The 228194-nt window shown below is 71.4% G+C and carries 218 protein-coding genes, 3 tRNA genes and 3 pseudogenes (1 of these 224 cut by a window edge); 109 read left to right on the forward strand and 115 right to left on the reverse strand.

Annotation, left to right across the window (positions count from 1 at the left end):
• Window positions 1–449 precede the first annotated feature (449 nt).
• Complete coding sequence (locus EMA17_RS08120; RefSeq protein WP_126636236.1) at window positions 450–1427, forward strand: SDR family NAD(P)-dependent oxidoreductase; 978 nt, start codon at window positions 450–452, stop codon at window positions 1425–1427.
• Window positions 1428–1466: 39 nt separating this feature from the next.
• On the opposite strand, the gene EMA17_RS08125 is transcribed toward EMA17_RS08120, so the two are convergent.
• On the reverse strand, window positions 1467–2300 hold the full coding sequence (locus tag EMA17_RS08125; protein ID WP_126636237.1) for a helix-turn-helix transcriptional regulator: 834 nt from the start codon (window positions 2298–2300) through the stop codon (window positions 1467–1469).
• Between the two features lie 117 nt (window positions 2301–2417).
• On the opposite strand from EMA17_RS08125, the gene EMA17_RS08130 reads away from it, so the two are divergent.
• On the forward strand, window positions 2418–3473 hold the full coding sequence (locus tag EMA17_RS08130) for an aldo/keto reductase (protein ID WP_126636238.1): 1056 nt from the start codon (window positions 2418–2420) through the stop codon (window positions 3471–3473).
• 102 nt (window positions 3474–3575) lie between these two features.
• Here EMA17_RS08130 and EMA17_RS08135 read toward each other — a convergent pair whose 3' ends face one another.
• Window positions 3576–4025: an ATP-binding protein gene (locus EMA17_RS08135; RefSeq protein ID WP_126636239.1), complete on the reverse strand. Its 450-nt coding sequence runs from the start codon at window positions 4023–4025 to the stop codon at window positions 3576–3578.
• A gap of 214 nt (window positions 4026–4239) precedes the next feature.
• Here EMA17_RS08135 and EMA17_RS08140 point away from each other — a divergent pair, with 214 nt between their 5' ends.
• The 3 genes from EMA17_RS08140 to erm all read left to right on the forward strand — a co-directional run bounded on the left by EMA17_RS08140 (window position 4240) and on the right by erm (window position 6341).
• Window positions 4240–5076 (forward strand): helix-turn-helix domain-containing protein, encoded by an 837-nt coding sequence (locus EMA17_RS08140; RefSeq protein ID WP_126636240.1) that lies wholly within the window; start codon window positions 4240–4242, stop codon window positions 5074–5076.
• The gene (locus EMA17_RS08145; RefSeq protein WP_126636241.1) at window positions 5073–5273 is read left to right on the forward strand and encodes a DUF397 domain-containing protein; all 201 of its coding nucleotides are present in this window, start codon (window positions 5073–5075) and stop codon (window positions 5271–5273) included. The genes EMA17_RS08140 and EMA17_RS08145 overlap by 4 nt, the downstream gene beginning before the upstream one ends.
• A gap of 231 nt (window positions 5274–5504) precedes the next feature.
• Window positions 5505–6341 (forward strand): 23S ribosomal RNA methyltransferase Erm, encoded by an 837-nt coding sequence (gene erm / locus EMA17_RS08150; RefSeq protein ID WP_126636242.1) that lies wholly within the window; start codon window positions 5505–5507, stop codon window positions 6339–6341.
• Between the two features lie 43 nt (window positions 6342–6384).
• Here erm and EMA17_RS08155 read toward each other — a convergent pair whose 3' ends face one another.
• The 5 genes from EMA17_RS08155 to EMA17_RS08175 all read right to left on the reverse strand — a co-directional run bounded on the left by EMA17_RS08155 (window position 6385) and on the right by EMA17_RS08175 (window position 12265).
• Window positions 6385–7215: a MerR family transcriptional regulator gene (locus tag EMA17_RS08155; RefSeq protein ID WP_126636243.1), complete on the reverse strand. Its 831-nt coding sequence runs from the start codon at window positions 7213–7215 to the stop codon at window positions 6385–6387.
• Between the two features lie 61 nt (window positions 7216–7276).
• Window positions 7277–7921, reverse strand: a complete 645-nt coding sequence (locus tag EMA17_RS55730) for a winged helix-turn-helix transcriptional regulator (RefSeq protein ID WP_307721531.1) — start codon at window positions 7919–7921, stop codon at window positions 7277–7279.
• Window positions 7922–8095: 174 nt separating this feature from the next.
• Window positions 8096–10309: an ATP-binding protein gene (locus EMA17_RS08165; protein WP_126636244.1), complete on the reverse strand. Its 2214-nt coding sequence runs from the start codon at window positions 10307–10309 to the stop codon at window positions 8096–8098.
• Between the two features lie 247 nt (window positions 10310–10556).
• Window positions 10557–11945 (reverse strand): HAAS signaling domain-containing protein, encoded by a 1389-nt coding sequence (locus tag EMA17_RS08170; RefSeq protein ID WP_126636245.1) that lies wholly within the window; start codon window positions 11943–11945, stop codon window positions 10557–10559.
• Window positions 11942–12265 carry a PadR family transcriptional regulator gene (locus EMA17_RS08175; protein WP_078975830.1) on the reverse strand — a complete coding sequence of 108 codons (324 nt, stop codon included), beginning with the start codon at window positions 12263–12265 and terminating at the stop codon, window positions 11942–11944. Before EMA17_RS08175 ends, EMA17_RS08170 begins: the two co-directional genes overlap by 4 nt.
• A gap of 150 nt (window positions 12266–12415) precedes the next feature.
• Between EMA17_RS08175 and EMA17_RS08180 the strand changes: the two genes are divergently transcribed.
• Together EMA17_RS08180 and EMA17_RS08185 are read left to right on the forward strand one after the other, a co-directional pair.
• Window positions 12416–12940, forward strand: coding sequence for a SigE family RNA polymerase sigma factor (locus tag EMA17_RS08180; protein ID WP_126636246.1), 525 nt, complete (start codon window positions 12416–12418; stop codon window positions 12938–12940).
• Window positions 12937–14109, forward strand: a complete 1173-nt coding sequence (locus tag EMA17_RS08185; protein ID WP_126636247.1) for a hypothetical protein — start codon at window positions 12937–12939, stop codon at window positions 14107–14109. The genes EMA17_RS08180 and EMA17_RS08185 overlap by 4 nt, the downstream gene beginning before the upstream one ends.
• A gap of 65 nt (window positions 14110–14174) precedes the next feature.
• Here the strand turns inward: EMA17_RS08185 and add are convergent, their stop codons facing one another.
• The 3 genes from add to EMA17_RS08200 all read right to left on the reverse strand — a co-directional run bounded on the left by add (window position 14175) and on the right by EMA17_RS08200 (window position 16117).
• The gene (add, locus tag EMA17_RS08190) at window positions 14175–15188 is read right to left on the reverse strand and encodes an adenosine deaminase (protein WP_218042728.1); all 1014 of its coding nucleotides are present in this window, start codon (window positions 15186–15188) and stop codon (window positions 14175–14177) included.
• 175 nt (window positions 15189–15363) lie between these two features.
• Complete coding sequence (locus tag EMA17_RS08195; RefSeq protein ID WP_126636248.1) at window positions 15364–15648, reverse strand: hypothetical protein; 285 nt, start codon at window positions 15646–15648, stop codon at window positions 15364–15366.
• 163 nt (window positions 15649–15811) lie between these two features.
• Entirely contained in the window at window positions 15812–16117 is a 306-nt protein-coding gene (locus EMA17_RS08200; RefSeq protein ID WP_126636249.1) for a hypothetical protein, read from the reverse strand.
• A 298-nt stretch (window positions 16118–16415) separates the two neighbouring features.
• On the opposite strand from EMA17_RS08200, the gene EMA17_RS08205 reads away from it, so the two are divergent.
• From EMA17_RS08205 to EMA17_RS08215, 3 genes are read left to right on the forward strand one after another with little or no spacing between them, the layout of a single operon-like run.
• Window positions 16416–17213: a helix-turn-helix domain-containing protein gene (locus EMA17_RS08205; protein ID WP_281290468.1), complete on the forward strand. Its 798-nt coding sequence runs from the start codon at window positions 16416–16418 to the stop codon at window positions 17211–17213.
• Window positions 17192–17389 (forward strand): DUF397 domain-containing protein, encoded by a 198-nt coding sequence (locus EMA17_RS08210; protein ID WP_126636251.1) that lies wholly within the window; start codon window positions 17192–17194, stop codon window positions 17387–17389. The genes EMA17_RS08205 and EMA17_RS08210 overlap by 22 nt, the downstream gene beginning before the upstream one ends.
• Window positions 17390–17440: 51 nt before the next feature.
• Window positions 17441–17632 (forward strand): DUF397 domain-containing protein, encoded by a 192-nt coding sequence (locus tag EMA17_RS08215; protein ID WP_126636252.1) that lies wholly within the window; start codon window positions 17441–17443, stop codon window positions 17630–17632.
• Between the two features lie 52 nt (window positions 17633–17684).
• Here the strand turns inward: EMA17_RS08215 and EMA17_RS08220 are convergent, their stop codons facing one another.
• The 4 genes from EMA17_RS08220 to EMA17_RS53870 all read right to left on the reverse strand — a co-directional run bounded on the left by EMA17_RS08220 (window position 17685) and on the right by EMA17_RS53870 (window position 22259).
• A complete protein-coding gene (locus EMA17_RS08220; RefSeq protein WP_126636253.1) occupies window positions 17685–18995 on the reverse strand; it encodes a geranylgeranyl reductase family protein in 1311 nt (436 codons plus the stop codon).
• 95 nt (window positions 18996–19090) lie between these two features.
• Window positions 19091–19792, reverse strand: a complete 702-nt coding sequence (locus tag EMA17_RS08225; protein ID WP_126636254.1) for a demethylmenaquinone methyltransferase — start codon at window positions 19790–19792, stop codon at window positions 19091–19093.
• A gap of 437 nt (window positions 19793–20229) precedes the next feature.
• Window positions 20230–21474, reverse strand: coding sequence for an amidohydrolase family protein (locus EMA17_RS08230; RefSeq protein ID WP_126636255.1), 1245 nt, complete (start codon window positions 21472–21474; stop codon window positions 20230–20232).
• 86 nt (window positions 21475–21560) lie between these two features.
• The gene (locus tag EMA17_RS53870) at window positions 21561–22259 is read right to left on the reverse strand and encodes an LAETG motif-containing sortase-dependent surface protein (RefSeq protein ID WP_246126532.1); all 699 of its coding nucleotides are present in this window, start codon (window positions 22257–22259) and stop codon (window positions 21561–21563) included.
• A gap of 79 nt (window positions 22260–22338) precedes the next feature.
• On the opposite strand from EMA17_RS53870, the gene EMA17_RS08240 reads away from it, so the two are divergent.
• Entirely contained in the window at window positions 22339–22560 is a 222-nt protein-coding gene (locus tag EMA17_RS08240) for a hypothetical protein (protein WP_126636256.1), read from the forward strand.
• Window positions 22561–22686: 126 nt separating this feature from the next.
• On the opposite strand, the gene mqnC is transcribed toward EMA17_RS08240, so the two are convergent.
• Together mqnC and EMA17_RS08250 are read right to left on the reverse strand one after the other, a co-directional pair.
• A complete protein-coding gene (mqnC, locus tag EMA17_RS08245) occupies window positions 22687–23877 on the reverse strand; it encodes a cyclic dehypoxanthinyl futalosine synthase (RefSeq protein ID WP_126636257.1) in 1191 nt (396 codons plus the stop codon).
• A 112-nt stretch (window positions 23878–23989) separates the two neighbouring features.
• Window positions 23990–24874: a menaquinone biosynthetic enzyme MqnA/MqnD family protein gene (locus EMA17_RS08250; RefSeq protein ID WP_126636258.1), complete on the reverse strand. Its 885-nt coding sequence runs from the start codon at window positions 24872–24874 to the stop codon at window positions 23990–23992.
• 176 nt (window positions 24875–25050) lie between these two features.
• Here EMA17_RS08250 and EMA17_RS08255 point away from each other — a divergent pair, with 176 nt between their 5' ends.
• Complete coding sequence (locus EMA17_RS08255) at window positions 25051–26109, forward strand: hypothetical protein (protein WP_126636259.1); 1059 nt, start codon at window positions 25051–25053, stop codon at window positions 26107–26109.
• 90 nt (window positions 26110–26199) lie between these two features.
• Here the strand turns inward: EMA17_RS08255 and EMA17_RS08260 are convergent, their stop codons facing one another.
• A complete protein-coding gene (locus tag EMA17_RS08260; RefSeq protein WP_126636260.1) occupies window positions 26200–26691 on the reverse strand; it encodes an Asp23/Gls24 family envelope stress response protein in 492 nt (163 codons plus the stop codon).
• A gap of 330 nt (window positions 26692–27021) precedes the next feature.
• Here EMA17_RS08260 and EMA17_RS08265 point away from each other — a divergent pair, with 330 nt between their 5' ends.
• Window positions 27022–27792, forward strand: a complete 771-nt coding sequence (locus tag EMA17_RS08265) for an SDR family NAD(P)-dependent oxidoreductase (protein WP_126636261.1) — start codon at window positions 27022–27024, stop codon at window positions 27790–27792.
• A gap of 133 nt (window positions 27793–27925) precedes the next feature.
• Here the strand turns inward: EMA17_RS08265 and EMA17_RS08270 are convergent, their stop codons facing one another.
• The 6 genes from EMA17_RS08270 to EMA17_RS08290 all read right to left on the reverse strand — a co-directional run bounded on the left by EMA17_RS08270 (window position 27926) and on the right by EMA17_RS08290 (window position 31881).
• Window positions 27926–28168: a chaplin gene (locus EMA17_RS08270; protein WP_126636262.1), complete on the reverse strand. Its 243-nt coding sequence runs from the start codon at window positions 28166–28168 to the stop codon at window positions 27926–27928.
• Window positions 28169–28512: 344 nt separating this feature from the next.
• On the reverse strand, window positions 28513–28833 hold the full coding sequence (locus tag EMA17_RS08275; RefSeq protein ID WP_078975846.1) for a hypothetical protein: 321 nt from the start codon (window positions 28831–28833) through the stop codon (window positions 28513–28515).
• A 90-nt stretch (window positions 28834–28923) separates the two neighbouring features.
• Window positions 28924–29046 (reverse strand): hypothetical protein, encoded by a 123-nt coding sequence (locus EMA17_RS55260; RefSeq protein ID WP_268812492.1) that lies wholly within the window; start codon window positions 29044–29046, stop codon window positions 28924–28926.
• Window positions 29047–29056: 10 nt separating this feature from the next.
• Entirely contained in the window at window positions 29057–29701 is a 645-nt protein-coding gene (locus tag EMA17_RS08280; protein WP_246126533.1) for a helix-turn-helix domain-containing protein, read from the reverse strand.
• 80 nt (window positions 29702–29781) lie between these two features.
• The gene (locus EMA17_RS08285; protein ID WP_126636263.1) at window positions 29782–30351 is read right to left on the reverse strand and encodes a GNAT family N-acetyltransferase; all 570 of its coding nucleotides are present in this window, start codon (window positions 30349–30351) and stop codon (window positions 29782–29784) included.
• Window positions 30352–30504: 153 nt separating this feature from the next.
• Window positions 30505–31881: a cystathionine beta-synthase gene (locus EMA17_RS08290; protein WP_126636264.1), complete on the reverse strand. Its 1377-nt coding sequence runs from the start codon at window positions 31879–31881 to the stop codon at window positions 30505–30507.
• Between the two features lie 325 nt (window positions 31882–32206).
• Here EMA17_RS08290 and EMA17_RS08295 point away from each other — a divergent pair, with 325 nt between their 5' ends.
• The 3 genes from EMA17_RS08295 to EMA17_RS08305 all read left to right on the forward strand — a co-directional run bounded on the left by EMA17_RS08295 (window position 32207) and on the right by EMA17_RS08305 (window position 35508).
• Window positions 32207–33328 (forward strand): SGNH/GDSL hydrolase family protein, encoded by a 1122-nt coding sequence (locus tag EMA17_RS08295; RefSeq protein WP_126636265.1) that lies wholly within the window; start codon window positions 32207–32209, stop codon window positions 33326–33328.
• Window positions 33329–33485: 157 nt separating this feature from the next.
• A complete protein-coding gene (locus tag EMA17_RS08300) occupies window positions 33486–34706 on the forward strand; it encodes an acetyl-CoA C-acetyltransferase (protein ID WP_126636266.1) in 1221 nt (406 codons plus the stop codon).
• A 211-nt stretch (window positions 34707–34917) separates the two neighbouring features.
• Window positions 34918–35508 carry a hypothetical protein gene (locus EMA17_RS08305; RefSeq protein WP_218042730.1) on the forward strand — a complete coding sequence of 197 codons (591 nt, stop codon included), beginning with the start codon at window positions 34918–34920 and terminating at the stop codon, window positions 35506–35508.
• 19 nt (window positions 35509–35527) lie between these two features.
• On the opposite strand, the gene EMA17_RS08310 is transcribed toward EMA17_RS08305, so the two are convergent.
• Complete coding sequence (locus EMA17_RS08310) at window positions 35528–35959, reverse strand: hypothetical protein (RefSeq protein ID WP_126636268.1); 432 nt, start codon at window positions 35957–35959, stop codon at window positions 35528–35530.
• Between the two features lie 109 nt (window positions 35960–36068).
• Between EMA17_RS08310 and EMA17_RS08315 the strand changes: the two genes are divergently transcribed.
• Window positions 36069–36302 carry a DUF4287 domain-containing protein gene (locus EMA17_RS08315; RefSeq protein ID WP_078975854.1) on the forward strand — a complete coding sequence of 78 codons (234 nt, stop codon included), beginning with the start codon at window positions 36069–36071 and terminating at the stop codon, window positions 36300–36302.
• A 180-nt stretch (window positions 36303–36482) separates the two neighbouring features.
• Here the strand turns inward: EMA17_RS08315 and EMA17_RS08320 are convergent, their stop codons facing one another.
• The gene (locus tag EMA17_RS08320) at window positions 36483–37337 is read right to left on the reverse strand and encodes a Bax inhibitor-1/YccA family protein (protein WP_126636269.1); all 855 of its coding nucleotides are present in this window, start codon (window positions 37335–37337) and stop codon (window positions 36483–36485) included.
• Window positions 37338–37836: 499 nt separating this feature from the next.
• On the opposite strand from EMA17_RS08320, the gene EMA17_RS08325 reads away from it, so the two are divergent.
• Complete coding sequence (locus EMA17_RS08325; protein ID WP_126636270.1) at window positions 37837–39102, forward strand: tyrosine-type recombinase/integrase; 1266 nt, start codon at window positions 37837–37839, stop codon at window positions 39100–39102.
• Here the strand turns inward: EMA17_RS08325 and EMA17_RS08330 are convergent.
• Together EMA17_RS08330 and EMA17_RS08335 are read right to left on the reverse strand one after the other, a co-directional pair.
• Complete coding sequence (locus EMA17_RS08330) at window positions 39099–39317, reverse strand: hypothetical protein (RefSeq protein ID WP_126636271.1); 219 nt, start codon at window positions 39315–39317, stop codon at window positions 39099–39101. The genes EMA17_RS08325 and EMA17_RS08330 overlap by 4 nt on opposite strands.
• A 145-nt stretch (window positions 39318–39462) precedes the next feature.
• Complete coding sequence (locus EMA17_RS08335) at window positions 39463–39852, reverse strand: helix-turn-helix domain-containing protein (RefSeq protein WP_126636272.1); 390 nt, start codon at window positions 39850–39852, stop codon at window positions 39463–39465.
• 86 nt (window positions 39853–39938) lie between these two features.
• Between EMA17_RS08335 and EMA17_RS55935 the strand changes: the two genes are divergently transcribed.
• The 32 genes from EMA17_RS55935 (at window position 39939) to EMA17_RS08495 (ending at window position 62040) form a co-directional block, all read left to right on the forward strand.
• Entirely contained in the window at window positions 39939–40370 is a 432-nt protein-coding gene (locus EMA17_RS55935; RefSeq protein ID WP_371862985.1) for a helix-turn-helix domain-containing protein, read from the forward strand.
• Window positions 40339–40686: a hypothetical protein gene (locus EMA17_RS08345; RefSeq protein WP_126636274.1), complete on the forward strand. Its 348-nt coding sequence runs from the start codon at window positions 40339–40341 to the stop codon at window positions 40684–40686. The genes EMA17_RS55935 and EMA17_RS08345 overlap by 32 nt, the downstream gene beginning before the upstream one ends.
• A gap of 97 nt (window positions 40687–40783) precedes the next feature.
• Window positions 40784–41683: a hypothetical protein gene (locus EMA17_RS08350; protein ID WP_126636275.1), complete on the forward strand. Its 900-nt coding sequence runs from the start codon at window positions 40784–40786 to the stop codon at window positions 41681–41683.
• The gene (locus EMA17_RS08355; RefSeq protein ID WP_126636276.1) at window positions 41683–41934 is read left to right on the forward strand and encodes a hypothetical protein; all 252 of its coding nucleotides are present in this window, start codon (window positions 41683–41685) and stop codon (window positions 41932–41934) included. The genes EMA17_RS08350 and EMA17_RS08355 overlap by 1 nt, the downstream gene beginning before the upstream one ends.
• Window positions 41931–42110, forward strand: a complete 180-nt coding sequence (locus tag EMA17_RS08360; protein WP_126636277.1) for a hypothetical protein — start codon at window positions 41931–41933, stop codon at window positions 42108–42110. The genes EMA17_RS08355 and EMA17_RS08360 overlap by 4 nt, the downstream gene beginning before the upstream one ends.
• Window positions 42107–42409: a hypothetical protein gene (locus EMA17_RS08365; protein WP_126636278.1), complete on the forward strand. Its 303-nt coding sequence runs from the start codon at window positions 42107–42109 to the stop codon at window positions 42407–42409. Before EMA17_RS08360 ends, EMA17_RS08365 begins: the two co-directional genes overlap by 4 nt.
• Before the next feature lie 5 nt (window positions 42410–42414).
• On the forward strand, window positions 42415–42777 hold the full coding sequence (locus EMA17_RS08370; RefSeq protein ID WP_126636279.1) for a hypothetical protein: 363 nt from the start codon (window positions 42415–42417) through the stop codon (window positions 42775–42777).
• Complete coding sequence (locus tag EMA17_RS08375; protein WP_126636280.1) at window positions 42774–44315, forward strand: ATP-binding protein; 1542 nt, start codon at window positions 42774–42776, stop codon at window positions 44313–44315. The genes EMA17_RS08370 and EMA17_RS08375 overlap by 4 nt, the downstream gene beginning before the upstream one ends.
• The gene (locus EMA17_RS08380; protein WP_126636281.1) at window positions 44312–44524 is read left to right on the forward strand and encodes a hypothetical protein; all 213 of its coding nucleotides are present in this window, start codon (window positions 44312–44314) and stop codon (window positions 44522–44524) included. The genes EMA17_RS08375 and EMA17_RS08380 overlap by 4 nt, the downstream gene beginning before the upstream one ends.
• On the forward strand, window positions 44515–44793 hold the full coding sequence (locus EMA17_RS08385; RefSeq protein ID WP_126636282.1) for a hypothetical protein: 279 nt from the start codon (window positions 44515–44517) through the stop codon (window positions 44791–44793). The genes EMA17_RS08380 and EMA17_RS08385 overlap by 10 nt, the downstream gene beginning before the upstream one ends.
• A complete protein-coding gene (locus EMA17_RS08390) occupies window positions 44784–45047 on the forward strand; it encodes a hypothetical protein (protein WP_126636283.1) in 264 nt (87 codons plus the stop codon). Before EMA17_RS08385 ends, EMA17_RS08390 begins: the two co-directional genes overlap by 10 nt.
• The gene (locus tag EMA17_RS08395) at window positions 45044–46717 is read left to right on the forward strand and encodes a UvrD-helicase domain-containing protein (protein ID WP_307721532.1); all 1674 of its coding nucleotides are present in this window, start codon (window positions 45044–45046) and stop codon (window positions 46715–46717) included. The genes EMA17_RS08390 and EMA17_RS08395 overlap by 4 nt, the downstream gene beginning before the upstream one ends.
• Window positions 46718–46858: 141 nt before the next feature.
• Window positions 46859–47707 (forward strand): phage replication protein O, encoded by an 849-nt coding sequence (locus tag EMA17_RS08400; protein WP_126636284.1) that lies wholly within the window; start codon window positions 46859–46861, stop codon window positions 47705–47707.
• Window positions 47707–49050, forward strand: coding sequence for an ATP-binding protein (locus EMA17_RS08405; protein WP_126636285.1), 1344 nt, complete (start codon window positions 47707–47709; stop codon window positions 49048–49050). Before EMA17_RS08400 ends, EMA17_RS08405 begins: the two co-directional genes overlap by 1 nt.
• The gene (locus EMA17_RS08410; protein WP_126636286.1) at window positions 49047–49400 is read left to right on the forward strand and encodes a hypothetical protein; all 354 of its coding nucleotides are present in this window, start codon (window positions 49047–49049) and stop codon (window positions 49398–49400) included. The genes EMA17_RS08405 and EMA17_RS08410 overlap by 4 nt, the downstream gene beginning before the upstream one ends.
• Before the next feature lie 29 nt (window positions 49401–49429).
• Window positions 49430–49966, forward strand: a complete 537-nt coding sequence (locus EMA17_RS08415) for a single-stranded DNA-binding protein (RefSeq protein WP_126636287.1) — start codon at window positions 49430–49432, stop codon at window positions 49964–49966.
• Window positions 49967–50021: 55 nt separating this feature from the next.
• On the forward strand, window positions 50022–50645 hold the full coding sequence (locus tag EMA17_RS51670; protein WP_160161345.1) for an SLOG family protein: 624 nt from the start codon (window positions 50022–50024) through the stop codon (window positions 50643–50645).
• On the forward strand, window positions 50642–50863 hold the full coding sequence (locus EMA17_RS08425) for a hypothetical protein (RefSeq protein ID WP_126636288.1): 222 nt from the start codon (window positions 50642–50644) through the stop codon (window positions 50861–50863). The genes EMA17_RS51670 and EMA17_RS08425 overlap by 4 nt, the downstream gene beginning before the upstream one ends.
• Window positions 50860–51591, forward strand: a complete 732-nt coding sequence (locus EMA17_RS08430; protein ID WP_126636289.1) for a hypothetical protein — start codon at window positions 50860–50862, stop codon at window positions 51589–51591. Before EMA17_RS08425 ends, EMA17_RS08430 begins: the two co-directional genes overlap by 4 nt.
• Before the next feature lie 200 nt (window positions 51592–51791).
• Entirely contained in the window at window positions 51792–52556 is a 765-nt protein-coding gene (locus EMA17_RS08435) for a hypothetical protein (RefSeq protein ID WP_126636290.1), read from the forward strand.
• 614 nt (window positions 52557–53170) lie between these two features.
• A complete protein-coding gene (locus EMA17_RS08440) occupies window positions 53171–53650 on the forward strand; it encodes a hypothetical protein (protein ID WP_126636291.1) in 480 nt (159 codons plus the stop codon).
• 29 nt (window positions 53651–53679) lie between these two features.
• Complete coding sequence (locus tag EMA17_RS08445; RefSeq protein WP_246126534.1) at window positions 53680–54234, forward strand: helix-turn-helix domain-containing protein; 555 nt, start codon at window positions 53680–53682, stop codon at window positions 54232–54234.
• Window positions 54221–55504 carry a PBSX family phage terminase large subunit gene (locus EMA17_RS08450; protein WP_126636292.1) on the forward strand — a complete coding sequence of 428 codons (1284 nt, stop codon included), beginning with the start codon at window positions 54221–54223 and terminating at the stop codon, window positions 55502–55504. The genes EMA17_RS08445 and EMA17_RS08450 overlap by 14 nt, the downstream gene beginning before the upstream one ends.
• The gene (locus EMA17_RS08455) at window positions 55491–57005 is read left to right on the forward strand and encodes a phage capsid protein (protein ID WP_174861330.1); all 1515 of its coding nucleotides are present in this window, start codon (window positions 55491–55493) and stop codon (window positions 57003–57005) included. The genes EMA17_RS08450 and EMA17_RS08455 overlap by 14 nt, the downstream gene beginning before the upstream one ends.
• Window positions 57006–57019: 14 nt before the next feature.
• Entirely contained in the window at window positions 57020–58531 is a 1512-nt protein-coding gene (locus EMA17_RS08460) for a phage minor capsid protein (protein ID WP_176605549.1), read from the forward strand.
• Between the two features lie 22 nt (window positions 58532–58553).
• Window positions 58554–59279, forward strand: coding sequence for a hypothetical protein (locus EMA17_RS08465; RefSeq protein WP_126636293.1), 726 nt, complete (start codon window positions 58554–58556; stop codon window positions 59277–59279).
• 13 nt (window positions 59280–59292) lie between these two features.
• Window positions 59293–60294, forward strand: a complete 1002-nt coding sequence (locus tag EMA17_RS08470; protein ID WP_126636294.1) for a major capsid protein — start codon at window positions 59293–59295, stop codon at window positions 60292–60294.
• Between the two features lie 7 nt (window positions 60295–60301).
• A complete protein-coding gene (locus EMA17_RS08475; RefSeq protein WP_126636295.1) occupies window positions 60302–60613 on the forward strand; it encodes a hypothetical protein in 312 nt (103 codons plus the stop codon).
• Entirely contained in the window at window positions 60600–60941 is a 342-nt protein-coding gene (locus EMA17_RS08480) for a hypothetical protein (protein WP_126636296.1), read from the forward strand. Before EMA17_RS08475 ends, EMA17_RS08480 begins: the two co-directional genes overlap by 14 nt.
• A 21-nt stretch (window positions 60942–60962) precedes the next feature.
• Window positions 60963–61382 carry a hypothetical protein gene (locus EMA17_RS08485; protein WP_126636297.1) on the forward strand — a complete coding sequence of 140 codons (420 nt, stop codon included), beginning with the start codon at window positions 60963–60965 and terminating at the stop codon, window positions 61380–61382.
• Window positions 61379–61696, forward strand: a complete 318-nt coding sequence (locus EMA17_RS08490) for a hypothetical protein (RefSeq protein WP_126636298.1) — start codon at window positions 61379–61381, stop codon at window positions 61694–61696. Before EMA17_RS08485 ends, EMA17_RS08490 begins: the two co-directional genes overlap by 4 nt.
• The gene (locus EMA17_RS08495) at window positions 61693–62040 is read left to right on the forward strand and encodes a hypothetical protein (RefSeq protein ID WP_126636299.1); all 348 of its coding nucleotides are present in this window, start codon (window positions 61693–61695) and stop codon (window positions 62038–62040) included. The genes EMA17_RS08490 and EMA17_RS08495 overlap by 4 nt, the downstream gene beginning before the upstream one ends.
• Here EMA17_RS08495 and EMA17_RS08500 read toward each other — a convergent pair.
• Window positions 62037–62555, reverse strand: coding sequence for an HNH endonuclease (locus EMA17_RS08500; protein WP_126636300.1), 519 nt, complete (start codon window positions 62553–62555; stop codon window positions 62037–62039). The genes EMA17_RS08495 and EMA17_RS08500 overlap by 4 nt on opposite strands.
• Before the next feature lie 40 nt (window positions 62556–62595).
• Between EMA17_RS08500 and EMA17_RS08505 the strand changes: the two genes are divergently transcribed.
• The 12 genes from EMA17_RS08505 (at window position 62596) to EMA17_RS08560 (ending at window position 72105) form a co-directional block, all read left to right on the forward strand.
• Window positions 62596–63018, forward strand: coding sequence for a minor capsid protein (locus EMA17_RS08505; RefSeq protein ID WP_126636301.1), 423 nt, complete (start codon window positions 62596–62598; stop codon window positions 63016–63018).
• A gap of 10 nt (window positions 63019–63028) precedes the next feature.
• A complete protein-coding gene (locus EMA17_RS08510) occupies window positions 63029–63481 on the forward strand; it encodes a phage tail tube protein (RefSeq protein WP_126636302.1) in 453 nt (150 codons plus the stop codon).
• Complete coding sequence (locus EMA17_RS08515) at window positions 63478–63912, forward strand: hypothetical protein (protein WP_126636303.1); 435 nt, start codon at window positions 63478–63480, stop codon at window positions 63910–63912. Before EMA17_RS08510 ends, EMA17_RS08515 begins: the two co-directional genes overlap by 4 nt.
• Window positions 63913–64144: 232 nt before the next feature.
• Window positions 64145–66853 (forward strand): phage tail tape measure protein, encoded by a 2709-nt coding sequence (locus tag EMA17_RS08520; protein ID WP_126636304.1) that lies wholly within the window; start codon window positions 64145–64147, stop codon window positions 66851–66853.
• Window positions 66854–66857: 4 nt separating this feature from the next.
• The gene (locus EMA17_RS08525; protein WP_126636305.1) at window positions 66858–67724 is read left to right on the forward strand and encodes a phage distal tail protein; all 867 of its coding nucleotides are present in this window, start codon (window positions 66858–66860) and stop codon (window positions 67722–67724) included.
• Between the two features lie 13 nt (window positions 67725–67737).
• Complete coding sequence (locus EMA17_RS08530; RefSeq protein WP_126636306.1) at window positions 67738–68814, forward strand: hypothetical protein; 1077 nt, start codon at window positions 67738–67740, stop codon at window positions 68812–68814.
• Window positions 68811–69911, forward strand: coding sequence for a hypothetical protein (locus EMA17_RS08535; protein ID WP_126636307.1), 1101 nt, complete (start codon window positions 68811–68813; stop codon window positions 69909–69911). Before EMA17_RS08530 ends, EMA17_RS08535 begins: the two co-directional genes overlap by 4 nt.
• Window positions 69911–70636: a hypothetical protein gene (locus tag EMA17_RS08540; protein ID WP_126636308.1), complete on the forward strand. Its 726-nt coding sequence runs from the start codon at window positions 69911–69913 to the stop codon at window positions 70634–70636. The genes EMA17_RS08535 and EMA17_RS08540 overlap by 1 nt, the downstream gene beginning before the upstream one ends.
• The gene (locus EMA17_RS08545; protein ID WP_126636309.1) at window positions 70633–70818 is read left to right on the forward strand and encodes a hypothetical protein; all 186 of its coding nucleotides are present in this window, start codon (window positions 70633–70635) and stop codon (window positions 70816–70818) included. Before EMA17_RS08540 ends, EMA17_RS08545 begins: the two co-directional genes overlap by 4 nt.
• Window positions 70818–71567 carry a peptidoglycan recognition protein family protein gene (locus EMA17_RS08550; RefSeq protein ID WP_126636310.1) on the forward strand — a complete coding sequence of 250 codons (750 nt, stop codon included), beginning with the start codon at window positions 70818–70820 and terminating at the stop codon, window positions 71565–71567. Before EMA17_RS08545 ends, EMA17_RS08550 begins: the two co-directional genes overlap by 1 nt.
• Window positions 71567–71827 carry a hypothetical protein gene (locus tag EMA17_RS08555; RefSeq protein ID WP_307721538.1) on the forward strand — a complete coding sequence of 87 codons (261 nt, stop codon included), beginning with the start codon at window positions 71567–71569 and terminating at the stop codon, window positions 71825–71827. Before EMA17_RS08550 ends, EMA17_RS08555 begins: the two co-directional genes overlap by 1 nt.
• On the forward strand, window positions 71824–72105 hold the full coding sequence (locus tag EMA17_RS08560; protein WP_246126535.1) for a hypothetical protein: 282 nt from the start codon (window positions 71824–71826) through the stop codon (window positions 72103–72105). Before EMA17_RS08555 ends, EMA17_RS08560 begins: the two co-directional genes overlap by 4 nt.
• Window positions 72106–72164: 59 nt before the next feature.
• Here EMA17_RS08560 and EMA17_RS08565 read toward each other — a convergent pair whose 3' ends face one another.
• Both EMA17_RS08565 and EMA17_RS08570 read right to left on the reverse strand, forming a co-directional pair.
• Entirely contained in the window at window positions 72165–72809 is a 645-nt protein-coding gene (locus EMA17_RS08565) for a hypothetical protein (RefSeq protein ID WP_126636311.1), read from the reverse strand.
• Complete coding sequence (locus EMA17_RS08570) at window positions 72806–73399, reverse strand: hypothetical protein (RefSeq protein WP_126636312.1); 594 nt, start codon at window positions 73397–73399, stop codon at window positions 72806–72808. The genes EMA17_RS08565 and EMA17_RS08570 overlap by 4 nt, the downstream gene beginning before the upstream one ends.
• A 267-nt stretch (window positions 73400–73666) precedes the next feature.
• On the opposite strand from EMA17_RS08570, the gene EMA17_RS08575 reads away from it, so the two are divergent.
• On the forward strand, window positions 73667–74512 hold the full coding sequence (locus EMA17_RS08575) for an XRE family transcriptional regulator (protein ID WP_126636313.1): 846 nt from the start codon (window positions 73667–73669) through the stop codon (window positions 74510–74512).
• Window positions 74513–74527: 15 nt separating this feature from the next.
• Window positions 74528–75091 (forward strand): class IV adenylate cyclase, encoded by a 564-nt coding sequence (gene cyaB / locus EMA17_RS08580; protein WP_126636314.1) that lies wholly within the window; start codon window positions 74528–74530, stop codon window positions 75089–75091.
• 192 nt (window positions 75092–75283) lie between these two features.
• Here the strand turns inward: cyaB and EMA17_RS08585 are convergent.
• Window positions 75284–75368, reverse strand: a tRNA-Leu gene (locus tag EMA17_RS08585).
• A 139-nt stretch (window positions 75369–75507) separates the two neighbouring features.
• On the opposite strand from EMA17_RS08585, the gene EMA17_RS51675 reads away from it, so the two are divergent.
• Both EMA17_RS51675 and EMA17_RS08590 read left to right on the forward strand, forming a co-directional pair.
• Window positions 75508–75663 (forward strand): hypothetical protein, encoded by a 156-nt coding sequence (locus tag EMA17_RS51675; protein ID WP_160161346.1) that lies wholly within the window; start codon window positions 75508–75510, stop codon window positions 75661–75663.
• 266 nt (window positions 75664–75929) lie between these two features.
• A complete protein-coding gene (locus EMA17_RS08590) occupies window positions 75930–76706 on the forward strand; it encodes an ABC transporter ATP-binding protein (protein WP_126636315.1) in 777 nt (258 codons plus the stop codon).
• Between the two features lie 55 nt (window positions 76707–76761).
• On the opposite strand, the gene EMA17_RS08595 is transcribed toward EMA17_RS08590, so the two are convergent.
• The 5 genes from EMA17_RS08595 to eno all read right to left on the reverse strand — a co-directional run bounded on the left by EMA17_RS08595 (window position 76762) and on the right by eno (window position 82313).
• Window positions 76762–78111, reverse strand: coding sequence for an NAD(P)/FAD-dependent oxidoreductase (locus EMA17_RS08595; protein WP_126636316.1), 1350 nt, complete (start codon window positions 78109–78111; stop codon window positions 76762–76764).
• 559 nt (window positions 78112–78670) lie between these two features.
• Complete coding sequence (locus tag EMA17_RS08600) at window positions 78671–79618, reverse strand: Ppx/GppA phosphatase family protein (protein ID WP_126636317.1); 948 nt, start codon at window positions 79616–79618, stop codon at window positions 78671–78673.
• A complete protein-coding gene (locus EMA17_RS08605; protein ID WP_126636318.1) occupies window positions 79615–80193 on the reverse strand; it encodes a DUF501 domain-containing protein in 579 nt (192 codons plus the stop codon). The genes EMA17_RS08600 and EMA17_RS08605 overlap by 4 nt, the downstream gene beginning before the upstream one ends.
• A 147-nt stretch (window positions 80194–80340) precedes the next feature.
• Complete coding sequence (locus EMA17_RS08610; RefSeq protein ID WP_126636319.1) at window positions 80341–80976, reverse strand: FtsB family cell division protein; 636 nt, start codon at window positions 80974–80976, stop codon at window positions 80341–80343.
• Between the two features lie 56 nt (window positions 80977–81032).
• Window positions 81033–82313 carry a phosphopyruvate hydratase gene (gene eno, locus EMA17_RS08615; protein WP_126636320.1) on the reverse strand — a complete coding sequence of 427 codons (1281 nt, stop codon included), beginning with the start codon at window positions 82311–82313 and terminating at the stop codon, window positions 81033–81035.
• A 162-nt stretch (window positions 82314–82475) separates the two neighbouring features.
• Here eno and EMA17_RS08620 point away from each other — a divergent pair, with 162 nt between their 5' ends.
• From EMA17_RS08620 to EMA17_RS08645, 6 genes are all read left to right on the forward strand, one after another.
• Entirely contained in the window at window positions 82476–82838 is a 363-nt protein-coding gene (locus EMA17_RS08620; RefSeq protein WP_126636321.1) for an SseB family protein, read from the forward strand.
• Complete coding sequence (locus EMA17_RS08625) at window positions 82831–83178, forward strand: hypothetical protein (protein WP_126636322.1); 348 nt, start codon at window positions 82831–82833, stop codon at window positions 83176–83178. The genes EMA17_RS08620 and EMA17_RS08625 overlap by 8 nt, the downstream gene beginning before the upstream one ends.
• A gap of 13 nt (window positions 83179–83191) precedes the next feature.
• Complete coding sequence (locus EMA17_RS55265; protein WP_126636323.1) at window positions 83192–87625, forward strand: DUF6531 domain-containing protein; 4434 nt, start codon at window positions 83192–83194, stop codon at window positions 87623–87625.
• Entirely contained in the window at window positions 87622–88086 is a 465-nt protein-coding gene (locus tag EMA17_RS08635) for a hypothetical protein (RefSeq protein WP_126636324.1), read from the forward strand. The genes EMA17_RS55265 and EMA17_RS08635 overlap by 4 nt, the downstream gene beginning before the upstream one ends.
• 227 nt (window positions 88087–88313) lie before the next feature.
• Window positions 88314–88718: a hypothetical protein gene (locus EMA17_RS08640; protein ID WP_126636325.1), complete on the forward strand. Its 405-nt coding sequence runs from the start codon at window positions 88314–88316 to the stop codon at window positions 88716–88718.
• Window positions 88719–89131: 413 nt separating this feature from the next.
• Entirely contained in the window at window positions 89132–89851 is a 720-nt protein-coding gene (locus EMA17_RS08645) for a hypothetical protein (protein ID WP_126636326.1), read from the forward strand.
• Here the strand turns inward: EMA17_RS08645 and EMA17_RS08650 are convergent.
• Complete coding sequence (locus EMA17_RS08650) at window positions 89799–91049, reverse strand: hypothetical protein (RefSeq protein WP_126636327.1); 1251 nt, start codon at window positions 91047–91049, stop codon at window positions 89799–89801. The two genes, EMA17_RS08645 and EMA17_RS08650, sit on opposite strands and share 53 nt — an antisense overlap.
• Before the next feature lie 1752 nt (window positions 91050–92801).
• Between EMA17_RS08650 and EMA17_RS53885 the strand changes: the two are divergent.
• From EMA17_RS53885 to EMA17_RS08660, 3 genes and pseudogenes are all read left to right on the forward strand, one after another.
• Window positions 92802–93350, forward strand: a pseudogene (locus EMA17_RS53885) (DUF5753 domain-containing protein); the annotation flags it as partial.
• A 41-nt stretch (window positions 93351–93391) separates the two neighbouring features.
• Complete coding sequence (locus EMA17_RS08655; protein ID WP_126636328.1) at window positions 93392–93574, forward strand: DUF397 domain-containing protein; 183 nt, start codon at window positions 93392–93394, stop codon at window positions 93572–93574.
• Window positions 93575–93947: 373 nt separating this feature from the next.
• Window positions 93948–94682, forward strand: a complete 735-nt coding sequence (locus EMA17_RS08660; RefSeq protein WP_126636329.1) for a DUF4232 domain-containing protein — start codon at window positions 93948–93950, stop codon at window positions 94680–94682.
• A 7-nt stretch (window positions 94683–94689) separates the two neighbouring features.
• Here the strand turns inward: EMA17_RS08660 and EMA17_RS08665 are convergent, their stop codons facing one another.
• Window positions 94690–96015, reverse strand: coding sequence for an ATP-grasp domain-containing protein (locus tag EMA17_RS08665; protein WP_126636330.1), 1326 nt, complete (start codon window positions 96013–96015; stop codon window positions 94690–94692).
• 423 nt (window positions 96016–96438) lie between these two features.
• Here EMA17_RS08665 and EMA17_RS08670 point away from each other — a divergent pair, with 423 nt between their 5' ends.
• Entirely contained in the window at window positions 96439–96768 is a 330-nt protein-coding gene (locus tag EMA17_RS08670) for a hypothetical protein (RefSeq protein WP_126636331.1), read from the forward strand.
• On the opposite strand, the gene EMA17_RS08675 is transcribed toward EMA17_RS08670, so the two are convergent.
• From EMA17_RS08675 to rsmI, 12 genes are all read right to left on the reverse strand, one after another.
• Complete coding sequence (locus EMA17_RS08675) at window positions 96716–97144, reverse strand: pyridoxamine 5'-phosphate oxidase family protein (protein ID WP_078975872.1); 429 nt, start codon at window positions 97142–97144, stop codon at window positions 96716–96718. The genes EMA17_RS08670 and EMA17_RS08675 overlap by 53 nt on opposite strands.
• 102 nt (window positions 97145–97246) lie before the next feature.
• Window positions 97247–98749 carry a polysaccharide biosynthesis protein gene (locus EMA17_RS08680; RefSeq protein WP_246126536.1) on the reverse strand — a complete coding sequence of 501 codons (1503 nt, stop codon included), beginning with the start codon at window positions 98747–98749 and terminating at the stop codon, window positions 97247–97249.
• Window positions 98750–99211: 462 nt separating this feature from the next.
• On the reverse strand, window positions 99212–100669 hold the full coding sequence (locus tag EMA17_RS08685; RefSeq protein ID WP_126636333.1) for a WXG100 family type VII secretion target: 1458 nt from the start codon (window positions 100667–100669) through the stop codon (window positions 99212–99214).
• Window positions 100670–100717: 48 nt separating this feature from the next.
• Window positions 100718–101143: a DUF2563 family protein gene (locus EMA17_RS08690; RefSeq protein ID WP_126636334.1), complete on the reverse strand. Its 426-nt coding sequence runs from the start codon at window positions 101141–101143 to the stop codon at window positions 100718–100720.
• Window positions 101144–101398: 255 nt separating this feature from the next.
• Window positions 101399–103183 (reverse strand): ABC-F family ATP-binding cassette domain-containing protein, encoded by a 1785-nt coding sequence (locus EMA17_RS08695; protein WP_126636335.1) that lies wholly within the window; start codon window positions 103181–103183, stop codon window positions 101399–101401.
• A gap of 52 nt (window positions 103184–103235) precedes the next feature.
• Complete coding sequence (locus EMA17_RS08700; protein ID WP_126636336.1) at window positions 103236–104177, reverse strand: 4-(cytidine 5'-diphospho)-2-C-methyl-D-erythritol kinase; 942 nt, start codon at window positions 104175–104177, stop codon at window positions 103236–103238.
• Window positions 104178–104279: 102 nt separating this feature from the next.
• Entirely contained in the window at window positions 104280–105179 is a 900-nt protein-coding gene (gene rsmA / locus EMA17_RS08705; protein WP_126636337.1) for a 16S rRNA (adenine(1518)-N(6)/adenine(1519)-N(6))-dimethyltransferase RsmA, read from the reverse strand.
• Window positions 105176–106336 (reverse strand): resuscitation-promoting factor, encoded by a 1161-nt coding sequence (locus EMA17_RS08710; protein ID WP_246126537.1) that lies wholly within the window; start codon window positions 106334–106336, stop codon window positions 105176–105178. The genes rsmA and EMA17_RS08710 overlap by 4 nt, the downstream gene beginning before the upstream one ends.
• A gap of 179 nt (window positions 106337–106515) precedes the next feature.
• Window positions 106516–107412 carry a TatD family hydrolase gene (locus EMA17_RS08720; protein WP_126636339.1) on the reverse strand — a complete coding sequence of 299 codons (897 nt, stop codon included), beginning with the start codon at window positions 107410–107412 and terminating at the stop codon, window positions 106516–106518.
• Window positions 107413–109032, reverse strand: coding sequence for a methionine--tRNA ligase (gene metG / locus EMA17_RS08725; protein WP_126636340.1), 1620 nt, complete (start codon window positions 109030–109032; stop codon window positions 107413–107415). It lies immediately after the preceding gene.
• Between the two features lie 87 nt (window positions 109033–109119).
• Complete coding sequence (locus EMA17_RS08730; RefSeq protein WP_126636341.1) at window positions 109120–109506, reverse strand: hypothetical protein; 387 nt, start codon at window positions 109504–109506, stop codon at window positions 109120–109122.
• Window positions 109507–109810: 304 nt separating this feature from the next.
• Entirely contained in the window at window positions 109811–110689 is an 879-nt protein-coding gene (gene rsmI / locus EMA17_RS08735) for a 16S rRNA (cytidine(1402)-2'-O)-methyltransferase (protein ID WP_126636342.1), read from the reverse strand.
• Between the two features lie 58 nt (window positions 110690–110747).
• Here rsmI and EMA17_RS08740 point away from each other — a divergent pair, with 58 nt between their 5' ends.
• Both EMA17_RS08740 and EMA17_RS08745 read left to right on the forward strand, forming a co-directional pair.
• Window positions 110748–112472 carry a dolichyl-phosphate-mannose--protein mannosyltransferase gene (locus EMA17_RS08740; RefSeq protein WP_246126538.1) on the forward strand — a complete coding sequence of 575 codons (1725 nt, stop codon included), beginning with the start codon at window positions 110748–110750 and terminating at the stop codon, window positions 112470–112472.
• A 39-nt stretch (window positions 112473–112511) separates the two neighbouring features.
• Window positions 112512–113093, forward strand: a complete 582-nt coding sequence (locus EMA17_RS08745) for a TetR/AcrR family transcriptional regulator (RefSeq protein WP_160161347.1) — start codon at window positions 112512–112514, stop codon at window positions 113091–113093.
• Window positions 113094–113527: 434 nt separating this feature from the next.
• Here EMA17_RS08745 and EMA17_RS08750 read toward each other — a convergent pair whose 3' ends face one another.
• The 9 genes from EMA17_RS08750 to EMA17_RS08790 form a co-directional block, all read right to left on the reverse strand.
• Complete coding sequence (locus EMA17_RS08750) at window positions 113528–114355, reverse strand: SGNH/GDSL hydrolase family protein (protein WP_126636344.1); 828 nt, start codon at window positions 114353–114355, stop codon at window positions 113528–113530.
• 204 nt (window positions 114356–114559) lie between these two features.
• A tRNA-Ala gene (locus EMA17_RS08755) sits at window positions 114560–114633 on the reverse strand.
• 49 nt (window positions 114634–114682) lie between these two features.
• The gene (gene sepX / locus EMA17_RS08760) at window positions 114683–115927 is read right to left on the reverse strand and encodes a divisome protein SepX/GlpR (RefSeq protein WP_126636345.1); all 1245 of its coding nucleotides are present in this window, start codon (window positions 115925–115927) and stop codon (window positions 114683–114685) included.
• 355 nt (window positions 115928–116282) lie between these two features.
• A complete protein-coding gene (locus EMA17_RS08765) occupies window positions 116283–116912 on the reverse strand; it encodes a GNAT family N-acetyltransferase (RefSeq protein WP_126636346.1) in 630 nt (209 codons plus the stop codon).
• Complete coding sequence (locus EMA17_RS08770; RefSeq protein WP_246126539.1) at window positions 116897–117571, reverse strand: MogA/MoaB family molybdenum cofactor biosynthesis protein; 675 nt, start codon at window positions 117569–117571, stop codon at window positions 116897–116899. The genes EMA17_RS08765 and EMA17_RS08770 overlap by 16 nt, the downstream gene beginning before the upstream one ends.
• A gap of 8 nt (window positions 117572–117579) precedes the next feature.
• A complete protein-coding gene (moaC, locus tag EMA17_RS08775) occupies window positions 117580–118047 on the reverse strand; it encodes a cyclic pyranopterin monophosphate synthase MoaC (RefSeq protein ID WP_246126575.1) in 468 nt (155 codons plus the stop codon).
• A 238-nt stretch (window positions 118048–118285) separates the two neighbouring features.
• The gene (gene glp / locus EMA17_RS08780; RefSeq protein WP_126636349.1) at window positions 118286–119506 is read right to left on the reverse strand and encodes a molybdotransferase-like divisome protein Glp; all 1221 of its coding nucleotides are present in this window, start codon (window positions 119504–119506) and stop codon (window positions 118286–118288) included.
• Window positions 119503–120429: a UTP--glucose-1-phosphate uridylyltransferase gene (locus EMA17_RS08785; RefSeq protein ID WP_126636350.1), complete on the reverse strand. Its 927-nt coding sequence runs from the start codon at window positions 120427–120429 to the stop codon at window positions 119503–119505. Before EMA17_RS08785 ends, glp begins: the two co-directional genes overlap by 4 nt.
• Before the next feature lie 9 nt (window positions 120430–120438).
• Entirely contained in the window at window positions 120439–121182 is a 744-nt protein-coding gene (locus EMA17_RS08790; RefSeq protein WP_126636351.1) for a GGDEF domain-containing protein, read from the reverse strand.
• 91 nt (window positions 121183–121273) lie between these two features.
• Between EMA17_RS08790 and EMA17_RS08795 the strand changes: the two genes are divergently transcribed.
• Window positions 121274–121861: a 5-formyltetrahydrofolate cyclo-ligase gene (locus tag EMA17_RS08795; protein ID WP_126636352.1), complete on the forward strand. Its 588-nt coding sequence runs from the start codon at window positions 121274–121276 to the stop codon at window positions 121859–121861.
• A gap of 18 nt (window positions 121862–121879) precedes the next feature.
• Here EMA17_RS08795 and EMA17_RS08800 read toward each other — a convergent pair whose 3' ends face one another.
• Window positions 121880–125149, reverse strand: a complete 3270-nt coding sequence (locus tag EMA17_RS08800) for a penicillin acylase family protein (protein ID WP_246126540.1) — start codon at window positions 125147–125149, stop codon at window positions 121880–121882.
• Between the two features lie 239 nt (window positions 125150–125388).
• Here EMA17_RS08800 and EMA17_RS08805 point away from each other — a divergent pair, with 239 nt between their 5' ends.
• The 6 genes from EMA17_RS08805 (at window position 125389) to mscL (ending at window position 131480) form a co-directional block, all read left to right on the forward strand.
• A complete protein-coding gene (locus EMA17_RS08805) occupies window positions 125389–126948 on the forward strand; it encodes a potassium/proton antiporter (RefSeq protein WP_281290460.1) in 1560 nt (519 codons plus the stop codon).
• Window positions 126949–127290: 342 nt separating this feature from the next.
• Window positions 127291–128562, forward strand: coding sequence for an MFS transporter (locus EMA17_RS08810; RefSeq protein ID WP_126636354.1), 1272 nt, complete (start codon window positions 127291–127293; stop codon window positions 128560–128562).
• Window positions 128563–128608: 46 nt separating this feature from the next.
• Complete coding sequence (locus tag EMA17_RS08815) at window positions 128609–128953, forward strand: FmdB family zinc ribbon protein (RefSeq protein WP_126636355.1); 345 nt, start codon at window positions 128609–128611, stop codon at window positions 128951–128953.
• A 3-nt stretch (window positions 128954–128956) separates the two neighbouring features.
• Window positions 128957–129796 (forward strand): S-methyl-5'-thioadenosine phosphorylase, encoded by an 840-nt coding sequence (locus tag EMA17_RS08820; RefSeq protein ID WP_126636356.1) that lies wholly within the window; start codon window positions 128957–128959, stop codon window positions 129794–129796.
• 323 nt (window positions 129797–130119) lie between these two features.
• On the forward strand, window positions 130120–130827 hold the full coding sequence (locus EMA17_RS08825) for an SAF domain-containing protein (RefSeq protein ID WP_160161348.1): 708 nt from the start codon (window positions 130120–130122) through the stop codon (window positions 130825–130827).
• 164 nt (window positions 130828–130991) lie between these two features.
• Entirely contained in the window at window positions 130992–131480 is a 489-nt protein-coding gene (gene mscL / locus EMA17_RS08830; RefSeq protein ID WP_281290461.1) for a large conductance mechanosensitive channel protein MscL, read from the forward strand.
• A gap of 102 nt (window positions 131481–131582) precedes the next feature.
• On the opposite strand, the gene EMA17_RS08835 is transcribed toward mscL, so the two are convergent.
• The 4 genes from EMA17_RS08835 to EMA17_RS08850 form a co-directional block, all read right to left on the reverse strand.
• On the reverse strand, window positions 131583–131774 hold the full coding sequence (locus EMA17_RS08835; RefSeq protein ID WP_126636359.1) for a hypothetical protein: 192 nt from the start codon (window positions 131772–131774) through the stop codon (window positions 131583–131585).
• A gap of 35 nt (window positions 131775–131809) precedes the next feature.
• Window positions 131810–132787: a sigma-70 family RNA polymerase sigma factor gene (locus EMA17_RS08840; protein ID WP_126636360.1), complete on the reverse strand. Its 978-nt coding sequence runs from the start codon at window positions 132785–132787 to the stop codon at window positions 131810–131812.
• 384 nt (window positions 132788–133171) lie between these two features.
• Window positions 133172–134701: an MFS transporter gene (locus EMA17_RS08845; RefSeq protein ID WP_126636361.1), complete on the reverse strand. Its 1530-nt coding sequence runs from the start codon at window positions 134699–134701 to the stop codon at window positions 133172–133174.
• Between the two features lie 54 nt (window positions 134702–134755).
• Window positions 134756–135508 carry a GNAT family N-acetyltransferase gene (locus EMA17_RS08850; protein WP_160161349.1) on the reverse strand — a complete coding sequence of 251 codons (753 nt, stop codon included), beginning with the start codon at window positions 135506–135508 and terminating at the stop codon, window positions 134756–134758.
• A gap of 148 nt (window positions 135509–135656) precedes the next feature.
• Here EMA17_RS08850 and EMA17_RS08855 point away from each other — a divergent pair, with 148 nt between their 5' ends.
• Window positions 135657–136010, forward strand: a complete 354-nt coding sequence (locus EMA17_RS08855; RefSeq protein WP_126636363.1) for a cupin domain-containing protein — start codon at window positions 135657–135659, stop codon at window positions 136008–136010.
• Here the strand turns inward: EMA17_RS08855 and EMA17_RS52500 are convergent.
• A complete protein-coding gene (locus tag EMA17_RS52500) occupies window positions 136007–137020 on the reverse strand; it encodes a transcriptional regulator (RefSeq protein ID WP_170222132.1) in 1014 nt (337 codons plus the stop codon). The genes EMA17_RS08855 and EMA17_RS52500 overlap by 4 nt on opposite strands.
• A 549-nt stretch (window positions 137021–137569) precedes the next feature.
• Window positions 137570–137830, reverse strand: a pseudogene (locus EMA17_RS08860) (helix-turn-helix domain-containing protein); the annotation flags it as partial.
• Between the two features lie 135 nt (window positions 137831–137965).
• On the opposite strand from EMA17_RS08860, the gene EMA17_RS08865 reads away from it, so the two are divergent.
• Together EMA17_RS08865 and EMA17_RS08870 are read left to right on the forward strand one after the other, a co-directional pair.
• Complete coding sequence (locus tag EMA17_RS08865) at window positions 137966–138676, forward strand: DUF4232 domain-containing protein (protein WP_126636364.1); 711 nt, start codon at window positions 137966–137968, stop codon at window positions 138674–138676.
• Between the two features lie 130 nt (window positions 138677–138806).
• A tRNA-Arg gene (locus tag EMA17_RS08870) sits at window positions 138807–138882 on the forward strand.
• Between the two features lie 44 nt (window positions 138883–138926).
• Here EMA17_RS08870 and EMA17_RS08875 read toward each other — a convergent pair.
• The 15 genes from EMA17_RS08875 to sbnA all read right to left on the reverse strand — a co-directional run bounded on the left by EMA17_RS08875 (window position 138927) and on the right by sbnA (window position 166558).
• Window positions 138927–139571, reverse strand: coding sequence for a LuxR C-terminal-related transcriptional regulator (locus EMA17_RS08875; protein WP_126636365.1), 645 nt, complete (start codon window positions 139569–139571; stop codon window positions 138927–138929).
• Window positions 139523–140854: a sensor histidine kinase gene (locus tag EMA17_RS08880; RefSeq protein ID WP_126636366.1), complete on the reverse strand. Its 1332-nt coding sequence runs from the start codon at window positions 140852–140854 to the stop codon at window positions 139523–139525. The genes EMA17_RS08875 and EMA17_RS08880 overlap by 49 nt, the downstream gene beginning before the upstream one ends.
• A gap of 134 nt (window positions 140855–140988) precedes the next feature.
• Window positions 140989–141474, reverse strand: a complete 486-nt coding sequence (locus tag EMA17_RS08885) for a MaoC family dehydratase (RefSeq protein WP_281290469.1) — start codon at window positions 141472–141474, stop codon at window positions 140989–140991.
• Window positions 141475–141609: 135 nt separating this feature from the next.
• The gene (gene sbnB, locus EMA17_RS08890; protein WP_126636368.1) at window positions 141610–142641 is read right to left on the reverse strand and encodes a 2,3-diaminopropionate biosynthesis protein SbnB; all 1032 of its coding nucleotides are present in this window, start codon (window positions 142639–142641) and stop codon (window positions 141610–141612) included.
• Window positions 142642–142716: 75 nt separating this feature from the next.
• Window positions 142717–144429: a phytoene desaturase family protein gene (locus tag EMA17_RS08895; protein WP_126636369.1), complete on the reverse strand. Its 1713-nt coding sequence runs from the start codon at window positions 144427–144429 to the stop codon at window positions 142717–142719.
• On the reverse strand, window positions 144429–145157 hold the full coding sequence (fabG, locus tag EMA17_RS08900) for a 3-oxoacyl-[acyl-carrier-protein] reductase (protein WP_126636370.1): 729 nt from the start codon (window positions 145155–145157) through the stop codon (window positions 144429–144431). The genes EMA17_RS08895 and fabG overlap by 1 nt, the downstream gene beginning before the upstream one ends.
• The gene (locus EMA17_RS08905) at window positions 145154–146281 is read right to left on the reverse strand and encodes a beta-ketoacyl synthase N-terminal-like domain-containing protein (RefSeq protein WP_126636371.1); all 1128 of its coding nucleotides are present in this window, start codon (window positions 146279–146281) and stop codon (window positions 145154–145156) included. The genes fabG and EMA17_RS08905 overlap by 4 nt, the downstream gene beginning before the upstream one ends.
• 8 nt (window positions 146282–146289) lie before the next feature.
• Window positions 146290–147552 (reverse strand): beta-ketoacyl-[acyl-carrier-protein] synthase family protein, encoded by a 1263-nt coding sequence (locus EMA17_RS08910; RefSeq protein WP_126636372.1) that lies wholly within the window; start codon window positions 147550–147552, stop codon window positions 146290–146292.
• Between the two features lie 60 nt (window positions 147553–147612).
• A complete protein-coding gene (locus EMA17_RS08915) occupies window positions 147613–147861 on the reverse strand; it encodes an acyl carrier protein (RefSeq protein ID WP_126636373.1) in 249 nt (82 codons plus the stop codon).
• A 112-nt stretch (window positions 147862–147973) separates the two neighbouring features.
• Complete coding sequence (locus EMA17_RS08920) at window positions 147974–148885, reverse strand: ABC transporter permease (RefSeq protein ID WP_126636374.1); 912 nt, start codon at window positions 148883–148885, stop codon at window positions 147974–147976.
• On the reverse strand, window positions 148882–149859 hold the full coding sequence (locus EMA17_RS08925; protein WP_126636375.1) for an ATP-binding cassette domain-containing protein: 978 nt from the start codon (window positions 149857–149859) through the stop codon (window positions 148882–148884). The genes EMA17_RS08920 and EMA17_RS08925 overlap by 4 nt, the downstream gene beginning before the upstream one ends.
• A complete protein-coding gene (locus EMA17_RS08930) occupies window positions 149856–150062 on the reverse strand; it encodes an MbtH family protein (protein WP_126636376.1) in 207 nt (68 codons plus the stop codon). The genes EMA17_RS08925 and EMA17_RS08930 overlap by 4 nt, the downstream gene beginning before the upstream one ends.
• Before the next feature lie 68 nt (window positions 150063–150130).
• Window positions 150131–157462 (reverse strand): non-ribosomal peptide synthetase, encoded by a 7332-nt coding sequence (locus tag EMA17_RS08935; RefSeq protein WP_126636377.1) that lies wholly within the window; start codon window positions 157460–157462, stop codon window positions 150131–150133.
• Window positions 157459–165447, reverse strand: coding sequence for a non-ribosomal peptide synthetase (locus EMA17_RS08940; protein WP_126636378.1), 7989 nt, complete (start codon window positions 165445–165447; stop codon window positions 157459–157461). Before EMA17_RS08940 ends, EMA17_RS08935 begins: the two co-directional genes overlap by 4 nt.
• Before the next feature lie 73 nt (window positions 165448–165520).
• Window positions 165521–166558, reverse strand: a complete 1038-nt coding sequence (sbnA, locus tag EMA17_RS08945; protein ID WP_126636379.1) for a 2,3-diaminopropionate biosynthesis protein SbnA — start codon at window positions 166556–166558, stop codon at window positions 165521–165523.
• Between the two features lie 221 nt (window positions 166559–166779).
• Here sbnA and EMA17_RS08950 point away from each other — a divergent pair, with 221 nt between their 5' ends.
• Entirely contained in the window at window positions 166780–174009 is a 7230-nt protein-coding gene (locus EMA17_RS08950; RefSeq protein WP_126636380.1) for a non-ribosomal peptide synthetase, read from the forward strand.
• A gap of 66 nt (window positions 174010–174075) precedes the next feature.
• Here the strand turns inward: EMA17_RS08950 and EMA17_RS08955 are convergent, their stop codons facing one another.
• From EMA17_RS08955 to EMA17_RS08975, 5 genes are all read right to left on the reverse strand, one after another.
• Window positions 174076–174753, reverse strand: a complete 678-nt coding sequence (locus EMA17_RS08955) for an AfsR/SARP family transcriptional regulator (RefSeq protein WP_126636660.1) — start codon at window positions 174751–174753, stop codon at window positions 174076–174078.
• 216 nt (window positions 174754–174969) lie between these two features.
• Entirely contained in the window at window positions 174970–175260 is a 291-nt protein-coding gene (locus EMA17_RS08960; RefSeq protein ID WP_126636381.1) for a helix-turn-helix domain-containing protein, read from the reverse strand.
• A 263-nt stretch (window positions 175261–175523) separates the two neighbouring features.
• Window positions 175524–177719, reverse strand: a complete 2196-nt coding sequence (locus EMA17_RS08965) for an MMPL family transporter (RefSeq protein ID WP_126636382.1) — start codon at window positions 177717–177719, stop codon at window positions 175524–175526.
• 161 nt (window positions 177720–177880) lie between these two features.
• The gene (locus tag EMA17_RS08970; RefSeq protein WP_126636383.1) at window positions 177881–178651 is read right to left on the reverse strand and encodes a 4'-phosphopantetheinyl transferase family protein; all 771 of its coding nucleotides are present in this window, start codon (window positions 178649–178651) and stop codon (window positions 177881–177883) included.
• Window positions 178652–179074: 423 nt separating this feature from the next.
• Window positions 179075–180055, reverse strand: coding sequence for a trypsin-like serine peptidase (locus EMA17_RS08975; protein ID WP_246126542.1), 981 nt, complete (start codon window positions 180053–180055; stop codon window positions 179075–179077).
• Between the two features lie 447 nt (window positions 180056–180502).
• Between EMA17_RS08975 and EMA17_RS08980 the strand changes: the two genes are divergently transcribed.
• The 3 genes from EMA17_RS08980 to EMA17_RS08990 all read left to right on the forward strand — a co-directional run bounded on the left by EMA17_RS08980 (window position 180503) and on the right by EMA17_RS08990 (window position 183191).
• Entirely contained in the window at window positions 180503–182095 is a 1593-nt protein-coding gene (locus EMA17_RS08980; protein ID WP_126636384.1) for a sensor histidine kinase, read from the forward strand.
• On the forward strand, window positions 182028–182501 hold the full coding sequence (locus EMA17_RS08985) for a Rieske (2Fe-2S) protein (protein ID WP_126636385.1): 474 nt from the start codon (window positions 182028–182030) through the stop codon (window positions 182499–182501). The genes EMA17_RS08980 and EMA17_RS08985 overlap by 68 nt, the downstream gene beginning before the upstream one ends.
• Before the next feature lie 114 nt (window positions 182502–182615).
• A complete protein-coding gene (locus EMA17_RS08990; protein ID WP_126636386.1) occupies window positions 182616–183191 on the forward strand; it encodes a DUF4383 domain-containing protein in 576 nt (191 codons plus the stop codon).
• Between the two features lie 97 nt (window positions 183192–183288).
• Here the strand turns inward: EMA17_RS08990 and EMA17_RS08995 are convergent, their stop codons facing one another.
• Entirely contained in the window at window positions 183289–184806 is a 1518-nt protein-coding gene (locus EMA17_RS08995; RefSeq protein WP_126636387.1) for an MFS transporter, read from the reverse strand.
• 177 nt (window positions 184807–184983) lie between these two features.
• Between EMA17_RS08995 and EMA17_RS09000 the strand changes: the two genes are divergently transcribed.
• The 4 genes from EMA17_RS09000 to EMA17_RS09015 all read left to right on the forward strand — a co-directional run bounded on the left by EMA17_RS09000 (window position 184984) and on the right by EMA17_RS09015 (window position 189223).
• A complete protein-coding gene (locus EMA17_RS09000) occupies window positions 184984–185706 on the forward strand; it encodes a TetR/AcrR family transcriptional regulator (protein WP_126636388.1) in 723 nt (240 codons plus the stop codon).
• Window positions 185707–185803: 97 nt separating this feature from the next.
• Window positions 185804–186901, forward strand: coding sequence for a P1 family peptidase (locus tag EMA17_RS09005; protein ID WP_126636389.1), 1098 nt, complete (start codon window positions 185804–185806; stop codon window positions 186899–186901).
• Window positions 186902–187024: 123 nt separating this feature from the next.
• Window positions 187025–187903: an MHYT domain-containing protein gene (locus EMA17_RS09010; protein ID WP_126636390.1), complete on the forward strand. Its 879-nt coding sequence runs from the start codon at window positions 187025–187027 to the stop codon at window positions 187901–187903.
• A gap of 189 nt (window positions 187904–188092) precedes the next feature.
• Window positions 188093–189223, forward strand: coding sequence for an Rv3169 family protein (locus tag EMA17_RS09015; protein ID WP_126636391.1), 1131 nt, complete (start codon window positions 188093–188095; stop codon window positions 189221–189223).
• Window positions 189224–189439: 216 nt separating this feature from the next.
• On the opposite strand, the gene EMA17_RS09020 is transcribed toward EMA17_RS09015, so the two are convergent.
• From EMA17_RS09020 to EMA17_RS09035, 4 genes are all read right to left on the reverse strand, one after another.
• Window positions 189440–190564, reverse strand: coding sequence for an NAD(P)H-dependent flavin oxidoreductase (locus EMA17_RS09020; protein WP_126636392.1), 1125 nt, complete (start codon window positions 190562–190564; stop codon window positions 189440–189442).
• Window positions 190565–190670: 106 nt separating this feature from the next.
• Entirely contained in the window at window positions 190671–191828 is a 1158-nt protein-coding gene (locus EMA17_RS09025; protein ID WP_126636393.1) for a thiolase family protein, read from the reverse strand.
• A complete protein-coding gene (locus EMA17_RS09030; RefSeq protein ID WP_126636394.1) occupies window positions 191825–192934 on the reverse strand; it encodes a thiolase family protein in 1110 nt (369 codons plus the stop codon). The genes EMA17_RS09025 and EMA17_RS09030 overlap by 4 nt, the downstream gene beginning before the upstream one ends.
• Window positions 192934–193929: a Zn-ribbon domain-containing OB-fold protein gene (locus EMA17_RS09035; RefSeq protein WP_126636395.1), complete on the reverse strand. Its 996-nt coding sequence runs from the start codon at window positions 193927–193929 to the stop codon at window positions 192934–192936. Before EMA17_RS09035 ends, EMA17_RS09030 begins: the two co-directional genes overlap by 1 nt.
• Before the next feature lie 176 nt (window positions 193930–194105).
• Between EMA17_RS09035 and EMA17_RS09040 the strand changes: the two genes are divergently transcribed.
• On the forward strand, window positions 194106–194516 hold the full coding sequence (locus tag EMA17_RS09040) for a VOC family protein (RefSeq protein ID WP_126636396.1): 411 nt from the start codon (window positions 194106–194108) through the stop codon (window positions 194514–194516).
• 44 nt (window positions 194517–194560) lie between these two features.
• On the opposite strand, the gene EMA17_RS09045 is transcribed toward EMA17_RS09040, so the two are convergent.
• The 4 genes from EMA17_RS09045 to EMA17_RS09060 all read right to left on the reverse strand — a co-directional run bounded on the left by EMA17_RS09045 (window position 194561) and on the right by EMA17_RS09060 (window position 197150).
• Entirely contained in the window at window positions 194561–194953 is a 393-nt protein-coding gene (locus EMA17_RS09045; protein WP_174861331.1) for a helix-turn-helix domain-containing protein, read from the reverse strand.
• 119 nt (window positions 194954–195072) lie between these two features.
• Window positions 195073–195837: an SDR family oxidoreductase gene (locus tag EMA17_RS09050; RefSeq protein ID WP_126636397.1), complete on the reverse strand. Its 765-nt coding sequence runs from the start codon at window positions 195835–195837 to the stop codon at window positions 195073–195075.
• A gap of 237 nt (window positions 195838–196074) precedes the next feature.
• Window positions 196075–196779: a phosphotransferase gene (locus tag EMA17_RS09055; RefSeq protein ID WP_246126543.1), complete on the reverse strand. Its 705-nt coding sequence runs from the start codon at window positions 196777–196779 to the stop codon at window positions 196075–196077.
• A 68-nt stretch (window positions 196780–196847) separates the two neighbouring features.
• A complete protein-coding gene (locus EMA17_RS09060; protein ID WP_126636399.1) occupies window positions 196848–197150 on the reverse strand; it encodes a hypothetical protein in 303 nt (100 codons plus the stop codon).
• Between the two features lie 293 nt (window positions 197151–197443).
• Between EMA17_RS09060 and EMA17_RS09065 the strand changes: the two genes are divergently transcribed.
• The gene (locus EMA17_RS09065) at window positions 197444–198289 is read left to right on the forward strand and encodes a helix-turn-helix domain-containing protein (protein ID WP_126636400.1); all 846 of its coding nucleotides are present in this window, start codon (window positions 197444–197446) and stop codon (window positions 198287–198289) included.
• Window positions 198286–198468, forward strand: a complete 183-nt coding sequence (locus tag EMA17_RS55940; RefSeq protein WP_126636401.1) for a DUF397 domain-containing protein — start codon at window positions 198286–198288, stop codon at window positions 198466–198468. The genes EMA17_RS09065 and EMA17_RS55940 overlap by 4 nt, the downstream gene beginning before the upstream one ends.
• A 279-nt stretch (window positions 198469–198747) precedes the next feature.
• On the opposite strand, the gene EMA17_RS09075 is transcribed toward EMA17_RS55940, so the two are convergent.
• A complete protein-coding gene (locus EMA17_RS09075) occupies window positions 198748–199323 on the reverse strand; it encodes a TerD family protein (RefSeq protein ID WP_126636402.1) in 576 nt (191 codons plus the stop codon).
• A gap of 253 nt (window positions 199324–199576) precedes the next feature.
• Between EMA17_RS09075 and EMA17_RS09080 the strand changes: the two genes are divergently transcribed.
• Window positions 199577–200077, forward strand: a complete 501-nt coding sequence (locus EMA17_RS09080) for a flavin reductase family protein (RefSeq protein WP_246126544.1) — start codon at window positions 199577–199579, stop codon at window positions 200075–200077.
• Between the two features lie 14 nt (window positions 200078–200091).
• Here the strand turns inward: EMA17_RS09080 and EMA17_RS09085 are convergent, their stop codons facing one another.
• The 5 genes from EMA17_RS09085 to EMA17_RS09105 all read right to left on the reverse strand — a co-directional run bounded on the left by EMA17_RS09085 (window position 200092) and on the right by EMA17_RS09105 (window position 205280).
• Window positions 200092–200724, reverse strand: coding sequence for a response regulator transcription factor (locus EMA17_RS09085; protein ID WP_126636403.1), 633 nt, complete (start codon window positions 200722–200724; stop codon window positions 200092–200094).
• Window positions 200721–201935, reverse strand: a complete 1215-nt coding sequence (locus EMA17_RS09090; RefSeq protein WP_160161350.1) for a sensor histidine kinase — start codon at window positions 201933–201935, stop codon at window positions 200721–200723. Before EMA17_RS09090 ends, EMA17_RS09085 begins: the two co-directional genes overlap by 4 nt.
• Window positions 201914–202708 (reverse strand): ABC transporter permease, encoded by a 795-nt coding sequence (locus tag EMA17_RS09095; RefSeq protein ID WP_126636664.1) that lies wholly within the window; start codon window positions 202706–202708, stop codon window positions 201914–201916. The genes EMA17_RS09090 and EMA17_RS09095 overlap by 22 nt, the downstream gene beginning before the upstream one ends.
• The gene (locus tag EMA17_RS09100; protein WP_126636405.1) at window positions 202708–203592 is read right to left on the reverse strand and encodes an ABC transporter ATP-binding protein; all 885 of its coding nucleotides are present in this window, start codon (window positions 203590–203592) and stop codon (window positions 202708–202710) included. Before EMA17_RS09100 ends, EMA17_RS09095 begins: the two co-directional genes overlap by 1 nt.
• Before the next feature lie 113 nt (window positions 203593–203705).
• The gene (locus EMA17_RS09105) at window positions 203706–205280 is read right to left on the reverse strand and encodes an MFS transporter (protein ID WP_246126545.1); all 1575 of its coding nucleotides are present in this window, start codon (window positions 205278–205280) and stop codon (window positions 203706–203708) included.
• 78 nt (window positions 205281–205358) lie between these two features.
• Here EMA17_RS09105 and EMA17_RS09110 point away from each other — a divergent pair, with 78 nt between their 5' ends.
• From EMA17_RS09110 to EMA17_RS09120, 3 genes are all read left to right on the forward strand, one after another.
• Window positions 205359–206006: a TetR/AcrR family transcriptional regulator gene (locus tag EMA17_RS09110; RefSeq protein WP_126636406.1), complete on the forward strand. Its 648-nt coding sequence runs from the start codon at window positions 205359–205361 to the stop codon at window positions 206004–206006.
• A 108-nt stretch (window positions 206007–206114) separates the two neighbouring features.
• Window positions 206115–207170 (forward strand): cupin domain-containing protein, encoded by a 1056-nt coding sequence (locus EMA17_RS09115; protein WP_218042735.1) that lies wholly within the window; start codon window positions 206115–206117, stop codon window positions 207168–207170.
• A 258-nt stretch (window positions 207171–207428) separates the two neighbouring features.
• Window positions 207429–208247 (forward strand): AfsR/SARP family transcriptional regulator, encoded by an 819-nt coding sequence (locus EMA17_RS09120; RefSeq protein ID WP_160161351.1) that lies wholly within the window; start codon window positions 207429–207431, stop codon window positions 208245–208247.
• A gap of 79 nt (window positions 208248–208326) precedes the next feature.
• Here EMA17_RS09120 and EMA17_RS09125 read toward each other — a convergent pair whose 3' ends face one another.
• The 3 genes from EMA17_RS09125 to EMA17_RS09135 all read right to left on the reverse strand — a co-directional run bounded on the left by EMA17_RS09125 (window position 208327) and on the right by EMA17_RS09135 (window position 211019).
• A complete protein-coding gene (locus EMA17_RS09125; protein WP_126636408.1) occupies window positions 208327–208569 on the reverse strand; it encodes a hypothetical protein in 243 nt (80 codons plus the stop codon).
• A gap of 364 nt (window positions 208570–208933) precedes the next feature.
• Window positions 208934–209626 carry an L-2-amino-thiazoline-4-carboxylic acid hydrolase gene (locus tag EMA17_RS09130; protein ID WP_126636409.1) on the reverse strand — a complete coding sequence of 231 codons (693 nt, stop codon included), beginning with the start codon at window positions 209624–209626 and terminating at the stop codon, window positions 208934–208936.
• Window positions 209627–209843: 217 nt separating this feature from the next.
• A complete protein-coding gene (locus EMA17_RS09135; RefSeq protein ID WP_126636410.1) occupies window positions 209844–211019 on the reverse strand; it encodes a 4-hydroxybenzoate 3-monooxygenase in 1176 nt (391 codons plus the stop codon).
• A gap of 233 nt (window positions 211020–211252) precedes the next feature.
• On the opposite strand from EMA17_RS09135, the gene EMA17_RS09140 reads away from it, so the two are divergent.
• Both EMA17_RS09140 and EMA17_RS09145 read left to right on the forward strand, forming a co-directional pair.
• Window positions 211253–211939, forward strand: coding sequence for a hypothetical protein (locus EMA17_RS09140; RefSeq protein WP_307721533.1), 687 nt, complete (start codon window positions 211253–211255; stop codon window positions 211937–211939).
• Window positions 211940–212077: 138 nt separating this feature from the next.
• A complete protein-coding gene (locus tag EMA17_RS09145; RefSeq protein WP_126636411.1) occupies window positions 212078–212689 on the forward strand; it encodes a hypothetical protein in 612 nt (203 codons plus the stop codon).
• Window positions 212690–212741: 52 nt separating this feature from the next.
• Here the strand turns inward: EMA17_RS09145 and EMA17_RS09150 are convergent, their stop codons facing one another.
• The 6 genes and pseudogenes from EMA17_RS09150 to EMA17_RS09180 form a co-directional block, all read right to left on the reverse strand.
• Entirely contained in the window at window positions 212742–213551 is an 810-nt protein-coding gene (locus tag EMA17_RS09150) for an IclR family transcriptional regulator (RefSeq protein WP_126636412.1), read from the reverse strand.
• Window positions 213552–213564: 13 nt separating this feature from the next.
• Window positions 213565–214709 (reverse strand): annotated as a pseudogene (gene pcaDC / locus EMA17_RS09160) (bifunctional 3-oxoadipate enol-lactonase/4-carboxymuconolactone decarboxylase PcaDC).
• Entirely contained in the window at window positions 214706–216094 is a 1389-nt protein-coding gene (pcaB, locus tag EMA17_RS09165; RefSeq protein ID WP_126636415.1) for a 3-carboxy-cis,cis-muconate cycloisomerase, read from the reverse strand. The pseudogene pcaDC and the gene pcaB overlap by 4 nt, the downstream one beginning before the upstream one ends.
• Window positions 216095–216104: 10 nt before the next feature.
• Complete coding sequence (gene pcaG / locus EMA17_RS09170; RefSeq protein ID WP_246126546.1) at window positions 216105–216719, reverse strand: protocatechuate 3,4-dioxygenase subunit alpha; 615 nt, start codon at window positions 216717–216719, stop codon at window positions 216105–216107.
• Window positions 216716–217483, reverse strand: coding sequence for a protocatechuate 3,4-dioxygenase subunit beta (pcaH, locus tag EMA17_RS09175; RefSeq protein ID WP_126636416.1), 768 nt, complete (start codon window positions 217481–217483; stop codon window positions 216716–216718). Before pcaH ends, pcaG begins: the two co-directional genes overlap by 4 nt.
• A gap of 13 nt (window positions 217484–217496) precedes the next feature.
• Window positions 217497–218684: a thiolase family protein gene (locus EMA17_RS09180; protein WP_126636417.1), complete on the reverse strand. Its 1188-nt coding sequence runs from the start codon at window positions 218682–218684 to the stop codon at window positions 217497–217499.
• 207 nt (window positions 218685–218891) lie between these two features.
• Between EMA17_RS09180 and EMA17_RS09185 the strand changes: the two genes are divergently transcribed.
• Entirely contained in the window at window positions 218892–219581 is a 690-nt protein-coding gene (locus EMA17_RS09185) for a hypothetical protein (RefSeq protein ID WP_126636418.1), read from the forward strand.
• A gap of 76 nt (window positions 219582–219657) precedes the next feature.
• On the opposite strand, the gene EMA17_RS09190 is transcribed toward EMA17_RS09185, so the two are convergent.
• On the reverse strand, window positions 219658–220644 hold the full coding sequence (locus EMA17_RS09190) for a quinone oxidoreductase family protein (protein WP_126636419.1): 987 nt from the start codon (window positions 220642–220644) through the stop codon (window positions 219658–219660).
• Window positions 220645–220785: 141 nt separating this feature from the next.
• Between EMA17_RS09190 and EMA17_RS09195 the strand changes: the two genes are divergently transcribed.
• Entirely contained in the window at window positions 220786–221130 is a 345-nt protein-coding gene (locus EMA17_RS09195; protein ID WP_246126547.1) for an ArsR/SmtB family transcription factor, read from the forward strand.
• A 69-nt stretch (window positions 221131–221199) separates the two neighbouring features.
• Here EMA17_RS09195 and EMA17_RS09200 read toward each other — a convergent pair whose 3' ends face one another.
• The 3 genes from EMA17_RS09200 to EMA17_RS09210 form a co-directional block, all read right to left on the reverse strand.
• A complete protein-coding gene (locus EMA17_RS09200) occupies window positions 221200–221778 on the reverse strand; it encodes a pyridoxamine 5'-phosphate oxidase family protein (RefSeq protein WP_126636420.1) in 579 nt (192 codons plus the stop codon).
• 144 nt (window positions 221779–221922) lie between these two features.
• A complete protein-coding gene (locus EMA17_RS09205) occupies window positions 221923–223452 on the reverse strand; it encodes a putative PEP-binding protein (RefSeq protein WP_126636421.1) in 1530 nt (509 codons plus the stop codon).
• A 269-nt stretch (window positions 223453–223721) separates the two neighbouring features.
• A complete protein-coding gene (locus EMA17_RS09210; RefSeq protein ID WP_246126548.1) occupies window positions 223722–224225 on the reverse strand; it encodes a MarR family winged helix-turn-helix transcriptional regulator in 504 nt (167 codons plus the stop codon).
• A 212-nt stretch (window positions 224226–224437) separates the two neighbouring features.
• Between EMA17_RS09210 and EMA17_RS09215 the strand changes: the two genes are divergently transcribed.
• Together EMA17_RS09215 and EMA17_RS09220 are read left to right on the forward strand one after the other, a co-directional pair.
• Window positions 224438–225199, forward strand: coding sequence for an SDR family NAD(P)-dependent oxidoreductase (locus tag EMA17_RS09215; RefSeq protein ID WP_126636422.1), 762 nt, complete (start codon window positions 224438–224440; stop codon window positions 225197–225199).
• A gap of 113 nt (window positions 225200–225312) precedes the next feature.
• Entirely contained in the window at window positions 225313–226614 is a 1302-nt protein-coding gene (locus EMA17_RS09220; protein ID WP_126636423.1) for a cytochrome P450, read from the forward strand.
• A gap of 463 nt (window positions 226615–227077) precedes the next feature.
• Here EMA17_RS09220 and EMA17_RS09225 read toward each other — a convergent pair whose 3' ends face one another.
• Window positions 227078–228194, reverse strand: partial view of a YidB family protein gene (locus tag EMA17_RS09225; protein WP_160161352.1) — the 3' portion only. It continues 83 nt past the right edge of the window; 1117 of the gene's 1200 nt are visible here — the last part of the coding sequence; its start codon lies off the right edge, out of view; the stop codon is at window positions 227078–227080.

Below are 228194 nucleotides of genomic sequence, written 5' to 3' on the forward strand. Positions count from 1 at the left end.
CCCCGACCAACGCACCCGTCTCGTCGGGAGCTTCGAGTCTCGGAGCCCCGCACGCCGGCGGCGGTCCACCCCACGGGCCGGACAGGCCCCGCGCCGGCCACTCGCAACCCAAGGCGCAACGCGCGCCGAAGAGACCCGGCCCCTCAGGGGCGCACACCCGGCGCACCCAACCCCAACCCTCCCCAGTGCCCAAGGCGATGTGGCAACCGCCGTGTCGTCTACCGAAGATGGGGTGCCGGCATGTCAGCCGAGTGTGCCGGTGCTACCCGTGCGCACGGCGGCCCGCGGCGGCCCATGCCGCGCCGGGCCACCCGGAGCGCCGCCTGCCGCCCGGCGTGCGTGGGATCGGGGCGACCAGAAGGCTCTCGTGCTCGTGGAAGCGCAGGGCGTGCACGTGGCTCGCTCTCGGACTTGATCTGGACCTCGCTCCAGATCGTAGCGTCGGCGACATGACGAACACCGCTCGGCAACAGCAACCCCTCGGTTCGCCCTTCTCCGCCGCCACCCACGCCGCCGACATCGTGGCCGACCGCGACCTGTCCGGCATGACCGCCGTGGTGACCGGGGGCTACTCCGGCCTCGGCCTGGAGACCACCCGGACGCTGGCGGCGGCACGGGCCAGGGTCATCGTTCCGGCCCGTCGCCCCGATGTGGCCCGGGCCGCGCTCCGGGGGATACCGGGCTGCGAGGTCGTCGCCATGGACCTGACCGACCCGGACAGCATCCGGTGCGCCGCCGCGCGGATCCGCGAATCCGTCGACCGGCTCGACCTGCTGATGGCCGCCGCCGGAGTCATGGCCACCCCGGAACGACGCGTCGGGCCCGGCTGGGAAGGCCAGTTCGCGGCCAACCACCTCGGGCACTTCGCCCTCGCGTGCGAGCTGTATCCCCTCCTGGTCGCCGCGGCCGGCGCTCGTGTCGTGGTCAACAGCTCCGCCGGACACACCCTGACCGGCATCCGCCGGCACGACCCGCACTTCCGCACCGGCTACGACAAGTGGTTGGCCTACGGCCAGTCCAAGACCGCCAACGCCCTGTTCGCCGTGCACCTCGACGCGCTCGGGCGCGACGACGGTGTCCGAGCGTTCGCGCTGCATCCGGGCAAGATCATCACCGGCCTGCAGCGCGAGATGACGCAGCGGGAGCAGATCGACCGCGGCTGGGTGGACGCGCACGGCAACGTGATCGGAGCCGGCTTCAAGACCGCCTCCCAGGGCGCCGCCACCGGTGTGTGGGCCGCCACCTCCGCGCTCCTCGACGGCCGGGGCGGGCTCTATCTCGAAGACTGCGACGTCGCCCGCGTCTCCGGTCCCGACGAGCCCATGGACGACGGCGGCGTGCGCGCGTACGCCATCGACCCCGACGAGGCCGCGCGACTCTGGGACCTCTCCCTCGCCGCGACCGGAGCCCCGCCCATCACCCGATGACATCACCCGCACCGACGACGAGGGAGCGCCGCCCGGGGCTCACGCGCACAACCGGTCCAACGCCGCCCTGCTCTCGTCGTCCGCGGCCCGAAATACCAACAGGCGTTGATTCGGGTCCTGGAGCGGCACCAGCACCTCGAAGTGCATGGTGAGCAGGCCGGCCTCGGGGTGGCGCAACACCTTGTGCCCTCGGCCGTTGATCCCGATGTCCCGCTCGGCCCACAAACGCGCGAACTCCGCCTCCCCCGCGTGCAGTTCCGCGATGAGGTCGGTCAGCGCACGATCCTCCGGATGCGCGGCCCACGCCGCGCGCAGGTGGGCGACCCCCTCGCGCACCACCCGCTCCCGATCGACGTAGAGCTCCCGGATCACCGGATGCATCAGGCACAGCCACATCGCGTTGCGCCGCGCCGGCGGGAGCGCGTCGAAATCGAGCAGCAGCCTGGTCGATTCCCGATTCCAGGCCAGGACGTCGTAGCGGTGGTTCATCAGCATGGCCGGCAGCGGCGACAGATCGGCGACCAGCCCGGCCAACAGCGGCGCGGCGCCGGTCGCGGGCTCGTCGGCGGTGTGGGGGCGCCGGCGGGCCAGGTCGAAGAGGTAGGCCCGTTCGACCGGGGCCAGGCGCAACGCCCTCGCCAGCGCCTCCACCACGTCGGCCGAGGGCCGCACCCCGCGACCCTGTTCCAACCGTACGACGTAGTCCACGCTGACCCCCGCCAGTTCGGCGACCTCCTCGCGACGCAGCCCGGGGGTCCGCCGGGGCTGCCGACGCGGCGGCAGGCCGAGGTCGCGCGGGTCCAACCGTTCCCGCGTGGCGCGCAGGAACGCGGCCAACTCCTGTGTCGTGTCCACGGTGTGGGTGGTCGTCATGTCCGTGCCAACAGCCGGGGTGGGATCGGCGTTCCCAGGATGTTCCCTCCCTTACCCCCTGTTCGCGACGGTCACAGGCTGGTACCCGGCAACGGATCACGCGCACAGGAGGACACGATGACACTCACCCTCGACACCTACCGGCTGATGGGCCGCTCCGGGCTGCGGGTCTCACCCCTGGCACTGGGCGCGGCGACCTTCGGTACCGAGTGGGGCTGGGGATCCGAGCGGGACGAGGCGCGCCGGCTGTTCGACACCTACGTCGAGCGCGGCGGCAACTTCATCGACACCGCCGACACCTACACCGACGGCAGTTCCCACCGCATGCTGGGCGAATTCATGCGCGACCGGCGGGAAAGCCTGGTTCTGGCGACGAAGTACTCGACGCTGCGCCGCCCCGGCGACCCGAACTCCGGCGGCGGACACCGCAAGAACCTGTTCGCGTCGGTGGAGGCCGGTCTGCGACAGCTGAACACGGACTACATCGATCTGCTCTACCTGCACGTGTGGGACTTCCGTACGCCGATCGACGAGATCCTGCGCGGCCTGGACGATCTGGTCCGCCAGGGCAAGGTCCACTACGTGGGCATCTCCAACGCCCCGGCCTGGCAGGTCTCGCGCATGCAGGCGATCGCCGACCTGCGCGGCTGGTCGCCGCTGGTCGCGCTGCAGATCGAGTTCAACCTGATCGAGCGCACGGGGGAACGTGACCTGATCCCCATGGCCCGCGAGCTGGGCCTGGGGGTGGTCCCGTACTCACCACTGGCCGGCGGGGTGCTCACCGGCAAGTACGACCGCGACGACCTGACCGCGCCGGCCGCGACCGGCGACGGCACCCGCCGCAACCTCGCCCTGGGCACGCTCACCGAACGCGACCTCGCCATCGCCGACGTCGTGAAGGAGGTCGCCGCGGAGCTGGACCGCGCACCCGCCCAGGTCGCCCTGGCCTGGGCCCTGCGCCATCCGCACGTGACCGCACCGATCATCGGCGCCCGCACGGCCGCCCAGCTGACGGACAACCTGGGCGCCCTGGAGGTCGAGCTCACCGCCGCGCACCTGGCCCGCCTCGACGAGGTGAGCACGATCGCACTCGGCTTCCCGCACGACATCCTCGCCGGCGACCACATCCGCACTGTGACCACCGGCGACCTGAGGATCGAAACCCGCCACTGACCCCCCACGAGCCCCGAGGGCGGCCCGAACCCCGCGCGCCGTCCTCGGGGTGGTCCCGGTCGGCCGGCCCGCGCGAGCGTGGTCATCCGACGCGTGGCTCCGTCAGCTCATCGCCAACGCGAACCACACCCGCTTGCCGCCGGGAAGCGGCGTCACCCCGCATTCGTTGGCCAGGCTCGTCATCAGCGGGATGCCCCGCCCCGACTCGGCGTCCCAGGACGGGCGCCGTCTCCGCGGGGCCGCCGGGATGGCGGCCCCGCCGTCCTCGACGCCGACCACCAACTGCCCGCAGGGCACGTCGTGCAGCAGTTCGACCCGGACCACGGTGCCATCGGGCGTGTGCCGGACCGCGTTGGACACCAACTCGCTCGCCAGCAGCTTCGTGGTCTGCGCCGTGTCGGCGGAGGCGCCCGCCCCGATCGCGCACTCGTGGACGAAGTTGCGTACGTGTCTCACGAGTTCGGCCGTACCGACGCAGCGAAGTTCGGCGACGGGGGCCAACATGTGGTGTCCGGCCCGGTCGGCCGGCGCGTGAATCCGGGTGGCAGGCATGTCTTCTCCCCAATCCGATGTGGACCGCCGCTGGGACACCCGTACTCACCGGGAGGAAAGAAGAAGCGGCCCACATCGAGCATCGCCGCGACGCATAAATGCAACCAAGTACTTCGACATAAATAACTCTTTCGGGTGACACCGACCAAACTCGGTCGCGTTGCAATCAGACCCGGAGCACAATCCCGGACGAAGCCACCCCGGGAGGACCCAGATGCGCAGCCACGCACGACGCCGATTGGGTACGGAATTGCGGCTGCTCCGCACGGCGTCGGGTCTGTCCGGCGAGGAGGTGGCCGAGTCCTGTGGCTGGGATCAATCCAAGATCAGCCGTATCGAGACCGCGAAGGTCGCGGTGTCCCGACACGATCTGCATCGCCTCTGCGGCATATACGGGGTCTGCGCGACCGACGTCGAACGCCTCGAAGCGCTCCTGATCGAGACGCGCGGCCCGCGCTGGTGGGTCGCCTACTCGGACGTGCTCGACGCCGCCTACGAGGAGTTGATCGCGCTGGAGTCGCAGGCCACGGAGATCCGGGCCGCCAACGCCGGGATGATCCTCGGCCTGCTCCAGACCCGCGACTACGCGGCGGCGGTGATCGGCTCCGGGCCGATGATCCCCGACCCCGAACGGGCCGACGCGCTCGTGGAGATCCGAATGCGGCGACAGCGCGTGCTCACCGGGCAGAATCCGGCCAGGTTCCGCTCCGTGCTCGCGGACGGTGCCCTGCAATGCGAGATCGGCGGTCGCGGCGTACTCACCCGACAACTCGCCCATCTCCTCGAACTCGGTGAATTGCCCAACATCGACATCCACGTGATACCGACGAGTTCCACCGCGAACGCCTACAACGGCGGACTGACCATGTTCGATTTCTCCGGCCCGCACGCGCCCAGCGTGCTGTTCGTCGAATACCACGGCGGCATGCTGGTCAAGGAGGACGATCGCGACCTGCGCCGCTATCGCCGCCACCTCGACTACCTGGTCGCCAACGCCCTCTCCACCGACGAGTCCAGAACCCTCATCTCGGCAAGGATGCGATCCCTGTGAACAACGCCCCGAAAGCCCCCGTCGCACCCGACGCCTGGCGCAGGTCCACCCACTCGGGACACCAGGGCGACTGCGTGGAAGTGTCCCCGCGCGCCGCCCACCTCGCGCTCCGGGACAGCAAGCGCCCGACGCAGGCGCACCTGCGCCTCCCCCGCCACGCCTGGCCCGAATTCCTCGCCTCGCTGCGACACGGGTGACCCGCCCCGCGGCCCACGACGATCGGCGCCGGCCCGCGCCGAAAATCGGGATGATCGAGCCGACCCGGCCCGGCTAGGGTGGTCGGCATGTTCGCCGCCGCATTCACGAGGACTCGCCGCCACTAGCGGCGGGCCGAGGCTTCCTCTCTTCCGGTTCCGCCGCACTTCGGGTCCCTGCCGGTGCGGCCGTTTCGCGCTGCCCGGCTCCGAACTGCCTTGCGGAGCCTTCTCGTGCCCTACCCCACTCATGGCGGACGCCATGAGCTCGGTCAGAACTTCCTCGTCGATCCCGCGGTGATCGGCCTCTTCACGGACCTGGTCGGGCGTACGTCCGGGCCGGTCGTGGAGATCGGGCCCGGTGACGGTGCCCTCACCCTGCCGCTGAGCCGAAGCGGTCGGCCGCTCACCGCGGTCGAGCTCGATCCGCGGCGCGCCCGGCGGCTGGCCCGCCGCGTGCCCGGGCACGTCCGGGTCGTGGCGGCCGATGTGTTGCGGTTCCGGTTTCCCGATCGACCCTTCACCGTCGTGGGCAACCTGCCGTTCCATCTGACGACTTCGGTGTTGCGGCGGCTTCTCGACACCGGACACTGGCAGTCCGCGGTGTTGTTGGTGCAGTGGGAGGTGGCCCGGCGCCGGGCGGGTGTGGGTGGGGCCTCGATGCTGACGGCGGCCTGGTGGCCGTGGTTCGACTTCGAGGTGCACGCGCGCGTGCCGGCTCGGGCGTTTCGGCCGATGCCGTCGGTGGACGGCGGGCTGTTGTCGATGACGCGCCGGAGCACGCCGCTGGTGGTCGGGGCGCGGGAGCCGTACCAGGAGTTCGTCCGCCACGTGTTCACCGGCCCGGGCCGCGGGCTGCGCGAAATCCTGGAGCGGACGGGCCGGTTGCCCGGTGCCGCGGTGCGCGACCGGCTCGTCGCCGCCCGGATCTCCCCCCTCGCGCTGCCCAAGGATGTGACGGCGGATCAGTGGGCCTCGCTGTGGCGGGCGGTCGAGCGGGGAGGGCGCGCGGACCACGGGGATGCCCGCGCCGGCCGACCGGGATCCGGGCGGTCTCGGTCCCGGCGGTGACCCGCGCGGCGGCCCGTGCTCAGGCCCGTGCTCAGGCCCGCGCTCAGGCCCGTGCGATCGGCTCCTGGAGTTCGGTCACCCACTGCTTCGGGTCCGGTGGGCACTCCAGGTTGACCTCGCGCGGGTAGCCGAGGGACCGGAAGCCGCTGGCGTCGATCCAGTGGGCCAGGGCCTGTACGCCGGTCATCACGTCGTCCATCGAGCCCCGATGCACGAAGGTGGCGGCGTGCTCGATCGGCGGCAGGTCCACGATCGCGAAGTCGTGTTCGGGGCGCGGGTCGGCCGCGACCGTGATGCCGGCGTTGATGACGATCGTGTCGTCCCGGTCGGGCGAGACCTCGTAATAGGCGATGCCCGGCCCGGTCGGCGCGACCCCGGCGGCGGCCATCCGGCGGCACAGTTCGTCGTACAGCGGCCCGATGATCGGCCCGATGTCGCGCGGCCCGTCGGCGTCGACCGTGGTGGTCGCGGTCAGTACGGCCACCCGGACCCCGGGGATGCGCTTGAGCACGACGTCGTCGTCGGCCATCCGGCCCTCCGCCTCGATGGTACGGAGCCTCGCCTCGACCTGGGTCAACCGTCGGGCGTCCGCGGCCACCGCCGCGGCGAGTTCGGCCCGGCGCAGCCGCAACATGCCGCGCAACTCGCCGGCGCTCACCTGCTCGTCCAGGATGCTCCGGACCTGCTGGAGGGTGAAGCCGAGTTCCTTCAGCGCGATCACCCGGTTGAGCCGGGCGAGTTGCCCGGCCCGATAGAACCGGTAGCCGCTGACCGGGTCGACCCGGTCGGGGCGCAGCAGGCCGATGGCGTCGTAGTGCCGCAACATGCGGACGGACACGTTGCCGTGCCGGGCGAAGTCTCCGATGGTGAACATGACGCCTCCCAGTGCACGGCCTCACACGGTGTCAGGGTCAAGCCCCCCCGGAACCGCGCCCTCAGTCCACCGGCCCCGCCAGGTCCCATCCCGGCACCCGCACGTGGACGTGCATGCTGCCCGGCAGCACCTCCTCGCCGCAGCCGCGACACATCAGCGCGGGGTCGAGCGCGTGGTCCCCGTGCCGGAAGTCCACCGGCGGCTCGTCGGTCAGCCACCGGTCGCCCCAGGCCGCGAGGGTCTGCAGCACCGGCCCGAGGTCGCGGCCCCGGGCGGTCAGGTGGTACTCGAAGCGCGGCGGCCGGTCCTGGTAGCGCCGCCGCTCCAGGACCCCGGCCGCCTCCAGGGCACGCAGCCGGGTGGTCAGGATGTCCCGGGGCGCGCCCGTGTTGCGCGCGATCGTGTCGAAGCGGTGATTGCCGAATCCCATTTCCCGGATGGCCAACAGCGCCCACTTCTCGCCGACCACACCGAGCGTCGAGGCGACCGAGCATGGCCGACCGACCGGCGCCCGGGCGGCGCGGGAGCGCGCGGGAGCGTCCGCCGCCGCCCTCTCGGGCACCCGACCGGAGTCGGCGCCGGAGTCGACGGACGAGGCATTCGAAACGTTCGAGACGTTCGACGCGCGCGAGGAATCGGAGGAGCCGGAGGAATCGGAGGACCCGGACAACCCGGAGGAGTCGGAGGAATCAGCGTTGACGACCACGCCCACAAGGTTGCCATCCCCAACTCACTGACGCTATGCCGAGGGCACGGTGAGTAGGCTTTTCCAACTCAAGCGGTCGAAAGGCGACTGCCACGAATGGCGAGGCATGCCTCGTCGACGCCATCCGAACTCCCGTGCACAGGCGCGCCAGGACCTCGGGGCCGCTGGCGCCGGTCAGTCGTGGCCGTGGTCGCCGGACTGGGCGAGGGAGCGGGTCACGCCCGCCTGCAGCTCGGCGCGGGCGGTCTCGTCGGCGGCGCCGGAGCGGTCGAAGGCCGCCAGCGCGCCGCGCCACAGTTCGGCGGCCTCCCGGTAGGCGAAGTGGATCTCCGCGTCCAGGGCGGCGAGGCGGGCGTAGTGGGCGGCCTTCGCGGCCGTCGCGCGCGAGGCCGAGGCCAGGTAGTGGTGCGCCAGCGCGGAGACGTCCCGGGGCCGCACCGCCTCGATCGCCTCGGCCGTGCGCGCGTGCATCCGGGCCCGGCGCAGCTGGGACAGGTCCTCGTACAGGGTGTCCCGCACCAGCGCGTGGGTGAACCGCAGCTGGCCCGCGTCGGGCTCCACGAGCAGACCGGTCAGCAGCGCCGACTCGACCGCGTCGAGCACCGTGTCCTCGTCCGTGCCGCTCTGCGCGAGCAGGACGTCGACGTCGATGTCCCGGCCGAGCACACACGCCTGCTTGAGCACCTCCTGCGCGGCCTTGGGCAACCCGGCGACATGCCGGCGGATCACGTCCCGCACCCCGACCGGCACCTCGGACACCGCCGCGTGCGCCCCCTCCGCGGCAAGCACCCGGGCCGTCTCCAGGACGTAGAACGGGTTGCCCGCGGTGCGGTCCACGATGGCCCGTACGGTGTCCTCGTCGATCGCCGCCGAGACCGCGCCGCGGACCAGGTCGCCCACCGCCTCCGGGGCCAGGCCGGTGAGCTCGACGCGTTCCGGACCGCACCGCGCCAGCCGGGCCAGCGCGTCGGCGAGCAGGTCGCCCACCTCGTTGTGCCGATAGGTGACCACGAGCAGCACCCGACCGGTCGCGTCCCGGTCGGTGGCCAGGTGGCACAGCAGCGCCAGCGTCTCCTCGTCGGCGCGGTGCACGTCGTCCAGGACCAGCAACCACGGCGTCTCCGCGGTGGCCCGGGCCAGATAGCGCACCACCGCCTGATGCAACATCAGCTTGGCCGCGGCCTGATCGCCCACCGGGCTGTACGAGTCGGCGAGCAGCGGCGCCAACACCCGCGCGGTGTCCTCGTCCGGCGGGCTCACCGCGGCCAGCGTGCGCAACATCTGGGTCCACGGCCACCCGGCGGGCGCACCGCCCGATTCGGGGCAGCGCCCCCACGCCGCCCGCCACCCCTCGGCGGCCAGCAACTCCCGTACATGCTCGGTCAACGCGGTCTTGCCCTCGCCCGGATCGCCGCTGACCAGCGCCACCGCGAGCCGCCCGTCGGCCCGCTTCGCCGCGTTCAGCAGGTCGGTCGTCTCGTCGGCCCTACCGATCAACGTGGTCGTGCGCGCCACGATCCCGTCCTCCCCCAGCTCGTCGGAAACCCGTACCGGCTCCGCGACTTCCCGATGCGCGGCGGGCGCCTCGGGCGCGGCGGCCGGCGTCGGCACCGCCTCCGGCGCGTCCAACTCGGCGGAATGGGCCAGGATGTCCGCCTCCAGGCGCTGCAACCGCGACCCGGGCTCGACCCCCAACTCGTCGCGCAGCGCCGCCCGTACCCGGCGCAACACCGCGAGCGCGTCGCCCTGGCGGGCACACCGGTACAGCGCCAGCGCCAACAACCGCCAACTCTCCTCCCGCAGCGGGTGCGCCGCCGCGTGTGCCTCCAGGCCGGGCACGATCCCGGACGCCTGCCCGATGGCCAGACCGGCCTCGGCCCGACGCTCCACCGCGACCAGGCGCAACTCCTCCAGCCGGGCCGCCTCGGGCCGCGCCCACGGCTCGTCGGCGAACTGGGCGTACGCGGGCCCGCGCCACAGGTCGAGCGCCGCGGTCAACTCGCGTAGCGCGTCCTGCGCCGCTCCCGCCGCGAGGAGGCCGCCGGCCCGGTGCACCAGGGCCTCGAACCGCCACGCGTCGACCTCGTCCGTACCGACCCGGAACGCGTACCCCGGCGGCGCGGTGACCAGCACCGTCGAGGGGGTGCGCGGCGCGCGGTCGGGTTCGAGCGCACGGCGCAGGTGCGATACGAAGGTCTGCACGGACCCGAGCGCGCGGTGCGGCGACTCGCCGTGCCACAGGTCCTCGATCAGCCGGTCGACCGGTACGACGTGCCCCCGCGCCAGGACGAGCCGAGCGAGAACGGCCCGATGACGTGGGCCGCGCAGGTCGGCCCGCCGGTCACCGTCCCACGCTTCGAGCGCTCCCAGAACACGAAACGTCAGCATGGATAAGAGACCTTACTGATGCGTCACGAGCAGCCGAGCGGCGGCCGGGGCTGAAGTCGTCCGGCTGTTGTCCCACACCCGGATCAACACCGACTCGACGCCCGGTGAACACGCTTGCCGGGCTCATGTCGGCGGCATGCCGGGCGCATGTCGCGCCGGTGCCGACTCCCCGTCGCGCTCGCCGTTCGTCGGACACCGGGCGGGTCCCGGGGTCCGACGAACGGGCTTCGATCGACCACCCGGGCCCTCAACTCCCGGACTCTCCCGGCTGGTTGCCCGGTGTCTGCGCCTCGCCCTCGGGACGCGTCGAGGGTGCGCCCGCAGACGCGGCCGGGGGTTGCTGCCGCGTGGTCCCGGGAGCCGCACCCGGCGCAGTGCCCGGCGCGCTGCCCGGCGCGCTGCCCGGCGGCGTACTCGGCACCGTCGCGGGCGGGTTGCCGGGCACCCCCGCCGACGGCGGCGTGCTCGACTGCGGCGCCTGCCCCGGCCGGACCGGGATCGCGATCGTGAACGGGGCCGTGCCCTCCACGATCCGGCACCCCGGCGCGCCCTGGTTCGGCTCAACCCGGGGCTGCGGGAAGGGCAGGCTCTCCCGGTTGGGCACCGCCGGCCGGCCGTCGCGCGTACATCCGTAGTTCGAGAACCCGCTGTACAAACCGAGTTGCCTACCATTCTGGTCGAACAGCAGAACATCCTTGAGCGGGCGTCCCTGCGCGTCGAACGGGTAGATGTTCTGCAGCGGATTGCCGTCCAACGTACCCATCAGCGTGCTGCTGTCCAGCGGGTGCCCATCCCAACTGTTGAAGTACGAGGGGTGGTTCGATCCCATGGGCTCCATCCGCACGACTTCGCCCGGCTCGAACTGCCCCGCGCTCACCATGCCGATCCCGAGCCCGACCACCATCGCGTTGAGCGGTACCGCCAGCCACACCAGTCGGCGGTCGTGTCTCGAGCGCGAGCCCAGCCACAACGACGCGACCAGAGCCAGGAGTCCGACCGCCACCGGCCACCACACCCCACCCGTGATCACCCAGGCGAGCAGGGACACGACCAGCGCCCGCGCCACCCACCAGGCGGACTGCAGGCTCGTCAGGAATCGCACCGGCTCGGCGAAGCGCCCGGTGCGCAAGGACGCCCCGAGGGCCCTCGCGCGACGGCTGACCGACAGCGCGGCGACCTCCGGCAGGCCGCGCTCGCGCCCGCGCAGCCACAGCGCGTTCACCGCCTCCACAGCCAGTGCGAGCACACACGGAAAGATCCACCAGCGCTCCTGCGAATCCTGCTGCGAGCCCAGGGCGACGCCGGTCACGAACGCCGCGCCGAGCGCCACAAGCAGTCCCAGCATCAGGAGTTCGACCTTGCCGACGCCGCGCAACCGACCGCCGTCGCCGGCAGGCGTCAGCGGCGGATACCCGGCCGCCGCGCGCAGTTCGGCGGCGTACTCGTGCGGCGTGCCGAGCCGGGCGCGCAGCGCGTCGGAGGTCACCGCGCCGTCGAGTTCGGCGACCACCTCGCTCAGGTTGACCTCGACGTCGTCCAGGATCTCCTCCGCCTCGACGGCGGGCAGATCGGCCAGAATGCGGGCCACCTCGACGCGGTAGTCAGCGGCGACGGGGTGCAGTGCGGTGTCCTTCATCGGGTCTCCCCCACCAGTTCCGACATCGTCCGGGCGAACGAGTTCCACGTGTCGGTGGACTCCCGGAACCGCTGCCGGCCGGGCTCGTTCAGGGCGTAGTACTTGCGGTTCGGGCCTTCGTCGCTCGCCACCACGTAGGACGTGAGGAGTCCGGCGTTGTACAGCCGCCGCAGCGTGCCGTAGACCGACGCGTCGCCGACGTCGTCGAGGCCGGCCTTGCGCAGCCGGCGCAGCACGTCGTAGCCGTAGCCGTCCTCCTCACGCAGCACGGCGAGTACGGCGAGGTCCAGCACTCCCTTGAGCAACTGACTCGGATCCATGACGCCTCCAGCTCTTGTGCGTTGCACGGTACCACGCAATGCACAGTAGTGGACGGGATCGATCGCGCCCGCCGCACAGCAGATCGGCTCGACTTCGCGTTTGTAGGGACAGAGGCTTCCGAGCGGGATCCGACCGAGGAGACGTGCACCATGCGGTTCGAGGACTTCGCGGCGGCGCGACTGCCGGCCCTGCTGCGCTACGCCGCGTTGTTGTGCGGGGACCGGGAGTTGGCCCGGGACCTCGTGCAGGAGGCGCTGATCAAGGCACTCGTGCGCTGGAAACGCATCGGCACGCTCGATCGACCCGACGCCTACGTCCGCACCATCGTCACCAATGAGTTCCTGTCCTTCCGCCGCCGCAAGGCGATACGCATGGTGGCGCTGACCCACGACGCGCTGGACGGCCCGGCGGCGCCCACCGTGCCGGATCCCGCCGCCGATGTCGGGTCCGGCGAGGAGTTGTGGCGCCGGCTGAGCGAACTGCCCCGCCGACAACGGGCCGTGCTGGTCCTGCGCTACTACGAGGGACTCACCGACGACGAGATCGCCGAGACCCTGAGCTGCCGACCCGGCACCGTCCGGGGCTACGCGTCCCGCGCCCTGGCGACGCTGCGCGTGGAGATGACCGTGACACCTACCCGAATCCCCCCGATTCCACAGGGAGAACCGGCATGACCGACATCCGCGAACTGGAGGCGGCGCTCGTCCGCCACGAGCATCTGGCACCCGACGGTGAGGGCCTGGTCGAAGCCGCGTACGCGGGGGCCCGACGCGTGCGCCGACGGCGCCTCGCCGTCACCGGCCTCGGCGTCGCCGCCGTGGTCGCGCTCGGCGCCGTAACCCCCCAGGTCCTCGATCACCTCGGTGACGACGGGGTACGTCGGGCGGCGGGTCCCGCCGCGAGCAAGGCTCCTGGCGTCTCCGTGACCAGTCCCCCGGCCGTGGTCGTGGACGTCGACCGCACGGAAGGGTTCTTCCCCCTGGAGCAGGGCTTCTCGGGGACCACCTCGCTGGCGAGCGTGCGCTCGAACGACCAATCCAGGACCGGCTGGGGCGGCAACGTCGGCGCCTACGCGCCGGCCGACGTCGACATGACGGCGATCGAGGCCGGCGAGGCGATCACCGTGCAGGGGCACCCGGCCCGTTATGCCGAGAACTACCTGATCGATCCGGCCGCCTATCACGAGGGTCCGCAAAACTCCTGGGCTCCCAAACCGGTGCGCTTCGACGCCGACGGAAAGCCCGGCCGCGGCACGTGGCAGGACAGGCGGGCGCCGGTCGTCGCGTGGCGCGACTCGTCCGGGTCCTGGGTCGTGGTCTCCGGCACCGACCGGCGGACGGACCTGCTGCGATTGGCCGAGGCGGTCCGACTCCGGTCGACCGACGCCCGCACCCCCTACCGGCTCGGCTTCGTCCCCGACACGCTCCGGCTCGACTTCGGCGGCTCGAACACGCACATCCCGGCCCAGTCCAACTCCGTGCTGGTCTTCGGCGCCGCGGCCCATCCCGTGTTGAAGCGGAGCGAGCTGGGAGGCATGACGGAGTACGGGGCCCTGCGCATCCAGGTCTCGGCGTCGGACAGCGGGCGCACGGACATCGTCGCCCGAACCGGCCCGCCGACGGTGATCGCGGGACACGACACCTGGTACTTCACCTCCCCCGGCGGTGGCCTGCTGCCACCGCAGCAAGGCGCGATCCTGGTCACCAAGGTGAACGGCTGCGAAGTCCAGATCACGACCACCGACAACAACCTGGTGCCCAGGGACACCCTGCACCGCATCCTCGCGTCGGCGACCTTCGGCAACTGCGCGGCCCCGGAGACCTGGACCCCTCCGCTGTCCTGATCACCCGCGCCTACTGGTAACCCGAACTCCCGTGACCATCACGGGAGTTCGGCCCCTTTCCCGACTCAGCCCGCCGCCACCCAGGCATCCACCTCGGCGATGTACGCGTCCTTCACGTCCTCCGGCAGCCAGGCGATGGCGAACGCGTTGTATTCGAACCGGGCCACCTCCGCCTCGGTCAGGCCGAGGTCCGCCTGGGTGCGCTCCAGGTTCTCCTGTACGTACGCGTCCATGTAGGCGGGGTCGTCGGAGTTGATCGTGACCAGGATGCCCTCGTCCAGCATCCGCCGGATCTCCGCGCCCTTGATCCCGTCCACCACGAAGGAGTTCGACACCGGACACACCGTCAGTCCGAGGCCGCGCTCCTTGATCGCGGCGACCAGTTTCGGGTCCTCCAACGCGTTGGAGCCGTGGTCGATACGGTCCACACCGATGTCCTCGATGGCCTGCCGGATGTGCTCGACGCTGTTCTCCTGGTCGACGTCGCAGTGCATGGTCAACCGGTAGCCCTCGGCCCGTGCGCGCGCGTAGACGGCGGCGAACTTGGCCGGCGGATTGCCCCGCTCGTCCGAATCCAGCCCGATCCCCACGATCCACTCGCGGTACGCCAGCGACTGCACGAGCGTGGCCATCGCGTACTCGGCCTGGAAGTCGCGCAGGAAGCACATGATCAACTGGGCCCGAATGCCCAGTTCGCGTCGCGCGTCCCCGATCGCCCGGGTGAGCCCGCGCACCACCACGTCGAACGGCACGCCCCGGCCGGTGTGCGCCTGGGGGTCGAAGAACATCTCCACGTAGCGCACGTTCTGCGAGGCGGCCTTGCGCAGGTAGGCCATCGCCAGGTCGTAGAAGTCCGGCTCGTGCAGCAGGACCCGCATGCCGTCGTAGTAGACGGTCAGGAAGGAGGCGAGACTGTCGAACCGGTACGTCGCCCGCATCTCCTCGACCGAGGCGTACGGCAATTCGATCCCGTTGCGCTCGGCGAGCGCGAACTTCAACTCGGGCTCCAACGTCCCCTCGATGTGCAGATGCAACTCGCACTTCGGCAGCCCACCGATGAAGTCCCGCATGTCCCGCATGAACCGACCCTCCCGACTCGAACATCCACCCGACGAATGCCAACCGTATGCCCCGGACCCGCCCGAGCCCCGCACCCCGCCCCGCCGCGCCGCGTCGCCGGAACCCGATCCCCGCCACGCGCGAGGCGGCCCGGGACTCGCGACAGGCGAGGGAGTCGGGACCACGTCGCCGGGGTCAGCGGCGGTAGCAGCCGTAGACGCGTGGGGCTCGGGCGCCGGGAGGGATCGGGAACGGGGCGGATTTGGCGGGTGGAGCTCCGTCGGTCGGGTACCAGATGGCGTCGTCCGGCTCCACGGCCGCGAGGTCGGCGGTCCAGGCGGGGCGGGCCGGGTCGAAGGGCTGGACGCGCACCCGGGTGGTGGTCGCGTCGATGTGCTCGATCACGCCGGGCGGGTGGGTCGGTCGCAGACGGGCGTCCCGGTGCTTGACCTTTTGGCCGATCTCGGCGAGTTCGGGCATGGCGGGGTGTGCCTTTCGTGGGCGGGGGATGGGGAACGCGTCGCTTCGTGGCCGACCGGCGCGGGGAGCGCTCCGCGCCGGTCGGCTTCGCCCGGACGCCTCGGGAGGCGTCCGGGCGGCGGGGCCACACCGCCGGCCAGGCCAGTGGGGGCGGTGCGGCCGATCAGGGGGTGGGCGGTCGGCTGGGACGCGCGTCGTCGGGCGGCATTCGCCACGTGATCGACTCGTCGCGGAACAGGTGTTGCGCCTTGGTTCGGCGCGGCTCGTCCACGAGGGGTTGGGCCGCCATGATCCGGCCGGGCCGAGGCGCCTCCGGCTTCGCCGGTTCGGGCCCGGTGGTTTCCGGCCGGCACTGCCCGGCGGGCGCGGACGGGGCGGCCTCGTCGTCCACCACTTCGAGGTGCGCGAGCGGAATGGTGTAGGTCGCCTGGCAGTTGGCGGTGAGCGCCACGACGTAGCCGCCGGCCACGCGGTAAAGCGTCCCCACATACCGACTCCGGGCATCCCGCACCCGAACCTCACCCCCCGCCAAGCGCAGCCGCAAGTCGGCCTCATTGGGAGGTTGTTGTCGCGGCACGGTCATGGGCATGCCTCTTGCCTCTCATTGCCGTCGGTTGGTTTTCGGCCACTCCCTGACAGCTTCGACCTGCGCGCCTAACCTTTGGAGTGACCGCCCGTTGCAAGCTCAAATGAAACGAATCAGGGGCACAGGCGTGCGATTTCGGGAGCGGCCGAGCAACCCGACCAAGGGGTCGCCACGGCAGCGCATGGCAGCGCAAATCAGAGAGCACCGATCACGAGCCGGGCTGTCCGTGACGGAATTGGCCGACGTCGTGGGCTACAGCAAAGCGTCGATGTCGAGGTTCGAGACTGGCGACAGCCGTGTCCCCGAAGAACTGTGCCCCAAGCTCGACGCGGTGTTCGGCACGAGCGGCCTGTTCGCCACTCTGTTCGAGATGTTGCGGAACGTGCCGTTCCCTGATCGCTATAGCGAATACATGGCGTTGGAGCGCGAGGCCATTGCGCTCAGCGAGTGGACCGGGTTCCACATTTCGGGCCTTCTTCAGACCCCGGGCTACATGCGGGCACTGTTCCGCGATGGCAATCCCGGCGCATCCGACGCCCGGGTTGCCACGCTGATCGAGCGGCGCATGAACCGTCGCGTGATTTTCGACAAGAAGCCACCCCCGTATCTCAAGGTGCTCCTTGACGAGTCCGTGTTGCGTCGAACGATGGGTTCTCCGGAGGTCATGATCGAACAACTCGAAGCGCTACTGGGGACCATGGATCACGAGTACGGTAACACCAGGGTTTTGCCGTTGAAGCACGGTGGATTCGGGCTCAACGAGGCCACACAGATCTACATCGAGTTGCCGGATGGCACGTCGTTGGCCTACCTCGAAGGCAATGCGACTTCGCGCATGATCGAAGAACCCGGCATGGTCACCGAACGCAAACGAGACTACGAGCGGGCTGCTGCCTACGCCTTGTCCCCAGCGGAATCGGCAGCCATGATCCGCACGGTAATCAAGGAGTACGAAGAATGCCCAAAACCGCCCAACTGACGACTGCCGCCTGGCGTAAGTCCACCTATACCAACCCTGATGGGGGTGCGTGTGTGGAAGTCGGCGGCAACTTCCCGGGCATCGTTCCCGTCCGTGACAGCAGGGCCCTTGCCGTTGGTCACCTCATGATCGACGCGGCCTCGTGGGCGGCCCTCACCGCTTCGTTGCGCATCTGACCACCACGCGATGCCTCAGCAGCCCGGCACAGGAATGAAGGGATACGAGAAATGCCGAATCCGGAACCGATCGCCACTTGGCGCAAGTCGAGCCACAGCTCCGAGAACGGCGGGAACTGTGTCGAAGTGGTGGACGGCTTCCCGGGCGTCGTTCCCGTCCGTGACTCCAAGGACCCCGGCGTCGGCCACCTCGTGATCGGCGCGGCCTCGTGGGCGGCGCTCACCGCCTCGTTGCGCGTCTGAGCGCAACGCCGGCCCCGCCCGCCCACGGTCGGGCCGGCGGGGCCTCGCGCGACTACGCGGCCGGGGCGATCCTGGCCATGCCGTTGATGATGCGGTCCATCGCGTCGCCGCCCCTGGGGTCCGTGAGGTTGGCCAGCATCTTGAGCACGAACTTCATCAGCATCGGGTGGGGCAGGCCGTGCTTGGTGGCGAAGTTCATCACCCTCGGGTCGCCGATCAGCTTCACGAAGACCCGGCCGAGCGTGTAGTAGCCGCCATACGTCTGCTTGAGGATGCGCGGGTAGTCGTACAGCGCCCGCTCGCGGCCCTCCGGGGTCAGGCGGGCCACCGCCTGGGTGATCACCTGGGCCGCGATCTCGCCCGACTCCATCGCGTAGGCGATGCCCTCGCCGTTGAACGGGTTGACCATCCCGCCCGCGTCGCCGACCAGCAACAGGCCCTTGGTGTAGTGCGGTTGGCGGTTGAAGCCCATCGGCAGCGCCGCGCCGCGGATCGGGCCCTGCTGGTTCTCGTCGGTGTAGCCCCAGTCCTCGGGCATGCCCGCGACCCAACCCTTGAGCAGGTCGCGGTAGTCGATGTCCTTGAACGCCGCCGAGGTGTTGAGCAGACCCAGGCCCACGTTCGAGGTGCCGTCGCCCATGCCGAACACCCAGCCGTAGCCGGGCAGCAGCTTCTCCTGGCCGTCGCGGCGGTCCCACAGCTCCAGCCACGACTCCAGGTAGTCGTCATCGCTGCGCGGGGAGGTGAAGTAGGTGCGGACCGCGACGCCCATCGGCCGGTCCTCGCGCCGGTGCAGGCCCATCGCGAGGGAGAGCCGGGTCGAGTTGCCGTCGGCGGCGACCACGATCGGCGCGCGGAAGACGGTCTCCTCCTTCGAGCCGTTCATCCGCGCGTTGACGCCGACGATACGGCCGGTGCGCTCGTCCAGGATCGGGCCGGTGACGTTGGCGCGCTCGTACAGCTTCGCGCCCGCGGCCGCCGCCTGGCGGGCCAGGATCTCGTCGAAGTCGGCCCGCTTGCGGACCAGTCCGTGTGCCGGGAAGCTGGCCAGATCCGGCCAGTCGAGTTCGAGCCGCATGCCGCCGCCGAGGATGCGCAACCCCTTGTTGGGCAGCCAGCCGGCCTCGACCGAGGTGTCCACGCCCATCGCGATCAACTGCTTGACCGCGCGCGGGGTGAGCCCGTCGCCGCAGACCTTCTCCCGGGGGAACGCGGTCTTCTCCAGCAGGATCACGCTCACGCCGGACTTGGCCAGGTGATACGCCGTGGTCGATCCGGCCGGACCGGCCCCGACCACGATGACGTCGGCCTCATGCGTCGAGTCGGCGCGCTTGGTGGTTGTGACGGGCGCTGCGTCGGTCACGGACGACTCCCCTGGAAGTCTCTGCGGCAGTGCCGAAACCGGGACGGTTCCGGCCGGACAAGTCTATGAGCAGCGGGCCGGGAACCGGCCCGTGGTCACCCGGTGGTCGGTCGGAAGCCCCGGTGCAGCGCGACCACGCCGCCGGTGAGGTTGCGCCAGGCCGCCCGCTCCCAGCCCGCCCGACGCACGATCGCGGCCAGTCCGGCCTGGTCGGGCCAGGCGCGGATCGACTCGGCCAGATAGACGTACGCGTCCGGGTTGCTGCTCACCGCGGTGGCCACCGACGGCAGCGCGCGCATCAGGTACTCCACGTAGACCGTCTCGAACGGAGCCCACGTGGGCCGGCTGAACTCGCAGACCACCAGGCGCCCGCCCGGGCGGGTCACCCGCAACATCTCGCGCAGCGCGCCCTCGGTGTCGTTGACGTTGCGCAGCCCGAAGGAGATGGTCACCGCGTCGAAGGTGGCGTCCCGGAACGGAAGCCGGGTCGCGTCGCCCGCGGTGAACGCCAACTCGGGGTGCCGGCGCTTGCCCTCGCGGAGCATGCCCACGGAGAAGTCGCACGGGACCACGTCCGCGCCCGCGTCCCGGAAGGGCAGCGAGGAGGTGCCGGTGCCGGCCGCCAGGTCGAGCACACGCTCGCCCGGGCGCGCGTCCACGGCCCGCGCGACGGCTTTGCGCCAGGACCGGTCCTGGCCCATCGACAGCACGGTGTTGGTCAGGTCGTAGCGCGCCGCGACCGCGTCGAACATCGACGCGACTTCACGCGGTTGTTTGTCCAGGGAGGCTCGGGTCACCCGGCCATCATCTCGCGGCCGGGACCGTGCCCGGGTCCTGGGGGCGGGCGACGCACCGGGCGGGTCGCGTGGTGCGTGCGACCCGCCCGGTGATCTCGTGTCGGCGTCCGACGCTCAGCGACGCCCGGCACGGCCGCCGGCGCGGCGCCGGCCGACACCGACGCCGCCGCCGATCCGGCCGATGCGCACGCCGACACCGACGCCGCCGCCACGACCGCGACCGGTGCGGCGGCGCCTGCGGTGCGGGGTCACGGCATGGACGAGGGAACGGATTCGAGTACCAACGGACATGGTGTGCCTCCTCGTTCCGCACGGGCGGTGCCCGCGTCGGAAGTGGTCGGGAAACCCTGTCTTGTCGACCGGGCGCCTGCCCCCGGTTCGGCCGGCCATGCCTGATCGGACCCCGTCCGATCCCGCGCCGGCGCCCTCGGGCGCCGTCAGCGCCGGTGCACGAGCCGGCCGCCGAGCACGGTGGCCACGCACGAGCCGGTGCCGTGGGCGAGCAGGGCCGCGTACGGGTCGCCCTCGGTCGGTACGTCGAACACCGCGAGGTCGGCGAGGCCGCCCGGACGCAGCGTGCCCGCCCCGTCCAGACCGCCCATCGCCGCCGCGGCGCCGACCGTGACCGCCTCGACCAGGCGCCGATCCAGGTCGTCGGCGCGGTATCCCTGCCGCACCGCGACCTCGCGGGCCGCCGCCGCCTCCTCCCACATGTCCAGGGACGGCGAGGAGGCCAGCGAGTCGGTGCCCAGGGCCAGCGGCGAGCCCTCGGTCAGGTAGTCCGCCACCGGCGCCTCGCCCGCCGCCAGGATCGCGTTGGAGCGCACGCACAGGGCGACGGCCGTGCCGTACCCGCGCAGCAGCGCCCGGTCCTCCGCCCCCAGGTGCACGCCGTGCGCGACGTGCACGTCCGGGCCGAGCCCGGCGAAGCCGTCCAGGTAGGTCGCGGGGCTGCCGCCGCTGCCGCCGTCGAGCAGTTCCAGGGCCAGCCCCGTCGCGCGGTTCGCCTCGGCGAACCGGCCGGTGCCGTGCCGGACGAACTCCACCTCGTGCGTGGTCTCCGCCAGGTGCGGATGCAGCCGCAGTCCGCGCTCGCGGGCGATCTTCACGCACTCGGCGAACACGGCCGTCCCGACCGTGAAGGGGGTGTGCGGCGACACGCCCAACTCGCGCCCGCCGCTCGCCCCGCGCAGCGTGTCCAGGAACGCCTCGCGGCGCCCGCCCGCCCACATCGCGTCGTCCGCGATCACCTCGACGTAGCTGATTCCGCGCAGCCCCGACCGGCCCACCGGAACCAGTACGCACGGGTCGGAGACCACATCCGCCGCCGCCGTGGTCCCCGAGCGCAACATGTGGTGCACCCCGCGGCGGGCACTCTCCTGCCACATCACCTCGGAGAAGTCGGCCCGCCGCTCGATCAGCACCCGAATCCAGTCCGGGAACGCCAGCCCGGACAACGCGAGATCGCCGAAGTCGGTGTACTGGAGGTGCGCGTGCGCGTTCACCAGGCCCGGCGTGAGCACCCCGCGCCAGACCCGCTCCCGCGCCCCCTCCGCGGCCAACTCGGCCCGCGGTCCCACCGCGACGACGCGCTCGTCCTCCACGAGCACGGCACCGTCACGAATGGGCTCCGCGTCGACCATCGACAGGACAACGGGTGCGACATGCAACGTCAACGACATGCGTCCATCCTGCCAAGCCCCGCCCGAACGCACGGAACCGCCGTCGGGTGAGGTCCCGACGGCGGTCCGTGTCGCACGAATCGCGGCTAAGCCTGGTGCGTCCCACGGCGCTTGCGCGCGAACAGCACACCACCGGCCCCGACCACCACGAGAGCGGCGGCGGCCCCGCCGATCACCATGGTGTTGTCGTCGTCCGCGCCGGTCTCGGCCAACTCGGGGCGCTTGGTCGGCTTGTTCACCTCAGGTCGGGGCGTCGCGGGCTTGCCCGTCGGCTTGACCTCGGTGGGCTTGGTGTTCGGCACGGTCGGGTCGACCCGGTACGAGTACACCGTGCGGTCGACGTTGTTCTTCGGTTCGCTGTCGGGCAGCGGGCCGGTGATCCGGCTTTCGAGGATCTGCTCGTTGCCGGAGATCGTGCCCTTGAAGCCGGTCAGCCAGCTCGGCATGCCGCCTGCCACGCCGGTCTTGGCGCAGGTGACCACCAATCCCGCGCCGTCCAGACGGCAGCCTTCGGGCGCCTGGGAGAACTTGATCCCCTTGACCGCGGTCACCGTGATGTTGGCGTCGGCCTTCTTGTTGTGCCCGTCCCAGTACTCGATGGCGAAGTCCTTGCCCAACTCGCCACCCGGGTTGAGGTACGTGAACGACCTGGGGTTCTCGATGTGGAGATCAGCCTCGTCGACCGGCTTTCCATAGGTCAGCACGGCAGTGGCCTTGGCGTCACCCTTGACCGCCTGGGCGATGAAGGTGACCTTCTCGCCTTCCTTCCCCTCCTCCGTGCCCACCGGAACGACGATCTTTCCGTCGGCTCCGGGTGCGCACGTTTCCTTGCGGGTGCTCTCGACCCACTCGCACTGCCCATACATGGACCAGCCGAAGGAACCCGCCCCGGTACCCGTGAAGCTCAACTCGACCGGCACCGAAGTCGTGATGACGAGATCGAGGTTCTTCCCGCCCGGCGCGATCGTCGCCGTGGATGGCGTGATCGTGATTACATCCGCCGCCGAAGCCGTTCCGGTCAGGCCCATCGAACCGGCCACAAGGGCTCCGCCCGCAATCCCGAACGCGGCGATCTTCTTCACGTGAAAACGTGACATGCAGTGATTCCCCACCCCTGCGAGAAACGGAAAACCCGCTCGTTCGAAGGAACGGCGGGTCATCCAATGGCAAGGGAAGGTTTACACAGGGTCCAACTGCTCCGTCAACCCTCGATTAACGCGCGTCGACGACCTTGAGTTCGGGGTGGGCGGTGCCGCCGGCCAGGGCCGTGGAGGACAGGTGGGAGACCACCTTGTCGTCCACCGGGTCGTTCGCCGGGTCGTCGTGCACGATCAGGTGGTTGTACGTGGTGTCGCGCTGCGCGGGGACGCGGCCGGCCGCGCGGATCAGGTGCAGCAGTTCCATCCGGTTCGAGCGGTGCTTGGCGCCCGCGGAGGAGACCACGTTCTCCTCCAGCATGACCGAGCCCAGGTCGTCCGCGCCGTAGTGCAGGGTCAACTGGCCGGCCTCCTTGCCCGTGGTCAGCCACGAGCCCTGGATGTGCGCGACGTTGTGCAGGAACAGCCGGGCGACCGCGATCAGGCGCAGGTATTCGAGCAGGGTGGCCTGGGTGCGTCCCTTCAGGTGGTTGTTCTCCGGCTGGTAGGTGTACGGGATGAAGGCCCGGAAGCCGCCGGTGCGGTCCTGCACGTCGCGGATCATCCGCAGGTGCTCGATCCGCTCGGCGTTGGTCTCGCCGGTGCCCATCAGCATCGTCGAGGTGGACTCGACGCCCAGGCCGTGCGCGGTCTCCATGATCTCCAGCCAGCGCTCGCCCGACTCCTTGAGCGGGGCGATCGCGGTGCGCGGGCGCTCCGGGAGCAGTTCGGCGCCGGCGCCCGCGAACGAGTCCAGGCCCGCGGCGTGGATCCGCGAGATGGCCTCCTCGATGCCCACCCCGGACACCTTGGCCATGTGCGCGACCTCGGACGCGCCGAGCGAGTGGATCACCAGCTGCGGGAACTCGGCCTTGATCGCGGCGAACGAGCGCTCGTAGTACTCGACGCCGAAGTCGGGGTGGTGCCCGCCCTGGAACATGATCTGGGTGCCGCCGAGTTCGACCGTCTCCGCGCAGCGGCGCAGGATGTCGTCGATCTCCCGGACCCAGCCCTTCTCGCTCTTGGGCGGGGCGTAGAAGGCACAGAACTTGCACGCGGTGACGCACACGTTCGTGTAGTTGATGTTGCGCTCGATGATGTACGTCGCGATGTCGACGGTGTCCGCGTAGCGCTTGCGGCGGGCCGCGTCGGCGGCTCGACCCAGCGCGTGCAGCGGCGCGTGGACGTACAGCGCGAGTGCCTCTTCGGGCGTGATCCGCCCACCGTCGGCGGCCCGGTCCAGGACCGGCTGGAGATCGCTGATCACGGGGAAGCCTCCGCATGGAACGAATACGAGTGGAACGACTGCGTGTGGAACCGAGGCCGGTGTACCGACCCCGAGCCGAACAAAAGCTCGCGAACGAGCCTATCCGGCGCGCTCACGAAGCCTGCGCGGCGTCGAGCAGCCGCACCCGGACGTCGGCCGGATACCCGGTGTCGTGCGAGGTACGGCGGGCGAACTCGGCGATCCCGGCCAGGTGGCGCGCGCCCAGCGAGTAGTCGAGCGCCTCGGTGTAGTAGCGCTCCAGCGTGGCCGCGTCGAACGCCTCCCACCGGGCCACGTGCTCGCAGACCTTGTCCACCTCGCGCATGCACAGGTCGCGCGACTCCAGGAAGGCCCGGTGCACCTCGCGCACCTCGGCGGGATGCGCGGCCAGGAAATCGCGGCGCGCCGCCCACACCGCGAACACGAACGGCAGCCCGGTCCACCGCTTCCACTCCTCGGCCAGGTCGTAGACCTTCAGGCCCAGGCGCGGCGCGTCGTAGAGCGTCGCGCGCAACGCGACGTCGCCGATCACCACGGCGGCGTCCGCCTCCTGCATCATCAGACCCAGGTCGGGCGCCGAGGTGAAGAACTTCGGCCGTACGCCGTACTTCTCCTCGAGGAGCAGCCGGGCCAGCCGGACCCCCGTGCGACTCTGCGAGCCCAGCGCGACCCGGGAGCCGTCCAGCTCCTCGATCGGCACCTGGCTGATCAGCATGACCGACATCACCGGCCCGTCGGCGGCCACCGCGATGTCCGGGAGCACCACGAGGTCGTCCGCGTGCCGCAGGTATTCGACGACGCTGATCGGCGCGATGTCGAGGTCGCCGCGCACCAGGGCGTCGTTGAGGTTGTCCGGCGTGTCCTTGGTGAGCTCCAGATCCACCAGCGTGCCCGTGCGGGCCAGGCCCCAATAGATGGGCAGGCAGTTGAGGTACTGGATATGGCCCACCCGGGGTCGCCGGCGGCCGGCTTGCGGTGCGTTGTCCACACTGTCCATCCCCGCAGGCTATGCCCGGCCCCGCGGATCACCCGTATCGACCCGGTCGGTATCCGCGGTGTCACCGAACAGGCACAACACCGGGCATGCGGCAGTGGCAGCGGAAAGCGGGTGAGACCCTTCCGGAACCGGGCCGAACCGCACGACGGTCCGCCGACTACGACGGAGGAAGCGCGATGCACTCGTCCCCGGGCTCGTATCCGGGCCAGGGTGGCGGCTACCCGCCCCCGCCCCCGCCCTACGCGGCCACACCGGCCCCACCGCCGTACGACCCGGGTGGCGCGTACCACCCCGGCGGCCCGGGCGCGCCCGCCGGCGGTCACGGCGCGCCGCCGCGACCGGGGCCCGCCCGACCCGCGTTCGGCGCGTTGCGCGGCACCGTGGCCGGGATCAGCCTGGTGCTGGCCGTGCTGTTGTCGATCCCCGCCCTGTCCGCGCTGTGGTTGCGTTGGGAGGTGGTCTCCGACCAGGGGTTCACGGACAACGCGGTCGAGTTGATCGACGAGTCGGCGATCCGCAGCGAGGTCGCGCGGCTGATGACCGACGAGGTGATGCGGCAACTGCCGCCCGGGGTCCGGAGTCAGGTGCCGCGCCAGGTGGTGCAGACGGCGGTGACCGAGGAGATCGCCAAGCCGACGTTCAAGGCGGTCTGGAAGGACGGCGTCTCCACCGCGCACGACGTGGTGTTGTCCTCGCTGCTCGGCCGGGACGGCAAGAACGTGCAGACCGACGGCGACAACGTCGTGGTCAACCTGAAGAGCCCGATCGACGCGATCGTGGGGCAGTTGAACAGGGCCGGGATCCCGGTCTCCAAGGCGGGCCTGCCGACCAGCATCCCGATCGACCTCGCGCAACTGCCGCACGCCTCCGACGCGAAGCAGGGTCGGGACGCGCTCCAAGCGGTGGACGACGCGGGTCGGTGGTTGCCGATCCTGGCCCTGGTACTCCTGGTGATCGGCCTGGCGGTCGCGGTCAACCGGTTCCGCGCGCTGGTGATGACCGGCGTCGGGCTGTTCGTCACCAGCGGCCTGCTGCTGATCCTGGTCAACGCCGCGAGCGGTCCGGTCGCCGACGAGTTGGCCGCTCGCAACACGCTGAACCGGGACGGCATCGAGGCCGTCTACGGCGTGTTCACCGACTCGCTGGACACGATGTCCTGGTCGGTGTTCGCGGCCTCGATCGTGATGATCGTGGTGGGCGCCGTCGGGCTGGGCATGCGCGGTCGGCGGCGCTGACCGCCGCGCGCGGGTCCGCCGAGCGATCCGCGTCGGCGAGCGAGGGCGGGACGGGGACGATCCCCGACCCGCCCTCGCGGCGTTCCCGGGTCAGGCCAGGTTGCGGGTGGAGCCCTCGTCGTCGTCCTGTTCGATGTGGATGTCGTCCACGGAGATGTCCACCTCGACCACCTCCAGGCCGGTCATCCGCTCGATCGACTCGATCACGTGGTCGCGTACCGCCGCGGCGACCTCGGCGATCGGCGCGCCGTATTCGACGACCAGGCTCAGGTCGACCGCGCACTGCTTCTCGCCGACCTCGACGCTGACCCCGCGCGCGACGTCGGGGCGACCGCCCGGGACCGCCTTGCGCATCGCGGCGAAGGCCCGCGAGACGCCGCTGCCCAGCGCGTACACCCCCGGGATCTCGCGGGCCGCGAGCCCGGCGACCTTGGCCACCACGCCGTCCGCGATCGAGGTGCGGCCGCGGTCGGTGGCCAGCGCGGTCACCTCCGTGAGGTGCGCGGCTCCGGTCGACAGGCGCTCGACGCGCTCCGGGCTCGTGGTGCTCCCGGTCGCCGGGCGGGTGGGTGCGTCTGCCATGACTGGAACCTCGTCTTTCGCCGCGTTCGTGAGAGGTGGGGGCTCCCCTCACACAGGTGTGACCCCTTCCCGGTCGGTTCCTCACGCAATCCGGGCGAATTAATCCGATCGGCCGCGACCGGGCCGCGCGCGAGCCCGGATCGACGGCCCGGCGGCGGTCCCGCGATCGTCCGGCCGCGCTCCGGCGGCTGCCTATCGGCGGTCCGGCGGTCCTGTCGAGCGACGGGAACATGTTTCATTTCACTCCCGGCCAACCGTTCAGGAGGCTTGCTCCCGCATGGGGAACCGCCTGTGATGGGACCCCTGCACCCCGGCCAAGGAGGAAACACTGTGGAGCGATTCCAGGATCGGCGCGTCATCGTCACCGGCGGCGGCTCGGGCATCGGCCAGGCCACGGTGCTGCGGCTGCTGAGCGAGGCGGGTTCGGTACACGCGGTCGACGTCAACGCCGACGGGCTGGACAAGACCCGCGCGATGGCGGCGGAGAAGGGCCTCGACGCCCGGCTGACCACCGGCGTGCTGGACGTGTCGGACGAGGCCGCGGTCGGCGCCGGCGTGGCCGAGGCCGTCGAGCGGTTCGGCGGTCTGGACGTGCTGGTCAACGCCGCGGGCATCCTGCGGGCGGGGCACACCCACACCTTCCCGCTGGACAAGTGGAACCAGATCATCACGATCAACCTGACCGGCACGTTCCTGATGACCCGCGCCGCGCTGCCCGCGCTGCTCGAAACCGGCAACGGCGTGGTGATCAACTTCAGCTCGACCTCGGCGAGCTTCGCGCACCCCTACATGGCGGCCTACGCGGCCAGCAAGGGCGCGATCGACGCGTTCACCCACGCGATCGCCCTGGAGTACAGCCGCCAGGGGCTGCGCGCGGTCAACGTCGCGCCCGGCAGCATCTCCAGCGGCATCGTCGACGACACCCCGAACCAGGTTCCGGAGGACGCCGACTGGGAGCTGTTCGGCAAGCTGATGCCGATCATCGGCGACGGCATGGCGCACCCGGACGTGATCGCGGGCATGATCGCCGCGCTCGCCTCCGACGACGGCAAGTTCGTCACCGGCACGTCGCTGCGCATCGACGGCGGCACGCACGCCTGAGCGGGACTTCGGTCCCGGGTGCCGGGCGGGTCGCCTCGACCCGCCCGGCACCCGGGACCGGCCCGAAAACGCCAGAGGGCGCCGTCCCGGGACCGGTTGTCCCGTACAGCGCCCACCGCGATGGTGCGAAGCCTCAGCCGCCGTTGATGCAGGTGTTGCCGAACGCCGGGTTCACCAGGCCGACGATGTTGATGCTGTTGCCGCACAGGTTGACCGGGATGTGCACCGGGACCTGGATGTTGTTGCCCGAGGCGACACCCGGGGAGTTGACGGCGGCGCCGTCCGCGTCGGAGCTGGCGCTGGCCCCACCGATGCCCGCGGCGAGGATGCCACCGGCGGCGACGGTGATGAAGGCCGCCTTCTTGACCGTGTTCATTCTTCCTCCATGTCACAGTGCCGCACGAACGGATGCGGCACGTGGGACAACGAAGCCCACGCCGATGGGCAACGCCCCACCGCCCGGTTCGCGGCCGATTCACCCCTACGGGGACCCCCGCTTGGGCCGTACGCCGGCGCCGGGCGCCGGCGCACCACCCACCCGACGGGGCGCGCGCCCGACGGTCGGCGCACCACGCGGTCGGGCGGCAACGGACCGCGCCCCGCGAAGCCGGGGCTCTGCGGGGCGCGGGGACGGACGGACTCGGTGCGCGGGTCGGGGTGCGTGGGAATCGGAGGCCGGGCCGAGGCGACCGGGACGGAACGGGTGCGTCCCCGGGCGCGTCAGGCGTCCTCGTCGTCCTCGTCGTCGTCCTCGGGCAGGTATTCGGCGCCCTCGGACTGCCAGCCGGCCTCGCTCAGTTCGGTGCCGGCGATCTCCTCGACCAGGCTGAAGGGGTCGATCAGGTACGAGACGGACTCGGCCAGGTCGCTCTCGATCGCGGCCATGGCGTCGGCCCGGTCGCCGGAGGACAGTTCTTCGTCGGCCTTGACGCTGTCCAACGCGGCGGCGCGCAGCGCGTCCGCGTCGGTGACCTCGAGCACGATCTCGAGGTTCAGCCGGATGTAGCGGGTCGTGGACTCGGAGGAAGTCGGGTTTTCCATGGGCGCGAGCCTACGGGCCCACGACCGACCCCCGACGCGCTGACGCGCCGCGCGCGGCCGCGCCGACGCGCCGTGGCGACGCTCGTGCGCTCAGCGGTGGCCGTACGTCACCGCAGTGAACATCAGCGCCCCGAAAACCACGGAGAATCCGAGGATGTAGATCGCGATCCGGATCCACATCCCGGTCGCCCGGCTCTTCTCGCTCTCCATCACGGCGAACTCCTCATATGTGGGCGGGAAGGCACGGCGAGAACGCGACCAGCGCGGGCGCCGCGTGGACCATCAGGAACTCGACGGGCAGATACGCGTCGGCCGATTCCATGCGGTGCGCGAGGCCCGAGTCGAAGTGCGCCACGTCGCCGGGCGCGAGCAGGTGGGTCGCCCCGTCCAGGGTCAGCCGCAGTTGCCCGCTCTGGACGTACAGCCACTCCTCGCCCGGATGCACCCGGCCGGGCCCGTCCGCCCGCCCCGCCGGCACCCGCACCCGCAGCGCCTGCATGCCGCGTCGCGGGCTGCCCACGCGCCAGTAGGTCCAGCCGTGCGCCTCGACCGGCTCGGCCGCACGGGCGCGGACCACGGGCTCGGTCGCCGCGGCGTCCTCGCCGAGGAGTTCGGAGACGGTGGTGTTGTACACCCGGGCCAGGGTGAGCAGCGCGGGCAACGAGGGTTGCCGGCGCTCGTGTTCGAGCCGGGAGAGGTAGGCGACGGAGAGCCTGGTCAGCCGGGCGGCCTCGTCGAGCTTGAAGCCGTTCGCCAGCCGGGCCGCGCGCAGTCGGTCACCGAGCCCGGTCGGCACCGCCTCGGCGGGTTCCGGGTCGGTGGGTTCCGGGTCGGGATCGCCGATGTCGTAACTTGGAGGAGCGACCATGCCTCGAGACTAGGCAGGTGCCGACCGGAGAGGCAATTAACTTGCCTCAGAGGCAAACTCGCCATCCGGCCCCTCACGCGTCAGGCGCACCGCCCCGCCGAGAGCGCCCCCAGCGGCAGCTCCGCCTCGACCAGCACCACCCCGTCCTCGTAACCGCACCTGCCGGCCAGCCCGGCCCGCTCGAACAACGCGAGCATCCGTCGGTTCCACGGCAGTACGTGCGCCCGCAGCCCGGTCGCCCCGCGCGCCGCCGCGTGCTCCGCCAGCGAGCGCAGCAGCGCCGTACCGAGGCCGTGCCGCTGCCACCCGTCCTCGACCATGAGCGCCACCTCCCCCACCCGCTCCCCCGCGGGGTGGAACAGCGTGGCCAGCGCGCCGATCGCCCCGTCGGGGCCGACCCCCACCAGGCTCAGCCCGTCGGCCGGCACGAGCAGCCGACCGAGGGCGCTCTCCGGCAATCGCGGCGCCGAGGTGAAGTAGCGCAATCGCCGGGTCTCCGGCGAGCACCGCTCGTGCATCGCGCGGACCTCGGCGGCGTCCTCGATCCGGGCCGTACGCACCCGCACCCGCGCGGGCCACTCGCCCACGCCGGACCCACCCACCATGGTGAGCCTGGCCCGACCCCGAATCGCCGCAGTCGTCGTCTCCATCACCGCACCGCCTTTCGCCACCGGAGCGGTCCTCGCGATCCGTCCCCGTCGAACCCCCACGGTGTCGAGACGGTGTTACGCGTCGACTACGTGGACGTGTCCTCGGTGAACCGATCCGATGACGTCGTGCCCCGGTGGCGAAACGCGGGCGACTCAGCCCGCCAGGTGGCCGAGCAGGTCCTGCCGGGTGACCACGCCCTGCGGCTTGCCGTGCACGAGCACCAGCGCCGCGTCGGCCTGCTCCAGCACCCGCGCCAGCCGTGCGATCGGCTCACCGGAGCCGATCACCGGCATCGGCGGCGACATGAACTTCTCCAGCGGGTCGCCCGCCGACGCCCGGCCGGCCACCAGCGCGTCCAGCAGGTCGCGCTCGGCGATCGAGCCGACCACCTCGGCGGCCATCACGTCGGGGTGCCCGGCACCGGGCTTGACCACCGGCATCTGGCTGACCCCGAACTCGCGCAGGACCGCGATCGAGTCGCCGACCGTTTCCTCCGGGTGCACGTGCACCAGCGCCGGCAGGTCGCCCTGCTTGCGGGTGAGGATGTCGGCCACCGTGGCCTCGCCCTGGTCCGCGTCCAGGAAGCCGTAGTCGGCCATCCACTCGTCGTTGAAGATCTTGCTCAGGTAGCCGCGCCCGGAGTCCGGCAGCAGCACCACGACCACATCGTCGGGACCCAGCCGCTCGGCCGCGCGCAGCGCCGCGACCACGGCCATCCCGCACGAGCCGCCGACGAGCAGGCCCTCCTCGCGGGCGAGCCGACGGGTCATCAGGAACGAGTCCCGGTCGGACACCGCGATGATCTCGTCCGGCACCGCGCTGTCGTACGCGGTCGGCCAGAAGTCCTCGCCGACGCCCTCGACCAGGTACGGCCGACCGCTGCCGCCGGAGTACACCGAGCCCTCGGGGTCGGCGCCGACCACCCGCACGCCGCCGTTGGAGACCTCCTTGAGGAACCGCCCCGTCCCGGAGATGGTGCCGCCGGTGCCGACGCCCGCCACGAAGCAGGTGATCCGGCCGTCGGTCTGCTCCCACAGCTCGGGGCCGGTGGAGAGGTAGTGCGACTGCGGGTTCTCCGGGTTGGAGTACTGGTCGGGCTTCCACGCGCCGGGCGTCTCGCGCACCAGCCGGTCCGAGACGTTGTAGTACGAGTCGGGGTGCTCGGGGTCGACGGCGGTCGGGCAGACCACCACCTCGGCTCCGTACGCCCGCATCACGTTGATCTTGTCCATGCTGACCTTGTCCGGGCAGACGAACACACACTTGTATCCGCGCCGCTGCGCGACCATGGCGAGCCCGACGCCGGTGTTGCCGGAGGTGGGCTCGACGATCACGCCGCCGGGACGCAGCGCGCCCGACTGCTCGGCCGCGTCGATCATCCGCACGGCGATACGGTCCTTCACCGAACCGCCGGGGTTGAAGTATTCGACCTTCGCCAGCACCGTCGCCGACAACCCCGAGGTGACGGAGTTGAGCTTGACGAGGGGGGTGTCCCCGATCAGGTCGAGCATGGATTCGTGGTACCGCACGGAACCTCCGCCATGAGTGCGCATCAGCCGGGGCCGGATGGCCCGAAATCCTCACATTGCGCGAACTTCTCCCAGCCTAGTGGCCCCTTTCGATCTCCAGGGCGGATGGCCGTGCCGGCCGCTCGCCCGCCTCGCGGCGGGTGTCCGCGCGGGCACCCGTGCCGTTCGGCGGCGCAAGGCCGCGCGGACCCGGGCCAACGCGCCCGCGCCGGCGCGCCGCTCGGTACCCGCCGACGAACCTGACGGTCGGTTAGGGTCGGCGTGGAGTCCGTGACGGGGAGGAGACCGAGGCCTTGGACACGACGGCAGGCCGCGGAGCACGGCGATGATGCGCACCCGGATGGCCCGCCGGGTCGCCGCCGCCGCCGCGTTCGGCGGTGGCGGTGTGGGCGTGCTGACCGGGGCGATGTTCGCGGTGTTGTACACCGAGGCGAAGATGGCCCGCCGCACGGTGGGCGAGCCGGACGGCGAACCGCCGACCGCCGACGGTGTATACGGCGAGTACGGCGACCAGCCCGGCGAGCCGATCGTCTTCGCCGTGATCGGCGACTCCACCGCCGCCGGCCTCGGCGTCGAGGATCCGATGCAGACCCCCGGCGCGCTGCTCGCCTCCGGCCTGGCCGCGGTCGCCGAACAGCCGGTGCGGCTGGTCAACGTCGCGCTGTCCGGCGCCCAGTCCTCGGACCTGGAGCGCCAGGTCACGCTCGCCCTGCGGCACGAGCTCGACGTGGCGATGATCATGATCGGCGCCAACGACGTCACCCACCGGATGCGCCCGGCCGAGTCGGTGCGCCACCTCGAACAGGCCACCCGCCGCCTGATCGCCTCCGGCGTCGAGGTGGTCGTGGCCACCTGCCCCGACCTGGGCACGATCGAGCCGATCGCGCAGCCGCTGCGCTACCTGGCCCGGCAGTGGAGCCGCAATCTGGCCGCCGCGCAGACCATCGCGGTGGTCGAGGCGGGCGGGCGTACCGTCTCGCTCGGCGCGCTGCTCGGGCCGGAGTTCCTGGCCCGTCCCAAGGCGATGTTCGGCCCGGACCGCTTCCACCCCTCGATCGAGGGCTACGCCACCGCCGCGATGGCCTCGCTGCCGTCGTTGTGCGCCGCGCTCGACCTGTGGCCGCTGGACGAGGTGCGCCCGGACAGCTTCCGCGGCGAGGGGGTGCTGCCCATCGCGCAGGCCGCGATCGAGGCCGCGGCCGAGGGCGGCACCGAGGTGGCCGGCACCGACGTGGGCGGTCGCGAACGCGGCCCGCGCGGGCGCTGGGCGCTGCTTCGACACCGTCGGCGGCAGCAGATCCCGACGCCCGCCACGGTGGACCCGGAGAGCCCTTCCGAGGCCGCCGAGGGGTCCGGAACGCACGGCGGGAGGCCCGGGGCGGACGGCGGTTCGGGTCTGTCGAGCCCATTCGAGGACGTCCGGGGTAATGTGGCGGAGGAAATCTGACTGGCCGTCAGTTCGGGCGTGGGACAGGTCGCACGATCCACCCCTCCCGTTTTCGGCTACCAGGCAGTAACTTCAAGCGTCAGTTGCGCATCCGTACCGACGAGAGTCCTCGCGGGGTCCTCGTACCGACGGCCGCGAAGACCACATAGGAGTCCCGATGCCCGAAGCAGTCATCGTCGCCACCGCCCGTTCCCCGATCGGCCGCGCCTTCAAGGGTTCGCTGAAGGACCTGCGGGCGGACGACCTGACCGCCCTGATGGTCCGCGCCGCGCTGGACAAGGTCCCGGCGCTCGACCCGAAGGACATCGACGACCTGATGCTGGGCTGCGGCCTGCCGGGCGGCGAGCAGGGCTTCAACATGGGCCGCAACGTCTCGGTCCTGCTCGGCTACGACCACCTGCCCGGAACCACGATCACCCGCTACTGTTCCTCCTCGCTGCAGACCACCCGGATGGCGATGCACGCGATCCGCGCGGGCGAGGGCGACGCGTACATCTCCGCCGGCGTCGAGATGGTCACCAGCACCCGGGGCAAGGGCAGCAGCGACTCGATCCCGGACACCAAGAACCCGCTCTTCGCCGAGGGCGCGGCCCGCACCGCCGCGGCCGTCGAGCAGGGCACGACCTGGACCGACCCGCGCGAGGCCGGACTGCTCCCCGACGTCTACATCGGGATGGGCTTCACCGCGGAGAACCTGGCCCAGCACAAGGGCGTCTCGCGCGCCGAGCAGGACGAGTTCGCGGTGCGCTCGCAAAACCGCACCGAGAAGGCGATCGCCGACGGCTTCTGGGCCGAGGACATCACCCCGGTCACCCTGGCCGACGGCACCGTGGTGAGCAAGGACGACGGCCCGCGCGCGGGCACCACGCTCGAGGGCGTCTCCGGCCTCAAGCCGGTCTTCCGCCCGGACGGCACGATCACCGCCGGCAACGCGTGCCCGCTCAACGACGGCGCCGCCGCGGTGATCGTGATGTCCGACACCAAGGCCCGCGAGCTGGGCCTGACCCCGCTCGCCCGGATCGTCTCCACCGCGGTGTCCGGCCTGTCGCCCGAGATCATGGGCTACGGCCCGGTCGAGGCCTCGCGGATCGCGATGGCCCGCGCCGGCCTGACCTCGGCCGACATCGATCTGGTCGAGATCAACGAGGCGTTCGCCGCCCAGGTCATCCCGTCCTACCGGGACCTCGGCTTCGACCTGGACAAGGTGAACGTCAACGGCGGCGCGATCGCGATCGGCCACCCGTTCGGCATGACCGGCGCGCGGATCACCAGCACGCTGATCAACTCGCTGCGGTGGCACGACAAGCAGTGGGGCCTGGAGACCATGTGCGTCGGCGGCGGCATGGGCATGGCCATGGTGCTGGAGCGCATGAGCTGACCCGCACGAACCGCCTCGGTCGAACCGACGCCCCGCGCGGCCGGTCCGGGTCACCCCGGGCCGGCCGCGCGGGGCGATTCGCTCGCCGCACCCGCCCCGCCACGCGGGTCCGAGATCCCGTCCCGTCGGGACGTCGCGCCCTGGCGGCAAGGCGGCGACGGCGCGACCCTGGAGGGGAAGGGTTCTCCGGGTCGGCCGAGGGTTGCGGATCATGCCGAACGTGTACATCGTCCCCGTCCTGCTCACCGCGGCGTGCGCCGTCGCGGTGACCACCGTCGTGCGGCGGTTGGCTCGACGCCGCCGGGCCCGCGCCGGCGCCGAGGTCTGGGACCAGGCGTTCGTCGACCACCTCTTCCGCAGCCGCGAGCCGGAGCGACCGCCGCTGACCGTGCCGGGGCACGCGCGCGACGACCTCCCGGACGACCGCCCCGAGCCGGACGAGGACGGCGCCCGCCGCCCACACCCCTCGGAGAACCTGACCCCGCTGCTGCCCACCCACCTGACCGCCGGCTACCTCACCGGCCTGGTGGCCGGCGGCACCCCGGTCACGCGCGTGCGCACCGGTTCGCCCGCCGGCGCCGGCGGCCTGGACGTGCTGGACTTCGCCGACGGCAGTTCGCTGGTGGTGATGCCCGGCGACCCGGAGGCCACCACGCTGATCGAGATCGCGCTGTCCCTGGGTCGCCCGGTCCGACTGCTCGGCACCTCGGAGATCGGCGGCGGCTGGACGCTGACCTTCGGCCTGGACGAGGACACCACCTACGCCCTCGCCGACCGCCTGTACGTACGCCCCCCGGCATAGCCGGCGCCGCGGCCGGGCGTCAGATCGCCGCGGCCAGCTCCCGGACCATCTCCCGCGCCCGGCGCACCACATCACCCGCCGTCGCCGGCTCGCCGTCGTCCAGGCCCAGCGGGTGCTCCTCGGCCAACGGCTCCAGCGCCGCGGCCAGATCCCCCGAGGTCACCGCGATCTGGTCGCCGACCACGAACACCCCCAGGTCCGGCACCTCGCGCCGAGGTTCGCCCTCCACCGCGGCGGCCAGGTCGGCCAGGCACTGGGCCAGCGCGAGCGCCGCGCCCGCCCGGCTCGGCACGCCCTCCTGACGGGCGGTCAGCGGGGCCTTGAGCCGGGCCTCGGACAGGTGGCGGAGCCGGTCGGCGACCGCGCCGGACTCCTTGACGAACGGGCCCAGATCGACCGTGAGGGAAGCGGACGGTTTCCCGACCGGCGGGATGGGGATGCGGGACGACATAACCGGAGCGTACCCAGCGCGCGCACCGCGCGTGGGCCGGCTTCGACCGCTTGCCAACCGTTCGCCCGTCATGCACGCTCGGGTAACGGAACGCTCACCGGAGGCGCTTATGTCCTTGCACTTCTCCGAAGAGACCCACCGCAACCTCGTGGCCCGGGTGCCCGCCTGCACCGGCCGCGAACTCCCCGAATGGTTCCGCGAGATCGAGGCCGGTCCGGCCTTCTCCCGGTTCGAGGACCGGGTCTCCTGGCTCCAGGGCGAGCACAACCTCGGACACGGCCACGCCCTCGCCATCGTCCGCGAACACGAGCGCCGCCGGCACGCGCCGGGCGGAGTCAGCTGATCCGCCGACCCGCGGCCGATCCGCTGTCGGCCCCCCGTCGAAGACCCCCGTCACGCTGATCGCACGCAGACACCACATCCGCCGCATCCTCCGCCGATCCCGCGAACGCGAAAACGGCGGTGCCCCCCGAGTGGGAGCACCGCCGTTTTCGCGTTGTCGGGCCGCGGCCCGTCACCCGCGTCAGTCCCGCAGGATCGACAGCAGGCGCAGGACCTCCATGTAGATCCACACGAGCGTCACGGTCAGAGCGAACGCCGACCGCCACGCCTCCTTCTCCGGGACGCCCTGGGCGGCCAGTTGCTCGATCTCGTTGAAGTCGAGGGACAGGAAGAACGCACCGATGAGGATGCCGAGGATGCCCATCACGATGCCGAGCGGTCCGCTGCGCAGGCCGAGGCCGTCGCCGCCGGCGATCAGGATCGCGAGACCGTTGACGAGCGAGAGCAGCACGAAGCCGATGGCGATCGCCATGCCGATCCGCGCGTAGCGGCTCGTCACCTTGATCCAGCCGGACTTGTACGCGACCAGCACACCGACGAACACGGAGGCCGTGCCGAGCACGGCCTGAACCACGATGCCGCTGTACTGCTGCTCGAACGCGTGGCTGATCGCGCCCAGGAAGACACCCTCGAGCGCGGCGTAGGTCAGCACCAGGGCCGGGCTGATCTCCCGCTTGAAGGTCAGGACCATCGCGACGACGAACGCCGCCAACGCGGCGCCGACCGCCCAGCCGAAGTTCTCGAACGGCAGGAAGGCCCACGACAGTGCACCGGCGACGACGACCGTCAACAGCGTCATCGCGGTACGCGCGACCACGTCGTCGATCGTCATCCGGCCGGTCTGGAGCGGACCGGCGGACTGCGCCCGGTACATCTCCTGAAGCTGCTCGGGGGTCATCGGTTGCATCGGCGGCTGCTGCGGCCCACCGAACGGGGCGCCCTGCGGCCCGGGCTGCGGCGCTCCGTAGCCGGCCTGCTGCTGCCGGCCGGTCTCGAACGCCCCCCGCCGCGTGAGCACCGGGTTGCTGCTCCTCATGTCATCTCCTCCATGCCCCCGGGTGGGGGTCGTGGCTTAAGAGAGTAATCCCCGAGTAAAGCTCCCGGGGGCTCCATCCTTCCCCCTCAACGTCCTCGGACACGCGATTTGTGCCCGTGGTCACTGTCCGGTCATAAAAAGTCGGATGGAATCCATCGCGAAGCCGATCGCTGTAGGCGCGGGAGCACCCGGCGCTGTTCGCGTGCGTGGGTGGCCCGCGGGCCCGGGAAATCATCCGGTTGGTGGTCCAGACCACCGAGGCCCGCCGTCGCGAGTTCGCAACGATACGGCGTTCTTGCAGGTCAGAGCCATGATCATCTGGTCCCCGGAGCGGGACTCGAACCCGTTCCGAGCGATCTTGTGACCTGCGGTTTTAGCGTTTATGCAGGTCAACGAGCAGGCATCGATGCCAATCAGGGGCGGATGGATCGGTACTGGCCGGTGATCGTGTTGACAGAATCAACGCCACCGATCTTGGTCCTGATCTACGCTGCGTCACATGGCGAGCATTCGAGAGCGGGTCCGGGCGGACGGCGGCATCACCTACACCGTGCTGTGGCGCGAGGACGGCAAGCAGCCCTCGGAGTCATTCGACGACCCGGTCCAGGCCGAGGCGTTCAAGCTGCTGGTCGAGGCGAACGGCGGCCGGGCACCAGCCGGGTGGATCCGCGGGCACGGGTTCGTCGACCCGTCCACGGCGGCGGTTGTCGCCGATGCACCGATCACATTTCGAGACTGGGCGCGTCGGGTGATCAACAGCCGGACGGGAGTGGAATCGCGTACCCGTTCGGACTACCTGCGTGACGCCGAACGATGGCTGTTCCCGACGTTCGGCGAGGCGAACGTGAGGGTCAACGACACCATTGACACCGAGGCCGTGCGCCTGTGGCTGGTCCGCATGGAGTCGGCGACCTACGTCAAAGGGAAGAATCCCGACGGGACCCCGCGGATCAAAACCGTCAGCCCTAAAACCGTCCGCAACGTCCACGGTCTGTTGTCCTCGATCCTCCAGGCCGCCGTCGACCACGACCCGCAGATCCGCACCCGCAACCCGTGCGTCGGCATAACCCTGCCCCGGGTTGACGACGAGATCGAGGATGAGGCGACGTTTCTGACGCCGGACGAGGTGGCGTTGTTCATCTCCTGTTTCAACCGGCGGACGGACCAGCTCGCGTCAACAATCGCGTACGGAACGGGGGTTCGATATGGAGAACTCACCGCACTGCAACCCCAGGACCGCGTCAAGTTGGGCCATCGTCCGGCCGTGCGTATCCAGCGGGCATGGAAACGCCGCGACGACGGCACCTATTACATGGGCGCCCCGAAGTCCAAGCGCAGCCGCCGAACCCTCACCGTCACCTCGACCGTTGACGACGCTCTGGACGAGCTCTCCGACATGGCGGCGGGCAGGCAGGGAGATCCGATCGGGAAACGGCGGCGCCTACTCCTGGTGGATACCGCTGGCAACAGGTTGCACTACTCGTCGTTCGGCGACCGTTGGGATCGGGCCCTTCAGCAAGCTCTGCGCGAGGGGCTGGACAAGGAGCCGACGCCGCACGACTTGCGGCACTCGCACGCCGCGGCGCTCATCTCTGCTGGCACACCGCTGCCTGCGATCCAGCGTCGCCTCGGCCACGAGTCCATCCAGACCACCGTCGACACCTACGGGCACCTGCTGCCCGATATCGATGACGTGATGCTCGCGGCCGTTGAGGCGACCCTGACAGGGATTGGAACCCCGCAACTGCGGCTGTTCGCCGCCTAGTCCTGCTTGGTGGCGCCGTTCCTCAACTCGTTGACTGCTTCGATGACCGCTGTTCGGATCGCGTCGGTGATGGCGGTGCCGAGTGCCGCCGCCAACTCCGGCCGGATGTCTGCTTGGGGGACGATCCATACGTCAGTGTCCGGAAGTTGGACCGGTGTGACGTAGATGCCCGGCTCCAGCGGTTCGCGCTGGAGTCGGACGGGATTGGTGACCAAGCTCCCCCTCCTCATTTCTTCGAGGCTCGACCAAACTCCCTGGTCGAACGCTCGTGCGAACGCCCGTGAGGTTGGATCACCATACGTCAGCGTGCTTCAGGACACACCGAGGATACGAGGAAAGATCATTTATGTGATTGACCAGTTACGGACCGTTCGACTCATCCACCCCATCCGCCTCCGCCTTCACTCGTTCGATTGCTTCACGAGTCAACTGCGCCCCCTCTATTGAGACATCGGCGTGGTGGTACACCTGCTGGCCTTCAATGTCGGATGTTCGGATCCATTGCCTAATCGCGGCATCCTCGACCACGGCCCTGGCGATACCCAGACCGGCCGCGATCGCGGAGATCAACTCCGGTGTCGGCTGAGGAGACTTGCCTTGGATGATGTTGCCGATCAGGGATTTGCTGGGCGAGTAACCCGACTCTGGGTCCACGGCGCGCTCGGCGAACTCTCGCACGGTCCATCGCTTCCCCGGCCCCACCGACGCGGCGACGAGATCATTGAAGGGCTGGCTTGTTCTGGCCGGCATGTCTTGTCCTTTGTCCACGCCCGATGCCGTGTGCTGGCGGCACTGTCGGGCCTCATTGTCCACGTCCGGGGACGCGGACGTGCATGATGGTCGGACCTTTGACTGAATCTAGGCGCGCGCGGCTTGTCCACGATCCTGGACAGAGGGGGGCTGATGTGCTTGACTCTCGTTGTCCACAATCATGGACAGCAATCCGGAGGTTCGCTGTGCCCCCCGAGCAGTATCGGATCGTTGACGGCGATCTGCTGCACAGGCTCATGCGCCGCCCCCCGAGCGGCGCCCGCCTCACCATCCGAGACCTGGCAAACCTGCTGGGCCTCTCCAAGAGCAAGGTCAGCGGGATGATTACCGGCTCCCGGCCGGTCGTCACGGCCGCGACGGCGGAGCGGACTTGTACCGTGCTCGGCGTCCACCGCGCCGCTCTTTTTTTGCCCATCTTGTCCACGTCCCTGGACGTGGACGGCTATTCAGAGAGGAGTGTCCGCCATGACGCTGGCCGAGGCCGTCGAGCTGGCTGAGACCCGGCGCGCGAGTTCGCTCGGCGTCCGTCCCCTGTCCTACGACTACGCCGGTGCCGCCGCCGAACTGAACTGCTACGAGAGCTGGTTGCGGGACAACATCGGGCGCCTGCCGCACTCCAAGCTCGGCCAGTCGGTCGCGTTCACAACCGAACACCTGGCAACGATCTTGCGGATGTTCGAGGTCGTGCCCCACGTCTCGCCAATCCCGTTGACGGCGGCGGCCGGGCTGGACATCGCACCACGCCGGGCTCGCTCGCAGACACCGATCCCCGACTTGAAGCCGCGCGGCGGTCGCCGCCGCGCGAGTGCCTGACCCCATGGGTAGGGCCGTCCGCCGACGACCGGCTGCATCCGGTCTCGCCAGCGGCGCGGCCCCTGCCCGCCACACACACCACAGAGGAGTGGCGAACGTGAACCACAGTATCGAGACGAACAAGCGGCCCGACGACCTCGCCCAGGTACGCGCCGCCAGCATCATGCTGTCGCTGGTCTCCCGGCACGCCGACCTGCCCGCGCTGACGTGGTCGGTCGACCCGGCCGGGCACGTGGTCGGCACCCGCACCGCCGGGCCGGACGCCGACGTCGCCGAGGACCTGGGGGCGTGGGCGGGCGCGCTCGACGTGGCAGTGACGGCGACGCCGCACCGGTGCGACGGCCGCATCGTCTACCGGGCGCGGGTCGACCTGTCCGGCACCGGCCGGCCCGACCCGGGCGCCGGCCCGACGCCGGTCACCATCACCGGTGTCGGCGTGCTGGCCCGTCCGGCGCCGGGCTGCACCGCCGAGTACGGCGGCCCCGGCTACACCCGGTGTGAGCTCGCCGCCGGTCATGACGGGCGGCACCATGCCCCGCTCGGCAGCATGCGTACCGCCACGTGGGACACGGACACCGCCGAGGTGCTGCCGGTCGGCACGCAACCGGCGGACCCGTGCAATCCGGCGGACGACGCGCCGCGGCCGCACCCGGGCTGGCGGCGGGTCGCCGGCGACCGGTGGGAGCGCGACGCGATCGGGACCGTGTGGGCGGTCGAGGTGCTGGACGAAACCGAGGTCGACCCGATCAGCGACCCGGGTGGCGGCGCCTACCTCACCGGCCCCGGCGAGTGGTCGAGCGGCCGGCGGGTTGCGGTGGTCAGCCTGGCCGCCGGGCTGTTGGCGGCCGACCGCGCCATCGGCGAATGGGCCGTGGCCGAGGCCGTTGCGATCGGCGAGGACGCCGCGTCCGACGAGGAGGGTCGGGCCACGATCCGCGAGGACGACCCGGACGAGGGCCGGGACCTCGACGACGAGTACGACGACGGTGACGCCTGATGGCCGCGCGCAAGACCGCGAAGCAGTGGAACGAGGGCATGACCGGCGTCAGCCGGCCGGCCGCCGGGTCGCCGGTGGTCGAACGGTGCACGGTCGACGGCTGCGGCCAGGCCGCGACCGCCGGCCGGTCGCCCCGCGGCTGGGTCCGCACCGCCGTGTCCGAGTCGACCGAGCCCGCCCGCGTGTGGTGCTGCGGCCGGTGCGCGGCGGTCGGCATCGCCCTCGCCGAACTGCGGATGGTGCGGCCGTGACCGGCCCGGAGCACTACCGCGAGGCCGAGCGCCTGCTGAGGCTGGCGCACCACAACAGCTACGGCGACGGCAACGACGCGGCGCGCGCCACCGCACTCGCCGCCGAGGCCCAGGCGCACGCGACGCTCGCGCTCGCCGCCGCGCTGGCCCACGCCAACGGCGAGGTTCCCGCGTGACCGCGCCCACCGCCGCCGCCCTCACCGCGGGGGCGGCGGCCCCGCCCCGAACCGCCCTCGCGTGGGGCCTGGTTCACCGCGCCGACGTCGCCGCCGACGGCCGGATCACCGGCTCGATCGCCCGGCCGACCCGGCACGGATCGCCCGCCCACGCCGAGCGGCACTACGCGATCCAGTCCGTCGAGATCGCCCGCGCCGAGGACCAGGCCGCCGGGCGCGACCCGTCGGTGTGGCTCCTGGCCTGGCACGACGGCGACCGCTGGCACACCACCGACAACATCCCGGGAGACACCCGATGAAGCCCATGTCCGCCAGCCGCCTCGCGGTCATCCGCGGGATGAAGTTCACCGAGCGCGACCGCCACGTTTTCGGTGTCTTCCACGACGCCGTCGAGCACGGCCTGTTCGTCCAGGCCGTCGGGCACCACAACGCCCGCATCGAGGTGCTGGCCGAGGTCGACCGGCTCGCTGCACAGATCGCTGCCGTCGTCGTGCTGCACGAGTGGGACGAGGCGTTCGGTGTCCGGTTCTGCCGGCACTGCTCGCGGCCCGCCGTCACCGTGCCGTGGCCGTGCCCGACCGTCGGCCTGGTCCTCGACGCCGAACAGGCCGACCACCACGTACACACCACCCGCACCCAGGCCACCGCCGAGGAGAGCGACCGATGACGTTCACGTTCCAGCCCGCGACCCGCGAGCAGGCCAAGGCCCGTATCGCCCTGGCCGGCCCGCCCGGATCGGGCAAGACCTTCACCGGCTTGACGCTGCTGTCCGAGATGACCGACCGCATCGCGGTCATCGACACCGAGCGCGGCTCGGCCAGCAAGTACGCCGGGGGCGCTGCTGGCTTCGAGTTCGACGTCTTGCAGCTCTCGACGTTCGACCCGCGCGACCTGCCCAAGGCCCTGGCTGCCGCCGCTGCGGCCGGCTACGGCGGCGTGATGGTCGACTCCTTGAGCCACTTCTGGTCCGGCTCCGGCGGCATGCTCGAACTGGTCGACGCGATGGGCAAGCGCGCCGGGTCGGGCGGCGGGTTCGGCGGCTGGAAGGACGCCAGGCCGTTCGAGCGCGCCATGATCGATGCCCTGCTGGCGTACCCCGGTCACGTGCTGGTGACCATGCGGACCAAGGTCGAGTGGCTGATCACCGAGGACGAGCGCAACCGGAAGAAGATCACCAAGGTCGGTACGAAGGCCGAGCAGCGCGAGGGCATCGAGTACGAGTTCGACATCGTCGGCGACCTCGACCAGGAGAACACGCTGGTCGTCAGCAAGAGCCGCTGCCCGGCGCTGTCCGGGCGCGTGGTCAACCGGCCGGGGGCGGACATCGCGACCGACATCCTGGGCTGGTTGAACGACGGTGTCGAGGTCGTCGACCCGGCGACGTACCTGGATCGGGCGGTGGCCGCCGACGCCACGTGGGACGGTCTGCGCGAGCTGCATGCCGAGGTGACCCGCCGTCAGCTCGTCGGGTCGGCGGTGCTGCACCCGGTGACCGGTGTGCCGACGACGCTCGGCGCGGTGATCGTCGAGCGCGGGCACCAGGTTCGCGCGGCGGCGGCAGAGGCGCCCTCCTCCCCGCCGCCGGCGGCCGACTCGGTGCGGCAGCCGGAGCGCGAGCAGCACACCGAGGCGGCGCCGGAGCGCGCGCCCGAGCAGGCCGCCGCCGGAGCGCCGCCCGTCGACCCGTTGCCTGGCCTGCTCGGCGAGATCCGTGCCGGGTGGACCGACCGCGTCGCCCTGGCCGCGTGCCGGCAGACGGCGACCGATCAGGGCCTGCTCGAACGGCCGGTGCCGACGAAGGACGGCGGGTCGATCCCGCTGTTCCGAATGATCGACGACCAGTTGACCGGTCTCGCGGGTACCCGCCCGCAGCCGGTGCAGCAAGCGGCGTCGCCCGCCGCCGCCCAGGTGCCGCCGCCGGGCGAGTGGGGGCAGGCCGAGCCGCAGCGCGCGAGCGCCGGCCAGACCCGGGCCATCGCCACCGTGATGAACGCCGTGGGCGTGCAGAGCAGCGAGCGTGCCCGGCGGTTGGCGATCGTCTCGGGCATCGTCGGCCGCCAGGTCCTCACGATGAAGGACCTGACCGTGCCGGAGGCGGGCCGCGTGCTCGACGCGCTGAACCTGGTGCAGCAGATGCCGACCGACGGGGGCGCGGCCGAGCTGGGCCGGTACGCAGACGCGGCGGCGACGTCGCGGGCGGCGTGACCGCGACCGTGGTGGTGGCGGGTCGGGGCACCTATGCCCCGGCCCGCCCGGCTCCCACCACTGCCGACGGCGGCGCGCACCGGATCGCCGCTCCGCCCGCCGAAACCGCCGAGCACTGCCCGACCTGCCGGGGCACGGCCCGGCTCGGCATCCACACCCGCGGCGGCTGGCGCTGCTGGACCTGCCGGGAGGTGCACCCGTGGCGCTGACCCTGATCATCCTGGTTGCCCTCGCCTGCGCCGTCGTCGCCTGGTTCGTGGCCGACGGGTTCGTCCGCCGCCAGGACGCCCGGGTCCTGGCCGCCATGGTCGTCGATCCGCTGGTCGACCACATGCCGCGCGAGTCGTGCTGGATGTGCGACCCGGCGGCGGACCGCTACGACGGGCGCGCCTGCCCGACCTGCCACCTCCTCAACGAGGTGACGCCCGACCGACCCATTCCGTTCTCGCTGACCGAGGAGCCGCCGCCGTGGCACTGATCATCCACCGCTGCACGTGCGGACACACCCCGACCCGTCACCCGGCGGACGGCGCCTGTCGGGACAGCCTGCGCGCCTGCCGCTGCACGACGTACAAGCCGGTCGAGCAGCCCGAACTGCTGCCCACCTGGACCATGTTCGGCGTCCCGATCCCCGAGATCACCCCGCCGGGCGAGCGGTCCGACCACCGCGCCACGTGCGCGTGTGCCGCCTGCCAGGCCCTGTACGCCGAACTCGCCGGCGGCACGTCGTGACCGTCGCCGCCGTCGACACCGCCCCGGGCCTCGCACCCGGGGCGGTGCGTCCCGCCCGCACCTGCACCTGGGGCACGCCGACCGGACCGTGCGGCGCTGACGCGCAGCCGTACATGGACGGCTACCGCTGCCGCGACCACTCGCCCGTCGCCCGCCTCGCCCGAACCGCCGCCGCCAAGGAGGCGACCCGCATGGACCCCACACCCGAGCAGGCCGAGGTGATCGCCGCCTACGGCGACGGCGTCGACCTCACCGTGCAGGCCGGTGCGGGCTGCGGGAAGTCGACGACTTTGAAGGAGGTGGCCCGGTCCGATCCGCGGGCGCGGATGCTGTACATCGCGTACAACAAGCCGATTGCCCTGGACGCCGCGAAGTCGTTCCCGTCGAACGCCACTTGCAAGACCGGGCACAGCCTGGCCTACGACGCCCGACACCAGGTCCGGCTCAGCATCCCGTACCAGACCGCGCACGTCGCCGCCCAGGCGCTCGGCGTCCGCGAGATCCTGGCCCGCGACCTCGGCGAGGACGGCCGCAGCACCCAGGCCGTGATGGCCGACGACGCCCGCGTCGTCGCGATGACGAGCAAGAAGGTCATGCGGTTCGCGCTGGACGCCGTTCGGCGCTGGTGCTACTCGGCGGATCCGGAGATGACGGCCGCGCACATCCCGCGTGTGGACAACCTGACCCGGCCGGACACCCGGGAGGCAATCGCCCGCCTGGTCCTGCCCGTTGCCCGCGCGGCCTGGGCCGACCTGATGCAGTCCGATGGTGTGCTGCGGATGGAGCACGACCACTACATGAAGGCGTGGGCGCTCGGCCGCCCCAGGCTGGCGGCGGACGTCGTACTGCTCGACGAAGCCCAGGACACGAACGACGTCCTCACGGCGGTGTTGCTCGACCAGGACCACGCGCAGCGCATCGCGGTCGGCGACAGCGCGCAGGCCATCTACGCATGGCGCGGCGCGAACGACGCCCTCGCGAAGTTCCCCGGCGACACGCTCACGCTGTCCCAGAGCTTCCGCTTCGGCGTCGCGGTCGCCGAGCAGGCGAACGTGTGGCTCAACCTGATCTCCGCACCGTTGCGGCTGATCGGACATGAGCCGACGGCCTCGGTCGTGGGCCCGGTCGACCAGGCCGACGCGATCCTGTGCCGCACGAACGCGGGTGCGGTCGGCGTCGTGATCGAGGCCCTGGCCGCCGGGCGGAAGGTCGCCCTGGTCGGCGGCGGCGGGGCGATCAAGAGCCTGGCGTACGCCGCCCTTGACCTACTCGACGGCAAGCCGACCGACCACCCCGACCTCATGGGCTTCACCAACTGGGCCCAACTCCAGGAGTACGCGGCCGAGGAGGCCGGGTCGCTTCGCGTCCTGGTGAAGCTGATCGACGACTTCGGCGCGGAAGCGATGATCTCCGCCGCCGAAGCGCTCGTGACCGAGCAGCGCGCCGACCTGGTCGTGTCGACGGCGCACAAGGCGAAGGGCCGGGAGTGGTCCCGCGTGACGTTGCACGGCGACTTCACCCCGCCGCGGCCGGACCCGTCGACCGGGCTGCGGCTGTTGCGCCGCGAGTACGCCCGCCTCGCGTACGTCTCGGTTACCCGGGCCCGGCACGCGCTCGACTGCGCGGTCCTCGACTGGGTGCACGACGGGTCGATCGTCATCACCGACTAGACCCCGTGGCCGGCGGCGACCCGACCCACCGGCCACGGATCCAAAAAGTTCGCTCTCACGCGCGAAAAACGGGCCTCCCACGACATAGACGCAGTGAAGGGGTCGTTACCGCGTCCCGAAGCACAACCCGAAAGGCCGCCCGTGCCAGGCAGGTTCGAGTTCGAGCGAGCGATCCGACGCAGCGGTCTCCCTCCGCTGTCGCGGCTGCTCGCGCTGACTCTCGCCACGTGGGCCGACGTCGACACCGGCGTGATCCCGGACGAACACCAGCCCGCGCAGTCGGTACTCCTGGCTGCCACCGGCATGGCGAAGTCGTCGTTCCTGACCTACCGAGGCCACCTGGTTGCTGCCGGGTGGATCTCGTATACGTCGCCGTCCATCGCCGATGCCCGGCAGAACCACGCGCAGTGCACCTACCGCATCCACATCCCGGCTGGGTCGTCAGACGACCTAGCTATTACCGGCAAATCACCGCACATGGGGGCTGGGTCGGGAGACGACCTAGGTCGTGAGACGACCCAGGCTGGGTCGGGAGACGACCTAGCCCAACCCGGCGAACCTGGACAGACGGGGGCTGGGTCGCCTGACGACCTAGGTCGTGAGACGACCACAAGAGTCCCTGGAAGAAGTAGTAACCCCTCTCTTCCCTCCAGCAGGCCCGACGTCGAGCAGGTGTGCCAGCACCTGGCCGACCGCATCGAACAGAACGGCAGCCGTCGACCCCGCATCACCAAGAAGTGGCGCGACGAGGCACGCCGCCTCATCGACATCGACGGCCGCTCGGTCGAGCGCATCATCCGCGCCATCGACTGGTGCCAGGCCGATTCGTTCTGGCGGTCGAACGTCATGTCGATGCCGGCGTTGCGCAAGCAGTACGACCGCCTGGTCCTCAAGGCCACCGAGCAGCGAGACCGCGCGGCAGCCGAGGCCGCCCGCGCCGCCGCCCGCCAACCGGCACACCAGACCTACGCCGACAACGGAGTGTTCTGATGATCGACGTCACCGACGTCCACGACTTCACGCCCGACGGCGGCGACGACGCCACCGGGCGCATGCAGCCCCACGACCTCGCGACCGAACAGGCGATGCTCGGCGCGTGCATGATCCACCGCACCGCCGCCCGAGACGTCCTCCGCGCTGTTGCCCGCGGCGACTTCTACCGCGACGCACACGGCGACATCCTTGCCGCGATCGCCAGCCTGGTGGACCGCGGCGACCCGGTGGACATGCTCACCGTCACCGCCGAACTCCAGGCCCGCGGCGACCTTGCCCGGGTCGGCGGCGCGCCGTACATCCACACCCTGGCCGCCGCGCCGCCCCCGCACGTCAACGTCGACTGGTACATCCGGCGGGTGCGCTCCCTCGCGCTGCGGCGGGCCGTCATCGCGGCCGGCGTCGACATCGCCCAGCGCGGCTACGGCACGGCGGGCGATCCCGCAGACGTCGCCGAAGAGGCGGTCACCCTCACCCGCGCGGTTCGTGACCGAGGCCGGGCGAGCGAGGACGCCCCGACCATGGACATGCACGACTTCCTGTCGGTCGCCGACGACGAGCCGGACTGGGTGCTGCCCGGCTACCTGGAGCGAGGCGACCGCGTCATCTGGACCGCCTCCGAAGGCGGGGGCAAGAGCGTGCTGCTGCGGCAGCTCGCCGTCACAGCGGCGGCCGGCGTTCTGCCGTTCGGCCGGGAACCCAACATCCTGGGGCCGAAGAAGGTCCTCGTGTTGGACTGCGAGAACAGCGAAGCCCAGTCCCGCCGGCGCTACCGCAGTCTGATGAACACCGCCTCGGCCATCCACCAGCCCGTGAAACGCGGCCAGTTGCACATCCACTGCCGGCCCGAGGGCGTCGACCTGACCCGCGCCGACGGCCGGGCCTGGCTGATGCGGCGCGTCGAGGACGTCATGCCCGACGTGCTCGTCATCGGCCCGATCTACCAGCTCCACGCGGGCGACCCGAACTCGGAGGAGCACGCGCGCAAGGTGACGATCGCGTTGACCGAGGCCCGCGTCACGGCCGGCTGTGCGCTCGTCATGGAGGCGCACGCCGCCAAGGCCACAGGGTTCGGGCCGCGGGGCCTGGCCCCGGTCGGCAGCTCGCTCTGGCTGCGGTGGCCCGAGTTCGGCATGGGCCTGCGACCGGTCGAAGACGCCACCTCGGCCGAGAACGACCGCGCCCGCCGGGTCGTGCCCTGGCGCGGCGCCCGCGACGAGCGGCTGTGGCCGCGGTTCCTGCGCGGCGGCTGGACCAGCGAGGGCGAATGGCCCTGGACCCCGTACACCCCCATCGACGCGGACCACCACGGGCGGTCCGAGACCGGAGCACTGTCGTGACCGACCGCATCGCACCCAACCCGCCGAGCCCGTACGCCACCGCCGACCCCGAGTACCGACACATGGTGTACGAGTTCCTCGGTATCTCGCCCGCCGACGGCTGCCTCACCCCCACCTTGTGCGACGAACTCGCCGTCGTGCCCGACGAGCCGCTCCGCTACAGCGACGAAACCAGGGTCCTGCCCGACGGCATGTGTCCGCGGTGCGCCGCCGTTGCCCGGGGCAACGGCATCGGCCCCGACACCCGACCCCGCACCGAGTGCACCCAGTGCGGCCACACGACCCCGTACGGCCAGCTGTGCGCGCTCTGCCGCCAGGACGCGCACGACGCCGCCCGCACCACCACCTGACCACCCGCACCACCAGGAGGACACAGCACATGGCCGGAGAGACCACCATCACGATCGTCGGGAACCTGACCGCCGATCCCGAGCTGCGGTTCACGCAGAGCGGCGCCGCCGTCGTGAACTTCACCATCGCCAGCACACCGCGCACGTTCGACCGCGAGACCAACGAGTGGAAGGACGGCGACGCCCTGTTCATGCGCTGCTCAGGCTGGAAGCAACTCGCCGAGAACGTCGCCGAGTCGCTGTCCCGAGGCATGGGCGTCATCGCCCAGGGCCGGCTCAAGCAGCGGTCCTACGAGAAGGACGGCCAGAAGCGCACCGTCGTCGAGCTGGAGGTCGACGAGATCGGCCCGACCCTGAAGTGGGCGACCGCCAAGGTCACCAAGGCGAGCCGCAGCAGCGGCCAGGGCGGCGGCGCGCGGCAGCAGGGCGGCGGCTACGGCCAGCAGGCCCAGCAGCGCGGCGGACCGCCCGCCGACGACCCCTGGGCGGTCCCCTCCGGCGGACAGCAGCAGGGCGGCGGCTGGGGACCCCCGTCCGGCGGCGGCTCGAACGAACCCCCCTTCTAGGCCGACCCGCCGGGCGCCCACCACCGGGCGCCCGGCCCCACCCCGGAGGACACCCATGGGCAGCACGCCCTACCGCATCCTCACCACCGGCTCACGCCACTGGACCGACGCCACCGCCATCAAGGCCGCCATCACCGACACCCTCACCGAGTACGGCCCGGACGCGACCGTCGTGCACGGTGCCGCGCCCGGCGCCGACACCCTCGTCGACCAGGTCGCACGCTCCCTCGGCCTGCCCACCGAACGCCACCCCGCCCAATGGCGCGCACGCGGCCGATCCGCCGGCCCCATCCGCAACCAACAGATGGTCGACCTCGGCGCGGTGGTCTGCCTGGCGTTCCCCCTCGCCGGCTCGTTCGGCACCGCCGACTGCATGCGCCGTGCCACCGCCGCCGGAATCCCGGTCCGCGTCGCACACCCGGGCCCACCGCCCGCGCCGGCCGGGCCAGGGCCCGAACTCACCGACCGCCAGGTCGAAGTCCTCGCCGACGCCGCCCGCGGCCTCAGCGTGGACGAGATCGCGGCCCGCCTCGGCATTGCCCCCGACACCGTGAAAGGCCACAGGGTCCACGCCCTCACCGCCCTCGGCGCCGACTCCATGGCCCACGGCGTTGCCCTCGCCATCGCCTACGGCCACCTGCCCGCCGACACCGCACTCACCGCCAGGAGCACGCCGTGACCTACCAGCCCCTCACACCCCACGATCCGCACTGCATCGGTATCGACTCGTGCCGGTGCGCGCCCACAACCCAATGCCCGGCCGTCCTGATCGACGGCGACGGCTACGCCCACCGCTGCATCGAGTACCCCGGCCACGGGCCCGACCACGGCTCGGACATCGACTGGGCCTGGACCGACCCGGGCGCCGGCATCACCTACAGCGTGGAGGACCTGTGACCACCGACCACAACACCGGCGCCTACCACTTGGCCGACGAAACCGGCTGTCGCCTCGACATCGACCCGATCGACCCGGACGACCGCCGCGGCGTCTCGATCCTCTCCTGCGGATGCGGCGTGTTCATCCGGCCCGAGCAGGCCGCCGAGACCATCGACGCCATCCGCCGCGGCTGCGGACTCGACGCACCGAGCGACCTGGCCGCGATCGTCGCCGACATCGACGCCGTCCGGGCGTTCGCCGTCGACCCGATCGAGGACGTCGAACACCACACCATCGACGCCCGGCTGGAGCGCATCCTGACCACGCACGGCCCCGCCCTCGTCGCCGAGGTCGAGCAGCTGCGCGCGGATGCCGCCCGGTACGACACGGCGCTGATCGAGGCCGCCCGCGACACCGGCCCGGCCGACCAACTCGTCGCCGAGGTCGAGCGGTTGCGCGCGGAGGTTGCCGTCGAGACCTCCCGCCGGGTCGCCCTCGCCCAGGCCTACGTCGATACGCGGGCCGCCGCCGAGTTGGCCACGCGGGAGGTCGGCGCTCGCGCCGGCGACTGGGCGATGCAGGCACACGCCGCCGAGCAGGCACACGCCAGGTTGCGGAACGTGGTCGCCGAGTGGATCCGTGCCGCCCGCGGTAGCCAGACCCCGCCGCCGTCCCTCGACGTCCTCGCGACCGCCCTGGAACGAGAGGACCAGGTGTCCGCAGCGACCGCCCCGGCGCCGTCCTGACACGCCGCGGGCCCGCGTCGGTGGAGGTTCGACGCGGGCCCGCGGCCCTGGGCGGTCGCGCCGGGGGGTGGCGCGACCTGGTCCTGACCGGATGCGGCCGATGTCAGGGCAGGGACGCTACGCCCGACCTGTCCAAATAGCAGCACCCATGAGCCATTTCGAGACATAACCGAAATCAGCACGACGACCAGGAGCACGACGTGAACACCGACACCGACGCCCCGCCGGCCGACGTCATCGCCGAGCACTGGGCCGACCTGCGCGCCGCCGCCGTCCCCGGCACCCGCCGGCCACGCGCCAGCCACATCGGACGGCACCTCGCGGCGGCCATCGCCGAACGCGACCGGATCGAGCGCCTGGAGCGGTCGACGCTCGGCCGCGGCGCCTCCCCGGCCGCCGCCAACCTGTCCGCCGTCGATGTCCTCCGCACGGTCGAACAGGCCGTGCTGTACGTCGAGGCCGAGACGCGCGCAACGCTCGGCCTCGCCCTGTACAGCCGGCCCGCCGGCAACCCCAACACGGTGCCGGCGGCGTGTGCCGACCTCGGCATCTACCGGGCCTGGCTCGGCCACGCACAGAACCGGTGGATCGACGACACGTTGCGGCCGGTCGCCCGCCAGGTGGTCGCGGTCCTCGGGTTCGGCGACGAACGGCCCCTGCGGCTGCTCCAGCCGTGCCCGTGGTGCGGGTCGGTGCTGATGATGCGGCCCGTGCACCCGCTCGGCCCCCACGTCGAGTGCACCGGCCGCCGGGTCATCTGCCGGGCGCCGTCGAGTACCTGGATCCAGGGGCGGCCGATGTGGCGGTGGGATGACCTGGCCGACCTCGGCCGCGCGCTCGACGCGCCGCCGCGGGCCGCCCGCGAGGAACTGGTGACCGAGGCGGAACTGGCCGGTCGGGCGCCTGGGTTGACCGAGGCCGAGCGTGACCGGCTGCGGGCCGACCTGACGCCCGACGCGGCGTGACCGGTCGTGTCCGGACACCGGGCGTCGGACACGGCGCGGTCGGTGTCCGGACACCCACCCGCCAACCGCGTGGGCGGGTGCGCCAACCGGTCGGCCCGGTCGGCAGATTGGACGCCAGAACCAACCCGTTGATCGGACACCGGCCACGGACAGGCAAGTTGCGCGGACCGGCCACGCGACCTAATCTGATCGAGTTATCCACAGCTTGTGAATCCGGCATGCCCGGAAACACTCCGAAAGCCCCGAGCCGACCGGCCGGGGCTTTCGCAGTTTCCGAGACAGCGAGCCATGCAGGCCAGGACGATGACCGCATGGGACAGTGCAACGCCCGCACATGGCGCAACCAGCGATGCGGCCGGGACGCATTCGGAACCGACAACTGCTGGGAGCACGGTGGCCGCCCAGCCGGCCGCTCAATGGGCCCGACCCGCCGAGACGCGAGGACGGCCCGCCGCCAAGGCTGGGAAGGCAGCCGCCGAAGCGGATGCAGCCTCATCGGACTGATGATCGTTACCCTGCTTCTGGCCTTGGCCCTCTCGTAACCTCGGCCGATCCGTACAACCCTCGGAGTGGCCCGGGAGTCGAACCCAGGGACATCCACACCTGGGGGCACAGTGCAGCGCATCACCCGACACGCCACCACCGCCGCCCTGGCGGCGGCACTCCTGCTCGCCACCGGCTGTAGCAGCGACGGAGACGACGACAAGCGGGCCACCACCGCCGACCCGGGCGGTCGGCTTCCCGCGGGCGCCCCAACGGCACCCCCCGCCAGCCAGGCCGCGGCAGCCACGGACACCGCCCCGCTGGAAGCGGCCGTCCGCACCTACACCGCGAAGATGTTCACCGGCGATGCCGCCAGCGCCTACGCGATCCTGTCCACTCGGTGCCAGGGCAAGACCACCACGACCGAGTACGGCGCGGTAGTTGCCCAGGCGAAGAAGGTCTACGGCGCGTTGACGGTCAAGTCGATCAAGGTCGACGAGATGAACGGCGACCGCGCCCGGGTCACGTACTCCGTGGGCGTCCCCACCCTCGACCGCACCGCCCAGACCTGGACCCGCGAGGCCGGAACCTGGCGCTGGGACGGCTGCTAGCACCGATCGACCGGCGAGGGGGTGACCATGTGCCCCCTCGCATCGACGACACCGTGCGCGCGGCGATCCTCGCCGACATCCAGGCCGGTGAACTCAGCCGGAACGCCATTGCCCGCCGACACGGCGTCAGTTCCTCGACCATCACCCTCATCGCCCGCGAAGCCGGTCACGCGAACGCGTTCGACCGGTCGAAGACCACCCAGGCCACGCGCGCGCGGGAGGTTGACGCCGCGGCGGTCCGAGCCGACCTGACCGCCCGCCGCCTCACCCTGGCCGTCACCCTCCACGATGTCGCCGCACGCGAGATCTCGAAGATGCGCGAGCCCACCACCTATTGGGACTGGGGCGGCAAGGACCACGACTACGACGAGACCACCCGGCCCGAGCCGCACGCCCAGGACCGCCGCGCCATGATGGGCACCGCCGCCCAGGCGATCGACCGCAGCCTCAAGCTCGTTCCGCCGACCGAGGGCACCGCCGACGAGTCGCGCAGCCTGATCGGGGACCTGATGGCGGGCCTCGCCCAGGACTACGCGCAGCGCCACGGCCACCGCCCGCCCGGGGACGAGCATGGCGGGGACTAGCACCCTGTCGCCGAAGCAGCGCGACAGCATCATGGAGGCCAACGCCTTCCAGAACGTCTGGGAAGGGTCGGTCCGGTCCGGCAAGACCATCGCCAGCCTGCTCCGCTGGCTGGACTTCGTTGCGCACCGGCCCGCCGGCGGCGAGCTGGTCATGGTCGGCCGCACTCGGGACAGCCTCGCCCGCAACGTGTTCGGCCCGCTCCAGGACCCGAGCATCGTCGGCGGCCTGGCCCGGGACATCCACTACACCAACGGCGCGCCCATGGCGACGGTCCTCGGGCGACCGGTGCACGCGCTGGGCGCGAACGACGCCCAGGCCGAACCCAAGGTGCGCGGGCTGACGTGCGCTGGTGCGTACTGCGACGAGATCACCACCCTGCCCGAGCTGTTCTACGACCAGCTCAACGCCCGGTGCAGCGTCGAGGGCAGCAAGATCTTCGGCACGACCAACCCGGACAACCCGAACCACTGGACCCGCAAGAAGTACCTGCTCCGACCCCGCGAAACCCGGCTTCGTTCCTGGCACTTCGTCATGGACGACAACCCGGGTCTGTCGCAGGAGTACAAGGACCGGACGAAGGACAGCTACACCGGCCTGTTCTACCAGCGGAACGTCCTCGGCATGTGGGTGCAGTCCGAGGGCGCGATCTACGACGCGTGGAACGAGGACCGGCACGTAGTCGACCAGGTGCCGTACATCCACCGCTGGTTGTGCGTCGGCGTCGACTACGGCACCGTCAACCCGTTCTCCGCGCTCCTGCTCGGCCTGGGCGACGACGACCGCCTGTACGTGGTGTCGGAGTACCGGCACGACTCCCGAGCCGCCCAACGCCAGCTCACCGACGCCCAGTACAGCACCGGCCTGCGAACCTGGCTCGCCAACGTCGAACGGCCGGGCGAGCAGGGCCGGGCCTGCGGCGTCGACCCGGAATGGATCATCGTCGACCCGTCGGCGGCGAGTTTCCGGCAGCAACTGTGGACCGACGGCGTGCCCAACGTGACCAAGGGGCGGAACGAGGTCCGCGACGGCATCCGGACCGTCGCCACCGCCCTGGCCGCCGACATCCTGCGCGTGCACTCCTCCTGCACCGGCCTGATCGAGGAGATGCCCGGCTACGCCTGGAACGACAAGGCATCGGCGGCCGGCCACGACGAACCCATCAAAACCGCCGACCACAGCGTTGACGCACTGCGGTACGCGCTGCACACCACCGCGCACGAGTGGCGCCACCTGATCCCGACCCTGGAGGCGACCCATGCCGCTGCCTGACGCCGGGGTTCCCTGGCCGCCGCCCGCGATGCGCGCCGAGTACGCCGAAATGGCCGTCAACGACGCCTGGTACAGCGGCGACCCCGCCCGGCTGCGCGCCCTCTACCACCACGACCACGGGCGACCGTCCGAGCGGCGCCGCTGGTGGCACTGGTCCGCCCGCCACGACCCCAGCCACGGCCGGCCCGACCACCGCGTACACATCCCCCTCGCCGGCGACATCGCGGGCACCTCGGCCGACCTGTTGTTCGCCGAGCCGCCCTCGTTCACCGTCGACGACACCGCGACCCAGGCCCGGCTCGACGAGATCACCCGCGGCATCGCCCGCCAACTCGCCGAGGCCGCCGAGGTCGGCGCCGCGCTCGGCGGCGTCTACCTGCGGGCGACCTGGGACCTGGAGGTTGCCCGCCGGCCGATCCTCACGGCCGTGCACCCCGACTGCGCGGTACCGGAGATGCGCCTCGGGCACCTGGTCGCGGTCACGTTCTGGCGCGAACTCGCCTGGAACGGGGCCGTGGTGCTGCGGCACCTGGAGCGGCACGAGCCGGGCCGCATCCTGCACGGCCTGTACCAGGGCACCGCCGACAACCTCGGCCGCCCGGTGCCGCTCACCGAGCACCCCGACACGGCGGGCCTGGTCGGCTCCCTCGGCGACGACGGGCAGTCGATCGCCACCGGCATCACCGACCTGACCGCCGTCTACATCCCCAACGTCCGGCCCAACCGCCGCCGCCGCGGCAGCCCGTTCGGCCGCAGCGACCTCCAGGGCCTACACCCCCTGCTCGACGCCCTCGACCACACGTGGACGTCGTGGCAGCGCGACATCCGCCTCGGCGCGGGCCGGCTGATCGTGCCGAACCAGTACCTGACGTCGCGCGGACCCGGCCGCGGCGCGGACTTCGACCAGGACCAGGAGATCTGGGCCGGGATCAACGCGCCGCCCGACGGCGGCGAGACCCTGACCATCAACCAGTTCGCCATCCGGGTCGACGAGCACGAGCGCACGGCCGCCGCCGCGATGAGCCAGGCCGTGCGGCTGGCCGGGTACAGCGTGCAGTCGTTCGGCCTGTCCGGCGACGTCGCGGTGACCGCCACCGAAGTGGCCGCGCGCGAGCGGCGGTCGCTGACGACCAGGGGCAAGAAGTCGGAGTACATGACCGACCCGATCGAGAGCATCGCCCTGGTGCTGCTCCAGCTCGACCGCGCACTCGGGTTCACCCCCGGGTTGGTGGTCGAACGGCCGACGCTGCACTGGCCGGACGGCGTGAGCGAGGACCCGAAGTCGGTCGCCGAGACCCTGTCGTTGCTGGAGCAGGCCGGGGCGATCTCGACCTGGGTCAAGGTCACGCGGCTGCATCCCGACTGGGACGACGCCGACGTCCAGGCCGAGGTCGACCGCATCCGGGCCGAGCGCGGCCTGACCGCGGCCGACCCGACCACGGTCGGCGCCGATGTCCTGCCCGACGGCGAACCGGACGACCTGGGCGACGAGTTCGAGTAGGCCGGGGGTGCGCCGTGCCCGTATCGCCCGCCGTCGCCGAGGGATTGGCCACCGTCCTCGGTGACCTGTACCGGGCGGCCGAGTTCTCCCTGATCCAGGCGATCCGGGCCGCGCTCGTCCGCAACGAGTCGCTGCCGACCTGGGCGGAGGACCGGCTGGCGGCGGTGCGCGACCTCTCGACCGCGCTGTCCCAGGTCCTCGACGCACTCGCGGTCGACGCCGACGGCACCGTGCGCCAGGCCCTGGCCACGGCGTACGACCGCGGCCAGGCCGCCGCCGTCGCCGAGATGGGCGCGGTACCGGCCGCGCAGGCCGCCGTAGCGGCCACCGTGCTGCCGACCGCGCCGGTCGTCGACCGCTTGGCCGCCGCCGTCCTGGACACCACCACGGCCGTGCACTCGTCGATCCTGCGGCAGGCGACGGACGTCTACCGGGAGGTCATTGCCCGGTCGGCGGCGGCGCCCGTGCTGGGCGTCGAGACCCGGCGGGCGGCCACGCAGCAGGCCCTGAACCAGTTCGTCGACCGCGGCGTGGCTCGGTTCGTCGATTCGGCGGGCCGCTCCTGGGGCATGGCGGAGTACGCCGAGATGGCGCTGAGGTCGGCGACCGGGCGGGCCGCGATCGACGCCCACTCGGACCGCCTGGCCGCCGCTGGTCAGCAGGTCGTCATGGTCAGCGAGCAGCCGCTGCACTGCAAACGCTGCGACCCCTGGGCGGGCAAGATCTTGTGGCGGTCGTCCGGAGCGGCTGGCGCGGTGATGCTCCAGCACGCCACGGACGGCGGCTGGGTCAGCGTCACGGTCGCCGGGTCCCTGCCCGACGCCCGCGCCCGCGGCCTGCTGCACCCGAACTGCCGGTGCAGCATCAGCGTGTACCTGCCCGGTGTCTCGACGCCGCCGCGACCGGTCCCGCACCCGGACGGCGCCACCTACGAGGACACCCAGCGCCAGCGGGCAATCGAGCGGCAGATCCGCAAATGGAAGAAGCGCCACGAGGCCGCGTTGGACGAGCCCACGCGCAAGGCCACCGCCGCCCGCATCCGCGCCCACCAGGCCGCGATGCGCGAACACGTCGAACGCACCGGCCTGCGAAGGAAATCGGAGCGCGAACAGCCGATGCGCGGCCACGGCGGTCAGGGCGGCCCGTCGTCTACGCCCACGCCGCGGCCGACCCCGGGGCCCGCACCGGCGCCCGTAACACCGCGCCCGCCGACACCTGCGGCACCGACCGCCGCCCGGTCGGTCCCCAGGCCGACCGGTTCGAACATCCCGCGCCGGGACGTGCGGCGCATGACGCAGGACGATCTGCGGGCCGAGTTCGCACAGCGCGCCGCCCAGCGGTCCAGCGCCACATCGGCCGACGACCTGTCCGGCGCGATGCTGCGCCAGGTCCGGCTGATCAAGGAGATGAAGCGGCGGCGCATGAAGAACATTCCGACCTATCAGGCAGGCAACGCCGCCGAGCAGGCGCTGATCCGCGCCACTGAAAACGACGCCACCCAGGCCCGCATCCGGCGCCTGGATTGACCAGCGCTCCCCAGGAGGACACATGCTCCGTCCGCGTATCTCCCTGCCCCCGGGCCACATCGTCGGCTACCGGGCCGATGGGCGCCCGATCTACCCGATTGCCGGCGGCTCCGGCGAGGGCGACTCCAGCGGTGCGGCCGGCGGATCCGGCGATGGCGGCCAGGGCGGCGACGCCCAGGGCTCGGCGACCGACGCACAGGGTCAGGGTTCGGAAGGGCCCGGCGCGCAGGCGTCGACCAAGCAGGCCGGGGCCGACGCGCCCAAGCCGGCCGAGAAGCCGGCCGATCCGAACACGCCGACCGTGGGCGACCTTCAGGCCAAGCTCGACGCTGCCGAGAAGCGACAGGCCAGCCAGATGGACGCCATCGCTAAGGCGCTCGGCCTCAAAAGCGAGGACCAGGCGCCCAGTCCCGAACAGCTCGCGTCGAAGGTGACCGACCTGGAGGCGACCACCCGCAGCCAGGCCGTCGAACTCGCCGTCCTGAAGCGCGCGGGCGCGCTGGGTGCCCGCGGCGACCGGTTGACCGATTCGAGGGCCTTCCTCGACAAGGTCGGCAAGCTCGACCCGGCCGGCTCGAACTTCGACGCCCAGGTCGACGCCGCGATCTCGGCCGCGCTGAAGGCGGATGCCTCGCTCGCCGTGACCCAGCCGCCGACCCGCTCGGGCGGCGACTTCAACGGCGGCCCCGGCACCAGCGGCAAGCCCAAGAACCTCAACGACGCCGTCGCGGCCCGACTGCGCGGCTGACCCAAGGAGCCCCATGCCCGTCACCCTGGCCGAGGCCAAGAACAACTGTCAGGACGACGTCGACACCGCCGTCATCGACGAGTTCCGCAAGGAATCCGTGATCCTCGACAGCCTCACGTTCGACGACGTCGTCAACCCCGCCGGCGGAGGAGCCACCCTCACCTACGGCTACCGCCGCCTGGTCACCCAGCCCACCGCGGCGTTCCGCGCCCTCAACACCGAGTACGCCCCGGCGAACGTCACCACACAGCGGTACTCGGTCGACCTGGCCGTCCTGGGCGGCTCGTTCGAGGTCGACCGGGTCATCGCGAAGATCGGTGCGGCGGCGAGCGGCGCCGTCACGCTCAACCTGTCGCAGAAGATCAAGGCGACGAACACCAAGTTCCAGGACACCGTCATCAACGGTGACGTCGCGGTCGACGCGAACAGCTTCGACGGCCTCGACAAGGCGCTGACCGGCTCGACGACCGAGTTCCGCGCCACATCCGTCACGGACTGGACCGACTTCGACACGTCCGCCCGCGCCGAACACAAGGCGTTGGATGCGATCGACGAGTGGCTGTCGCTGCTCGACGGGACGCCGTCCATCATCCTGGGCAACGCCAAGGCCCTGGCCCGCGTCCGGGCAGCGGCCCGGCGCGCGGGCATGTACACCAAGGACCCGGTCGCCGACCTGATCGGGCAGAACGGGCGGCCGATCGTCCGCGAGACCTACGGCGGCATCATCTTCGCCGACCCCGGCAACCAGGCCGGCAGCAACAACCCGATCATCCCGATCGAGGCCCGCACCGTCGGCACCGCGCAGACCGGCCTGACCGACCTGTACGCGTACCGCGCCGGCCTCGACGGGTTCCACGGCGTCTCGATCGTCGGCGGCCAGATGGTCGAGACCTGGCTGCCCGACTTCAAGACGGCCAAGGCGGTCAAGATCGGCGAAGTCGAGTTGGGGCCGATCGGCGTCGCCCTGAAGGCCACCCGGGCAGCGACCGTGTTCCGCAACATCAAGGTCCAGTGAGGACGGCATGAGCAGCTACGAGATCAGCGCGCCGGTCAGCGATTTCGCCGGGTCGGTGGCTGGCCTGAACTTCACGGCGGGCCGCGCGGTCGCCGTCGACCTCGGGCCGTCGGCGCTGGCGTACTTCCGGCGGCACGGGTACACCGTCGCGACCGACGACCAGGCGACCGAGCCGGACGGGCCGCCCGCGAAGTCGGCGGCGAAGTCGGCCTGGGTCGAGTTTGCCATGGCGCGCGGCATCGACCGGGCCGAGGCCGAGGGCATGACCCGCGACCAGCTCGCCGAGACCTACGGAGGTACCAACGATGGCCCGAGCTGACCTGAACGTGCAGACACCCGCCCGCACAGGCACGACGCCGACGTTCACCCCGGCGGTCACCGACGGGCACGCGTTCGCGAACAACGGCCGCCGCTACCTGCGGATCAAGAACACCGACGCCAGCGTTAAGACCGTCACGGTCGTGTCGCCGCCGCTGCCCGACGGCCGCGGCGTCGACCCGATCCCGATCACGGTCCCGGCGACCACGGGCGATGTGGTCACCCCGTGTTGGCCCGCGTCCTACAACCAGCCGAGCGGCAAGGTTCACCTCGACTACTCGGCCACGACGGGCGTGTCCGTCGCCGTGATCGAGATCGCCTCCGCGTAGCGGGGTGGGAGGTGACTCGACGTGGCCTATGCAACCACCGCCGACCTGACGGCGGCCTGGCCGACCGATGCGGGCCCGGTGCCGACGGACGCCGCCCGGCTGCTGGAGGACGCGTCCGACCTGCTCGACACCACCGTCCTGCTGTCCGCCGTCTACTGCACCGACGACGCCGGGGCACCGACCGACCCGATCGTGGTCGAGGCCCTGCGCGACGCCGTGTGCGCGCAGGTGCGGTGGTGGGACGAGACCGGCGACGAACTGGGCACCGCCGGCACCGTGCAGTCGGTATCCATCGGGTCGGTGTCGCTGACCCGGGCGGCGACCGCCGGGCCGGGCGGCGGCGGGGGCGACACCCTCGCGCCGCAGGTCGGCCGGATCCTGCGGCGCCCGCGGCTGGCCTACCGGTTGCAGCTCGGCGTGATCGGGGGTGCGCGCTGGTGAGCGCCGTACCGGGCTGGCTGCTGCGGCACCGGGTGCGGATCGAGCCCTACCTGGGGACGTCCGCGTACGGACCGCTGTACGGGCCCGAGACCGAGATTCGCGGGTTCGTCGACGAGGCCGTGCGGGAGGTGCGGTCGCCCACCGGCGAGGTCGTCGTCTCGACGGCCACGCTGATCATCCGGCGGGGCGTCACCTGCCCACCGCGCAGCCGCGTGACCCTGCCGTCCGGCCGCCAGACGCTCGTCATCGGCAACGGCGACCGCAACGGCGGCGGCCTGCCGACGCCCGACCACCAGGAGGTGAGTTGCGAATGACCCGCGCAACGCTGCGGCTGTCGGTCGACCAGGCCGTCAGCGGCATGAAAGAAGCCATAGCCGACGGCCTGTATCTGGGCATGGAGTACGCGCTGAGCGAGTCCCGGAAGGTGGTTCCGCTCGACGAGGCAACGCTGGAGCGGTCCGGCGTCGCCTCGGTCGATCCGGGCACGCTGACCGGCGCGGTCAGCTACTCGACGCCGTACGCCGTCCGCCAACACGAGGACCTGACGGCGCATCACCTGCCCGGCCGGACAGCCAAATACCTCGAAGATCCGTTCGCTGCGGCTGGCGATCAGATCATGGCGCTCGTCGCCGCGAAGGTCAGGCAGGTCACGCGCTAGGAGAGCTCGTCAATGGGCCTTCCCTCACGGATACGCATAGCTGCATCTCGGCCGAGATCCGTGGGGAGCAGGTAACTCACACTCACGGTCCCGTCATTGACTGTTGCCCAGGTCGGTGGGTTCTCATCGAACTCGACCAGGCCATCCGTGACGAGATTGCCAAATGCCCAGATCATCCCCCGCGGAATGGCCACCCTTTCGCGTGTTGGGTCATCGGCCAGCCAGTTGAGTGCCTGAAGCTCCAAGGGGCCGTATCGATCGTTCAACACGCCAAGGTTGATCTTGTACTGCTGCATGGCCAGACGGTCCATGTCCTTCGACAGGTCGTAGCGCGTGTGGCAGGTCGGGCAGAGCGCGATCAGGTTCTCGAACCGATGTTCACGGACCTTTTCCCACGGCACGATGTGCGCGATCTCAACGGGGTGGGCCCGACAAGTCGGAATCGCGCACCGATGGCCAGCTTCCACCAGGACTGATCGTTGCAGCGGGGCGGAAATCTTCGGACGTTCGCTCATCGACACACGCTAAGCGACGCGCACGCCGAGGGAGGTTCCTTTGGATCTGGATCTAATCGACGGCCTGGCGCGCTTGCTCGCCGCCCGCGGCCTGGTCACCTACGACCCAACCGGCGCGAGCGGCGACGTGTTCGCCGAGCACATGCCGGCGGGCCCGGACTCGGTGGTCGTGCTCGCCCTGTACGGCGGGCCCGAACCCGACTCGCGGATCCCGGTCGACGAGCCGTCTCTACAGGTCCGGGTACGCGGCACGGCCGACCCCCGCACCTCGCGCCGCCGTTCCTACGCCATCTACTCGGCCCTGCACGGCCTGACCCGCACCGCTCTGCCGGACGGCACCTGGCTGGTGCTGTGCGTCGCCCAGGCCCCGCCGGCGTCGATGGGCGTGGACGCGAACGGCCAGCACGAACACACGACGAACTACCGCCTGACCGTGGGCGCGCCCACGACACACCGCCCATGAGGAGGCACCCATGAGCCAGCGACCCATCGACGCGAGAGGCTGGGTCTACCAGGTCGAGAGCGTGCCGGACACGTGGCTCGACATCACCCACGTCAACTCGTTCACGTACAACCCCGGCGAGAACGAAGAGACTGCCGAGACGACCTGGTTCGGGTCGGACGGCTACTACGAGGAAGACGTGATGCAGAGGGGGGCGAGCCTGTCCCTGGAGGGTCAGCACGCCACCGACAGCGTCACCGGTGCCCAGGACCCGGGTCAGGCGTACATCGACAACGTTTGGGCGCTGGGCCTCGGTGTCGCCTCCCACAACCGCTTCAGGTTCAGGCACGAGACCCAGACGTCCTGGGTCGTGTGGGATGCCACCATGAGCCCCGGGGAGAAGGGCGGCGGCAACAACGACAAGTCGTCCTGGTCCGTAACTATCCGACGCTCCGGTGCCCCGATGACTATGGTCGTCGCATGAGCGAGCACGTACAGCCTTTGGAGGCCGAGGACTTCGATGCGTGGGTCTCCGAGACCAACGCGAACATCCGGCCCGCGAGCATCAAAATCGGTGGGACGGTACACGTCATGCCGGTTGGCGTTCCGATTGCCTTCACGCTCCAGACCCGGCGCTTGGCCGACCGCGAGGACGTCGGCGCGCTGCGGACCATCCTGGTACCCATCTTCGGCGAACAGGCCCTCGACGCCTGGGAGTCGACGAGTCCATTCGGTACCGAGGCACTGCCGGTTCTGTTGCGCTGGTGTGGCGCGAACATGGCCAAGCCCGGCTCGATGAGCATCGCCGAGGCCGCCGCGTCGGTCGAAGAGGACGACGCGGGAAAAGCCCCGAAGAACAGGGCCGAGAAGCGAGCCGCCGCCAAGAAGACCAAGAGTTCTGGCAAGCGGTCCTGACCCACTGGCGCGTAGTTGAGGCCGATCTCCGACGCGAGTACGGCCTCGATCCGCATGCCGTACGGCGCCTGACCACACGCGAGTTCGGTGTCTGTCTCGGCGGCCTGTCCGGCGACGCCCTGTTCCGCGAGGCATGGCGCCGCACCCCGCGGCGGGTCGTCGACCCGGCGGAGATCGCAGCGATCACCGGCATCCCCAGCACCTGACGCAGCACCACGGGAGGTGACGACCCGTGGCGTTGAACGTGGGCGAACTCGTCGGGTTTGCCAGCCTGGACACGCGCGACCTGGACCGCGGCGCCGGTCACGTCACGGCCGTAATGCAGGGTCTCGCGGGTGACGTGACCCGCACGTCCGAGCAGGCCGGTACGGGCGCCGGGCAGGGCCTGATCGGGCGCCTGGTCGACCAGATTCGGGCGGGCGCCGCCTCGGCAGTGCAGAGCCTGGCGAACGTGCTCGCGCCCGGGTCGACGCAGGCCGGCAACCAGGCTGGCGACGCCACGGCCGCCGCGCTCCAGGCCCAGCTCGACGCCGGCGCCCGCCAGGCCGGGGCGAGTGCAGGCAACGCGCTCGACGCCTCCCTGACCTCCGGCGCTCGGCAGGCCGGCGACCAGGCGGGCAACGCTGGCGGCGACGCGCTCGGCAACAGCCTGGAGGCCGAGGCCGACCAGGCGGGCGACGCCGCGGGCGAGGCAGCGTCGGGCGGGCTGAAGACCAAGCTGGTCGCCGGCGCCGCGGTCGCCGGCGTCGCCGCCGGGGCGGCCCTGTTCAAGGGCATGTCCGAGGCGATGGACCAGGAGAAGGCGAACGACGTGCTCGCCGCCGAGCTGGGCGCATCGCCCGAGATGGCACGCGAGTTCGGCGGCATCGCCGGCCATCTGTTCAGCCGGGCATACGGCGAGAACATCACCGAGGTCAACGACGCGTTGCGCGGCGTGTGGTCCCAGGGCCTGGTCGACGAGGACGCGGCGGGCGCCGACATCGAGCGGGTCACGGCGCGGGCGATGGACGCGACCACGATCCTGCGCGAAGACATCGGCAAGACGACGTCGACCGCCGGTCAGATGATCAAGACCGGCATCGCCAAGAATGCCGAGGAGGCATTCGACATTCTCGTTCGAGGCGCCCAGCAGGGCGTCAACAAGAGCGAGGATTTGCTGGATACCTTCAACGAATACCCCACGCAGTTCCGGAAGTTGGGGCTCGATGCGACAACCGCGATGGGCCTGCTCAGTCAGGGGCTGAAGAACGGCGCGAGGGACAGCGACCTCGTCGCCGACGCGCTCAAGGAATTCTCGATCCGCGCGATCGACGGCAGTAAGGGCGCCTCGGACGCGTACAAGGCCCTCGGCTTGGACGCCGAGGCGATGACGGCAAAGATCGCCCGCGGCGGCCCGGAAGCGTCCGCCGGCCTGCAAACCGTCCTCGACAGGTTGCGGGCCATGAAGGACCCGGTGGAACAGAACGCCGCCGCCGTGGGCCTGTTCGGCACCCAGAGCGAAGACCTGGGCAAGGCGTTGTACGCGCTCGATCCGTCCACAGCCGTGGCCGCCATGGGTGATGTGGCCGGCGCTGCCGACCGGGCGGGCAAGACCTTGCACGACAACGCCAGCACCAAGATCGAGGCGTTCAAGCGCAAGTTGACCCAGGCGTTCGTCGAGACGTTGGGTGACAAGGTGCTGCCGCGCGCCGAGGACTTCGCGCGGGCGATGAAGGACAAGTTCGGGCCGTCCGTGCGTGATGCCGGACGGTGGGTGCGGGACGACCTCATGCCGGTCCTGCGCGACATTGCGGGCTGGCTCAATGACCATGTCGTTCCGGCAGCGGTCACCACAGGGCGCGTGATCAAGGACGACGTCGTACCGGCGCTGAAGGACGCGAAGACCTGGGTCGAGAACAACAAGGAACCGCTGCTCGCCGTCGCTGGCATCATCACGCTGTTCCTCCTGCCCGCGATGGTCGCGGCCGGTGTCGGTGCCACGGTGAGCGCGGCCACGCAGGTGACCGCGTGGGTGCTGACCCGCACGACCGCGACTACATCGGCCATCACTTCGGCTGCTGCCCACTGGACGACGATCGCGGGCTGGGTCGCAGCCGGCGCGGCGGCCACCTGGAACGCGGCGGTCATCGTGGCCGGTTGGGTTCTGATGGGCACTCAGGCGCTGATCCGCGGCGCGCAGATGGCGGCGGCCTGGATTCTGGCGATGGGTCCGATTGCGTGGGTGACGGTGGCGATCATCGCCATCGCCGCGCTGGTCATCTACTACTGGGACGAGATCGTCGCGGGTACGAAGCGGGCCTGGTCGTGGGTGACCGGCAGCGTGGCTGCGGCCTGGCAGTGGATCAAGGACACCGTGGCGTCGGGCGGCCGTTGGGTCTCGGACAAGACATCCGACATGGCATCGGCCGTAACCGGGTTCTTTGGGTCGATGGTGACCGGAGCGCAGGACAAGGGACGCGCGCTGGTCGACTGGCTGCGCGGTCTCCCGGGGGACATGCTGCGGGCGCTCGGCGACCTCGGACGGCTGCTCTGGGATGCCGGCACCAAGGTCATGCAGGGCCTGCTCGACGGCATCAGTTCGAAGGTCAGCGCGGTGAAGAGTCTGCTGTCGAACATCACGGACATGATCCCGTTCTCCAAGGGTCCGCCCGTGAAGGACGCCAAGCTGCTGACTCCGAACGGCAAGCTGATCATGGCCGGACTCATGCGCGGCATCGACTCGCAAACCCCCGCGCTGCGGGCCCAGTTGGCGGGCCTGACCGCGTCGATGCCGTCGATGGCGGCGCCGCCGCCGCGGATCGCCTCGGTCGGCGGCACCACCCCGGTCGCCGCGGACCGCACGGGCCCGATGGTGCAGATCAACGGCGGATGGCACTCGGGCGGCGAATCACCCGATCAGCTCGCCGCCGCGCTGGACTGGCAGATGCGCGGACGGGGGTGACGGAATGGCCGGCGAGTTCGTCACCGGACCGGGACTGATCCAGTTTCGTGACCTGGTCCTCGGCCCGGATCCGCTGCGCTGGCGCGGCCTGGAGGGGTGGCAGGAACTGCCGTCCTCCGACGACGCGTCGGCGCCACGGTCGGGTCAGCACGGGACGTTGCCGGGACCGCTGCTCGCGCAGGCCCGCACGGTCACCCTCGACGTCCTGATGCGCGTGGCCGGCGATCCGGGGGCGGTGGTCGATCGGATCGAGCGCGCCACAGCACTCGTCGACGACGAGACCCCGCTGGTCGTGTGGCTCGATTCGCGCGGGCCCCGAATGGTGTTCGGCCGGGTGGTCCGGTGCCGGATCCCGGTCGACCGCGCGTACCGGATCGGGACCGTGGTCGGCATCCCGATTCAGTGGTCGTGCTCGGACCCGCGCCGGTACGGACTCGCGGAACAGTCTGCCGTCACCGGCCTGCCTCAGGCGGAGGGCGGGTTGACGTTCCCGTTGACGTTCCCGCTCGACTGGGGCACGCCGGCCGTCTCCGGCACCCTCACGGCCGTGAACTCCGGCTACGCGCCGACGAGTCCGATCGTCGAGTTCGTCGGGCCGGTCGACACGCCGGCGATGGTGCGCCTGTCCGACGGTACGCGCCTGGAGTACGACCTGGTGCTGGGCGCGGGCGAAACCCTCACCGTCGACACACGCTCTCAGTCGGTGCGCCTGGCCGGCGCCGACCGGTTGTACACGGCTACCAGCCGCTCCGTGCCGGAGGAGTGGTTTCGCCTCGAACCCGGAGCAACGGACCTGGCGTTCAGGGCCGCGCCCGGTTCGACCGATCCCGCCGCGTCCATGACGGTGCGCTGGCGGTCTGCCTACTGGTGACCTGGAGGTCAGCGTGACTGTACGTGTGAGTTGGCTGTACCCGTCGCCGGCGGGTCCCGCCGGCGGGCAGTCCCGCGAGGACACCCGGCTCAGCCCGATCGGCACGATGTGGCCGACCGGCCCGACGACGACCCGGTCCGGCGTGATCCCCGGCGGGTCGCCGCTGGCGCTGTCCGGGTCCGGCATGACGGCGACGATCGGCCTCGGGCGGGCGGTTGTGCAGGGCACGGCGGCCCAGGGTGCCTATGCCGCCGCCGTGACCGCGCCGCATGCGGTGACCCTGGCCAATGGGCACGCCAGCCTGCCGCGGATCGACGTGATCGCACTGCGCGTGTACGACACGGTGTACGACGCGTCCGGGCAGAGCATCGGTGACGTCGTCGTTGTGAAGGGCACGGAAGCGGCATCGCCGACGGCGCCCGCGATGCCGTCGCCCACGACCATGCCGCTGTACCAGATCACCGTCCCGGCCGGTGCGAGCGCGGGCACGGGCGGTCTGACGTGGGGCGGCGCCACCGACCTACGAGTCTGGACCGTCGCCGCCGGCGGGGTGCTTCCCGACCCGGCCGGGACGGCACCCGGTGGCCACACCGACCAGCTCCGTATCCGCGCGGGCCGCATCGAGCGGTGGACCGGGTCGGCCTGGACCGAACTGGACCTGCCGTCGCTGCTGGCCGCGAGTACCTGGGGTGCCTGGACGGCGTATACGCCGACGTGGACGGCACAAGGGGGGTCAACGGCGCTCGGGACGGGGGGCTCGATCAGCGGCGCGTACTGCCGGACCGGGCGGATGATCACAGCCCGGATCGCGATGAAGATCGGCACGTCCGGATACTCCGGCGGGACCGGGTCGTGGAGGTGGTCCCTGCCCGTGACACCGGTCCTGCCCGCCGGGGCGCTGATGCCGTCCGGGATCGCACATGGTCAGGACGCTGGGGTTGCCAACTACACCGGCGTCGCGGATCTCACGTCGTCCGGTATCGAGATCTCCTCCCACACGGGGATCGCTCCCTGGAACCCCACGTTGCCGTTCACCTGGGGCGTAAACGATCTGGTCGGCATCCAGGTGACCTACGAGGCCACATCGTGACGGCCGCCTATCGCGTGCTTTTCACCGACCTCCGCAGCGACCAGGTCCTGGACGCGATCCCCGTCGATGGCATGTCCTTCGACGACTACATCGGCAAGTCGGGCAGCCTGCGGGCGTCGATCCCGGTCACGTCGGCGGAGATGGCGCGCCGCGTGCAGCTGCTCGTACCGGCCCGCACAGCAGTGTGGGTGTACCGCGGCGGCCAGGTCTGGTGGGGCGGCATCGTGTGGCAGGCCACGCCGACGGTCGGCGACCGCGGCGCGGCGGCCTATTCGATCCAGGCCGCGACGTGGGACAGCTACCTCGACCGGCGCGTCCTGATGACCACGTACGAGACCCCGCCGGGCGGCGTCGACCAGCTGGACATCGCGCGCGAGCTGGTCGCGTACACGGCCGAGCAGCCGGGCGGGGACATCGGCATCACCATCGACTACGGCCAGGTGTCCGGGATCGTTCGGGACCGGACGTACAGCCGGTACGACCAGCCGCGCATCCGGCAACTGCTCGACCAACTCGCGGCCGTGCAGGGTGGGTTCGAATGGCGAATCTCCAGCGAACTCGACGAGTTCGGCGCCCGAGTCAAACGGCTTGTCCTCGGCTATCCGAGGATCACCGCCGGGTCGACCGACGTGGTCCTGGACTACCCGGGGCCGATCCGGGTGTACTCGGATCCGGAGGACGGCGGCGGCCGCGCGACGCACTGGCAGAGCCGCGGCGCGACGACCAACCGCAACCAGGCCGCCGACTCGAACCCCATGCTGACCGACGTCCAGGAGGTCGCCGGCGCGATCGACGCCGGGTGGCCGCGGCTCGACGGCACCAGCGACCACACCACCGTCGAGGACCCGGCGACCCTGCTCGGGCACGCCCAGGCCGACCTCGGCCGGGCCTGGACGCAGACCACGATCCCCGAGATCACCATCACCCCGGGCGACCGCCTGTCGCCGGCGATGCTCGGCGCGACGGTGCGGGTGCGCCGCCGGGACCTGTGGCACCCGGCCGGCGACGACCGCCGGTACCGCGTGGTCGGCATGTCCGTGACCCCACCGACCCGATCAAGCGGCGAGACCGCGAGGTTGTTCCTGGAGGCCGCCTGATGCCCGCGATCCCCACCGATCTGCTCGACCGGATCCGGCGCCTGGAGGACGCCGTTCGTATCCTCGCCGGCCGGGCCAACATCCGGCCGGCGCTCGACGAGATCCTGGCCGGCCGGGTCCGGATCGGCGAGGGCGGCACGCTGTGGGTCGAGGCCCCCAACGGCGAGGTCGTCCTGGCCACCGGGTTGTACGCGGCCGGCAAATACGGCGTGTACGCGGGTAGGTCCGAGGGCAGCGGGGCCGCCCTGGTGATCGGCGGCGAGGACGCCGGCATTCCCCAGATGATCCGGATCTTCCCTCGGCCGGCGGGTCACGGGGCGATCGTGATGGACGACGCGACCGACGACGGCTGGCTGGGCCGGCCGTGGCTCCCGTACCCACTGCCGGCGTCGGTGTTCGCAACCGACTGGCCGTCGACCACGGGCGGTTCGTGGGGCGCGGTGTCCAGGTCGTACGCGCCTCGGCAGCACTCACACATCGTGGTGTTCGGAAGCGCCTACGCCGACACCGGTACGAGCGGGCAGATGCGGCTGGTCATCAACGGCACCCAGTACGGACCCACCGTGACGGCACCGAGCGGGGGTTTCGGGTCGCTGGATTGGCGCGGCCCGCTCGGTGCGGGCGCATGGGGCGATCTGCTGACGATCGAGGTCCAGTGCCAACGCACCGGGGGCGGCGGATCCGTGTACGCCCATCTGTCCGAACTGTACGGAGTGAACTCGTGAGCACCGAGCCCGAGCCCGACATCGATCCTCGGCCGGCCGTCCCTCGTGCCGTCCCGACCGCGCATCCCGACCCCCGCGCCGGCTGCGGCGCGCCGCTCGACCCGCCCGAGGCCCCCTCGGCGTCCGATCCCCCCGACCCGGTGCTGCCGCAACCGGCCGCGACCCCCCAGGAGGCACCCTGATGGCCTGGTATTCCGGCGCCACGAAGCGCGAGCTGCAACCCGAGTCCGATGCCCAACCGGTCATCCGCCCCACGCAGTTGATCCTGCACTCGATCGCCGCGCCGTGGTCCGGTGAGCGGATGTACGAGTACTGGCGCGACTCGACCAACCTCGAATCCCACTTCGGCTGCGCGTACGACGGCGGCCTGTTCCAGTTCGTCGGCACCGAGACCCGCGCCGACGCGAACGCGTCGGCGAACCGGCGGGCCGACGGCACCGGGGCGGTCAGTGTCGAGACCGCGTCCAACCTGGAGCACACCGATCCGTGGACCGACGCCCAGGTCGCGAGCCTGATCCGGCTCGGGGTGTGGATGCACCAGCAGCATGGTGTGCCGCTGCGGATCTGCCGCACCTGGGACGACCCCGGGTTCGGCTACCACCGCTTGTTCGTCCAGTGGTCCGTCGGCGGCACCGCGTGCCCCGGCGACGCCCGGGTGCGGCAGTTCCGCGACCAGATTTTTCCGGGCATCGTCGCGCGCGCGACCGGTGCCACCAACCCCCAGGAGGACGACATGCCCAGTGCTCAGGAGATCGCCGCCGCTGTGTGGGCGTTTACCGTCCCGAACGAGGCGGCCAACGACGCGCCCGTATCGACCGGCACGATCATGGAGTGGCGGGACGAGCAGACGCTGGAGACGTGGCGGCGGATCGACAAGCTCACCGCCGCCGTGACCGAGCTGACCGCCGAGGTCAAGAAGGGACGGGCGTGATGGCCATCTCCGGCGCGAATCGGCGGATGATCCGCACGTCGGTGCAGTGGGTGATCTCGGCCGCCGCTGCGGCGCCGCTGATCGTCGATGCGTCCGGGATTCCGGAGGCGACGCCGGGTGTTGCTGTGGGCCTGGCGGTCGCTGCTGGCCTGACCCGGGTGATGGCCCTGCCGGCGGTCGATCGGCTGCTGCCGTCGTGGCTGCGGGCGGTCGACCCGCGCGCCGACATACGGCCGGCGCTGGACGGGAGGCGCGAGTGACGACGCCCACCGCACTACCCGACCCGGCCGCGTCCGGCTCGGTGTCCGTCGCCCTCGAACTCGCCGAGCTGCGGCGGTCGGTCGACGTCGGCAACGCCACCGTCCAGGGCCAACTCGCCCTGTTGGTGCAGCGGACGGACCAGACCGATCGGCGGATGGAGGATCACGAGTCCAGGCTGGACGCGCTGGAGCGCAACCGCTGGCCTCTGCCCAGCATCGCGGCACTGTGCGGCGTCGCCGGCTTGGCGGTGGCCGCATGGCAGGCCACCGGCCGCTGACCGCGCACGACAACGGCCCGCCCCTCATCTCGGGGGCGGGCCGGCTTCGTCGTGTCCGGCTACCGGTCGGTGTTGTCGCCGCGGACCAGCCGCCGGTAGGCCCTGGCCTCGGCCGCCGCCGAGGTGGCCGGCCCGGCGGTGATCGTGTTGATCAGCGCGGTGCGCATCGTGGCCACGGCGGCGGCCGGTGGCGTGGCGGTGCCCGCCGTCAGAACGATGTCGGCGGCCCGCTCGCGGCTGATGCCGGCGATGCGGGCGAGGGCGGGGACCGGGACACCGGCCGCGTGCGCGGCGGCGATGGCGGCGTGGGTCGCCGGGTGGGCGGTGCCGTGCGCGCGTGCCGCGTCGGCGACCGCGTCGAGGGCCTGGCTGCGGTGGGTGCTCACCGGGTCGACGACCTGGCGGCGGCTGGGACGGGTGACGTCGCGGTGCCGTTGCAGGAGTACGGCGACGGCTCGGACCGTGGTGCGTGTCGTCGCGGCGATCTCGGGCGTCGGCACGTGGTGTTGGTGCGCGTCGATGATGGTGGCGTGCAGGAGCGCGGCGGCGGCGCGCAGGGCGAGCCGGCAGCGGCGGCGCTCGTCGACGGTCTCGGCCGCCGCCAGGTCCCGCGCCATCTCGGCGCGGGTGGCAGCAGCGGCGGCCAGGTGTTCGAGCACGGCCTTGCGCGCGCGGGCCTGGTCGACGGCCGCCGCCCGGGTCACCGGTCCGCCGCCCGGGTCGCGACGTGCCGCGCGATCTCGCGGTCGGCGAGCGCCGCCCGAATGCCCTCGCTGTCGAGCCAGCCGCCGATGCGGTCGTGCAGCGCGGCGACCTGGTCGATGCTGTAGCCGGTGACGGGCGCCGGGTCGAGGCACAACCGCGGCTCGGGCACGGTGCCGGTGGGGATCAGGTCCAGGCGGTGCCGGGCGATGTCGTCGAGGAGGATCTTGCGGTGGTGCTCCTGCAAGTTGATGATCCCGCGCGGCTCCGGCTGGTCGCCGTCGATGGCGGAGATGTACAGCCGCAGCCGGAGGCCGGTGCCCTCTCGGTGTAGGCGGGCCCGGCAGGGTGGGCGGTCCTCCGGGCGCGGCGGCCGGAGGAGCGTGCCCGCGAGGATGCCGACGTCGGCGTCGGAGAGGTGGAACGCGGCGCGCTCGTAGGCGGGGACCGCTGCCGCCGCGGGCGCCGTCGGTCCCGCGCTGAGGGCGGCGAACACGTCCAGGCGCCACGGCCGAGGGTGGTCGGCGGGTTCGAGGTGGATGCTCCAGGCGGCCAGCGACACGGTCACGGGTGCTGCCTCGACGTCGGTCATGCGGGCTCCAACGCGGTGTGGGTAACGCGGGGCGGGGCCGGTGCCGCCATCGGGGCGGCGCGGGTAGACCTCCAGCGGTCGGGCCCCGCCGGCCCCGCCTCGCGGGTGGCCCGGCCCGGCGGCATCTCACGGGCAGTGGTCGCCGCCGGGCCGGGGTCTCGGGAACGCACTCCAGGCGAACTCACCCAAAGATCGCGGAACGCTGCGTAGCGCGCGATACCCAGCCGGTAATCTCACGGTGATATAGCCAACCACCGAGGACCACCATTGAGCCTGTTGCCGATTTCGTTACCTGACTCGGTCTGGCAGAGGGCCGACCTTCGCGAGGCACTGCGGGCCCGTGATGTCGGTCGACTGTTCAGGTACACCCAGCAGTTCAGCGGCGCCAGCCAGGCCCGCATCGCCTCGGCCGTGGATATGGCCCAAGGCCGCGTGAACGAACTCATCAAGGGTCGACGCACGGTTCGCGAACTCGACGTATTCGAACGAGTTGCCGACGGTCTGACCATGCCGGACGATGCCCGGCACCTCCTCGGCCTGGCCTCGCGCCGTGAAGCCCGCGGCGGCGGCCGAGCGTTCGATCTGTCCGCCTTCCCGGAGGTCGTGCGCGTCTTCACCGAACAGGCCGCCGCAGCCGACGAGATCCAACGGGCAGCCCGAACGGCCGACGAACTGGATGTACTGGCGGTGCGGGGTCTGGGCCTGATCGGCCTGAACGACTCGTTGCTACGGAGTTCCTTAACTCGACCGGACGGGGAACGCCTGCGCCTGCGCGTTCTCCTTCTCGATCCGGAGTGCTCGGCGCTGGCTGATCGAGCGGCGGAGATCGGTGAATCCGCAGAGAGCATGGCCAACGGAGTGCGTCTCACCGCAGCTCGGCTACGCGATCTGGTCGACGTGTGTGACGTCCAGGTGCGCTGGTACCGGTCGCTGCCTACATGGCGCCTGATCCGAGTCGGGAAGGTCGTCTACGTGTCCGCTTTCGACTCAGGTTGGGAGGGCCACGAATCGGCGCTGTACAAGGTCATGGAGACGCCATACGGGCCCCTGTATCGGGGGTTTCGCCGTATGTTCAACGGACTCATGGACGACGGTGCGCTGTTGCCCGCCTGACTGGGAGGACACCTGATGATCGAGGCAGAACTGAAGGCCCGCGTGCGCGATCCGGAACACGTCCTCGACGCCCTGGAGAAGTTCGCGGCCGGACGCCCCGAGGTCTACCAGGACACGTACTACGACGACCCCGAACGCACGCTCACTGCCGGAGACCGCGAGCTGCGGATCAGGACCGTACACGGAGCCGAGACCATCTCGGTGATGACGTACAAGGGCGCACGGGTTGACGAGGCATCCGGATCGAAGCCGGAGCACGAGACTCGCGTCGAGGACGCCGCGGCCGCTCATGCCTTGCTGCGTGGCCTCGGGTACACGCCGACGATCGAGTTCGAGAAGCGCTGCCGAAACTACGACTTTGAGCGGGACGGACGCCAACTGCTTGCCACGCTCGTGCGCGTCCCCGAGTTGGACGAGACCTTCATCGAGATCGAAACCCTGGTCGAGGCCGACCATCAGGTCGCAGGCGCCCTGACCGCGGTGCGCGAGGTGCTGGAGGGTCTTGGGATCGGTAACGATGCGTTGACCACGGAGCTGTACACGGATGCCGTAGCCGCCCGACGCAGGGACGTGCGATAGCGCCGCCGATGGATCCGATCGAAATTTCTATGGGCGATAGCGCCACCTTCACATGCGGAACCGGAGTTCCGGGTGGTGCACAGGGGGTGACAAACAATGATCTTGGTTCGCTCATCCGTTGACAGACCCGCACTTCTGTCAACGGCAGCGATCATGAAAATGGCTCCTTAGCAGGTCAGAGCCATGATCATCTGGTCCCCGGAGCGGGACTCGAACCCGCACGACCTTGCGGCCAAGGAGGTTTAAGCTCCTCGTGTCTGCGTTCCACCATCCGGGGGCGATGCTGAGCGTAGCGGCCCCGGCGCACCGGGTTGACCCCCTGAATTTCACGGCCTCGCGAACGGCTCGCGGCGACCCGTTCGATCGCGGAGAGCGACGGGAGGTAACCCGTCCCGATGCCGTACGGATGATGCCGAATGGGCGCTTTGAGGCGCCTGATCAGGGGATATACCGCATTCGGCCGGGCCTGCGCGGTACCCGTGGTCGCGTCGGGAGTCCCGCTTCGGGTCGGCCGGCGGGCGGCCGGCGACCGGCCGCCGGAGGTGCGCGAGACCCCCGTCGGCACCGTCTGATTCGATCGATTTCGACCATGAATGAGCGAAACCGACGAAGAGTGAGTAAGTGTGATCAGACGTCCTGGATCATGCGCAGTCTTGTGGAAGCGTGGGTAGGCAGCACGAATCGGAACGGTTCCGTCGCCCGACGTGGCCACCGATGAAACAGGCGACGACCCGCCCACGAATCGCGTCCGACGAACCGCCGCACGCGACGCCCCGACGAGCCGCTCGACGAACCGCCCGAGGAACACCCGAGGAACACCCGAGGAAAGAGGTCTCCTGTGACCGCCACCGAACCCAGCGCGGGAGTCGGGACGCACGGCGCGCTCGCCGCCGTCGCCACCGACCTGACCAAGGTCTACGGCGAGGGCGAAACGCGGGTGATCGCGCTCGACGGCGTCTCGGTCGGCTTCCGGCGCGCGGAGTACACCGCGATCATGGGGCCCTCCGGGTCGGGCAAGTCCACGCTGATGCACTGCATGGCGGGGCTCGACTCGATCACGTTCGGCTCGGTGCGACTGGGCGACGCGGAGTTGTCCACGCTGAACGACAAACAACTCACCCTGCTCCGCCGGGAGAAGGTCGGTTTCGTCTTCCAGTCGTTCAACCTGCTGCCCACGCTCACCGCCCTGGAGAACATCACGCTCCCGATGGACATCGCGGGGGTCAAGCCCGACAGGGCCTGGCTCGACCACGTGATCGAGACCGTGGGGTTGCGCGACCGGCTCAGGCACCGCCCCACCGAACTCTCCGGCGGCCAGCAGCAGCGTGTCGCGTGCGCCCGCGCGCTGGCGAGCAAGCCGGAGATCATCTTCGCCGACGAGCCGACCGGCAACCTCGACTCGCGCTCCGGCGCCGAGGTGTTGGGCTTCCTCCGCAGCAGCGTCTACGACCTGGGCCAGACCATCGTGATGGTCACCCACGACCCGAACGCGGCCTCCTACGCGGACCGCGTGGTGTTCCTGGCCGACGGCCGGATCGTCGACGAGATGACCGCGCCGACCGCCGACCTGGTCCTGGAACGCATGAAGCGCTTCGAGGCACAGCGCACGAGCTGAGGAACGCGACGGAGCCCGGTACGCACAGGGCGTACCGGGCTCCGCGGCGAACGACTTACGACTTGGCCACAGGCTCCGCGGCCGGCCGAGGCGCCGGCAGCGCCGCCTCGGCGAACTCGTCGCGCGGGTGCTCCATCGCGCCGAGCGAGACGATCTCGCGCCGGAAGAACGCCGACAGCGTCCAGTCGGCGAAGACCCGGAACTTGCGGTTGAACGTCGGCACCATCGCACCGTGGTAGGTGCGGTGGAACAGCCAGGCCGGCAGGCCCTTGAGCTTGAACCGGCCGAACATCACCGCGACGCCCTTGTGCAGACCGAGGCCGGCCACCGCGCCGAGGTTCTTGTGCTTGTACTCCTGCGGCGGGAAGCCGCGCATCACCGAGACGACGTTGTCGCCCAGGACTCGCGCCTGGCGCACCGCGTGCTGCGCGTTCGGCGGGCACCAGGCACCCTCGCCCGCGGCCAGGTCCGGCACCTGCGCGTTGTCGCCGGCGGCGAACACGTTGTCCATGCCGACCACCTGGAGGGTGGTGCGGGTGTCGACGTGACCGCGCGGGCCGAGCGGCAGACCGTACTCCGACAGCACCGGGTTGGGCTTGACGCCCGCGGTCCACAGGATCGTCGAGGCGTCGAACTCGATGTCGTTCGAGAGCACGCAGTGCTTGTCGACGCACGACTTGAGCGAGGTCTCCAGGTGGAACTCGATGTCCCGGCTCTTCAGCCGCTCCAACGTCCACGCGCCGAGCTCGGGACCGACTTCGGGGAGGATGCGGTTGGCCGCCTCCACCATCACGAAGCGCATGTCCTCGCGCTTGAGGTTCTTGTAGTAGCGCACCGCGTCGCGGGCCATGTCCTCGACCTCGGCCAGCGCCTCGATACCGGCGAAGCCGCCGCCGACGAAGCAGAACGTCAGCGCCTTGCGGCGGATGTCCTCGTCGGTGGTGGAGTCGGCCAGGTCGAGCTGCCCGAGCACGTGGTTGCGCAGTGCGATGGCTTCTTCGATGGTCTTGAGACCGATGCCGTTCTCGGCGAGGCCGGGAATGGGGAAGGTCCGCGATATGGAGCCGAGCGCGATGACGATGTAGTCGAAGCCGAGTTCGTAGGACTCGCCGGCCAGCGGCTCGACGAGGGCCACCTTGCGGTCGTGGTCGACGGAGGTGACCCGGCCGTTGACGATCTCGGCGTTGGGCAGGACACGGCGCAGCGGCACCACGACGTGGCGCGGTGAGATGCTGCCGGCGGCCGCTTCCGGGAGGAAGGGCTGGTAGGTCATGTACGACCGCGGGTCGACGACCGTGACGGTCGCTTCGCCGAAGCGCATCTTCTTGAGGATGCGCTGCGCGGCGTACAGACCAACGTAGCCGCCGCCGACGATGAGGATGCGAGGGCGATCCGTGTTGCTCATGTTTGGAAGTATCCACCGATCGAAGTCGCCGGTGCTTCGAGGCCGCGCGCAGTACCGAAGGGGCCGTCTGGTACCCTTCGTCCTTTTGCTTGTGCATTTGTGCACGGTGGGCGGTCGGGGAGGATCCACCCGACCTCGACACCCGGCGACTCGATCCCGGTGACCTGCGTCGATCCTGCCCGAGGGGTCCGGGGGCGGCGCAATGTGATCTCCACCTCGGCTCCTCGACGACCGTGATCGTCGAAGGCGGGGACCGTCTCGAACCGGGTCGACCAGAGGAAAACGGCCCCACATGGCCAACTTTTGCCCCGTCGACCATGTGAAGGGATTCACAAACTTTCGTCCGTGTCCGAACGTTGGACAGGGGTCGTTGGTTCCCCGGCGGCGCTTGTCCGCTCCCTGTCCGCTCCCTGTCGGGTCGCTGTTCGGTCGCTGTTCGCTCCTTGTCGGCCCGGGGGACGGGATGGGCGTGACGACGTGCGGGGGCAACTCGCGGGCGCGCCAAAGGGGTCGGGGCGGACGCGGCCGCGAGCGTGGGGTGGCGGGACGAGGGGCGGGGCTACTCGCCGACCGGGGTCTCGGCCTCGGACCAGGCGATGCCGTCCAGGATGTCGTGTTCGCTGACCACGACCTCGGTCAGGCCGGTGCGTTCCATGATCGTGCGCAGGACCAGGGCGCCCGCGGCGATCACGTCGACGCGGCCCGGGTGCAGGACGGGGATGGTCGTGCGTTCGGCGTGGGTGCTCGCCAGGAGGTGGGCGGTGACGGTGCGGACCTGGTCCAGGGTCAGCCGGGCGTGGTGGATCACGGTCGAGTCGTATGCGGGCAGGTCGAGCGCGATGCCCGCGACCGTGGTGACCGAGCCGGCCAGGCCGACCAGGGTGCGGGCCCGCTCCAGGGGGACCACGGCCGCGACCTGGTCCAGGGCCGCCTCGATGTCGGTGATCGCGGCGGCGATCTGCGCCGGCGTCGGCGGGTCGTCGCGCAGGTGGCGCTCGGTCATCCGGACGCAGCCGATGTCCACCGACCGGGACGCCTCGGGCCGGTCGGTGCCGAGCACGAACTCGGTGGAGCCGCCGCCCAGGTCGACCACGAGGTAGGGCGTCTCGACAACGCCGGTCCCGGCCGGTTCGCGGGTCGCCCCCACGAAGGACAGCGCGGCCTCCTCGTCGCCCGAGATCACCTCCGGCTCGACGCCCAGGATCTTCCGGACGCCGTCCCGGAACTCGTCCCGGTTCTCCGCGTCCCGGCTGGCGCTGGTGGCCACGAAACGCACCCGCTCGGCGTCCAGTTCGCGGATCACCTCGGCGTACTCGACACACGCCGCGAAGGTGCGCTCCAGGGCCTCCGGAGCCAGTCGGCCGGTCCGGTCCACGCCCTGGCCGAGCCGGACGATCCGCATCCGGCGGTCCAGGTCGACCAGGGTGCCGGCGGCCGGGTCCAGGTCGGCGACGAGCAGGCGGATGGAGTTGGTGCCGCAGTCGATCGCGGCCACGCGTCGGGTCATCGGGTCTCGTCCTCCGGGGCGGCGACGTCGGCGGGCGGAGCGGGGGTGGGAGGGGCGGCGGCGGCGGGAGAGGCGTCGGGAGAGGCGTCGGCGGGGGCGTCCACGCACACGCACGGGCCCTTGGCCCACCAGTCGGGCAGCGCGTCCAGCGCCTCGTCGCCGAGCGGGTTGACGCCCCGTCCGGCGGCCAGCGCGTGGCCCGCCAGGACGTGCAGGCACTTGACCCGGTCCGGCATGCCGCCCGCCGACGGGAAGCCCTCCAGCACCTCGATCGTGTCCCGGCGCGCGATGTAGTCCTCGTGCGCGGCGGCGTACCGGGCGGCCAGATCCTCGTCCTCGGCCAGGCGCGCGTTCATCTCGCGCATGACGTTGTTCGCCTCCAGCGTCCCGATCGCGGACGCCGCCCGGGGGCAGGTCAGGTAGTACAGGGTCGGGAACGGCGAGCCGTCCTCCAGACGCGGGGCGGTCTCCACGACGTCCGGCAGCCCACACGGGCACCGGTGTGCGACGCCGCGCAGACCACGCGGGGTACGGCCGAGCTGCGCCTTGACGGCGTCGATGTCCTGCTGATCCATGGAGGGAGTATGTCCTGTTTCGCTGAATGGTTCGGACCGACGTTCGACCGGGGTGCCGCCCCGGAGCCGCGCGCCGCGGCCGGTCACGGCGGGCGGTCGCGGCGGGCGGCGCGGAACCGGCGGGCCCGGCGGGGACCCGGACCGGGCCTAGCCGATCGACGTGGCGGGTGTCCTCGTGGGCGTCGGGGGCGTGCTGGGGGTCGGCGTACCGGCCTTGTCCGCGTCGCGGGTGGAGTCCCACAGCTTCCGGTACCAGGGCGGCGAACCGGCCTGGGCCGGGGTCGGCGGCGCCGGGTTGCCCGCGGTGCCGGCGGGCGGCACCACCAGGTAGGCGGTGTCGCCCGGGTAGACGAAGTGCAGCCGCTCGCGCGCCTGTTGCCGGACGTACGCCGGGTCGTTCCAGCGCTCCAGGTCGGACCGCATGCGCTCGGTCTCGGACTGCTGCTTGCGGGTGCTCTCGCGCAGGTCGGCCACGTCGGAGCGCTGCGCCAGGTATTGCCGCAGCGGGTAGACGAGGGCGATCGCCAGGCTCAGCACCACCAGGGTCAGCACGATCCACTTGCCGCCGCCGCGCCGGCGCAGCCGACCAAGGCCCGCCGCCGCGGCCGAGTCCTTGAAGGACCCGGCCGCCTTCGGCTTGGCGGGCCTCGCCCCGGCCGACCTCGACGGGGCCGACGCCGGGCGCGTACCGCGGGCCTGGCGCGGCGGCGCGACGGCTCGGGACGCGCGGGCGACCCGAGTCGGCCCGGCCGTCCTGCGACCGCCCTCGCCCTGCTCGCTCACGCGTCCTCCCGCCGTTCCGTCGATTCGGCGCCGGCGGTCCCCCGCTCGACCGGGTGTCAGCCCTGGAAGCGCGGGAACGCGGCGCGACCGGCGTACTCCGCCGCGTCGTCGAGGATCTCCTCGATGCGCAGCAGCTGGTTGTACTTGGCGACCCGGTCGGAGCGCGCCGGGGCGCCCGTCTTGATCTGGCCGCAGTCCGTGGCCACCGCGAGGTCCGCGATCGTGGTGTCCTCGGTCTCGCCGGACCGGTGACTCATCATGCACCGGTAGCCGTTGCGGTGGGCGAGCGACACGGCGTCGAATGCCTCGGTGAGCGTGCCGATCTGGTTGACCTTCACCAGGAGGGCGTTGCCCGCCTTCTCGGCGATGCCGCGCGCCAGGCGCTCCGGGTTGGTGACGAACAGGTCGTCGCCGACGAGCTGGACCTTGTCGCCGACCTGCTCGGTGAGCGCGACCCAGCCCTCCCAGTCGCTCTCGTCCAGCGGGTCCTCGATCGACACCAGCGGGTACGCGTCGACCAGCTCGGCGTAGTAGGCCGACATCTCGGCGGAGGTCTTCTTGGCGCCCTCGAAGACGTACGCGCCGTCGGTGTAGAACTCGCTCGCCGCCGCGTCCATGGCGAGCGCGATGTCGGTGCCCGGGGTGTAGCCGGCCTTCTCGATCGCCTCGACGATCAGGTCGAGCGCGGCGCGGTTGTTCTCCAGGTTCGGCGCGAAGCCGCCCTCGTCGCCGATGCTGGTGGCCAGGCCGCGGGCCTTCAGCACGGACTTGAGGCAGTGGTACACCTCGGCGCCCCAGCGCACCGCCTCGGCGAAGGTCTCCGCGCCGATCGGCGCGATCATGAACTCCTGGATGTCCACGTTGGTGTCCGCGTGCGCACCACCGTTGAGGATGTTCATCATCGGCACCGGGAGCACGTGCGCGTTCGGGCCGCCGAGGTAGCGGAACAGCGGCAGGTTCACCGATTCGGCGGCGGCGTGCGCCACCGCGAGCGAGACGCCGAGGATGGCGTTGGCGCCGAGTTCACCCTTGTTCTCGGTGCCGTCCAGGTCGATCATCGCCTGGTCGATCAGCCGCTGGTCGTCGGCCTCGGTGCCGACGATCTCGTCGTAGATGCGGTCGTTGACCGCGTCGACGGCCTTCTGTACACCCTTGCCGCCGTAGCGGGACTCGTCGCCGTCCCGCAGCTCGACGGCCTCGAAGGCACCGGTGGAAGCGCCGGACGGCACGGCGGCACGGCCCGAGCTGCCGTCGTCGAGGACGACCTCTACCTCCACCGTGGGGTTCCCTCGGGAGTCCAGGATCTCCCGGGCGTGGATGACGTCGATGGACGGCACGAGTTTCTCCTTGATCAAGGGGCACGCTGGTCTGCTCGGCCAGCCTAGTAGCAGCCCGGGTCGTGCTTTGCTCGGGAACGGGTAGCTGTGGGCGACTATTCGGTGACACGAACGCGAACGGATTGGCTAGGGTGACGCTCGGTCGAGGGACGGGGCGTACACATGACCGAACCGGATCCGGGGGACATATCGCCGCTCACGCGGGAGATCGACCGACTGCTCGCGGACGAGGGCGACCCGCGGGCGCTGCTGAGCGCGCTGCTCGCGGCCCGGCTGTACTGCGAACGCCCCGAGCGGGTCGGCTTCGCGGCGATCGGCCCGCCGGGTGGCGGGGTGGTTCCGGTGTTCACGTCCGAGGAGCAGTTGGCGCTGTTCGTCCGGGGCGGATGCGACTGGTTCGCCGTCGAAGGCGCCGACCTGGTGCGGCTGTTGCCGCCCGGTTACGACATCGCGATCGACCTGGCCGGCCCGACGCCCGTGCGGCTGCGGGCGAGTCTGTGGAACGCGGAGGCGGCGGATGGGTGACGGGTTCGAGGTCGACAGCGCGTTCGTGCGCGGAGCCGGTACGGAGTTGATCGAGGCGCTGACGGTCGCCCGGGAGATCGCGCAGAAGCAACAGCCGCTGCGGGATGGGCTGGTGGCGCTGCAGAAGTACTACTCGTCGCCGTTCCAGGCCGGCGAGATCGTGCTGGAGTCCGCCAAGGCGATGGCCGCGCTGGTGAACCTCGGCGAGAACATCGCGATCGCGCTGGAGATGGCCGCGCAGCAGTACGAGGCGGCCGAACGCGACGCCGAGGCCCGGTTCTTCACGCCCGGCGGCGCGGCCTCGATCCACGCGGGCGACGACATGGGCACCACGAACTGACGGAGGCCGCCCGGTGTTGGTATCCGGCGAACCGCTCACCCCCGACTCGCAGCCTCGCGGCCTGATACCGGGCGACTGGGAGGTGTTACAGGCGCTCGCCGACGTGCTGACCCGGTTCTCGGCGCAGGCGCTGGAGGCCAAGGGCCGGCTCGGCAAAATCGAGGGCAGGGACCTCTGGCAGGGCGACGCGGCGGAGGGCTTTCGCAAGGACCTCGGGATCGTCACCGAGATCCTGGGCCTGCACGGAAAGGAATACCCGAGCGTCGCCGCGAAGTTGCGCGAGTTCGCCGAGGTGTTGCGGTTCGCCCAGGGCGAGTGCGCGAACGAGATCATCCCCAAGGCGAAGCAGGCGTTCTGGCTGATCGAGGCGCAGGCGCGCGAGCAGGAGTCGTACGACCTCGCCAAGCGCGCTCAGGATGTGCGGAAGGCCGACGGCGTCGGCAAGGAGTGCCTGCCCGCGCTGCCGCACAAGCCCGAGGGCCATCCGGGCGCGGACATGTTGCGCGAGGCGCAGGCGCAGTTGCAGCGGGTGCGCGAGCGGGTGGAAAAGGCCGACGCGCACGCGCTGTTGGAACTACGCAAGTCCCGTGGCGTCCTCGACCTCGACCCGGACATGTGGAAGACACTCCGCCAGGCCGGGATCGATTTCGCCCAGGGCGCCGCCGGCGGGGTCTTCGAACTCGCGAGCTTCGCGTGGACGATCGACCCGGGTCGGATCTTCGTCGACCCGATCGCGTACGCCACCGACCTGAAGGGCATCGCGGGCGGCATGCTCGGCATCGCCCGGGACCCGGTCGGGTTCGCCCAGGACACGGTCGTCACGTCGTGGGAGGACTTCAAGAAGAACCCGGCCCGCTGGCTCGGCCACGCGGCACCCGACCTGGCCCTGACGCTGGCCACGCGCGGCGGCAACAAGGCGCTGACGCCCGCCCAGCAGGTCGAGAAGAACATCGCCAAGCGGGACAACCCGCGTTGCCGGGCCGCGGAGGCGTGCACGCGCGAGGGCGAGCCGATCGACGTGGTCACCGGCGAGATGGTGCTGCCGCAGACCGACGTGACACTGGCGGGCGCGCTGCCGCTGGTGCTGGAGCGACACCACCGGACGGCTTTCGGCGGGGGCCGGTTCTTCGGTACGCGGTGGGCGTCGACGTTGGACCAGTGCGTGCGTCTGGGCGCGGATCGGGTCACCTTCACCGCCGCCGACGGGATGACGCTGCGCTATCCGGTGCCGAGGCCGGGCGAGGCGGTGCTGCCGATGGGCGGATACCGGTGGCCCCTGGTGTGGGACGGCACCGGCACGTTCACGGTCACCGACCCGCGGCGGGGGTGGACGTGGTCCTTCGCGGCGCTGCCGGGCCCGGCATCGCGCCGAATACCGGTGCGGGCGCTGGCGGATCGCAACGGGAACCGCGTCGACTACCACTACGACGCCGAGGGTGTGCCGCGCGAGGTCACCCACTCGGGCGGCTACCGGGTGGCGGTCGACTCGGCGGAGGGGCTGATCACGGGGTACCGCTTGCTCGGCGCGGACCCGCTCACCCACACGAGCACGGCCGACCCGGCGGCCTCCGTCGACCTCGTCACCTTCACCCACGACGCCCCCGGCAACCTCACCGAAGTCGTCAACTCCTCCGGCCGCCCCCTGCGCTTCACCTACGACGCCCACCACCGCATGACGTCCTGGACCGACCGCAACAACACCTGGTACCAGTACGAATACGACGGGGCCGGCCGCTGCGTACGCGGCTCCGGCATCAACGGCGTCCTGGACAACACCTTTGCCTACGACGAGGCATCGCGGATCACCAGGATGACCGACGCCTTGGGCGCCGTCCGCACCTACGAATACAACGACTGGTCGCAGGTCATCCGCGAAACCGACCCCCTCGGCGGCACCAGGCTCACCGAATGGGACTCCTACAACCGCCGAGTGGCCGTCACCGACGAACTGGGCCACACCACGCGGTACTCCTACGACGCGTGGGACAACACCATCGGCGTAGTCCTCCCCAACGGCACCTTCACAGTCGCCGACCACGACCCGCTCCTGTGCCGCCCAACCCGCATCACCGCCCCGGACGGCGAAGTCCGCCAACACACCTACGACAGTCGCGGCAACCTCCTCACCACCACCGACGAACTCGGCGCGACCACATCCCACACCTACAACGAGTCCGGCCACCTCACCAGCATCACCAACGCCCTGGGCCACACCACAACGCTCACCCCCAACCCGGCCGGCCTGCCCATAGCGGTAACCGACCCCCTGAACGCCACCACACACATCACCCACAACGCCTTCGGCCGAACCACCACCCTGACCGACCCCCTCGGCCACACCACCAAAACCACCTGGACTGTGGAAGGCAAACCGGCGTTGCGCGAACGTCCCGACGGCACGAATGAATCCTGGACCTGGGACGGGGAGGGAAACCTTCGCCACCACGTCAACCCGGCAGGCTTCACCACGTCCTACGAGTCCACCCACTTCGACCTGCCGGCGGTCCGAACCGGCCCGGACGGCGCACGACTGGAATTCACCTACGACGCCGAACTCCGCCTCACCGAAGTCACCAACCCACAGGGCCACACCTGGCGCTACACCTACGACCCGGCAGGCCGTCTCGCCGCCGAGACGGACTTCAACGGCCGAGGGTTGACCTACCACTACGACGCAGCCGGTCGGCTGATTCGACACAGGAACGGCGCGGGAGAAATCACCACGTACACCCGCGACGCCACCGGCTGGGTCACTTCTCAGCGACACGTCGCAACACAACACGAAACGAATTACCACTTCGACGCCGCCGGCCGCCTGATTCGGGCTATCGCTCCGGAGGCGGATCTGGTCCTCACCTACGACGCCCTCGGCCGCATCACGGCCGAGACCACCAACGGCCGTACGTTGTCCAACGTGTACGACGCGGCGGGAAACCGTGTTCGCCGGACAACTCCTGCCGGCCACGTCACCGAATGGACCTACGATCCTACGGGCCGCCCCACGGCCTTACATATCGTCGGAAACACTCTCGAATTCACCTTCGATCCCGCCGGGCGCGAAACAATCCGTCGTTTCGGAGATCGAGTCACTCTCGCTCAAGAGTGGAACGAGACTAATCACGTCATCTCCCAGGCGATCTGCGTCGGGGATCCTGCCGGCAGGATCGCTGCTTCCCTGGACCCGAACCTCGGCGTCACCGAACGTTCTCGTCGGAATTACACCTACCGGGCCGACGGCTACGTCACATCGATCGACGAACCGGCCATCGGCCTCAAGACGTACGACTTGAATGAGGTGGGCCGTATCACCGCCGTTCACGCGCACGGTTGGACGGAACGCTATGCGTACGACCCAGCCGGAAATCAGCGCCATGCCGACTGGCCCGAATCCGAGGGCGCTGGAGGCGGGCGGGAGGTCGTCGGAACCCTGATTCATCGGGCCGGCCGCATCCATTATCGATATGACGATCAAGGACGCATGATCCAACGGACGCAAAAGACCCTGTCCGGGAAGTCCAAGTACTGGATCTACACCTGGGGTCCCGAGGATCGACTGGCGAGCGTCGTTACGCCGGACGGCGCCACGTGGCAATATATTTATGATCCGCTGGCTCGCCGAATAGCCAAGAGGAAATTGACGACCGGCGGCACCGTTGCGACCGAAGTGCTGTTTTCCTGGGACAACTCATTCTTGGCAGAGCAGGGTTCGCCCGGAGGCGCAACGATCACCTGGGAGTACGAGTTCGGGGATAATCACCGCCCACTCCTGCAAATCAACACTTCCGCAGGAGAGGAGGGGGAAGACTCGCACTGTCTTGCAGTCGCCTGCGCCCTCGATGGGACTCCTGTCGAACTCGTCGACAACAAAGGGGCCATTGCCTGGCATTCTCGGCATACGTTGTGGGGCACGAGGATTGCGACCACACCCGGAGATTTGGACTGTCCACTCGGCTTCCCGGGACAATACCGCGACCTGGAGTCCCAAGTATTCCATAGTGTTTTTCGGCAATACGATCCAAACCTTGCCCAATTTTGCAGCCCCGACCCTTTGGGCATCGAAGCATCACCCAACCATCACGCCTACGTCATAAACCCCGTCTCATGGTCGGATCCACTCGGACTGGCTCCTCAGGGCGCCAAGGATCCCATCAATCTCGGGCCGGGATTCACGGCAAGAATCGATGTCTTTCCCATGGGATTGGGGACCGATTTCGAAATTCATGTCTACAAGGGCGGCGTCGACTACGGCGTCTACGGCAGTACTGGATGGTTCGCCAAGCACGGCCACGGAACGGACATCGAGGTTCCGGCCGCAATCGAAAACTCATTGAGAGGGATGGCCATCGAGATGCTTCGCAGAACCAATAGACTGGGTCCACGTGGAACCGAAGATATATCGGGCGATAATTGGCATCGCCCGAGACTGACCGGCGGAGGTTGTAAATGAAATTTATCGAGATCGAATGGCGGACCGACACCAGGGGGTTTTGGCTGGACCCCCGGCCATATCTTGGCGAACTTCCGAAAATGAGGTCGACCCTTCCTCAGGGAGCCTGGGAGTTCGCCACCGATCCGGGGCACTACGATTTCAGCAGCGCCAGATGCGTAAAGGATTTGGGGTTCGACACCCTCGTGACTCCGGCGAACAGTCGCCAGGGTCTCGAAATTCTCTTCTCCCCGAACCCTTGGAAGCACGAGGAGGCGTTGCGCATCCGTTACACCGGCATCGAAAGCCTGTCCGTGGATTGGGAAAGTCAAGCTGCGGGTGGCAGCGTAAGAGATTCCCTTCTTCTCGATGAAATCCTGCCCACCGATTCAGGGTGCCGACACGAGATCGCTCTCACCGGCGCAACCATCCTGATCACATGCGCCGACCTGACCGCATCGTGGGAGCCTCGAAACCGATGATAGAAACGGACGACGAACATGAAGTTATGCCGACGTCGGCTCGATATATCCTGAATCTGCGAGAAACCGCCCGTCTCGATCCGAACCATCCGCAGATCTGAAAACATCGGAGGAGGATCTCGATGGACCCGTCGAACGCTCACATATCCGCCCTGGAAGGATGTGACGGTCGGGGCTACGGGGATACTCCGCTGGGGAGCAAGAGGGATCGGTTGATCGGGTCCTTCGTGGACCTTGTGGCAAACCGCGATGATTTGACCTATGCGATCGAACTCGGACGGCAGAAGAGGCGGTGGGATGCTCTCGACACCTATGCCGCTCGGATGGCGTCGATCGCCGTTCGGGAACGCGATTCCGACATCCTTCGCCGAGGGCTGGTCGCGGCGCTGATCGCCATGAAATCGACCGACGATGAGCGTGAGACCCTGCCGACCCTGAGTCTTCTCTACCGGGCGTGGGAAATTCTGGGCGATCGGGACTTGCGTTTTCGTGCGCCGCGCGATCTGCGCGTCCAGGAAGACGACGATCCTCTCGTCGCCTTCGCTCGGCGCTCCCCCGACGACCGAGGAATCCGAGCGATGGGCTACCGCGAAGGCAGCGACTCCGAAGGGTTTCGATTCCTTGACCGATGACTCGACGGAGATGAGCGTCTGGGAATTATGGGGCGCCGTGGTTCCACTTCACAGCCGACCCCAAGGCCCTTCTCGTCCCGCCGCCGAGCGGCAGGGTCTGCTCTCCGGGACGAACCCGAGGGAGGGCGGATCCTCTCCGAAGTCCGCACCGGGCGACGCGGTTATTCGGTGGCTCGGCGAACCTGCCGGCCAAACGACCCGGGACGGAGATCGCGTTCAGCGCGGCGTTCCCCTGCGACGGGCAAATGCTCGGCCGCAGGTGGCGTGACTTGCTTGACGGGTTCGAGGAGCTTCCGGGGGATCGTGGCACCGGAGTACGCGGCTGGTCGCGAGCGGTTCGATCGCGGCCTCGGGCGCTCGCTTCCGGCAGGAGGTGACCAGCCTTCGGCGGGGGGTGTCGCTAGGGTTTTGGGGTGGTCGACGACAGCGGTGGTGTGCGGGCTGTGCAGCGGGAGTTCGCCGTCCAAGGGACTGCGGAGGTGTACGCGTTCCTGGGCGGGATCGTGGACGAGATGGTGCGGGCGTTCGCGGTTTCGGAGGAGGAGGCGTTTCTCCGAGTGGATCGGCATATGCGGCCCTACCGCTGGGACTTCACGGAGGACCGCGATCGCCGGTTCCTCTTCGAATACTCCGAGGAATACTGGGCCGGCGAGATCTACCTGGAGTCGGATCCGTGGCGGCAGCTCTCGGGAGACGATCACAGCCGATCGCGGCCTCGGCCGATGCCCGAGGCCGGGGATCCGGAGTTCGGGGGCTTGGCGCTGGGGGACCACCTCGCACCTGTCGAGATGTTCGTGACGTGGGACGGCGAGCTCGACGACTTCGTGTTCATCGTGGCCGGAGCGCGGCAGAGCACGGGTGGGCATGCCGCGCGGATCGAGAACGAGCGCGTGGAGATCTCGATCATCGGTGAGCTGTACGACGCCGAGTCCGACCGGGGATATGTGTCGATGACCTGTCGGCCGAAGGACGGCACCTCCTGGGCGGACCTCTCGGAGGATTTGCGGATGATCGTCTACCGGCTGCACGCCGCTGGGTTGGAGTATTCACGGGCAACCGTGGCCGATGGTGGTGAGCCGCTCAGGATTCTCCGGCGGGATCGACGCACGTTCCATATGCTGCGGAAGGCGTGAGGTCGGGTTCGCCCGTCGGGTCGCCGAACTCGACGCTCATCCGGGTCGCGCCTGCCTCCTGTAGGCGCCAGGCCACGCGACGTACGTCCCGCAGGACCTCCTGCCACGAGACCCCTGTGCACGGCGTGCAGGTCAGCGACCACATCGGGATCGCCTCGGGGTCGTCGGGGGCCGGTTCCGGCAGGCGGGTGATCCGTACGGCGATGGCTTCGAGTTCGATCGCATCGGACGCGGATGGGGCCAACGTTGCCGGATCGAGCGCAACGGGGCGCGCCCGCACGAGGGTTGCCGTGAGGACGTCCACGTCCACCGCCCATGCGACCAGGCACACCAGCGCCGTCCCCCAGTCGCCGATCGCCTCGCGGACCAGTTGCGGATCGACGGGTTCGGCCGCCGCCTCGGGGGCGAACTCGGCTCGCTCGATCACCTCAGCGAGCCGATCGCGGTCCTCCCACCCCTCGGCGATCGCCGTGGCCCACTCGTAGGCACTTGCTCGGTCGAGGAAGCGGGCGGCGTGCTCCGGTGGCATTCCGGCCACGGCGTCGAGCAGCGTGCACTCGACCCACCGGAACGCGTCGCCGGCATACCAGTGGTGGCTGTCGGCCAGCTCTCGAACCACCTCCGTGAGCGCCCGGCACACTTCGTCGTCGCCGGTCACCGTGGGCCCCTGCCCGACCGGCACCCGCCCACCCGGTATCAAGCCCGCTTCGATCAGCGAGGCCGCAACGCGCACCGCCATCGCATCCTCCACGGCGAAGCAGTACTCGATGTACGACTCGCATCCGGCCGGGGGCTCGTACGGAGCGGGCACCACGTACACCCGGACGGCGTCGCCGTCGGGTACGAAGCCGATCTTCTCCAGCCAGCCACAAGTGCCGGGCTGACCAAGCCACCTCGGAGCCAGATGCGAAACGTCGACCCCTGGCGGGGCGTCGTCCGGCCCTGCGGCGACGAGCACCACGGTGTACGGCTCGGCTTGGGCAATACGCTCGACGATCTCCTCTTTCGGAAGACCGGTCCACTCCATGAGCGTTTCGAGCGCATCGGAGTCGGGACGCTGCGCAACGAACGCGGCAAACATGACCACGTCGCCCGCGGTACGCATATTGCGCCCCCGCGACGGCACCGCATGAAGCCGACCGGAATCCGCCACCGTCAACCCGCCCGAAAGGCCGGCCCCCACGAGATCGTCAGACATGCGGCGAGGGTATCCGGCGACGTGAATCACCGGGTTGCGGAGGGAGATTGCCTGCGGCGGTGGCGGTGCCGGTGGTGCCGTTGTGGCAGTCGGCGGGGGGGACGCCTCTTGCTGTCCGCTCTTCGGCTGCGGTGTGCCGGTGCGGGGCCGGTGGTCCGCGTCGGGGGGTGGGTCGCCACCGGCGTGCGGGCTCCGAGACTCCGGGCGTCCGGCAAGGCGGACGTATTGCTCGGCGAAAACCGACCGGCAGCGGCGGGCAGGGAGGACGGTCAAGTCAAGTCCGCCGGGCGGCCTTCCCGAATGGGTCGGGCGTTCCCGGCGCGCGTTGCGCTGTTGGTAGCGGGTGGCCGGTGCGGGGATGGTCGGAGTCGGTGGTGGGTCGCCGCCGGCGTGCGGGGCTCCAAGACTCGAAGCTCCCGACGAGGCGGGCGCGTTGGTCGGCGAAAACCGGCTGCCGGCGGCGGCAGGGTGAGGGGCCGGGTCGAGCCCGCCGGAGAGCCTTCCCGAGTGGGCCGGGTGCTCCCGGCGGGCGTTGCGCTGGTGGTTGCGGGCCGGCTGGTGCGGGGTCGGCCGGAGTCGGTGATGGGCCGCCGCCGGCGTGCGGGGCTACGAGACCCGGGACTCCCGACGAGGCGGGCGCCTTGATCGGCGAAAAGCGGCCTGCAGCGGCGGGCAGGGAGGGCGCTCGGGTCGAGTCTGCCGGCGAGCCTAGGGGATATCGAGGTGCGATGGGTGCGTGTGGGGGCGGGAGTTCACGAAACCGGACGGTGTGGGGTGCCGCAGTCTCGGTGTGCGAGAAAACCGCAGGTCAGTGGGAAGGGAAGCCGTTTCGAGTGCCTCGGGATCCGGTTTCGGCTCCCACTGGGCACTTTCGGTCACCTCAACGGCCTCTGCGAGGTCGCAGCGCCCGAAGCCGACCCCGACCGGGCAGTTTCGGTCTCCGCGCCGGCGTCGAGGAGATCGGAGCACACGAAACCGGCACTCGACGCCCGACTTTCCACCCCGACCCCGCAAAACCGCAGGTCACCGAAACCCGGAGCCCACAACCATCGACAGCGATCCGGTTTCGAGCCCCAACTCCCCTCCAAACACACCCGAAACACCCCGACCCCCTCGAGAAGGCCACCCGGAGGACTCGACCCGACCGCCCACCCGCTCCCTCGCTGCAGGCCGCGTTTCGCCGAGCAAGGCGCCCGTCTCGTCGGGAGTCCCGGGTCTCGTAGCCGAGGCGTGGCGCCGGGGTTGTGGTCGCCGTCGCCGTCGCCGGCCGGACTGTCGGGGTGGGGACTTCGGGGGGACGTGGTGGGGACGGGGAGGGGCAGATCGTGGTTCTGGCGTAAATGTGGTCATATCGGCGATAGCGTGGCCGGTATTGGTTCATGCAGCCCTCGGGGGTGGCACGTTATGACGGCGAAACCCGGCAATCCGGCGCTCGTTCGCGCACGATACGCGCATGGGTGGATTGGGCAGCGGCATCTCTCGGCCGCCTTTCGGGAGTGCGCGGCGGGATTGGGGCTGCGGCTGGATGTGAGCGTGCGGCAGGTTCGACGCTGGGAATCGGCGAACCCGCCTTGGCCGACGCCCGATTACGTACGGGTGCTGGAAAGCATGTTCGGCGTGCCGCTGGATCGGCTGGGGTTCGTCCGCCCGGCGCACTTGGTGGATGTGGATCCGGCGATGGACGACGGCCTTGCCTTCCGGGAACTCAAAGGTGGTGAGCAACCGGGTTGGTGGCGTACGGAGTCCGACGAGATGGCCGGGAACGCGCACTACGCGCGACTGGTGGAGGCGGAACAGTCTGCTGTAGCTGTCCGGTCGTACCTGCCGACCCTGCTTCGCGGTCTGCTGCAAACGTTCGAGTACGCCTTCGCCGTCATTCGAGCCGGTTCACCGACCCTGGCACAGGACGAGGTGTTGCGTCGTGCGAAGCGCCGAGTGGAACGCCTCGACGATGTCACGAAGTCCCCGTCCCCGCAGCGCTCGTTGTGGTTCATCGTTCACGATTCGGCGCTTCGCAATCCGGTCGGTGGGTGGCAGACCCTCGCTGATCAACTCGGTCGTATCTTGGTCGTGCTTTCGCGGCGATCCGACATCCGCCTCCAGGTACTCCCCGACGATGTGGGCGCGCATCCGGGTCTCAACTCCGGACCGTTCACCTGGTACGACTTCGGGAGAGATCGCGTTGTCTACCTCGAAGGACTCACAGGTCGTTCCTGGACCTCTCGTCCGACCTGCCTCGCCGCCCACACGCCGGCCTACGATCATCTGCAAGCGGCTGCCCTGACCGTGGACGAGTCGATCGAACTCGTGGCGAAGCGGGCCCGGGAAGCGGAGATGAACGCATGGGCTTCGAGGACAAGCGTGCCCGGTGGAAGACCTGCAGCCACAGTGGAAACGAAGACTGCGTCGCCGTCGCCCGCCTCGGCTCCGTCGGGGTTCGAGACTCCAAGGTCGTCGACGGACCGATAGTCACCATGCCTCCTGCTGCGTGGCGGGCGCTTCTCGATGGAGTCCGTCTGCGCTGAGTGCGGACAGCGCAACTGGCCTGGGGGAAGCACCGGTTGCGGTGCGCCGGGCGGGCTGTTGCACGTGATTGCCGAGGCGGGCGCGGGATTTCGGGGGTCCGCGTCGGGCGACCAACCTTCTGTAACACCTGCGGCCGGGGACCGGCCCGTGGGGTGTCACCAGGGCAAACGTGGTGTTGGGGTGGGGTCGAAGAGGGCTGTGTCGGGGTGCGCTGTGCTCTTTGGTGACCATGTCACCGGTCTGTGACAGCGCCGTCGTGGGTCGACGACTCCCGTATCGCCCGGGCGTGCGGCCTCGCAATAGTGATCGAGCAAGCACCGCGGGGCCTCGCCGGCTCCGGGCTTCGATCACCGGATACCAAGGGGACGTTCAATGTTCGGGAACCGCAGCAGGGCCTTCCTCCTCTCCGCCGCCGTCGTCGGCGGCGCGATGATGATGACGGCGTGCCAGGGCACCGATTCGGGCAACGCCGCGCAGGGCAACCCGCCCGCCGCCGCTCCGGCGGGCCAGGCCGTCACCCAGCAGTCGTCCGGCGCCTCGACCACCGGCGGCAACCAGGCCGGTGCGAACACCACCGCCGGGACCGGCTCCACCGGCTCCGGCTCCACCGTCAAGGACTCCGGGAAGACCGTCACGCCGAACAAGGCCGCCGGCAACACCTCCGGCGGCGGCAACTCCGGCTCCGGCGGCCCCGCCAAGTGCCGCACCGACGACCTGAGCTTCCTCGCCGACGACGTCACCATCGACGGCGACGGCAACCGCACCGTGGCCGTCACCCTGAACAACCTCGCCGGCGACTGCTCGATGTTCGGCTTCGCCGGCGTCGACCTCAAGACCACCGCCGGACCGATCTCCGCCAAGCGCACCAGCGAACCCGTCTTCCCGATCACCCTCAAGCGCGACACGTCGATCTCCTTCGGCATCCACTACCCGAGCAACGACTCCGGCGGCTCCGGCGTCCGCATCACCGGCCTGCTCGTCACCCCGCCCGGGGAGACCAAGGCCGCCGACATCCCCTGGCCCGGCGCCGCCACCCTCCCCGTCACCGACGGCACCGGCTCCCCCGTCACCGTCGGCCCCATGGGCAGCGCCGGCCAGGGCGGCTGACCCGCGGTCACAGGTAGACCGGATGCAACCGGCCCGAGCGCGCCACGTTGAGGCGTGCGTCGTGGCCGGTGCGGGCGAAGGCGGAGACCAGGCGGCCGTCGACGGCGCCGAGGGCAAGGTCGTGGCGTCGGCCCGACCCGTTCGGGGTGGCGGGCGCGCGCGGGGCGGGCACGTACTCCTGGACCAGCCAGCCGAATTCGAAGGCGTGCTCCACGGCGCCGGTCCAGGCGGCGTCCGGGGATTCCCGGCCGATGACGACCCCGCGACCCCGGGTGTCGAGCGGGTGCTTGAGGACGTAGCGCTCCCGGTCACGGCCCACGGCGCGCAGAACGGCGCCGTCGCACAGCGAGATGTTGCGCGACCAGGGGACGGCCGGCCCGACACGCCGGTGGTCGGCCGCGCCGAACAGGCCGGCGAACAGCGGGTCCGACAGCACGGCCAGGCAGAGTTTGTTGTCCCCGAGGAATCGGCCGCGCAGGCCGTTCTGGACGAAGAGGCTCCGCTTCCGTACCGCCCGCAGGTAGGGCATCGCGTCGACGCCCATCCGCAGCAGGTCCCGGGTCGAGATCTTGGCGTAGGCGTGCGCGATCGGCTCCCCGTCGACGACGGTGGTACCGCCGGGGTCGGTACGCAGGTCGCGCGGATCGGCGTGCACCACGCGGATCCCGATCGCCGTCAGACCGGCCTCGTAGTCGTTTATCTCGTTGCGATTGGCCCCCTGCGGGCACAGCAGGGCGACCGAGCGCGGTCGGACCCCGGTGTGCCGCAGCGCCAGATCGGCCAGCCAACTGCCGGTCCAGGTGGGCACGTCGGCGGGCAGCGGAGCGGGCAGCGCGACCCCCTGTCGGGTCAGCAGCACACGCCACGCGGCCCGGCCCCGGCCCGCCGCGGTGAGTCCGGCGGGGCAGTTCGCGTTGGTCTCCAGCACCCGCAACCGTCCGTCGGGGTGGGGCAGCAGGTCCAGCCGCATCAGATGTACGCGGTGATCGCGCGCCGCGGCGACCTCCTCGCGCAGCGGCTCGGGCACGGTGAGCACCCGGCGCAGTCGCGGATCGTGGTCGTACGCGCTCAGGATCGTCTCGATCATCCGGTGGTACGCGGCGAGGAAGGCGTCCAGTTCCGGGCGCAGTCCCGACCGCAGGCACAGCGGTGGCCCCAGCGGGCGCGGCCGTTGCGCGACCCCGTCCCGCAGGACCAGGGCACGGGTCAGCTCCCGCCCCTGCGGCGTATGCGCCAGCCGAGCCGCGTGTCGGGCGAACGACTCGTCGAGACCCGGCCAGACATGGGCCCCGGGCCCCGCAGGCGGACGGCGCGGGGAATGACGCTTTGTCACGGGCTCGATGCCGGTCCTCCTGACCTTCGTGGCCGGCCGGCCCGGTCGACCTCCTCGGCCCGCGGCCCGCGGCCCGCTTTCCGTCGGTTCGGCGCTCGGCGTCGCCGTCTCCCCGCGCGTGCCGGTGCGGTCGAGCCGATCGAGCCGATCAGACCCGTCGGTCCGATCGAGCCGATCGAGGATCCACGCATCCGCCGCCGCCACCGCATCGGCACCGCCTGTCACCACGAGCCTCCCGGTTCGACTGTATCCACCCACCGAACCCGGCAAACCGGACAACAACCAGGCACGCCACCGACCCCCGGCCGCACCGCACCGACCGCCAGGGCCCACCCGTGCCGTAACAGGCGGCACTTTCCGGCCACTTCTGGTTTGCTGGGATCAAACGTTTTCAGTCACAAGCCGGAAAGGGCTTGGTTCCGCGTGGAGTTGTTCGCGATTGTCTTCGTCTCCGTGGCCGGCGGGGGCGTTCTCGTCCGCGCGCGCACGGTCGTCCGGATGTACGAACTCGCCGCATGGCAGCGCTGGTTGCCGCTGGGTCTCGCGCTGATCGGGATCGCCACGAGTCTGCTGCGGGCCGAGGACGTGGTGCCGGTCGCCGGGCTGATCGCCCTGCCGTGCTACGTGGCCTCGGTGTTGTTCGCCCAGGCGGGGATCCAGCACGCCGTCGACGAGGCGGCCCGGCGTCGCCGAAGCGACGTCACGATCCCGGCCCCGGACCCAGACCGAACACCCGCCAGCGCTTGGGGGTGACCACGCCCAGGCTGGTGCCCTCGCGGGACAGCGGGCGCTGCTGTTGCGCCAGCCCCGCCTCGCCCAGGATGTGCCGCATCGCGAATTCCCAGCGCTCCTGCGCCCATTCGTCCTCGCGCATGGCCACCTCGCCCCACACGATGACGTGCGCGATGTCGCCATCGCGCGCCATCGACAGACACACCCGCGGATCGTGTTCCAGATTCGCCTTCTTGGTGCGACCGGTGAGGCTGAGGTAGAGGTACTCGTCGTCGTACGCCAGCATCACCGGGGTCACGTGCGGTTCCCCCGTCGGGGTCACCGTGCCCACGTGCACCCAGTGCTCCGGGTCGCCGAGCATCGCGTCCAGAGCCGTCTTCAGTTCGGGGTCGATCACGGAGGATCCGCCTTTCGCAGCACAGGGGCCTCACTGCCACCGTACTGCGCCTCCCACCCCACCGGTCACGGGATCACCGTCCCAACGGTGTACGGAAATCGTCTAGAAGTCGTCCGGATACGGTGCCGACACCACCTCGACCACGCTCGGCGCCGGTGTCGCGTACCCCGGCAGCAGCTCGGACAGCAGTGCCCGCACCGCCCTCGTGTCGTTGACCGCCGCCGCCTCGTACAGCTCCGGCAGCCGGACCACCGCGTCCAGGGCCTGCCCCGGCGGCACCGTCGCCTGGATCCGCCGGTGCTCGGTGGGCAGTCGTTCCTCGCCGGCGGCGAACAGCGCCTCGTTGAGCTTCTCGCCGGGCCGCAGGCCGGTGAACCGGATCGGCACATTGGGCAGGTTCACCTGTTCGGCGAACTTGTGCACCAGGTCCACGATCCGTACCGGCTCGCCCATGTCGAGGACGAAGATCTCCCCGCCCTGGGCCATCCGGCCCGCCTCCAGGACCAGCCCGACGGCCTCCTCGATGGTCATGAAGAACCGGGTGACGTCGGGGTGCGTGACGGTGACCGGGCCGCCGGCGCGCAGTTGCTCGGCCAGTACGGACAGCAGCGAGCCGCGGCTGCCCAGCACGTTGCCGAACCGCACACCCGCGAACACCCCGGGCGCCTGCGTGTTCGCCTGCACGATCAGCTCGGCCAGCCGCTTGGTGGCGCCGAGCACCGAGACCGGGTCCGCCGCCTTGTCGGTGGAGATCAGCACGAAGCGTTCGACCCCGATGTCCAGGGCCGCCCGGACCAGGTTCTCCGTACCCAGCACATTGGACTTCACCGCCTCGCACGGATGCCGCTCGAGCAGCGGCAGGTGCTTGTGCGCGGCGGCGTGGAAGACCACCTCCGGCTTGAGTTCGTGGAAGAGCTGCTCGATCCGCGGCCGATCCCGGATGTCGGCGATCACCAACGACTCGTCGTCGAGCAACGCCTCGCCCCACACGTCGAGTTGCAACCGATGCAGGTTGGACTCGTCGTGGTCGAGCATGTACATCCGGCTCGGTCCGAAGCCGAACACCTGGCGGCACAGCTCGCTGCCGATCGAGCCGCCGGCGCCGGTGATCAGCACCCGACGCCCGGCGATCACCTCGCGCACCGACGCCGAGACCACGTGCAGTTCCTGCCGACCGATCAGCCGGTTGACGTCGAGCATGCGCATGTCGCTGCCGACCACGTCGCGCCGCAACGCGACCAGGAAGGACGGCAGATATCGCACGGCGGCGCCGATCGCGGCCGCGCCGGCGGCGACCTTGCGGAACTCCTCGTGCGGAAGGCCCGGGATGGCCAGGACGACCACCTCGATGCCATGCTCCAATGCCACGTCGGTCAGGGCGTCGAGACCGCCCAGGACCGGAAGCAGATGTTGTGGATTGTCCGCGTCGGCGACCCGGACCCCGTCCTTGTCCGGATCGTCGTCGAGAAATCCGATCGGACGCAACCCGAAATCGGGCGTCCGCAACAGATCCCTCGCCAACGCGCTGCCCGCCGACCCGGCCCCCACGACCAGGGTTCGCAGACCCGCTCCAGATACGTCCGTCGCTGCCGAACTCCGACCCATCAAGCCCCCCTCGGTCAGGAGCAGCGTGATCGGCCTCGGATCGTGCACCGACCACACGCGGCACCGACACGCCGGTGCAGCCAGGCGTCCCGCCTCGTCGCACCACGCCCACCCCGGCGGTCGTACGCAACTGCCCCTATTGCCCCCACAACCCCCGACGGCCCCACGATCACGGCGTCACTTGCGGCCCAGGCGCATCGGGTGGACCAACAGCCGCGCAGGCAACCACCGGCACTCGGGATTCAGCGTAAGGCCCGTCCCGGGCCGCCGTCGCGGTTTTGCCCAAACGCCCGAGAGTTTGGTGTTTGCCGTTTGCGCGACGGAACGCCGCGCGGCTCCGCCACGTCCCCTTCTGTTCCCCGAGCACGAGAATCGGGCCCCACCCGTTCCGTCGCCCGGGCACGCGGATCGGCCCCACCCGCGACACACGCGGATGGGGCCGATCCCGAGTCCTGCGACCGCTCAGTCCACCACCGGCGGAGCCGTGGTGCGGTCGCCCACCCACGTCTCCTCCTCCTCGCGCAGGTAGTCGGCGCGCTGCCGCCGGTCGCGCCGGTCGCGCTCCCCGCCGCCCGCGCCCATCCCGCCGCCGCGCATCCCGCCGCGACCGGCGCCGGTCTGGCCGCCCGCACCCGCGCCCGCCCGCCCGGCCAGACCGGTGCCGCCGGAGGAGAACCGGCCGGACCCGCTCGCGGTACGCGGAGTACCGCCGACCACGCCACCGCTCTGCCCGGTGAACCGGCGCCCACCCGCGCCCCCGGGCCTGCCGCCGGACGGGTGCTCGCCGCCACCGCCGCCGCCGGGGCCGCGCCCGAAGGGCCGACCACCGGTGACCGGCTCGGTCGACGACTGGACGTTGGGGTTGCGCCCGTTGCCGAGAAGCGGGTTCGAGGTCAACTGGGCCTTGGTGACCCCGGTCTTGCCACCGGGCGGGATGCCGCCCTTGCCGCCGCCGAGCCCCGGCGGGAAGCCGCCGGGCAGACCACCGGGCGGATTCTGCTGGAAGGGACCGCTGCCACCGGGACCGGGCAGACCGGGACCCGTGGGCCCGGGGTCCGCCACCGGCGTGGGCCCGTTCTGGAACGGACCGGTGCCCTGGAGGTCGGTACCGGCCGGCGACACGTGGCCGCCGGGACTTCCGACACCCCCGGACCCCGAGCCGCCCGAACCCGAGCCGTCGGAGCCGGAGTACACCACGCCGCCGCCGTCCCCGTTGGGCCCGTGCCCGGGGATCAGCGTCCCGCCGTCACGACCCGTCCTGGTCCGTACCGTCGAGTTGTTGCCGCTCCGCCGAGGGTCGCCGGTCGTATCGCGGCCGCCGTTGTGCGTCACGTGCGGCAGCGCGGGCAGCGGCGGGAATTCCACCACCGGCGCCTTGGCCAGCGTCTCGGTGGTCACCGTGTAGGTGCTGCCCAGGCTCTCCATCCGCCGGATGGCCTCCTGGCGCGCCTGCTCCAACTCGGTCTTGGCCGAGGCGACCAGAACCTTCTTGTCGGGGCTGTCGCCGGGTTGGCACAGCAGCTTCTTGTCACCGTTGCTGTCCACGATGACCTTGGCGTTCGCCGGCACCTCCGGCATGGTCAGCAGCGCGAAGCTCAACTCGCTGCCCGCGTGGTCCATCGCGGTGCCGACCGTGCCCGAGTGCTCCGCGAACTTGCGCGTCGCGACCATGACCTTGCCGGCCCAATCGCGGAAGCTGTCGGCGGACTTGCCCTTCCACTCCAGTCGGCTGATCCGCGTCTCCAACGCCGTCGTCAGCGTCTCCAGCGTCTCCTTGGCATCGAGCAACGCCTTTCCCGACGCCGTCAGTTCGGCGGGTCGCGCGCCGTCGATCATCTTCTTCAGCGCCTCGTGCGAAAACTCGTCGAACTTGGTGGGACCGTCTCCCCACCCGCCGCCACCGCCCGCATCCGCAACCATCTCGTCACCCCGTCCCCGTAGTCCGCGTCACGTCGAATCGGACCCCGTTCAGGGGGTCTTCGCCGGCGGCGCGGGAGCCGGCGCGTTGTTCGCGTAGTCCTGTTGCAGAGCCTTGTACTTGGCGGTGAACTCCGCCTCGTTGCCCTCGTACGTGCCCTGCACGTACTGGACGGTCATCTGCATCGCCTCGATCTGGCGCTTGAGCTGCGTCGAGAGGTCGATCAGCTCCGAGCGCACGTCGACGTAGGCCGACCACAGCCGGATCGCCTCGCCGAAGTTGCCCGAGGCGTCCAGCTCGACGCGGTTGTCCACCAGCTTGTGCGGTGCCGCGGTGGACGCGTCCAGGTCGTCCAACGCGCGCTGGACGTCCTTCTGGAACTGCACCATCGATTCCAGACCGACGGACAGCGCCTGCATGTCCGACGACGAAACCCCCACGGGCCCGCCGTCACCGGTATCCGCGATGAGCACCATCTGCCACACTCCCCCGTGCGTGGAGCCGATACCTCACCCCGTCACCACGCAGCTAGTTACCAACGCACCGCGCGTGCCCCACATCCGAGGCGGCGCATCGCGGCACACCCGTATCCGTGTCCTCAGACTACCCAGCCGATATGACCGATGGGTACGGGGTAACCCTCGCTTCGGACGGTGACCGGGTATCGATTCGGTGAACCACGAACGCGCGGAATACCCGACATGTCCCATCGCCGGGTCCCCCGATGCGAACTATTCGGCCTCTTCGGCCAGTTCCAGCCAGCGCATCTCCAACTCGTCCCGCTCGTCCCGGATCGCGCGCAGCTCGGCGTCGAGCGCGGAGACCTTGTCGAAGTCGGTGGCATGCTCGGCCAGGCCGTCGTGCACCTTCTTCTCCCGGTCGGCCAGCTTGGTCAACTGCCGCTCGACACGCTGGAGTTCCTTCTTCGCCGCCCGGGTGTCCCCGCCACTGCGGCGGACCGGCGCGGCGGCGGTGGCGCCCGCCTCGACGACGGCGTGCCGGCGCTGGAGGTATTCCTCGATGCCGCCCGGCAACATCCGCAAGGTACGGTCGCCGAGCAGCGCGAGCACCGTGTCGGTGGTGCGCTCGACGAAGTAGCGGTCGTGGCTGACGATCACCAGCGAACCCGGCCAGCCGTCGAGCAGGTCCTCGAGCTGGGTCAGCGTCTCGATGTCGAGGTCGTTGGTCGGTTCGTCCATGAACAGCACGTTGGGCTCGTCCATCAGCAGCCGCAGCAGCTGCAACCGGCGCCGCTCGCCACCGGACAGGTCGGCGACCGGCGTCCACTGCTTCTCGCCGGTGAAGCCGAACTGCTCGCACAGCTGACCGGCGGTCAGCTCCTTGCCCTTGCCGATCTCGACCCGCTCGCGCACCTGGGAGACCGCCTCCAGGACCCGCAACGTGCCCGGCAGTTCGACGACCTCCTGGGAGAGGTAGGCGAGCTTGACGGTGCGCCCGACCACGATCTTGCCCGCGGCCGGCTGCCGGTCCTCGTAGGCCGCGTCCTTGAGCGCGCGAAGCAGCGAGGTCTTGCCCGCGCCGTTGACCCCGACCAGGCCGATCCGGTCGCCCGGGCCCAGGTTCCAGGTCAGGTGCTCCAGGAGGGTCTTGGGGCCCGCCTCGATCCGTACGTCGAGCAGTTCGAACACGGTCTTGCCCAGGCGCGCGTTGGCGAAGCCGCGCAGCGCCAGGGTGTCGCGCGGCGGCGGCTCGTCGGCGATCAGCTCGTTCGCCGCCTCGATCCGGAACTTGGGCTTGGAGGTGCGCGCGGGGGCGCCGCGGCGCAGCCAGGCCAGCTCCTTGCGGACCAGGTTCTGCCGCTTGGTCTCCTCGGTGCTCGCGATCCGCGCGCGCTCGGCGCGGGCCAGGACGTACGCCGAGTAGCCGCCCTCGTAGTCGTGCACCTTGCCGCCCTGCACGTCCCACGTGCGGGTGCAGACCTCGTCCAGGAACCAGCGGTCGTGGGTGACCACGACGAGCGCGGAGCGCCGGGTCTTGAGGTGCCCGGCCAGCCAGGCGATGCCCTCGACGTCGAGGTGGTTGGTCGGCTCGTCGAGGATGATCAGGTCGTGCTCTTCGATCAGCAGCTTGGCCAGCGCGATCCGGCGCCGCTCACCGCCGGACAGCGGGCCGATCACCGAGTCGATGCCGCTCTCGAAGCCGGGCATGGACAAGCCGCCGAACAGCCCGGTCAGCACATCGCGGATGCGCGCGTCGCCCGCCCACTCGTGCTCGGGGCGGTCGCCGACGATCTCCCGGCGCACGGTGGCCGTCGGATCGAGGTCGTCCTGCTGGCTGAGGATGCCCAGGCTGAGCCCGCCCACGTGGGTGACCCGGCCCGAATCGACCGGTTCCCGCTGGGCCATCACCCGGATCAGCGTGGTCTTGCCGTCACCGTTGCGACCCACGACCCCGATCCGGTCGCCTTCGGCCACACCGAGGGACACTTCGTCGAGCAGGGTGCGCATGACGTACGCCTTGCCGACTGACTCAAGATTGACCAGGTTCGCCATCAGACCGAACCGCCGTACCGCAACGCTCGCATTCGACCAAGCCTAACGGTCCCCACTACACCGTGTTCTCGCGCTCCACCGGAACGACCCGGCGCGGCAGTACCCGGGCCCCGGGCACCGCGCCGAACGCGACCCGCGCGGCCCGGCAGGTGCCGGAGTCGGTCAGCCGCTCGGCCACCAGGTGGGCGGTCTCCCGGTCCGGTGCCAGGAACGCGCAGGTGGGTCCGGAGCCGGAGACCAGCGAGCCGACGGCGCCCGCGGCCATCCCCGCCGCGAGCGTCGCGGCCAGCGCGGGCCGCAGCGACAGCGCGGCCGGTTGCAGATCGTTGACCAGGTTCGCGCCCAGCGCGTGCGCGTCGCCCGCCCGCAGCGCGGCGATCAACTCGGCCCGCGGCGCGGGCGGCCCGACGGGCTCGCCGGCCAGCTCGCGCAGCCGGTCGCACTCGCCGTAGACGGCGGGCGTGGACAGCCCGCCGTCGGCGAGCGCGAAGACCCAGTGGAAGCGCGCCGTGGTCGGCACCGACGCCAGCCGCTCGCCCCGCCCGGTGCCGATCGCGGTCCCGCCCAGGTCGGAGAACGGTACGTCGCTGCCCAGCTCCGCGCCGAGCCGGCGCAACATCGGGCGCGGGGTGTCGCCGCGCCACAGCGTGTCGCACGCGAGCAGCGTGGCCGCGGCGTCCGCGCTGCCGCCGGCCATGCCGCCCGCGACCGGGATGCCCTTGCGGATGTGGATGCCCACGTTCGGCTCGCGGCCGAGCCGGTCGGCGAGCAGGATCGCCGCGCGCGCGGCCAGGTTGTTGTGGTCCAGCGGGACGTCGCCGACGCCCTCGCCCTCGCAGGTCACCTCGAGCCGGTCCGCGGGGGTGACGGTGACCTCGTCGTACAGCGACACGGCGTGGAAGACGCTGACCAGCTCGTGAAAGCCGTCGGGCCGCACACCACCGACCGCGAGCTGCAGATTGACCTTCGCGGGAACGCTGACGGTGACGGAAGACACGGCTAGTGGAACTCCTTCGTGGCCCGGTCGGGCCTCTTCGGACGCGGGCCGTGCGAACTCCCCGGCACCGTCGCCGATGGTATCGACGGCGGCACCCGGCACTCAGTCGCGGGGCTCGTTCGGGGCGGCTTCGGGGCGGCTGTCGGGGCGGTGCTCGGCGATCCGGGCGAACTCCGCCACCCCCAGCGCCTCGCCGCGCGTGCGCGGGTCGATCCCGGCCGCGCGCAGCGCCTCCTCGGCCCCGGCCGCCGAGCCGGCCCAGCCCGCCAGCGCCGCCCGCAGCGTCTTGCGCCGCTGCGCGAAGGCCGCGTCCACCACCGCGAACACCTCCGCGCGGGTCGCGGTGGTCGGCGGCGGGTCGCGGCGTACGAACGACACCAGGCCGGAGTCGACGTTGGGCGCGGGCCAGAACACGTTGCGCCCGATCGCACCCGCGCGCTTGACGTCCGCGTACCAGGCGGCCTTGACCGACGGCACCCCGTACACCTTGCCGCCGGGCGTCGCCGCGAGCCGGTCGGCCACCTCCGACTGCACCATCACCAGCAGTCGATCGAGCGAGGGGAAGGTCTGGAGCATGTGCAGCAGCACCGGCACCGAGACGTTGTAGGGCAGGTTCGCCACCAACGCGGTGGGCGCCGGGCCGGGCAGCTCGGCGACCGTCATGGCGTCGGCGTGCACGAGCGCGAAATCGGCCGCCCGCTCCGGCATCCGGGCCGCGATCGTGGTCGGCAGGTGCCGGGCCAGGACCGGGTCGATCTCGATCGCGACCACCCGCGCGGCGCTCTCCAGCAGGGCCAGGGTCAACGAGCCGAGGCCGGGGCCGATCTCGACGACGACGTCGTCGGGCCGCACACCCGCGGTCCGCACGATGCGGCGCACCGTGTTGGCGTCGATCACGAAGTTCTGGCCGAGCTGTTTGGTCGGGCGCACACCCAGGGCCTCGGCGAGCGCACGGATGTCCGCGGCACCGAGGAGTCCCGGTCCCGCGGGAAGATCACTCACGAGAAGAGCCTACTGCCGCACAGCGGCCACGGACTCGCCCCGCGCTGGACATACATGAGCTTTGCCCGATATGTCTGCTCGGACGCGGGCGCCTGACTGGCCACCCCGGTACCGCCCATCGACTGCCAGGTCTGCGCGTCGAACTGGTAGAGCCCGTGATAGGTCCCCGAGCCGTCCACCACGTTCGCCCGGCCGCCCGACTCGCACTGCGCGAGCGCGTTCCAGTTGAGCTGGTCGGCCCCGGCCACCGAGTTCGGCATCTCCTTGGTGCCGACCTTGACGATCTGGGTGACCGGCTCCTTGATCACCTTCTCCGAGATCTTGCGCGGCTCCTGCTTGACGCCGTTGACCGTCTCGTACGAGTAGGTGATCTGCCGCAGCCCGACCACGCCCTTGGTGGCGACCTCCTCGGTGCCCTTGAACTGGGTCGGGTCGTCCTGCTTGGTGGTCTTGAACGGGATCTTCTCGTCCTTGGTCACGGTGGTGCCGGTGACCCGCAGGATCGAGATGGTCTGCCCCTGCTGCGGATACGCGTCGGTCGGCACGTCCATCCGGTCCTGCGGCCCTATCGCGATGCCCGCCTGGTCCAGGGCGGCCTGCACGGTGGCCGCGTTGGTCCGCAGCGGGATGGTCTTGCCGTCGACCAGGAACGTGATCGCGCGTTCGGTGCGCACGTCCAGGTTGAGCCCCTGCCGGCCGATCGGCAGATCGCGCGAGACGGACAGGTAGGCGCCGTCCGCCCGCACCCCGACCTGCTCCAGCGCCTCGGCCACCGACTTCGCGGTCACCCAGACCTGCTGCGGCCGGCCGTCGACGGTCAGGGTCAGCAGGCGGCCGTAGCGCACCGCGATCCGATCGCCGTCCTCGATGCCCGCCTTGCGGCCGGGCGCGACGATGTCGTGCTCGCCCACCTTGACGTCCTGGCGGTCGAGCAGCCCGGAGACGTCGGAGGCGAAGGTGTGCACGGTGCGCTCCTCGCCGTCCACGACGAGCTTGACCGTCTTGTCGTAGGCGACGAAGGCGGTGGTGCCGCCGACCAGGACGGCGACCACCAGGGCCTGCGGGACGAGCGAGCGCAGGGACGGGCCGGGGCGGCTGCCGCCCCTCCCCGCCCGGGCGGAGGTACGCCTGCGGGCGGAGCCGGCGGAACGACTCAAGGGTGCTCCTGAGGGGTTTCCGGGGGTCGGGTCCGGGGGTGTGATCCCGGGTGCGGGCCGAGGTTCCGCCCGACGAGCACCGGACTGTACACCGGCCCGGGACGCGGGCCGGCCGCCGCCCGGTCGTCCGGGTGACGGGCGGCCGGCGCGCACCGGCCCGCGGCGGGCCGGCGGGGCAACTACGCGGGCGCGAACGCGCGTTCGGCGTTGGCCGCGAGCGCGGCGGCCAGCTCGTCCTCGGCCAGGCCCTTGACCTCGGCCATCGCCCGTACGGTGATCGGCACGAGGTAGGGCGCGTTGGGACGACCCCGGTAGGGCACCGGGGTCAGGAACGGCGCGTCGGTCTCGACCAGGATCAGCTCGGTCGGGGCCACCGTCAGCGCGTCGCGCAGCGGCTGCGCGCTCGGGTAGGTCACGTTGCCCGCGAAGGACATCAGGTAGCCGTACTCGGCGCAGGTCTTCGCCATCTCGGCGTCACCCGAGAAGCAGTGGAAGACCACCCGCTCCGGGGCGCCCTCCTCGGCCAGGATCCGCAACACGTCGGCGTGTGCCTCGCGGTCGTGGATCACCAGCGGCTTGCGGTGCCGCTTGGCGATCCCGATGTGTCGGCGGAACGACTCCTGCTGGGTCGCCACGCCCTCGTCGCCGGTGCGGAAGTAGTCCAGGCCGGTCTCGCCGACCCCGCGCACGTGCGGCAGCGCGGCGAGCCGGTCGATCTCGGCGATCGCCGCGTCCAGGGCGGCCGCCCCACCGGGCGGGCGCCGCTGTCCGGACCACCCGTCGGGGTCGCCGAGCACGATCCGCGGCGCCTCGTTCGGGTGCAGCGCCACGGTGGCGTGCACCCGCTCGTGCGCGGCCGCGATCTCCGCCGCCCAGACCGAGGACGGCACGTCGATGCCGACCTGGACGAGGGTGTCCACCCCGACCGCGGCGGCGGCCGACAACGCGTCGGCCGGCGTCGTGTCCTGGAGGTCCAGATGCGTGTGCGCGTCCCAGACCGGCACCCGCAGCGGATCCGGGGCGGGCGGCGGGGTGGTGTCCCGAGGCCCGCCGTCCCGCCGCTTGCGCTTGCTCACCTACGCGTCCGCCTTCTTCTCTTCCAGCCTCGGGAACAACACCGCGCCCTTGGTGATCACGGCCCCTTCGGGCAACCGCCCCCAGCGGCCCGCGTCCTGCACGTGCTGCGCGTCGAGCGCGCCCAGGTGGGCCTCGGCGCCGAGCGAGTCCCACAACTTGTGCGCGGTCTCCGGCATCACCGGGTTGAGCAGCACGGCGAGCGCGCGCAGCGACTCGGCCGAGGTGTACAGGATCGTGGCCAGCCGGGCCCGGCCCTCGGGGCTGTCGTCCTTGGCCACCTTCCACGGCTCCTGCTCCGTGATGTAGCCGTTGACCAGCTTCACGTAGCCGAACACCGCGTCCAGACCGGCCTGGAAGTCGAGCGCGCGGACCCGGTCGTCGGCGATCGAGACCGTCTCGATCAGCGCGCTGTGCAGCACGCCCTCGGCGTCCCCGTCGGCGGTGGAGGCGGGCAGCGCGCCGTCGAAGTACTTGCCGACCATGGCCGCCACGCGCGAGGCCAGGTTGCCGAAGTCGTTGGCCAGCTCGGAGGTGTACCGCGCGGAGAAGTCCTCCCACGAGAACGACCCGTCCTGGCCGAACTGGATCGCGCGCAGGAAGTAGTAGCGGTAGGCGTCGACACCGAAGTGGTCGGTGAGCTGCCGCGGCGAGATGCCGGTCAGGTTCGACTTGCTCATCTTCTCGCCGCCGACCATCAGCCAGCCGTTCGCGAACACCCGCCCCGGCACCGGCAGGCCGTTGGCCATCAGCATCGCGGGCCAGATCACCGCGTGGAAGCGCAGGATGTCCTTGCCGACCAGGTGCACGTCGGCCGGGAAGGTCTGCTCGAACTTCGCCTGGTCCGCGCCGTAGCCGACGGCGGTGGCGTAGTTGAGCAGCGCGTCGATCCACACGTAGATGACGTGCTTGGGGTCCCACGGCACCGGGATGCCCCAGTCGAACGTGGACCGCGAGATGGACAGGTCCTGCAGGCCCTGTCGGACGAACTGCAACACCTCGTTGCGGGCCGAGGCCGGCTGGATGAAGTCCGGGTTGGCCTCGTAGAACTCGAGCAGCCGCGGACCGTACTCGGAGAGCTTGAAGAAGTAGTTCTCCTCCTTGAGCATCTCCACCGGACGCTTGTGGATCGGGCACAACTTCTGCCCGTCCTCGCCGTCGATCAGATCACCCGGCGCCTTGTACTCCTCGCACGCGACGCAGTACGGGCCCTCGTAGCCGCCCTTGTAGATCTCGCCCTTGTCGAACAGGTCCTGGACGAACTCCTGGACCCGGGCGGTGTGTCGCAGCTCGGTGGTGCGGATGAAGTCGTCGTTCGCGATCTCCAGGTGCTCCCACAGCGGCTTCCACGCCTCCGTGACCAGCTTGTCGCACCACTCCTGCGGAGTGACCCCGTTCGCCTCGGCCGTGCGCATGATCTTCTGACCGTGCTCGTCCGTGCCGGTGAGGAACCACACCTTCTCGCCGCGCTGGCGGTGCCAGCGGGTGAGCACGTCGCCTGCGACGGTCGTATAGGCGTGGCCCAGGTGCGGGGCGTCATTTACGTAGTAAATGGGCGTTGTGACATAGAACGCCTTCGTGCGCTCGCCCGCAGTGTGTTCAGTGGTTCCAGTGGCCGCCATACCCGGAATCCTACGGCCGACGGACCGCCGCCCGCCCCCGAGTATCCCCGGGGGCGGGCGGCGGCGTCCGGGCGACCCGGATCGGGGTCAGGCGGAGCGGTGCAGCGAGGGCAGGTGCCACCGCGAGGCGCCGCGCGGGGCGGGCACCTTGGCCGGCTTCGGGGCCTTGGGGGCCTTCGGGGTCTTGGCGGCCTTGACCGGCTTCACGGCCTTGACCGCCGCGACGGACCCGGAGGTACCGGCCGCCGAGGCGACCCGTCCGGCGGGCAGTATCCGCAGCCGGGTGCCGTCGCAGTGCTCGCACGCCGGCTTGGTGAACGGGGACGGCACAAGGGTCCCCTCGGAGTAGTAGCGGCACAGGCGCAATCCGTGCAGATCGGTCGCGTGGTGAATCTCGTAGTCGCGTTCCCAGCCTCGACCACACGACATACAGACGAAGGAGTAGGACTCGTGCACCACCGTCGGGTTCTCCATGACGACCTCCTCACACGGGTGGGCCCGCCGACTGGTTCGAGGGCTTCCCGTGACCGGTATCCATGGAATGCCCGAGGGGGCCGCGACGTATCGACCCGAACGGTTCCTTGACGGGGGGCACTACGGAATATTGATATTCCGAAAGACTCATCACCCGATCGAGTGCAGCGCCCTACCTGCCCGTTGCACGCGCTTGACCGTCGCGCCGTGCGCGGCGCGAGCGACGCGGACACGCCGGGTGGCGAGTGATTCACAGAGCGTTTCGGAAGGGGTGGATCGGGGCGATCCGGACGCCCGTGCCGACCTACTTGCCCGCCTGGGCCGCCTTGGCCGCCACCACCGCGTCGAAGACCGTGCGCTTGGGCACGCCGACCTCCGCGGCCACCGCCGCGATCGCCTCCTTGCGCGGCTGTCCGGCGGCCTCGCGTCCGGCCACCAGCGCGACGAGGTCGGCCGGGCCGAGCTGCGACGGGTCGGCCGGCGGCGCGCCCGCGACCACCACGGTGATCTCGCCGCGCACGCCCGGCTCCGCCCACACGGCGAGTTCGGCCAGGGTGTCCCGGCGGACCTCCTCGTACGTCTTGGTCAACTCGCGACACACCGCGCCGCGCCGTTCGGCGCCCAGCGCCTCGGCCATCGCGGCCAGCGACTCGGCGAGCCGGTGCGGCGCCTCGAAGAACACCATCGTGCGCGGCTCGGCGGCCAACTCGGCGAGGCGTCGGGACCGCTCCCCGGCCTTTCGGGGCAGGAAGCCCTCGAAGCAGAACCGGTCCACCGGCAGACCGGACAGCGCCAGCGCGGTCAGCACCGCCGACGGTCCAGGTACGGCCGTCACCCGGATGTCCTCCGCCACCGCGGCCTCGACCAGGCGATATCCCGGATCGGACACCGACGGCATCCCGGCGTCGGTGATCAGGAGCACCCGCTTGCCCTCGCGCAACGCCCGGACCAGGTCCGGAGTGCGCGCCGCCTCGTTGCCCTCGAAGTACGACACCACGCGCCCCGGCACCTCCACGCCGAGCGCGCCGGCCAGTCTGCGCAGCCGGCGGGTGTCCTCGGCGGCCACCACGTCGGCCGTGCCCAGCTCCGCGGCGAGTCGCGCGGGCGCGTCGCCCACGTCACCGATGGGGGTGCCGGCGAGTACGAGTACGCCGCTCTGAGAGGTGTGCTGTTCGTGTTCCACCCGGCCATCCTCTCCTTTCGCGCGCCCGGTCTCGCCCGCGCGTCAATACGATGCTCCGGTGACGAGTGACGTGGCGACCGATCAGCCGACCCGAAAGCGTGCCCCACAGGGGGATGCGGATTCCCCCGGCGACCCGGGGACCGCACGTCCGGAGCCGCGCGGTTGGGCCTGGTCGTTGGCTCGGTTCGGGTATCGGGATCGGCCGCCGACCTCGCTGCGCGAGCGGCTGGTGCCGTCGTACACCGACAACAGCGCCTACACCGGCGGCGGCTGGCTGCCGTGCATCCTGGTGACGCTCCTGGCCGGATTCATCCGCTTCTGGAACCTCGGCAAACCCAAAGCGGTGATATTCGACGAGACCTACTACGCCAAGGACGCCTGGTCGCTCCTCAAACTCGGCTACGAGGGCACCTGGCCCAAGGAGGCCAACGACCAGATCCTCGCCGGACAGACCGACACCCTCCAGACCCAGGGCTCCTACATCGTCCACCCGCCCATCGGGAAATGGACCATCGCACTCGGCGAACAACTCTTCGGACTCACCCCGTTCGGATGGCGCTTCGCCCTCGCCGTCCTGGGCACCCTGTCCGTCCTCATGCTCTGCCGCATCGGCCGCCGCCTCCTCCGCTCCACCCTCCTGGGCTGCGTCGCCGGACTCCTCATGGCCCTCGACGGCCTCCACTTCGTCATGAGCCGCACCTCCCTCCTCGACCTCGTCCTGATGTTCTGGATCCTCGCCGCCTTCGGCGCCCTGCTCATCGACCGCGACGACACCCGAGCCCTCGCCGCCCGCATGTTCAAGGACGGACCCGACGCCACCCGCGCCGCCACCGCACGCTTCGGCCTGCGCCCCTGGCGCATCGTCGCCGGCATCTGCCTCGGCCTCGCCTGCGGCACCAAATGGAGCGGCGTCTACGTCCTCGCCGCCCTCGGCGTCCTCACCGTCCTGTGGGACGCCGGCACCCGCCGCGCCTGCGGCGCACGCCGCCCCTACCGCGCCACCCTGCGCCACGACGTCCTCTTCGCGTTCCTGTCCACCGTCGCCGTCGCCCTGGGCATCTACATCTGGTCCTGGACCGGCTGGTTCCTCACCGACAACGGCTACTTCCGCCACTGGGCCGACGACCGCGCCGGACTGTCCCCCGACCACGTCCTCGGCATCCCACTCCCCCAATTCGGCATGACCTGGGTCCCCGCACCCCTACGCAGCCTCTGGCACTACCACGCCGAAATGTGGTCCTTCCACACCGGCCTGGACAGCCCACACCCCTACCAGTCGAACCCATGGAGCTGGCTGGTCCTGGGCAGACCGGTGGCGTACTACTTCGAAACGGTCCACCAGGGCACGGCGGGCTGCACCGAACAGGACTGCTACCAAACCGTCCTCGGCATCGGCACCCCACTCCTGTGGTGGACCGGGGTGGTCGCGGTCGGCTACCTGCTGTTCCGCTGGGCCGGTCGGCGCGACTGGCGCGCCGGCGCCATCCTGTGCGGCCTGGCCGCCGCCTACCTCCCCTGGATGGCGTACCAGCAACGCACGATCTTCCTCTTCTACGCCGTCGCGTTCGTCCCGTTCCTGTGCCTGGCGGTGACGATGATGCTCGGCGCACTGCTCGGCCCACCGGGAGCCACCGAACGCCGACGCGCGTGGGGCACCGCGGGGGTCGTCGCGATCATCGCCCTGATCGCCTGGAACTTCCTGTACTTCTACCCGATCTTCACCGGTGAGACGATCACCCGCAGCGGATGGCTGGACCGCATGTGGTTCAGCACCTGGATCTAGGGCGCGATGTCGCCGTCGATGCCGAGGGAGGCTGCACCGGTGCCCGTCACTCGGGAGCAGGACATACGCAGGCGAGCCATCGACGCGACCCGCGACCTGGCCGCGGAGGGCGGCTACGACAGCGTGCAGATGCGCGACGTGGTCCGCCTGTCCCGGCTCTCCTCGGCGACCATCTACCGGCACTTCTCCTCGAAGGACCACCTGCTCGCGGCCACCCACCTGGAGTGGATCGCGGCCCTGGAACGCAGCGGCGCGGCCCGTCCGGACGGCGCGAACGCGGCCGAGCGGGTCTGCGCGATCCTGCGCGACACCTGCCGCACGATGGCCCGCCACCCCCGCCTGACCGCCGCCCTGATCCACGCCCTCGGCTCCTCCGACCCGGGCGTCGGCGACTGCCATCGCGAAATCAACCGCATCATGAACACGATGTTCCGCACGGCCCTGGCCGACGAGGTGACCAACGCCGACGAGTTCGTTCACCTGTTGGGCATCGCCTGGGAAGGCGCCCTGTTCAGCTGGGCCTTCGGCCGAATGACCATGACAGAGGTCGAACACACGGTCTGCCGAGCCACCCACCTACTCCTACTCGGCACCACCACAGAGGCCGCCACAACCCCCTGACAAACCCGAAACAAGCCACACACCCAAGCCCGTCGAAACCCAGCCCGTCCGGCGCCTGAGGACGCCCAACGCAGGCGCAACACACCGCAACCGGGACCGGCGAACACAACCAAACCCAGCCCGTCCGGCACTTGAGGACGCCCATCGCAGGCACGACACACCGCAGCCCCGACCGACGAACACAACCCAATCCAGCCCGTCCGGCGTTTGAGGACGCTCGCCGCAGGCGCCCGGGAACCGCAGCCCGGACCGGCGAACACAACCCAGTCAGCCCGTCCGGCGCCTGAGGACACCCAACGCAGGCGCAACACACCGCAGCCGGGACCGGCGAACACAACCAAACCCAGCCCGTCCGGCGCTTGAGGACAACCGGGTCGGGCCGCCCAAGCCCGTCCGGCGCCCGAGGACCGGCCGGACGGGCCCACCCGCATCCACTACGACGCCCGGCTCGCGCGTTCCGCGACAGTCAGGTCCAACGGCGCCAACTCCGGCCGCTTCGCCGTCACGTGATCCCCCGAGGACTGCCCCCGAAGCCGCCGCCCGATCCACGGCACCAGGTGCTCCCGAGCCCAATGCACGTTCTCCAACCGCGCCGCGCCCGCCGTCACCGCGACCTCCTCCGCCGGCCACGGCGCGTCCGGGTCACCGTCGACGGCCAGCCCCAGCGCCCGACCGACCTTGAGCGCGACCCGATCGTGCCCCTCGGGCGACAGGTGCAGCCGATCCTCGCTCCAGGCCCGCCGATCGTGCAGCGAGGTGAGTCCCCACATGTCGGCCACCGCGCAGTCGTACCGATCCGCGACCGCCCGCAGCAGCTCGTTGTAGGTGGCCACCTTGCCCCGGATCAGCTTGAGCACCGGCACCCACCGTGTATCGAACCCGGTGAACACCACCACCCGCGCGCCCGCCGCCGTCAACGCCGCGACCGCTTCCTCGTACTCCGCGGCCAGCCGGTCCGGATCACTCCCGGGCCGCAACACGTCGTTGCCACCGGCACACAACGTCACCAGATCGGGCCGCGCCGCGATGGCCAGCGGCACCTGCTCCTCGACGATCTGATGCAACAACTTCCCACGCACCGCGAGATTCGCGTACCGCAACCCCGGCCGCTCCACCGCCAGCCGAGCCGCGAACCGATCGGCCCACCCGAGATAGTTCCCGTCGGGCCCGGGGTCGCCGACACCCTCCGTAAAGCTGTCGCCGATTGCCACATAAGAGTTGATTTCGGACAGATTCCCGTGTGGATTCAATAGCTCGGCCATGTCACCCGATGTTGGCAGTCCGATCCTCGGCTACGCGACCGTAATAACGACCCGCTCACCCGAGGTGGTCGCGGCGCGACCACTATTCCCAACCCCACCGAAAGCAACGGGATTCCCCCGGAACGCAAGACTCCGGCAAATTCCACACCCACTCCGGGAATGGCGAAAGCCCCGCCGGAGTTCCGGCGGGGCTTTCGTGATGTGTGGACCTGTGGGGATTTGAACCCCAGACCCCCTCGATGCGAACGAGGTGCGCTACCAGACTGCGCCACAGGCCCAACGAGGAGAAACATTACCACCTCCCCGAGCCGGCTCGTGCACGGGTATTCACTCGTTGCCGGCTCGGCGCCACTCGTGTTCGTAGAGCGGGAGGGAGTCGACCGAGGCGCCGTAGCCGGAGCGGGTGTCCTCGGCGTATTGGTCGAACAACGGGGTGGGTGGGCGCAGCGCCTCGGCCGGTTGCGGGTCCGGGACGGCGTGGATCTGCGGGCGCTCCGGCTCCTGTTCGGTGTCGCCGCGCGGGACGACCGGGGCCGTCACGTAGGTGGGCAGCGGGACGGGGACCGGGTCCCACGCGTCCCGGTCGGGGCCGTCGCCGGTGGCCAGTTCGGCGATCCACTCGGCCAGCGCGGGCTCCTCCGCCGCACGCTCGCGTCGCCCCCGGGCCGAGCCGGCCGGGCCGGCGGCGGCGCCGCCCGCGCCCGCGGGGCCGGACGCACCCTGCGCACCGGAGCCCGAACGCGGGGTACGGGCCTGCCGCCCGTCGCCACCCGTCGGCGGCGTCGCGGGCCGAGGATCCACCGCGGCCCCGTCGGCGGCCTCACGCGTCCGGGCCCGGACCCGCGCCTCGTTCGCCGCGCCGGCGTCGGCCGGCGCGGCCGGCTTGGCCGCCGGTCGGGCCAGCCGGCGCAGACCCGCCTCGTAGCGGCGGCGCTCCTGGACCCGCAGATGCACGATGTACGCCGACAACAACACGCCGGGCACGGCGGGCAGCCACACCCAGGCGAGGCCGGCCACACCGGCCAGGATCGCGCCGGCGGTGAAGCCGGCGAACAGGCTCGCGATCACCCGGCGGCGACGGGTGAGCAGCGCGGCGCGCCCCTCGTCCCGACGCACCGGCGCGGCGGGGCGCTTGCCCGCACCACCGCCCTTGCCCTTGGCCGCCGCGGCGGACCCGGCGCCCGACCCGGTCGCCTGCTGCGGCACCGACGACTGACCTGCCGCCCCGGCGGATGCCTGCACCGAAGCCTGCCCGCCCGAAGGCTGACTCGACGACGGCGAGTTCGAAGACGGCGAGTTCGAATCCTGTGCCCCGCCGCCCGACGGCCGCCGCCCGCGCCCGACCTCACCGGCGGCGCGACGCTCGGCGCCCTCCGTGCCGCTCTGCTCGGCCAGCGCCCGCGCCGAGCGGCGCTCGAAGGCGCCGCGACGGGACAGGATCCGGATCGCGGTGGTGAAACGCTCGGTCGGCCGGGCCTCGTTCAGCTCGTCCTGTCGGCGAAGCCACATGGGCACCAGATAGGCAGCCCAGGCCCCCACGATCGCTGCGTAGATCAGGCCGCTGCCGTTCACGCTTCACACGCTAAGCCGGATGGGCACCGCATCGTCGGATTAGGCACGGTGTGTCGTGCGATCCGTTCTGATGCCCATGTGACGGATGTGACTACCGGGGCCATCGAGGCGACCGGATCGGTCGGGGTCGCCGAGACCCCCGAGGCCGACCGGGCAGCCGTGCCCCCGGAGGCTCCGGGGTCTGCCGAGGTGACACCGCTCATATCTCCGGGAGAGTAGCGAAATCGCGAGATCGATGTGTCGATATGGCGGGATCGACATCGAAGAGATTCCGAGAAGAGATACCGAGGCGGCCGGCGGTCGCCAGGCACCGTCCGGCCGAAACCACCGCGACCTCGTCGGGGCGAAACCCCCGCTACCAGGTGAACCCCCGGCTCTCCCGATAGGCGCGCCACCGCATCAACAGGCCCTCCGGGACCTCCTCGGCGTTCAGCGCGTAGGCCAGGTGGTCCCGCCAGTCGCCGTCGATGTGCAGGTAGCGCGGACGCAGGCCCTCCTCGCGGAATCCCAGCTTGTCCACCACCCGCCGACTGGCCCGGTTCTCCGGCCGGATGCACACCTCCAGGCGATGCACGCCGAGCCGGAAGAAGCAGTGGTCGGACACCAGCGCGACGGCGGTCGGCATGACCCCGAGCCCGGCGACGCGCTCGTCGACCCAGTAGCCGATGTGCGCCGAGCACATCGACCCCCAGGTGATCCCGGCGACGGTGACCTGGCCGACCAACTGCCCGTCGTACAGCACCACGAACGGCAACATCCGTCCCGCGCCGGCCTCGGCGCGCAGGAAGCGGACCATCTGCCGGAAGGTCGGCCGCCGCCCGGCCGCCGACCCCGGCGGCACGGTCGCCTCCCAGCGGCGCAGCCACTCGCGATTGCGGGTGTGCACCTCCTGCCAGGCGGCCGCGTCCCGGGCCCGGATCGGCCGCAGCGTCACCCGGCCCTCGGCGAGTTCCACGGGCCAACCGCGGGTCAGCGCGTGCCCCATGGCGGCTGCTGCGCCCCTCCGTAGCCCCCGCCGCCCTGGTAGCCGCCCCCGCCGCCGCCACCCTGGTAGCCGCCGCCGGCGCCGTAGCCGCCCTGATACCCGCCGCCGCCGGGCGGAGCCTGCTGCGGCCCGCCGCCCCCGAAGCCGCCGCCCCCGCCGCCGAAACCGCCGCCGCGCGCGTGGTCGCCGCCCTGGAGCTGGGAGACCACGTGCGGCAACACCTTCGCCAGCACCGTGATCCCGTCCTGCGCGCCGCCCGGCGAGCCGGGCAGGTTGACGATCAGGCTGCGGTAGGTCCAGTGCGAGTCCTGGGTGATCGCGACGCCGGCGACGCCGCGCGACAGGATCGAGGTCGGCACCTTGTCGAAGTTCTCCATCCGGATCGCCTCGGCGATGCCGGGTACCTCGTAGCTGATCACCCGGCTGGTCATCTGCGGGGTCTGGTCGAACGGGTTGAGCCCGGTCCCCCCGGTGGTGATGATCACGTCGTAATGGCCCGCACACGCGTCGCGCAGCGCCTGGGCGACCGGCTCGCCGTCCGGCACGATCTGCGGCCCGCGCGTCTCGAAGCCCATCTGTTGCAGCCCGCGCACGATCACCGGGCCGCTCTCGTCCTGGTAGGTCCCGGCCGCCGCGCGCGTGGACACGGTGATCACCATGGCTCGCATCAGACTTGCCCTCCGTCCCGTTGTGTGGCCCCTGCCCCCGGGTCCCGCTGCCAGTCCCCGGAGGCTCCGCCCGTCTTCGCCTCGACCCGTACGTCGGTGATCACCGCGCCCGGGTCCACCGCCTTGACCATGTCCACCACCGTCAGCGCCGCCACGGAGACCGCCGTCAGCGCCTCCATCTCGACGCCGGTGCGGTCGGCGGTGCGCACGGTCGCGGTGATCGCCACCGCGTCGTCGTGCACCGACAGATCCACCGCGACGCCGTGCAGCGCGATCGGGTGGCACAGCGGCACCAGGTCGGGGGTGCGCTTGGCCGCCATGATGCCCGCGATCCGGGCGGTGGCCAGCGCGTCACCCTTGGGTACGCCCTCGCCGCGCAGGAGTTCGACCACCCGCGGCGACACGAGCACCCGGCCCGACGCGGTTCCCGTACGGACGGAGACGTCCTTGGCCGTGACGTCCACCATGCGGGCCGCGCCGGCCTCGTCGAGGTGCGTGAGGTTCCTGGCGCCGCGCGTCAACTGTCCACCCCATACGGTGAGCCCCCCGTTGCGGTGGGCGTCGAAGTGCCGTCCGCGTCCGACTTCCGTGTGCGTCGAACCGGCGTTTCGTGCTGGGGCAACGTTAGAGGCACAACCGGGCGCCCCGCATGCGCGGGCCCGCCCGGACCCGGATCGTGGCGCCCGAACCCGAGCGCCGCGCCGCTCAGCCGAGCAGCAGCACGGACACCTCGGCGCCCTCGGCCACCGCGGTGACCTCGGCGGGAAGGCTGATCAGCGCGTTCGCCCGGGCGAGGCTGCCGAGCAGGTGGGAGCCGATGCCGCCGACCGGATCGACGGTGCCCTCGCCCACGCCGTCGACCGGCGGGGTGTACCGGGCGCGCAGGAACTGACGCTTGCCCTCGGGCGAGGTCAGTGCCGCCGAACAGGTCGCCCGCACGGTCGGGCGCTCGGTGACCTCGGCACCCTGCATCCGCAGCAGCGCCGGCCGGACGAACACCTCGAAGGACACGAAGGCGCTGACCGGATTGCCCGGCAGGGTGAAGATCGGCGTCTCGTCGGGGCCGATCACGCCGAAGCCCTGCGGCATCCCCGGCTGCATCGCGACCTTGCCGAACTCGACCGTGCCCAGTTCGGACAACACTTCCTTGACCACGTCGTAGGCGCCCGCGCTGACTCCGCCGGTGGTGACCACCAGGTCCGCCCGGATCAGCTGGTCCTCGATCGTGTCGATCAGCACCTTGGGGTCGTCGGGCACGTTGCCGACCCGGTACGCGATGGCGCCGGCCTCGCGTGCGGCGGCGGTGAGCATGTAGCTGTTCGAGTCGCGGATCTGCCCGGGGCCGATCGGCCGGCCGGGCTGGATCAGCTCGCTGCCGGTGGACAGGATCACCACGCGCGGCCTGGGCCGGACCCGGATCCGCTCCCGGCCGATCGCGGCGAGCAGGCCGACCTGGGCGGAGCCGATCGTGGTCCCGGCGTCCAGCACGGTCTGCCCCGCCGACACGTCGTCGCCCCGCCGCCGGACGAACTGCCCCTTCGACGGCACCTTCGTGATCCGCACGGTCGGCATCCCCGCGTCGGTCCACTCCACCGGCACGATCGCCTCGGCGCCCTCCGGGACCGGAGCTCCGGTCATGATCCGCGCGCACGTGCCCGAACCGATCGCGACCTTCGGGGTGTCGCCGGCGGCGATGTCGTCCACCACCTCGAGCACCACCGGGTACTGCTCGCCCGCGTCGGCGACATCGGCGAGCCGCACCGCGTAGCCGTCCATCGACGAGTTGTCGAACGGCGGCAGGTCGCCGGTGGCGGCCACCTCGTCGACCAGGAGGCTGCCGTGCGCGTCGAGCAGTTGCAGTTCGAGGGGCGCGAGCGGGGCGATCCGTTCGAGGATCCCGCTCAGGTGGTCCTCGACGCTTTTCATCCGTGCATCTCCTCGTTCACGTACCGCCTCAGCCAGGCCCGGAATTCGGGCCCGAGGTCTTCACGCTCGCATGCCAGCTTCACGATGGCACGCAGATAGTCGGCCCGGTCGCCCGTGTCGTAGCGGCGCCCTTCGAACAGCACGCCGTGCACGGTGCCGCCCTCGTCCGGCCCGCGCTTGGCGAGCACCCGCAGGGCGTCGGTCAGCTGGATCTCGCCGCCCCGGCCGGGCGGGGTGTGCTCCAGCACGTCGAACACCGCCGGGTCGAGCAGATAGCGGCCGATCACCGCGTAGTTGCTCGGCGCGGTCCCGGTCTCCGGCTTCTCCACCAGGTCGGTCACCCGCACCACGCCGGGCTCGGAGACACCCTCGGCGAGGGGTTCCACCGCCGCGCAGCCGTAGAGGTGGATCTGCGCCGGGTCGACCTCGATCAACGCCACGACGCTGCCGCCGAGTTCGCGGCGCACCCGGAGCATCGTGGCGAGCAGCGGATCACGGGGGTCGATCAGGTCGTCGCCGAGCAGCACCGCGAACGGCTCGTCGCCCACGTGTGGCCGGGCGCAGGACACCGCGTGCCCGAGGCCGCGCGGGTCGCCCTGGCGCACGTAGTGGATCGCGGCCAACTCGCTCGACTCGCGGACCAGCTTGAGCCGGTCCAGGTCGCCCTTGGCGGCCAGCGCGTGTTCGAGTTCGTAGGCCCGGTCGAAGTGGTCCTCCAGGGCACGTTTGTTGCGCCCGGTGATCATCAGTACGTCGGTGAGCCCGGCCGCGACGGCCTCCTCGACCACGTACTGGATGGCCGGCGTGTCCACGACCGGCAACATCTCCTTGGGCGTGGCCTTCGTCGCCGGCAGGAAGCGGGTGCCGAGGCCGGCGGCGGGAACGACCGCTTTGGTGAGCCGGAACGGATGACGCGCAGACATGGCCGCACACTAACGGGTGATGTCACCGGGGGTCCCGTGAAGGCCGGCGATTGGCCGGTTGTCGGCCGGCGACCCGGTCTCGGCCGGGTCCGGGCCGCAGAACCGGTCGCCGCCCGCCCGCTTGGCCCGGGCCAGCGCCCGGTCGGCGGCACGCAGCAGGGTCGTGGCGTGGGTACCGTCCCCGGGGAGCACGGCGGTGCCGATCGCCATGGTCAGCGGGACCGGGTCGGTCGCGGTGCCGAACGTGCCCCGGCGTACGGCGTAGCACAGCCGCTCCGCCACCTTCGCCGCCCCGGCGGCGTCGGTCTCGGGCAGCAGGATCACGAACTCCTCGCCGCCGTACCGGGCGATGGTGTCCACCTGGCGGATCTCCAGGGCCAGCCGCTGGGCCACCTCGCGCAACACCGCGCCCGCGCCCTGGTGGCCGTGCCGCTCGTTGACCGCGCGGAAGTGGTCGAGGTCGAGCATGAGCAGCCCCAGCGGCCGACCGAACCGGGTCGCCCGCATCACCTCGCGGTCCAGCACGAGTTGCAGATAGCGGTAGTTCCATACGCCGGTCAGCGGATCGGTGACCGACAGCCGCTCCAACTCGGCCCGGTTCAGCTCCAATCGGGTGACCTCGTGCCGCAGCTCGGGCAATTCGTTGCCGGCGATCGCGCGCAACCGGCGTACGGCGACCGTCAGCGAGGCGACCGCGACCGCGAGCGCGCCGACGAGCAGGATGATCAGGAGGCGTTCGAAAGTCAGGCTCATGCGGGATCCGGGTCCGGTGCGATGGCGCGAACTGTGTCGATTGCGCGGACTCCTTCGGTAACCCGTCCAAACACGTCATTCAGGGAACAGCATGAAGGACATCCTCAACGACAAGGCCACGCTGAGGTCACAGTTGATGAACTCACGGTCACACGCCGGGTCGGACCGGCGTGTCGCGGCGAGTCGCGCGCTCCGGGACGCGCTCCTCGCGCTCCCCGAGGTCGCCGCCGCGGGCACCGTCGCGGCGTATGTGCCGGTGGGCTCCGAGCCGGGTGGGCGGGATCTGGCCGAGGACCTGGCCGCCGGGTCCAGCCGGCGCGTGCTGCTGCCGGTGCTGCTGGCCGACAACGATCTGGACTGGGCGCTGTACGAGGGGCCGGCGTCGCTGGTGCCGGCCGGCCGCGGACTGCGCGAGCCGATCGGGCCGCGGCTCGGCCCGGAGGGGGTGCGCGCCGCCGACGTGCTGGTGGTGCCCGGGCTCGCGGTGGACCGCCGGGGGATGCGGCTGGGGCGTGGCGGCGGCTCGTACGACCGGGCGCTGGCCCGGGTGCCGGAGACGGCGGTCACCGTGGTGCTGCTGTACGACGACGAGGTGCTCGACCGGGTGCCGGCCGAGCCGCACGACGTGCCCGTGGACATCGCGGTGACGCCCGCGGCGGTGTACCGGTTCACCCGGTAGCACCGCCGCGGGCGCCCGTCACGGCTTGCCCGGCGCCGCCGGACCGGCCGGGAGCAGGGTCAGCCGATGTTTGGCCGCCTTGTCCACCGCCGCCGGCGTGAACGCCCACGGCAGGGTCTTGCCCTTGCGCCACAGGTCGGTCTGATCGGTGTAGTTGTCGTGCCACACGTGCCCGGAGGCGCCGGTCAGGTTGATCCACCGGGACGCGTCCAGGTCGGACATGTCCACCACCATCCGCATCGACGGCACGGTGGTCACCTCGTAGCCCTGCGCGGCGTTCCAGCCGGTCGCGTTGACCAGCCCCTCGCCGCCGGACATCCCGTACGGCCCCCGGTTGAGCATCCACTTGACCACGCCCGGGCCCTCGGTGCCCAGGGTCTGGTTGCGCAGGGTCAGCGTGTGCAGTCGGCCCCACGACCAGGTGTCGATGTTCTTGCCGAGCCGGGCGGTGAGGTCCTTCTTGGCCTCGGTCATCGCCTTGTGCAGCAGTCCGTCGCGGGTGGTGATCGCGCCCGGGTTCTTGGAGATGTTCCACCACGGGCTCTCCGGGGTGGCGAGCAGTGTGCGCACGACCTCGTTCCACCGGTCGCCGCCGTCGGGCTGCGCGGTCGAGTCGTCCCGGTCACCGCACTGCACGTGCGTGTTGTCCGCGTTGCTGGCGCAGTCGTTGTCGGCCCGGACCGAGAACGGCATCTTGTCGCCGAACGCGAGCATCAGCACCTGGCGCCACACCGCGTTGAAGTACGCCGCGGCCGTGGAGTCGGCGTCGTTGCGCTTGTTCCAGTCCTTGAGCAGGTCCTGCGCCTCGCGCACCCACGGATCGTCGATCCGGACCGCGAGCAGGGCCGGGACCAGGAACTGCGCGACCGGGTTGACGTCGTCGACCTGCATCTTCTGCATCGTCGCCGGATCGATCTTGCCCGGCGCCTTGGTGATCATCTCCTCGATCCGCGCGCTGCGGGCGCCGTACCCCCAGTCGGAGGTCAGCAGATACGGGTACGCCGGCGAGGTCACCGCGTTGTTCGCGGTGACGATGTAGCCGTCCGGCGGGTCGTACACGTTCGGCAACGACTCGAACGGGATGGTGCCGAGCCAGTCGTACTTCGAGTCCCACCCGTACACCGGCCACCGGCCGTCGCCGCTGCGCCGCAGCGGGATTTTGCCGGGCGCCTGGTAGCCGATGTGGCCCTCGACGTCGGCGTAGATCGCGTTCTGCGACGGCGCGTCGAAGTTCTTCAGCGCGGCGCGGAAGTCGTTCCAGTTCTGCGCCCGGTCCAGTTGGAAGAGCGCGTCCATCGAGGTACCCGGATCGAGCGCGGTCCAGCGCAGGGCGACCGCGTAACCGTCCTCGCGCTGGGGGCTCAGGTCGGGGATCGGCGCGTCCTTGCCGACGTCCTTCAGGTCGTCGGACGCGTCGGACGCGTCGGTCAGGATCGGTCCGTGCCGGGTGGTGCGCACGGTGATCTTTCGATCGGCGCCGCCGGCGACCTTGATGGTCTCCTCGCGGACCTCCTTGAACGGCTCCCACTTGGAGTCGTAGAGCACTCCGTCGCCCTGGACCTTCTCCAGGTACAGGTCGGTCACGTCGGCGCCGAGGTTGGTGAAGCCCCAGGAGATCTTCTGGTTGTGGCCGATGACCACGCCGGGCATGCCGGAGAACGTATAGCCGGAGACGTCGTACTGGCACTGCGGTCCGACCGCGCGGCAGTGCAGCCCCATCTGGTACCAGACCGACGGCAGCGACGGCGACAGGTGCGGGTCGTTCGCGAGCAGCGGCTTGCCGGTGGTGGTGCGGCTGCCGGCCACCACCCACGAGTTGGAGCCGACGCCCGACGACTTCTCGCTGAACAGCGAGGGCAGTTGGGACAACGACTCGGAGAGGTTGGCCAGCGCGGACTGCGCGTTCTTGGACGGCGCCGGCGGCGGCGCGTCCTGGGCGAAGCGCTCGGTCTTGCCGTCCTTGACGATGTCGCCGTTGCGCACGATCGGCATGTTCGTGTCGTACGGGTACGGCGGGTACAGCTCGTCGATCTGGTTGACCGTGAGCTTGTCGGACAGCAGCGCGCGGTCGATCTCGTCCTGCATGTTGGTCCGCAGGTCCCACGCCATCGCCTTGAGCCAGGCGACCGAGTCGACGGGCGTCCACGGTTCGGCCTTGTAGCCGTCGTGCACGAGACCGAGCAGCGCGTATTCGAACGACGCGTCGGCGCCCTTGTGGTCCTTCAGATACGCGTTGACCCCGTCGGCGTAGGCCTGGAGGAACTTCTGCGACTCCGGGGCGAGCGCCGCGTACTCCTGCTCGGCGACCTTGCGCCAGCCGAGCGTGCGCAGGAACTTGTCGTTGTCCACCTGCCCGGAACCGAACATCTCGGACAACCGGCCGGCGGTCATGTGCCGGCGTACGTCCATCTCCCAGAACCGGTCCTGGGCGTGTACGTAGCCCTGCCCCCGGAACAGGTCCTCGGACGTGTCCGCGTACACCTGCGGGATGCCCTCGGCGTCGCGGACCACGTCCACCTTGCCGGTCAGCCCCGCGATGCGCGCGGTGCCACTGGTCTGCGGGAACGAGTCGCGGGACAACTGCCAGCCCCACCAGCCGAGTCCGCCGGCCGCGATGGCGAGCACCACGACGAAGACGATGGCGGTCAGCCGGAACCGGCGCCAGGCCTTGGACGGCCCCTTGGGGGTGTTCGAGCGTTCCTTGACCTTGCCGGTGCCGCCGGCGGCGGCCTCGGCGGCCTCGGCCCCGGCGGCGGGCTCGGCGGGCGGGCCGGGCGCGGCGGAGGGCGCGGGCGCGGACGCGGGTGCCGGGATCGGTGCCGGCACGGCCGGCGGCGGCTCCGCGGCGCGCGGGGCGGGCGGTACGGGCGCCGCGGCGGGCGGGGGGACCGATCCGGTGCCGGCCGGCTCCGCGTACGGCTCCAGGGGCGGGTAGGGCTCCCCGAGGGGGGACGATTCCGGTGGGGCGTACGGCTCTTGCCCGGCGTAGGGCTCCCGCGCCGGATACGGGTCCTGCCGCGGCGCGCTCTCCTGCGGGACGCCGGGCCGGACGTAGGGTTCCTGCTCTGGCTCTTGCGGGGCGTACGGCTCGGGTTCGTCGTACGGCTCGGGCGCGGCCCGGCGCTCACGCTCCGCGCGTTCTTCCGCGCGCCGCTGGGCCGCGACCGGATCCGCCGCGGCCCACTGCGATGTGGGCCACTCGCCCGTGGGCCAGTCGTCCCACCCGGAGGATGAGGCGTCCTGGCCACCGGGGGGCTGCTCCGGGTCGGGCGTCTTCGAGGGAGGCATCAAGGTCCTTATGCGGTCGGTGCGGCAAGGGACACCTTAAAAGCCGAGTGTCGTCGACAGCACAGCCACGGGTACGAGACGGGACCCCTGTGGGGTATGGATCCTTCGCTTTGGTAAAATATTTGCCAGGCGTAGGTAATTGATCGCCGGTTCGCCGGCGCGGCAGGGCCCCCCGTTCCAAGGCCCGCTGATTCCCTGCGCATTCGCGGCGCCGGCTTCGCCCGTCGTCGTCTGCCTTCATGTTCAAGCACTCCGTGCGGCCGCCTGGGGGGTGGCCGGACCGACGACCGCCGGAGGTGACGCACGTGTCCGTGCCCGAGCTCAACCAGGTCCTGCTCCTGGGTGCCATCGTCATGCTGTCCGCCGTCATAGCGGTCCGCCTGGCGACCCGCACCGGGCTGCCGAGCCTGCTGCTCTACCTCGGACTCGGAATGGTGATCGGGGCCGACGGCCTCGGCATAGGTTTCGACAACGCCGAACTGACCCAGACGCTCGGCTACGCCGCGCTGATAGTGATCCTCGCGGAGGGCGGGATCGCCACCAGCTGGAAGGAGATCAAGCCGTCGGTGCCGGCGGCGGCGGTGTTGTCCACCGTCGGGGTCGGAGTGAGCGTCGCGGTCACCGCGTTGGCCACGAAGATCGTGCTGGACGTGGACTGGTCGACCGCGATCCTGATGGGCGCGATCGTCTCCTCCACGGACGCCGCCGCGGTCTTCTCGGTGTTGCGCAAGTTGCCGCTGCCGCACCGGTTGACCGGGTTGCTGGAGGCCGAATCCGGGTTCAACGACGCGCCGGTGGTGATCCTGGTGGTCACGTTCGCCCACACGGGCCACATCGAACCGTGGTACATGATCCTCGCCGAGATCGCCCTGGAGCTGACGATAGGCGCGGCGGTCGGCCTCGCGGTCGGCAGGCTCGGCGCGTTCGGCCTGCGCCACGTCGCGCTGCCGGCCTCCGGCCTGTATCCGATCGCGGTGATGGCGCTGTGCGTGCTCGCCTACTCCGGCGGCGCGTTGGCGCACGGCAGCGGGTTCCTCGCGGTCTACCTGACCGCGCTGGTCCTGGGCAATTCGCAACTTCCGCACGGCCCGGCCACGCGCGGCTTCGCCGAGGGGCTCGGCTGGATCGCCCAGATCGGGCTGTTCGTCCTGCTCGGACTGCTGGTCACCCCACACGAGTTGGGCAGCGCGGTGATCCCGGCGCTGGTGATCGGCACCATCCTGCTGCTGGTCGCCCGGCCGCTGTCGGTGATCGTGACCACGTCGCCGTTCCGCATACCGTGGCGCGAGCAGTTGATCCTGTCCTGGGCGGGGCTGCGCGGGGCGGTGCCCATCGTGCTGGCGACCATCCCGATCGTGAAGGACATCCCCGACGCGCAGCGGCTGTTCAACATCACCTTCGTGCTGGTCGTCGTGTTCACCCTGGTCCAGGGGCCCACGCTGCCGTGGATAGCGCGCAAGGCCGGTTTCGCGGGTGCCGACGAGCCGACCGACCTCGGCGTGGAGTCCGCGCCGCTGGAGAAGCTGCACGGCCACCTGCTGTCGGTGAACGTGCCGACGGGTTCGCGGATGCACGGCGTGGAGGTCGGCGAGCTGCGCCTGCCGCGCGGGGCCGCGGTCACCCTGGTCGTGCGCGAGGACGGGAGCTTCGTACCCGAGCCGACCACCGTGCTGCGGCGCGGCGACGACCTGCTCGTGGTGACCACCGACACGGTGCGCGACGAGACGGAGGACCGACTGCGCGCGGTCAGCCGGGGCGGCAAGCTCGCGAGCTGGTTCGGGGTCAAGGGCGACACCTGAGGCGTGGCGCCTCGCCGTCGATCCGGGCCGGGTACGCCTGGGATACCATCGGATGGTCGATCGTCGGCGGGGCGCCCCAGGGGTGTCCCGAACGCCGATCCCACTGCACACAGACCGACCACTGCACACACACCGACTCTGCCTGACGCAGGGCTGGCGTCGTGACCGCACGGCGGCCGAGGCACAAGGCCTCGGTATCTACCCCGGTGGACGCTTTCGAGGACAGCTCTCGGCACACCGGGGTTTCCCCTGTGCGTCACCAGGTGGCAGGAAGCGACAACCCGCGATGCCCACGATGCCCACGCATCGGACCGCCGCACGCGCCCACCGGGGGCGGTGCGCATGATCTCCACGTACTCCACGCTGCTGCGGACCCCGTCCGCCTGGCGATTCCTGGCGCCCGCGCTGATCGCGCGGCTGCCCTACGCGATGCTCGGCCTGGGCATCGTGCTGCTGGTCAAACACACCACCGGCTCGTACGGCACGGCCGGCGCGGTCTCCGCCGCGGCCGCCGTGGCGCTGGCCTTCGTCGGCCCGCAGACGGGTCGGCTCGCCGACCGCTTCGGCCAGGCCGCGGTGGTCGTGCCCGGCGCGCTGCTGCACGGCGCGGCGGTGTCCGCGCTGATCGTGGCCGCGCTCGCCGAGGCGCCGCTGTGGCTGCTGTTCACGAGCGCGGTGCTGTCCGGCGCGACGGTGCCGCAGATCGGCTCGATGGTGCGCGCCCGCTGGGCGGCGCACCTGGAGCGGTCGCCGCTGCTGCCGACCGCGTTCGCGTTCGAGTCGGTGACCGACGAGTTCACCTTCGTGGTCGGCCCGGTGGTGGCCACGTTCCTGGCCACCGGCGTACACCCGGCGGCCGGCCTGGTGGTCGAGGCCGCGCTGACCGTGGTCGGGTCGTTGTTGTTCGCGACACAACGCGGCACCGCGCCCCGGCGGGTGGTCCGCACGGCCGGTGACACACCGCACACGTCCGCGCTGCGGATCGGCGGGGTGCGCCTGCTCGTGGTCGCGTTCGTCTGCATCGGCGGCGTCTTCGGCACCGTGCAGGTCTCGGTGACCGCGTTCGCCGAGGAGGCCGGCCGACCCGGCCTGGCGGGCGCGTTGTACGCGGTCTTCGCGGGTGGCAGCCTGATCGCCGGGGCCGTCTACGGCGCGATCGCCTGGCGACGGGCCGCGCACCGCCGGATGGTGGTGACGTTCGCGCTGCTCGCGCTCGGCACCGCGCCGCTGTGGGCCATCCCGTCGGTGGGAATCATGGTGCCCGTCGCGTTGCTGTGCGGACTGGCGATCGCGCCCACGCTGATCACCGGCTTCACCCTCGTCGACACGCTGGTCCCGGCCGCGGCCAAGACCGAGGCGTTCACCTGGTTGACCGGGGCGATCGGGCTGGGCCTCGCGCTGGGCTCGACGTTCTCCGGAATGCTCACCGACGCGCGCGGCTCGGGCGCCGGATTCGCGCTCACCCTGGCCTCGGCCGGCATCGGCTTCCTGGTGGTGCTGGCGGGGCAACGGCTGCTGAAGCCGAACACGGATGTGACACCCATTACACCGACGACCACGACCGTGGTGGACGGAACTCCGGTGGATGCTGCACCATTGGCACTCGACAGGTGAGAGTGCCAGTACCCAGCTGACCTGTCTGTCGAAGGAGGACCAGACCGTGCCGACGTACCAGTACCAGTGCACCGCCTGTGGCGAGGGCCTCGAGGCCGTCCAGAAGTTCACGGACGACGCGCTGACCGTGTGCCCCGCCTGCCAGGGCAGGCTGCGCAAGGTCTTCTCGGCGGTGGGCGTGGTGTTCAAGGGCTCCGGCTTCTACCGGACCGACAGCCGCGGCTCGAGCACGTCGTCGACGCCGGCCACGGCCGCGTCGTCCGGGTCGTCCTCGACGGGTTCGTCCTCCTCGTCCTCCTCGGAGGGCTCCTCGTCCTCGTCGTCGACGTCCTCGACGTCCTCGTCGTCGTCCTCCTCCGGCTCGTCCGGTACGACGTCGACGGCGGCCTGAGCGATGACGACCGGCGTGTTGCCGGCGGGGGTGGCCCCGGCCGAGATCGGTGTGATCGGCGGTTCCGGGTTCTACGCGTTCCTGGACGACGTGGTCGAGGCGCGGGTGGACACGCCGTACGGCGCGCCCAGCGACGCGCTCTTCCTGGGCGAGGTGGCCGGCCGTCGGGTCGCGTTCCTGCCCCGGCACGGCCGCGACCACTCGATCCCGCCGCACCGGATCAACTACCGCGCCAACCTGTGGGCGCTGCGGGCCGTCGGGGTCACGCAGGTGCTCGCGCCGTGCGCGACGGGCGGTCTGCGGGCCGAACTGGGCCCGGGCACGCTGGTGGTCCCGGACCAGCTGATCGACCGCACCTCCGGCCGCACCCAGACGTTCTTCGACGGACTGCCGCTCGCCGACGGCAGCGTGCCGCCGGTCGTGCACACCACGTTCGCCGACCCGTACTGCGCCGACGGGCGCGCGGTGGCCGTCGCGGGCGCCCGCGCCTCGGGGTGGGAGCCGGTGGACGGCGGCACCCTCGTGGTGATCGAGGGTCCGCGCTTCTCCACCCGGGCCGAATCCAGGTGGTACTCGGCCCAGGGCTGGTCGATCATCGGGATGACCGGGCACCCCGAGGCGGTGCTCGCGCGCGAACTGGGGCTCTGCTGCACGGCCATCGCGCTGGTCACCGACCTCGACGCGGGTGTCGAGGCGGGCGAGGGGGTCACCCACGCCGAGGTGATGGAGGTCTTCGCGGCCAACGTCGACCGGCTGCGCACGCTGCTGTTCGACGTGGTGGCGGCGTTGCCGAAGACCCGTACGTGCGACTGTGGCACGGCGGAGGTCGAGCGGCCGGCGTAGGCGGTTCGCCCGCCGGTGAGTGATTCGTGGTCGGCCCGGCCGGCCGGGTGTGATGGATGGGTTCGAAGGCCGTCTCCCGATCGGGGGGCGGCCTTCGTGGTGTTCGGGGCGGGTCGCTCGGTCGGGGCGGTCGTGTCGCTCACGTGGGTGAATTCGTTGTCCACAGGCGGACGGTGATCCACAGGCGTCCGGGCGGATCGGCGCGGGTGGGTCGGCGGGCGGCACGGTGGGGGTGCGGCTCGGCCCTCGTTTTCCCGCCCCGGTTCCGACGGGGGTCGGGCCGCGTCTTCCCTACCGTGTGCGCCGCCCGCGTTGGAGGTGTGATGTCCGCTTCGGGATCGCTCGGATCGTCGTCCGGCCCGTCGTTCGGCCGGGCCGGCGGGCCCGCCCTTCGCGGGTCGCCGGGGGCGCCCGCCCGGCCGCCGTGGCGCCGCGGGTTGGCCCGGCACCGGCGCGGGTTGGCCGCGTTGTCGGCGGCGGTCGCCGCGCTCGCGGCGATCGTGGCGGTCCGGCCGGCGCCCGCGCCCACCACGCCGATCCTGGTGGCCGCGCGGGACCTGCCCGCGGGCAGCACACCCGGGGCCGCCGACCTGGTCCTGGTCCGGATGCCGACGGCGTTGCGCCCCGAGGGGGTCCTGCGCGCGGTCCGGCAGGCCGAGGGGGGCGCGTTGACCGGTCCGCTGCGGCGCGGCGAGCCGGTGACCGACGTGCGGTTGGCCCGCCCCGGCGGCCCGGCCGACGCGGGCACGGTCGCCCTGCCCGCGCGCTTCGCCGACGCCGACGCGGTGGCCGTGCTGCGTCCCGGCGACCGGATCGACGTCCTGGCCGCACCGCCGCCCGAACATCCGGGACCCGCCCGGCCGATCGCCGCCGGCGCCGTGGTGGTGGCCAAGCCGCCCCCGACCGATTCCGGGTTCGGGGCTCCCGGGTCCGGAGCGCTCGTTATCCTCGAGGTTCCCCGCGCCGTGGCGAGCGAACTCGCGGGCGCGGCGACGGGCCCGGGGCTCACCTACACCATCCGCAGGTTCTGAGCGGCGTTGTTGCGACGGATCGCGAATGACACCAGACTCGTGCGAGTTGTCCGGCTTCATGGGCTATTCCGCAATTACTACGATTATTACCGCCGTTGGTGATGATCGTTGATCGGATCGCCCGGTCGAGGCCTCGACCGATCAAGATCGATGGGAATCAACCAGTGGGCGGCTTCAAGAAGTTCCTCATGCGCGGAAACGTCGTCGACCTGGCCGTGGCCGTGGTCATCGGCGCCGCGTTCACGGCGGTCGTGAACGCGTTCGTGAAGGGGATGATCAACCCGGTCGTGGGTGCGCTGGGCACCAAGAATCTGGACAGCTACACGACCTGCATCAAGGGCCCGTGCGGCGTCGACGCGAAGGGCGAGACGACCGGCGTCCAGTTGTTGTGGGGGTCGGTGCTCGGCGCGGCACTGACGTTCGTGATCACCGCGGCGGTGGTCTACTTCCTGCTCGTGCTGCCCATGAACCACATGCTGGAGCGGCGCAAGCGGGCCCTCGGACACGCGGGCGAGAAGGAGTTGAGCGACGTCGAGATCCTGCGCGAGATCCGCGACCTGCTCGCCGAACGGCTCGAGCCGCAGCAGGACTCCGGCCGCGGCGGCGACACCGGGTCGTCGGGGTCCTCGGGGGCCTCGCGTTCGGACGCCTGATCGGTCGAACGGCGGGCCCGCGCCCTCGTGGAAGGGTGCGGGCCCGCCGTTCGTTTCGTGTGGCGCGCGTCGAGTGGCCGTGACGCTGCGGGCCGCGCCCGCTCAGAAGTGGTGCGGCGGCTTGTCGTCGAGGAATCGGCGGATGTCGGCCGGGTCGGCGCCGCTCCGATGCTCGCCCCAACCGGCGTCGGTCTCGTCCGAACTCGTCTCGGGCAGCAGATCGTCCCAGCCGAAGCGGTCGTGCCGCCCCGGCTCGTGCGATCCGTTCGTCTCGCGCACTTCCGCCTCCGCCATCGCCCCAGTGTGCCGGCGCTCCGGCACGGGCCGCGTCACGCGGCCTCGAGCCCCTGGGCCGCGGCCAACTCGCGCAGTTCGACCAGCGCCTGCTTCTCGATCTGCCGGATCCGCTCGCGGGTGAGCCCGAGTTGCCTGCCGACCTCGGTGAGCGTGTGCTCCTTGCCGTCGGCCATGCCGTAGCGCGCCCGCAGGATGGTGGCCGTGCGGCCGTCGAGCCGACCCACCAGGTCCGCTATCTGCTCACGGCGCAGCGTCGCGAGGGTGATGTCCTCCGGGGTCAACGGGTCGGTCTCCTGGACCAGTTCGCCCAGTTCGGTCTCGCCGTCGTCACCCACGGGGGTGTCCAGGCTGATCGGGTCGCGCGCCCAGCCGATCACGTCCACCACCCGCTCGGGGGTGCTGCCCACGATCTCGGCGATCTCCGGGATCTCGGGGTCGCGCCCGTGATCACGGGCGAACTCGCGCTGCACGCGCCGGATCTTGCTGAGTTCCTCGACCAGGTGCACGGGCAGTCGCACGGTGCGGGCCTGGTCGGCCATCGCCCGGGTGATCGCCTGTCGGATCCACCACGTGGCGTAGGTGGAGAACTTGAAGCCCTTCGCGTAGTCGAACTTCTCGACCGCGCGGACCAGGCCCACGTTGCCCTCCTGGACCAGATCCAGGAACGGCATCCCGCTGCGCGGGTAGCGCCGCGCGACGGAGACCACCAGACGCAGGTTGGCCTGGATGAACAGCTCCTTCGCCGCCGCTCCGCGCGCGATCAACGCGTCGAGTTCGGCCCGGTCGACTCCCTCGGGGACGGCGTCCTCGTCGATCAGTTTCTGCGCGTAGAGTCCGGCCTCGATGTCCTTCGACATCTCCACCTCGCGCTCCGCGTCCAGGAGCTTCGTGCGGCTGATCTCGTCCAGGTACACACCGACCGTGTCGCGCTCGACGTCGGCGGCCTTCCGCGTGCGGGAAGCCGCCACTCGCTCGGCGCCCTGTCGGGCCACACCACGTGTAGTCGGCATGCTCTAGCCCTCGCTTTCATTCGCGTTCGTCAACATTTCGAACGAACGAGAAGCCTGTGGTATTCCATCCGGAGATGTACTGTTGAAAGGTTGGCCGATAGCGGCCTTTGTCAGCGCCTGCCCGGCCTCGGGCTCCGCATGCACGCTCCGGAGTGCCTACGCCCCGCTCAACGGCCGAGAAGCCCCGGATGTTCCTAAGGCCCGGGTGGGAGTGGGTGCGCGGACTCCGGGAGGGCCCCGCCCGGCGGCGCGGGTTGGGCCACCCACCGCCGGGCAATCCGGCGGGACGTGGCGCGCGGCTCCCCCGGCCGACCGCTTTCGGCCGGCCGATGTCGGCCCGCCGCGCGCGACCGGCACCCGTCCCGGCCCGCCGTTCGGCCCGGGTCAGTGCGCGTCGGAGGCGGGTTCCAGGTCGCGGGGGATCAGCCGCCAGGCCAGTACCGCGGCGACCAGCGCGACCACGCCGCCGGCCAGGAAGGTGGGCGTCATGCCGGCCGTGAACGCGTCGCCGGCCCGGGTGAGCAGGCCGCCGGCGCCCAGCCGGTCCGCCACCACCGACGCGTCCCCGATCGACTCGCGCACCGCCGACAGGTCGGCCGCGCCGAGGTCGAGGTCGGGCAGATTGGCGCGGTAGAGCGCGGAGGCCAGGCTGCCGAGGATGGCGACGCCGAGAGCGGCGCCGAGTTCGTACGCGGTCTCGTCGACGGCGGCCGCGCCCCCGGCGTCCGCGGCCGGCGTCGAGGACATCAGCACCACCGAGGCGACGGTGGCCAACGTACCCACGCCGAGCCCGACCACCGCGAGCGAGACGGCGATCAGCGGGTAGTCCACGTCCCGGACGTGCTGCCCGAGCCACGGCAGCGCCAGACCGACACCCATCAGCGCGAGGCCGATCCCGAGCACGTTGCGCGGCGGGAAGCGGTGCATCAGCGGGGGCGCCACCATCGACGCCACGATCAGCGCGATCGGCGCGGGCAGCAGGTGCAGACCGGCGGACACAGGGCTGTACCCCCGGACGTACTGGAACCACTGGCTGAGCAGGAACAGCGCCGCGCCGAGGCCGAGCATGCCCAGGAAGATCGCGGTCGCCGCCATCGTGAACGCGCGGTTCGTGAACAGCCGGACCTGGAGCAGCGGGTGGGCGAGGCGCAGTTGGCGCCGAACGAACACGGTCAGCGTGACCACCGCGATCGCGAGCAGGATCCACGCCCCTGGGTCGCCCACGCCGCCCTTGCCGAGTTGTTTGACACCGCCCGCGAGCGTGGCCATGCCGACGACGGACAGCCCCACCCCGGGCCAGTCCCACGCGCCGGAGCGCGGCGAGCGGGACTCGGGCAGCAGCCACAGGCCGAATCCGATCACCGCGACGGCGATCGGCACGTTCAGCAGGAACGCCGACTGCCACCCGTGCGACTGCACCAGCAGACCGCCGACCACCGGCCCGAGCGCCATGCCGCCGCCGAAGACGGCCGACCACACGGCGTAGGCGAAGGCCCGCTCCCGGGCGTCGGTGAACACCTGGCGCAGGATGCTCAGCGTGGAGGGCATGATCGCCGCGCCACCGACGCCGAGCAGCACCCGGGCGGCGATCACGTGCCAGGCCGCGGTGGCCGCCACCGCGAGCAGCGAGGCGATCGCGAAGATCGCGAAGCCCACCAGGAGCAGCCGCTTGCGCCCCCAGCGGTCGCCGAGCGCGCCGGCGGTGACCAGCAGACCGGACAGCGCGAGGGCGTAGGAGTCGATGATCCACAACTGCTCGACCGAGCCGGGCCGCAGATCCGCGACCAGGGAGGGGAACGCGACGTTCAGGATCGTCGCGTCCATCGAGATGATCAGCAGGCTCCCCGACAGGATCGCGAGCACGGCCCAGCGCCGCGGGTCACGTGCGGGGCGAAGGGCGGTGGAGCCGACCATGAGACATCCTCAATTCTTGTGAGACACAAATGTCTCATCCCTCCATCGGCGTGTCTACCGTTCGCCTCCCGGTAGCACGACGTGCATGAACGACTCGCCGGGCCGGAATCCGAGCCGCTCGTACACCGTCCGGGCCGGATTGCCCTCGGTGACCGCGAGTCCGATCGAGGGCAGCCCGGCGCGTGCCGCGAGGCCGAGCGCGTGCCGCAACAGCCGGGCGCCCAGCCCGGCGTACGCGGGGTCGGGATCGCGGAAGACCTCGCTGATCCACGGCCCGAGCAGTTCGGCGTCGTTCACCAGCACCGCCGCGACCACCCGGTCGCGATCGAGCGCCACCACGCTCGCGTCGAGCAGGGGCCCGAGCACGCGTCCGTGGTATAGGACGTCCAGGTCCTCGGGATTGGGGTGCGACGTGCCGTCGGGGTGTTCGGGCGGATAGGCGGCGATCCAGGAGTCGTACAGCGCCGAGGGTGGCACGGACGTCACCGGCCGCACCTCGATTCGCGGATCCGCCCAGCCGTCGCCGTCGGCCTCGGGGTCCAACTCGCGGGCGTACCGGTGCAGATGCCGGACCAGGCGGCCGCCCGACGCGATCAGCACGGCACCGGTGTCCGCGTGCGCCGACACCACCCATCCGGGGAGCGCGGTCAGGATGGCGGGGGCCGCCGCCTCGGCCGGCAGTCGGTGCAGCCGCAGATCGAGCGCGGCCGGCCGGCCCGAGCGGTTGCCGAGCCGGTAGTCGGCGACGAGCGTCCCGTCCCGATCGAAGACGGTTCCGCGTGTGCGCACGCTTTCGTCGGTGGTCATGAGGTTCATTCTTCGATGCCCGAGCAAGTCGTTTACCTCCTCGGCCGCGGCCTCCGCCCCTCGCCAGGATCACTCGTCACACCGGTCACCGCATTCCCGCGGACACCAGAACATGCGCGGAGAGTGATCGCCCCCGAAACTGGCATACATGGACAAAATCTCGCTCCGGACGGCCACGAAGGAGCAGCTCGCCTCGGCTCGCAGCACCTCGTCGGGCCGCAGTTCGGTCTCCATGCTCGGCGGCTCCCGCAGGCGGTTGCGGCAGACCCTGATCGCCCTCACGGCGGGCAACTCGCTCGATCGACACGAGAGCCCGGGCGAGGCGTCCCTGATCGTGCTGACCGGCCACATCCGGCTGACCGCGGGCGACGACTCCGTCGAGGGCACCTCCGGCGACCTGCTGGTCGTCCCCGAGGAGCCCCACTCGCTGGAGGCCGTCGAGGACTCGGCCGTCATCCTGACCGTCGGCACATCCGATCCGACCGCGAGGGCGTCCGGTTAGGGCGCGCGCTTGATCCACTCGCCGCCGCCGAGCGGGTAGTCGTAGCCGGGGCGGGCCGAGCCGGCGCTGGTGCGGAACGGCTTGCCCTTGTTGTCGACCTTGACCGTGCCGCGGCGGCCGTCGGCGGTGGACCAGTCCAGGGTGAGATCCCAGCGCACGTCGTGGGCCCTGGTGTGCACCGTAACGTAGAAGACCTCGGGATCGGTGGCGCTGACCTTGTACGGGAAGTCGCGCTGTCCGTTCTTCGTGGTGACGGTGGGGCTGCCCCGGTCGAGGTCGATGTCGAAGGACTTGGTGTCGACGTCGCCGCCGCAGCCGACGCCCATCGAGTAGTCGTTCCAGGCGAGAGGCGCGCCCTTGGCGACGACGCGGACGTGCAGCGCCTCCAGGACGACCGTGTCCCGGTCTCGGCCCTGGACGGTGAGGGCGATCTGCTGCTCGTCCGAGGAGACCGCGCCGTACGCGCCGGACCAGCGCACCGCGTCCCCCTCGTTGGCGGGCGGGCCGACCTGCTCGGGGGCGCTGTCGACGAGGAAGTGTTGGCTGCACGGGTTGCTGTAGACGTAGGGGCGTACGGCGACGCCCAGCGGGTCGTTGCCCGAGGAGGCTCCCGTGCTCGGCGTGCCGCCCTTCGACGCGCCGGGCGCGACCTTGCCGGGCGGGGTGGTGTCGGTGGAGGCCGAGGCCGATCCGGTGCCGGCGGTCGACGGGGAGGCGGAGGCGGGCCGGTCGCCGGCGGCCGGCGGGGCGGTGGGCGCGGGGCCGGAATCGGCCGCCTTGTGGGCGCCGGAATCGTCGCCGCCGTCGCCGGACAGCGGGTACGCGACGACCAGCGCGGCGCCGAGCACGGCCGCGGCCGCGGCGAGGCCGACTGCGGTACGGCGACGGCGCGCGGGGGTGGGTGCCGGATCGGGCGGCGGCCCGACGACCGTCACCCCGTCGTCGCGACCCGGGCCCGAGCCCGACTCCGGCACGGCGGCCCCGCCCGGCCGACCGGCCGAGTCCTTCACCGATCCGGCCTCGCCCCCCTCCGGCGCCCCGACCGACCGATCCGCCCGAACCGACCCGACACCCCGAGCCGAGCCCACCGCCGGCGCCGGCTCCGAAGACGAAGCCTCGGCCGCGTCCGGACCCGCAGCCGAGGTCCGGTTCGCGCTCGAAGCCTCGGCCGGCGTCGCGAACGCGGGCGAGGCCGGAGCCGGGGCCGCGGCGTCAATCGGCGACAGCGCCGGGGTTGAAGACTCGGCCGGAGCCGAGACGGGGGCCGCGGTCGGAGCCTCGGTCGACGTCGACGCCGACGCCGGAATCGGGGCGGATGCCTCGGTCGGAGCCGGAGCCGGAGACCCGGCAGCAGTCGGACGCCGGACCTCGGCGGCAGCCGAACCCGGGGCCCCGGCGGGAGTCGGAGACGCGCTCGGGCCCGAGGGCGACGCCCCGGCCGAAGGCGCGGTCGGGCCCGCAGGCGAAGTCCCGGCCGGCGTCGGCGGCCCCGTCGCGTCCGCCCGGCGCCCCCGCATCGCGTCCGCCAGGATCCAGTGCCGGTGCAGCTCCACCAGTTCCTGCGGCGTCGCCCGGCACACCCTCGCGAAGCGCTCCACCGGTGCGTACTCGTTCGGCACCGCGGTGCCGTTGCAGTAGCGGTGCAGTGTCGAGGTGCCCATGTGCAGCCGCTTGGCCAGCGCCCCGTAGCTCAGTCCCGAGCGGTCCTTCAGCCCCCGCAACAGACGCGCGAACGCCTCCGTTTCCGCTGCTCCCGCTGCGTCCGACACCCGTTCCTCCATCGCCCCGTGTCCCAAGCCGGCGTTCCAGGGCCCCGGCATTCCCCCTGGTCAGACCCGGTTTCGCCGTTCCGGCGTCCCCAATCGACAGCTGTCCGTAGCGGCTGGGACGAACCCTGCCACAGGCTCGTGATCGTTCAAGCAGCGCATCACCCGAACTCCGAGGAGCCCGATCGCATGTCCCGCCTCCACACGTCCCGCACCCGTCTCGCCGGTGTCACGACGCTCGCACTCGCCGCGCTCCTGCTGACCGCGTGCGACAACGACTCGGACAAGAACGGCAAGCCCGCCGCCGCCCCCGTCGTGACCACCACGCCGAGCGCCCCCGCGGCCGCCGCACCGACCGCGGCGCCGACCACCTCGGCCCCCGCCGACACCCCCGCCTCCCGAGCCCCTTCCTCGAACACCAAGCCCGGCTCGGCCTCCGGCCAGGACTCGGGCGGGCGCACCGACTCCGGCAACTCGGTCACCTGTGAGGGCTCCAACACCAAGACCGTCGCGGCCCCGCTGAACCGCCCGATCAACCACGTGCTCCTGACCGTCACCAACACCGGCGGCAAGACGTGCTATCTCTACGGCTACCCGGCCCTGCGCTTCGGCGCGGCCCAGTCCGTACCGCCGGCCATCGAGGAGTCGCACCCGCAGGCGGTCGTCACACTCAAGCCCGGCGAGTCCGGCTACGCGTCCGTCAACCTGTCCGCCGCGGACGGCAGCGGCGGCAGCGGCGACACCGAGAAGTCCCTCACCGTCTACTTCCACGGCCCCTCGGGCAACCAGAACGTCGGCAGCGGCGCCACCCCGTCGCTGCCCGCCCAGGGCCTGTACATCGACGAATCCCTCAAGACCACGTACTGGCAGCAGTCCATGGACGACGCCACCAGTTGGTAGCCCCCGGGGGAGCCGCGCCACAACGGCCCGAAACGCCCCGACGTCCACCCGACCCCGTCCGCTATCCTGTGCGCGGGATCCGATCCCGGGGACCGAAAGCCCATCACCCCCGGACTCGGCTCCACGCCCGGCCTCCATAGCTCAGGGGATAGAGCACCGCTCTCCTAAAGCGGGTGTCGCAGGTTCAAATCCTGCTGGGGGCACCATCGGTCGGGTCGGGGAAACCCGGCCCGACCGGGTCGTGTGCGGGTCACTGGTCCAGATAGGCGAGGACCGCCAGCACGCGGCGGTTGTCGCCGTCGGCCGGCAGCAGGCCCAGCTTGGTGAAGATGCTGCTTATGTGCTTGGCGACGGCCTTCTCCGAGATGAACAGGGACTGGGCGATGCCCGCGTTGGAGCGGCCCTGCGCCACCCACACCAGGACCTCGCGCTCGCGACCGGACAGGGTGCTCATGTTCTCGTCGCGCTCCTTGCGCACCAGGAGCTGGGAGATCACGTCGGGGTCCATCACGGTGCCGCCCTCGGCCACCCGCCGGATGGAGTCCAGGAACTGCGCTCCGTTGGTCACCCGGCCCTTGAGGATGTAGCCGATTCCGCAGCCGCCGCTGCTCAGCAACTCGCGCGCGTACAGCGGCTCGACGTACTGGGAGAGGAGCAGCACCGGCAGGTCGGGCGTCTCGCGCCGGGCGGCGAGGACCGCACGCAGGCCCTCGTCGGTGAAATTCGGCGGCAGCCGAACGTCGACGATCGCGACGTCGGGTTGCTTCTCGGTGAGCGACTCCAGCAGGTCCGCTCCGTTTTCCACCGCGGCCACGATCTCGTGGCCGTGTGCCTCCAGGAGGCGGATCAATCCGTCCCTAAGGAGGAAGTGGTCTTCGGCGAGGACAATTCGCACGGAAGCTCCATCGTCACCATCGTCGGGCCGTTGACGGGGCTGTTCACGGCCAGTACACCGTCGAAAGTGGCAAGGCGGCGCTCGACGCCTCGCAGGCCGGTGCCACGGGCGGCGTCCGCGCCGCCGTGTCCGGTGTCGGTGATGGTGACGCGCAGCATTCCGTGATCGTAACGGACGTCGATCCAGGCCCGGTCCGCGTTCGAGTGCTTGGCGACATTGGTGAGGATCTCCGAGATCGCGAAGTACGCGGCCGACTCGATCGGCATCTCGGGGCGGCCCGGCAGGTCGACGGTGACCTCGGTGGGGACCGGGCAGACCATGGCCAAGGACCGGACCGCGTCGACGAGTCCGCGGTCGGCGAGAACCGGCGGGTGGATGCCGCGGACCAGATTGCGCAGTTCCTGCAACGCCTTGGCCGAGGACTGACGTGCCTCGATCAGCAGGGCGCGCACGGCCTCCGGGTTGGTCTCCAGGAGGCGTTCCGCGGTGTCCAGGTTCATGCCCATCGCCACCAGGCGTGCCTGGGCGCCGTCGTGCAGGTCGCGCTCGATCCGGCGGATCTCGGCCATCTGTGTGTCCGCCGCGTCCGAGCGGGTCGTGGCGAGGTGCTCGATGCGGCCGGCCATCATCTCGTTCTCGCTCGGGGCGAGCATCGCGTGGGTGTACAGGGCGTGCTTGCGGACGGCGCGGGGCGCCACCCACAGGGCCAGCGGCAGGTGCAGTACGCCCAGGACGCCCGCGAACACCGCGGTGGCCGAACCCCCGATCGGGATGAAGTAGTACCACAGGCCGTCCCATTCCTCGGAGAGCGAGACGCCGAAGAAGGCGAGGAAGATGCCCCACGCGCTGCCGAGGAGCAGGGCGATCGGGAAGAAGGCCAGGAAGGCACCGGCGACCGGGTCGGAGAGAACCCAGACGAACTCCCGGCGCATCTGCGGGTCGTTCATGATCCAGCGGTAGCGGGCGACGACTCCCGAGGCGCCCGCGGGCACCGGCGGCCGGCGGCCGGCCGGGGCCGGGATCCGCACGCCGGACCAGCGCGCGGCCAGCGCGCGCCGGCGGTTGCTCAGCGCGCGTACGCCCTCCATGGCACGTGGCACCATGCCGAGGCCCGGACCCACCAGGGTGATCGCGCCGGAGACGGCAAGGGAGCGGCCGAGGGCGGCGATCGACATCCAGCACAGGGCCAACGCCCGCCGCAGCCCGACGAACCCGGCAGGGACGGAGAACCCCTTGATCTCGCCCGACGACGGGCTTTCCCCGGGTTGCGTCGTGCCGTCCATGTATTCACTCCTCTTGCCATTCGCAGTGTCCGGCCACAGTGGCCGTGTCGCTATTGTGGCGGAGTTCGGGCACCGAAATCGGTAGTATTTACTCCCCTCTTGGACGGCGGAGGGGGGTGTTTCTCCTACCGCCGTCAGGGCGCGGCCAGGGGCGTCCCGGGGGCGACGAAGAGCGACAGGGTGTCCGCCACGCAGGCCGCCTGTTGCCGGCCCTCGACCTCCACCGTCATGCGCACGGCGGTCAGGTGGCCCGAGGGCGTTTCGCGTACGCCGGTGAGTCTGGCGCCGCCGCGGACGCGGGCCCCGACCGGCACGGGACGGGGGAAACGCACCTTGTCCAGGCCGAAGTTGACGCCGAGCTCGACCTTTTCGATCGCGAAGATCGCCCGCATCATCGCGGGCAGCAGCGCGAGCGTCATGTAGCCGTGGACGATGGTCCCGCCGAACGGTCCGGTCGCCGCCCGTTCGGGATCCACGTGAATCCACTGGAGGTCGCCGGTCGCACCGGCGAATTGGTCGACGCTTCCCTGGGTGACTTCGAGCCATTCGCTGTAGCCGAGGTGTTCGCCGGCCGCGCCGGCGAATTCCTCCAGGCTGGAAAAGGATCTCATGCGGCAGATTCTGTGTGGGCGTCGAGGACGCGGCAAGGTACTCCGGGGCCGGTTGTTCGTTCGGTCAGCGCGCCGTCAGCCGGCTGTCAGCGGTCGCCGGGGATCGCCCCGTCGCGACGCGCTTACAGCCGGCCGGGCAAGGCGTCAGCCGTAGCGCTTGAGCTCGTGGAAGAAGTCCGGGACGGTGTGCAGTCCGTCCGTCTCGCGGACCCGGTCGTACACGTACTTCGCGACGGCCATGTCGAGGACGCCCAGGCCGAACGGCGAGAAGACCACCGGCCGGTCGGCCGGCGGGGTGATCGCCCCGGTGAGCACGTCGTACAGCGTGCCGGCGACGAACTCGCGGTGGCCGACCAGCTGTTCGGCCAGGTGTGGCGAGGTGTTCGCCTTCATGCAGTGCTCGATGTCGTCGACGATGTTCCACGAGTCCAGGACGATCTCGGGGGACAGGTCCCGCAGGGAGACGTGCAGCACCAGCGGGTTGTGCGCGAACCATCGCGGGTCGCTCACGTGCGGCTCCCCCGCGACGGTGGCGAAGACGACCAGATCGCTCGCGCGGATCAGGTCCTCGGCCTTGTCGTGGATGGTGATCTCGCGGTCCACGCCCTCGGCCCGGCGCAGATAGCCCGCGAAACCCTCGGCGTACTCGGCCGACACGTCGTGCACGCCGATCGACTCGAAGGCGAAGCCGCTGCCCGCGAGGTACCGGTGCACGTAGCGGGCGATCAGGCCGACTCCGAAGAAGCCCACCCGCGTCGGGCGCCGCCCGCGCGCCTCGCCCAGCCGCGCCGCCGCGAGGGCCGCGGAGGCGGCGGTGCGCGCCGCGCTGATGATGGAGCTCTCCAGACAGGCGAACGGGTAGCCGGTCTCGGCGTCGTTGAGGATGAGCACGGCCGAGGCGCGCGGGATGCCGGCGGCCACGTTCTCCGGGAAGCTGGAGATCCACTTGATGCCGTGCACCTCCACATCGCCCTTGATCGACGCGGGCAGCGCGATGATCCGGGACGACGGACGGTCGGGGAAGCGCAGGAAGTACGAGTCGGGGTTGACCGTCTGCCCCTCGCCGTGCAGCCGGTAGGCGGCCTCGATCGTCGCGACGACCTCTTCCTCGCGCCCGCCGAGGACTTGGTGCACCTGAGCACCGGAGACCACGGCGAAGGAAGGTACCTGATTCATGGGAACACTGCTCCTGGTCGGGACGGAAGGGCCTGGTCGGTAGGGGAAGGTGATCGGTCGCGGGCCGGGCGGCCCTCAGCCGATGCCGGCCAGGCCCTTCGCTCGTTGTCGCGCCTGTCCGCGCGAGACGGCCAGTGGGTCCCAGTCCGGTGCCCGTTCGGGCAGTCTGGAGGCGTCGCCGAGCACCGTGCCGGTGAACGCCTCGGCGAACAGCCTGCGGCCGAGGATGCGCGAGGCGGCGGCGATGCCGCAGGTCGCCACGCCGCCCACGCCGCTGCCGTAGCGGACGTTCTGGCCGACCACGTACAAACCCTCGACCTCGGTCCGCACGTCGGGCCGCCGGGCCGTGCCGCCCCAGGTGGCCATGCCGTACGGCGTGCCGCCGCCGGCCCGGATGTAGCGCTCGTTGGTCAGCGGAGTCGCCGTTTCCACGTGTGTGATGCGGCTCCGGAACGGACCGAGGATCTTCTCGGCGGTGTCCAGCATCGCCTCGGTCAACTCCCGCTTGCGGGCGAGATAGGTGGGGTTGCGGCGGTACGGCTCGCCGTCCACCGGTCCGCCCGGCACCCCCCAGAAGTCGTAGCCGAACGGGCAGTTCATCATGAGCTGGAAGTTGCTGTGCCCGGGCGGGCACACGGCGTGCGCCCCCGGGTCCCTGAGGGAGGCGAAGAACAAGGCGAGCTGCGACACCGTGTCCATCGATCCGTCGCGCGCGTACCGCTCCAGCATCGCCGCGTGCGCGCCCTCCATGTCGTCGCTGCCGTGCCACCAGATGTTGGCGTTGGGCAGCGCCGGCAATTCGGTGTCGAGCGCGACGTACACCGAGACGATGGCATTGCGCATGGTCGCCTCGCGGGTCCGTGCCACGAGGCCGGCGGGGAAGGCCGCCTCGCCACCGCACAGGTCGAGGACCGTGCGCCGGTAGTCCGCGTTGGAGATGACCAGCGGCGCCGAGATCCGCTGCCCGTCGGTGAGTTCGACGCCGGTGGCACGTCCGTTCTCGATCAGGATGCGGCGCGCCTCGCACCGGGTGCGCAACTCGCCGCCGTACGCCTCGAGCGCCTCGACGAACGCGGCCACCAGGGCCTGGCCGCCGCCCTCGGGGTAGTACGCGCCGCGCAGGTAGTGGTCCGTGATGTTGACGTGCTCGGCGAAGCCGACCCCGTCGGGCATCGAGCCGTAGTTGCCGGCCTGGGCCGCGATCAGGGTGCGGCCCTTGGCGGACAGGCCGCAGTGGTCCAGGGCCTGGCCCAGCGTACGGCGGGTCCAGCGCATCGCCTCGGGGAACCTGCGGCACAACTCCGCCATCGAATCGCCCGTCAGACTGGCCCGGTTCACGGCGGCCATGGCCGTGGCGAGGTCGATGAACCGGTCGACGCGGTCGGCCTCCTCCGGCAACGCCTGTCGGAGCCGGTCGGCGTAGGCGTCCCACCCGGCCGGCACGTCCAGCGTCGCGGTGGGCGTCATGACCCGGTCGAAGCCGTGCTCGTTGTCCATGGGCAAAAAGCGCACCCGATCGCGGACACCGAGGCCGGACAGGATCGTGGGGATGAGCCCGTCGGGCCCACAGTCGCCGATGTAGTGCATGCCGACGTCGAACTCGTATTTGCGCCGCCTGCGGAAGGCGTGCGCGTTGCCGCCCGCCACGTCGTGCTGTTCGAGGATGAGCACGCGGCGCCCGTCGGCGGCCAGATAACCGCCGCTGACCAGGCCGCCGATGCCGCTGCCGACGACGATCGCGTCGTAGCTGTCACGAAGGCCCCGAGCCCCCTGCGTTCCCGTGCCCATCAGAAGGTGCCACCACCGTGGATCTCGAAGACCGACCCCGTGATGTACGCGGCGCGGTCCGACGCCAGGAACGACACCAGGTCCGCCACCTCCTCGGGGCGGCCGGCGCGGCCGAGCGCCACGTTCTTCAGCATCCGCTCCACCGCGGCCTCGGACATGTCGTCGACCATGTCGGTCGCGATCAGGCCCGGGGCGACCACGTTGGCGCGCACACCGCGTGGCCCGCACTCCTTGGCGAGCGACTTGGTGAAGCCGATGATCCCGGCCTTGGAGGCGGCGTAGTTGGCCTGCCCGAGGTTCCCGTGGATCCCGGACACCGAGGACAGATTGACGATCGCGCCGTTCCTGCGCTTGCTCATGGAGAACGCGGCGGCGCGGCACACGTGGTAGACGCCGTCCAGATTGGTCCGCAGGACCCGGCCCCAGTCCTCGTCGGGCATCAGGATCACCGGCCGGTCCCGGGTGATGCCGGCCGAGGTCACGGCGACGTCGACGGGGCCGAGTTCGCGCTCGGTCCGCGCGTACCAGTCGCGCACGTCCGCCGAGTCGGACACGTCGCAGCGCGCGGCCGTGACGCGGGTGCCGAACTCGCCTGCCTGCTTGACGAGTTGCTCGGCGGCTTCGTCGTTCGAGCGGTAGCAGAACGCGACGTCGTACCCGTCTTGGGCCAGGCGCAGCACGATGGCCTTGCCGATGCCCCGGGATCCGCCGCTGACCAGCGCGATCATGCGTGCTCCCCCAGCAGTCGCAGCACGGCACAGCCCACCGCGCCGTCCCGGTCGACGGCGGACACCAGCGCGATCCGGCCGGACGAGGTCGGGTCGGCCTCGGCGACCCCGAGCACCGCCTGGATCTGGAAGGAGGCGGAGGCCGCGCTGGTGTCGCCGAGCAGTTCCATGGACGGCACCCGGGACAGCGCGTCGGCGGGCACCAGCGCCGCCAGCGCCTCCGACTCGGCCCGACCGGCGGAGGTGGGTGCGGCACACGGGACGGCCGCCCACACCTCGTCGGCGGTGACGCCCGCGCGGTTCAGGGCGCGACGGACGCAGCCGGTGACGGCGGCCCGCGGGTCGTCGTCGATGTCGACGCCGGTCTCGATGCTCAACACCGCGGCCAGCGCGGGGCGTTCGGCGGCACCCGCGTGCTCGACCAGGAACAGCCCGCAGCCCTCGCCGAGCAGCGGCGAGGGGTCGCCGGCCGCGAGGGCGGTGTACTCGAACCAGGCGTGGATGGCGGAGAACTCCTCGACCGAACCCGCCAGGTACTTCGTCGCACGGCCCTGGCTCATCAGCCGCCGCGCGTAGTTGAGGGCGAGCAGCCCGCTGACGCGGCCGCCCGCGACCGTCGTGTTGGGGCCCTTGAGGTCGTGCCGGATCGCGCAGGCGCCCGCGGCGTGGTTGAGGCTGCCGAAGGGGATGCGGCCGGCGTCGACGTGGAAGGGGAGCGCGTTCGTGTAGGACTGACGAAGGAGGTCCGTCATGTTCTCCAGGCTGCCCATGGAGATACCGAGAACCACACCGGTGGCCTCGTCGGTCCGCACCGCCTTGTTGCCTTCGGCGTCGAGGAGCAGCCCGTCGGAGGCGACCAGGGTCAGCGCGGTGAGCCGGTCCATCTTGGCCGTGCCCTTCGCGCCGAGCAGGCCCGGGATGTCGAAGTCCGGGACCGTGCAGACGTTGGGCGACGGCAGGGTGCCGAGTGCCACGTCCGCCTTCACGGCCGTCTTCGCGCCGCCGCGCACGCCCGCGGCGAAGGCCTGGCGGGTCACGCCGTGCGGGGATACGGCCGACCACCCGGTGATGACGAGCGTCTCCGGCGGCAGCGAGGCCGCCGGGGTGACTGCTGCGGTACTCATGGCGGGACTCACTCTCCGTACGTCCCCAGAATCAGGATGGCGTTGTTGCCGGCGAAGGCGCTGGAGTTGTTCTGCACGAGCCGCACGTCCGCGTCGAGGGCGTTGTTGGGCACGACGTCGAGCGGGCAGGCCGGGTCCGTCTCCCGATGGTGGATCGTCGGCGGAATGAACCCGTGCTCGATGGCGAGGCTGCACGCGATGGCGCCGAGGGCGCTCGCCGCTCCCATCGCGTGGCCGAGCATCGACTTCAGGGCCACCGTGCGCGGCGGCGCGTCGCCGTACACGTCGAGGATGGCGGCCGACTCCGTGCGGTCGTTGGCCTTGGTGCCGGTGCCGTGCGCGGAAATGAAGTCGATCTCCTCCTTCTTGACCCCGGCGTCGTCCAGGGCGAGGCGAATGCCGCGCGCGATGCCGACGCGGTCCGGTGCGGTGGCGTGATTGGCGTCGCAGCTGAGGCCGTAGCCGAGCACCTCGGCGTAGATGTGCGCGCCGCGCGCCAGCGCCGATTCCAGGCTCTCCAGGACGAGGATGCCCGCGCCCTCGCTGGTGAGGATGCCCTGCCGGTTCTTGTCGAAGGGCCGTACCACGTCCGGGGTGAGCGCGCCGAACCGCTTGAAGGTGAGGTACGCCTTGCGGCACACCGCGTCGGCTCCGCCGCACAGCGCGATGTCGACCTCGCCGGAACGGATCGCGTCCAGGCCGTAGCCGATCGAGTAGTTGCCCGCCGCGCAGGCCGTCGTGATGGTGGTGGCCTCCACGTTCGGTATGCGCAGTTCGCGGGCGATCACGGTGCTCAGCCGACCCGCGTTGATGCGGCGGGACAGGACCGGATCCATGGCCTCCGGGTCCCCGGCGGCCAGTTCCTGTTCGACGAGCACCCCGATGTCGTGCGACTCGCCGTCGGTGGTGCCGACGCTGATGAGCGCCTGCCGCTCACGCAGGTCGGCCTCGGTGAGTCCGGCGTCCACCACGGCCATCCGGGCGGCGGCGACGGCGAACTGCCCGGCGCGGCCCATGTCGTCGAGGGGTACGTTGCGAATCCAGCGCTCCGGCTCGAACTCGGAGACCTCGCATGCGGTGTTGTGGCCGAACCCCTCGGTGTCGAAGCGGGTGATCGGCCCCGCGCCGGAGCGGCCGGCCCGCAACGCCGCGGTGAACTCCTCGACACCCGTGCCGATGCTGGAGATCGCGCCGAGGCCGGTGAGGACGGCCCGGCGGCGATTCGCCGGTGCGCGGGCGGGCGGCGCCGGCGGTGACTGTGCGGTGGACATCGGACTCCTTAAGCAGTGGGATGCCTGTGGGCGGGGGTCCGGGACCGGATCCCCCGCTGCTCACCAACCGGCAGCGGCGGCGGTCACCTGGTACGTGGTCTCCACGTTCACCATCTTCGGGAGTTCGTCCATGTCGATGACGATGGAGTACTCCATCTCGAGGGCGCTGAGCACGTCGATGAGTTTCAGGGAGTCGGCGCCCAGTTCGTCGATGAACAGTGTGCTGTCCGCGAACTCGATGTGTACATCGATGTTCTCGGCAATGATTTCCCTGATGCGGGTAAGGCGCTCGGGCACAACAGTCGTCATGTTTGTTTTCTCCGTTTCCCAGGTTCTCGAATTTGCCTTACGGCAAAAATTAGTCAGCCTCGATGACGGGCCGATGACATTCAACTGACCGTTCACTGACGGCGGTTGCCGCTCACCTTCCGATGGCCTTTTCGAAGCCCCGCACGCTGCCGGCGACCGCGATGACCAGGATCGCCGTCAGGGTGATGGCGGCGACCACGCCGGGGTGGTCGGCGGCGAACCCGCTGCCCGCCGCGCCCGACGGGTCGTTGCCCCACAGCCTGCGGCAGGTGGTGATGACGGCGGTGACCGGGTTCCATTGGGCTACCGGGCGCAACCATTCCGGCAGGCCGTTCACACCGACGTACGCATTGGAAAGAAAGCTGAAGACGACCAGCACGAGCGCGCCCGTGCCGTCGATGGCCTCGACATTCTTCTGGGTGGTGCCGAGCAGAATTCCGAGCCACAGCATGGTGTAGATGAAGGCGAGCAGCACAGCGAATCCGGCGGCGGTGCGCAGCACGCCCTCGTGCGGCCGCCAGCCGACGGCCAGGCCGACCAGGGACACCGCCGTCAGACTGACCGCGCCGACGAACAGGTCGGCCAGCGTGCGGCCGATGAGCACCGCGCTCGGTGCGATCGGCAACGAGCGGAACCGGTCCACCAGGCCGTGGCGCAGGTCGAGGGCGACACCGATGGCCGTGGGGCCGACGCCGGACAGGCCGACCTGGACGGCGATGCCCGCCAGGATGAAGTCCTCGTACGGGACACCGCCGGGGACGTTCATCGAGTTGCGGAAGAGGTAGCCGACGGCGACGAGCATCACCAGCGGGGTCATCGTCACGAGCACGAGCCGGCCCGGGGAGCGGCGCAGATGTATCAGATGGCGTCCGGCCAGGGCGAGGGTGTCGCCGAGGTAGCCGAGCAGCGCGCCCCTGGACTCCGCGGACCGCGGCACCGGGGTCGAGGCCGCGGGGTCGGCCGCCGTCGACGCGGTCGCCTCCGCGGTCGTCGGCGACACCGCGGCGTCGGTCGTCGATGTCATCGCCGGCTCTCCTTCTTCTGTCCCGTGCCCGTGAGCTGGAAGAACACGTCGTCGAGCGTGGGCTTGCACACCTCGAAGTCGACGGTGTCCACGCCCTTTTCGCGCAGCGCGACGGCGGCGCGCGCCACCTCGTCCAAGCCGCCCCGGTCGAGTTGCACCGATACCCGGAGGGTGGCCGGGTCGGCGACCGGTTCCTGGGCGCTGCCGAGCGTGGCGAGCGCGGCGACCGCGTCGGCCAGGCTCTCCGGGCGGGCCAAGGTCACCTCCAGGCGCTCGCTGCCCACCATGCGCTTGAGGGCCGCGGGGGTGTCCTCGGCGATGACGCGGCCCGCGTCGATGACGGCGATCCGATCGGCGAGCGCGTCCGCCTCCTCCAGGTACTGGGTGGTGAGCAGGATGGTGACGCCGTTGGCGACCAGATCGCGCACCACGTCCCACAGGACGCTTCGGCTGGTGGGGTCCAGGCCCGTGCTGGGCTCGTCGAGGAACAGCACCTGCGGATCGCCGATGACACAGGTGGCCAGGTCGAGCCGGCGGCGCATGCCGCCCGAGTATGTGCCCACGGTGCGGTCGGCCGCGTCGGTCAGCTCGAACCGCTCGAGCAGTTCGGCCGCGCGCAGGGCCGCACCGCGTCGCCCGTAGCGCAGCAGCTTGGCCAGCAGGACCATGTTCTCGCGCCCGGTCAGGAGTTCGTCGACGGCCGCGTACTGTCCGGCGAGGCCGATGCGCCGCCGGACCTCCTTGCCCTCGCGCACCACGTCGTGCCCGGCGACGACGGCGCGGCCGGCGGACGGCTCGACCAGGGTGGCCAGGATGCGGACGGTGGTCGTCTTGCCCGCGCCGTTGGGGCCGAGTACGCCCAGGACGGTGCCGGCGGGCACCGCCAGGTCGACGCGGTGCAGCGCCGTGTGGCCGCGGTACTGCTTCTGCAGCCCTTCGGCGAGGATGGCCGGGTCGGACGAGGCCACGGTCATCCCGCCCGACGCTGCAGGCTGAGCGGACGCATGTCCGTCCAGTCGCGCTCGATGTGGGCCACCGCCGTGGCGCGGTCGGTCGCCGCGAGCGTCACCCGCCAGCCGTCGGGCACGGCGGCGAAGGACGGCCACAGGGAGTACTGCCCCTCGTCGTTGACGAGGACGAGGAACCGGCCGTCTTCGCGGTCAAAGGGGTTGGCCATGGATGTTCTCCAGATCTCGGATGGTGCTCGAATGCGTCGGGTGCTCGGATGTGTCGAGTGGTCGGGGGTCAGCCGGGCGCGGGCGCGGCACGTGTCGCCGCCAGGGCGGCGAGCGTGTGCTCGACGGCCCGGCCGATGGCCGCCGCCGGGGCGGGTTGCATCATCTGCTGGTGGGTGCAGTCCACGTCGTACGCGTGCATGGCCCGGCCGACGTGCGGCTCCCAGCTCTTGAGCTTGAGGGCGCGCTCGTCCTGTGTGCCCCTGTCGCCGCCCCCGCTCGCCACGAAGAGCGTCATGGGGCAACCGTCGAAACGGCCGGGGGTGAAGCGCCGGAACAGCTCCAGGTTGTTGCGCATGACGCCCAACAGGCGCTCCAGGGTGCTCTGTTCGAACGCGGCGAGCGGGCCGCCGGCGCGGGCGAGGCGCGCGGCGACGCCCTGCGGGGTGAGCCGGTCGAACCCCGCCGGGTCGACACCGGCCTCGGTCAGGAAATCGGCGAGGAACTCCTCGTCGCTCGGCGAGGCGCCGTGTGCGTCGTCGGGGTAGGCGTCCAGGTTCGCCAGGTACGCCACTTCCTCGCCCGCCGCCCGCAGTCGCACGGCCATCTCGTGGGCGACGACACCGCCGTAGGACCAGCCGAGCAGGTGGTACGGGCCGGTCGGCTGGATGGCCCTGATCCGGGCCAGGTAGTCGTCGGCGACGTCCCCGATGTGCTCGGGCAGCGGGCCCGGCTCGGCGATGCCGCGCGCCTGGAGACCGTAGACGGGCTGCTCCGGGTCCAGGTGCTCGGCGAGCGCGGCGAACGGGATGGCGAAGCCCAGGCCGCCGTGTACGCAGAACAGCGGCGGCCTGGCGCCGGTCGGCCGGATCGGCAACACCGGCCCCAGCGGGTCGCCGGCCTCGCCCTCGGTGACCGCGCTCGCGGCGAGGGCCTCGACGGTGCGATGCTCGAAGACCGCGCCGAGGCCGATCCGCAGCCCGAGGCGGGCGGCGGCGTCGACCAGCCTGATCACTTTCAGGCTGTCCCCGCCCAGTGCGAAGAACCCGTCGTCCGGGCCCACGTCACCGACGTCGAGCACCTCCTCGATCGCCGCGCACAACAACCTTTCCCGCTCGGTGCGGGGCCGCTGCGGGGCGCGGTCGGCGCCGGCCCGGGGGCGGTCGGGGGTGGGCAGGGACTTGACGTCGAGCTTCCCGTTGGCGTTCAGCGGCAGCTCGGACAGCGCCACGAAACCGTCCGGCACCATGTAGCCGGGCAGGAAGCGCGCCAAGTGCCGTTGCAGCTCCTCCGATTCCGGGTTCGGGCAGCCGGGGGCGGGCACCACGTAAGCGACCAGGCGGCGCTGGCCCGCGCGCTCGACGGGGGCCAGCACGACGGCCCGCGCAATGCCCTGATGGGCAGTCAGAACACGCTCGATCTCGCCGAGTTCGACGCGATAGCCGCGGATCTTCACCTGCTGGTCGGCACGGCCGACGTAATCGATCCGGTCGTGCCTGTCCCAGCGCACCAGGTCGCCCGTCCGGTACATCCGCTCCCCCGGCGCCCCGAACGGGCAGGCCACGAAGCGCTCGGCGGTCGCACCGGGCCGGTCGAGATACCCGCGGGCAAGGCCCTCGCCCGCCACGTAGAGCTCGCCGACCACGCCCCGCGGCACCAGTCCCAGTGCCTCGTCCAGGACATAGGCGCAGGTGTCCCCGATCGGCAGCCCGATGGGCACGGTGGCCCCGCCGCCGACCAGGGCGGTGTTCTGCCAGGTGGCGAAGGTGGTGGCCTCCGTCGGGCCGTACGCGTTGAAGAGGACGGTGTCCGGCATCGCGGCCCGCAGCCGCTCGATGTGGTCCGCGGACAGCGCCTCGCCGCCGGTGAACAGGGCCCGCACGGCGGCCATGGCGCGGGGCCGGGTGTCGGCGAGGGTGTTGACGAGCTGGGTGGTGAGGAAGGCGACCGTCACCCCCGCCCGGTCGACGAACGCCTCCAACGTCTCGGGGTCCGCGGGCCCCGGCGGGCAGACCGCCAGCCGGGCGCCGTGGGTGAGCGGCGTCCAGATCTCGAAGGTGGACGCGTCGAAGGCCACCGCCGCGAAGCACATGAAGGTGTCGTCCGGGCTCGGCGCCAACTCCGGTAGGCCCCGGACCAGACGCACGGCGGCCCGGTGCGAGACGGCGACGCCCTTGGGCTTTCCGGTGGAGCCGGAGGTGTAGATGACGTAGAGCAGGTCGTCGGGTTCGACGACCACGGCGGGCGCCGGGGAAGCGGGCAGCGCGGCCGACGCGGCCAGCGTGTCGGGGGCGTCGAGGACCACGACCTCGACCCCGGCACGCTCGGCGCCGGGAGCGGCCCGGCTCGCCAGGGACTCCTGGGTCACGAGCAGGCGGGCACCGCTGTCGGTCAGCATGTCGTGGACCCGCTCGGCGGGGTACGACGGATCGAGGGGCAGATAGGCCGCGCCCGCTTTGGCGATCGCCAGCACCGTGATCACCGTGGCCGGTCCACGCTCCAGGACAAGCGCCACCAGGTCGCCTCGGCGGGTGCCGCGGGCGGCCAGCAGGCGGGCCGAGCGGTTCGCCGCGGCGTCCAGTTCGGCGTACGTGACGTGGACCAACCGTTCCGGGGCACCCGGCTCGGCGTGGATCAGGGCCACGGAGTCCGGCGCGGCCGCGACCCGAGCCGCCACCAGCTCTGTGATCGTGGTGTTCGGGGTGCCGATGCGATGGGTGCCGAGGGCGAGCAGTTCGGCGTGTTCCACGGGGTCGACGATGTCCAGGCGGGACAACCGCCGACCGGGCTCGGCGAGCGCGGCGGCCAGCAGCCGCAGGTAGGCGTCGGTGACGCGGCGGGCCGTCGCGGGCTCGAAGAGGTCGGTGGCGTACTCGACGGCCAGCGACAACTTCGGCCCGGCCGCGTCCCCCGCCTCCTCGGTGAGCTGGAAGAGCAGGTCCCACTTGGCGGTCTCCCCCGGCACGGGCTCCCGCGTCACCGAGACCCCCGCGTCGGTGTCCGCGGGGGTCATCGCGTCCGGGCCCGGTGCCGCCTGCTGGAAGCCGAGCATCACCTGGACCAGCGGGTGTCGCGACATCGAGCGCTCGGGGTTGAGCACCTCCACCAGCTTCTCGAAGGGCACGTCCTGGTGCCGATAGGCGGCCAGGTCGCACTCCTTGACCCGCTCGACCAACTCCCGCAGGCTCGGGTCGCCCGAGGTGTCGGTGCGCAGCACCAGCGTGTTCACGAACATGCCGACCATGTCGTCGAGGCGCTCGTCGGTGCGACCCGCCACGGGGCTGCCGAGCGCGATGTCGGTGCCCGCGCCGAACCGGGTGAGCAGCGCCGCGAGCCCGGCGTGCAGCACCATGAAGACGCTGACGCCCCACTCGGCCGCGAGCCGGTACAGGTCGCCGCGGAGCGCCTGCGGCACCGCGGTGTGCACGTGGCCACCGCGGAAGCCGGCCCGGGCGCCGCGCACGAAGTCGAAGGGAAGCGCCGGCTCCTCCGGGAGCCCGGCCAACGCATCGGTCCAGTAGGCGAGTTGGCGAGAGAGCTCGCTGCGCGGATCGTCCGCGTCGCCGATCACCTCGCGCTGCCACAGGGCGTAGTCCGCGTATTGCACCGGCAGCGGCGGAAGTTCCGGCGCTCGCCCGGTCCGCCGGGCCCGGTAGCACTCGGTCAGGTCGCGGGTGAGCGGGGCGAGGGACCACCAGTCGGCCGCGATGTGGTGCACCACCAGCAGCAGTACGTGCTCTTCGGGACCGAGCGCGAACAGGTTCGCCCGCACCGGGACGTGGGTCTCCAGGTCGAAGCCGCGCGCCGCCTCGGCGGCGAGCGCGGCGGGCAGGCGCTCCTCGGTCGTCTCGCTCACCGGCATCGGGACGAGGGCGTCGGTCGGCGCGAGCACCCGCTGCTCGGCCGGGCCCGCACCGTCGTCCGCGGCCGCGGCACGCGGCGGGAAGACGGTGCGCAGCGCCTCGTGTCGCGCGACGACGTCCCGCAGCGCCCCCCGGAGCGCCGTGACGTCCAGGGGTCCCGAGAGTCGGACCGCCAGCGGGATGTTGTAGAGGCCGTCGGGAGCGCCGAGGCGTTCGATGAACCACAGCCGCTGCTGCGCGTACGACAGGGGCAGGGACGCCGGGCGCGGGCCCGCGACGAGCGGGGCCCTGCCGATTTCCGCCCCGGGCACCCGCTGCGCGAGGCGCGCCGGCGTCGAGGCCTCGAACAGGTCCCGTATCCGCAGTTCGGCGCCGAGTTCGGCGCGGACCCGGTTGACGATGCGGGTCGCCAGCAGCGAGTGGCCGCCGAGCGCGAAGAAGTCGTCCTCCACGCCGACGCGTTCGAGCCCGAGCACCTCGGCGAAGACGCCGCAGAGCAGTTCCTCCTCGCGGGTGCGCGGGGCGCTCGCCGACGTGGCGTACTCGGGCGCGGGCAGCGCGCGGCGGTCCAGCTTGCCGTTGGCGGTCAGCGGCAGCGCGGCCAGCCGGACCACGGCCGCCGGGACCATGTAGTCGGGCAGCCGGTCCCCGACGAACGCCCGCAGTTCCGCTCCCGGTTCGGCCACCGCCTCCGGGCCGTCGCCCGCGTCGTCGCGCAGCACCACGTACGCGACCAGGCGCTGGTCGCCGGGCCGGTCCTCGCGGGCGACCACGGCCGCCTCTGCGACGCTCGGGTGCCGGCCGAGCACGGTGGCGATCTCGCCCGGCTCGATCCGGAATCCGCGCAGTTGCACCTGCTCGTCGGCGCGCCCCAGGTATTCGAGGGTGCCGTCGGATCGCCACCGGCCCAGGTCCCCGCTTCGGTACATGCGGGCGCCCTCGGCCTCGAACGGGCAGGCCACGAAGCGCGCCGCCGTCAGGTCGGGGCGCCCCAGATAACCGCGCGCCAGGCCGGGACCGGCGACGTACAGCTCACCGGGCACGCCCGCCGGTACGGGCTGGAGGGCGCCGTCGAGCAGGTACACCCGCAGGTCCGCGATGCCGCGCCCGATCACGCTGCCACCGTTGCCGGCCGCCGTCGAGGCCGCCAGCTCCTGGTAGCTGACGTGCACCGTCGTCTCGGTGATCCCGTACATGTTGACCAGGAGCGGCCGGTCGGAGGCGTGCCGGGCGTACCAGTCGGCGAGCTTGCCGACATCGAGCGCCTCGCCACCGAACACCACACGACGCAGCGCCAGTTCGCGCGGGCGCTCCACGTCGGCGCGGATCAGCTGATAGAACGCGGACGGCGTCTGATTGAGGACGGTGACCCCCTCTTTGGCGAGCAGGTCCAAAAACGCGCCGGGGGAACGCGAGACGTCGTACGGCACGACGACCAGGCGCCCGCCGCGCAACAGCGCGCCCCACAGCTCCCACACCGTGAAGTCGAAGGCGATGGAGTGGAAGAGGGTCCACACGTCGTCGGGCCCGAAGCCGAACCGGTCGTCGGTGGCGTCCAGCAACCGCACCACGTTGTGATGCGGTACCACCACGCCCTTGGGACGGCCGGTGGAACCGGAGGTGTAGATGACGTACGCGGGGTGCTCCGGATCCGCGCGGACACCCGGGTCCGTGTCCGGGCAGGCGGCGAGCGCGGCCGAGGTCTCCTCGGCCCCGAGGTCGACGCACTCCACGGCCGGCGCGTCGGGCAGCTCCGGCAGCCCCGCGTCGGCGCCGGTCAGCAGGAGCGCCGGGCGCGCGTCGCGCAGTACGTAGGTGATCCGGTCCGCCGGGTGACCCGGTTCGAGGGGCAGATAGGCCGCACCGGCCTTGAGGACGGCGAGGACCGCGACGATCAGCTCCGCGCCGCGCGGGAGCGCGAGGGCCACGAACGTCTCGGGCCCCGCGCCCCGCGCGGCGATCAGGTGGGCGAGTCGATTCGCGCGGGCATCCAGCTCCCGGTAGGTGAGGGAGCCGCCGGGCCCCTCGGTCCCGGGCACGGTGACCGCGACGGCGTCGGGTGTGCGTGCGGCCTGCGCGGCGAAGAGCGCCGGGATGGTGGTGCGGCGCACGGGCTCTTGAGGAGCGGCCGACGCGCCGCTCCACTCGGTGAGAAGGCGCGCACGCTCGACGGGGCCCGGCGCACCGAGGCGGGCGAGGAGCGTCTCCGGTTCGTCCGCGACCTCCTCGAGGATACGGACGAAGCGGTCCAGGACCCCTCGCGCGGCAGCCCGGGCGGCCGCCTCGCCGCCCTGGCCCAACGTCGATTCCTTGTAGGCGAGTCGGAGATCAAGGCGCTCGCCGGGGAACACCGTCAGGCTCAACGGGTAGTGGGTGGCCGAGTGCATCTCGGCCGCGTTCACCGCACCGCCGAACTCGCGGCGCAGGGTCTCCCCGTCCAGCGGGTAGTTCTGGAAGGCGAGCACGGTGTCGAAGAGTTCGCCCTGGATGCCGGAGGCGGCCTGCGCCTCGGCGAGCGGCAGGTGCTCGTGCGGCATCATCTCGATCTGCTGCCGGGCCAGCGCCCGGAACAGCTCGCTCGCCCTCAGGTCCGGGCGCAGGTCGGCGCGCACGGGCAGGGTGTTGGCGAAGAGCCCGATCATCGACTCGACGTCCGGGACCTCGGCGGGGCGGCCGGAGGTCACGACGCCGAAGACGACGTCTTGGCGGCCGGTGAGCCGGCCGACCAGCAGCGCCCAGCAGCCCTGCACCACGCTGTTGAGGGTCAGGCCCTGCCCGCGTGCCCACCCGACGAGCGCCGCCGTGCACTCCGGTGACAGGACGTGCTCGACGGACGAGGGCGGTTCGAGTGCCCGGCCCGCGTCGGGAAGCACCCGAACGGGTCCTTCGAGGCCGTCGAGCAGCCCGGTCCACGCCGCCCGCGCCGCGTCCCGGTCGCGGTCGTTCAGCCAGGTCAGGAAGGAACGGTACGGCACGGGCGCGGGCAGCGCCGCCCGGTCGCCCCGCGCGCCGAGGAGCAACAACTCGTGGACGGCGAGCGGGAAGGACCAGCCGTCCATGAGGATGTGGTGCACCGACCACAGCAGCCGGTGGTGCCGCTCGCCGAGCCGGATCAGCGTGAACCGCATCAGCGGCGGACGCGCGAGGTCGAACCGGCGCAGCCGGTCCTCGTGCGCGAGCCGCCGCGCCTCGGCCTCCCGCGCGGCCTCGGGCAGCTCCGTCAGGTCCCGGAAGTGCCAGTCCGGTTCGACCTCGCTCTCCTTGAGCACGACCTGGACGGGTTCGCCGCTTTTGCGATTGCGGAAGCAGGCCCGCAGGTTCGAATGTCGGCTCAGCAGCGTCGCCGACGCCGCACGCAGCCGAGTGGCGAGCCCAGGGCCGTCGTCCGCGTCCCGGCCGTCGATGTCCGCGACGAACTGGAGCGTGTAGAGGTCGGGTGCCGCCGGGTCGTACGAGGACAGGAACAGCAGCCCCTGTTGCAGCGGTGAGAGCGGCAGTACTTCGCTGATCTTCGACCCGGCTCCGGGAGCGGTCGTCACGACAATTCCTCATTCAACTCGAATTCGAGATCGGCCAGTTCCTCGTCGGAGAGGGAGATCAGGCTGCCCTCGGGCTCCACGGCGGCGCGTTCGGGACCGTCCTGTTCCTGTTCGGCGGCGATCTGTGCGAGGGCGGCGGCCGTCTTGTGGGTGAAGATGTCGCGGGTGGTCAGGGCGAGACCGGCTTTACGGGCGCGGCTGACGAGTTGGATCGAGCGGATGCTGTCGCCGCCCAGGGTGAAGAAGTCGTCGTCGATGCCGACATCGGCCAGGCCCAGGACATCGCCGAGGATGCCGCACAGCAGACGTTCGTTCTCGTTGCGCGGGCCGCGCGCGGTGTCCCGGTCGGCGGTGCCGGGCGAGGGCAGGGCCTTGCGGTCGAGCTTGCCGTTCGAGGTGAGCGGCATCGCGTCCAGCACCACCCAGGACGCGGGGATCATGTACGCGGGCAACAGTTGCGCGAGTTCCCCGCGCACCCTCGCGGCGTCGACCCCGGGCCCGGTGAGATAACCCACCAGACGCGGATTGCCCGAGGCGTCGGGCAACACCGCGACGGCGGCGTCGGTCACCGTGTCCAGGGAGCGGATGGCGGCCTCGATCTCACCGGTCTCCACGCGCCGCCCGCGGATCTTGATCTGGTGGTCGCGGCGCTCGATGAACTCCAGTTGACCGTCCGCGCGTTGCACGACCCGGTCGCCGGTGCGATACATCCGGGCACCGGCACCCGCGAACGGATCGACCACGAACGTGGCGGCGGTACGGGCCGAGTCGTGGAGGTATCCGCGCCCGACACCGGCACCGCCGACGTACAACTCGCCCGGCACACCGGCCGGAACCGGCCGCAGCTCGTCACCCAGCACGTACAGCCGGGTATTGCGCACGGCCGTACCGATCGGCACCCGCGACCCGAGGATGTCGGAGGCGGTGACCACGGCGTGCGTCACGTCGTCGGAGCACTCCGTCGGCCCGTACGCGTTCATCAACGGGACCTTGGGGTGACGGGCGTGCCAGCGGCGGCACAGATCGACCGGCAGGGCCTCCCCCGTGGTCATCAGCCAACGCAGATCCGGCAGTTCCGGAGCGGCACCTTCGACGTCCCACGCGTCCAGCGCCGCCCGCAGCAGGGAGGGGACGACCTCCAGCACGGCGACCCGTTCCTCGCGGGCCACCGCGAACAGGGCGGCCGGGTCGGCCGCCATGTCGGTGCCGCAGACCCGGACCCGACCACCGACGACCAGCGGCGCGAACATCTGCCACACCGACACGTCGAACGTCAACGGGGCGTTCTGCACGACGGTCTCACCGGCCGCGAGGTCGAGGTCGGCGACCTTGGCCCACAGGTGGTTGAGCATGCCCGACCGCTGCACCATCGCCCCCTTGGGACGACCGGTGGACCCCGACGTGAACATCACGTACGCCAGATCCGACCCGACGCCGACGCACGCCGGCAGATCGCCGGGGATCGGCGCGATCTCCAGGTCGACGACCGCGACGGGGACGGTGGTCACCGAGCCGGCGAGCTCGGCGCCCGACGCCTCGTATCCCGCGCCCACGAGCAGATGGCCGGCGCCGCTGTCCCCGAGCAGGGAGGTGTTGCGGGCGGCGGGCGCGTCCGGGTCGAGCGGCAGGTACGCGCCACCCGCTCCCAACACACCCAGCACACCCACCACGAACGGCACCCCGGGATCGGCGAACATCGCCACCACTGAACCCGCCGACACCCCGACCTTCGCCAGCCGGACGGACAGTCCACCGGCCGCGGCGACCAGCTCCCCATAGGTGAGCGATGTGGTGCCGTCCGACACGGCGATCTCGTCGGGGATGCGGGCGGCCACCGCCCGCACCCGCTCGACGACCCCGAGGCTCTCCTCGGTGATCGACGGGTCCCACTCGCCGAGCAGCCCACCGAGCTCACCGGGCGTACCGGACCCGGCCGCGGTCGCCGGGGCGGTCACATCGACCCGGGCGAGCAGCAGTTCGGGCCGCTCCGCGACCGTGCGCAGCAGGTGTTGGAAGATCACCGCGATCCGCTCGACGTCGTCCGGGGTGAACCGGTCCGGCGCGTAGTCCAGGCGCAGGCTCAGGGCGTCGCCGGGGAAGACCACCATGCTCAGCGGATGGTGGCGGGCGTCCCTGGCCTCGGCGCGCACCACACGCGGGCCGTCGGCACCGGTGTCGAGGCCGTTCTCGTCCAGCGGGAAGTTCTCGAAGAGCACCACGGTGTCGAAGACCTCGCCGGCGAGACCGGCGGCCTTGTGGATCTCGGCGAGGCCGAGGTGTTCGTGCGGGAGCAGCGCGGTCTGCTGGTCCTGGAGAGCGTGCAGCAGTTCCGCGAGGGTGGCGCCGGGGTGCAGCCGGGCGCGGACCGGCACGGTGGTGAGGAACATGCCGATCATCGACTCGACGTCCGGGACCTCGGCGGGGCGGCCGGAGGTGACGGCGCCGAAGACGACGTCCTGGCGGCCGGTGAGCCGGCCGAGCAACAGCGCCCAGCAACCCTGCACCACGATGTTGAGGGTCAGCCCCTGGTCGCGCGCCCACTCGGACAGGGCGGCCGTCAGCTCACGAGGCACCTCGGCCCGCACCGAGTCGGGCAACATCGGGGCGTGATCGCGATCGCCCGGGACGAGCAGGGTGGGTTCGGCCACGTCGGCGAGCACCGCGTGCCAGGCCGCCTTGGCCGCCTCCCGGTCCTGCGCGGTCAGCCAGGCGAGATAGGAGCGGTAGGGGGCCGGGTCGGTCGACAGCGCGACGTCCGCGCCGGTCGCGCACAGCGTGAACAGCTCCCGTACCAGCAGCGGCATCGACCAGCCGTCGACGAGGATGTGGTGGCTGGTCCAGATGAAGCGGTGCCGGTCCTCGCCGTGGGTGACCAGCGTGAAGCGCAGCAGCGGCGGGGCCGCGAGATCGAAGCGACGGGCGCGCTCGGCGTCGGCGATCCGGTCCAGGGCGGCGGCCCTGGCGGACTCCGGAAGATCCGTCAGGTCGATTTCCTGCCAGGGCAGTTCGGCGTGCCGCGGGATGAGCTGTACGGGTTCGCCGGCGGCGCGGGCCCGGAACGAGGCGCGTAGATTCGGATGCCGATCGAGCAGCGCCTGGCCCGCGGCCCGCAGCACGGCGGGGTCGAGGTAGCCCTCGATGTCCGCGACGATCTGCAGCGTGTAGACGTCCACCGCGTCCGCGTCGTCCTCGGCCTCCGTCCCGCCCGCGGTGTCGTAGTCGGCGTGGAAGAGCATGCCCTGCTGCAGCGGGGTGAGCGGCAGGACGTCCGCGAGGACCGTGCCGGTCCGCGCGAACTCGGCCTCGTACTCCTCGATCTCGTCCTGCGCCGGCTCCACCAGCGGCAGGTCGGACGGGGTGAGGCCGCCCGCGCCCGGGGCGCCGGCGTGTCGGGCGAGCAGTTCCAGGGCGCGGAACCAGGTCTGCGCGATGTCCTGGGCGTCCTCCTCGGACACGGTCCGGCCCGCCCACGCCCAGTTGGCGATCAGGTGCGGTCCGTCGTGGCGGTCCTCGGTCGCCGGGGTGACGTCGAGCAGGTGCGGCAGCGGCATGCCCGGGTGCGCGCCGGTGCCGACGACGCCGTTGCCGCCGATGGGCTCCCACAGCCGGGACTCCCCGGCGTCGAAGCGGCCCATGTAGTTGAAGCCGATCTGCGGCCGGTTCCGGCCGACGAGGGTGCGGGCGGCGTGCGGGTTGAGGTAGCGCAACAGGCCGTAGCCGACGCCGCGGTCGGGCAGCGCGCGCAGTTGCTCCTTGATCCGCTTGAGGACCGTGGACAGGGCGGGACCGCCCACCCACACCTCGTCCCAGTCGAGCGCGCCGGCGTCCAGGCGCACCGGGAAGGCGCTGGTGAACCAGCCGACGGTGCGGGACAGGTCGAGGTCGTCGCCGAGCTGCTCGCGGCCGTGGCCCTCCAGTTCGATGAGGGTCTGCGCGTACTGGGCGTGGCCGTGCCGCCGGCGCCAGTCGGCGACGGCGAGCGCGAGACCGGTCAGCAGGACGTCGTTGACCTCCGCGTGGAAGGCCGCGGGGACGTCCGTGAGCAGCGGCCCGGTGACCTCGGGGCCCAGTTCGAGGCGGAGGGTGCGCCGGGTGCCGTACACATCCGTGGCGGGATCGAGCCGGTGGGTGCCGACCAGCGGGTCGGGTCCGGCCAGGATGCCCTGCCACAGAGCGAGTTCGGGCCCACGCACCTGGGTGCGGGCCTGCTCGGCGAGCCGTTTCGACCAGCCGCGGTACGAGGTGCCGACGGGGTCGAGGGCCGGGGCGCGGCCGGCGTCGAGCGCCTCGTAGGCGGCGGCCAGGTCGGGCAGCAGGATGCGCCACGACACGCCGTCGATGACGAGGTGGTGGGCGCAGAGCACCAGCCAGGCGGTGTCGGCGTCGGGCCCGGCGTCGATCAGCACCGCCTGGACCATGACGGCGCCGGCGGGGTCGAGCCGGGCGCGGGCCGCGGCCGCCTGCCGCTCGGTGTACCCGAGGACGTCCTCGGCGTCCGCACCGCCGTCGAGGCCCTGGACGGCGATGACCAGGCGTTCGCCGGAGAGCGCGCCCGGCTCCAGGATCTCCGTCCGCCACAGCCCCGGGGCCGGTTCGGTGGCCCGGGTGCGCAGCGCGTCGTGGTGGTCGACCAGCGCGTGCAGGGCCGCGTCGAGCCGGTCGGTGTCGAGGTCTGCGGGAACGCGCACCACCACGTGCTGGCTGTACTTGACGACCGGCCCGGTGAGGCTGCCGGTGTCGTCGTGCAACTGGGCCATGATCGGCGTGAGTTCGTACGGGCCGCTGCCCGACTCGCCCGCATCCGCGCCGGCGGTGCTCGCGGCCTCGGTGTCGACCCGGCCCGCCGCCTGTGCGAGGGCGGCGGCCGTCTTGTGGGTGAAGATGTCGCGGGTGGTGAGGGCGAGACCGGCCTTGCGGGCGCGGCTGACGAGTTGGATCGAGCGGATGCTGTCGCCGCCCAGGGTGAAGAAGTCGTCGTCGATACCGACGTGGGTGAGGCCCAGGACGTCGCCGAAGATGGTGCACAGCAGACGTTCGTTCTCGTTGCGCGGGCCGCGCGCGGTGTCCCGGTCGGCGGTGGTGGGCGAGGGCAGGGCCTTGCGGTCGAGCTTGCCGTTCGAGGTGAGCGGCATCGCGTCCAGCACCACCCAGGACGCGGGAATCATGTACGCGGGCAGGAGTTGGGCCAGCTCGGCCCGAATCCGGCCGGCGTCCACACCGGGCCCGGTGAGGTAGCCGACCAGGCGGGGGTTGCCGGACGCGTCGGGCAACACCGCGACGGCGGCGTCGGCGACCGTGTCCAGGGAGCGGATGGCGGCCTCGATCTCACCGGTCTCCACGCGCCGCCCGCGGATCTTGATCTGGTGGTCGCGGCGCTCGATGAACTCCAGCTGCCCGTCCGCGCGTTGCACGACCCGGTCGCCGGTGCGATACATCCGGGCACCGGCACCCGCGAACGGATCGACCACGAACGTGGCGGCGGTACGGGCGGGATCGTGGAGGTATCCGCGTCCCACACCGGCGCCGCCGACGTACAACTCGCCCGGGACGCCGGCGGGAACCGGCCGCAGCTCGTCACCCAGCACGTACAGCCGGGTGTTGCGCACCGCCGTGCCGATCGGCACCCGTAGGTCGAGGGTGTCGGTGGCGGTGACCACGGCGTGCGTCACGTCGTCGGAGCACTCCGTGGGCCCGTACGCGTTCATCAGCGGGATGTGCGGGTGGCGGGCGTGCCAGCGGCGGCACAGATCGACCGGCAGGGCCTCCCCCGTGGTCATCAGCCAACGCAGATCCGGCAGTTCGGGGACGGCGCCCTCGATGTCCCAGGCATCCAGGGCCGCGCGCAACAGCGAGGGGACGACCTCGAGGACCGCGACCCGTTCGTCGCGGACCAGGGCGAACAGGGCGGTGGGGTCGGCCGCCATGTCGGTGCCGCAGACCCGGACCCGACCGCCGACGACCAGCGGCGCGAACATCTGCCACACCGACACGTCGAAGGTGAGGGGCGCGTTCTGCACGACGGTCTCACCGGCGCCGAGGTCGAGGTCGGCGACCTTGGCCCACAGGTGGTTGAGCATGCCCGACCGCTGCACCATGGCGCCCTTGGGGCGACCGGTGGAGCCCGACGTGAACATCACGTACGCCAGATCCGACCCGACGCCGACGCACGCCGGCAGATCGCGGGGAGTCGGCGCGTCCTCCGGGCCCACGACCGTGATCGGGGCGGTGGTCACCGAGCCGGCGAGCTCGGCGCCCGACGCCTCGTATCCGGCGCCCACGAGCAGATGGCCGGCGCCGCTGTCCCGCAGCAGCGCGCCGTTGCGGGCGGCGGGCGCCGCCGGGTCGAGCGGCAGATACGCGCCACCCGCCCCCAACACACCCAGCACACCCACCACGAACGGCACCCCGGGATCGGCGAACATCGCCACCACCGAACCCGCCGACACCCCGGTCTCCGCCAGCCGGACGGAGACGCCCGCGACGCGCGTAACCAACTCGCGATAAGTGACGCTCTCCGCGCCGTCGGACACGGCCACGGCATCGGGCGTTTCCGCCGCCACGGCACGTATTCGTTCGACGAGGCCTTCGTCCGCCTCCCCTTCGCCGGCGGGGTCCCACTCGCCGAGCAGGCCGAGCAGCTCACCGGACGCGCCCAGGCCGACCCGGCCGAGCGGCTGGTCGGCGGGCATGGCGGCGAGGGCGGCCAGGAAGGTCTCGAAACGGGCGAGATGGGTGGCGAGTTCCGTGGAGCCGTACAGCTCGGGGTTGCCGTCGAGGTGGATCTCCATCGTGCCGTCGGCCGTGTTGAGGACCGTCATGATGAGGTCCTTGACGATGCCGGTGGACAGATTGACCACCAGGCCGCTGCAGTCGTCGGAGAAGGCGAGCTCCGGGTCCTGGTTGAGAACGTTGATGAACGGCCCGAAAGCGCGCTGGTCGTCGGTGCGCAGGCCGATGTCGCGGCGGATGCGGTCGCCGCGGTAGCGCTGGTGTTTGAGGGCGCTCGCCACCTCCACCCAGGCCCGGCGCAGCAGCTGGGTACGGGTCATCTCCGGGCTCACCCGCACGGCGAGCGGCAGGTAGTTGGCGAGCATGCCGGGAATCCGGCGGCTGATGGCGCCGACGCGACCGGTCACCGGCAGGGTGAGCAGCGGCCCGGCGACACCGGTGACCCGCTGGGTGTAGGCGGCCATCGCGGCGACCATCAGGACCGGCATGGTGACCTTGCCGTCCTGGGCCAGGGCACGCAGCGCGTCGGTGGCCTCGCGGGAGAGGCGCGAGGTGTGGCGCAGCGCACCGCGTCCGGGGGCGGGCTCCTCCTCGGAGAGGGAGACGAGCTCGGGCGCCGGCCCGTGCGCGCCGGAGGTGAGGCGCTGCGTCCAGTAGGTACGGTCCCGCTCGACCAGCGCCGAATCGCGGTATTCGCGCTCGGCGTCCAGGAGGCGGTGGAACGCCGGGATGGCGCCGGGGTCCTCCGTCGAATCGGCTGTGCCGGCGGCGAGCCGGGTGTAGAGCTCGGCGAGCCTCGGGTAGAGGAGCACGCGGCTGTAGCCGTCGATGAGGATGTGGTGCATGCACAGGTAGAGCAGGTGGTGCTCGGGTCCCAGCTTGATCAGCGCGCCCCGGTACAGCGGGAAGTCGGTGACCTTCAGGGGCTCGGCGTGGTCGGCGCGCATCCACCGCTCGGCGGCGGCCAGCGGCTCGGTCCTGCCGCTGAAGTCGAAGATCTTGAGCGGGAGTTGCGCGAGTGGACGAATGATCTGCCCTGGCACGCCGTCCTCTTCGAGGAATTGCGCGCGCACTCCCTCGGCCTCGTCGGCGAGGCGGTGCATCGCCTGTACGAGCAACTCGACGTCGAGTGGCCCGCGCAGTTCGATGTAGTCCGCCATGTTGTAGGCCAGCGGGCCGGTGGCGAACCGCTCGTCGAACCAGATCTCGGCCTGCGCCGCGGTGAGCGGAAGGACAGTGCCCCGGTTTTTTGCCATCGCTTTGCTCTCCGTCATCCTCAGCCTCAGCCCCGAATCGACTCTCGATCCTTCGATACCGCTCGGTCCGCGGTCAGCCGGAAATCGTTTCGAGTCCGGCGGTGAATCCGGACCCGATGTCCGCGTATTCGACGCCTGCCATGAGACCGTCCGGGCCGATCGAATCGCGCACCCAATCGTCGCGGTAGACGGTCTCCATATAGCGCTCGCCCAGGTCCGGCGAAATGGTCACGGCGGTCACCTGGTCGGGGCCGCCGGCGGTGCCGTCGCCGTAATGCTCGTCGAGCCAGTGGAGCGCTCCGCTCACGGCGGTTCCGGTCGAGCCGCCGAAGAGGAACCCGTGGCGCATCAACTCGCGGCAGGTGCGGACGGTATCCGCCTCCTCGACATGGATCGCGGCATCCACCAGGGACTCGTCGAGCAGCGGCGGGCGCACGCTGGTGCCCAGGCCCGGGATGTGCCGGGTGGCCGCGGGACGCCCGAAGGTGACGGAGCCGACGCTGTCGACGGCGACCACACGCACCGACGGGCGCCGCTCCCGGAAGTAGCGCGCGCAGCCCATCAGGGTGCCGGTGGTGCCGGCGCCGATGAACAGCACGTTCAGATCGGGGAACTGGCGGGCGATGGCCGGCGCGGTGGTCCGGTAGTGGGCCATCCAGTTGCCCGGGCTCAGGTACTGGTTGAGCCAGACCTTCTTGTCGTCGGCGGCGAGCAGCGCCTCGACGTACCGGATCCGCGCGCCGAGGAAGCCCTCGGTCTCGTGCGGCTCGGTGACGACGTGGACCTCGGCGCCGAAGGACTCCATGGTGCGCCGAGTCACCTCGTTGCACCGGGAGTCGGTCACGCACAGGAACCTGAAGCCCCTGTTCGCGGCGAGCACGCTCAGGGCGACACCCATGTTCCCGGACGAGGACTCCACCAGGGTCGAGCCGGGGCCGAGCACACCCGCGGCCTCCGCCTGCGCGACCATCTCACGGGCCGCTTTCAGCTTGATGGATCCGGCGAAGTTGAATCCTTCGACCTTCAGAAAGAGACGACGCCCGAAGAGCGGCTGTAAATTCACGAAGAGGTCGCTGACCTCGAATTCATGCGACGCGGAAATAACCGGCACTGGCGACTCCTGGCCCTCGGCAACCAATTAGCCTGGACGGCCAGCCTCTCGCCGCGCGCTGACGAGGGGCTGACGGACTGCTGACGAGGGCGGCATCACGCGCGGCACGCCCACCTCGCAAGATGCGTCAGTGGCCCGTCAGTTATCGGTCACTTGAGTGTCAGTGCGATCCGCCTATGTTTGTCATTCCGCCTGTCCAGCTCTTCCGCGAGGAGTCCGGTTTGAATCGGCCGTCCGCGATCAGCGAAGTCCTCTCGCTCTCGCCGCTGCAACAGGGACTGCTCTTTCTTTCGGAGTACGACCGCGAGGGAACGGATGTCTACACCATCCAGCTGGTGCTCGATTTCCGGGAGATGACCGACGCCGACGCCACGGCGCTGCGCGCCGCGGCGGGCGCGCTGCTGGAGCGGCACTCGAATCTGAGGGCATGCTTCCGGCACCGCAAGAACGGCGAGGCGATCCAGATGATCCCCAAGTCGGTGGCGCTGCCGTGGCACGAGGTGGAGGTGGTCGGCACCGGGAGCGGACCGGCCGCGTCGGTGGAGGCCGAGTTCGACCGGGTGGCCGAGGAGGACCGGCTGCGCCGCTTCGACCTGGCCCGGCCGCCGCTGCACCGGTTCACCCTGATCCGGGCGGGCGGCGGGCGTTGCCGCCTGGTGTGGACGGTGCACCACATCCTGGTGGACGGCTGGTCGATGGTCTCGCTGATCGGTGAACTGAACGCGCTGGTCGAGGAGTCGAAGTCGGGATCGGCCCACCCGGCGCCGGCGGGGGCCGCCTCGGCCTCGTACCACGCCTACCTGGCCTGGCTCGGCGCGCAGGACAAGCCCGCCGCGCGACGGGCCTGGACGCAGGCGCTGGCCGGTGTCACCGAGCCGACGCGGCTCGTCCCGGTGGCTCACACCGGCGCCGAGGACCGGGGCGCGCTGCCCGAGTCGGTTCCGCTCGACCTCTCCCCCGAGGTCTCCGCCGACCTCGTCCGGTTCGCCCGCTCGCGCGGCCTGACCGTCAACGCGGTGGTACAGGGCTGCTGGGCGCTGCTCCTGTCCAGGTCGACCGGCCAGGACACGGTGCTGTTCGGCGCCGTGACGTCGGGCAGACCGGCCCAGATCCCCGATGTCGAGCACATGGTGGGCCTGTTCGCCAACACGCTGCCGGTCCGCGTGGACGTCGACCCGTCCCGCACCCCGGCCGAGCTCTTCGCCGCGGTGCAGCGGGCCCAGGCCGACCTGCTGCCCCACGAGCACCTGCCTTTGGCGGAGGTGCAACAGCTCACCTCCGTGCGCGGTGAACTCTTCGACACGGCGCTGATGTTCCAGAACTATCCGATGGGGCCGATGCCGCACGCCACGACCGCGAACTCCCTGGTGACCGGCGTCGACATCCGCTCCGCCACGCACTACCCGATCACCCTCACGGTGTTTCCCGGCACCCCGCTCGGCCTCGCGGTCAACCATCGCCCCGGGGTGGTCACGCGCGCCGAGGCCCAGCGTGTGGGGCGGCGCTTCGCGCGGCTCCTGGAGTCCGCCGTCGCCCGGCCCGACGTGCCGTGCGGCCGACTCGACATCCTGGACCGGGCGGAGCGGGCGCGCATCGTCGACGGGCGCAACGACACCGGGGTACCCCTTCCCGGCCACTGGCTGGCGCCGCTTTTCGACGCCCGGGCCGAACACACCCCGCACGCGCCCGCCGTCCGCTGCGGCGACGAGCGGCTCGACTATCACGAACTACTGACCAGGGCCGACGAGTTGGCCCATGCGCTGCGCGCGGCGGGCGCGGGCCCGGAGCGCACGGTGGCCATCGCGCTCGACCGGTCCTGCGCCCTCGTCGTGGCCGCACTGGCCGTGCTCAAGTCCGGCGCGGCCTACCTGCCGCTCGACCCCGACTACCCCGCCGACCGGCTGCGCTACATGCTGGCGGACGCCGCCCCCGTGGTGACGCTCACCGACCGACGGGTGCGCGAACTCCTCGTGGGCGATGGCGAGACGGGCACGGGACAGTGGTGGGTCCTCGACGAGCCGGGGTCCGTGCCCATCGCGCCCGTCCCTCGGGAGGACTCCCTTCCGGCTCCGCACGCCGACCATCCGGCGTACGTGATCTACACCTCGGGCTCGACCGGCCGCCCCAAGGGCGTCGTCGTGCCGCACGGCGCGCTGACCAACCTGGTCCACGACATGGTCGGGCGCTTCCGAGTGACCGCCGAGGACCGGTTCCTGGCGGTCACCACCTTCGGCTTCGACATCGCCAATCTGGAGCTGTTCGTCCCGCTCGTGGCCGGCGCCGAACTGCTCGTCGCGGCCCGCGAGACCGTGCGCGACCCGGCCGCCCTGGCCGCCGCCGTCACCGACCTCGGCGCCACCCTGATGCAGGCCACCCCCAGCCTGTGGGAGTCCCTCGCCGCCGACCACGCCCCCCGGCTGGCGGGTCTGCGGGCCCTGGTGGGCGGCGAGGCGCTGCCCGAACCACTCGCGCGCACGCTCACCGCGCACTGCGCGTCCGTGACCAATGTGTACGGCCCGACGGAGACGACGATCTGGTCGACGGCCGCGTCCCTCACGGCGGACACCCCGGCCGATCCCGGCCCGCCGCCCATCGGCGGCCCCCTCGCCAACACGCGCGTGTACGTCCTCGACGGCGCCCTGCGCCCGGTGCCCGACGGCACCTTCGGCGAGTTGTACATCGCCGGATCCGGGCTCGCCCGCGGCTACCTCGACCGGCCGGGCCTGACCGCGGAGCGGTTCGTCGCCGACCCGTTCGCGCCGCACGGCGCGCGCATGTACCGCACCGGGGACGTGGTCCGCTGGGACGGCGCCGGCGGCGCCCTGGAGTACTCGGGGCGCAGCGACCACCAGGTCAAGATCCGCGGCCACCGCGTCGAACTCGGCGAGATCGAGTCCGTGCTCGCCGCGCAACCCGGGGTCCGGCAGGCCGCCGTCACGGCCGCCGCCGACCGGGCGGGGCACACCCGCCTGGTCGCCTATGTCGTACCGGCGGGGACCGACACCGACCAGCTGCGGGAGCGGGTCGCCTCGGTGCTGCCCACGCACATGGTCCCCGCCGTGTACGTTCCCCTGGACGCGCTGCCGCTGACCCCGAACGGCAAGACCGACCGCAAGGCCCTGCCCGCGCCGCCCGACGAGCGGGCGGGCACGGGACGGGCGCCCGTGGGGGAGCACGAGGAACTGCTGTGCGCGGTCTTCGCGGCGGCGCTCGGACTCGAACGCGTCGGCGCCGACGACGACTTCTTCGCCCTGGGCGGCCATTCGCTGTCCGCGACCACGGTCGCCAACCGGCTGCGCGCGGCCCTGGGCGTGGACGTCCCGGTGCGGTCCCTGTTCGACGCCCGCACGGCCGAGGCCCTGGCCCGCACGTTGTCCCCGGCCCTCGCCGGCGCCGACGCCGGGCCGGCCGCCGGCGACGCGCGCTCCGCGACGGTGTCCCGTACCCGTCGCCCCGTGCTGCGCGTCGTCCCGGGCCGCCCGTCCTCGGTGCTCCTGTCGTACGCCCAGGAGCGCCTGTGGTTTCTGGACAAGATGGACGGCCCTTCGGGCACGTACAACATCCCGCTGGCCGTGCGCCTCACCGGCCCGCTCGACGTCGGGGCGATGACCGCCGCCGTACGTGACGTGGTGGCCCGACACGAGAGCCTGCGCACCGTGTTCGCGGAGGCCGACGGGCTGCCCTCGCAGCTGATCCTGTCCGCCGACGAGGCGGATCGGGCGGGCGCGCGACTGGTCCACGTCGGCCTGCCGGGCTCGGAACCGGCCGGCCCGACCGCGGCCGGCGAGGCCGCGCTCGCCGCCGCGCTCGCCGCCGAGGCCGCCCACCCCTTCGAGCTGTCCGCCCAGGTTCCCCTGCGGGTCCGGCTGTTCACGATCGGGCCCGACTGCCACGTGCTCGCACTGACCGTGCATCACATCGCGGCCGACGGTTGGTCGCTCGGCCCGCTCACGCGCGATCTCGCCGACGCCTACGCGGCGCGGCTCGCGGGCGGCGCCCCGCGGTGGGAGCCGCTGCCCGCGCAGTACGCCGACTACGCCTTGTGGCAACGCGAACTGCTCGGCGCCAAGACCGACGCGGACAGCCTGGTCGCCGCCGAACTGGCCCACTGGCGCCGGACGTTGGCGGGCATCCCGGAGGAACTGGACCTGCCCACCGACTTCCCGCGACCGGCGCGGGCCGGTCACCGCGGCTCGGAGGTCGCGTGCACGGTGCCCGCCGAGGTGCACGCGCGTCTCGCGGAACTGGCGCACCGCGGCGGCGCCAGCCTCTTCATGGCGGTCCAGGCCGGACTCGCCGCGCTGCTCACCCGACTGGGCGCGGGCACCGACATCCCCCTGGGCAGTGCGGTCGCGGGACGCAGCGACGACGCCGTCCGCGATCTCGTCGGCTTCTTCGTCAACACACTCGTGCTGCGCACCGACACCGGAGGCGATCCCACCTTCGCCGCTCTGCTCGCGCGGGTACGGGAGACCGATCTGACCGCCTACGCGCACGCCGAGTTGCCCTTCGAGCATCTCGTCGAGGAACTCAACCCGGTGCGCTCGATGGCCCGCCAACCGCTCTTCCAGGTGATGCTGGCGTTCGACAACGCGGACCCGCTGCCCGGAATGTCGGGGATTTCGGCCGCGGTCGAGCCGGTCGGCACGGTGACGGCGAAATTCGACCTCTCCTTCCACGTGACGGAGCAAACGACCGCGGACGGCGCGCCGGGCGGCCTCGACCTCCGCCTGCACTACCGCGAGGACCTGTTCACCGAGGCGACGGCGGATCGCCTCGCGCGGGCCCTCGCCACCCTCCTCGGCTCCGCCGCACGCAGCCCCCGCTCCCGGATCGGCGCCCTGGACCTGCTCACCGCCGAAGAGCGCCGCACGCTCTTGTCGGACCGGAGCGGACGCCTCGTCCCGCGGCCCCCGGTCACGCTCCCGGCCCTCTTCGAGGCGTACGCGGCCCAGGCCCCGGACCACCCGGCACTGGTCACCCCCGACGGCGTACCCGCCGGTTCCGGCTCCGTCCGTCTCACCTACGCGGAACTCGACACCCGGGCGAACCGTCTCGCCCACCTCCTGCTGGCGCGCGGGGTCGGCCCCGGGGACGTGGTCGCGCTGGCCCTGCCCCGGTCCGCGCACATGGTCGTCGCGCTGCTCGCCGTCCTCAAGACCGGCGCGGCCTATCTGCCCGTCGACCCCGAATATCCCGCCGAGCGCATCGTGTACATGCTCCGGGACGCGGCGCCGGCCGGGGTGTTGACCGTCGCGGCGGTCGCCGACCGGCTCCCCGAACCACCCGGGGGCACCGTCCCGCTCGTCCTGGATGCCCCCGCCGTCCTGGCCGAGTTGCGCGACCGGCCCGGCACCGACCCCACCGACGCCGACCGCACCCGGGCGCTGACCCCGCAGGACACCGCGTACGTCATCTACACCTCGGGCTCGACCGGTCGCCCCAAGGGTGTCGCCGTACCGCACTCGGGAGCGGCCAACCTGGCCGCCAACCTGCGTACGGACCTGGGCGCGGGGCCCGACACACGGGTGCTGCAGTTCGCCTCGTTCAGCTTCGACGCCACCGTGTGGGAACTGTGCGCCTCGCTGTTCTCCGGCGGCACCCTCGTCTTCGCCACCGACGACAGCCGGCTGTCCGGCGAACTGCTGGCCGACCTGATCGCGGAGCACGGCGTCAACCACACGATCCTGCCGCCCACCGTCGTCGCCGGCATCCCCGACGCCGCGGTGTTGCCCGAGGGCATGTGTCTGGCGGTCGGCGGCGAGGCCTGCCCGCCCGCCGTAAGCAATCGTTTCTGCCGGCACGTCGCCCTGCGCAACGCCTACGGCCCGACCGAGGCTTCGGTCTGCGCCACCTGGAGCGACCCGCTGACTCCGGAGGGCAGGCCGCCGATCGGACGGCCCCTGGACAACTTCCGGATGTACGTCCTCGACACCGGCCTGTCTTTGTCGCCCATCGGAGTCACCGGCGAGCTCTACATCGCCGGGGCCGGCCTGGCCCACGGCTACCTGGGCCGCCCCGTCACCACCGCCGAGCGTTTCGTCGCGGACCCGTTCGGGCCGGCCGGCACCCGCATGTACCGCACCGGCGACCTCGTGCGGTGGCGACCCGACGGCACCCTGGACTACGTCGGCCGCTCCGACCACCAGGTCAAGCTGCGTGGTTTCCGTATCGAGTTGGGGGAGATCGAGGCCACCCTCGTCCGCCACCCGGTGATCACCCAGGCCGTCGTCGCCGTCGTCCCCACGCCCACCGGGGAACCCCAACTGATCGGGTACGTCGTGCCCGTGCCCGGCGTCGCCGCCGTCGACGTGCCGGTGCTGCGCGCGCACGCCGCCGAGTCGCTGCCCGCGCACATGGTGCCCGTGTCCCTGGTCACGTTGCCCGCGCTGCCGTTGACGGCGAACGGCAAGCTCGACACCCGCGCCCTGGCGGCGGCCGGAACGGGCACCGCCGCCGCCCCGGTTCCGGTGCGTGCGCCGGGCACGGCCGCCGAGAAGGTGGTCGCCGGGGTCTTCGGCGAGATCCTCGGCCTCGAACAGGTCGGCGTCGACGGGGACTTCTTCGCCCTGGGCGGCGACAGCCTGCGCTCGGTGCAGGTCGTGAGCCGGGCCGCCAAGGCCGGGCTCACGCTCTCGCTGGCCGATGTCTTCACCCACAAGACGGTGGCGGCCCTCGCCGCGGCGGCCCGGCCCACCACCGTGCGGGCGCCCGCCACACTCCCGTCCGCCATGACCGCGCCGGTCCTGCCCATCCGCCCGGCCGGCACCGCGGAGCCCCTCTTCTGCGTGCACGGCGGTGTCGGCTTCGGGCTGCCGTACGCGGAACTGGCCCCGCACATCGACGCGGCCCGGCCCGTGTACGCGCTGCAGTCCGACGGCATCGCGACGCACGGGGACGACCGCGAGCAACCTCGGGACGTACCGGCGCTCGCGGCCACGTATCTGGCACGCGTCCGGCAGGTGCAGCCACAGGGTCCCTACCACCTCATGGGCTGGTCCTTCGGCGGCCTGGTCGCGCACGAGATGGCCGTGCAGCTCCAGGCGGCGGGTGAGCGTGTCGCCTTCCTGGCGGCGTTGGACATCTACCCCGTCGCTCCGCACGACCCGAACCCCTCCGACGAAGAGGTCCGCACCGCCTTCCTGGAACACCACGCCGCGGGGGCCGCGATCACCGAGGAGGAGCTACGCCGTCTGACCGCGATCATGCGCCGGCACATCGACATGGCAAGGGAGTTCACGCCGGGCCGCTTCACCGGACCGCTGACCCTGTTCGTCGCCGCCGGCGAGCACCGGGACACCCCGGTCGCCGAACTCGTGGATCGCTGGCGCCCACACCTGGACGGACCACTCACGGTGCACGAAGTGCCTTGCGACCACGAGGAGATGCTTTCCCCCGAGGCCGCCCGTCGAATCGGCGCGTTCACCGACGCGGCCCTGAACAGGGCCTGAACGCGCGAGTGGCAGCTCCGCGCGGAGCCGCCGATATTCATCAGTGGCGAGTCGCCGTCCCGGCGCTCACAACGAGGGATCCTGCATCAGGATCGCCTGGTAGAGGTGGTGAAGGCGACTGTTCGGCTTGAGCCCCAACTCCTGGTCGAGCCACTTGCGCGTGCGGTGGAAGACGTCGACGGCCTCGGACTGCCGTCCGCAGCGGTACAGGGCGATCATCAACTGCTCGCTGAACCGCTCGCGTTCGGGGTACTGCGCGAGCAGCTGCTTCAGTTCGGCGACGACGGTGCCCGCCTCGCCGAGTTGGAGCTGGGCCGCGATGAGGTCTTCGCGCGCGGTCTTGCGCTGTTCGTCGAGACGCAGCGCCACGGCCCGGCACCAGGGTCCGTCACTCGTGTCGAGCAGGGCCGGCCCACGCCACATGGCCAGCGCCTCACGCAGCAGATCCATGGCCTCGTGCGGCCGGTCGCCGACCAGGCCCGCGCCCTTGCCCGCCGTTTGCAGAAAGCGATACGCGTCCACGGCGTCGGCGGGGATGTTCAGCGTGTAGCCGTTGTCCACCGTACGAATGAGCTCGTGGCCGGGCCCTCCGAGCCCTAACTCGGCCAGCGACCTGCGCACCCGCTTGACGTTCGCCTGTAACGCGTTGCGCGTGTTCTTGAGCGGAGCCTCACCCCACAGTTCGTCGATCAGCTCGTCGAAGGTGACCACCTGACCGATGTTGAGGGCCAGCATGGTGAGCATCACCCGGTTCTTCTTCGCGCGTATACCGACGGTTCTCTGACCGTCTCCTATCAGCAGCGGACCCAATATGGAGATGTACACCAAAATCCCCCGTCTACCGTTGAATTCGAGTCACAAGCTGTTCTCTTGGAACCTCAGGCCTGCCACATGGAACAACGGTCGACTCGTTCCGGGCGACCCGAAGGAGGGTAAGAATCCAGGTGGTATTCACGATGGTCAATTATCGGATACGCTAGTCGGCTCCGATACTGTACCTTCGTACATGCTTTCGTAGACTTGCGCAACCAGGCCCGCCTGAAGGCGGGATTCCACTTGTAGCTTGACCAGGATGTTTGCCACATGCGCCTTTACGGTTCGTTCCGTGACGTCGAGTCGGGTGGCAATGCCGCGGTTGGAATGCCCGGCCCCGAGGAGCGCGAAAACCTGTTTCTCGCGCCCGGAGAGCGCCCCGACCCGGGCAAGTTCGGTCTGCCAGCGCACCGAAGCAGGGCCGCTGTCGCTGTGCATGAGTCACCCCCGTGATCGCCCCGCTTCCCGGTTGTGCGCACGTCGGAAGGCGCGGACCCCCACCACGAGGCAGTTGATCATGCGCCGCCGAACACGCATGCGATTCTATGTTTCCCGTCGGAATCCCCACACGGTTTACGGAACCCCCGGCCCGGCGGTTCAACCCGGGCCTGCGGCTTTTTCCCGCCCGGGACGCACGAAAAAGTGGCCGGGGCGGGCCGAAGCCCATCCCCCGGCCACCCGGAGTCCGCCGCAGAGAGCGGTTACGGGACCGACGTCCCCTCCGCCACCACCGCGGGCATCCGCGGCCTGCGGGTACAGCGCTGGTGCGCGAGCCTCGAGGGCCACCAGGTGTTCCAGCCGACCAGCATGACCACCGCCGGCAGGGCGACGATCCGGATGAGCGTGGCGTCGAGCAGCACCGCACCCGCCATACCCACGCCCAACTGCTTGAACTCGATGAAGTTCAGCGACGCGAGCAGGGCGAACACGGAGACCATCACCATCGCGGCGCCCGTCACGACGCCCGCCGTCCGGGTGATGCCCTGTTCGACGGCGTCCCGGATGCCGAGTCCGCCGCGCGCCGCCTCCCTGATCCGGCTGACGACGAAGACGTGGTAGTCCATCGACAGGCCGAGCAGGATCACGAAGAGCATCAGGGGCAGCCAGGCCACCACTCGGCCGGTGGACTGGAAGTGCAGGATGCCCTCCGCCCAGGTCCGCTGGAAGATGAGCGCAAGCAGACCGAAAGACGCCACCGCGGACAGGACGTTGAGGACCACCGTGATCAGCGCGAGCACCAGGGATCGGAAGGCGACGGCCATGACCAGGAAGGTCATGGCCAGCGCCACTCCGAGTACCCACGGCATCTTGGCGACGACGTTCGCCCGGTAGTCCACGTCGTACGCCACATCGCTGCCGCCGACCGCGAACTCGGCGCCCTGGACACCGCCGAGGGCATTCGGGGCGATGTCCTCGCGCAGCTTCATCAGGGACTCGCGCGCCTTGCCGGAGCTGCTCTTGAAGCGCGTGCCGACGGCAATGGTGCTGACCGTGCCGTCCGCCGACGTCCGTACCAGGGGCTGCGGAATCTGGACGAAGAGGTCGTCGTGCCGTGTGCGGTCGACCAGCGCGGCCACCGCCGTGCGCAGCTCCGCTGCCCGGTCGGCGGACACCTTCACGGCGATGGTGTGCGTGTCGGCCGGGCTGGGGAACGACTTCGTCAGGCGCTCGTTGGCCTGCATCGCGGGGATCGACTTGGGCAGGTCGTCGATACCGGTGGCCTTGAGCCGCAGACCGAGTGCGGGCAGCGCGAGGGCGAGGAGCACGCCGACGGAGAGCACGAGCGCGAGAACCGGGTGGCGCAGCGACGGCTTGAGCATCGCCGACCACAGGCGGGGCTTGACGCCGCCGTTCTGGGTGAGCCGCCACACCAGGGGAACGCGTGGTTTGTCCAGGTAGCGACCGAATTTGGAAAGCATGGCCGGCAGTACGGTCAGCGAGGCGCCGATCGCGATGGCGACGACCAGGATCGCGCCCGTGGCCATCGCCTGGAAGGCGATGTGCCCGGCGAAGTACAGCGCGCACATGGAGACCATCACCACCAGACCGGAGACCAGCACGGCGTGGCCGGAAGTGGCCGCCGCGACCTCGATGGCGTCGACCTCGTTGGCGCCGAGCGCCCGTTCCTCGCGCTGCCGCTTGAGGTAGAAGAGCGAGTAGTCGACGCCGATGGCCATGCCCACCAGGACGATGATGTGGGTCACCGGGCCCGGATCCGGCACGAGCTGGGAGGCCGCTCCCCACAGGCCGAGTCCGGTCAGCACCGAGGAGAGGCCCAGGACGACGGGGACGCTCGCGGCGACCATCGCGCCGAAGACGAACACCATCACGAGCAGCGTCACCGGCAGGCTCAGCACGGTCGCCCTGCGCCGGCCGTCGTCCAGCAGATCGTTGAGCCCGGCCCTGATGGAACCTTCGCCGACGAGCTCCACATGTACGTCGGAGTGCGCCTCTTGGGTCTTCTCCACGCTGTCGAGCAGCGGTCGCACCCGGCTGTCGGCGGTCTCGGGGTCTCCGTTGAGCGTCACCGGGACCAGCAGGGCCGAGCCGTCCGAGGCGAGGATCGGCTCGCCGATCGACGCGATGCCCTTGTCGCCCTTCAGGCCGGACACGGTCTCCTCGGCCGCGGCCCGCGCCTTGGCCACATCGAGCTTGCCGACGTACGGCGTGACCAGGATGTTCTCCACCGCGCGGACCTGTAGGCCGCCGCTCTTGGCAATGGCGGCCGCCCGACCGGACTGGCCGATGGACAGGTCCGAGCTGGTGGCCTGCCGGGTACCCGTGGCGGCGCCGACCGTCAGTGCCCCCAGGACGACCACAAGCCAGAGCGCGAGTGCCCACCAGGGGTGGACAGCGCTCCACCGCGCGGCCTTGGTGATCACGTTCCTGCCTTCCACGATTACCTCCCCCTCCTCGAAAGGAATACCCGGCACCAAAACGCGGTCCTGGCTCAAGAATCCGGCCGGTGCTTTACCATCGTGCTCTCGCGTTCTTAAATCTAGCGACGCTCCGGCACACGACCACGGGTACGACTACGCCTTTTTGAGGGGAGTTTCTTCTACTTGACACCCGGCCTGTGTCGCATGTCGCCGGTTTCCGTGGGTGACATTGGGTACCACATCCTCGGTGAAACGTAAAAGGGTCCGTCACCGAGCAGCGCGACGGACCCCACATATCCTTCGGGAAGCGGCAGGTCGGCAACTCTCCACGGTCTCGCGAACGGACCCGAACGGGAGTGCACGGTGGCCTGCCGCGCGGTGTGGGCGACGGGAATCGCCATGCTCTCGGTGAGCCTGCCGCCCACCGCCTTCACACACGCCTCCTTCCTCGTCCACAGCCGAGTGAAGGCGCCGTGCCCGTCGCGCGCCACCAACTCCCGCTCCTCGTCGCGGAAGAAGCGCCGGGCCAACCGCTCGATGTCCAGGTTCGGGCGGGCCAGTTCCACGTCCACCCCGACCGGCCGCGATGCCAGGGCGAGCAGGGCGATCCCACCCGAGTGCGACAGGCTGAAGTGCAGCCCCGACCCCTCGACGACCGGCTTGCCCCACCGGCCGCGGGTGAAGCACAGGGAGGCCGGCGGGCGGCCCAGACGCTCGCCGACGACGATCCGGGTCGCGGCGTGCGCGATCACGAAACGACGCCGCATTCCCGGCACCAGGCCACGCCCGGCGCGGGCCTTCTCGTCCTCGTCGAGGAGATCTTCGAGGGGGGCCGGACAGTGGTCCGGGTCGCCCTCACCGTCGAGCGCAATCCGCCAGACCTCCACTCTTTCCCGACCGTTCTCCCGCTCGACGGCCGGCCGGCCGGGGTCACCGCGGTCCGCGCTCACCGGGAAGGCGACCGTGGCACGTCCACGACGACCGGCCCGAAGGCGCGAGCGTGGTGCGAGACGAAGCGCCGGTACCGCCTCGACCGGACATCCGGCGGCTGAAGTCCCTGCCGAGAAAAGGCAATGTGGATAGTGTCGGGAAGGCAGCCGGAAACCGCCGGGATAGACGTCATGCCAACTACATTGGCGGAGAGCGCTGACGCCCAACTGACGGTGGACTGACTACAGTCCCGGTGGTGTCGCCGCTTTCACGAGAGAGCACGCCCCGGATGGCCCGGGGCGCGTCGGGTAAACATCCGCCCGGCGCACGCATTTGCGCCCGCGGCGCGCCCGCGGCGCGTGCGCGGTCGTTCCGACACCCGCCGACATTCGGCGGTATCGGCGCCCGATTTCGTGATGCTTCGGTGACCTTTCCGTCACCCTTCAGGTCGTCGGGGTCTGTGTGGGGTCCGCGGTGCCGGCTCGGTTGTAGAGGGCGGCGATGTCGGGGCCGAAACGGCTGCTGTACGAGGTGAGGTCGTCGCCGCCTTCCTGGTAGCCGCCGATGACGCCGATCACCGTGCCCCGGCCGTTCGCGGGATCGATGTCGGTGAGCATCGGGCCACCGCTGGTGCCGTCGGGGAAATCCGCGCAGTCGAAGCGCACCTGGGTGTCGGACAGGGCCGTGGTGGTGTTCTGGCAGCCGATCGGCTGCTCCTCGTCGTCCGGGTAGCCGATCAGGCGGGCCGCGCGGTCGACCGGGGAGTCGAAGGACACCTGTTCGGCGCCGGTGACCTCCTCGATCCGGTCGTCGGTGCCGGGGCGCCGCACCTGGAGGAACGCGACGTCGTAGGCCGGATCCCGGTCCGAGATCCAGCGCGGGTCCACGTCGATCCGGGACGGGACCCACACCCCGTACGGCATGAGCCCGTCGTGATAGCCCGGGGCGAAGGCGATGTCGGACGCGAACCCCTCGCCGTAGACGCAGTGCGCGGCGGTGATCGCCAGGTTCCGGTTCGGCGAGCGCACCACCGTCGCCGTGCAGAAGTGCTCCGGCTCGGCGCCGTCGTCCACGTGCAGGAGCGCGCCGATCGCCGGCGTCGGCGCGATGGTGCCGGCCCGCAGCGGCTCGGACACCGGCAGCGGCTCGACCGCCTCCGAGCTGATCGTCGGTACGGGTGTCCCCGACGGGGCCGCGGGCGCCCCGCCCAGCAGGCTCGCCGCGATGCGATCGCCCTCGGCCGGATCCGGCAGGTGATAACCCCGGGCCGCGTCGCCGCCCGCCCGCGACCTCGGATGTCCGGAGATCCGGCCCATCGAGGCCAGTCCGGCCACCACCAGCACGGCGGCCACACAGAAGGCGGTGCCGACCAGCAGCCGACGCCTTCCGGGGGTCGCTTCGGAATCCGCGGTTCGTCGCGACACTCGATCACCAATCTCGGCGTAATTCGGCCTCGGCCCTCGGACGCTACCGGGTGCATCGGTACCCGGGTGAGGACGAATCAGACCGCCGACCGCACGGTCACACGCTCGTGACGAAGTGTTCTTGCGACCGTCGCCCCAACAGGTGGGAGGGGGGCGACGGTCGCAGGAAACCCCCGTTATCGCACGCCGGCTCGACGCCGTCTCTCCAAACCGCCCGACCGGCCCTTCGACCGTATCCCGGGGCTCGTCGCCGACGGCACCCCGGTATGGGTGATTTATGACTGCCTTAAGGAACCTCCGAGGCACGAGCCGGCGCCCCTCGGCGGCGGGCGGCCGGATCATGCCCTCGTGCCGAGGGGGCCGGCGCTGCCACACTTTCCTTGTGCCGCGGGGGTTGTCGGCGGGGTGTCGGCGGGGCGACGGCGGGCCGGAGAGGGCGGGGTACCGATGGCGGGTTCCGACGACTCGTGGTGGACGGTCCGCGCCCGACTGCGACTGATCTGGGTGCCGTGCGCGGCGGTGATGCTGGCCACGGTCGCGGCGCTGGTGGTCGGGCTGACCCTGGACGGCGACGCACGCTCGCGCGGGCTGCTCCTGGTGCTCGGGGGCGACCTGCTGCTCGTGGTCGGGCTGACCGTGCTGATCGAGGCCGCGCTGCGGCGCACGGTGGAGCGGCCGCTGACCCGGCTGGCCGATCCGAGCGAGCCGCCGAGCCGGGCCGCGCGCTACGACAGCCGCGAGTTCGGCGCGATCGCCGGCGCGATGGCGAGCCTGCGCACCAGGGCCCGCGCCGGGGAGGACCGGGCCCGCCGGGAACGCGAGCACGTCGCCACGCTGACCGCCGTGGTCGCCGAGCGGGACCGGGAGTCGGCCGCCGAGCGCGAGCGGGCCCGGGAATCGGCGCGGGAGCGGGACGAACTGCGCGCCCGGCTCGACGAACAGGACCGGCGGGCCCGACTCGCCCAGGCCGATCTCGACCAGTTCGCCCACGCCGCGACGCACGACATGCAGGATCCGCTGCGCCGGATCGTGTCCTTCGGGCGCATGCTCCAGGAGCGCTACGAGGACGTGTTGGACCGGCGCGGCCGGCAGTACATCGACTTCACCATCGACAACGCGCGCCGACTCCAGGTGCTCATCGACGAGATGGTCACCCTGACCGAGGTGGGCCGTTCGCGCGCGGAGAGCGTCGCGGTGGATCTGGACGAGGTGGTCCGGCAGACGTGGCTGGACATGGCGGATCGGGTCGAGGACACCGGCGCCGAGTTGGCGCACGCCGAACTGCCGGTGGTGGACGCCGATCCGGTGCTGCTGGCCACGTTGATCCGGCATCTGCTCGGCAACGCGGTCAAGTTCACCCGCCCGTACGAGCGCCCGCTGGTCCGGGTCGACGCCGAACCGGCCGCCGAGGGATGGCGCGTCACCGTCTCCGACAACGGGATCGGCATCCCGGCCGAGTCGGCGGAACGGGTGTTCGCGGCCTTCCGCCGACTGCACCCGCGCGAGACGTACACGGGCAGCGGGATCGGCCTGGCGATGGCCAAGCGCATCGTCGAACAACACGGCGGCCGGATCGCGGTGGACACCGAGTACACGGCGGGCACGCGGATCGTGTTCACGCTGCCGGAGCGCTCGGCGGAGGACGCGGAGCCGGCGGGCGTGGCGCCGGAGGGCACGAAACCGGAGGACGGACGGCCGGAGCCGACGATCCCCACCCTCGGGGACGGCCCCACCACCTCGACCGAGCCGCCGCAACCGACCGCGGACACCGAGCACACCGACCCCGACGCACCCCACGAGCCCGCCGGAAGCCCCGCCTCCCCCACCCCCGATCGGCCCTTCACCGACGAACCGGAGCCGATTGAACCCGTTCGCTTCACGGATCCGTCGAACCACGAACCGCTCGCGTACGTTTCCGTTGCGTCGGCGCCGCGTGAACGACCGGCGCCGGGAACGACGACGGAGGCAGCGCATGCGAGCGACGGACCCGAGCACCGACCCGACGACCGTCGACCCGACGGGCACCCCGTCGACGAGTAGTGCCGAACCCACTCGGCGGATCCTGCTCTGCGGCGCCCTCGTCGCGGCCGGCGGCGCCGGTCTGGTGGCCTGCGGCGACGGCGGCGGCTCCAAGGACAAGGCCCCCGCCGGCGACAAGGTGCTGGGCCCGGTCGGCGACGTACCGGTCGGCGGCGGCAAGATCTACGACGACGCCAAGGTGGTGGTCACCCAGCCCACCGCCGGCGACTTCAAGGCGTTCACCGCCGTGTGCACCCACCAGCAGTGCCTGGTCGGCAGCGTCGCCGGCGGGCAGATCCACTGCCCCTGCCACAACAGCAACTACGACGCGAACACCGGCGCGGTGCTCGGCGGCCCCGCGCCGCGCCCGCTCGCGGCCAAGCCCATCGTGGTCACGAACGGTCAGATCGTGCTCAAGCCCGCGTAACCGACCGACCTCGCCCGCGCCCGTGCCGACGATCTCGAACCGGTACTTCCCGGCGAATCCGGGAAAGGGGATCAAGTAGGAGTCATCACGCACACCGGATGTTGGGAGGCGGCCATGACAGGCTTGGACGAGGCGCTGCCGGTCGACCATCGACTCGGGCAGGTCTACCGGTACGGCGGCGGCTTCATGGGCGTCGCACTGATCGTGTTCGGCGTCCTGGGCTTCACGAACAACGTCGGCTTCTTCTCCACCACCGGACGCCAGGTCGCGGGCATGTCGACCAACGGCGCGCTCAGCCTGATCTCGGTCGTGGTCGGCGCGATCCTGATCATCGGCGCGATCATCGGCGGCAACACCGCCTCGACGGTGAACATCGTGGTCGGCGCGCTGTTCGTGATCAGCGGCTTCGTGAACCTGGGCCTGATCGGCACGCCCGACATCAACTACCTGTCCTTCAAGATGCCGAACGTCATCTTCAGCTTCGTGGTCGGTCTGCTGGTGATGACCTTCGGCCTGTACGGGCGGGTCAGCGGCCATCTGCCGCACGACAACCCGTACTGGCGCGCACGCCACCCGGACGAGGCGGCCCGCGAGGACGCCTTCCGCAGCCGGGCCTCGGTGCTCGCCCGCGACGGCGCTTCCGCGGTCGGGACGAGCCCGTCCCGACCCGGCATCGCCGGCGGCCACTGAGCCGCCCGGCGGGCGATCACCGTACGCGAAGGCGCCGGAACGCAGACCATCCCGTTCCGGCGCCTTCCCGCGTACTCGCCCCCGCGGCCCCGCACGCTCAGTGCCCGGCCGCCCCCTCCGCGCCGGGCGGGCGCTCGAAACGCGGCATCAGGAAGGCCAGGCCCCACGCGATGGCCAGCGCGGCGGCGCTGCCGAGGGCGCCGACCGTGAACGCGTCGTCGAATACCCCGCGCACCGCGTCCAGGGTGTGTGCGGCGGGCACGTTGTCCTCCACATGGGTGAAGAACAGCGTCCCGAACAGGGCCACCCCCAGCGCCCCCGCGAGTTGCTGCACCGCGTTGAGCACGCCGGAGGCCGAGCCGACCTCGTGATCGGCCACCCCGGCCAGCGCGATCCCGAAGAACGGCGCCATCAGCAGCCCGAACCCGAAACCCGCGACGGCGGTCGCCGGCAGCAGGATCCAGGTGTTCACCGGGCCGTCGTGCATCGTGATGGTGGCCGCGGTCCCGAGCACCCCGAGCAGCCCGACCACCAGGCCCGCGTGCAGCACCCGACGGCCGTACTTCGCGGCGAGCACGGCCCCCGCCAGGCCCGCGCCGACCGTCGAGCCCAGCGACCACGGGATCAACGCGAGCGCCGCGTGCGTCGCCGACCAGTCCAGGCCGATCTGGAGATAGACGCCGAGCACGAGCATCAGGCCGATCATCGAGGCGAACATCATCAGCCCGACCGCCAGGGCTCCGGTGAACGCACGATTGGCGAACAGGCTGACCTCGACCAGCGCGTCGCGGCCCGCGCGGGTGGTGCGCACCTCGTACCAGGCGAACAGCGCGAGCACTGGCAACGAGGCCGCCAGGCAGACGAACGTCCAAGCGGGCCAGCCCTCTTCGCGGCCCTGGACGAGCGGGTAGACGAGCAGCATCATCGCCGCGGTGACCAGGACGACGCCGACGAGGTCGAGGCCGGGTCGACGGGTGGTCGTGCTCGGCTCGGGCCGGGGCACCACGCGGGCGCCGGCGGCCAGGGCGAACAGGCCCAGCGGCACGTTCACCATGAACACCGCGCGCCAACCGAGGCCGAACAGGTCGGCGTCCATGACCACGCCGCCCAGGATCGGGCCGAGCACCGCGGCCAGCCCCATCGAGGGGCCGAACACCGCGAACGCGGCGCCGACCTCGCTCTCGTCGAACATGTCCCGGATCAGGCCGAGCGCCTGCGGCACCATCATCGCCGCGGCCAACCCCTGCAGGCCGCGGGCCCCGATCAGCATCTCCGGCGACTGCGCCAGCCCGCACAGCGCGGAGGTGACGGTGAACGCGGTCACCCCCATCAGGAACATCCGCCGCCGGCCCAGGATGTCGCCCAGGCGGGCGCCGGTGATCAGGAACATCGCGAACGCGAGCGTGTACGCGGCGGAGAACCACTGGAGGTGGGTGGAATTGCCGCCGAGCGCGTCCCGGATGCCGGGACCGGCGACGTTGACGATCGTCGCGTCGAGCAGGTCCATGATGTCGGCGCCCATGACCACCGCGAGGCCGATCCAGCGCAATCGGTAGGACGCGCGTTTGCCCGTCTCGGCCGCGACCGGCGCGGCGTTGGTGACGTCGGTGTCCATCGTCTCCCCCGTCTCCCCTTCTGCTGTGCATGACTGTGACCCGGTATTCGAACACCGTTCGTGAATCGAACAGTGTTTCCGTCTTCGAACACTGTTTTAGATGCGAACACTGTTCGAGTCAAGTACAGTGTTCGTAAAGTCGCAGGATCCGTGAGACCTGGTCGAGGAGGTGGCGCCGTGTCCGAGGCTCCCGAAGTACCCCTGCCGCCGTGGCGCACGACGCCCAAGGCCCGGGGAGCGCGCAAACCGGCGATGTCGCAGGAGGCGATCGTCACCGCTGCGCTGGAGATCATCGACGCGGAGGGCATGGACGCGCTGAGCATGCGTCGAGTGGCCCAGCGCTTCGAGACGGGGGCGGCGTCGCTGTACGCCTACGTCGCCAACAAGGACGAACTCGTCGAACTCGTGGTGGACCGGGTCAACGGGGAGGTGCAGGTCCCGGTCGCGGATCCCGAGCGCTGGCGCGAGCAGCTGCGCGAGACGATGTTCGCGATCCGCGACGTCTACGCGGCACATCGCGACCTGGGCCGGGCCCTGATCGGCACGGTGCCGATGGGACCCAACTCGCTCCACTCGTCGGAGCGGCTGCTGGCCATCCTGCGCGCGGGCGGACTGTCCAAGCGGGTCTGCGCGTTCGCCGTCGACGTGTTGTCCATGTACACCGTGATGTCCGGCCTCGAACTGGGCGGCCCGGACGCCGGGCACGGCTCGACCGACGCCGAGCGCGGCGCCTACTACGCGCGGATCCAGGAATACTTCCTGTCCCTGCCCGCGGCCCGCTTCCCCACGCTGGCCTCGCTGGGCGCCGAGTTGACCAGCGGCGACGGCGACGAGCGCTTCGCGTTCGGGATCGACGTGCTGCTGCTCGGCCTGATCGCGTACTCCGAACGGGAGTCCTGACCGGCGTCGGGACCGTCGCGCCGGCTCCCCGCCGATAGGGGTGGAGCAGCATGGGGAACAGGGACCACGGCACGGTCCGACGTTCTCGGGAGGCTTCATGTTCGACATCGGGGAATTCAAGGCCGGACCGCGCAACGCCATCACCGACGTGGCCGGGCTGCGGGTCGGGCACGCGGCGTACACCGACGCGGGCGCGATGACCGGGACCACCGTCCTGCTCGGTCCGGTCGGCGGCTTCGTGGCGGGAGTGGACGTGCGCGGCGGCGCGCCGGGCACACGCGAGTTGGACGCGCTCGACCCTCGCAACCTGGTGCCGCGGATCGAGGCGATCGTGCTCAGCGGGGGCAGCGCGTTCGGGCTCGACGCGGCGGGCGGGGCGGTGGCGTGGCTGGCCGAGCGCGGGCGGGGGTTCCCGGTCGGCGCCGAGCCGTACCAGGTGGTGCCGGTGGTGCCCGCGGCCTCGCTGTTCGACCTCGGGCGCGGCGGCGACTGGCGGCGCCGACCCGACGCGGCGCTCGGGCGGGCGGCGATCGCGGCGGCGGACGCCGAGCCGGAGCACGCGCCCGTGCCGACGGGCAGCGTGGGCGCGGGCACGGGGGCGATGGTCGGCGGGCTGCGCGGTGGGGTGGGTACGGCGAGCGTGGTGCTGCCCGGCGGGGTCACCGTCGCCGCGCTCGCGGTGGTCAACGCGGCCGGGTCGCCGGTCGACCCGATCGGCGGGCTGCCCTACGCGGTCGGCCTGGGCCTGCCGGGCGAGTTCCCGCTCTCCCCGCCCGAACACGCCGAGCACGCCGCCGCGTTGACCCGCGCGGCCGCCGCGGCGCAGACCCCGCCCTCGCTCAACACCACGATCGGGATCGTCGCCACCGACGCGACGCTGACCAGGTCCCAGGCGCAGAAGGTGGCGGGCGTCGCGCACGACGGGCTGGCCCGGGCGATCCGTCCCGTGCACACCCTCTACGACGGCGACACGATCTTCGCGGTGTCCACGGCCCGTGTCCCGCTGCCCGCGCCCGACCCGACCACGCCCTACGGGGTCAACGAGGAGGCCGCCGCGCTGACCCTGCTGCACGCCGCAGCGGCGGACGTGTTCGGCCGCGCCGTCCTGCACGGGGTGCTCGCGGCGAAGCGCGGCGGGTCGGTGCCGGCGTACCGCGATCTTTATCCGAATTCCACCTGTCGATACGACGGGTGACGCTTCGGCGAATTCCCAAACCCGGTCGCGGCCCGGCGTCGGAGCCGGCCTATCATCTTCGATTCGAGGACGAGTTTTCCCGTTTCCGAAGGGGCTCGAAAAACCGACGGAGCGGTTGCCGACATGGGTCACGTGGACCATTTCCAGTACGGGGCGCTGACCCCGGTCATCGCCTACCTCATGTCGTGTCTCGGATCGGCGCTCGGGTTGTTGTGCACGACGCGGGCCCGCGCGGTGCGCGGTTGGGTTCGGGCGCGCTGGCTGGTCCTGGGCGCGGCGTCGATCGGCGGTACCGGAATCTGGGTCATGCATTTCATCGGCATGCTCGGTTTCTCGGTGCGCGGCACGCCGATCCGCTACGACGTGTCCAAGACGATCGCCTCGCTCGTGCTCGCGGTGATCGTGGTCGGCGTCGGCATGGCCATCGCGGGTCGGCGCAACGCGGGATGGACCGGCCTGGTGCTGGGCGGCGTGGTCACCGGCGGCGGCGTGGCGAGCATGCACTACATGGGCATGGCCGCGCTGAGCCTGGACGGCAGGATCCACTACGACACGCTGCGGGTGACGTTGTCGATCTTGATCGCGGTGGTCGCGGCCACCGCCGCGTTGTGGGCCGCGCTGCACGTGAGCGGATTCGCGGCGACCGGGGGCGCCGCGTTGATCATGGGCGTGGCGGTCAGCGGAATGCACTACACGGGAATGTCGGCGATGAGTGTGCGTACCGAGGGTGCGCACGGGTTGGCACACGGTGTGGAGGCGACGCAATTCCTCGCGCCGTTGATCACCGGCATCAGCCTTTTCACGGTGATCACGTTGTTCATGGTGGCCCTGTCGCCGTCCGCCGACGAGATCCGGGAAGAAGCCGAACTCAGCGCCCGGCTGGCCCGGTTGGAAGACAATCGGGGGACCTCGTTCGCGTCCGGGAATGCCGAAGGCGGGCGCGTATCGCATCGGCGGCGCGGCGAAAACGATCCCCGGGATTACTTCCGCAGCGGACGCTGATCCGCGCTTCGGTATTCCGGTCGTCCGGTTGTCGCGCGGGGTCCCCGGAGCGGGTGCGGGCCGGGGCGGGGCGGTCGGGACGGCCCGGGATAACGCTTGATTGCGTCAATGGTTTGGCGCACACTCGCACGACGTCTCAACCAGCCCGACGCGTCGGCGCACCGTCGGCGCGTGGTCAGGAGGAACCCGATGCCGATCCCCGTGCCCCTGGACGAATATCCGGTCCACCAGGTCCCGCTCTTCCACAGCGAGGTCGGCTCGACGGACCGGAACTTCTACGACCGCTGCATCATGCACGCCTACGACCGCACGGGCGGCGTACAGATCGCCACCGGCCTGGGCGTCTACCCGAACCTGGGCGTGATCGACGCGTACGTGGTGGTCCGCAGGGACGGTCGCCAGCACGCGGTGCGGATGTCGGGCCCGCTCGGCCCGGACCGGATGCGGCAGGAGGTCGGCCCGTACCGCATCGAGGTGTTGGAGCCGCTGTCCAGCGTGCGCGTGGTGTGCGACGCGCCGGAGCAGGGCATCACGATCGACCTCACCTTCACCTCGCCGTTCGCGCCGCTGCCGGAACCTCGACACGTGCAGCGCAGCGACTTCAAGCCGATGCTGGACGCGTCGCGCTTCGTCCAGATCGGCGACTGGACCGGCACGGTGACCCTGGACGGCGAGGAGATCACGGTCACCCCGCGGACCTGGTCCGGCTCGCGCGACCGCTCGTGGGGCATCCGCCCCTCGGGCGAGGCGCCGCCGGCCGGACGGCCCGCGCGGACCGCCGGGTTCTGGTGGAACTGGATCCCGCTGCACCTGGGCGATCAGGCGCTGATGATCATCGCGCAGGAATCCGCCGACGGACACCGCTTCCTGACCGAGGCGATCCGGATGTACCCGATCGCCTCCGGGAAGGCGACCGAGCAGTTGGGCTGGCCCGAGTTCGACGTGCGGTACACGCCCGGCACCCGACACCCCGAGGGCGCCGACGTCCACCTGACCGACCGCAGGCGCAACGCGCTCACCCTGCGCCTGGAGAACCACGGGTACATCGCGCTCAACGTCGGCGCGGGCTACGGCGGCGACCCCGACTGGGGGCACGGCCAATGGAAGGGCGAGGACTACCTCGACGGCGCGGTGTACGAGCAGAAGGACCCCGCGGTGGCCAAGCGCATCCCGTTCGGGGTGATCGACCACGTGGCCACGGCTCGGCTGCTCGGCCCGGACGGTGCCCTGATCGCGGAGGGTTCGGGCATCTTCGAGCACGGCACGTTCGGACGGCACGACCCGTCGGGGTTCACGGGATGGGACTCCGTGGCGCCGTAGCGGCGGAGGCTCGCGCCGACGCAAGCGGCGGATGGTACCGGACATACACCATCGATATCCGCAAAATACACAAGTTACTGAAATACCGCGACAGTTTGCGGTATCCATAGGCGCGGGATCGGTGTCACTCACTCCCGTGACCCGCCGGCCGCCGGGCCGTGCACGCGAGTCCTCCCGCGCGCCCGGCCCGGCAGGTCTCGGCCGGAGCGATCCGACTCAGTCGTCGGCCAGGAACGCGCTCAGCCGCTCCGTGGTCTCGATCCACTCCTCGACCAGCGACATCACGACCTCCTGGGTGGGCCGGACCCGGTCGAGCATGCCGACCACCTGGCCCACCGGCCAGCCGTTGAGTTCCTTGCTCTTGGTCCGGGTGAACCGCCGGGACGCCGCGTTGAAGATGATGCCCTGGAGCGGCATCGGCAGCGGGTCGGGGTTGGCCGGGTCCTCCCACGCCTCGGTCCACGCGCTCCTGAGCTGGCGGGCGGGCTTGCCGGTCATCGCGCGCGAGCGCACGGTGTCGGTGGACTTGGCCTCCAGGAGGTTCTGTACCGAGACCTCGTGGGTGTCCGCCTCGGCGACGGTGAGCCACAGGCTGCCGGTCCACACCCCCTGCGCGCCGAGCGCGAGCGCGGCGGCCATCTGCCGGCCGCCGCCGATGCCGCCGGCGGCGAGCACCGGGACGTCGGGGCCGACCGTGTCCACCACCTGCGGGATGAGCACCATCGTGGAGATCTCGCCGCAGTGCCCGCCGGCCTCGGTACCCTGCGCGACCACCACGTCCACGCCCGCCTCGACCTGCTTTTGCGCGTGCCGGGGGCTGCCGCACAGGGCGCCGACCAGGACCCCCGCCGCGTGGCAGGCGTCGATGATGTCGGCCGGCGGCGGGCCGAGCGCGTTGACGAACATCTTCACCAGCGGGTGCCTCAGCGAGACCTCGATCTGCGCGCGCGACTCCAGGTCCACGTTCAGCCCGGCCGCCTTGACCGGCCGGTCCGCCAACTCCGGGGGAAGCGGCGGGATTTTGTGCGTCTCCAGGAGTTCGTCGACGAACTTCCAGTGCTGCTCCGGGATCAGCTTCTCCAGGTTGGCGGGCAGCGCGGCCGCACCGCCGCCCTTGCCGATGTAGGCCATCGGGATCGCCAGGTCGACGCCGTACGGCCTGCCGTCGGTGTGCTCGTCCAGCCAGGCCAGCTCGACCTCCAGCTGCTCGGGGTCGAACGCGAGCGCGCCGAGGACCCCGAAGCCTCCGGCTCGGCTGACCGCCGCGACCACGTCGCGGCAGTGGGAGAACGCGAAGATCGGGAACTCGATCCCTAGCTTCGCGCAGATGGGGGGCTTCATCGGCACAACCTCCGGTCACCGGGTGAAGGCCCCAGAATAGGAAGGCTCCTTGACCAAATCAAGGTCAAGGAGCCTTACCATTTGGGCCGGTGCGGCACCCGCGCCGCTACGGCTTGTCCGTGCCGACCGCCCACATCGCGAAGTACTGCGCCGCCGCGCCGTACGCCTGGGCGAGGGCGACCTTCGCGCCGTCCACCTGGTGCTCGCCGGCCGTGCCCCGGACCTGGAGGGCCGCCTCCAGGAAGCGGAGCATGCCGGAGGCGCCGATCGGGTTCGAGGACAACACGCCGCCGGACGGGTTGACCGGGAAGTCGCCGTCGAAGGCCGTCTCGCCCCGGTCGACCATCTTCCAGCCCTCGCCCACCGGCGCGATGTCGTGGCCCTCCAGCCACATCGGCTCGTACCAGGAGAACGGCACGTACAACTCGGCCACGTCGATCTGCCGACGCGGGTCGGTGATGCCGGCCTGGCGGTAGACGTCCCACGCGCAGTCGACGCCGGCCTGCGGGCGGATCGGGTCGCGGCCGTTGAAGGACGACGGTTCGGAGCGCATCGAGGTGCCCAGGACCCAGGCCGGCGCCCGCCCGTCGGCCGCCGCCGCGTCGCCGCCCGCCTCGTCGGTGAGCACGATCGCGCCGGCGCCGTCGGAGGACGGGCACGACTCCAGGAAGTGCAGCGGGTCCCACATCATCGGCGACTCGCGGACCTTGTCGATCGAGATGTCCTTGAGCTGGAGATGCGCGTACTCGTTGCGCAGCGCGTTCTGCCGGTCCTTGACCGCCACCTGCCAGCCGATGTGCTCGGGCGCGCCGGACTTGCGGATGTACGCGCGAATCCACGGCGCGAACGCGCCGCCGGCGCCGATCGACCCGGACTTGCCGCCGCCCAGGCCGAATTGCGCGTTGCCCTCGGACTGCTTCTCCCACGCGACCGCCAGCACCCGCCTGTGGACGCGGCTGCTGATCAGGTGGGAGGCCACGATCGCGGTGGATCCGCCCACGCTGCCGGCGGTGTGTACCCGGAACACCGGCTTGCCGGCGCCGCCGAGCGCGTCCGAGAGGTAGAGCTCGGGCTTCATCACGCCCTCGAAGATGTCGGGCGCCTTCCCGATCACCACCGCGTCGATGTCGCTCCACGTCATCCGCGCGTCGTCGAGCGCGCGCTGGGCGGCCTCGCGGACGAGCCCGGCGATGGACAGGTCGTCGCGCCGCTTCTTGTGCTTGGTCTGGCCGATGCCGACGACGGCAACGCGCTCATGGGTCATCGGTTGTCACCTTCCAGGACACAGACGAGGTTCTGCTGGAGTGCCGGGCCCGAGGTGGCGTGCCCGAGCGTGCGCGAGCGCCCGTCGGCGAGGATCGCCTCGGCCGCGTCGGCGATCCGGACCAGGCCGGTGGCCATCAGCGGGTTGCCGGTGAGCGCGCCGCCGGAGGGATTGATCAGCACGTCGTCGGCCAGGCCGAGCGACTGCCGCAGGATCACCTCCTGCGCGGTGAACGGCGCCATCAACTCGGCCACTTCGACGCCGGCCACGCCGCCGGCCCGCGTTGCGGCGAGCCGGGTGGAGGCGGAGTCGGTCAGGTCGCGCAGGGCCGGGTTGTGCACCTCGCTGCGGTGGTCGATGCCGGTGATCCAGGCCGGGCGTTCGGTCAGTTCGGCGGCGCGCGGGCCGCGCACGAGGACCACCGCGCAGGCGCCGTCCGAGATCGGCGGCAGGTCGCTCCTGCGCAGCGGGTTGCGCAGGTAGCCCTCGGCGAGCAGCTTGTCCACGTCCTGCTCGGCGGTGCGTACCTGCTGGTTCGGATTGCCGGCCGCGTCCCGGCGCGAGCGCGCGGCGATCTCCGCGAGTTCGCGTTCGGTGCTCTTGCCGGACTCGATCAGCTGCCGGGCCTGGAGGGCGGCCAGGGAGACCGGGTCCAGACCGAGCGGCGCGAGGTAGTACGGGTCGAGTTCGAGCGGGTAGATCGCGGCCGGGTCGCCGGTGGAGGACTTGCCCGAGCCCATCGCCACCGCGATGTCGATGTCGCCGTGCCGCAGCCGCACCCACGCCTCGTACATCGCCCACGCGCCGTCCATCTCGACGTGCGACTCGTGGATCGGCGGCCAGGCGCCCATCGCGTCCAGATTGGGCACGAACGAGAACGTGCCGCCGGAGATGTAGTCGCACGACCCCTGGCAGCTGAAGCCGATGTCGGAGCGCTTGAGGTCGACCTTCCCCAGCGCCTCGTCGACGACCATGAGCAGCATCTCGGTCTCGGTGAGCTCCTGCCGGCGTACCGCCGGGAGCTGCGCGGTCGCGACGATCGCGATGTCGCTGTCCTGCCGCACTGCCGTCTCCCTTGTCTCGCCCGCCTTTTGACGCGTCGTCATCAGAACACCCGGTTCATGTATTGCTCGGCGGGCTCGTCCGGCTCGCCGGTGGGCCGCCAGCCCCTGATGAAGCCCGCGACGGTACCCCAGCCCTTGCTGGTGATCTCCGCGGCGTCGCGTTCGGCCTCGGGCATCCACTCCGCCCGCACCCGCATGCCGACCCGGATCTCGGACACGGGGAGGTCCAGGATCTGCTGCTGGGCGATCACCATCTCGTCGCCTTCGAGCACGACCGAGGCGCGCGCGAACGGCTCGGTCTCCTTCTGCCCGGGGTACGGGGTGGGGGTGACGATGGTGTAGTTGGACACCACGCCCCGGTCGGGCAGGTCCTCGTCCAGTTCGGGACCGAGTCGGATGGCGTCCACGGAGCAGTAGCCCCGGCCCAGGAACACCCGGTTGCACTGCGGGCAGCGCTGGCCGGTCAGCTTGCCCGCGCGCAGGTTGCTCGCGTAGCGGACCAGGGTGGGCGAGAGCACGTCGGTGTAGGTGATCGTGGAGAAGTACTCCATCGTGGTCACCTCCTGCGCCTCGCCGGGCTCGCCCTCGGGGGTCTCGGCACGCTCGCCGGGGACGAAGCAGACGATGTCGTCGATCCGGCCCACGGGCTCGTCCCGCCAGCGCGGCGCGACCCGCATGCCGGTGTGCACGGCGTCCTCGGCGCCCGCGTCGAGCACGTGCACCAGGTCGGTGTCGGCGCCGTCCAGGCGGATCAGGACGAAGGCGAACGGGCGGTCCAGCGGGTGCGATGCGATCGGTTCGGCGACCCAGGTCCAGGACCGGACGGTGCCGGCGGGGCCCACCTCGACGAAGTCGCGCGCGAGTTCGTTCCCGGTCTCCGGGTCGTACTCCATCGGCGGCACGATCACCCGCTCACCAGAGCGGATGCCGACGATCCGACGGGCGGTCAACTCGGAGAAGAAGCGGCCCATGACCGGTCCGAGTGTGCGCTTGTAAGGGAACTGGATGGTACTGACGGTCTGTGTCGACACGGTCATCCTCTCGGCCTTGGAACGAGGTCGGCCACCGGCCGAACGATAGGTAAGGTTCCTTGACGAGGTCAATGGATAGCGAAAACATGTTCTCTCCAAGGTTGTTCGAGAGCCCGGAGCGACGGGTCGACTCAGCGGTTTCGGATAAGTTTTCGGCCGGGCGACGAACTAGCGTCGGGGACATGTTCACCACGATCTTCCAATCCCAGATCTTCGTCCTCGACCAGAACGAGGCACTCGACTTCTACGTGGGCAAGCTCGGCCTGGAGGTCAAGGCCGACGTCGACATGGGCGTCATGCGCCGGCTGACCGTCGGCATCCCCGGCGAGGCCGGCCGCGAGATCCTGCTCGAAAAGCCCGGACCGCCGTCGATGTCCGCCGAAACGGCCGACCAGGTGCGCGACCTGGTGACCAAGGGGGCGATGGGCGGCTGGCTCATCTTCACCACCGCGGACTGCCGCAAGACCTACGAGACGCTGCTGGCCAAGGGCGTCGAGTTCACCGAAGAGCCCACCGAGCGGCCGTACGGGGTCGACTGTGGGCTGCGTGACCCGTTCGGGAACCGGATCCGGTTCACCCAGCCGAACACCTGAGGGCGCCGGCGCCCGGTCCGCCGCGGGCGGTCGGGAGCGGGCGATCAGCCGTTCGGGCGGGACCAGGCCATCGTGAAGCAGGTCGGCACCCGGGCGGCCACCGCCTCCTTGCGATAGGCGCGTGGTGATCGGCCGACGATGTCGTGGAAGGTACGGCTGAACGTGCCGGGGCTGGCGAAGCCGACCTCGAAGCAGATGTCGGTCACGCTGCGGTCGCTCTCGCGGAGCAGGAACATGGCCCGTTCGACCCGGCGCCGCTGGAGGTAGCGATGCGGCGTCTCACCGAAGGTGGCGCGGAAGGTGCGGGTGAAGTGCGCCTCGGACACGTGCGCGATGCGGGCCAGGGCCGGGACGTCCAGCGGCTGCGCGTAGGCGCGGTCCATCACGTCGCGGGCCCGCAACATCCGGCGATTGGTGTCCTCGGTGGCACGGCTCACGGGGCCATCCCATCACGATTCGTCCGTGGCCGGCTCGGTCGCGCGGTCGAAACACTCCGCCGGCGAGCCCGCTCCGGCTCCCGCCGGGGCGGCGCGCTCGTCGGTGTGCCGGTCGGGCGTCAGCGGCCGACGTGCTCGGCCAGGAAGTCCTCCCAGGTGCGGGTGCCGACGGTGGCCTTGTCGAGCGACAGGTTGACGCCCGCGCGGTAGGCGCGGCCGATCTTGCCGGGGATGCGGACCGGGAGGTGGAGGCGGCGCTTGCCGGCCACGGCGAGGTAGCCGCGCGCGAGTTCGCCCATCGTGTAGACCTTCGGGCCGGTCAGGTCGGCGACCAGGCCCGACGGGGCGCCGAGGGCGAGTTCGACCATGCGCTCCGCGACATCGCGGCCGTCGACGGGCTGGAAGCGCAGGCCGCCCGGGTTGGGCACCACCGGGAACCTGGTCATCGAGCCCATCATCTTCAGCACGAGTTCGTTGAACTGGGCGGCGCGCAGGGTGGTCCAGGGCAGCCCCGACCCGGTCACCGCCTGCTCGGCGCCGAGCTTGGCGCGGAAGTAGCCGATCGGCATGGTGTTCGCGCCGATCACCGAGATGTACACGAGGTGCCGCACACCGGCGTCCTTCGCCGCGCGCACCAGGTTGCGGGTCGCCTCGTCGTCGCCCTTGGCGCCGCCGGCCAGGTGCAGCACGGTGTCGACGCCCTTCACCGCGTCGTCGATCCCCTCGTTCTTCAGCAGATCGGCACGCACCTGCTCGACGCCGTCGGCCGAGGTGCCGCCGCGCCGGCTGAGCACGCGAACCTCGCGACCGGCCTCCCGCAACTGCGGGACGATCAGGCTGCCGAGCGTGCCGGTACCGCCGGTGACCAGGATCGATGCGCTCATGACGACTCCTTCGGAAACCGCCCCGGCTCGTTCCGGGGCCTCTGTTTCCTTGACGGAGCCCCCGCGAAAAGTGTGACCACGAATTTTCCGCGCGGGTTTCGGCACCGGTTCGGGGGCGCGGTGGAGGGGGTGCAGCGGGCCGCGTGAGAGGGCCGAGCCGGGGCCGGGTGGTCATCCGCGGGATGGCCGCCCGATCCCGGTCCCGGTCCGGCTCCGGTGGGTGCGGGGACCCGCCTGTCAGCCCGCGATCGGGGCCTCGATCATGTTGAGCCACCAGGTCGACCGGCCGTTCGTATGACCGACCATCGCCTCGGCGAGGAGACGCCGCGTCGTGTGCGGGGTGCGGCGCCATTCGGGAAAGCGCCACATCCAACGCCGTACCTCGCCGAGGTTGTGCCCCTCGTCCACCAGGTGCGACCCGACGAAGGCGACCTCCACCCACCGCGGCCCGAGCGCGACTTGGCCCCAATCGACGACGGACAACCGACCGTCGGGCCGAATGATCATGTTGGCCGAGGTCAGATCGGTATGCAGGAGCCGATCCCCACACAGCGGCCTCGACCGCCCCGGCGGCAAATGCTCCCGCAACCGCCCGACCAGGGTCGGCAATCCGGCACTACGTCCGGGCCGGATCCGCCCGATTCGATCCATCGCACCGACCACCTGCACCAGATCCGGCGAATCGAGACACAACCGAACGGCCCGACCCTCCACGTACTCGAAAACCAACACCCGCCACCCGTCGACGGCCCCGTGATGCAGCAGCCGAGGCGAAAGCACACCGGTCACCGCGCTCGCCGCGATCTCACTCGTCTGCGCCCGAGCCGAAAGCGGCGCGGTGGCCTCCTCGGCGGCTTTGACGAACACGGCCCCGTCGGCAGTGCCGACAACAGCCGCGAAGGAACTGGTATGCGGCCCGGCCACGGCCTGCACCGTGCCCACGACCCCAACCGTCTTCTCCACGAAATCGCATACACCCCAGGGCAGTTGACCCCATCCAAGCCCCGCGCTCACGATGCCCTCCGCCCCGCGTGGATGGGCAGGGCAACGGCCCCGACCTGCCGCCCGAGCGCATCCAAGCGCCACAACTCCCGTACAGCGCCCGCCAATTCATGCCCGAGATCGAGCACCACCAGGTGCTCGACCGGACACAGATACGGCGACCGCCCACCCTCGCGCGGCTGCACCACAGCCACCCGCTCGGAAGCGGCGGGCAGCGCAACCACGGTCCCTTCCGGCAACTCGGCATGCCGCACCCGAGCCCCGACAACAACCGGCAGCCCACTCTCGGATCGATACTCTTGAATCTCCATCCCTGCCTCACGGTGGATAGATGGAAGACAGCGGCCGGGCGCCCGCCTCGAATCGAGACGCCCGACCGCTGTCGCTTGAAAAAGCGGCGACGTCGTGCCATCGCCCGTCCGGTTCATGTGCAACCGGGGCGCCCCGAAGCCCAACTCGCCTGCGAGAAGCACGATTTACGACACCCTCATCACGCGATGTGAGCGTTGCTTGCCTCAACGTGACATGCAACACTCGTTGCCGCAACCGTTTCAACGGTCATTCGCAGCATTTCGTCATCGACGCGCGATGAGGTGGGGTCTCGATGCCTTCGTCACGATCCGGTACTGCACAACGGCAAGCAGGCGAAGAGATTCGTCGCCTGCGCATCGCAAGGCAGATGACACTCACGTCAGTTGCCGAACGAGTGGGCTGGGACAAAAGCAAGGTGTCGCGGCTGGAGACCGGCAGGATGATCATCGACGGACATCACGTCGACGCGTTCGCGAACGTGCTCTCCCTCTCACCGGCAGACAAGCGTCGAGTGATGCGTCTCCTTGGCCTGGAAGACGGGAAGGCCGCTCCATGGTGGGCCGGCTACGAATCCGCGCTCACCCCGGAGTATGAAGATCTCATCTTTCTCGAGACCCATGCGCGCGTGATCGACACCGCATCCACGATGGTGCCGGGGCTGCTTCAGGCACCGCTATACGCTCGCGCAACTCTCCTGCAATCGCCTTTCGTTCCCGACCCCGACGACGCCGAAGCTTTGTTGAAGGTGCGGCAGCGCAGGCAACACGTGGTCACATCGGGACAGGTGAAGCTCGTCGCCACGCTGTCCCAATCCGCGCTGGCCAGTGCATTCTGTGGACGCGAGGCGCTGCGACAGCAACTCGCGCACCTGTTGAAGCTGAGCGAGATGGGAAACGTTCAGCTGAGAATCGTGCCCTTCGACACGCCGACCGCGGCCTTCCTCGGCTCGGTCACCATTCTCGAACTGCCGGACGCGCCCGACGCGGTGGTGCACGTTGCGTACGAAGCGGGATCGCAACTCCTGAGAGACGCGCGGCTGGTCAAACGCTACCGACGAGATCTCGACTACTACCGTGCGACCGCGCAGGATGAGGTCGCGTCAAGGGCAATGATCACAAGTAGATGGGAAGAGCTATGAGCACAGAGCCGACCTACTCGTGGCGCAGGTCGTCGTGGTCGCAACACAACCAGGATTGCGTCGAGATAGCCCCACTTCCAACAACCACCGCAGTCCGGGATACAAAGGCCCGAGCCCGAGGCCACCTCGAACTCGGCCCCACCGCGTGGCTCGACCTGTTGCGGGCACTCAAAAGCTGACCTGCGCCAAAGGCGCCCAGGCGGGCGCGAGGGACATGCCGAGCATCGAGGTGAGGTTGTAAGTGGCGGACGACTGGTACGGCGGCAACGCCAACGACGACGCGGGCCGGCATCGCGGTTGGCTTCTGGGGCACTCGGTGGTCGTGACGATCCGCTGGCCGTCCATCCCCGGGCACTGAAGGGCAACCCGGCGCCATCGACGCGGGGGCCGGGGAGAAACGGCGAACGCCGGCCGGGGTGATCGGCTTGCCCGGCCGGCGTTCGAGGGGTGCTGTCGGGTCAGACGCTGACGCCGAAGTCCTTGGCGATGCCCGCGAGGCCGGAGGCGTAGCCCTGACCGAGGGCGCGGAACTTCCAGTCGGCGCCGGCGCGGTACAGCTCGCCGAAGAGCATCGCCGTCTCGGTGGAGGCGTCCTCCGAGAGGTCGTAGCGGGCCAGTTCGACGTTGTCCGCGGCGTTGAGGACGCGGATGAACGCGTTGCGGACCTGGCCGAACGACTGCTTGCGGTTGTCCGCGTCGTAGACCGAGACCGGGAAGACGACCTTGTCCACGTCGGCGGGCAGGCCGGCGAGGTTGACCTTGATCTGCTCGTCGTCGCCCTCGCCCTCACCGGTGCGGTTGTCGCCGGTGTGCTCGACGGTGCCGTCCGGGGTCTTCATGTTGTTGAAGAACACGAAGTGCTGGTCGGAGTAGACCTTGCCGGTCGCGTTCACGACGATCGCGCTCGCGTCGAGGTCGAAGTCCTCGCCCGTGGTCGTGCGCAGGTCCCAGCCGAGGCCGACGACGACGGCGGTCAGGCCAGGGGCCTCCTTGGTGAGGGAGACGTTTCCGCCCTTGCTCAGGCTCACGGCCATGGATGGTGTCCTTCCAGAAGGATGTTTGACGTCGCGGACGACGGTACTGCTACTGATCCGGACGTGCAGCAGGCACGCGTAAGTTCCCGAACACCCCGAAAGGGGCCGTCAAGGTGGCGGTGATCACGGGGTGCGACCCGGCGGCTGGTTATTGACGGTTCGTCAGATCCGCCGTTCAATGGCTGGAACAAACAGGGATACGACTATTAGTCATATCCGGCTCACATCCAGCTTCGCACCCCTGGGGGCAGCCATGTCCAGCGCAACGACGCCGTCGGCCGGGATCGATCAGGCGCGGATGCGCCAGGTCATGGGGCACTTCGCGACCGGGGTCACCGTGGTCACGGCGATCCACGGCGGCGCGCCGGTGGGCATGGCGTGCCAGTCGTTCACGTCGCTCTCCCTGGAGCCGGCCTACATCTCCATCGCCCCGGCACTCACCTCGACGACCTACCCGAAGGTCCGCACCGCCGGCCGCTTCGTGGTCAACATCCTGGCCGAGGACCAGCAGGACGTGTGTCGGGCGATGGGCCGCAGCGGCGGCGACAAGTTCGCCGGCGTCGACTGGTCGCCCGCCGGCAACGGCGCGCCGCGGCTGGCCGGCGCGGTGGCCTGGATCGAGTGCGACATCGCGCACGAGTTGCCCGGCGGCGACCACGTGATCGTGATCGGCGCGGTGACCGCCCTGGACCTGCCCCGGGACACCGCCCCGCTGATGTTCCACAAGGGCCGCTACGCCCGCCTGGTCGGGTAGCCCCGGAACGCGACTCAGCCGCCGACGCCCGGCAACAACCCGTCCGCCATCGCCACCGTGACCGCTGCGGTGCGGTCGTCGACGCCGAGCTTGTTGAACGTGCGCAGCAGGTGCGTCTTGACCGTGGCCTCGCTGATGTACAGCTCGCGGCCGATCTCGGCGTTGGTCATCCCGCGCGCGACCAGACCGAGCACCTGCGTCTCGCGCGGGCTCAGCGCGTCGCGGACCGGTGCCTTCATCCGGGTGACCAGCTTGGCCGCCACCGGCGGTGCCAGTACCGTCTCGCCGCGCGCCGCCGCCCGGATCGCGGCGGCCAGTTCCATCCTCGGGGTGTCCTTGAGCAGGTAGCCCGTCGCGCCCGCCTCGACCGCGCGCACGATGTCGGTGTCGGTGTCGTACGTGGTCAGGATCAGCACATGGATCCCGGGCAGTTCGCGCACGATCCGCCGGGTCGCGGCGACGCCGTCGGTGCCGGGCATCCGCAGGTCCATCAACACCACGTCGGGCCGCAGTTCGGCGGCCCCGTCCACAGCCTGTGCACCGTCCTCGACGGAGGAGACCACCTCGAAATCGGGCTCGGCCGCGAGCATGCCCGCCAACCCCTCCCGCACCACGGGATGGTCGTCGGCGATGAGCAGCCGGATCACTGCGGTACCTCCACGCGTACGGTCGTGCCCCGGCCGGGAGCCGAGACCACCTCGACCTCGCCGCCGACCTGTGCGAGGCGGGCTCGCATTCCGGGAAGACCGTATCCCCCCTTCCCCGACCCCGGTTCGAAACCCCGTCCGTCGTCCACCACGGTCAGCCTGGTGGCGAACGGCCGATAGGCCAGTTCCACCGCCACGGACGTCGCCCCGGCGTGCTTGCGGATGTTGGCCAGCGACTCCTGGAGCACCCGGACCAGCACCACCTGCACGGTCGAGGACAACTCGTACTCGCTGCCGACGACCTCGAAGGAGGCGGCCACCTCCAACTCCTCGCCGAGCCCGGCGACGGTGCGGCCGAGCAGTTCGGCGAGCGGTTCGGCCGGCTCGGCGCCCTCGGCCGGGCCCTGGGCGGCGACCAGCGCACGGGCCTCGGCGAGGTTGTCCCGGGCCACCCGCTCGGCCAGGTCCAGTCGTTTGCGGGTGGCCTCGGAGTCGGAGTCCACGGTGATCCCGGCCGCCTGGAGCAGCATCAGGATGCTGGTGAAGCCCTGGGCCAGGGTGTCGTGGATCTCGCGCGCCATACGCTCGCGCTCGACCCGTACTCCCGCCTGGTGGTGCGTCTCGGCCAACTCCGCCCGGGTGGCCTCCAACTCGCGCAGCAGTCGGCCGCGCTCCTCCACCCGGTCGGCGAGCCACTGGACCAGCCGGGCCATCAGGAAGCTGAAGCCGAGCACGACGGCGATCTCCACCAGGATGCTCGCCACCACACCGTGCTCCCAGTGCGCCTCGCGGGCCCGCAGCGCGCCGTTCATCCCGAAGATGTAGGCGCTCAGCAGCATCGAGGGGATCGTCGCCTCGACGAAGGTGAAGGTCAGCGGCATCAACACGTACATCAGCACGATGCCTTCGGGGTCCTGGAGGCTGAGCGCGGTCACCGCGGCGTAGGCGAGCACCAGGTGGGCCCGGCCGCGCCGGTCCCACTCGGTCGGATCGATGCCCGGCGGCACCATCACCCAGAACGACACGGGCATGACGAGCAGCGCGGCGTAGCACCACAGCGGCGCGTCGCGTCCGGCGAACTCGGCCGCGGTGATCGCCGCGAGCAGGAGGTAGGCGCCGCGGTAGACGGTGAGCAGTTTGGTCCCGAAGGCCACCTCCTCCGCGTCCCGCGCGACGGCGGTCGCCGTGTTCACCGCTCGTTCTCGATCCACCTGAATGTCCTGATCCACACGACCAAGGCGACCACACCCCATGCGGCCAGGACCAGGGCCACCCGACCGAGCTCCCACGAGCCCGCCGGCTCCACCGCCCGGAACGAATCCGGCAGGAAGACCGAGCGCATCCCCTGGGTCAGCCACTTCAGCGGAAAAACCGCCGCGAACCGTTGGACGCCGTGCGGCAGTCCGCCGGGTGCGACGAACACGCCCGAGACGAACTGAAGCGCCGTGAAGGGCAGGATGATCAGCGCCCCGTTGGCGCCCTTGCGCATCAGTCCGCTCGCGGCCAGGCCGAGCAGCGTGGCCACGGTCACGCCCAGGACGAACACCCAGGCGAAGGTCAGCCACCGCGTCGGGTCGTGCGGAAGGGTCAGGTCCAGGCCGATCACCCCGACCACGAGCAGCAGCGCGACCTGGACCAGGCTGACCACGATCACCTGGGCGATCTTGCCCAGGAGATACGCCACCGGAGGCATCGGCGTGCCGCGCAGCCGCTTGAGCGTGCCGTCCCGGCGTTCGGCGGCCACCGCGAGTGCCAGGCCCTGGAATCCGGCGGAGACGATGCCGACCGCGATCATGCCCGCCGCGTGCACCCGGCTCTCCGCCACACCGGTGCCGTCCACCGTGCCGCCGCCGATCAGCGCGAGCAGTACCAGGAGCAGCACCGGCATCGCGAAGGTCACCGCCATCTGCTCGCGGTGCCGGACGAACATCTTCAGTTCGAGGCGGGTCCGCGCCGCCACGATGGTTGCCGTCGAGGTCGACATCACCACGCTCCGATCAGATCGAGATAGACGTCCTCCAGGGACGGTCGGGTCACGGTCAGCTCGGGTATCTCCCCGCCGAAGCGGGCCGCGAGCCGGGCCACGTCGGCGGTCGGTTCGGCGGTGGCGAGTTCGTGCGCGCCCTCGGCGTCGCGCCAGCGCAGTACCGATCGGGCCAGGTGTCGGCCGCCGAGCCGCTCGGGGGTGTCCACATCGACGACCCGCCCCGCCCGGATCACCCCGACCCGGTCCGCGAGGTGTTCGGCCTCGTCCAGGTAGTGCGTGGTGAGCAGGATCGTCGTCCCGGCCGCCCGCAACCCGACGATCAACGCCCAGAACCGGCGGCGCGCCTCGGGGTCGAACCCGGTGGTCGGCTCGTCCAGGAAAAGCAGTTCCGGCCCGCCCAGGATGCCGAGCGCGACGTCGAGGCGACGCCGCTGCCCACCGGAGAGGGCGCCGGCCCGGGTGTCCCGCCTGTCGGTCAGCCCGACCGCCTCGATCACCTCGTCGGGATCGCGGGGCTTGGGGTAGTAGTGCGCGAAGTGCCGCACGCTCTCGCGCACGGTGAGCCCGGACACGTCCGCCGATTCCTGGAGCACGATGCCGATCCGGGCCCGCCACCGCGCCCCGGCGCGCGCCGGATCCACGCCCAGGACGGCGACCTCGCCCGCGTCGCGCGAGCGGTAGCCCTCCAGGATCTCGGTCGTGGTGGTCTTGCCCGCCCCGTTCGGGCCGAGCAGGGCGAAGATCTCGCCCCGGCGCACGTCCAGGTCCAGTCCGTCCACCGCCCGATGCGCGCCGTACGCGCGCCGCAGCCCGCGCACCCTGATCGCCGTGTCGGCGTCGCCCGCCTCGCCCGCCGGTGCGAGCGTCCGTTCCGCTGTCATGCCTCGACGATGGCGCAGCGGGCTCGCCCGCCGGGACGTACGAACGACGGACGCCGGGTGTCCACCGAACGACGGACAGCGGTGCGGGAGCGGCTCGACGGATGCGGCCCGGGTCAGCGGACCGGAGCCGAAGACCCGGTCGCGACCGGCTCGGCCGCCGGCTCCCGGTCGCGCATCCGCCACGCGCACACGACCGCTACCACCATCAGCCCGGCCGCGCCCGCGAAGACCAGGTCGACGCCGGAGACGAACGCGGCGACCGCGTCGGCGTGTCGGCTCGGCTCCAGGCGCGGGATCGCGGAAATGTCGCCGACGTCGCTCTTCGCCGCGAACGCGCGCCCGAGCAGCGTGCCGAACAGCGCCACGCTCAGCGTGCCGGTGAGCGACTGGAAGAACCGGATGCCGGTGGTGGCGACGCCCAGGTGCTCCCGCGGCGCGGCCTGCTGTACGGCCACGATCGCCCGACCCACCAACTGCCCGAACCCCAGGCCGAGCACCAGGAGTTCCCCGCGCAGCACCCACAACGAGGTGTCCGTGCCGAGCAGCGCCAGACCGGCGAACGCGACCGCGCCGAGCGCGGTGCCGACCATCAGACCGGTCCGGGTCCGCCACGGGAGCCTGGTCCCGACGATGCCCGCGACCATCATCCCGACGGCCATGAAGGCCAGGTAGGAGCCCGCGTGGGTGGCGTCCACGCCGCGCGCCAGTTGGAGGTACATCATCAGGTAGACCATCGTGCCGAGCATCCCCGCGCCGGTCAGCCCCTGGAGCAGGAACCCGTTGCGGATGTAGGCGTCGCGGAACAACGACAGCGGCAGGATCGGCACCGCGACGGTCGCCTGGCGGTACACGAACAGCGCGAGCCCCACGACCGCCGCGACCAGCAGGGCGAGGATCGTGACCGAGTCCCAGGCGTATTCGGTGCCGCCCCACTGGCAGGCCAGCAGGAGCGCGCTCGCGAACACCGCGACCAGTGCCGCGCCGACGAAGTCGATCCGGGTCTCGGTGGCGGTGGCTCGGGGCAGCCGCAGTGTCCACAACGCGCCGGCGATGATCAGCACACCGAGCGGGACGTTGACGAAGAAGATCATCCGCCAGTTGCCGTGGTCGGCGAACAGCCCGCCGACGAACGGGCCGAGCGCCATCCCGCTGCCGCCCAGAATGCCCGCGAGCGCACTCGGCCCGGCCTTGTCGCCCGGCTTGCGCAGGTGCGCCATGACCACCATGGTCACGCTCATCAGCCCGCCTGCGCCGATGCCCTGGACCGCGCGGAAGGCGATCAGCTGGGTCATCGACCGCGCCATGCCGCACAGGACCGAGCCGACCAGGAAGAACACGATCGCGGCGAGGTAGACCCGCTTGGCGCCGAACGCGTCGCACAGCCGCCCGTACAGCGGCAGCACCACACTCGCGGCCAGCGAGAACGCCGCGACCAGCCAGGCGACGTGGTCCACGCCGTGCACCGGGTCGAGGTCCCGGACGATCGGGACGATCGCGGCGGAAACGATGTTCTGGTCGAGGATCGCCAACACCATCGTCAACAGGCACAGGACGGTGCCGGTGCGGCGTTGGAACTCGGTCATGGCGGGGGCGGGCGGGTTCGTCGGCGGGACTGTCGGTGGATTCTTCGGCGGGTTCTTCGGCGGGTTGTTCGGCGGGTTCGGCGCCGATGCCTGGGTGGTCGTCATGACAGGACCATAGAGGCGATTTTTGTATCGGGTCAATCTTTAATCCCGACCTAATTTTCATCCTGGTACAGTCGTGCCATGACCCAGGAACTCGGCCTTCGTGAGCGCAAGAAGTTGGAGACGCGGGTCACGCTGTGGCGCACCGCCATGCGGCTTTTCCTCGAGCGCGGGTTCGACAACGTGTCCGTGGCCGAGATCGCGGCGGGCGCGAACGTGTCCAAGATGACCGTCTTCAACTACTTCCAGGCGAAGGAAGAGCTGGTCCTGGGTCCGATGACGGCACACGTCGGCGAGCCGGCCGAGGTGGTTCGGGAGCGCGGCGTCGGAGAGACCCCGGTCGACGCGCTGCGTCGGCACTTCCTGGACGCGCTGCGCGAGCGGAACCCGGTGGCCGGGCTGAACGACGACCCGCAGATCCTCGGCGTGCACCGATTGATCCTCGACACACCGTCGTTGCGGCACGGCGCGATGGCCGTGCGCGAACGCAACGAGCACCTGCTGGCCGCGGAGTTCGAGCGGGAGCTCGCCCGTCCGGGGGACCTGGCCTGCCGCGTCGCCGCGAACCAGATCCTCAACGTGCGGCAGATCCTGATCGCCCGGACCATCGAACGGCTGGCCGCCGGTGCGAGCGCCGACGAGGTGTACCCGGTGGCGGTCGCCGAGGCGGAGGAGGCGTTCGCGCAGCTCGCCGACGGGCTCGGGAGCTTCTGTCCGCGCGCGGGGTGACCGGCGTTCGGGGCGAACCGCGCGGAATGTGACCGGTTCCGCAGTTTCCCGCAACCGGTTCGGTGGGAGCATGGCCGGGTCGGGGAATCGTTCGCGAAGGGATCTCGGATGACTGCGCAGGCTGAGGTGACGGCCGATCGGAACCCGTCCGGAGCAAGGGAGTCCACGCTCTTCGACCCGACCGTCGCGGCGCCGCCCCTGGTCGACGTGGCGCGCCTCGGGTTCGAGGGGCCGCTGGCGGCGAGCGCCGCCGCGTGGGCCGAGGACGCGGTCTACTGGGAATACACGAAGGCGGCCAATCCGATCGGCTCGGGCCACACCACGCCCGTCCCGGTGCGGCGTTTTCCGGCGGACCTGCACACCGGCGGCGACACCCGGGTGGTCCCGCTCGACCTCGCCGAGCCGATGCGGATCGAGGGCGGCCCGGCGACCAGTCCGGCGCTGCTGGCCAACTTCGTCCGGATCAACGCGGGCGACCGGCTCGCGGTGCGGCCCAACGCCACCTCGCAGCTGTACTACGTGCTGTACGGGCGGGGCCTGTCGCTGGTCGGCGGCCAGGCCGTGGAGTGGGAGAAGGGCGACTTCCTGGTCCTGCCCGACCTGGGCGAGATCACCCACCACGCGACCCAGGACGCGGTGCTCTATTGGGTCCACGACGAGCCTTTGTTGCGCTACCTCGGGGTGGTGCCGAGCCGGGCCAGGTTCCGGCCGACCAAGTTCGCCCGGCATCGTGCGGTCGAGGAGCTGACCCGGATCGCCGAGGCGCCCGGCGCCAACGCCAAGAACCGGGTCAGCGTGTTGCTGAACACCGTCGACCAGGACCGCACGCTGACCGTCACCCACACCCTGTGGGCGATGTTCGGCCTGCTGCCGGTGGACCAGATCCAGCGCCCGCACCGCCACCAGTCGGTCGCGCTCGATCTGATCCTGGACTGCGAGCCGGGGTGCTACACGCTGCTCGGCGACCGGCTGGACGAGCGCGGCGACATCGTCGACCCGCTGCGGGTGGACTGGGAGCCGGGCGGCGCGTTCGTCACCCCGCCCGGCAAGTGGCACGCCCACCACAACGAGTCGGGCAGCCCGGCGCACCTGATCCCGATCCAGGACGCGGGGCTCCAGACGTATCTGCGCAGCCTGGACATCCGCTTCAGCGATCGACGCTAGGGCGGGTGACCCCGGGCAACCCGGCCATGCCCTCCGCGGGGCGGGAATTCCCTCACGGACGGGCGCGGTCGGGGCGAGGGTCCCTCAACCCTGGGGTGGTGCGGAACCCGCCCGGTCGGTGTGTCCGTCGTCTTCCACATGACGAGGGGGATTCCGTCGCGCGGGCAGGTTGGGGAGCCACCGCGCAACGATGAGTCGGGGGGCCTGTCCTTCCGTGTGTCGGGGCCTACCCGGGTTTTGGGCCCCGACGGACGCGCGTTGAACATCGGACCCAGGCGGCAGCGTGAGTTGTTGACCCTGCTGCTGCTCCGGCCGGGGGTGGCCGTGCCGGTGGAGCGGTTGGCCGACGAGTTGTGGAACGGGCACCCGCCGCCCGGGGCCCGATCGACGCTGCACGCCTATCTGTCCGGCCTGCGCCGGGTGTTGGAGCCGGGGCGGCGGGCGCCCTACCGCCTGTTGACTACGCGCGATGACTCCTACGCCCTGGAGGTACCCGCCGGGAGCCTGGACGTGGCGCGGTTGTGCGCGCTGACCGATGCGGGGCGGGCGGCGGGTGCGGTGGGGGCGTACGAGCGGGCGGACGAACTGCTGGGCGAGGCACGCCTGTTGTGGCGGGGCGAGCCGTTCGCCGAACTGGCCGACCACGACGCGGCCGAGGCCGAACGGGCCCGGCTGGTCGAGGAGTACACCTCGCTGCGCGAGGACGCGGCCGAGTACCGGTTGGCGATGGGCGCGCACGCGTCGGCGATCGGTGACCTGATGTCGCTGGTCCGGGCGCACCCGCTGCGGGAGCGGCCGAGGGCGCAACTCGCGCTCGCCCTCTATCGATCCGGCCGGCAGGCGGAGGCGTTGCAGGTCCTGGAGGCGGGTCGTCGGTTGTGCGCGGAGGAGTTGGGCCTGGATCCGGGCCCGCGTCTGCGCGACCTCCAGGCGGCCATCCTGCGCCAGGACCCGACGCTGAGCACGCCCCCGCGCCCGCCGGCACCCGCGCCAATCTGCCGACATCGCCGCCCCCTCGTGGGCGGTCGGGCCCATCACCCGCGCCCGCACCGGGATTCGCCACACCGGCGGCGGTAGCGCGCCGATCGCACGGCGGGCGTTTTCGCGGGCGTGGTTCACTCAGTGGTACGGACAACACCGGCACCGCGTACCAGCCCTACGCCGGGGTCTGGTGGACCGCGCCGGCCGCGGTCGGCTCCCCGCTGACCAACGCGGGCGGCGGCGTGGCCCTCGCCCGGCAAAACGACTGGACGCTGACCGCCACGGCCACCGGCCGGAACGGTTCGACGTACGTGACGTGGGCCAACGGCGCGGGCAACTGGAACGGCCCCGCCGACATCGGCGGACCCGACGGCGCGGCCGGCGGCGGTGTCGCGATGGCGAAGCAGACCAACGACATCCTGATCTCCGTCTCCGTCGACCGGTGGGGCCGGTTCAACGTGGCCTGGGTCGTGGGCGGCGGTGCCTGGCACGCTCCCGTACCCGTCGGCGGCGGCCTGGCTCCCGCCGGCGCCCGCGTCGCGGTGTACAAGCAGTCCGACAACGTCCTGACGGCGGCCTTCATCGGCAACGACGGCAAGTTGAACGTCGCCTGGGTCGAGGGCACCGGCGGCTGGGCGGGCCCGGTCCCGATCAACCAGCCGTGTCCGAGGCCGGCGGCAACGCCCGGCCTCGGACACTTTCCCCACAGCCGTCACCCACAGCCTGTGGACAACATTCCCGCCGCCGCACGGCACGGGCACGGCGCCGGTCCGCTCGTTTCGTCAGTCGCGGGGCGACTGGGGCGGGTCGGTGCGGTGGAAGTGGAACGCGCAGTGGGTGTCGCCGTGGCCGATGGTGCCGGCGAGGTCGAAGCGCAGACCGTGTCGGTTCGGGTCGATGGCCCGGATCCAGTTGAGGTCGAAGGCACACATCGCGGGCGTCAACTCCGGGGCCGAGTTGGCGACCAGCACGTCGTGGTAGAAGCAGCGGTGGATGTCGAGGAGGTAGCGCCGATCGTCGTCCGCCGGGCGTGCGAAGGTGAACGTGCGCCCGAAGGACTCCTCCTCGCGGGACTTCGACAGCGCGACGATGGCCGCGAACGGGTCGGGCGCGGCATCGAGCATCGCCGCGGTGGCCGCCTCGGTGATCGCGCCGAGCGGTTCGACGATCGCGTCCCGGACGAGGGCGAGGGCGTCGTCGCGATCCAGGTGCGGCGACAGGATCCGGTACGCCGCGACCAGCGCGAGGGTGATCCGCAGGTTGTGCCGGGACGCCTCGTCGTCGATCAAGTGCGCGTTGGCGTGCTCGAGTTCGCGGTGCAGCGCGCTCAGGTCGGCCGGGATCCGGTCCGGCAGCGCCCGCTCGCGGACCGCGTTCGCGATGTGCGCGACGAAGGCGTCCAGGAGCATGGTGGTGTCCCGCTCGGCATCCGGCGTGTACCCGCCGTCGTCGAAGTGGTCGTGGTCGGTGGTCATCGTGGTCCTTCCGAGACAGGCCCGGACGCGAGACACGAACGCACACCGCCGAGGCGGAGCCGCGTCGAACCCGCATGCCGAGCGAGCCCGACAGCACACTCCACCGACCGACCCGGCGCTGACGAACTTCGTTGTGAGGATGGCGTATTGCCGCCACCAGCCTAGCGACCCGCCACCTCGGCTCCACGGCGCGGGTGCCGCGCCGGGCCGCGCGCGGTCAGTCGGCCCAGGTGTAGCCGACATAGTTCTCGGCGAGCGAGTCCATCGCGGCGGAGGAGTCCGCCACGTACGCCAACTCCGCCTCCTGGCACCGCCGATCGAACCCGCTCGCATCCACACGCGCGTGCAACAACGTCGTCATCCAGGACGAGAACTGCTCCGCCCGCCACACCCGCCGCAGACACGCGTCGCTGTAGCCGTCGAGCCCCGCCCGCGACCCCGCCAGGAAGAACTCCCCACACGCCCGCGCCAGCACCCGCACGTCCGCCACCGCGAGGTTCAACCCCTTCGCCCCCGTGGGCGGCACGATGTGCGCCGCGTCGCCCGCCAGGAACAGCCGCCCGAAACTCATCGGCTCGGCCACGAAGCTCCGCATCGGGGTGATGCTCCGCTCCCTGATCGGCCCCTCGTCCAACGTCCAGCCCGGCAGCGCCAACCGCTCGCGCAACTCCGCCCAGATCCGCTCGTCCGGCCAGTCGGCGAGGTCCGCGTCCGGGTCCACCTGGAGATACAGCCGGCTCACCGCACGCGACCGCATACTGTGCAGCGCGAACCCGCGCTCGCTGTGGGCGTAGATCAGATCGTCGGTCGACGGCGCCACATCCGCCAGGATGCCCAGCCACGCGAACGGATGGACCCGCTCATAGGTCTTCAGCACATCCGCCGGAATCGCCCCGCGCGAGACCCCGTGGAACCCGTCGCACCCCGCCACCAGGTCGCACTCCAGCACCTCCTCCACACCGTCGCGCAGAAACCGCACGCGCGGCGCGTCGCCGTCGATGCCCTCGATCGCGGTCACCGGCGCGTCGAAGTACATCCGCGCGCCCTGGGCGACCCGCTTCGCGATCAGGTCCTTGACGATCTCGGTCTGCCCGTACACGGTCACCGACCGCCCCCCGGTCCGGCTCGGGAAGTCGATGTGCCGATCCCGACCGGCGTAGCGCAGATGGATCCCGTGGTGGACCAGCCCCTCACGATCCAGCCGATCCGCCGCGCCGGCCTCGCGCAGCACGTCGACCGTGGCCTGCTCCAACATGCCCGCCCGCTGCCGGTGTTCGCAGTACTCGCGATCGCGCGCCTCCAGCAACACCGCGTCGATCCCACGATCGTGCAGCAGTTGCGACAGCAGCAGACCCGCAGGTCCCGCACCGATGATCGCGACCCGTGTCCGCATCCGCCCGCTCCTCGTCCCGCCGTACCCGATCCGCCTCAGGCTCGCCCATCGTGGGCGCGGCCGGACCGCCCGCCTTCCGGTGGCCGGAAGCCGGTGCACCCGGTCGAGTTTGCTCGGCGCGGACCCGGCAAGGGATGGGATGTCGAGCACGGGCGGATACCTCCGCTATGCGGAGTGCATCCGCTGTTCCACCGAAAGGCACGATCCGAGACCCGACACTTCTGGAGTCCCCCGTGAACACGGCAGCGACCATCGTCCTGATCGTGGTGATCGTCGTCCTCCTCGCCGGCGCGGCCGTCCTCGTGGGCCGCCCGATGATGCGACGCAGGCACCTGCAGGGCCGATTCGGCCCCGAGTACGACAAGGCGGTCGAACAGTACGGCGACCGACGCGTGGCCGAACGCCGGCTGGCCGATCGCGAACGCAAGCACCGGGACCTCGACCTCAAGCCGCTGGAGCCGGCCGCGCGGGAGCAGTACGCCACCGAGTGGACCGACGTCCAGGAACGTTTCGTGGACGCCCCCGGCGACGCGGTGGCCGAGGCCGACGCGCTGATCACCCGGCTGATGCACGAGCGCGGCTACCCGACCGGCGCACACGACACGCGGATCGAACTGTTGTCCGTGGAGCACGGTCACACCCTCGAGCACTACCGCCAGGCGCACGAGATCGCCCGACTCAACGAGGCCGGCCGCGCCGAGACCGAGGACCTGCGCCAGGCGATGATCCACCACCGGGCCCTGTTCGACGACCTGTTGGGGCAGACGTATCGCCCCAGGAACAGCGCCGCGTCCGGGCGCACGCACGACCATCGCACCGGCACGACGGACCCGACGGGTACGACCGGTACGACCACGACACCGGCCGAATACGACACGCGGGCACCCCGATTCGACACCACGAAGCCGGAGCCCCGCTGACCGGGTACACACCCGGGTAGTCATGGACAAAGCGGAAGACGAATCGGAAGACCGACCACATCGGAGCGGTCCCGAACGGGGGGACGCTCGGAGGAACGGCGCCACGGCCAGTCGTACCGGACGAGAGGACCCAGAGCGATGCGCAAGACGAACTCCCCGAACGCGCCCGGCACTTCCGGCGCCCCACCGGAAGACCCGCCCGTCGTCGAGCGCGACGACCGGGACCGCGCCGCCCGCCAGGCCCGGATCACCGACGGCGCCGGCCCGATCCCGCCCGCGCCCACCGACCCGCCGCCGGCCCCGGCCGCCGATCTGCCGCACCGACAGCACGACGACGTGGAGCCGTACGGGACCTCGGTCCTGCCGGTGCGCGGCGCGGGCAAGGGCGGCGGCACACCCGCGGCCTCGGCCGGTGCCGGGGCGCAGAGCACGAGCGGTCGCCGGCCGGCCGCGCGTCGCACCCCCGCGCGCCGCACCGGCGCCGGCGAGGCGCTGGTCGACCGGGACACCGGCGAGGAGTTGAACGCCCGCTTCCGGGACACCCTGTCGACCTTCGTGGACAGCCCCGCGGACGCGGTCTCCGACGCCGACGAGGTGACCGCGCAGGTGGCCAAGCTGGCGACCGACGCCATCCAGGCCCGGCGCGCCGAGCTGGAGCGGCTGCGGCGCGAGGCCGGGGACGACACCGAGCAACTGCGGCTCGCCCTGCAGAAGTACCGGGCCTTCGTTCAGGTGATGCTGAAGCTCTGAGGACGTTCGGGTGATGCCGAAGCCCCGAGAGCGCGGTCACCGATGGGGACTGTCACCCACGTGGGTGACAGTCCCCACCCGCGCCCTCGTCCGCGTCGGCGCCGATGTCCCCGCTCCCGGACCAGTGCAGCGCCACGTCCCGGGACAGTGCCCGGGCCGCCGTGGTCACCGTCGGCACCAGCCGCCGCAGGTCCGCCGTACGCCGTCCGGTCACCAGGGACAACGCCGCGATCACCGCGTCGTGCCGGTCCCGGACCGGCGCCGCCACCGAGTGCGCGCCGACCGTCATCTCGCCCGACGTGGTGGCCACCCCGGTGCGCCGGACCTCGGCCAGGCACACACGCAGCCGCTCCGGATCGGTGATGGTGCGCTCGGTGTGCGCGGCCAACGTCTCGGCCAGCACCCGCTCGCGCAGTTGCCGGGGCGCGTAGGCGAGCAACACCTTGCCGACCCCGGTGGCGTGCAGCGGCAACTCGACGCCCACCCGGGTGACGATCGGCATCGAGCGGGTGCCACGCAGGCGTTCCAGGTACAGCGCCTTGCCGTCGCGCAGCACCGCGAGCTGCACGTTCTCGTGGGTCGCCTCGTACAGGTCCTCCATGTGCGGCAGGGCCAGGTCGCGCAGATCGGTCGCGGCGTGCGCCTGCGCGCCGATGTGCCACAGCTTGACCCCGACCCGATACGACCCGTCGTCCAAGCGCTCCAGAAATCCCCCGCCGACCAGCTCGGCGACGAGGCGATGCCCGGTGGCGAGCGCCAGATCGGCCCGCCGACACACCTCCGTCAGGGTCAACCGGCCGTCCCCGGCCGCGAACGCGCCGAGGATCGCCATCACCTTGCCGGTCACCGTGACGGGCGTCATCGGCGGCCCTCCCTCACTCGCCCAGCTCGGCCCGGACCCGCTGCGCCACCGCGAAGGCGCTGTTCGCCGCCGGCACACCGCAGTAGACGGCGGTCTGCAACAGCACCTCCTTGATCTCGTCCCAGCTCAGCCCGTTGGTCCGGGCCGCCTTCAGATGCATCGCGAGTTCGTCCAGGTGGTGATTGGCCACCAGGGCGGTGAGCGTGACGCAGCTGCGGGTCCGGCGGTCCAGGCCGGGCCGGGTCCAGATCTCGCCCCACGCGTAGCGGGTGATCAGGTCCTGGTAGTCGGCGGTCAGTTCGGTGGTACCCGCGACCGCCCGATCCACGTGCGCGTCGCCCAGCACCTCGCGCCGCACCCGCATCCCGTCGGCGTGGCTCATCCCCGCACCCCCGCCGTCAGGTGCGCCAGCATCGCCGAGGTGACCGCCTCGGCCTGCTGGATGTTCGCCAGGTGCGCGGCGTCGGCGACCTCCACCAGCGTCGCGCCGGGGATGCCGGCGGCCAGCTCGCGGGCGTGTTCGAGCGGCGTGGACGGGTCCCGCTCGGCACCGATCACCAGCGTGGGCGCCCCGATCCGCCCCAGTTCGGCACGCAGGTCGTAGCCCGCGAGCGCGTCGCAACAACCGGCGTAGCCCTCCGGCGGGCAGGCGTACAACATCTCCAGGATCCGCCGCACCGCGGCCGGCTCCCGCTCGATGTACTCGGGGGTGAACCAGCGCCGGATCACTGTGTCGGCGAGCTGTCGCATGCCCTGCGCGCGCACCGTCGCGGCCCGCTCCCGCCAGCCCTCGGGCTCGCCGAATCGCGCCGAGGAGCAACACGCGATCAGCCCGGTCAGCCGCTCGGGATGATGCACGCCCATCCACAGGCCGACCGCGCCGCCGAGCGAGACACCGGCGTAGGCGAACCGCCCGATCCCGTACGAGTCGGCCAGCGTCAGCACGTCGCCGACCAGGTCGGCGACCGAGTCGGTGCCCGGTACCGGATGCGACCGGCCGTGTCCGCGCAGGTCGTAGCGCAGCACCCGGTGATTCCTGGACAGCTCCGGGATCTGCGCGTCCCACATGCCCAGTTCGGTGCCGAGCGAGGGGCCGAGGATCACCACCGGGGCGTCGGCCGGGCCGTCGAAGCGGTGGTTGAGCGTGGCGATCGTCATGTGACCTTCTCCTGGAACCGGAACACGGTGCGGTGGTGCGCGAGCGCCCGATCGATCAGGGCCGGGGTGGAACCGAGGTGACCGGCGGGGTCGAACAGCGTCTCGTCAGCCTCCCCCAGCACATCACGAAGGTGCCGGCCGGTGCGCGCCGAGGTCCGGGAGGCGTCGGTGAGCAGTCGGCGAGCCTGTGTCGCGCCGTGCTCGGCGGTCAGCTCGGCGACCAGCCGCTCGGACACGATCCGCCCTCCGGTCAGCTCCAGGTTGGCCCGCATGCGGTCCGGGAAGACGACCAGTCCCTCGGCCAGTTCGGCCGCCGTCGAGGCCGCGCCGCCCGCCAGGCGCAGTGCCGCGCGCAGCGGCTGCCACTCGGCGTGCCAGGCGCCGGCCGGGCGCTGATACTCGGCGCCCGCCGCCGAGGCGGCCAGGATCGAGACGTAGCCGGGTACCTGCCGGGCGGCCGAGACGATCAGCACCGACAGCACCGGGTTGTGCTTGTGCGGCATCGCCGAGGAGCCGCCGCGCCCGGCGCCGGTCGCCTCCGCCACCTCGCCCACCTCGGTCTGCCCCAGCAGCGCGACATCACCGGCGAACTTGCCCAGCGCGCCGGTGACCCGGACCGGCGCGCCGGCCAGGTCCAGGATCGGGGCGCGCAGCGTATGCCAGGGCAACACCGGTTCGGCCAGCCCCAGTTCCTCGGCGAACGGGGCGAGCAGCGCGACCCCGTGCGGGCCGAGCGCGGCCAGGGTGCCCGCCGCGCCGCCCAGTTGCGCGGGCAGTGCGGCGCGGACCGCGCGGGTGTGCGCCCAGGCGTCGGTGACCGCGACACACCAGCCGGCCGCGACCAGCCCGAAGGTGGTCGGCACCGCGTGCTGGGTGAGCGTACGGCCGGCCTGGAGCGTGTCGCGGTGCCGTTCGGCCAGGTCGGCCAGCGCGGCGGCGGTGCGGGCCAGGTCGGGCAGCGTCGCGTCCAGGGCGCGGGCGGCGACCAGCATCGCGGCGCTGTCCACGATGTCCTGACTGGTCGCGCCCAGGTGTACGTGGTCGGCGGCGGCCGGGTCGAGGGCGCGCACCGCCGCTCCGAGGTCCTGTACGAGCGGGACCACCGGGTTGCCCGCGCCGCGCGCGCGACGGGCCAGGTCGACGAGGTCGAACGTGCCCCGGGTACCCGCCTCGATCGCGGCGGCGGCCTCGGCCGGGATCAGCCCGATCCGGGCCTGGGCCCGGGCCAGCGCGGCCTCCACGTCGAGCAGTGCCCGCAGGTACGCGGCGTCGCTCGTGGCCGCCTCGACGGGCGTCCCGGACCGGACCGGTTCGAGCAGCCCCGCGTCGACCTCGTCGTGGACGGGGTCGCGGTCGCGGTCGTGCGCGGAGTCACGATCGACCATGGGGTCACGGTCACACGGCAAGGAAAACGGTCTCCTGTTCGCCCTGGATGTGCACATCGAAGCGGTAGGATCCCGATTCCTCCCGCACGGCGATCAGCGTCTCATGCCGGCTCGCCGGAACCAGCGCGAACAGCGGGTCCGCGTGGCGGTCGTCCTCGGGGAAGTACACCCGGGTGACCACTCGGCGCAGCATGCCGCGCGCGAAGACCGACATGGCCAGGTACGGGTTCGCGTCGGCCCCGGGCGCGCCGGGCCGAACCGTACTGAACGCGTAGCGGCCGAGCCGGTCCACCGCCGCCCGCCCCCACCCGGTGAAGGTCACCCCGTCGCGCGCGAAGGAGCCGGGCGCGCGCGGGATCCGGCCCGTCGCGTCGGCCTGCCAGATCTCCACGACGGCGTCCGGGACGGGCACGCCCGCCCCGTCGTACACCGTGCCGTGCACCCGGATCGCGCCGGGCGTGTGCGGCGGGACCAGGTCCGGGCCGCCGGCGAAGGGCAGCGCGTAGCCGAAGAAGGGTCCGACGGTCTGCGACGGGGTGAGCCCGCCGTCCGGATTCGGCGTGTCGCCCTCGGCGCCGATCGGCCAGGTGTTCATCGGCGAAGTGTCCATCGGCCGGGTGCTCATCGGTCCTCCGTCGGGGTCGCGCTCGCGCCGCCGAGCACGATGTCCCACCGGTAGCCGAGCGCCCACTCGCTCACGGTGGTGTCCATGTCGAAGCCGGCGATCATCCGGCGGCGGGCCCGCTCGTCGCGGACCGAGTTGAAGATCGGGTCGTAGGCGAACAGCGGGTCGCCCGGGAAGTACATCTGGGTCACCAGGCGCTGAGTGAAGGCGGTGCCGAAGAGCGAGAAGTGGATGTGCGCGGGGCGCCAGGCGTTGTGGTGATTGCCCCACGGGTACGCGCCGGGCTTGATCGTGACGAACCGGTAGCGGCCCTCCTCGTCGGTCAGACATCGGCCGGCGCCGGTGAAGTTGGGGTCGAGCGGTGCGGGGTGGCGGTCGGCCTTGTGCGGGTAGCGGCCGGCCGCGTTGGCCTGCCACAGCTCGACGAGTTGCCCGCGCAGCGGCCGACCCGACTCGTCCAGCACCCGGCCGCCGACCACGATGCGCTCGCCGAGCGGTTCGCCGACGTGTTGCGCGGTGAGGTCGGCGTCGAGCGGGTGTACGTCGGCGACGCCGAACACCGGGCCGGTGGGCTCGGTGGCGCCGCTCGGCGGGATCACCAACGGCTGCCGGGGACTGCGCAGTTCGGTGCTCCGGTAGGCGGCGAAGTCGAACTCGGGCAGGCGGCGCGGGGGTTCGGGTGCGGGACGGACGCCGGGCTCGGGCTCGGCCCCGGATGCGCGGCGGTCCGGCCGGCCGTCGATGCGGTCGTGCGGGGTGGTCATCGGGCGTCTCTCCTCAGTTCTCCACCGTGACGGCCAGGCCCTGGCCGACGCCGATGCACAGTGCGGCCATGCCCAGGCCGCCGCCCCGGCGGCGCAACCGGTGCGCGAGCGTGCCCAGGATCCGGGCGCCGGACGCGCCGAGCGGGTGGCCGAGCGCCAGCGCGCCGCCGAGCGGGTTGACCACGGCCGGGTCCAACTCGGGCCATTCGCCCAGGCAGGCGAGCGCCTGGGCGGCGAACGCCTCGTTGAGTTCGACCGCGTCCAGGTCGGCGAGGCCGCGACCGGCCCGGGCCAGCGCGCGGCGGCCCGCCTCGACCGGGCCGATGCCGAACCGGCGCGGGTCCACGCCGTGCACGCCACTCGCGGTGATCCGGGCCAGCGGCTCGCGGCCGATGGCCCGCAGTCCCGCCGCGTCGGCCACGAGCAGCGCGGCGGCGCCGTCGTTGAGCGGCGAGGCGTTGCCCGCGGTGATCGTGCCGTCCGGGCGGAACGACGGCTTCAGCCCGGCCAACACCTCCGGGGTGCTGCCGGGCCGGACCGACTCGTCCCGGACCAGGTCCACGCCCGGGACCGGGACCACCTCGTCGGCGAACGCGCCGGCGGCCCACGCGGCGGCGGCCCCGGCGTGCGACGCGGCGGCGTAGGCGTCCTGCGCCTCCCGGGTCACGCCGTATTCCGTCGCCAGTCGCTCGGTCGCCTCGCCGAGGCCGACGGTCCACTCGGCGGGCATGCGCGGATTGACCATGCGCCAGCCGAGCGTGGTCGAGTGCAGCGTCTCGTGGCCGGCGGGATAGCCCCGGCCGGGCTTGGCCAGCACCCACGGCGCGCGCGACATCGACTCGACCCCGCCCGCGACCACGATCGAGGCATCGCCGACCGCGACCGCGCGGGCCGCCTGGATCACCGCCTCCAGGCCGGATCCGCACAGCCGGTTCACCGTGACGCCGGGCACCGACGTGGGCAGTCCGGCGAGCAGTACGGCCATCCGCGCCACGTCCCGGTTGTCCTCGCCGGCCCCGTTGGCGGCGCCGAACACCACGTCGTCGACGCGCTCCGGGTCCAGGTCCGGCGCCCGGTCGAGCAGGGCGCGCAACACGGTCGCGGCCAGATCGTCCGGCCGCACCCCGGCCAGCGCGCCGCCGTGGCGACCGATGGGCGTGCGTACGGCGTCCACCAGATAGACGTCCTCGAGCCCGTTCATGCGCTCTCCCCTGCGGCGGCGATGTCGTACCGCCCACCGTGCCGTCCGACGGCGGCCCGCCGGGCGCCCGGATTCCGCTCAGCGGAAGCGCGCACTCCGACCCGGAGTCGAACATTTGCCCGGACCGTGCCCACGGACGGCCCACACGGGACTAGCCTTCGATCGCCCGTCGCGGCGGCGTGGCACACCCACGGGGAGGACCGGCACATGGCAATGCGCAAGGCGACCATGCAGCGGCAGGTCGCGGAGGTGGTGGCCGCGGCCGTGCCCGGCGACGAACCGCTGTGCACGATGTTCGTGGTCCGCGGGCCGAACCCGATGTTGTTCGCGCTCTTCGGCGGCATCGGCGCGCTGATCGGGGCGTCGATGTCCGACTACTACTTCTTCACGGTCACCCGCCAGGGGGTGCTGTTCCACCGCGCGAGCGCGCTGAGCAGCAGGCCCAAGGAGGTGGCCTACGCGCTGACCCACGCGCAGGCCGGGGCGTTGCTGAGCGGGTTCGAGGCGAAGACGACCTGGAGCCGGATGTTCTTCCACTTCCCCGGCAAGGACAAGCCCGCCAAGCTCAACTTCCCGCGCCCGTGGCGCACCGAGGGCGAGTGGATCTTCCGCTACCTCACGGACGCGTACGCGGCGTCCGGCGGCGTTCCGCAGGGCGGCCACCCCGGCCAGGTGCCGAACCAGTACGCGCCGCAGGCGGCGAACCAGTACCCGGGGCAGCCACCGCAGCAGTACACCGGCCAGGCCCCGCAGCAGTACCCGGGCCAGGTGCCGCAGCAGTACCCGGGCCAGGCCCCGCAGAACGTGTACCCGGGTCAGGCGCCCGGCGGGTACGCACCGCAGCCGCCGCACCAGCCGCCGGGCCCGCCGCCCGGGCAATACCCGGCGCAGGGCTGATCCGACCCGGCGCGCCCGGCCGAAGTCCGGCCGAGCCGGGCCGGCTTCGACCGGGGAGCGCCTGGGTGACGGCCCGTCAGCCGGTGACCCGAACCACGTACTTGCCCGCGCCCCGCCCCGCGGCGAGCAGGTCGTGCGCGGCCGGAACCTCGGCCAACGAGGACAGTTCGGTGACCGGGAAGTCCAGCCGGTCGCCCGCGAGCAAATCCAGGGTGCCCCGGATGGCCCTGGCCACCCGCCGGGGCGCTCCCGCGACCAGGCCGCGGTGGCTGAAGCCGGTCACGGTGATGTTGCCGCCGATCAGTCGACCGGCCGGCGGCATCGGGTCGAGCGCGCCGCCCGAGGCGTTGCCGAACAGCACGATCCGGGCGCCGGTCGCCGCCGCGTCCAGGTCCAGGTCCAGCGCGCTGGTGCCCAGCGGGTCCAGGATCACATCCACCCCGTGTCCCTCGTTGGCCGCCCGGATGGCCTCCGCGTCCGCCTCGTCCCGCACGAACACCTCGTCGTAGCCGCTCTTGCGGGCCGCCTCGACCTTCTCCGCCCGGCCCACCGTGCCGATCAGCCGACCACCGCCGAGCAGCGGGACCAGTTGCGCCAGCGCACTGCCGATGCCACCGCTCGCGGAGTGCACCAGGACACTGTCCCCGGGGGCGAACCGACCCGCCTCGGCCAGCAGCAACATCGCCGTGGCCAGGCCCAGCGGCACCGCCGCCGCCGTGCGCAGCGACACCTCGGCGGGCACGGTCATGGTCAACCCGGCCCGGGCGATGGCCACTTCGGCGAGGCCGCCGCCGTCGGGCACCGCCGCGACCCGGTCGCCGACCGCCAGACCGACCACGTCCGCGCCGACCTCGCGCACCGTGCCGGCGACCTCCAGGCCGGGGCGATACGGCCAACTCCGGACATAGCCGGGATCGCCGCGCCGGGCCATCACGTCCATGAAGTTCAGCCCGGCGTACGCGACGTCGATCGCCACCTCGCCCGCGCCCGGACGAGGCACCTCCACGTCCCCGATCCGCGACCGGCGCGCGTCCCCCGGCTCGGTCATCAGCAATGCGCGCATGTCCGTCCCCGTCCACGGTTACGATGTTCGACGTACGTCGAAAGTAGTATCACGACGATCGGGGACGCCGGGCAAAATCACCGCCAAGGCGGTCGGGGAAATCCTCCGCGCGCCGGGACCCGTGGAGAAGAGGAGCCGCCCGTGCCCCGCTCGCATGCCCGGCGCCCGGCGCCGGTCCACGTGGCCACCGCCGAGATGAACGTGCTCGACGTCCTGCACGCGCTGTCCGACCCGACCCGGATGACCATCACCCGCACGCTCCACGCCGACCCCGAGCGCGCGTGCGGCACGTTCCCGGTCGAGCTGGCCCCGTCCACGCTCAGTCACCACTTCCGGGTGTTGCGCGAGGCGGGCGTGATCCACCAGCGCGAGGACGGCAACCGCCGACTGACCACACTGCGGCAGGCGGACCTGGAGGAGCGCTTCCCGGGGTTGCTCGCGGCGATCCTGGGGGCGTACGAACGGCAGGCGGCCGAGGACCGCTGACCCGGACGGGTTCACCTCGGCCGACCCCGGATCGTCACCCGCCGCCCGCCGACCGCCCTCCCCCGTCCGCTATCCGCGCAGCGGCAACGGGAGGGGTACGGCGGGCAGTCCGTCGATGCTCGCGATGTTGTACGGCTTGCTGCCGACGTACTCGACGAACTCCTCGTCGGTCTTGCGGGCCATGTACTCCTCGTGCAGGGTCCGCTCCTCGCGATAGTCCATGAACGGGACGGCGAAGCCACAGGTGTCGCTGATCAGGTTCGCCCGCACCACCACCACCGCGCGCAGCCCGGCGGCGTCCGCGTCACCGAAGCGGGCCACCAGGTCGGCGAAGCGCGGGTCGTCGCGGAAGACCGGCTCGCCCGTGCCGTGTACCCGGACGATCTTCGGCGGCCCCTCGAACGCGCACCACATCAGCGTGATCCGGCCGTTCTCCCGCAGGTGCGCGATGGTCTCGGCGTGGCTGCCGCCGAAGTCCAGGTAGGCCACGGTCCGTTCGTCCAACACGACGAGGGTGCCGGCCCGCCCCTTGGGCGACACGTTGACATGGCCGTCGTCGGCGAGCGGCGCGCTCCCCACGAAGAAGACGGGCTGGGCCTCGATGAACTCACGCAGTCGGTCGTCGATCCGCTCGTACGTTTTTCCCATGTCCGCATTATCCGACGTGGGTCGTTCGAGCCCAGGCAATATCCGGTCCGTCTCGATCGGCGGACGCACATCCCGCCACATGGACACCTGAAACCCGCTCGACCGGCGGCGATCCGTCACCGTCGGCCAGGGGCGCCCGTGACGTCAGTACGCCCGGACCGCCGCCCGAACCCCCGCGAGCGCGGTCGGCGCCACCGAGACCGCGTCGCAGCCGAGCCGGACCAGATGCGGCAGGACCGCCGGATCCGCCGCCGCGTCGCCGCACAGCGACACCGCGCGCCCGTGCGCGTGGCCCGCCCGGATGGTCTGCGCGATCGCGTCCAACACCGTCGGGTGCGCGGCCGACGCGGGCGTCAGCCGGGGGTCGTCCCGGCTCAGCCCGAGCAGCCGCGAGGTGAGGTCGTTGGTGCCCAGGGACAGGAAGTCGGCGTGCTCGGCCAGATCGTCCACCTGGTCCAGCACCTGGGGCAGTTCGACCATCGCGCCCAACGGCGGCGGAACCAGGCCCAGGCTCGCGCACGCGTCGGCGAGCAGGCCGCGCACGTGCTTGATCCGCCGGGGATGGTCGACCATCGGCAGCAGCAGCGCCACCTCGACCCCCGTGTCGCTCGCCGCACGCATCACGCCGCGCAGTTGTGCGGTCAGCGCGTCGGGTCCGGGCAGCGTGATCCGCCGGTCGCGCAGGAACGGCGGGCGTTTGTCGCCGGTGAAGTCGAGCGTGCGCACCACCACCAACCCCGGCGGTACCGCGGCCAGCACCGGGGTCAACATCGCCACGTGCCGTTCCTCGTCCGGCCAGCCGAACTCCTCGGTCAGAAAAGGCAGTTCGGTACGCAGCAGGCCCACCCCCTCGGAGCCCGCCTCACCCGCCGCGAGCGCGTCCGTCACGGTCGCCACATTGGCCCGCACCCGGATCCGGCGCCCGTCCCGGGTGATCGCCTGCCCCGCGCCGCCACCGGGCACCCGCCGCGGCGCCGGGATGGTCCGTACGCCCGCGCCCGCGTTGGCCTCGACCGTGCCCGCCTCGCCGTCCACCAGAATCAGGTCCTCGGCCAGCTCGGCCAGCGCCGCCAGCGGGATGCCGAGGACCAGCGGGATACCCAACGAGCGGGCCACGATGGCCAGATGCCCGGTCGGCCCGCCCCGCTCGGACACCGCCGCCGCCGGCCGCGCGCCGCGCAGCAGGTCCATCGCGGCCAGTTCCTCCCCGACCAGCACCGCCGGCGCCCCGCCCGGCGGTCGGCCGCCCGCCGGGTCCTCGCCGCGCAGCAGCGCGTCGGCCTGGCGGCCGATGTCGCGCACGTCCACCGCTCGCTCGGCGAGCAGTTCGTCGTCGAAACCGGCCACCACGTCGGCGAATTCGCGCACCGCCTCGGCCAGCGCGTCGATCGGCGCCAGGCCCGCCGCGAGGTGTCGGGCCGCGCCGTCGCGCAGTTCGCGATCCCGGGCGATCAGCGCGGCGAACTCGACGATGTCGGCCTCCGCCGCCCGTCCGCGCGTGCGCAGCGCCCCGGCCAGGTCGTCCATGTGCCGGGCCACGGTGTCCAGCGCGGCCGGGATGTCGGTCGGCGGCGCCGGGTCCGGCCGGGCGGCCGGTGAGCCGACCCGGGCCGCCACCAGGCGGCCGACCGCGGACCCCGGCGCGGCTCCCGTGCCGCGCAGTACCGCGCTCACGCGACCCGGACGCGGTCGCGGCCGGCGCAGTGCAGCTCTCCCACGGTGTGTCCTCTTCCTTCCACGTCGTCCCACCCGCCGCAGACCGGCACGCGTGCCCGCGGGCACGCGAGTTCGACCCGGCGGACGACAAACCGCCCGGTCCAGGCACACAGTCTGGTGGACACGCGGACGCTGTCCAGCCGAGCCGCGCACAAAGCGGGCGGACGGGGACGACGGGGCACGACGCGGGAACGTGGGTGACGCGGCGAACGGGCCCGCCGGCCGGGTCAGGCGGTGTCGTCGGCCTCGCGGTAGCGCACGGCGGAGAGGTCGTCGACGAAGCGGCCCATCAGCGCGCCGAGGGCGGCGAGGTCCTCGTCGGACCAGCCGGACAGCGCCTCCTCGAAGTGCCGATCCCGCACCCGACGCAGCCGGCGCACCACGCCGCGGCCCTTGGGGGTGAGGCCGACCCGGGTGATCCGGCCGTCGCGCGCGTCGGTGGTCCGGGTGACCAACTCGTCCGCCTCCAGCTTGCGCAGCTCCCGGCTGACCAGCGACATGTCCATCCGGGCGAGTTTGGCCAGATCGCCGATCGCCAGACCGCCGCCGCCCGCCTGCAACCGGGCCAGCAACACCACGGCCGGCTGCGAGACCTGGGCGCGCGAGGCGCTGGTGAGCTCACCGTGCACGCGGCGGCTCTGTTGCAGCCGGATCAGGCGTTCGAGCGCGGTCTGGACGTGGTGCCGCGACTCCTGTCGTTCCGGAGTGGGCGACTCGGCTGACGGGGGCACTGGACGAGTCCTCCGGGAGGGAAACAACGCCGTACGGTTTCGTATGGCGGAGGCGGGCGTTCCACAGTCTAGGTGCGCGCCCCTACCGGTCGAAGGTAATTGATGGAGTCCAGCATTGACACGTGTAGGGGCCGGTGGTTGGCTGCGCGCGTCATGATCGACGCCGGGACCAGGACCGTCGTCGAACCGATCGATTCCCCCGGGAGACCCGCGTGTTCGCACTCGACGGCAGGGCCGCGCTGGTGACCGGCGCGGGGCAGGGCGTCGGCGCGGGCATCGCCCGACTGCTCGCCGCGCAGGGCGCGATCGTGGCCGTGAACGACCTCGACGCCGAGCGCGCCGAGCAGACCTCGGCCACGATCCGCGACGCCGGCGGCCGGGCGTACCCCGCCGTGTTCGACGTGACCGACCCCAGGGCCGCGCTTTTGGCGATCCGCGCCTTCGAGCGCGCCGTCGCGCCGGTCGACATCCTGGTCAACAACGCCGGCAACGGCGGCGCCGAGGGATTTCGCCCGACCCGGTTCCGGCAGACCGTGCCCGAGGACTGGCAACGTTTCGCCGACGTCAACCTGTTCGGCGTGATGGCGTGCACCAAGGCGGTACTCGACGGGATGTGCGCGCGCCGCTTCGGACGGGTGATCACCATCGCCTCGACCGCCGGGGTGAGCGGCCAGGGGTTCGGCATCTCGCTGTACGGGGCCGCGAAGGGCGGCGCCATCGCCTTCATGCGCCACCTCGCGATGGAGACCGCGCGCGACGGCGTGACCGCGAACACGGTCGCGCTCGGTCTGATGGACCCGCGCCCCAGCGGTCGCGAGCTCGCGCACACCGCCGGGCAGGCCGAGCGCATACCGGTGGGCCGCCTGGGCACCCCCGAGGACGCCGGCGCGATCTGCGCGTTCCTCGCCTCGACCGAAAGCGCCTGGATCACCGGCCAGACCCTCCAGGTCAACGGCGGCGCGATCACCACCTGAGGCCCCCGTCCGACCCCCGCGAAAACGTACGCGCGCCCCTGGATCGTCGGCCCCATGTGTGCTGCACTGATTACCGAACCCGCGAGTAACAACGCGCGATCGGAGTGAGCGGCATGACGGCCGAGACGGCTGAACCGAGCACGACCGACCCGAACCCGAGGACCTGGCCCACCGACGTCCCGCTCGCGGACCTGGACTTCTGGTCGGGCCCGCCGGCCACGCGCGAGCGGGGCTTCGCCCGGCTGCGGGCCACATGGCCGATGCCCTACTACCCGGAGCCGGAGAGCCCGCTGGAGCCCGGCCCCGGCTTCTGGGCGCTGACCCGGCACGCCGACGTCGCGGAGGCGACCCGGCGTCCGGAGGACTTCTGTTCGGGGCGGGGCGCGACCCACATACCCGACTTCCCGCCGGGTTTCGGCGAGTTCTTCGGTTCCATGATCGAGATGGACGACCCCAGGCACCAGCGCCTGCGCCGGATCGTCGCCCGCGCCTTCACGCCCAGGATGATCAAGCAGTTCTCCGACGACGTGGACCGTACCGCCCGGACCATCGTCGACGACGTGGCCGAACGCGGCTCCTGCGACTTCGTCACAGAGGTCGCCGCCCGCCTGCCGCTCGACGTCATCTGCGACATGATGGGCGTGCCGAGCGCGGATCGCCGCTTCGTCTTCGAGCGCTCCAACGTGCTCCTCGGCGTCGCGGACCCGGAATACGTGCCCCAGGAGAACGGCGTCCACATCGAGGCGCTGCTCACGGCCGGTGCCGAACTCGCCGAACTGATGCGGGACCTGGCCGAGTTCCGGCGCGGCACCCCCACCGACGACGTGACCTCCGCGCTGGTCAACGCGGAGATCGACGGGGAGAGCCTGAACGCGGACGAACTGGCCTCGTTCTTCATCCTGCTGCTCGCCGCCGGCAACGAGACCACCCGCAACGCGATCTCGCACGGCCTGTGGCTGCTGACCGAGAACCCCGACCAACACCGATTGTGGCGCACCGACTTCGAGCGATACGCGCCGACCGCCGTGGAGGAGATCGTCCGACTCGCCTCGCCGGTGGTGTGGATGCGACGCACCGCCGTCCGGGACACCGAGCTGAACGGCAAGCGGGTCCGGGACGGCGACAAACTGCTGCTGTTCTACTGGTCGGCGAACCGGGACGAGGCGGTGTTCGCCGACCCGGAGCGGTTCGACCTCACCCGCGACCCCAACCCACATGTCGGCTTCGGCGCACGCGGCCCGCACTTCTGCCTCGGCGCACACCTGGCCCGCCGCGAAATCACCCTCCTGTTCCGGGAGTTGCTACACCGACTGCCCGACATCCGGGCGGTGGGCGAACCACAGCGACTGCGCTCGATGTTCATCAACGGCATCAAGCACATGAACTGCGAATTCACCCCCGCCCCACGCCCCTGACCACAAGGCCACCCCCACCCCCGACAACACAACAAAGCAAAGCCGCGACCCACAACACCACCGACGGAACCGAAGCCCGGCGCCACACAGCGGCAAAGCGCAGCGGAACCGCGCTCGGTGAAGCGTGACGGAACCCGAGCCTGGTGCCCGGCAGCGATGGACGCCAGCCGAGCCGCAACCCACCGCGCCATCGGTGGAGCGCAGCGGAACCGGGTTCGGGGCGCGCCACCGGGGGCGTAGTGAATTACGGCTCCTCTGCGCTTCACCGCGCGGCACCGGGCTCCGATTCCGCTTCGCTCGACCGGTGGTGCAGTGGACTACGGCTCCGCTCGAATCAGCCCTCGGACGCAGGTGGCCCGGCCTCGGCCGCAGACCAGGCTGCCGTCCCGGGCGTCGAGTCGCCTTCCGACTCGCACGCAAGCTCGGCTTCGCCCTCGGATGCCGACTCGGACACGGACTCGCCTCAGCTGTCAGGCTCGGCGTCCGACCCAGGCTTGGGCCCACCGTCCGACTCGGCCTCGGGCCCGGCATCCGACGCAGGCTTCGGCGCTGCATCCGGACCAGGTTTGGGCCCACCGCCCGACCCAGGCTTGGGCACGGTGCCCGATCCAGGCTTGGGCCCGCCGTCCGACTCGGCCTTGGGCCCGTCGTCCGACGCAGGCTTCGGCGCTGCATCCGGCTCAGGCTTGGGCCCACCGCCCGACCCAGACTTGGGCGGGCCGTCCGACCCAGACTTGGGCGCGGCGTCCGACCCAGACTTGGGCGCGGCGTCCGACCCAGGCTTGGGCCCACCGCCTGACCCAGGCTTGGGCGCGGCATCCGGCTCAGGCTTGGGCCCACCGCCCGACCCTGACTTGGGCGGGCCGTCCGACCCAGACTTGGGCGCGGCACCCGACCCAGGCTTGGGCCCACCGCCTGACCCAGGCTTGGGCGCGGCATCCGGCTCAGGCTTGGGTCCGCCGCCCGACCCAGACTTGGACCGGGCGTCCGACCCAGGCTTGGGCCCGGCGTCCGCCCCGGCCCTGGGTGCGGGCTCGGCCTCGCTGTCGGACTCGTCTCCGGCCGCCGTCTCGGCGCCGGTCGCGGCATCGGCCCCCGACCCCGCCCCGGTCCCGGCCTCCGCCGCAGCCGGTTCGACGCCCGGCTCCGCCCCGGCGCCCGACCCCGGACCCGGCTCCACGGCCGACTCCGCCCCCGAACCGGCCTCGGAAGCCCCCGGCGGAGGCGGCGCCGCCGGGGCCGCCGGGGCCGATGTCGGGTCGATCAGCGCGTCGATTCGCTCGGCGGGTGGCAACTCGCCTCCGGGGGTTACCGCGTCCACCACGCTCGGCAGTGTCGCGGCGAGCGCGGCGGCGGTCTCCTCCTTGGTCAGGCCCGCCCGGCCGGCCAGGCGGACCATCTCGTCCTCGCCGAGCGCGTCCGTGAGTTCCTTGCCGCTCACCGGCTGGTTGCGGCCGGTGTCCACCCACGACTGGGCCTGCTCGTCGAGTCCGCCGTCCCGCAGTCGCTGCACCAGCGTCCCCAGGCCGCCGGAGCCGCCCTGTCGACTCAGCAGGCCGAGCAGTACCCCCGCCAGCGCC

It is taken from the genome of Embleya hyalina, assembly GCF_003967355.1.
GTDB lineage: Bacteria > Actinomycetota > Actinomycetes > Streptomycetales > Streptomycetaceae > Embleya > Embleya hyalina.

Coding starts and splice junctions, on each gene's coding strand:
- pcaG (WP_246126546.1), bottom strand. CDS start 216,719: ATGAGCACCCGGCCGATGGACACTTCGCCGATGAACACCTGGCCGATC.
- EMA17_RS08215 (WP_126636252.1), top strand. CDS start 17,441: ATGCCGAATCCGGAACCGATCGCCACTTGGCGCAAGTCGAGCCACAGC.
- EMA17_RS08990 (WP_126636386.1), top strand. CDS start 182,616: ATGACAGGCTTGGACGAGGCGCTGCCGGTCGACCATCGACTCGGGCAG.
- EMA17_RS08795 (WP_126636352.1), top strand. CDS start 121,274: ATGAAGGACATCCTCAACGACAAGGCCACGCTGAGGTCACAGTTGATG.
- fabG (WP_126636370.1), bottom strand. CDS start 145,157: ATGATCGCGCTGGTCAGCGGCGGATCCCGGGGCATCGGCAAGGCCATC.
- EMA17_RS08865 (WP_126636364.1), top strand. CDS start 137,966: ATGTCCCGCCTCCACACGTCCCGCACCCGTCTCGCCGGTGTCACGACG.
- EMA17_RS08125 (WP_126636237.1), bottom strand. CDS start 2,300: ATGACGACCACCCACACCGTGGACACGACACAGGAGTTGGCCGCGTTC.
- EMA17_RS08785 (WP_126636350.1), bottom strand. CDS start 120,429: ATGTCTGCGCGTCATCCGTTCCGGCTCACCAAAGCGGTCGTTCCCGCC.
- EMA17_RS08570 (WP_126636312.1), bottom strand. CDS start 73,399: ATGACCGACGTCGAGGCAGCACCCGTGACCGTGTCGCTGGCCGCCTGG.
- EMA17_RS08825 (WP_160161348.1), top strand. CDS start 130,120: ATGTCCGCTTCGGGATCGCTCGGATCGTCGTCCGGCCCGTCGTTCGGC.
- EMA17_RS09180 (WP_126636417.1), bottom strand. CDS start 218,684: ATGAACGGGCTCGAGGACGTCTATCTGGTGGACGCCGTACGCACGCCC.
- EMA17_RS08375 (WP_126636280.1), top strand. CDS start 42,774: ATGACGTTCACGTTCCAGCCCGCGACCCGCGAGCAGGCCAAGGCCCGT.
- EMA17_RS08995 (WP_126636387.1), bottom strand. CDS start 184,806: ATGGACACCGACGTCACCAACGCCGCGCCGGTCGCGGCCGAGACGGGC.
- EMA17_RS08920 (WP_126636374.1), bottom strand. CDS start 148,885: ATGACATCGACGACCGACGCCGCGGTGTCGCCGACGACCGCGGAGGCG.
- EMA17_RS08325 (WP_126636270.1), top strand. CDS start 37,837: ATGGCGAGCATTCGAGAGCGGGTCCGGGCGGACGGCGGCATCACCTAC.
- metG (WP_126636340.1), bottom strand. CDS start 109,032: ATGGCGGCCACTGGAACCACTGAACACACTGCGGGCGAGCGCACGAAG.
- EMA17_RS09220 (WP_126636423.1), top strand. CDS start 225,313: ATGACGGCCGAGACGGCTGAACCGAGCACGACCGACCCGAACCCGAGG.
- EMA17_RS08465 (WP_126636293.1), top strand. CDS start 58,554: ATGCTCCGTCCGCGTATCTCCCTGCCCCCGGGCCACATCGTCGGCTAC.
- EMA17_RS09075 (WP_126636402.1), bottom strand. CDS start 199,323: ATGGCCGTGAGCCTGAGCAAGGGCGGAAACGTCTCCCTCACCAAGGAG.
- EMA17_RS08810 (WP_126636354.1), top strand. CDS start 127,291: ATGATCTCCACGTACTCCACGCTGCTGCGGACCCCGTCCGCCTGGCGA.
- EMA17_RS08255 (WP_126636259.1), top strand. CDS start 25,051: ATGCACTCGTCCCCGGGCTCGTATCCGGGCCAGGGTGGCGGCTACCCG.
- EMA17_RS08185 (WP_126636247.1), top strand. CDS start 12,937: ATGACCGACATCCGCGAACTGGAGGCGGCGCTCGTCCGCCACGAGCAT.
- EMA17_RS08500 (WP_126636300.1), bottom strand. CDS start 62,555: ATGAGCGAACGTCCGAAGATTTCCGCCCCGCTGCAACGATCAGTCCTG.
- EMA17_RS08540 (WP_126636308.1), top strand. CDS start 69,911: ATGCCCGCGATCCCCACCGATCTGCTCGACCGGATCCGGCGCCTGGAG.
- cyaB (WP_126636314.1), top strand. CDS start 74,528: ATGATCGAGGCAGAACTGAAGGCCCGCGTGCGCGATCCGGAACACGTC.
- EMA17_RS08155 (WP_126636243.1), bottom strand. CDS start 7,215: ATGTTCACCATCGGAGACTTCGCCCGGCACGGCAACGTGTCCGTCCGC.
- EMA17_RS09010 (WP_126636390.1), top strand. CDS start 187,025: ATGGGTCACGTGGACCATTTCCAGTACGGGGCGCTGACCCCGGTCATC.
- EMA17_RS08685 (WP_126636333.1), bottom strand. CDS start 100,669: ATGGTTGCGGATGCGGGCGGTGGCGGCGGGTGGGGAGACGGTCCCACC.
- pcaH (WP_126636416.1), bottom strand. CDS start 217,483: ATGACCACCCCGCACGACCGCATCGACGGCCGGCCGGACCGCCGCGCA.
- EMA17_RS08925 (WP_126636375.1), bottom strand. CDS start 149,859: ATGACCGTGGCCTCGTCCGACCCGGCCATCCTCGCCGAAGGGCTGCAG.
- EMA17_RS08510 (WP_126636302.1), top strand. CDS start 63,029: ATGAGCCAGCGACCCATCGACGCGAGAGGCTGGGTCTACCAGGTCGAG.
- EMA17_RS08650 (WP_126636327.1), bottom strand. CDS start 91,049: ATGTCTGACGATCTCGTGGGGGCCGGCCTTTCGGGCGGGTTGACGGTG.
- EMA17_RS09020 (WP_126636392.1), bottom strand. CDS start 190,564: ATGAAGCCCCCCATCTGCGCGAAGCTAGGGATCGAGTTCCCGATCTTC.
- EMA17_RS08790 (WP_126636351.1), bottom strand. CDS start 121,182: ATGAGCCTGACTTTCGAACGCCTCCTGATCATCCTGCTCGTCGGCGCG.
- EMA17_RS08835 (WP_126636359.1), bottom strand. CDS start 131,774: ATGGCGGAGGCGGAAGTGCGCGAGACGAACGGATCGCACGAGCCGGGG.
- EMA17_RS08635 (WP_126636324.1), top strand. CDS start 87,622: ATGAAATTTATCGAGATCGAATGGCGGACCGACACCAGGGGGTTTTGG.
- EMA17_RS08135 (WP_126636239.1), bottom strand. CDS start 4,025: ATGCCTGCCACCCGGATTCACGCGCCGGCCGACCGGGCCGGACACCAC.
- EMA17_RS08800 (WP_246126540.1), bottom strand. CDS start 125,149: ATGCCTCCCTCGAAGACGCCCGACCCGGAGCAGCCCCCCGGTGGCCAG.
- EMA17_RS55940 (WP_126636401.1), top strand. CDS start 198,286: ATGAGCACAGAGCCGACCTACTCGTGGCGCAGGTCGTCGTGGTCGCAA.
- EMA17_RS08840 (WP_126636360.1), bottom strand. CDS start 132,787: ATGCCGACTACACGTGGTGTGGCCCGACAGGGCGCCGAGCGAGTGGCG.
- EMA17_RS09105 (WP_246126545.1), bottom strand. CDS start 205,280: ATGACGACCACCCAGGCATCGGCGCCGAACCCGCCGAACAACCCGCCG.
- EMA17_RS08895 (WP_126636369.1), bottom strand. CDS start 144,429: ATGGGCACGGGAACGCAGGGGGCTCGGGGCCTTCGTGACAGCTACGAC.
- EMA17_RS08525 (WP_126636305.1), top strand. CDS start 66,858: ATGGCCGGCGAGTTCGTCACCGGACCGGGACTGATCCAGTTTCGTGAC.
- EMA17_RS08605 (WP_126636318.1), bottom strand. CDS start 80,193: ATGGATCAGCAGGACATCGACGCCGTCAAGGCGCAGCTCGGCCGTACC.
- EMA17_RS08550 (WP_126636310.1), top strand. CDS start 70,818: ATGGCCTGGTATTCCGGCGCCACGAAGCGCGAGCTGCAACCCGAGTCC.
- EMA17_RS08765 (WP_126636346.1), bottom strand. CDS start 116,912: ATGGGGCACGCGCTGACCCGCGGTTGGCCCGTGGAACTCGCCGAGGGC.
- EMA17_RS08230 (WP_126636255.1), bottom strand. CDS start 21,474: ATGTCGTTGACGTTGCATGTCGCACCCGTTGTCCTGTCGATGGTCGAC.
- pcaB (WP_126636415.1), bottom strand. CDS start 216,094: ATGGTCGATCGTGACTCCGCGCACGACCGCGACCGCGACCCCGTCCAC.
- EMA17_RS08475 (WP_126636295.1), top strand. CDS start 60,302: ATGAGCAGCTACGAGATCAGCGCGCCGGTCAGCGATTTCGCCGGGTCG.
- EMA17_RS08750 (WP_126636344.1), bottom strand. CDS start 114,355: ATGGCCGAGCTATTGAATCCACACGGGAATCTGTCCGAAATCAACTCT.
- add (WP_218042728.1), bottom strand. CDS start 15,188: ATGCGGGACATGCGGGACTTCATCGGTGGGCTGCCGAAGTGCGAGTTG.
- EMA17_RS08285 (WP_126636263.1), bottom strand. CDS start 30,351: ATGGAGACGACGACTGCGGCGATTCGGGGTCGGGCCAGGCTCACCATG.
- EMA17_RS08345 (WP_126636274.1), top strand. CDS start 40,339: ATGACGCTGGCCGAGGCCGTCGAGCTGGCTGAGACCCGGCGCGCGAGT.
- EMA17_RS08210 (WP_126636251.1), top strand. CDS start 17,192: ATGCCCAAAACCGCCCAACTGACGACTGCCGCCTGGCGTAAGTCCACC.
- EMA17_RS08140 (WP_126636240.1), top strand. CDS start 4,240: ATGCGCAGCCACGCACGACGCCGATTGGGTACGGAATTGCGGCTGCTC.
- EMA17_RS09005 (WP_126636389.1), top strand. CDS start 185,804: ATGTTCGACATCGGGGAATTCAAGGCCGGACCGCGCAACGCCATCACC.
- EMA17_RS08175 (WP_078975830.1), bottom strand. CDS start 12,265: ATGGATCCGAGTCAGTTGCTCAAGGGAGTGCTGGACCTCGCCGTACTC.
- sbnB (WP_126636368.1), bottom strand. CDS start 142,641: ATGAATCAGGTACCTTCCTTCGCCGTGGTCTCCGGTGCTCAGGTGCAC.
- EMA17_RS08455 (WP_174861330.1), top strand. CDS start 55,491: ATGCCGCTGCCTGACGCCGGGGTTCCCTGGCCGCCGCCCGCGATGCGC.
- EMA17_RS08660 (WP_126636329.1), top strand. CDS start 93,948: ATGTTCGGGAACCGCAGCAGGGCCTTCCTCCTCTCCGCCGCCGTCGTC.
- EMA17_RS08320 (WP_126636269.1), bottom strand. CDS start 37,337: ATGAGGAGCAGCAACCCGGTGCTCACGCGGCGGGGGGCGTTCGAGACC.
- EMA17_RS08415 (WP_126636287.1), top strand. CDS start 49,430: ATGGCCGGAGAGACCACCATCACGATCGTCGGGAACCTGACCGCCGAT.
- EMA17_RS09060 (WP_126636399.1), bottom strand. CDS start 197,150: ATGGAGATTCAAGAGTATCGATCCGAGAGTGGGCTGCCGGTTGTTGTC.
- moaC (WP_246126575.1), bottom strand. CDS start 118,047: ATGGTGGACGTCACGGCCAAGGACGTCTCCGTCCGTACGGGAACCGCG.
- EMA17_RS08300 (WP_126636266.1), top strand. CDS start 33,486: ATGCCCGAAGCAGTCATCGTCGCCACCGCCCGTTCCCCGATCGGCCGC.
- EMA17_RS09040 (WP_126636396.1), top strand. CDS start 194,106: ATGTTCACCACGATCTTCCAATCCCAGATCTTCGTCCTCGACCAGAAC.
- EMA17_RS09030 (WP_126636394.1), bottom strand. CDS start 192,934: ATGACGACGCGTCAAAAGGCGGGCGAGACAAGGGAGACGGCAGTGCGG.
- EMA17_RS08595 (WP_126636316.1), bottom strand. CDS start 78,111: ATGAGCAACACGGATCGCCCTCGCATCCTCATCGTCGGCGGCGGCTAC.
- EMA17_RS08985 (WP_126636385.1), top strand. CDS start 182,028: ATGCGAGCGACGGACCCGAGCACCGACCCGACGACCGTCGACCCGACG.
- EMA17_RS08165 (WP_126636244.1), bottom strand. CDS start 10,309: ATGCTGACGTTTCGTGTTCTGGGAGCGCTCGAAGCGTGGGACGGTGAC.
- EMA17_RS08195 (WP_126636248.1), bottom strand. CDS start 15,648: ATGCCCGAACTCGCCGAGATCGGCCAAAAGGTCAAGCACCGGGACGCC.
- EMA17_RS08955 (WP_126636660.1), bottom strand. CDS start 174,753: ATGCTCACCATGCTGGCCCTCAACATCGGTCAGGTGGTCACCTTCGAC.
- EMA17_RS09050 (WP_126636397.1), bottom strand. CDS start 195,837: ATGAGCGCATCGATCCTGGTCACCGGCGGTACCGGCACGCTCGGCAGC.
- EMA17_RS51670 (WP_160161345.1), top strand. CDS start 50,022: ATGGGCAGCACGCCCTACCGCATCCTCACCACCGGCTCACGCCACTGG.
- EMA17_RS08905 (WP_126636371.1), bottom strand. CDS start 146,281: ATGAGTACCGCAGCAGTCACCCCGGCGGCCTCGCTGCCGCCGGAGACG.
- EMA17_RS08305 (WP_218042730.1), top strand. CDS start 34,918: ATGCCGAACGTGTACATCGTCCCCGTCCTGCTCACCGCGGCGTGCGCC.
- EMA17_RS08495 (WP_126636299.1), top strand. CDS start 61,693: ATGACCCGCGCAACGCTGCGGCTGTCGGTCGACCAGGCCGTCAGCGGC.
- EMA17_RS08730 (WP_126636341.1), bottom strand. CDS start 109,506: ATGGAGAACCCGACGGTGGTGCACGAGTCCTACTCCTTCGTCTGTATG.
- EMA17_RS09025 (WP_126636393.1), bottom strand. CDS start 191,828: ATGACCCATGAGCGCGTTGCCGTCGTCGGCATCGGCCAGACCAAGCAC.
- EMA17_RS09135 (WP_126636410.1), bottom strand. CDS start 211,019: ATGCGGACACGGGTCGCGATCATCGGTGCGGGACCTGCGGGTCTGCTG.
- EMA17_RS55935 (WP_371862985.1), top strand. CDS start 39,939: ATGGTCGGACCTTTGACTGAATCTAGGCGCGCGCGGCTTGTCCACGAT.
- EMA17_RS51675 (WP_160161346.1), top strand. CDS start 75,508: ATGGGCGCTTTGAGGCGCCTGATCAGGGGATATACCGCATTCGGCCGG.
- EMA17_RS08625 (WP_126636322.1), top strand. CDS start 82,831: ATGGGTGACGGGTTCGAGGTCGACAGCGCGTTCGTGCGCGGAGCCGGT.
- EMA17_RS08315 (WP_078975854.1), top strand. CDS start 36,069: ATGTCCTTGCACTTCTCCGAAGAGACCCACCGCAACCTCGTGGCCCGG.
- EMA17_RS08240 (WP_126636256.1), top strand. CDS start 22,339: ATGGACCAGCCGAAGGAACCCGCCCCGGTACCCGTGAAGCTCAACTCG.
- EMA17_RS09110 (WP_126636406.1), top strand. CDS start 205,359: ATGACCCAGGAACTCGGCCTTCGTGAGCGCAAGAAGTTGGAGACGCGG.
- EMA17_RS09065 (WP_126636400.1), top strand. CDS start 197,444: ATGCCTTCGTCACGATCCGGTACTGCACAACGGCAAGCAGGCGAAGAG.
- EMA17_RS08450 (WP_126636292.1), top strand. CDS start 54,221: ATGGCGGGGACTAGCACCCTGTCGCCGAAGCAGCGCGACAGCATCATG.
- EMA17_RS08250 (WP_126636258.1), bottom strand. CDS start 24,874: ATGGACAGTGTGGACAACGCACCGCAAGCCGGCCGCCGGCGACCCCGG.
- EMA17_RS08980 (WP_126636384.1), top strand. CDS start 180,503: ATGGCGGGTTCCGACGACTCGTGGTGGACGGTCCGCGCCCGACTGCGA.
- glp (WP_126636349.1), bottom strand. CDS start 119,506: ATGAAAAGCGTCGAGGACCACCTGAGCGGGATCCTCGAACGGATCGCC.
- EMA17_RS08940 (WP_126636378.1), bottom strand. CDS start 165,447: ATGGCAAAAAACCGGGGCACTGTCCTTCCGCTCACCGCGGCGCAGGCC.
- EMA17_RS08915 (WP_126636373.1), bottom strand. CDS start 147,861: ATGACGACTGTTGTGCCCGAGCGCCTTACCCGCATCAGGGAAATCATT.
- EMA17_RS08620 (WP_126636321.1), top strand. CDS start 82,476: ATGACCGAACCGGATCCGGGGGACATATCGCCGCTCACGCGGGAGATC.
- EMA17_RS09035 (WP_126636395.1), bottom strand. CDS start 193,929: ATGACCGTGTCGACACAGACCGTCAGTACCATCCAGTTCCCTTACAAG.
- EMA17_RS08405 (WP_126636285.1), top strand. CDS start 47,707: ATGATCGACGTCACCGACGTCCACGACTTCACGCCCGACGGCGGCGAC.
- EMA17_RS08170 (WP_126636245.1), bottom strand. CDS start 11,945: ATGAAGGACACCGCACTGCACCCCGTCGCCGCTGACTACCGCGTCGAG.
- EMA17_RS09115 (WP_218042735.1), top strand. CDS start 206,115: ATGACTGCGCAGGCTGAGGTGACGGCCGATCGGAACCCGTCCGGAGCA.
- EMA17_RS08805 (WP_281290460.1), top strand. CDS start 125,389: ATGTTCAAGCACTCCGTGCGGCCGCCTGGGGGGTGGCCGGACCGACGA.
- EMA17_RS09145 (WP_126636411.1), top strand. CDS start 212,078: ATGCGCAAGACGAACTCCCCGAACGCGCCCGGCACTTCCGGCGCCCCA.
- EMA17_RS08260 (WP_126636260.1), bottom strand. CDS start 26,691: ATGGCAGACGCACCCACCCGCCCGGCGACCGGGAGCACCACGAGCCCG.
- EMA17_RS09100 (WP_126636405.1), bottom strand. CDS start 203,592: ATGACAGCGGAACGGACGCTCGCACCGGCGGGCGAGGCGGGCGACGCC.
- EMA17_RS09125 (WP_126636408.1), bottom strand. CDS start 208,569: ATGTCGTTGGTCTGCTTCGCCATCGCGACACCGCCGCCGGCCGCGCCG.
- EMA17_RS09080 (WP_246126544.1), top strand. CDS start 199,577: ATGTCCAGCGCAACGACGCCGTCGGCCGGGATCGATCAGGCGCGGATG.
- EMA17_RS09190 (WP_126636419.1), bottom strand. CDS start 220,644: ATGCGCGCATTGCTGATGACCGAGCCGGGGGACGCGCGCCGGTCGCGG.
- EMA17_RS08820 (WP_126636356.1), top strand. CDS start 128,957: ATGACGACCGGCGTGTTGCCGGCGGGGGTGGCCCCGGCCGAGATCGGT.
- EMA17_RS08310 (WP_126636268.1), bottom strand. CDS start 35,959: ATGTCGTCCCGCATCCCCATCCCGCCGGTCGGGAAACCGTCCGCTTCC.
- EMA17_RS08690 (WP_126636334.1), bottom strand. CDS start 101,143: ATGGTGCTCATCGCGGATACCGGTGACGGCGGGCCCGTGGGGGTTTCG.
- EMA17_RS08960 (WP_126636381.1), bottom strand. CDS start 175,260: ATGCACAGCGACAGCGGCCCTGCTTCGGTGCGCTGGCAGACCGAACTT.
- EMA17_RS08120 (WP_126636236.1), top strand. CDS start 450: ATGACGAACACCGCTCGGCAACAGCAACCCCTCGGTTCGCCCTTCTCC.
- EMA17_RS08180 (WP_126636246.1), top strand. CDS start 12,416: ATGCGGTTCGAGGACTTCGCGGCGGCGCGACTGCCGGCCCTGCTGCGC.
- EMA17_RS08880 (WP_126636366.1), bottom strand. CDS start 140,854: ATGGACGGCACGACGCAACCCGGGGAAAGCCCGTCGTCGGGCGAGATC.
- EMA17_RS08600 (WP_126636317.1), bottom strand. CDS start 79,618: ATGACCCGACGCGTGGCCGCGATCGACTGCGGCACCAACTCCATCCGC.
- EMA17_RS08770 (WP_246126539.1), bottom strand. CDS start 117,571: ATGGTGATCACCGTGTCCACGCGCGCGGCGGCCGGGACCTACCAGGAC.
- EMA17_RS08910 (WP_126636372.1), bottom strand. CDS start 147,552: ATGTCCACCGCACAGTCACCGCCGGCGCCGCCCGCCCGCGCACCGGCG.
- EMA17_RS08130 (WP_126636238.1), top strand. CDS start 2,418: ATGACACTCACCCTCGACACCTACCGGCTGATGGGCCGCTCCGGGCTG.
- EMA17_RS09150 (WP_126636412.1), bottom strand. CDS start 213,551: ATGACGCCCGTCACGGTGACCGGCAAGGTGATGGCGATCCTCGGCGCG.
- EMA17_RS08850 (WP_160161349.1), bottom strand. CDS start 135,508: ATGACCACCGACGAAAGCGTGCGCACACGCGGAACCGTCTTCGATCGG.
- EMA17_RS08515 (WP_126636303.1), top strand. CDS start 63,478: ATGAGCGAGCACGTACAGCCTTTGGAGGCCGAGGACTTCGATGCGTGG.
- EMA17_RS08845 (WP_126636361.1), bottom strand. CDS start 134,701: ATGGTCGGCTCCACCGCCCTTCGCCCCGCACGTGACCCGCGGCGCTGG.
- EMA17_RS09015 (WP_126636391.1), top strand. CDS start 188,093: ATGCCGATCCCCGTGCCCCTGGACGAATATCCGGTCCACCAGGTCCCG.
- EMA17_RS08680 (WP_246126536.1), bottom strand. CDS start 98,749: ATGGGTCGGAGTTCGGCAGCGACGGACGTATCTGGAGCGGGTCTGCGA.
- EMA17_RS08555 (WP_307721538.1), top strand. CDS start 71,567: ATGGCCATCTCCGGCGCGAATCGGCGGATGATCCGCACGTCGGTGCAG.
- EMA17_RS09130 (WP_126636409.1), bottom strand. CDS start 209,626: ATGACCACCGACCACGACCACTTCGACGACGGCGGGTACACGCCGGAT.
- EMA17_RS08295 (WP_126636265.1), top strand. CDS start 32,207: ATGATGCGCACCCGGATGGCCCGCCGGGTCGCCGCCGCCGCCGCGTTC.
- EMA17_RS08655 (WP_126636328.1), top strand. CDS start 93,392: ATGGGCTTCGAGGACAAGCGTGCCCGGTGGAAGACCTGCAGCCACAGT.
- EMA17_RS08470 (WP_126636294.1), top strand. CDS start 59,293: ATGCCCGTCACCCTGGCCGAGGCCAAGAACAACTGTCAGGACGACGTC.
- EMA17_RS08355 (WP_126636276.1), top strand. CDS start 41,683: ATGGCCGCGCGCAAGACCGCGAAGCAGTGGAACGAGGGCATGACCGGC.
- EMA17_RS09185 (WP_126636418.1), top strand. CDS start 218,892: ATGGCAATGCGCAAGGCGACCATGCAGCGGCAGGTCGCGGAGGTGGTG.
- EMA17_RS08335 (WP_126636272.1), bottom strand. CDS start 39,852: ATGCCGGCCAGAACAAGCCAGCCCTTCAATGATCTCGTCGCCGCGTCG.
- EMA17_RS08930 (WP_126636376.1), bottom strand. CDS start 150,062: ATGGCCAACCCCTTTGACCGCGAAGACGGCCGGTTCCTCGTCCTCGTC.
- EMA17_RS08480 (WP_126636296.1), top strand. CDS start 60,600: ATGGCCCGAGCTGACCTGAACGTGCAGACACCCGCCCGCACAGGCACG.
- EMA17_RS09095 (WP_126636664.1), bottom strand. CDS start 202,708: ATGTCGACCTCGACGGCAACCATCGTGGCGGCGCGGACCCGCCTCGAA.
- EMA17_RS08855 (WP_126636363.1), top strand. CDS start 135,657: ATGGACAAAATCTCGCTCCGGACGGCCACGAAGGAGCAGCTCGCCTCG.
- EMA17_RS08280 (WP_246126533.1), bottom strand. CDS start 29,701: ATGGTCGCTCCTCCAAGTTACGACATCGGCGATCCCGACCCGGAACCC.
- EMA17_RS08370 (WP_126636279.1), top strand. CDS start 42,415: ATGTCCGCCAGCCGCCTCGCGGTCATCCGCGGGATGAAGTTCACCGAG.
- EMA17_RS08275 (WP_078975846.1), bottom strand. CDS start 28,833: ATGGAAAACCCGACTTCCTCCGAGTCCACGACCCGCTACATCCGGCTG.
- EMA17_RS09200 (WP_126636420.1), bottom strand. CDS start 221,778: ATGGGAAAAACGTACGAGCGGATCGACGACCGACTGCGTGAGTTCATC.
- EMA17_RS08205 (WP_281290468.1), top strand. CDS start 16,416: ATGGCAGCGCAAATCAGAGAGCACCGATCACGAGCCGGGCTGTCCGTG.
- EMA17_RS08270 (WP_126636262.1), bottom strand. CDS start 28,168: ATGAACACGGTCAAGAAGGCGGCCTTCATCACCGTCGCCGCCGGTGGC.